The following is a 191890-nucleotide window of genomic DNA, read 5'->3' on the forward strand; positions in this document are numbered from 1 at the left end:
ATGCTGCTAACTATGTTATCAATACTTATAACCAGCCTTGGACTGATCAAGTTACTGCCAGAGAAGCGGTACGGTTTGAAACAAGGTTGGAGTTTGCTATGGAAGGTCATAGGTTCTTCGACCTGCAAAGATGGGGCATTGCTGCGGAAGTATTGAATGAATACTTACGTGTTGAAAGTAATAAACGAACGTATTTGAATGGCGTTTCCTTCACGAAAGGGCGGAATGAATTCTTTCCGGTACCTCTCGAAGCCATTGAAAGATCATATAAAGATGGAGCTCCAACTTTAGTACAGGATCCGGCTTTTTAATTTGAGAGTGCATATAGACAAAAAAAGTGAGGAGATCCTCACTTTTTTTGTTTGGTATGCCCGGTGTGTCATCCGGCCGATTCTCTTAATCATGGAGTTAGAGATATTCCTTTTTTGAGTAATATAAGTGAAACAAATCCATAAATACCGTTTACCGATGGGCTTGTTACGCCAAATAGGTGCTTTGGATTCCATTTCCATAAAGTTTTCGGTCCGATTATTGTCCCGAAAGAGAAACTAAATATTGTGATATCAATATTTTTCTCAATAAATTCTAAATTACAACTAACTTTACCCTTTTATAATAAGAGATAACTCCATGCCTAAATTAATCAGGATAACCACCGTCCCTTTGTCATTGAAATTGCTTTTGAAAGACCAGATGAAATTCATGAGCAAGGCTGGGTTTGAGGTGATCATGGTAAGTGCTGACGGCAAGGAATGGCGGGATGTATTGAAAAATGAAGACTGCCGGCACGAGATCATCCCATTTACCCGAAAAATCACACCTCTAAAAGACCTTTATTGTATATGGCTACTGGTGCAGCTTTTTAAGAAAGAAAAGCCCGACGTGGTCCATACCCATACCCCCAAGGCAGGCTTATTGGGAATGATTGCGGCCAGATTGGCCAGGGTACCGGTTCGGATCCACACAGTGGCAGGTTTACCCCATACGCTTAGTTCAGACAGTAAGCGCAGACTTTTAATCCGTACGGAAAAACTGACCTACCAATTCGCCACAGAGATTTGGCCGAATGCACAGTCGCTAAGGGACTTGATTTTATCTGAAGGGCTGGCAGAACCCGAAAAAGTGAAAGTGATCGGGGAAGGGTCCTCAAATGGGGTTGATCTGGAAGTATTCGACCGGGCCAATTTGCAGGAAAACCATCTCGTAGCCGCGACGATGAGGGTTTCTCCCGGTGAGAATGAATTTGTGATGTTGGCCGCTGGCAGGTTGGTAAAAGACAAAGGTATAGAAGATTTGGTGGAAGCTTATCTGGCTTCAAAGATTGTTAACCGGTCCAAGCTGGTACTGCTGGGGGACTTTGAACAGGAACTTGATCCTCTGGAAAGGAAAACAATCAATAAGATCAATGATCATCCAAGGATCGTCCATGTTCCCTGGACCGACCATGTGCCCTATTACCTGGCCATTTCGGATGTGTTTATTCATGCCTCATACCGGGAGGGGTTTCCTAACGTCATGTTGGAGGCCGGTGCTATGTGCTGTCCGGTTATCTGTTCGGATATCCCGGGAAATACAGAACTGGCAAAACCGATGAAAACCGCTTTGGTTTATCCTGTAGGTCAGGTAGATGCACTTAAAGAGGCCATGGAGTTTGGCTTCGTAAAAAGAGAGGTGATGCAGGGGTTTGCAGAGAACCTTTATCAGCTCGTGCGGTCCAAGTATGACCGTAAATTGGTACATCAGGAGATTTTGAATCAATATTATCGTTTGTTGGATAATGGAAAATGATGAATAAATTTAAAAATCCCATTTATTTTCATTCCGTACTTATTTAATTAATTTTGGCATTGATCTTTAAGGACTTTTAAGGTACATGATGAGGATAGTCCCCGTGTTGATGTTGTCGTTTTTGGTTGCTTCCTGTATCAGCAATAGGAGGATCAATTATTTGCAGAACCTGTCAGGCAATGATCCTATCGGCTTGGATGAATTCATTCCTTACGCCGATGTGGATTATGAATATGTCCTTCAGCCTTTTGATATTATTGATATCGACTTTGCTTCAGCCAACGAAGAGCTGCTTAAAGCCTTTGAGTATCAAGGAGCTAACAGTGCAAGAACGGGCAGAGGTGGAATGGGCGCTATGGGTGGAGCGATGGATATTTTTTATTTTTCAGGATATCCTATAGATAAGGACGGCTTTATAAGGGTGCCTATCCTGGGCCTGATCCAAGTGGCTGGCTTGACCGAAGAGGAGGCCAGGCAAAAAGTGCAGGGGGAGATTAATGCCTATTTCAAAGAGAATGTGGATGTGAGGCTTAGAATAGGAGGCATAAGGTTTACAGCTTTGGGCGAATTCCGAAGCGTGGGGACAAAAATGATCCTTAAAAACAGGGCAACCATTTTTGATGCATTGGCCATGTCCGGAGAATCCGAAATCCTTGCAAAGAAAAACGAACTATTTCTGATCAGGCAATACGATGGGGGTACGAAAATACACCAGGTTGACCTTAATGACAGGAGACTTTTGGCTTCACCGTTCTATTTCATTCAGCCGAACGACATCCTCTACCTTCAGCCTATGAAAGTCAGACAGGTAGGATCCGGTGAAAATCTCTCCGCCTCACTGCAGTTGGGGGTTTCTGTCCTCACGGCTTTGTTATTTCTTTACGGGATTACTTCAGGTATTTTTTGATTATGGAGCATTTGGATCTTTCAAAGTTTGAGGAGCAGGAAAAGCCGACAGACGTCAAGTACTACCTCATTAAATATGCCCGCTATTGGCCTTTGTATATTTTTTGTATGGGTCTGGGCTTGATTGGTGTCTTTTTATTTCACAGGTATACTGTGGAGCGGTTTGAAGTCAGAGGAAGTGTGATGGTAAAACGAAATACCTCTCCGGAGGTAAGGATACTCGACAGGTCGAATATCTTTTCGGGTGGGGAAAACCTTACCAACGATATTTTGCTCTTCACGTCAAAAAACCTGGCCGAAGAGGCCCTGAAAAAGCTGCATTTTGATGTGAGCTATTATGCAGCCACCAATATCAAAGAGATTGAATTTTATAAGAATGCCCCTATCCGTATCGATGTGGACTGGGGTCATCCCCAAGTGGAAGACAAAAAGATGCTTTTGCAGATCATTTCGGAGGATGAATTCAGAATAGGCAGTGAAGAAAATAAACTTTTGGACCGCTTCTTTTGGGACAACCAATACGTGGAGGACGAACTGGATGTTTTTGGAAAAACATACCGGTTTGGGGAGGAGGTCAGGGGAGGCAGGACCAAATTCACGGTGCACCTGTTGAACCCTTCCCGCGTGGGGGATATGGTGGAGTTCATGCTTCACCATCCCAATACCTTGGTGGACAAGTACTCCAAATCCGTTCAGGTAAGGCCATTGATCAATTATGGATCGGTGCTTGAAGTCAGCATGGTTACAAAAATTGTGGAAAAAGGCAGTGATTATGTCAATGCCTTGATGGATTCCTTTTTGGAATATGATCTTAAAGAAAAGAACCTGATTTCAGAGAATGCCTTAAAATTTATCGAAGAGCAGCTATACATTGTGGAGGATTCCCTGCGCTCCGTCGAAAGTAGAATGCAACGATTTAAAGTGGACAACAAACTTTTGGACGTGGATGCGGAGTTTGGCGGTGTTCTGGCTAACATCCAGCGACTGGAAGAAAGTGTACAGGCCGTAGATTTGGAGCTGTCTTATTACCGGACATTGAGGGCCTACCTGGAGAGCAAAACAGCCAATTATGAAGAGGTAGTAGCTCCCTCTGTTATCGGGGTTTCGGATGGACTGCTAAGTGAGCTCATACAGAGCCTGGTGGTACTTTCGCTGGAAAGGAGAAAATTGTTGTCCGTCGCGAAAGAGACGCATCCGGATGTCAGAGTCCTGGATCAGCAAATTGACAGGCTAAAAGAAAATCTGTTTGAAAACATCCATAACCTGATCCAAAACACCGAGGTAAGGAAGCAGGAGTTTGCGGATCAGCTTCGTTCTTATGACAGGCAATTTTCCAATTTGCCACAAGCTGAATCCAATTATACCAACATTTTCAGAGAATATAAACTCAGGGAAAATCTATATACTTACCTGCTGGAAAAGCGGGCCGAGGCGGGGATAGCCAAAGCCTCCAACGTGCCGGACAACAGTATAGTGGATTATGCAAAAAAAGGTACGCTGATATTCCCCAAAAAGCTGCAAAATTATGCCTATGCCATGGGACTGGGTTTTTTCATTCCTTTTGGCTTTTTGTTTTTATACCACTTTTTGAACACCCGTATCATGGACCAGGTGCAGCTCAAAAGCATTTTGAGGATGCCTGTCTTGGGTACCATCGGATATAGCGACAAAAAGACCAATCTACTTGTAGCCGAACACCCCCGATCTGTTACATCTGAATCCTTTAGATCCTTAAGGTCGGCCCTTTTTTACATGGCAAGTGAAAAAAAATGCAAGAAAATTCTGGTAACCTCAAGCATATCCGGGGAAGGAAAGACCTTTATCAGCCTTAATATAGCCTCAGCCATGGCTTTGAGTGGAAAAAAAACATGCATTTTGGGCATGGACCTTAGAAAACCTAAGCTTTCCAGCTATTTGAAGGTATCGAATAAAAAAGGCCTTTCTACTTTTTTGGTCAACAAAAACTCAGCGGAGGAAATCATCATCAAAACCCCATACGAAAATCTATATATGGTTCCTTCTGGCCCGGTTCCGCCAAACCCCTCCGAACTGCTGTTGAAGGACAAGCTTAAGGTTTTTTTTGATGATTTGGAAAAAGAGTTTGACATCATTGTGATGGACTGTCCTCCGGTAGGGTTGGTTTCAGAAACCATGGATTTATTGCGGTTCTCAGACGTAAATTTGTATATTGTACGTTATGATTATACCCATAGAAATCACCTGCTGATGATCAATGACTTATATACAAGTGATCAGGTAAGTAATTTTTATGCGATTTTCAATGGTTTAAGAAGCGGAGGGGATACTTATGATTTTGCCGGTTATAATTATGGGTACGGTTATAGTTACTCATACATGAAAAAAAATAAATACAACGGTAACTATTATGAAGAAGACCAACTTTCACGAACCCATTGGTTCAAGAAATTAATATCGAAATTCAGGGTTTAACAAAGCACTATGCAAAAATCTATTTTAATAACAGGGGGAGCAGGTTTTATTGGATCCCATGTGGTAAGACTTTTCGTCAATAAATACCCGGATTACAGGATTGTAAATCTTGACAGCCTTACCTATGCGGGAAATTTGGAAAACCTCAAAGATATTGACCAAGCTGCCAACTACCATTTCTCGAAGGTTGATATTGCCCATGAGGAGTTGCTTAAAGAAGTATTTAATGATTATCAGGTTACCGAGGTCATTCACCTGGCTGCAGAATCCCATGTGGACAGGTCCATCTCCGATCCGCTGGCATTCGTCAAAACCAATGTCATAGGCACGGTAAACCTGCTCAATGTGGCAAGGGAATTTTGGAAGGATAAACAAAATCATTTGTTTTATCACGTGTCCACGGATGAAGTGTATGGCTCCCTGGATGAGGGAGGGTATTTTACCGAAAAAACGCCCTATGACCCACAATCGCCTTATTCCGCCTCGAAAGCTTCTTCTGATCATTTTGTGAGGGCTTATGCCAATACTTATGGTCTGAAAACGGTGATTTCTAATTGTTCGAATAATTACGGTCCGAATCAGTTTCCGGAAAAATTGATTCCTCTGTGCATCCATAACATCAAAAACAACAAACCTCTTCCGGTATACGGAAAGGGAGAAAATGTCAGGGATTGGCTGTATGTGGAAGACCATGCCAGGGCCATTGATTTGATATTCCATCAGGGCAAGCCGGGAGCTACCTATAATGTCGGAGGGTTCAATGAATGGAAGAACATCGATATCGTGAGGTTGCTGTGCAAAATCATGGACAAAAAACTCGGCAGGAAACCGGGTGAATCAGCAGACTTGATTACTTTTGTAAAAGACAGGGCAGGACATGACTTGAGATATGCCATCGACGCCGACAATATTAAAAATGAATTGGGTTGGGAACCCAGCCTGACCTTCGAAACCGGGATAGAAAAGACCGTTGACTGGTACCTCAATAACCAGGATTGGTTGGAAAGGGTCACTTCCGGTGACTATCAGAAATATTACGAACAACATTACGGATAAAACCACTGTTTATTCCATGAGACAATACCATCAGTTACTTCAGCATATTTTGGACACGGGGGTTCAGAAAGGGGACCGGACGGGAACGGGGACGATCAGCGTCTTTGGTTACCAAATGCGTTTTAACCTGCAGGAAGGCTTCCCCTTGGTCACCACCAAGAAATGTCATGTTCGTTCCATTATTCACGAGTTGCTGTGGTTTCTGAACGGTGACACCAATATCCAATACCTGAGGGACAACAAAGTATCCATTTGGGACGAATGGGCTGATGAAAACGGGGATTTAGGTCCGGTGTATGGTTATCAGTGGAGGCATTGGCCGGATGGCGAGGGCGGAGAGATAGACCAGATAAAGAACCTTGTTCACCAGATCAAAACCAATCCCAATTCCAGGAGACTCATTGTGAGTGCCTGGAACGTGGCTGATGTGGATCAGATGGCTTTGCCTCCATGCCACTTACTGTTTCAGTTTTATGTGGCGGAAGGCAGGCTTTCCTGCCAGTTGTACCAACGCAGCGCCGATGTGTTCCTGGGCGTTCCCTTCAACATCGCTTCCTATGCACTGCTGCTTTCCATGATAGCCCAGGTGTGTGATCTTCAGCCGGGGGAATTTGTGCATACCTTTGGAGACGCACACCTCTATAATAATCACATAGACCAAGCCAGGCTACAACTTTCACGGAATCCCAGGCCATTGCCTCAGCTGAAACTGAATCCTGAAATAAGGGACATATTCGGTTTCAGGTATGAGGATTTTGAGATCCTGAATTATGATCCGCACCCTCATATCAAAGCAGCCGTTGCCATATAACCCTACCATGTAAACAACGCTTCCAAGAAAGGAATGGGATCGGTAGAGAGCATTTTCTCATCGATCCGCTGTATATAGGAGAGTCCACTGACGTTGGAGGTAAAAACCTGCTCTGCTCCGAGCAGGTCGTCAAAGGTGTAACTGCCTTCCTGGATTAGTTTCCCTTTTTTTTGGAGTATTTCGCAGATCATCGCCCGGCTTACTCCGGCTATCGCGTTGTGTTTAAGGGAAGGGGTATAATACTTGCCGTTTTTTACCCAAAAGATGTTAGCGCTACCGGCTTCACTGATAAAACCTTTGTCATCCGTAAGGATTACCTCATCCATCCCCTTTTCCTGCCTTTCCATATTGGCCATGACATAAGTAAGACCGTTTAAGGTTTTGCAATGGCTCCATGGAGAAGGGCATACATGAACGGATTCTGAGACATAAGCTTTGTTTTTGATGGCCGGAGCCGGAGAAAAAGGTTGGACGAACAGGGTTTCCTGTGGGGACGAGGTGGTAGGCGTGTATTTCCCTATCCCTTCCCGATAGATATTCCATCTGATCCTTAAAGGAACATCTGCGGGAAAATTTTTGCGTACATATTCCTCAATCTGCTGGACTGAGGAAACCGAATTTTGCCTCAATTTCAATACATCCATTCCTTCCTTCGCCCGCTTTTGGTGAGCATCTGCAAAGCGTATTCTCTTTTGGGCAAATACCATGGTTTCAAAAATACCGTCTCCAAAGAATGCCGCACGATTCGCAAAAGCCACATCGGCAGCTAAAAAGGTAGCACCCGCTTTTTGAAGAAATACTGTCTCAAAACCGGTCATTTCACTGTTCGTTTTCGTACATAATTTCATCCTGTATAGAAGAATAGATTGTTAAAATTAATTAAATATATAGTATAAATGGTGTGAATTGATGTTTTGGTTATTAAATTGTCATGCAGAAAATTTTTTAGCATAGATATTGAAAAAAATGTTGGATCGGTTAATCTCATTGTATATGAAGGGGTGCACGCCACGACAATTTATGCCCTTGTCTACTTGTCAGAATATAATTAATTTCTTTACATTATGAGGAAGATTTACTTTTTTGCCATTGGCATGTTGATTCTGATGGAAAATGAAGTTTTGGCTCAGGATTTTGATATTGAAGCCCTGAGTTTGGAGGAATGCGTCATCATTGCCATAGAAAATAATCTCAACCTGAAAAGGAGTGAACTGAACCTTTTGAATTCGGAAGCGGCATTAATGGAAGCAAGGGGGCAACAGCTGCCTTCTTTCTCTGCCGGGGCATCTTCCGGGTTTCGCTGGGGAAGGTCCATTAATCCCGTAACCAACCTTTTTGAGACCAGGCGGATAGGAAATGTGAATATTTCAGCCAGTTCCAATTTGCCCATTTATGCAGGTGGACAGATCAGGAACAGTATCAAACAGGCCCAGCTGGAGGTGGAAACCAGCAGGTTAAATGTAGCGGCCACTGAAAACGATATTACGCTCAATGCCATCAACCTTTTCATCAATGTGGCATTTGCCAGGGAGCAATTAAATATAGCGCGGTCCCAACTAAAAACCACTCAGGATCAACTGGAAAGGACCAGACGGTTGGTGATGGCAGGAGCGCTGCCCAGGGGAGACCAACTTGATTTGGGAGCGCAGACCGCTACCAATGAACTGGAAGTGATCAACGCCGAAAACAACCTCCGCATTGCCAGATTAAACCTGTCACAGGCCCTTCAGTTACCTTTTACAGATGAATTTGATATAGTGGTGCCGGAAGTTGAAGTGGATAATTTGGAGATAGAGACAAAGGGCGTGGCCAATATTTACTCTGTGGCCACAGAACATTTACCTCAGATAAAAGCGGCAGAGTTGGGAGTAGAAAGTGCGGAGTATGGGGTGAGGATGGCCAAAGGTGCATTTGCGCCGACACTGGGCATCAACGCCAATGTGTTTTCCAACTATGTGGACCAGGTATCTTTTGGCACGGCTGACCCCTTAATGAGACAGTTTGAAAACAACCTTTCCCAGGCAGCCAATCTTTCTTTGAACATCCCGATTTTTTCCAATTTCAGGAACAGAGCAGGTGTGCAGAGGGCCAGGGTTCAGAAAAGATTAAGCGAAATTCAGGAAATAGAGACCAAAAACCAGCTACGGCAGGAAATTGAAACAGCATACACTTCTGCTTATGCGGCCAGACAGGCTTATAGAAGTTCACTGTTGAGAGTAGAGGCAATGGAGGAGGCGTTCCGCATGGCCACCCAGCGTTTCGATGTGGGAGCGATCAACGCAGTGGACTTTCAGGTTGCCCAGAATAATCTTTTCAATGCTCAGGCTGATTTAGTAACTTCGAAATATGAATATGTTTTCAGGGTAAAAGTGCTTGATTTTTATTTGGGAAACCCTTTATCATTGTAAATGAAAGACAAAAATGGCAAGAAAAAAATCCAACAGACTGATTTATATACTTTTAGGGGCAGTGGTCGTTCTGGCAGTCTTTATTTTTGCGGGAAAAAAGGCGGGCTGGATAGGGGGCGAAAAGGAGCTTGAAATTGAGACCGCGCTTGCGTCCAAAAGAAACATTACAGAAAAAGTAAGCGCTTCGGGCATTGTCCAACCTGAAATGGAGGTAAAACTGAGCCCCGATGTGGCAGGGGAGATCATTGAATTGAATGTCATAGAGGGGGATTCGGTGAAATTGAATGATCTTTTGGTCAAAATCCGGCCAGACAATTTTATTTCTGCCTTGGACCGCGCCCAAGCGACCCTAAACCAACAGATGGCCAACCTGGCCCAGTCCAGAGCTTCCCTGAAAAGGGCCGAAGCCCAGTTTACGAGGGCCAATCTGGCGTTTGAAAGAAATCAAAAACTGTATGAAGACAAGGTGATATCCGATTCGGATTTTGAACAGGCCAAAGCTGAATTCCTCACCGCCCAAAATGACCTAGAAGCCGCTGAGCAGACCGTTTTGGCTTCCGAATATATTGTGAAGAGTGCTAAGGCTACCGTCGATGAGGCCGCGGAAAACCTGAGGTTGACCAACGTGTATTCTCCCACCAATGGGGTGGTTTCCAAGTTGTTGGTGGAAAAAGGAGAAAGGGTGGTGGGCACCGCACAAATGGCAGGTACCGAGATGGTACGTATCGCGGATCTTTCCAGAATGGAGGTAAGGGTAAACGTAAACGAAAACGATATTGTACGGATCAGCATGAACGATACCACGATCATCGATGTGGATTCTTATGCCTTTAGTGGTAAAAAATTCACAGGGGTAGTCACTTCCATTGCCAATTCGGCCAACGAGAAGGCCAGTACCGATGCGGTAACGGAATTCGAGGTGAAAATCAAAATCCTCAACGACTCCTATGCTGAATTAGTGAACGAGAAAAACCCTTATCCCTTCCGACCGGGGATGACCGCAAGTGTGGAGATCATCACCAATAAAAAAGAAAATGTCTTGTCTGTCCCCCTGGCGGCAGTAACTACAAGGGAATCTGAAAGAACCGAGTCTCCGGATGGCAATTCAAAAATGAAGGAGTTGGTGTTTGTAACAGAAGGCAATCTGGCAAAAATGGTAGAAGTGAAAACCGGTATTTCAGACTTCGAAAACATAGAGATCGTGGAGGGTATAACCGAAGGGCAGGAGGTGATTACAGGCCCCTATTTTGTGGTCAGCAAACAACTCGAAGATAATAAGCCCGTCAAAAAACCGGAAAAAAAGAACGGTAAGCAGTAGTTGATTGGTGTGGATGCGGCAAAAAGCTGAAGCTTTTGACATCCGGCAGATTAAAATCCATTGTTCTTTCATTTTTTGCGTTGCTTTGTTCCGGTATGTCATTGTACGCCATAGGGGGTGATGAATGAGCGGTTGGTATTTACGGTATGCTTTTGCGCTGAATAATTTTATTTTTCCATTGTGGGTCACTAATTGGCTGCGTTCATTTATTTTTATTATTTTTAACCAAATGAATTGTGGTCTTTCAAAAATGTTCGCACATAAAAATTTTATTTCGTTTCTTTCGGAGAAATATTATTTCCTGTGGCTGGTGATCGCCTTATCGGCTTGTGGAACGGATAAGCCGCCTGAGGTTGTGGAAGCATCTTCAAGGATTCCTTCAGAAATAGATTATAACCTTCATGTCAGACCCATTCTGTCGGACAGGTGTTTTTCCTGCCACGGCCCGGATCCCAATACCAGAGAGGCCGGACTTCGTCTGGATACAGAAGAAGGTGCCTATGCTGCCCTTAGGGACAGCCATTTCTCCTATGCCATCAAGCCTGGCAAACTTCATAAAAGCGATGCGTACCGGCGGATCATCTCCGAAGACCCGGAAGTGAGGATGCCTCCGCCGGCATCCAACCTGGAACTCACCACAGAGGAAAAAGCCATTTTAATCCGATGGATAGAGCAGGGGGCGGTATATAAACCTCACTGGGCTTATATTAAACCCGAAAAACCGGAGATTCCAAAAGTGGAAAATAAAGGGTGGCCAAAGAATGAAATTGATTATTTTGTGATGGAAAGGCTCGAAAGGGAGGGCCTGAAACCTTCCCCTGAAGCGGACAGGGAAACTTTGATTCGCAGGGTCAGCTTTGATCTAACGGGTTTGCCACCCGAACTTGAACTTGTAGATGCTTTTTTGGAGGATGATTCGCCTGACGCCTATGAAAAAGTGGTGGACAAGCTCCTGGATTCCGATGCTTATGCCGAACGCATGGCTTTGGATTGGTTGGATGTGGCCCGATATGCCGATTCGCATGGCCTGCATGCAGACGGCATCCGGATGATGTGGCCCTGGAGAGATTGGGTCATCAAAGCTTTCCGGCAAAACATGCCTTATGATCAGTTTATCCAATGGCAGATTGCGGGGGACATGCTTCCCGGTGCCAACAGAGAGCAGATTCTGGCCACGGCCTTTAACCGTAACCACCAGATGACTGCCGAAGGCGGCATCATCGACGAAGAATACCGCCTCGAATATGTCTTTGACAGGTCTGAAACCACTGCCAAAGCACTGCTCGGGCTTACCCTGGAATGCGCAAGATGCCATGATCACAAGTTCGATCCACTTTCTCAAAAGGATTATTTCAGTTTGGCGGCTTTCTACAACAATGTGGACGAAGTAGGAATGACCGGAGACGATATGAACGCAGGCCCGATGATGCTTTTGCCCGACGAAAAACAGGAAGAAGAGCTTAGGGTGCTGAAGGAAAAAATCCTTGATATGGAGAAAAGGCTTGAACTTGTAGAAAAGTCCTATGCTGAAAAAACGGATGCGCGGCAACAACCAGGCAATTTTTCTCCCGATAAAACATTGAACCACGGACTGATTGCCCATTTTCCATTGGACCAATACCATGACGGAAAAACGGTGGCCACAGCCGGTAAATTTTCAGCCCGGGCAATGGGCAACCCTGAAGTGGTGGACAGCCCTTCCGGCAAAGGAATGAGGTTCAAAGATGATTATGACATCGTTGAGATTGATAAGGCAGGTATGTTCGAAGTGACGGAATCCTTCTCCTATTCCATCTGGATAAAACCGGAAACCATAGAGCCTTATCGGTTTATTCTGGGAAACATAGGAAACAAAAATACTTATTGGAGAGGTCATGAAGTGTTTTTGGACAGCACCAACCGCCTTGTGGCCCAACTGATCCATGCCCTGCCCCATAACCGGCTGACCGTGGCGACGGAACATCCAGTGCCAAAAAATGAATGGACCCATGTGACGGTAACTTATGACGGTTCGGCCAAAGCAGAGGGAGTCCGTATTTACATTAATGGCAAGGAGACCGCATGTGAAATGCCCTATGACAACCTGTACAAAAGCATGTTGCCCATTGATACCAGCTACAAAAAAATAGATAAATCCCTGAGACTGGCCCGGAGTTATAGGGTATTTAGTGGAGATGACGGTATCTACCCGGGGAGTTTGGCTGATTTACGCATACACAACCGCCCCTTATCCGGGTGGGAGGTGGCGACGTTATACGCACATTATCGCGGCGAACCCTTGCCTGACGTTTCCGGATCGCTGAAATCAGCCCATCTTAGTCTGTTTATGAATCCGGAAGCCAAAAATATTAAAGCCGCTTTGAAGTCACTCCGGGAAGAGAAACTGGCCCTGATGGAAGGTGTAGAGGAGATCATGGTGATGCAGGAAAGCGACAAACCCAGGAAAACCTTTATTCTTGATCGGGGCGTCTATGATGCTCCCACGCAGGAAGTGGAAGCAGATGTTCCGGAGGTTTTATCCTCATTTTCTGACGAGTGGCCACGTAACAGGCTTGGTTTGGCCTATTGGCTGACTGATTCGGATAATCCCCTTGTTTCAAGGGTAAGCGTAAACCGCTACTGGTACCGTATTTTTGGCAATGGAATCGTTAAAACAGTAGATGATTTTGGTAGTCAAGGCCAGCTGCCCAGCCATCCTTTGCTGTTGGATTGGTTGGCGGTGGACTTTGTAGCGTCAGGTTGGGATACCAAGCGGCTGATTAAGCAGATGGTCATGTCTGCAACCTATCGTCAGCAGTCCACGGCCAATGAGGAGCTGAAAGGAGCGGATCCTGAAAATATCCTTTTGGCGAGGGGGCCCAGACACAGGTTGCTGGGAGAATTCATCAGGGATAATTATTTGCATGCCAGCGGTTTGTTGGTAACCCGGCCGGGTGGCCCGAGCGTCAAGACTTATCAGCCAGAAGGCCTGTGGGAAGAAAAGGGGGAATTTTCCCATTTTCTCTTAAATTACAAACAGGATAGCGGGGAAGATCTCTACAGGAGAAGCATGTATACCTTTATCAGACGGACAGCACCTCCTCCTGCCATGACGACTTTTGATGTGCCCAACAGGGAAGAATGTATGGTAAGCAGGCAGGAAACGAATACCCCGCTGCAGCCGCTGATCCTTATGAATGACCCGCAGGCAGTGGAAGCCGCGCGGGTGATGGCCGAAAAAATGCAAAGGGAGGGAGGAAAACAACTGGAGGACCAACTGGTTTTCGGTTTTAGAAGAGCCCTGGGCAGAAAACCCAAAAACAAAGAACTCGATATATTCAAAAGCATGTATGAAAGAGAATATAAGCGGTTCCGTGCGGACAGAAACGCCGCCAAAGCCCTCATCAGGGTGGGAGAATTCCCGGTGGATTCCACTTTGCCGGAGGAAAACACGGCTGCCCTTACCATGGTGGCCAGTTTGATGTTTAACCATTACGAATTTTATACCAAACAATAGCAAAGATGTCGGATCTGTGCCATCATGTAAATCGTTACAGCAGAAGAGAATTTCTGGCCAAAACCGGCTTGGGAATGGGAGGATTGGCCTTGGCTTCATTGATAAACCCTTTTTCTGCGATAGCCCAAAATGACCCTTCAAAAGGAGTGTTAGGCGCACCCCACTTTCATCCAAAAGTGAAGCGCGTAATCTATCTGTTCCAGAGTGGCGGGCCATCCCAGCTTGAGCTGTTTGACTATAAGCCGGAGTTGATCAAAAGAAATGGAGAGCAGTTGCCGGACAGTGTAAGACAGGGGCAGCGGCTTACCGGCATGACGGCGGGCCAAAAATCCATACCCATGGTGGGGTCCATATATGATTTTAAGCAGTACGGCCAATCAGGGGCCTGGGTAAGCGAATTACTTCCGCACATTTCGGGGATTTCTGATGAAATCTGTCTGATCAAATCCATGTATACAGAGGCCATTAATCATGATCCGGCCATCACTTTTTTTCAGACTGGCTCTCAGTTACCCGGCAGGCCCTCTATTGGTTCCTGGATCAGTTATGGTTTAGGTTCTGACAATGAAAACCTTCCTGCTTTTTGCGTGTTGCTTTCCCAAGGGAAGAGAGGTGCCCAACCGGTTTATGCGAGATTATGGGGGAACGGCTTTTTGCCCTCAGTCCATCAAGGGGTACAGTTCAGATCCGGAAAGGATGCAGTGCTTTATCTCAATGATCCTCCGGGCGTGAGCGGACAGGACAGAAAGGCATATCTGGATCATTTGAAGCAGCTCTATGATATCCAGTATGAATCTGATAAAGATGCGGAGATCAACTCCAAGATCGCTCAATATGAAATGGCGTACCGCATGCAGACCTCGGTGCCGGAGACCATGGACATTTCCGGCGAACCCGATTATATACTCGATATGTATGGGCCGGATGTAAGGATACCAGGCACCTATGCTGCCAACTGTCTCCTTGCCAGAAGACTGGCGGAAAAGAATGTGAAATTTATACAGCTTTATCATAAAGGTTGGGATCAGCACGGTAACCTGCCTAACGACATACAGCTGATGTCCAAGAGTATGGACCAACCTACAGCGGCCCTGGTCAGGGACCTCAAACAGAGGGGTATGTTAGAAGATACGTTGGTGATTTGGGGCGGGGAGTTTGGAAGAACCAGCTATTCCCAGGGGAGGCTGACCAAAGAGAATTATGGCAGGGACCACCACCCCAATTGTTTTACAATGTGGATGGCAGGTGCAGGGATAAAAAAGGGGATGACCTATGGAGAAACCGATGAACTGGGATACAATGTAGCCAAAGACCCTGTGCATGTCCATGATTTTCAGGCTACATTATTGCACCTTCTGGGAGTAGACCATGAAAGGCTGACCTTCAAGCACCAGGGTAGAAGGTATAGACTGACCGATGTACATGGACAGATAGTTAAGCCGATTCTTATATAAATAGTATTTAATTATTATTTTGAAATCATGTGTATTTTTTCTAAGAACTAACGGGTTCACACATGGGCTCCATTACGGTTACATTTACTTTGTACATATGAACCGCTTTATATAATAAAATTATTTTGTCCAAAATATAATTTCTTAGCAGGGGGGAAGCTGAATTAATGATTTTGTATAAAGTGTATTAATGTATCTTTTAAAAAAAACACCAAAAATATTTTTTATTGATTGGTTATTTTATTTATAATTACCCCCTTAAAATTGATGGGAAAGGAAAATGGTTTGGATAAGTGGTAAAAAACAAAATTTCATGTATTTATTGTGCAATCGGTTTCATTATGTGTGCAATCGTTTCCACTTGGTGGAAAACCGTGGAGAGTGACGGGGGCTACACTTAAAAAATCCTTGATAACGAAAATAAAATTTTCTAACGATTATAATATGTGCCTATGTAACACTTATAAGTGATGGGAAGCACTTTTAAAAAATTTCCCTCAGTTAATAATTAATTAAAACCCAAAAATTATTATGAAAAAAACAATACCCAAAAAGCATCCGGTAGGGTTGAAATCTCTGACAATGGCATTGGCTTTACAATGTATGCTGTTTTCGCCGTTAATGGCCTTTGATATCAATGACAAGGACCCCAAAAAGGAAAATTTAAAAACAGCCGACGAGTTTCAACAGATTACAGGTACTGTAAAAGATCAGACTGGAGAGCCCATTCCTGGAGCCACTGTATTGGTAGATGGAAAAGGTAGTGGTACAGCCACAGACATAGACGGCAATTTTACAATTGAAGCCAACCAGGGCGACATTTTGATCATTTCTTTTATCGGTTACCAGTCTCAGCGAGTGACCGTAGGTAACCAAACCACGCTTAATATTACCCTTCAGGAAGATATGTCTTCTCTGGAAGAGGTCATTGTGGTAGGATATGGTACTCAAGAGAAGCGGAACATAACCGGGGCGATTGCCTCTCTTGATGAAAAATCCATCCGTGAGATGCCCGTCGCTTCTGCCGTGGAGGCCATACAAGGTCAATTGGCAGGTGTTGACGTCGTTTCAAGCGGAGGAAGGCCAGGTCAGGTACCACAAATTCTTATCCGGGGGAGAAGGTCTATTTCCGCCTCCAACGATCCATTGTATGTGATCGACGGTATTCCTCAGACAAGTGCCACGTCGGCCATCTTTGACATCAACCCCCAGGATATTACTTCCATGGAGGTGTTGAAGGATGCCGCTGCCACCGCCATTTACGGTTCAAGGGGGGCCAATGGCGTAGTAATCATCACGACCAAACGGGGCGCGACTACCGGAACCACCACCGTTTCCTATGACGGATACTACGGCATTTCCAACACTACCAGCCGGGTGGAAATGATGAATGGTGAGCAGTTTGCCGCTCTGAAAAGAGAGTCCAGAAGGTGGGATCCTGATACCAGGGTAGCCCGTTGGGACGGGGTTATCCCACCTGACTCGGAGGTGTTCTTCGATCCCGTTGAAATTGAGTCTTTGAATATGGGCAGATCTACTGATTGGTTGGATTTGGTGTTGAAAAACGGTTATCAAACCAACCACCAATTCAGCGTAAATGGAGGTAATGAAAAGACCCAGTTTAATATATCCTTAGGCTATTTCGACGAGGAAGGACTGATTGAAAACATGGATTATCAAAGGGTGACAGCCAGAATCAACTTGGATCATAAAATCAGCGACATATTTAAAGTGGGTACATCGTTCTTGACTTCAAACGTGGTACAAAACTGGGGTTCGGGTTCTACTCTCGGTGAAGCCGTTTCCAATAGTCCGCTTGGGGTCCCGTATAATGAGGACGGGAGTGTGAAGTTTTTGCCTACAAACGATGGTATACGTACCAATCCTTTGAGCGAGGTGGTTCCGGGAGCTTATGTGGATGAGAGAAGGTTTACAAGAATCTTTGCACCTGTCTATTTCGATGTGAACATTGCAGATGGTTTGAAATTTACCACCAATGCAGGACCTGATATCCGATTCAGGAGGCATGGATTGTTTAGGGGAAGTTTGACAAATGCCAATAGGGGTGGACCAGCAAATGCTGCAAGAGTTAACGAATTGGACATGGGCTATACTGTGGAGAATATTCTTAATTACAATAAAACCTTTGGAGAGAAACATACCGTCCAAGGGACACTTTTGCAGAGTATTCAAGGGCTAAGGTCGGAACAGGACTCAACAGGTGTCTCCAACCTGCCTTATGAAAGCCAACTGTTTTATGACATGGGATCAGCAGAAGTGAGAAACGTATCTGCAAGCCGCTTGAGAGAATGGAGTTTGGCGTCGTATATGGGTAGGGTAAACTATGAATTGGCGGGTAAGTATCTTTTCCAAGCCACCATGCGTGCAGACGGTTCTTCCCGATTGGCGAAAGGCAGGAAGTGGGCCTATTTTCCTGGAGCTTCAATAGGATGGAGAATGATTGAAGAGAATTTCATGAGAGGGCAGGATTTTGTTACCGAATTAAAATTGAGAGCATCATATGGTCGCGTGGGTAACACCTCGGTCAATCCTTATCAAACTTTAGGAAGACTGAGAAGGACCGTTTATGCCTTTGGTGATACCCAGGCTCTGGGATACGGGTTAGGCGAAATCCCAAACCCTGACTTAGGCTGGGAGATTTCCTCTACCATCAACGCGGGTGTGGATTTTGGCTTCTTTAACAACCAATTATCGGGCTCATTTGAATATTTTGTGACCAATACCACTGATATCCTATTGGCCAGGAATCTGCCATTTACTTCAGGGTATCAAAATATTCTACAAAACATTGGGGCCACCCGATCCAGTGGTGTGGAACTCACTTTGAATGCCACTCCGATACATAAACCGAATTTCAGGTGGGACATCCAGTTCAATGCTTCTTCCTGGAATGAAAGAATTGTGGACTTGGTTTTGAAGGATGAGCAGGGCAACTCCATAGATGACGTGGGTAACAATTGGTTTATCGGCCAACCTATCCGGGTTTTCTTCGATTATGAGAAAATAGGTATATGGCAGGCGGATGAAGCAGACTTGGCCTTTGAAATGGAACAGAAGGTTCCTGGGGAAATCAAGTTGAAGGACCAGGATGGAGACGGCATTATTACTCCTGCTGACAGGGTGGTACTGGGTACCGATGTCCCTGATGTAGTAGGTGGTATTACCAATAGGTTCCAGCTTGGGAATTTTGATTTGAGTGTTTTCTTCTTTTACCGACTCGGTCATATGGTGAGAAGCCGTTTCCACGACAGCAATAACGGACTGTTTGGACGGTACAATAACCTGAATGTGGACTACTGGACAATAGACAATCCAAGCAATGAGAATCCGAGACCTAATGTGAATCAGGAATTCCCAAGACATGGATCCACCAGAAGTTACTTTGACGGTAGTTTCGTGAAACTGAGGAATGTGACCCTCGGGTACAACCTTCCCGCACCCATCGCGAACAAACTCTTCATGAGCAGGGCAAGGATCTATGCGCAGGCACAAAACCCCATATTCTGGGCAAATTTTGAAACTTGGGATCCTGAAATCGCAGGGGAAATCAATGCGGGGACCGTTCCCTCGCCACGTCAATTTATCTTGGGGGTAAATGTTGCATTCTAAAAAATTGGAAATCATGAAAAAATACATAGCAACTCTAGCAATAGCTGCAACCGCCTTTATGTCCCAGTCCTGTGAGGACTATCTTGAAGAAAACCTGGTTACAGGGGTTTCCGCTGGCACGTTTTATACTACACCTGCGGGCTTGGAAGCTGCGGTTAATGCTACTTATGCAGAAAATAAGTTTTTTTACGGGCCTGAAAGAGGTTTTACCATGACTGTCTTTGGTACGGACGTGCATACTAATGGAGCAGACGGAAGCCATAAAATGATCAACCTTTATGATGGGGCCTTGGATCCCACCCAAGGGTTTGTTCGGGATACCTGGAGGGATTTCTACCGTGGGATCAATCAAGCCAATGCCGTTATCAACCGGTCGGCTGAAATTACTGGTATGTCAGAGGAGTTGATAAATACCAGAATAGCTGAGGTGAGGTTTCTGAGGGCACTCTTCTACTTTAACCTGGTGAGGTTCTATGGAGACGTGCATTTGTCCCTGGACGAGACCGAGGGTGTAGAAATTACAGCCAATAGGACCCCGGCTGGACAGATCTATTCCGAGGCGATTATACCCGATTTGCAGTTTGCCATCCAGACCTTGGATGCGTCACCTGCTGATTATATGCGGGCATCCAGGCCTGCGGCTGAATTTCTTTTGGCCAAGGTTCTCATGACCCGTGCCTATCAGCCTTATGGAAATGGTAACAGTGATGCCCAGGAAGCAGAGCGTTTGATGACCAATGTGATCGAAAATTATGGTTTTCAGTTGTTGGAAGATCTGGCGGATTTATGGGACTTGGACAATCAACGGAATGCCGAAATTGTTTGGTCTGTCCAAAACAATAAAAACCAAGTGGATGAGGGGATAGATGGCCAGGGGCATAGAGGTCACCTTTATTTCCTCATGGAATACGATGTACTGCCTGGAATGGCAAGGGATACCGAAAATGGCCGACCTTGGAAGCGGTTCAGACCTACGGATTTTCACCTTTCTTTGTGGAACAGGGAAATTGATTCCAGGTATGACAAAACCTACAAACATGTGTGGTATTCCAATAATGAAGGGGGTATACCTCGATGGACCCAAGCTGATGCTGATGCGGGCTATGTTTCCGCAAACCAAGTAGGAGAAAGGAAATTTGCGTTGGGTGATACAGCGGTATATATCCCTGGACCTGGTAAAGACCATGAATGGACGGCTGAGAGAAGAGGCCGGGCACCCTATCTTGTGTTCACCCGAGCCCAATATGATGAACGCTTTTATCCAACGCTTAATAAATGGATTGATCCTACCCGCCCGAACAGGCAGCATGAGCAGGGGCAAAGGGACCATCCGCTGATGAGGCTCGCCGATGCTTACTTGATCAGGGCGGAGGCCAGAATCATGCAGGGAAACACCGCCGGTGCGGCTGAGGATATCAATGTGATTCGCAGAAGAGCCGCGTGGCCGGGAATGGAAGCCCAAATGGAGATTACGCCTGCCGAGGCCACTTTGGATTTTCTACTGGATGAAAGAGCCAGGGAATTGGACGGGGAAGGACATCGTTGGTTCGACCTGACAAGAACTGGAACATTAGTAGAAAGGGTCAGGGCCCACAATGTGGAAGCTGCTCCTAATATCCAGGATTACCACATTTTCCGGCCAATTCCATTGGATCAAATCGATCGTACAGAAGGCGGTTATCGCCAAAACTGCGGATATCCAGGTGCCGATTGTTGATAGATACAAAGTTTATTATAAAAAAAACTCCAGGCCAAATAGCCTGGAGTTTTTTTTATGGGCGATGTATTTCCCATCTTTACCAGTTTGTTAAAAAGGGTTAGGTCGTTTTTATTCAATGCCGGTGATTATTGCCCGGGGGTAGGATACCAAAGACGGTGAGCCGTTGTCATGTACTTCCAAAATGACATGGATGGTCCCCGTCCCTATATCTGAGGGAACCGTTATGCTTACCATGTCCGGATTATCCGCGCTTTTCAGATCAAGATCTCCCTTATAAGTGCCTGGTTCCCGGTAAATGTACCAGTAGAACGACAGATCAATATGAATTGCATATAAAAAAATGAATAAAATTGAAAAAAGACCATTTGAACGTTAAGTAGCCAATGTGTCAGGAAAAACAGGGTGCATTCAGGTTTGGATATCAAGTTTTAGCTGTCATTTTCATGGGCTTTTTTTGTTTCTACAACATTTTGGCTAGATTTAAATAAATTTGTTTTTCAAGCTTGTTGCCATCAATTTAGACTGATATTCACAAAATAATTACATCTTTATGAATGATTCTTTTTTTTATTCGAAATCCTTCGTCATACGTGCGCTGTTATACATAGGCCTTGGTTTACCGGCACTCGCTTTTGCCCAGCAAAAACCCAACATCATTGTCATTTTTGCTGACGACCTGGGCTATGGTGACCTTTCCGTATATGGGCATCCCAGCATAAAAACACCCCATTTGGACCGGATGGCTTTTGAGGGTCAAAAATGGACCAACTTTTATTCGGCCGCCAATGTTTGCACACCCTCCCGTGCCGCGCTGCTTACAGGGAGATACCCTGTGAGGAATGGGATGTGCAGTGATAAGAGAAGGGTGCTTTTTCCGGATTCCGACGGGGGATTGCCTGCTTCTGAAAATACCATCGCGCGGCTCCTCAAACCGGAAGGGTACGCCACAGCTGCTATTGGTAAATGGCATTTGGGCCATTTGGAGGAATATCTGCCTACCAGTCATGGGTTCGATTATTATTTTGGAATTCCCTACAGCAATGACATGGACAGGGTCAATGATGTCGCGCACCAGGAAGCTTTTCAAAATCCCAAACCTTCTTATTTTAATGTGCCGCTGATGCGGAATACAGAAATCATCGAAAGACCGGCGGACCAGCATACCATTACCAAACGTTACACCGAAGAAACCATTAACTTCATCAAAAGCAACAAAGGCCAGCCTTTTTTTGTCTACCTTGCGCATAACCTTCCCCACGTGCCGCTTTTTGTTTCCGAAGACTTTCAGGGAATAAGTGACAGGGGGCTGTATGGTGACGTGATTGAGGAGATTGACTGGAGTGTCGGTCAGATTCTTAATTATTTAAAAGAAGCGGGGCTTGACAAAAATACCCTGGTGGTATTTACATCGGACAACGGCCCTTGGGCCACTTACAAGGAACAGGGAGGGAGTTCAGGTCTGTTTTATGGTGCTAAGGGTACCAGCTATGAAGGTGGCGTGAGAGAGCCCGCCATCTTTTGGTGGCCAGGAGCAATTGAACCGGGAATTATTACCGGTATGGCGAGTACGCTTGACCTTCTGCCCACCCTCGCAGGACTTGCAGGAGCCGACATTCCCCAGGACCGTATATATGACGGGTATGATTTGAGTGGCAGTTTGTTTCGGAGCGAGGCCTCTCCCAGAAAAGAAATGATTTATTATCATGGCACCCGGATATTCGCGGTAAGAGAGGGGGATTACAAACTGCATTATTATCAAAATAATCCTTTGGGCTACCCTGAAAAAATGGAAAAATTAGAGAAGAAGAAACTTTATCAAGTGCAACATGACCCGGCAGAGCAATACGATCTTGCTGACCAGCATCCGGAGATCATTTCCGCCATTGACGAACTGCTTGACAAACACCGAAGTACATTGGAAACGGTGCCCAGCAACTTGGAAAAACGGATTGGAGAATGAACATCGATGATTTGTTTTTTTCTGCTGTACTTTAATTATAGGTGGGGTCGTTTTTACTTTTGATAGAGAGGGGTGGTTGAGGGGAATTTTATTTTTTTGGATTATTGGTATATATTGTAATGTTATAATACCATACGATCAAAATGAATGACGCGGAATTCACCTAAAATACCATAGAAATAATCATGGTTGCAGTATTCTTTCTTTCATAACAAACATTTATCAGGCAAATTATCTTATCGTATAGATTTTCTAACATGTCTCGGTTGCAGACTAAAAGTGATAGTGAACTTCTTATTTGCCTACGGCAAGGAGATATTAAAGCTTTTGATGAGTTATATTATCGGTATGCCAAAAAGGTGATGTCTTTCGCGCTTACTTTTTTTTCGGATCGGGAAGTTGCAAAGGAGGCCACCCAGGAGATTTTTATACGGATATGGGAAAAACGGAAAACGCTGGACGCAACCAAAAGTTTTAAATCCTATCTTTTTCAAGCGGTTAAATTTTATATGTATAATTATATCAGGGACAAAAAGCAATCATGTCCCTTGGAGGAAATACCGGAAGAAGAATATATGAGAGAAGGCAGCACATCCGCGAACATGGAATTTGAAGAACTTGAGGCCAAAACCTATTCTTTAATAAGAAAGTTGCCGAAAGTGCAGCAACAGGTGTTTCTTCTGAACAAAATTGAAGGCTTGACTCCTGTGGAAATTGCAGCGATGATGAACCTGTCTAAGCGTACCATTGAACATCATATTTATCTTTCCACCAAGACGGTGCGTGGAATGCTTTTGCAACATTTCTCCTTGGATCTCCTTTTGTTCGTTGCCCTTTGGTGGTGACTGGACATGCTCCTTTTTTGGGTGGCTTGTAGTTGGCGTGAACGAACTTGATTTTAATTCTGAAAATCGGTGATAATTGAATATTTTTTTAGGGAAGGTCTATTAATTCTATATTTTTTTACTTGGATATTCTGAGATTTTTTGTATAATTATCCGATTTTTGTTGGATATGATTTCATAGGCCAATATATACTGTTCGTTATTTTAAAATATAATTCATGTATTTTAGATACAGTAATATATTTTTTAGAAATTCAATTTCATTTGTTATATAATTTGTTTTTAACGTTTATGAGAAAACCAAATCTTCTATTGCTCCGAAACATGTGGGTTGTTTTGTTGAGCGCGGTGCTGCTTTTTGGATGCAGCCAAATTGACACTTTTGATGCTCCTGACAGGAGCGGCGGTCAGGAAAGAATTCCTGTAATGTTTAAAGCTTCGAATTTAAATGAGAGGCAGTTGTTTGATGTCTGTGGAAATGCATTCAACACGCCGTTGTTGGCGGGCAAAGACATTCCGGTGGGGGAGGTAAGTGCCTACAACGACAGTGATAACCTGTACATCACCGTAAGTATTGAAGGGGATTACCTGCAGGATTGGTTTATCCGGAAATTGCACATGTATATCGGCCAAGTGAGCGTGGACTTTTCGCAAAAGGTGGGCAAGAAGAATGAAATAGTAAATCCGGCTCCAGGAAAGTTTCCTTTCTCTACCGAGGTTCCGGCTGATAACCCTACCGGAATCCAGGAGTTCACCTGGACTTTACCTCTAGGTGAAGACATGATTGACTTTGGCGAATTTGATATTGCTGTTCACGCGGATGTAGTTAAAGTGGATAATGTGGAATATGATGAGCATGACGATGCGGTTTCAGCTGAAGTAGTACAGTCAGAGGGCGCTTGGGCAGCTGGAGAAGCATTTTCACAAAAAGGTAACTGGGCGATGTACTTTTCATTTGCCGTCACTGAATGCGGTGAAGACTGTAATCCTGAATGGAGAAGAGAGGTTACAGTGAGCCAGAACGGCAGATTCTCACCCGAAGAGGAGGATGATCTGGAAGTAACCTACCAGATTAACGGAGCCAACGGAGGTAGAGTGGGTGAAGCTTTGGTAAGGAGAACGGGTTCGGCGGGTAATCCTAATTTTACAGTAGAATTTACACCGGACTCAGAATATGATTTTGAGGCACTGGAAGTTTGTGTGTACGATTTGGATGGGAATGGAGAGGTGTGCAGCACTGAAGCAACTTTTAGTGAAGGTGTCTACGTAATCGGCATCAACAATGCCCCTAGAACCGCGACAGCAATCAATGCAGGAGGAAATGTAACTGCCTCATCAAGTATAGTGAAACTCTATGTCAAATCAGATGCTTGTAATTGAATCAGCGGTTTATGTATTGGATTAAAGAAAAGAGGCTGTTTCAAAACGGCCTCTTTTCCATTTTCATGATGTTAAAATAGGCTTAGTTGGATCTTACCGGTTATTCGTCCTGTCCGACTTCTGTTATAGAGATTTCAACCCCTTTTCCTGAGGCTTATTTATGAGCCAGACCCCTTATAGATTTATTATATAGATTTTTCTGCACCTCCTGGTTAGCGTTCCGTATTGTTTTGAGTGGAATATTATCCGTGAAATGCGGAGAAATTTTATTGGGTGATTTTTCGAGTCATTACCATATCGATTTTTTTCTACCTATAGTATAGGGTAAACGCGCTGTGGGTTGTCCTTACCATATAGGAGGAACTTGGGGTTTTTCCAGTCAATCTAAATAGCAATTTATGATACTCATGATTTTGCATCTGATGATGGGAATATTCCAGCTCTTTGCCGGGGATATCGGAGCAGGAGGGAAGCCAGAGGATTTTTTGGTCATCAGAAAGGATAATGGGATGGAGTTGGCCGAGCGTTGGGTCAAAAGTGAGGGAAAAACAGATAGAAGAGAAGTCAGAATAGTCATGACTGTGTCTACAGACCCTGCAAATTTTCTCCGTACGTTGATGGATGAAAATATGGGCAGGGCCTGGAACGTGAATTCAACGGATTACCGGATCATGATCACCGGGAAAGACAAATGGATCAGTTATATCCAATATGATTTACCATTTCCCCTGTCTGATCGTGCGTGTTATTTCACGAACCATTCTATAAGCTATGGTGATAAAATGATGGTGTATTTCAAATCTTCCCATTCAGATATTTTCCCGCATGATGCGAATTATGAGAAAATTACGGGATTGGAAGGTAAATGGATATTGCAACGGGAGGGGAGACATTATATCCTGAGTTATCATATTATCTCTGTTCCTGATAAGTCCCTGCCCAGATGGATAGTAGACCCGGTGATCCGTAAGAACCTTTGGAAATCGATGGAAAACCTGCGCGCGATTTTGGAAAAAAATACCACATAGTTATGACTACAGATAAAAAAACAGCATTGATCACAGGGGCGAGTAAAGGATTGGGAAAAGAACTGGCCCTCGCATGTGCCAAGAAGCAATATAACCTGATATTGGTGGCCTTACCACAGTCCAACATACAGGGATTGGCAGATCAGATTATCGAAGATTATGGCGTGGAAGTGGAAACTTATGAATATGACCTGACAGACGAATACAAAATATATGAACTGGCTGAGCACGTCTGTAAAAAGGGACCGCTGGATATATTGATAAACAATGCAGGTTGTGGAGGTACGGGAGAGTTTGAACGCTCTCCGGTCGAATACATAGATTTGGTCCTGAAACTGAATATCAGGGCCACATCAATGTTGACCAGACTTTTGATGCCGGCATTGAAAGCATCTGGGAGAAGGTCCTATGTGATGAACATTTCCAGTATGGCGGCATTTTGTCCTATAGGATACAAACATGTTTATCCAGCATCCAAAGTGTTTTTATATTTCCTTACCCAAGGATTGAGGGAAGAATACAGGTATGCCGGAATCTCGTTTTCCTCTGTTCATCCCGGTCCTATGTTGACCAACTTAGCTACTTCAAGGAGAATAATCCGGCAAGGACTGCTGGCGAGATGCTGTCTGTTAAGTACGTGCAAGATAGCAGCCATCTCATTACGGCGGACTTTGGAAGGCAAATCCATCATCATACCCGGCGCTGGAAATAAAATTTCTTATTGGTTGATGAAATTATTACCCAGCGGTATGGTTAAAAGACTCGCCACAAAGGGCGTCAGAAGGGAATTGCAGCCTGGGGTATTCGGGGTAAACTATCCTGCAATCTAGGAGACCATAAAATAGCAGCGTTTTCGTAACATGAGCCACAGTTCTTTTTGGGCAACAACGGAAGTATTGGCAGCGCACATCGGTATGTTATCTGATAAAACACTAAACTATTATCTAGAATGAATCACTGATCTTGTATACTTAGGAAATAGGATGCCATCCGCTATGGGTTATCTAGAAGAAGGGGCCTTAAAAGAAGAGTGGCTTTTTGGTTACCTGTCCAAAGATAACTGCTCGACACACACTGCCCGGGGAATATGAATGGATTTTCCAGTAGGCGTAAGCATGCCGGTCTGGGGATCATGGGAAAACACCACCACATTATCTGAATTCATATTGGCGACAAATACAAATTCACCCTTATCATCTATTTTGAAATTTCTGGGATGTTCGCCTCCGGAATCAATATGTCCCTTCAACGTCAAGGTGCCGTTCTTGCTGTTGATCTCATAGCAGGCCAGGTTATTTTGACCACGGTTACTGGCGTACAGCCACTTGCCATTTTTTGAAATATGAATATCGGCTGCGGCATTGAAATCGGTGCGGATTTGATCAGACAACATATTGACACGATCGATGGGAGATAAGGCACCGCTTTGGGGATCAACTTTAAAAATGGCCACTGTATTGGAAAGTTCTTCCACCGAGTAGGCATAAGGCAAATGCGGGTGAATCACAAAATGCCTTGGTCCCGCGCCAGCCGCGCTTCCGGCATAAGAAGGAGTAGCTAAAGAAAGCGTGCTCTCCGAGGGAGTCAATCGGTATATCATGATCTTATCCAATCCTAAATCGGAAGCGTAGACAAATTGGCCATCTCTGGAAGGAATCATCGAATGCATGTGCGGACCTGCCTGTCTTTCGGGATGTTTGCTACTGCCCTCATGCTGGATAAAAGAAGCGGCCTCGCTGATACCGCCGTTATCCAGAATTTTAAAAGAAGCCAGGTTTCCCCCTTGGTAATGAGACACAAAAACCGTGGAACCTGCAGGGTCAACACTTATATGACATGGACCGGCCCCGCGAGAGGAGACCTCATTTATCTTTTCCAATTCCCCATTGTCCGATTTGATCACATACGCTATGACGGTTCCATTTGGATCCTGGTCACCGGTTCCTTCTCTGTATGCCGCATAGAGGTACTTTTTGTTGGGATGAATGGTGATAAAGCTTGGGCTTTTTCGGTCATGGATGGTCTGGATTTCTTTAAAATTTAAAGTGTTTCTGTCAAATTCCATCACATAGATACCTTTGCTGTCATTTTCGGAAAAGGTACCCACATAGAGAATTTCCTTTGCTTTATTTTGAGCCATGGCGGGGAGTGCGAGTAGGATCATCAGATATAACAGGTGCTTGATCATGGCAGTTTTTTCTGAAAGTTACTGATAATATTTTTTATTTGCTCAGGTAGGTTTTAATTATGCCGTCATAAGGGGGACTGTCATGGGATATGAATTTTTGATCATCCAACTGGCCGGCTTTTTCCTGTTTTTTATCATCTATTTTTGAAATAGAAAAGCTACCGAAAAGATGGATTTGTTCTTAACTTTCCAAACCGGGTAGGTTCTTTGACTGAAAATTACCCAACCATGATGGAACTCCCCTTTATTCCCATGAAGTATAAAAAAATATTTATCATATCAATAACTTTAATATTTGTCCTGGAGATCGTTTATTCATTTGTGTCATGCAGTTCAAGAGAACCCATCCTTGATGCAGAGCCAAGAAAACTGACCGATGAAGATTACGTGGGGTCCCAAACCTGTCAATCCTGCCACCCACAAGCGTTCAGAGATTGGCAGTATTCTCATCATGACCAAGCCATGATGGAGGCTCATGATCATTCAGTCAAAGGAGAATTCAATACTACTTTTACCAGTCAGGGAGTTACAAGTAGGTTTTACAAAAGCGGCGGGAAATATTATGTGAATACCGAGGGGGCAGATGGCAATTATCATGATTATGAGATCGTATATACTTATGGTATTTCCCCGCTCCAACAATACATCGTGAAATTTCCGGACGGCAAATTGCAATGTCTCAGAACAGCCTGGGATGTGGAAAAGAAGGAGTGGTTTGACTTGTATTCAAAGGATAGGATAGAAGCCGGCGAATGGATGCACTGGACAGGAGGAGGACTTAATTGGAACACCATGTGCGCTGATTGCCATTCTACCAATGTCCATAAGAACTTTGATGAAGCATCTGAAATCTTCAATACTACTTTTTCCATTATCAATGTGGCTTGTGAAGCCTGTCATGGCCCCGGGAAAAAGCATGTTGATTGGGTGTCATCACCTGACTATGATGGCAGCGGATATGGTGAAAAAGTGCAGCTTTACCTTACCTCTTCCCTGACCTCCAAACAGCAGGTCGATCAATGTGCCCGTTGTCATTCCCGGAGAGTGCAGCACACGGAAGCATTCAATCATGAGGGAGAATACATGGATCATTATTCCCCTGAAATTTTGAGAGACAACATTTATTTTCCGGACGGACAGATACGGGATGAGGTATATGTATACGGGTCTTTTGTCCAGAGCAAAATGTATCAAAACGGGGTAAAATGTACTGACTGCCATAACCCCCATAGCCTGGAACTAAAAGCCATAGGGAATGCCTTGTGCAGCCAATGCCACGTTAAGGAGAAATATGATACGCCTGACCATCATTTTCATGCCATCAACACAGCGGGTTCAGCATGTGTCAGCTGTCATATGCCGGGCCGTACCTATATGGGCAACGATTTCAGAAGGGACCACAGTTTCCGGGTTCCACGTCCTGATCTCAGCGTAAAATACAATACACCAAATGCCTGCAATCAATGTCACGAAGAGCAAAGCGCTGCTTGGGCAGCGGAATCTATAATCAAATTATTTGGTCCAGAAAGAAAACCCCACTATTCCGAAGTACTTACTGAGGCCAGTACAGGATCGGAAAGTGCCATTCCGAAGTTGATTGATCTCTCTGAAGACGGCACACAACCTGCCATTGTCAGGGCCACGGCGATATGGTATCTGGACCAAACCATTTCACAGGAATCCAAAGCCGCAATAATCAGAAGCCTTAAAAGCAATGAAAACATCGTCAGGCATACTGCAGCAACTGTGTTAGGGGACTTGGAACCAGAGGAGAAACTCCGGCATCTGGGGCCCTTGCTCAATGATAAAGTAAGAACGGTACGGATAGCAGCGGCCAGCGCTATGGCGGATGTCCCAAAAGAACAGATGAAGCCGGAAGTCCGGACCGGGTTCGACAAAGCCATCAAGGAATACCAAGCTTCTTTGGCAGTAAGGGCAGATTTTCCGGGAGGACAGTTTGAAAAAGGGCAGTATTTTGAACGGACGGGAGAATTTCATTTGGCCGAGGCGGCCTATTTAAGAGCGATAAAATTTGACGATCATTTTAATGTCGCAAGATTGAATTTGGCCCATTTATACAACAGGTTACAAAAAAATGAAAAAGCCATTGATCTATTTAAGACGGTGATCGAACAAGAACCAGGATATGGAGGGGCTTATTATTCCCTGGGTCTGTTGTACGCGGAAGAAAACAGGATGGAAGATGCTGCGGAATATTTGTCCAAAGCTACCGAATTGGAGGATAACCCCCGGATTTTTTATAACCTGGGAATTGTATACCAACAGCTGGACCAACCCGACCAGGCTGAAAAAACTTACCTGAAAGGTTTACACCTGGATCCCAATAACCTGGATCTGTCCTATGCATTGGGCGTTTTGCATGTTCAGCAGGAACAATTGGAAATGGCCAAGCCCTATATAGAAAAACTTCTACGGGCTTACCCGGAAAACCAGCAACTGAAACAATTATGGATGATGATTGTGTCCGGAAAGCCATGACGCTGGTCGGCAGGCTGTCATGTATGTAAATCGATTTGAAACAAATTCCCAATGCGGATGGGAGCCTGACCCTTTTCACCACCAAAACCCCGTTTTGATTGGGGGATTTTTTTGGAAATGAGTCGTGCCAGCAGGACAGAACGGTCCATGTTGTCGGCACATGCGTTTTTATGGGGCAGAGGTCAAATTGGGGGAGATAAAAGTTTAATGCGCTGCAAGGAGGCGCGGGAAATATATTGTATATTCGCCCCGATAAGTTCTTTCTTATATTCTTCATCAACCGGGCAAGGTTACACTTAGCGGTGTATTAAAAGGGAATCGTGTGCAAATCACGAACTGTCGCGCAACTGTAAGTAACATTCCAAAGGTTTTCATCCATGCATGTCCACTGTTCCTACTGTGAGGGGAATGGGAAGGACGGTGAAAACTGTTACAAGTCAGGAGACCTGCCTGTTCCGAATTGACAATGCTTTCGCGGTCTGAAGCTTAGGTCAGGTATGGTGTATTTACGTATTCCCGGGGATTCCTCAGGATGCAGTATGTCTTTTCCATACATTTCTTTCTTATGTTTCGGTCCAAAAAGCATTGAGAAGTTTGGCAAAAAGGACTTTTAAATATTATTCAATCATTTAAAAGTTAAAAGAAAATGCTGACGCACAATCTCGGCTACCCGCGCATTGGTAGCAACAGAGAACTCAAAAAAGCCTGTGAGTCCTACTGGGCAGGCAGTTTGACAGCCAAAGCGCTGCTCAATTCGGGGGAAAACATTCGCCAACAAAATTGGCTGATCCAAAAAAATGCCGGAATCGATCTGATTCCGGTAAATGATTTTTCCTTTTATGATCAGGTGCTGGACATGTCCCTCACCGTGGGGGCTATTCCGGACCGATATCACGACATCATTCTAAACAAACCCCATTCGGAGCTGGACCTGTATTTTGCCATGGCGAGAGGCCATCAGAAAAACGGGCTGGATGTCACCGCAATGGAAATGACCAAGTGGTTTGATACCAACTACCATTATATCGTTCCCGAATTCCGAAAGGACCAGGCTTTCAAGCTTTTTTCGTCAAAGGTCATTGCTGAAGTAAAAGAAGCGAGACAATTAGGTATAAAAACAAAGCCTGTGCTAATAGGGCCGGTTTCTTATTTGCTTTTAGGAAAAGAGAAGGAACCGGGTTTTAACCGCATAGATTTGATCGAGAACCTGTTGCCGGTATATCTGGATATTCTCGGACAATTGGAAGAAAACGGCGTCGAATGGGTGCAGCTGGATGAGCCTTATTTGGTACTGGATCTCAATGAAAGGGAAAAAGCCGCTTTTCAATATGTGTACAACACCATAAAGAAATCCTTTCCATCTCTGAAGACCATGTTGGCCACCTATTTTGAGGGGATGGGGGATAACCTTCCATTGGTAACTTCATTGCCGATATGCGCTTTGCACATTGATCTGGTACGATGCCCTGATCAGTTGGAGAGTGTACTTCAGAGCTTGCCGGAAAAGACCAGCATTTCTTTAGGTCTGGTGGATGGCAGGAATGTATGGAAAAATGATTTCCAACGATCGATGGAGGTGATCCGGAAGGCCGTGAATAAGCTGGGTGAGGGAAGGGTAATGATCGCCCCTTCCTGCTCATTACTTCACTCACCCTGTGACCTGGATTTGGAGACTGATGAAAAAATATTGGCACCCGAAATAAAAAGCTGGCTGGCATTCGCCAAGCAGAAACTGGATGAAGTGGTCACACTCAAACAACTGATCTGTTCCGGAACAGATGCAGCTGCTCTGAAAAAGCTGGCTCTTAACCAATCCGCTGTCGAAAGCAGGAAGGTGTCTCCCCTGATTCACAGTGATCAGGTAAAACAGCGGGCAGCCAGCCTTGCTGCGAAAGATGCCCACCGCATGAGTTCCTTTGCTGTCCGGAAAGAAAAGCAGCATCGGTTTCTGGAATTGCCTTCGTTCCCGACCACCACGATAGGTTCATTTCCGCAAACAAAAGAGGTCCGTTCCTGGCGGGCTCAATTTAAAAAGGGACAGCTTACTGAGGCGGAATATACCTCGTTGTTGAAACAGGAAACTGAAAGGGTAATCCGCTGGCAGGAACAGGTTGGTCTGGATGTATTGGTACACGGAGAGTTTGAGCGGAATGACATGGTGGAGTATTTTGGAGAACAGCTTGAGGGTTTTGCTTTTTCCAGTAACGGATGGGTGCAGAGCTATGGAAGCCGCTGTGTAAAGCCTCCCATCATATATGGCGATGTCAGCAGACCGAAACCCATGACGGTGGTCTGGTCTCAATATGCACAGTCTCTTACTGCCAAAATTGTAAAGGGAATGCTGACAGGGCCGGTGACGCTTTTGCAGTGGAGTTTTGTACGGAATGACCAACCCCGTTCGAAGACCTGTATGCAGATTGCTTTAGCCATCAGAGATGAGGTGATGGACCTGGAAAAAGCCGGGATAAAGATCATTCAAATTGATGAGCCAGCGATCAGGGAAGGCTTGCCTTTGCGGAAGGCTGATTGGAAAGCATATTTGGATTGGGCGGTAAAGGCATTCCGGATTGCGGCCGGTGGTGTTAGGGACGAAACCCAGATCCATACCCATATGTGTTATTCCGAATTCAACGATATTATAGAAGAAATTGCGGCAATGGATGCCGATGTGATCACCATCGAATGCTCAAGATCCCAGATGGAACTGCTGGATGCATTTGCCGCATTCCAATACCCCAATGAAATCGGGCCGGGGGTGTATGATATCCATTCACCGAGAGTGCCCACACAAGCGGAGATGGTGGGTCTTTTGAATAAGGCTAAAGAAGTGATCCCGGAAAAGCAGCTGTGGGTTAACCCGGACTGCGGTCTAAAAACCAGGGGTTGGGAAGAGACCCGGAAAGCTTTGGCAGAAATGGTGGAGGCTGCCAAAACACTACGGGAAAAATAAGAAGTAAATCCTTCATCCAACCAAATCCTCCAGGTCATTGAGACCTGGAGGTCAATCTTCTTAACGTTTGGTCACATTGAGGCGCGGAGATGATCATCCATTTTTTTTCTGCCCGTCCAGATCCATTGTGCGCGTGATTTTGCTCCGTCATCATCGTTATGTGACAAAAGTCCTTTAGGTAGTTGTTGTTCCGCTTTACTTTTGTGTTGAATTCAGATTGACCATAAGCCCTGAAAAAGTCAGGCGCAAAAGTAAATATAAAGATGAAAATAGAACAAATATATACCGGATGTCTGGCACAAGGTGCTTACTACATCGAATCTGCGGGAGAAGCTGCTATCATTGATCCTTTGAGAGAAGTGCAGCCTTATATAGAGAAAGCAGCAAGAAATGGAGCAGTCATCAAATACATTTTTGAGACCCATTTCCATGCGGATTTTGTCTCCGGACATAAAGATCTGGCCGCTAAAACAGGTGCTACCATTGTATACGGACCAACGACCATGAAACTGGGTTTCGATGCGGTCATAGCCGAAGATGGACAGGAGTTTAGGGTAGGACAGGTGAAAATAAAAGTGATCCATACTCCTGGACATACTATGGAAAGTTCAGTCTTTTTGCTGACCAATGAAGAAGGTAAGGAGGAGGCGTTATTTACAGGAGATACCTTGTTTATTGGAGATGTGGGAAGACCCGATCTGGCGCAAAAGGTAATAGAAGGCCTGACACAGGAGAAACTGGCAAGCCACTTATACGATTCCTTGAGAAATAAAATCATGCCATTGTCAGATGATCTGATCGTATATCCCGCGCACGGGGCAGGAAGTGCCTGTGGAAAAAACATGAGCAAGGAGACCTCAGATACGCTGGGAAATCAGAAAAAAACCAATTACGCTTTGCAGGATATGAGCAGAGAGGCGTTTATCAAAGAGGTAATCACCGGATTAACGCCCCCGCCCGCTTATTTCCCTCAAAATGTAATGATGAACATACAAGGGTATGATAGCATCGACGCGGTGTTGGACAGAGGGTGCCGGGCACTTAGCCCTGCGGCGTTTGAGTCTGTGGCCAATGAAACCGGAGCCGTGATTTTGGACACCAGGGCCCCCGAGATTTTTGCCAAAGGGTTTATTCCCAACTCCATCAATATCGGAATTGACGGAAGCTTCGCAGTATGGGTAGGGACGCTCTTGCCCGATGTGAAGCAGGAAATCCTTGTGGTAGCGGATAAAGGCAGGGAAGAAGAGGTAGTGACCAGATTGGCCAGGGTAGGTTATGACCACGCCTTGGGTTATCTGGAAGGCGGCTTGGATTCATGGAGATCAGAGGGTAAAGAAGTGGACGAAATCAAAACAGTGACCGCTGAAGAGCTGGATGCCATTAAAGCCAAACAAGGTGATGTCAGTCTGTTGGATATAAGAAAGTTAAGTGAATACAAGAACGAACACGTGGTGGGAGCCGAGAACATTCCATTGGATTATATCAATGAAAACATGGCTCAAATTGATAAAAACAAAACCTATTACGTGCATTGTGCAGGAGGATACAGGTCGATGATCTTTAACTCCATCATGAAAGCAAGGGGATATAATAATCTGATTGATGTAAAAGGTGGATTGAGCGCGATCAAAGCATCTGCTAAATTTGATTTGTCGGATTATGTCTGCCCGACCACTTTGCTTTAACAATTGGTTTTAACCATCTGAATTATATAAACGGCAAGGAGATTTCCTTGCCGTTTATGTTGAATGGAATGGCTAAGTGATAGAAGTCACTGAAGATGAAAAAGGAAAGATGTTGTTTGCGGATTGCCAGGGAAACAGGTTTACTGTGGTTGGTGTTATTTTTTCCTGTCATGCTTCAGGCACAGGAAAAACATTATACCGCCGACAGCGTGACGGGACATGGAAAATTGGCTTCATTAATCAAATCAGGGGAATTTGAATTTCATATGCGGAGCTTTTACATGCAGACCATCAACAAAGGGGATCTGATGGATTATGCTTCATGGGCGCAAGGAGCGGGTTTGGGCTATTACAGCCCGTCTTTTAAAGGTTTCCATGTTGGCTTCAGCGGTTTCTTTGTATTCCAAGTGTTTGAAAACAACCTGAGGGTTACTGACCCAAGGACCGGCAGTATCAACCGGTACGAAATATTGCTGTATGATATGAATGACTATAAAAACCGTAAGAGTTTAGACCGGCTGGAACATTTGTACCTGTCTTATCTTCGAAAAAATTTCCATGCGGTTTTCGGAAGGCAAAAAGTGAATACGCCGTTACTGAATGAGCAGGATAATAGGATGAGGCCCAATGTCTTTAGCGGCTTGACACTCCATTTTCACCCGGGAAAATGGTCATATACCACTGCATGGTACAGTCACCTGACCATGAGAGGAACGGTGGATTGGTACACCATCGGCAATTCATTTGGAGTTTATCCTTTTGGAAGGAACACTTTCGGAACAACATCAGATTACAAAGGAAATATAAAAAGTAAAGGGATAGGTGTGCTGGGAATTTCCTGGGTCGGGGACCGGTCTGAAAAGGCCCAAGTTTGGAACTATACCGCTGAAAATGTATTCAACCTGTCTTTTGGCCAGTTGGAAAAAAAAATGGATTTTGGTAAGACAGGTCTGGAATTGGGAGCGCAGGGGTTTTATCAAATGGCGTTAAATGAGGGAGGAAACCCGGATTCCGGTAAGACTTACATCATGCCAGGGGAAAAAAGCCATGGTTATGGGTTTAAAGTAGGTTTTAGCAATAAAAGCCATGGGTTTTCACTCAATATGCTCCGGATAGGAAGTAACGGCAGGTTTCTGTTTCCCAGAGAATGGGGCAGGGAAAATTTCTTTGCGAGCCTACCCAGAGAAAGGTTTGAAGGAAACGGCGACGTCTCGGCATGGACCATCAAATACAGTTGGAGCTCCGCCATGGATAGGTTAAAGGGTAATGTAGGAATGAGCTCGGTCAGAGGCCCTGATTTGAATAGTTTTTATCTTAACAAATACGGTATCCCTTCTTACTACCATTTTTCGGGCTCGCTGGATTATGCCTTCAGTGGATACCTCGAAGGAATGGATTTAAAATTGCTGGTGGTCAATAAAACCGCGCGGCATCCTGGAGAGGTTCCGGACCGGTTTAGGATAAACCGGGTTGATCTTTGGAATTTGAACTTAATTATGGATTTTAGATTTTAATATATTAGAAACAAATTAAATAATGCGGAAATAAAATGGAACAATTAATTGAATGGATCAGACAACCGTGGGCATGGTATGTAGCAGGACCTTTGGCTGGTCTTACGGTGCCGGCACTCTTGCTGCTGGGCAACAAATCGTTTGGAATATCATCTTCCTTTCGTCACCTGTGTGCGGCATGCTTTCCCAAAAACATTCCGTTTTTTCAATATGACTGGAAAAAGGAAATTTGGAATTTGCTGTTTGTGCTGGGAATCCTCATAGGCGGTGTGATTGCATCGGTGTTTCTTTCAAACCCTGATACCATCGTCATCGCGGAAAGCACCCAGGAAGACCTGGCTAAACTGGGTATCCACGATTTTGGGAGCCTGCTTCCTGCCGATATCTTTACCTGGGATAATCTTTTCACATTGAAAGGCCTGGTTTTCTTTGTGATCGGCGGTTTTATGATAGGTTTTGGTACCAGGTATGCCGGAGGATGTACTTCCGGTCATGCGATCATGGGCATCAGCAACCTTCAATGGCCCTCTTTGGTAGCGACCCTATTCTTTATGCTGGGTGGTTTCGTCATGACCCACTTGTTGCTGCCGTTTATCATGGCATGGGTGGGATAGGCAACGTGAATGTAAAAAGGATGAATAAAATTGAACAAGTTGAGAAAATGGAAGTAAGGGAAAAAATAGAGACACAAGAAAGTTCCACAGCCTGTGACGCCCCCAATATGGGAAAAATCGATGAAAAGGGGGGACGGCTCTTAAAATATCTGGTTCTGGGCATCCTATTTGGGATCGTGTTTGTAAAAGCGGAGATCATATCCTGGTTCAGGATACAGGAAATGTTCCGTTTGCAATCGTTTTTTATGTATGGAGTGATAGGTTCGGCAATATTGGTGGGTGCCGTGTCCATCCAGTTGATCAAAAGGTTTAAAATCAAAACCTTAGATGGTGAATCGGTAAAAATCGCAGATAAGAAATTTAAGAAGGGGCAGATTATAGGAGGTTTTATCTTTGGTCTGGGTTGGGCGCTAACAGGTGCTTGTCCTGGTCCTCTCTTTGCTCAAGTAGGATCCGGCTTCACCGTGGTGGCGGTGACACTCCTCAGTGCTGTTGCTGGAACATGGGTATATGGCAGGTTTGCCGATAGACTCCCCGATTAAGTAGCCTGGCTTTGACAGCATAACAACAAGCGGAAATGCCGGTGATCAATCGCCGGCATTTCCGTTTAAGTTTGCTCAGAATCTTCTACAAGTTCCCTTAAATCCACAGGAACCACTCTGGAAACACCCGCTTCTATCATGGTAATGCCGTAGATGATATCAGTACTGACCATGGTCCTTTTATTGTGGGTAACAATGATAAATTGGGACTCATTGGAGAATGTTTGGATGATTTGATTGAACTTATCGATATTGGCGTCATCCAGAGGCGCGTCCACTTCATCAAAAATACAAAAAGGGGCGGGTTTCAACAGGTAAATGGAGAACAGGAGAGAGGTGGCGGTAAGGGTTTTTTCCCCGCCGGAAAGCTGATTGATGGATAAAGGACGCTTTCCTTTTGGCTTTGCGATGATTTCTATGCTGCTTTCCAAGGGATTGTCAGGTTCTGTCAGTTTAAGGTCACAATCATCCTCGGCGGTAAACAAAGACCTGAATACCTTTACAAAGTTGGTTTTGATTTTTTCAAAGGCATCCAGGAAAGTATCTTTGGCCACCTGGTCTATTTCCTTGATGGTCTCGATGAGGGAGTCTTTTGCTTTGATCAGGTCATCCTTTTGTTCGGTAATGAAACTGTGCCTTTCTTTGATTTCGTCATAGGCCTCCATAGCCATGGGATTGATCGGTCCTATTTTTTCCAACCTGTCTTTGGCTTTTTGCACCTCTTCCCTGATGGTAGCCTCATCCTTTTGCTCATATTCAGGACCTGTCTCGCGAGATTCCTCCATGATTTTATCGAGATCCAATTCAAACTCCACACTGATTCTTTCTTTAATGCCGCTCAGTTTAAGGTTGATTTCATTCCCGGATTGGCGGAGTTCCATGATGAGGGTATCTATGTTCTCCTTTGATTTTTGGGTTTCCCTGATTTCTTTTTCCAGCTCATCTATTTTTCCCCTGGAGCCATAATATTCTTTTTCGGCTTCAGCTACAGCTTTTTCTATACCTTCTTTTTCGGTATATAATTCTATCAGCTCGTCGTCTTTTATTTCATTGTTGTCAATAAGGGTCTTGATTTCCTGATCTATGAGGCCAAGCTCATGCTGTCCTTTTTCAATCCTCGTCTTGCTGTTCTCAAAAGTACTTTGCTTGAAACCTATCTCCTGATCGATATTGTTCAACTTGTTCAGTTGTTGATGGTACAGGATGTTCTCCTGATTGTACTGGTTGGAGCGGACAGACAGTTCTTCAGAGGACTGTTCAAGATGATCGTTTATTTCCTCAAGTGCCTCCTCTATTTCAGCAAAAGCCGTTTTTTCGAGATCAAGTTGGGGCGTGTTTTCTTCGAGTTCTTCGGATATCCGGTTGATTTTATCCAGAATATCCTCCTTTTTATCGGCATTGGAAGAAAGAAGCTCTGACAGCTGTTCTTTTTTTGTCTTTATGGAGACATATTCCTGGTTGATGGTGATGATTTCCTGCTGGAGTTCATCTATTGCCTGTTTGTAATTTACGGCTTTCAGCTTCATCAGTTCGCCTGTTTTTTTGTCCAGATTATTTCTGACGAGGCTGATTTTTTTGTTCAATTCCTTGATTTCTTTTTCAAGCTTTTCCAGGTTTTTGGCCCTGCCTATCCGTTTGCCTTCAAAAAGACCTACAGATCCTCCTGAGATACTGAATTTTCTGTCGATGAACTTGCCGTTTTCAGTAATGAAAATGGCTTCCTGTACCGTTGGAATTTCTTTTATGTCGCCGTTGAAGATATAAACATCGTCAAGCATATAGGCGATCAAACGGGCATATTTGGAATCGTATTCAATGATTTCCGTGGCGGCGACGGCGTTGGCATAAATTTTATTTTGTGAAGGTTGGAATTTTTCGAACCGGTTAAGTACAAAAAAATGTGCTTTGCCTTTGCCTGCGTCACTTAACAGATTAACAGCTTTGATGGCTTCTTCCTCCGTATCCACCACATAATAATTCATGAAGTTTTCCAGGTAGTTTTCAATGGTCACCCGGTATTTTTCTTCCGTGGTGAGGATATCCGAAAGCAACGGAATGTCCTTGCCCCATTTGTTTTTCTTCAAAAACTTTATGGCTTCAGGGAACCCTTCCAGGTTTTCCACCAGGGATTTGGTGAGCTGGAATTCATTGTTTTTCGCATCGAGTTTTCTACTGACCTGGGTCATCTCCTCCCGAATGAGCTCCAGGGTTCGGCTGGCGTCATCTATTTTTGCGTTGTGAAGGTTTTCTTCGGATTTTATTCTGTTTAAAGCATCGTTTTTTTCATCCAGTTCGTTTTTGATCACCAGTATTTTATCCTCAAAGGCAGCAAGGTTCTCAACTTGGCTGCTGTCGTCAGTGGCTGTTTTTTCCAACTCCTGTTTGAGGGCATTCAGTTGAATCTGCTGGATTTCTATGGATTTGGATAGCTGGTACAGCCGGTCTTTTTTTTGGGAATAATTGCTTTGAAGAACCCGGTGTTGTTCTTGGGAAACGGTGTAGGCGGATTTTTTTTCTTCATAGATTTCCTTTAGGTTTTGCACCATTTGTTCACTTTCGAGAAGAAGTTTTTCAGCCGCCGCCTTCTCCTGCTCCAAGGATCGGACGCTGAATCCGGCTCTTTCATGGCTTTTTTTATCCTGGTCAATCTGAGCCCGGAGGTCCTGGGCACGCCCTTCCAAAAAGCGAAGCCTTTCGTTTTTTATTTTTTTGTCACTTTCAAATTGCCTGATCTTATGCACATGGTCATTGAGTGCTTTTTGTCTGGAAGCAAGGAGTTTTTCTCTTTGGACCAAATTGGATTTCAGATGCTCCAGTTGTGCTTCCAGGGAGGCGATATCGGCGTTCAGTTTAAGCTTTTTGTCGTTTTCCTCTTCCAGCCTGCGATTGAGCTGTATCAGGGAGTCTCGGTAATGCCCGGTACTTGTTTTGGCCAAGGCAATACTGGCATTCTTATATTCCTTTTTTATCTCAAAATACCTTGCGGTCTGTCTGGCTTGTTTTTCGAGTGACTTCAGGTTTTTTTCTATTTCATACAGCAGGTCCTCCACCCGGGCAAGGTCCGCATCGGTGTCTTCAAGTTTTCTTAGGGTTTCTTTTTTTCTGGTTTTGAATTTGGAGATACCTGCGGCTTCTTCAAAGAGGTCCCTCCGCGAATTGTTTTTATCATTCAGCAGCTCATCGATCATTTTCAGTTCAATAATGGCATAGCTGTTGGAATTGATGCCGGTATCCATGAAAAGATTGGTGATATCTTTCAGCCGGCAGGTAATGCCGTTGAGGAGGTACTCGCTTTCGCCGGACCTGTAATACCTTCTGGTGATGGTGACCTGGGTGTATTCTGTGGGGAGGAGGTTTTTGGTGTTTTCGAAAGTGAGGGAAACTTCCGCCATATTCAGCGGCTTCCTGTTTTTAGTCCCGTTGAAGATGACATTTTCCATTTTATCGGACCTGAGCATTCTGGTTTTTTGCTCTCCCAAAACCCAACGGATGGCATCGACTACGTTGGACTTCCCACAACCGTTGGGGCCTACAATGCCCGTTATGCCTTTATCGAAATGGATGACTACTTTGTCACCAAAGCTTTTAAAACCTTTTACCTCTAATTTGGAAAGCTGCATGGATATGTTTTTTGCTTAAAACAAAATTACTCAGTTCGGGTAAATTAGCAAGGAGGTAAGCGCCGGAACAAAAATGGGCGTTAATGAAGCCAGTATGGTGAATACTGGCTTGTTGAGTTAAAATGAAGGTCAAAGTTTTACATTCCAACGGTATAAGGCTTGATTAACCTGATTTTGGGATGATGATATTGCTGTCGAACAAATCAAAAATCTCCACAAAAACATGGGGATAAACCGGTTTTTCAAGGTATCCGATTACTTGAGGGAAATTACTGGATTTGTCTTTGTCGGCCGGGTCAGTAGAAGAGGTGACCATTACCACCTGCACCTTATTTTTGTAGCTCTTGTCCTGAAGGGCCTCCAAAAAGGACCAGCCGTCCATTACCGGCATGTTAATATCCAAGAAAACCAGGATCGCGTCACAGTCAGTGGTACGGTCTTCTAAAACCTGAAATGCGGATTTGCCATTTTCAGCAGTGTTGATGGGTCCGTTTATAGGTGAAGATTTGACGATGTTTTTGATGTAGTGAAGTGTAAGAATGTCATCATCGACTATTAAAGTTTCAAGTTTGGTTTTCATAATTTCATTCACTCATTAATATATTGAAGGTCAGTGTGTTCCATGTTTTGAACAGATATAATTTTGCCTAATTTATAACTTACTCAAGGATTTAAAAAATTTAAGCAATAAAATAAATCCTTTTGTAAAGGAAGTTCGATAATAAAATTAAAATATAAATAATCAAACAAAAAATAATATATAACATAATTTAGCAATCCAATGTTTTCGCCTGTTGAAGTTTCGAAGGTGTTTTTCTCCATTTCATCATTTACCCACGCCATTTCATGAACCAATCCCATTTCTTTAACAAAAGCATACCTGAAGCGGATTTGTTGTTTTAAATACAGATAAAGTTTAAATATATATTGTAAAAAGCATGTTGTTTTTTCATTTTTTATTTAATGCAACATATGATTCAAATAATTCAATTTTGGTGTAGTCCCGAGATAGAATAAAATTTTGTGGAAATAAAATATCCTTTATTTCATTTAAAGTACGGGAAGGATCAAAAAAAAATATACGGAAAATTTGAATTGGAAATGCCAAAAATGCTTTGTGAAAATTTATTTTGAATATAAGGAAATTAAACGTTTTATTTCGGATAAATACATGCCTTAAGTGCTGTTTTCATGATCATAAATTTTCAGAATTAATCGTATTTATCCTTACTAAGTTTATAATTACAAGCGGATATGTGGAACAAAGAAAAAAAATCAAATCAGGAACTGGGAGGCCCTAGTTCTACCTCTTTTTTTGCACCGGGGTTCAGGATGATCGGTGACATCGATTCAAACAATGACCTGAGGGTGGAAGGAATTATTCAGGGAAATATCACCACCTCCAAAAAGATCATAGTTGGAAGCACCGGCCAGATTATCGGTAATGTGAAAGCCAGTCATTTGTGTATCATGGGGGAAATTGTCGGGGATATACTGGTCACCGATACCACAAGGATCTGTGAGACGGGAATTGTCAACGGAACAATAACCTCAGGGCAGCTTCAGGTTGATCCGGGAGCGGAATTGGAGGCAACGGTAAAAAAACTAAAGTCCACATCCAAAAATGATGCAGTAAAGCTTTATGAGGGGAAAAACGAGGAGAAGAAAGAAAGCGGTTCTGAACAAAAATTAAGGGTGGTTCAAGCCTGAACCACCCCTTCCTTGAATTGATATTGCTCTTTTCTCACCTGTCTTAACGGATCAAACAACACCTTAGTTTGCCGAAATACAGTTATGGGGAATCACCCTGTTTTGCCTTTGCTGAAGATCCGGAATCGGAAATGATTGCGGGTTTTTGCGGAGATACTCGGAAAGCCCGGATATTCCGCCCTTTCTGACCGCCGTTCTCTATTTTTTGGTTTGACCCTGTCTAACCACCCGGTTACCCCACCCAGATTATTGCTTCAGCATTGTCTAATTTTCCACCTTTTCCGGTGCGTGGGGACTGAACTGTTGGTCGGAGAGGACAAGTCTTCCTGCAATGTCCAATACTTTTGTCAGTCTTCTGTTGTTTTTATTTTTGCCGTTCAGCATAATTTTGGTCATCCCATTATTTTCGACGAAATAAACGGGGTCGACAATCTCTTCTCCATCCGTAGGAAAGTAGTTCTTAAGATTTTCATCAAACTGTCCTGGTTGGAAAAATATAGGAAAAACCAGGTCTTCTTTTAAATAGGAATTTACCCAGTTGAGGGAAGTGAGGTGATCCTTAAAGGTTCTTCTGCTGAATCCTATGAGCAAACAGTTCAATTTTTTCAACGCTTCCAGACTCTCCATCAACTGCATTTTTTCCTCTTCTGTGCCAGGAATAAGATCAATTGGATTTGTGTAGACAATTGCCCTTTGATTTTTTACTAAGCTTTTCAGCCGCACGTTTCCGTGATAAGTCTTTACCATAAGGTCAGGAAAGGCTATGTTAAGCCTGATGATTGTGGTGTTGTGGTCGTTGGATATCATGTTTATATCGGAATTTTTGATATTGTGAAGTTTATTTATGCCCTATTTAAGTAAATATACTTAAAAATTATCTAAATGTTAATAAGAATATTATAAATTTTGTCGAATTATGACCAAAATCATATAATATACAATCTACATTTATCCTTAATAATCCCTTATTGATATGCAAAAATATGGATAATATTTTCAATTAAAAACATTTTTCATTTATTTTTTGTTATTTAAATATTAAATATAAATATATAGTTGCATTCTTATTTAATATGGATTAGATGTTGATGTTGACGAAAAGGATCATTATAGAAGAAAATCCAATTATTATTGTTAATTTTAACCTTTAACAGGTGAAAAAGCTGAAAAAATGGACTCAGGAACAGTATTTTATATCATTGCTATCATCATTTATTTTATTTACACCGCTTTTATCCAAAAAAAAGAGGGTAAAAAACCGGAGCAGGATGTTTCACAGGAACCAAAAGGACCCCAAAGGAAGGGTGGTTTTGAGGAATTATTGAGGGAAATAAGGAGGGAACAGGCGGAAAGGGAACGGGATATCGTATTTACCGGGGAAAGAGCGGAAAAAGAGCCGGAGGCGAAAAAAAACGCCCCTGCAAAGTTCCCGAAGCATGAAGAACCGGTGTTTCCGAAGCCGGTTCGTCGCGAATATCAGGAAATAAAGCAGCCATTGGTGAAACTTGATGATCAAATTGATATCAATGATGACAGGAAAATTCTCGGTGAAGTGGAGGACGTGGCTGAGGAAGCGTCCGGCGTCAGTAAATATGCATCCATTTTGAAAAACAGAAAATCCGCCAGGGAGGCGATTATTTTGTCAGAAATTATTAACAGGAAGCACTTTTGAAATTTTGATCATCATTGGGTATGTGGGAAATCAATAAACCGGACGTATGAAGAACTGTAGCATAATGAGTGGTTATGGATTATATCTAGCTGTTTCTGCTTTGATTTTATGGTGTGCTCCTGCCCATGCCCAATACGGCGATTTGATCCTTAAAGATCCGCAAGTGGTGCAAAAAGTGGTGGCCAAATACCAGTCAGGAAATATCAACAGCGCTGCAACAATAAAGAACCTGGTCGGGAATGCGGACGCCCGCCTTCAGGAAGGCCCTTTTTCCGTCACCTTAAAAACACAATTGCCGCCAAGTGGAGATATCCACGATTATATGAGCATGGGGCCCTACTGGTGGCCTGACCCTGAGAAAGAAGATGGATTGCCTTATATCCGGAAGGATGGTGAAATCAACCCTGAGTACTTTGACTACAAAGATAAGGAACAGTTGGGGAAATTGATGAACGCCCTTACCGACCTCAGTCATGGTTTTGTGCTGACAGGTGAAGAGAAATATGCTGCCCACGCGATAGGGTTACTCCAGGCCTGGTTTTTGGATCCTGAGACCAAGATGAACCCTAATCTGAATTTTGCACAGTGCATTCCGGGAGTGACTGAAGGCAGGGGGATTGGGATCATTGATACAAGAAGATTTGCTGATTTACCTGATATTATTCATTTTTTAGAAAGATCGGCTCATTGGTCACCGGAAATAGGCGATAACATGAAAGGGTGGATAGGTGAGTACCTGGATTGGCTTGTCAACAGCCAACATGGGAAAGATGAGGCCATCCACGGCAATAACCATACAACATGGTATTTTGCCCAAACGGTACCGCTGGCTTTGTATTTAGGAAGGGATGCGCAGGCAGACAGCCTTGCACAGGCAGGTTTGCCGCTGATCCTGGATGTCATGATAGAGGGAGATGGTTCACAACCCAAGGAACTCGCCAGAACCAAATCCTGGGACTACAGCAGCATGAACCTGTTTGGTATGTATCAATTTGCCCTGGCTTGTGAGCATCTTGGCATGGATCTTTGGAATTATACCAATGGTAATGGAGGAGGGTTGAAAGCGGCGCTGGATTACCTTGTTTCCTACGCTGACGGGGAAAACAAATGGGGATTTGAACAGATCACCCCAATGGATCCTGCTAAAATCATACCTTGTCTGCACATAGCGGCGGTCAAATTCGGGGAGCAGGATTATGAAGCTATTGCAGAAAAACTGTCCGGGTCGGAAAAGGATTTTAGCTTTATGGACTGGGCGGTGAACAAATGAAGGGGGCTTTTATGTTTTTTCAATATATGTTTTTAAGAAACTTTTCACGGGCAAGCAAGCATGCTCCCATTATTCCCGCTTTTATTCCTAGGGAGGAAAGTTTTATTTTGGTGTCCTGACTGATCAGATTAAGTGAATATTTATTAATGGCCATTTTCACCGGCAGATATAGATAATCTCCGGTGTCGGCCAAGCTTCCTCCCAGGATGATAAGGTCGGGATTATAGAGGTGTATCAGAGAGGTGAGTGCCTTACCTAGTTTTAATCCCAATTCGTCGATCAACTCTATGGCAAGTGTATCATCGTTGACCGCTGCCTGAATGATGTTTTCAAGTTCGATTTTTTCCGGGTCGCTGAATTTTCCCTGAACCCGGCTGGCTGACCCTTCTCGGAGCTTTTCCTGAAACGTCCTTATCAGCGCTCTTCCTGAAACTTCTGTTTCCAGACAGCCTTTTTTGCCACAGTGGCATATGATTTCGTTTTCGAAAAAGGGAATATGGCCAAATTCTCCTGAAAATCCGGATTTGCCATAATAAAGCTCCCCATTTATCATGATTCCCATGCCGATACCATAGTCAATGTTGATAAACAAAACATCTTTTTCATCCTGTACCCCTCCGCAGGTAAATTCCCCAAAGGCCATGGCGCGGGAGTCATTTTCAAGAAAAGTCGATATTCCTGTTCGTGCCTTTATGACCTTGCTCAGGGGCTCTTCGTTAAAGTAAAAATAACTGTAACTGTAACCCGTTCTGAAATTGATTCTGCCGGTCAGGTTTACGCCCATCCCCAGGTATTTTTTTCGGTCGATTCCCTGTTTGTCCAAATAATTATTGATGAGTTGGCATAACTGATCCAGGGATTTTTCAGTATTGCTTAGTTGATAAGGAAGCCCGGGTGTGAATTTAATGAGTTTGTTGTTCAGGTCAGTTATACCAATATTGATATAACTTTTTTTTACTTCCACGCCTACAAAGAACACGCTGTCATTTGTCAGACCGAAGTTGTTTGGCCGCCTTCCCACACCAGCTTCAATTTTGCCATAATCCTGCACCAATCCGTCACTCATGAGTTCGCCAATCATTTTACTGATTTTCGGGGAGCTGATATTTAGTTCTTTGCTAAGTTCATTGATGGTAGTGTTGCCGCTATGGGCAAAATGGGTCAGGATTTTTTTCTTTAAAAGTAGGTTTTTATAAGCTACCCCGGTAAGATTGTCATCTCTAAGGTCTTCGATGAATTTATTTATTTGGGATTTTGGTATCATGAAAAAGAATATAAATGATATAAGGTGTAAAAATAGGAAAATATATGCTTTTCCTGTAAAAAAATTGATTTCCTGATATGAGGATATCAGGCAGTAGTCAAAATGGGAACAAATAATTCATTGGACTTGAAATAGGCTGCCCCATGTCTGAAATCAGAAGCCCGAAAAGGGGTATCAGGAATTTAGAATACTAAAAACAACCATTATATCAATAGATTTTACTGGTTTTCATTTGCGTTTTTATCATAAAACACTGCTGACTAATTCCGTCTGTTCAAAAACTTGTATATTGCATTCTTCTTATGTCTTAAACTAATTGGTATAGTAAATGTGCTTCGGTCATATACACCTCAGAATTTTAGTATTGACTTTTAGTGTGCTTCTTTTTTATTCCTGCGATAAATCCGGTCAGATGATTCATGTAGTGGGTAACGGAAGCAATGAGGTGGTGGTCTGGCTGGAACAGGAAGGGTTTTCCATACAAACATATCCGGATCCGTTACAAGCAATCATGGAAATTCCGGACGGGTCGGTACTCATGGTTCTTGCTGAGGGTTACCCGATGAAAAAAACAAACCTGGAAGGCACTTTTTTTACCCTGGCTGAGCAGAAAGGTATCCGGTACTATATAGAATATCCTTCTGAAGTTCCGGGAATGGTGCTGCCAAATGAGTCTTTGCGAACCAGACTTGAAAGGGGGGTAGTGGTCCAGGATGTATTTGGCGCCGGCCTTAGACCGATGAGTATACTTGGTATTAATGATTGCCATGTGATTCAGGTCAACCATGATGACCCTTTATTGGTGTTGGCTAAGGTGGCCGGGTTGGATAAGGCTGAATATGGGATAGATGATGTGGAGACCTATCCGCTACTCATTAAGCATCAGAGTGGCTTGGTGGCATTTACCAAACTTTCCAATTTTGCCGCCGGAAGGTACGGACCGGAAGACCACTGGCAAACGGTTTGGGGATATATAATCCGTGAACTGATTCCCGGAGCGCGGCTGGATTTTCAGTCTTGGCCAACTTATTTACAACCTGCTTTTGATCAGGACGAAACCATAACCACAGCAGACAAGGAAAACAGTGTGGAGAAAGGGGTGGAATGGTTTGCCAAGGGCCGCTTCTATGTTCATCCTGATTGGAAGGAAATGTGGCTTGAATATCAAGGCGATGGCGCCAATCCGGTAGGACCACCGGTAGCCAGGGACCTTCCCAACGGAGACGGGACCCTTGGGTTATTGGAAGGCCATTCCTCTAATATTTACCATGATGGCACCCAGCAGTACCGCTACTGGATCCGCGCAGATGTGCAGGGAGAAGGGGCTTATGCCCTTGCGGCCGCCGGCAATCTTTTAAATAAGGAGGATTGTTTTTCGATAGCCGGCAATCTGGTGGATTATATTTTTCGGGAAAACCTCCGTAATGGCCCCCGAAGCCATCCGGATTCTGCTTCTTACGGGCTGATCGGCTGGTCCCATACTCATCCTGGAGTATATTATGGTGATGATAACGCACGCGCCATTTTGGGTATTTTGGGCGCATCGGCGCATATGGGTACCGACAGATGGGATAAGGAAACATTGGAAGCCATACTTGCCAATTTTAGGACCACAGGTACCTTGGGATTCAGGGATCGGCGGCTGGAACAGAGAGACTTGCAAAGGCAGGGATGGAGATATTACCGGAACAGGGAAGTGGTGAATCCGGCCCCCCATTTTGAATCATGGATGTGGGCGCTTTACCTTTGGTTATATGACAAAACAGGTTATGAGCCCTTACTGGAAAAAGCCAAATCGGCCATCCGCATTACCATGGAGATGTATCCCGATGAATGGCTGTGGACCAATGGCATCCAGCAGGAGAGGGCAAGGATGATATTGCCTTTGGCATGGTTGGTAAGGATAGAGGACACAGCCGAACACAGGGAATGGCTGGACCGCATTGTCAGCAAGCTTCTGGAAAACCAGGTGGAAAGCGGTGCGATCAGGGAAGAGCTGGGGGGAGTCGACAAGGGCCGTTATGGGCGAACCAAGTCCAATCAGGAATACGGACTGCATGAAGCTCCCCTGATTTTTGAAAACGGGGATCCGATAGCCGATATGCTTTATACGAGCAATTTTGCCTTTTTCAGCCTTAACGAAGCCGCACATGCGACAGGTGAGGAAAGATATCAGGAGGCTCTTGAAAAGCTTTCGGACTTTCTAACAAGGATACAGGTGAAGAGCGATAAATTCGAAGATCTGGATGGTGCCTGGTTCAGGGCTTTTGATTTTGACCGGTGGGAATTTTGGGCTTCCAATGCAGATGTAGGCTGGGGAGCTTGGGGTACCCTTACCGGCTGGACTCAAAGCTGGATCGTGGGGACCCAGGTATTGGTCTTGCAAAACCAAAGCTACTGGGAATTGACCAACCGGTCTGCCATCAACGCACATATGGATGAGACCCTGGACTTGATGATGGAGGAACTGCGTTAATAGTGAAAGGTTTAGGGAGAGGGTTTTCCTGATAAAGCGGAAGGACTTAATTTGTAATCCCGCTTTTCGGGGGCCGATTGATATTTTAGTTAATATTTTATACATTTAAGCCCGGCAATAGTATGCTTTAAGATAACTTGTCAATATATACCTGATATCCTGTAATTTTTTTATGGATCCGAAAATTAACAAGAAAGATGATTGGGAGTTTACACGAATTAAATAATGAGACTAGTTATGACTTGGGGTTGTTTTTTGAATTATCTCCGGACCTTTTGTGTATCGCGGGATATGATGGTTTTTTCAAAAAAGTAAATCCTGCCTTATCAAAACTGCTTGGGTACACTCCACAGGAGCTATATTCCAGACCGATCAATGATTTTGTATTTGAAGAAGATAGTGAAATTACTGCCAAAAACCGGCGGAATATCATCAACGGGACAGTACTTTTGAATTTTGAAAACAGGTATGTTACAAAGTCCGGGGATATTATATGGCTGTCCTGGACTTCCATCCCCGTAGAAAGATCCAAGCTTGTTTATGCCATCGCCAAAAATATTACCCATAAAAAAAGGTTGGATGATGATCGTAACCGTCTCATAACCACCCTTACCAAAATAAATAAGGAACTAAAGCAGCTAAATTACACCACTTCGCATGACTTAAGGGCTCCTGTTAACAATTTACTGGTTATTTTCGAACTTCTGGATCAAATAAAAATCCAGGATCAGGATACACTTGAGTTCATACACATGCTGAGATTATCTACAGGGAAATTAAAAGATACCTTGGACAAATACGTGGATGCACTTTCCCAAAAAGAATACTTGCAGGTAGAAGTGGAGGAATTGGATATGGAGGTCCATTTCGACAAGGTATTGGATTCTATAAAATTGTTGCTAGTGAGTTCCAAAGCTAAAGTGAATCGTGACTTTTCCGAGTTAAAACGGGTGAAATTTAACAAATCCTATTTGGAAAGTATTTTTCTAAACCTGCTGACAAACTCCATTAAATATGCTCAACCGGGCTGCCTTCCGGAAATAACGGTATCTTCAAGGAAACTTGATGGTGTGGAGCAATTGATTTTTACGGACAATGGCATGGGATTCGATTTGGAGAAGGTAAAGGACCGGATTTTCGGTTTCCAACAAAAATTCCACGGTCACACAGACAGCAAAGGGATTGGCCTCTATTTGGTTTATAACCACATCACCAGTTTGGGAGGTCAGATTTCCATTCAAAGTAAGGTGAATGAAGGAAGCCGTTTTGTGATTTCATTTAAAGTATAAAAAAGGGGGACCGCGGATGCCACGGATGCTGCGGGTTAGCACGGATTTATTTTTGGGAAATTGACCAGAACCTCATCCCCAAACCATCTGTGTGAATCTGGGTCATCTGTGGTTTAAAAAGGAGGCGGGACCGCGGATGCCGCGGATGCTGCGGGTTGGCACGGATTTATTTATAGAGAACTGATCGGAAGCTCTCGGGGAATTAATCTGTGTGAATCTGGGTCATCTGTGGTTTAAAAAGGAGGGGGGACCGCGGATGCGACGGATGCTGCGGGTTAGCACGGATTTATTTTTGGGAAATTGACCAGAACCTCATCCCCAAACCATCTGTGTGAATCTGGGTCATCTGTGGTTTAAAAAGGAGGCGGGACCGCGGATGCGACGGATGCTGCGGGTTAGCACGGATTTATTTTTGGGAAATTGACCAGAACCTCATCCCCAAACCATCTGTGTGAATCTGGGTAATCTGCGGTTTAAAAAAAGGGGAGGCCTGTATTCCCCCTGCCCCCGCCTTTTGGTGGATATGTTCATTTCAAAATCCTACAGTTTCCTCACCTTGATATTTCTGAAGTAGACTTTGTCATGGTGGTCCGTTAACAGGATATGGCCGTTTTCCAATTCACCATAACGGGTATCATCTTTAAACTTGGTTTCGGATTTCCTTTTGAGAAAATCCTTGCTGCCTCTTTTATAACTGACCACCTTGGTGTTGTTCAACCAATGCTCTACCTTGTTTCCCTTGGCTATGATCTTTCCCGTGTTCCATTCGCCATGAGGATTCAGTTTTTTACCCTTTGGGGCATACAGCAAGTAGGTAGACCCGGTTGAGCTCAGACCATTGGGATCAGTTTTGATTTCAGGGTGGTTGTAATCGTCAATGATTTGATATTCAGGGCCATTGACCATGATATTGCCGGTTTTTTCGTTTACAATGGTGTCCACGAAATATTTAATACCGCTGTTCGCCCCTTCTGTAAAGTTGAATTCAAACACCAGTTCAAAATCAGCATATTTCTCTTTGGTGATGATATCCCCTCCTTTTCCGTCCAGAAACAGGAGGCCATCTTCCACTTTCCATCCCTGTGCCGGGAAAGCGGGGTTTTGCTTAGCCCTCCACTTGTCCGTGTTCTGGCCATCAAAAAGGATTTCCCATTCGCCATTGTTCACATCAAACGGCGTATAGGCCATGATCAAGCAGGCTGTCAAAGTCAATAGAACGGGTAATTTAAAATAGTTGCTTTTTTTCATCACGATTGAATTTTCTGAGTTTAATTATAAATTCTTTTATTCATATACTTTGGATATGGAAAGTTCAGCAGCCATTTCATCAAAAGTCTCGAGAATCTGTTTTTCCAAACCGGGTTTCCATTTGGCAGGCAAGCCATATACCATTTGGGATGAGTATCCCTCATAGCCCCCTTCTTTCAGGATAATTTCTGAGGGGATGTAGCCCATCACATCGTTGCTATAAGCCATGACAAAGATGTCGTGACCATAGTCAGCCTTTAGGCGATTGGCATAAGCTACCGTCACCTCACCGCCCATATTGAAGAGCAATTGGGAGCCGATTTGCCAGATCTGTAAGGGATAGGGATAGGATGTGAGTGAAGTTCCTCCGGATTGTGTGAAGGCCAATATCCGTTTGGCCCAACGCTGCATATATCCGGATTCCTGCTGAGCCATTTCCGAAAGTTCCTCCTCAGAGGGAGCACTTTCCAAGGCCAGGTCTATTTCCCGGTAAACCAAGCGGAAAGTGGCAGGCAGAGGCGCCATTTCCTCCTCCAGGACCCTGTCTACCGCTGCCGCCAAGGTCCGGCCATACTGTTTGGCCAGGGGTACGGATCTTCTGGGGATGGGATTTTGATCTCCGGCTGCTCCCTGAAAAAACATGGCTGTCACCCCGGGATGGTATTTTTCCAATTCCAGCTGGGCATATCCCGGATAATCCCCAGACCAATAATAATGATCCAGCACCGTAGGATGACAGGCGTACCCAAACAGGATGGTTTCCAGCCCTCCTTCTTCGTTTTCTACCTTGATGACCGGAACAGCATGGTCAATAGGGCCTTCCAGGGCTGTCTTTTGATGGACTTCGCGTTCTGCATTGTTCCTTCTGTTCACCTGAAAACGGCTCACACCGTTAGCGGCGTATAAACGGACAGGTTTCATGTTTTGCATGGCCTGACCTACCAGTTCAATTATCTTCTGTTCCAGGAAATTGCTGTATTCGGACACCAGGTTGAGTTGTTCCGGATCAAGTGGGTAGATGTCATAGAGGGCTTCCTCCAAGACCGGTCCTGAATGGGTATGGGTGCTGTTGAGTATGACCTGCGCCTTGGTTACGCCGTGGTTTTGATACAGTTTTGTTCTGATGCGTTCGGACATTTTCTGAGGAAAGCCCAGAATGTCTGAGGTTACCAGAACGCCTTTATTGCCCCTTTGGTCTTCCATAACCAAAACCTTGGCCCAGAGATCGTGGTAAGTTCCTTGGGAAGGTTTGTCCCGATGCCCGTATCCGGCGAGCCACATGGGTTTTTCAGGTGTGATGATAGCTTTGGCCGTGCCTGCCTGCCACCTGTTGTTTTCGCCGCTTTGGCTGTAGGAAACCGTTGTCCCCATCAGTACCAGGAAGAAAAGAGCAGATGAGAAGGACAGCAACAAGCGGTTACCTACCCGGATCCATTTGTGAAAGATTGTGTTCCCCATCATGTCGGTAGTTTTTTGATTTTAATTTTTATAAATAACGCAGCTATTGGAGTGTCCAAGAGATGCCGTTTAGCAATAATTGCAGAAAATTAGGATGACTGAAGTCCGTGGGGTAGCCCAGGGATGTATAGAATATTTTACTTTTGCCGGCTTTTCTGGTCCATGCAATCGGTTCTTGGTGTTGGGCCGAGGTCCCATTCAACAGGACATTTGCGTTTTTATCGTGAAGAGGGGACACCAAATAAATATTGCCGTTACTGATCCAAGGTTCGTCAGGTATATTTTGAAGTAGCTTTTGGTTTTTTTCCTTCCTAACCTCTGTCTTCTCATTTTCAGGACCATAACCCTGATTTTCGTGACCCAGAATTTCCGGAACAAATTCCCACCAGTCTTCGTGGGTCTCCGGGATCGGCTCATTCATGATGGAAAAAGCATGATTGGCCGTTCTAATGCCCACAACAGGCTTCCCCGCCAGGAGGTGCCCTTTGATCATAGCCATTTGTTCTTTCCTCAAGGCTACCCTTCTTAAAAACAGAACCAGTAAATCGGCATCGTTTATTTTTTCCTCCAAACCCGGAAAATGATAGGCGGTTCTTTCTCCCTCCCCCAAAATCACCTGGGTTTGATGACCGGTTTCCTTTTCAAGCCTTCCCGCAAACGCAGGAATGGTCCATGGGGCCTCATAGTTATTGGGGTCCTCACTGATCAAAAAGAGAATGTTTTTCTCTTTTTTTGCCCGGGTGAAAATGCCTTCTGGCAGAACCTTGCCATATACCTTAAGCTGATAATCTTTATAAGAAGTATACCGGCCTTTTAACCAGATGACTATTTCTCTTTTGTTGTCAGCCAAAACGATGGGCCGGATGTTGTCTTCATCAGATTGATAGGTCACCGGAGTCCATTCCCATTGACTCCCGCCATCAAAGCTTTCTCCCCGAAATATTTCATACCTTCTCTTTCCGTCTACCATCAAAGGCTTACCGTTTTTCGGATCCACATCAGCGGACATATAGACCACGTCCTTTCGGTTGGGATGCAGGCTTATCAGGCCGGTGTATTCGTTTTCTCCAGGATATAACCGGCTTCCTGCATAGGCAATTTCTCTTTCATCCCAATTTTTCCCGTTCCATGAGGCGTAATGATAACGGTGGTCAAATCCTCCCAGTTTTGTATGGGTGGTTTCGCTTCTTGTGATGGGGTCCTTGGTGACAGAAAAGGTAATGTAGGGATTTCCCTCTTGATCCAACTGTATGTCGCTGGTCCAGGCCACGTCAGTCCGCGTGTTGAGGTCACCATCATATACCAAGGTAAAGTCGGAAGGTTTGTAAGGGCTTTTTTCGTTTTGGCTGAGCGGACCCACCAAGGTGCCATCCGAGCGGTAAAGTTGATCATTTTCTATATAGCCGTGGTAGATGTTATTGTTGAAGTGTCTTGGATGACCGTCTGTGGTGATGAAATGAATCCTTGCTTTTCCATCAGAAGCATACCTTAAATAAGACCTTCCTTCGAATTCAAAAAGTCTGCCTCCGGATTTCCAGGAATCCCCGTCATCTTGGGACACGAGGTAGTGGGGATTGTTTTCATTCCCTCTATAAAAATTATAGGTAATTCCTGTTGTTTCTAACCTGAAAATATTGGAATAGGTCACTCTTCCGTTTGTTTTGAACTGACGCTCTTCCTGCCAGCTGGTTATATCCAGAGGGGTTTGTGAGATCCGGAACCGAATCAGGCTGTCAATCCCATGTCCGGCATAAACCGTCAATATTTTACCGTCGGGCCTTATCATCAAGGCACCCACATTGTGATCATCCGGGGGCAGGATGTCATGACTTATAACTGAAGTGCCGGTACTATAATCTTCCAGATCCCATTCACCCAAGGTGTTTTTGCCATCAGCGGTGACACCTGAGAAATAGAGTTTGTCTTCGTGAAGGATTGCCCGTTTGTCCTGGAACCAACACCAACTCCCATCATCTGACAGCAATACAGGCCCATATGGGTCAATGGGTAAATCGGGATTTTGAAAAGCTGCAAGCTCCAGTGAGAATAAGCCGGCCGAAAAACACAATACAAAATATTTTGGGATCATGGATGTATTTATCTGAAATAAATATTATAACCTTTTTAAAATTAAAGGATAGATAAATATCATCCACTATAAAAGCTGAAAAAATAGCATCATAAATCCAAAATCAGCTTGCCGGGCCCATAATTTAGACAAACGGCTCAATGTACCTCATATCGAAACTCAGGTTCGGAGACGTCCATTGTCCCTTTTTCATTTATTTCCATCAGCGTCACTTCTTTGATTTCATTGATGAGAATAGGGTCGTATTTGGCAGACACCCGGATATAATTCTCCGTAAACCCGTGCATTTTCCCATCCTCTACATCGTCTTCAAACAACACTTTGAATGTTTTCCCCAGGTTTTCTTCATAAAATTCTCGGCGTTTTTTTTCGGAAAGTATCCGAAGCATTTTTGATCTTTGACTCCTGACTTTCATGGGAACCACCCCATCCATCTCTGCAGCACGGGTATTGGCCCTTTCTGAATAAGTGAAAACATGCAGGTAGGATACCGGAAGTTCATTCAAAAACCGGTAGGTTTCCAGAAAATTTTCCTCAGTTTCACCGGGAAAGCCTACGATAACATCCACACCTATACAGCAGTGAGGCATAAGGGCCTTGATTTTATTCACACGGTCCTCATAAAGTTCCCTTAAGTACCTTCTGCCCATTTTACGAAGGATGGTATTGCTGCCCGACTGCAACGGAATGTGGAAATGCGGCACGAACCTTTGGGACTGGGATACATAATCAATCACCTCATTATTCAATAAGTTGGGTTCTATAGAGGATATCCTGAACCTTTCTATCCCTTCAACCCGGTCAAGTTCTTTTACCAGATCAATGAATTTTTCCTGCCTTTTACCCTCCTGAATGCCAAAATCACCGATATTCACGCCAGTAAGGACCACTTCCTTAACGTCGGTGCCGGCGATTTCCCTTGCCGAGGCGAGGATATTGGCAATGGCGTCACTTCTGCTTTTTCCCCTGGCCAGGGGAATGGTACAAAAAGCGCATCCGTAATTGCAGCCGTCCTGTACCTTCAAAAAAGTTCTGGTCCGGTCATGCATACTGAAGGCATTGTTAAAAGCCGTTGCTTCTTTGATCTCGGAAGCCAGGATTTTCGTTTCCTGCGCTGCGGCGAACCCATCCAACAGTTCTATTAACCTGAATTTCTCTGCAGCGCCCAATACGGCATCCACCCCTTTTATCTCAGCTATTTCCTGTGGTTTTAACTGGGCATAGCATCCTATGATGGCAATAAACGAATCAGGTGATATTTTTTTAGCCTCTTTGACTATCTTTTTACATTTTTTGTCCGCGTTGTCCGTCACAGAACAGGTGTTGATGATGAAAATATCAGGCCTATCCTCAAACCCAACTTTGAGATAACCTTTATTTTCAAACATACGGCTAATGGTTGAAGTCTCTGCGTAATTCAGTTTACAACCTAGTGTATAGAAAGCTACTTTTTTCAAAGCGGAAACATTTTTCATTCAGCCCACAAAGTTAAGGATTATCTCCGGGTTTTCAATTTTACAAAAAAACGAGTCCAAAGGCTAAAAAATCTCTCAATCCATGCATTTTTTGGGTATTATTTTTGAAAATCATGTAAATTTTAGCCAACATACCTCATATTTTCACCAATTGGCTTGTAATTCCGTATTATTTTCTACTTTTGCATATAGTTTTTAAACCACAATATCAAAAAATGGCAACACTAAGACAACAAGCATTGATGAAGGTGCAATCCAGGCCAAAGGTAATCGCCGTTGCACCTTCACTGAAAATTTCTGATTATTTTGGAACTCAGGTTTTCGGGTTGAAGGAAATGCAGGCATCTCTTGCTCCTTCTGTCTTTCAGAAAGTGAGTTCTGCAATAGACAAAGGGACCAAAATTGACATGTCGACTGCGGATGAGATTGCAACTGCCGTGAAGAGTTGGGCAATGTCTAAAGGTGCCACCCACTATACGCATTGGTTTCAGCCTTTGACAGGTTCCACAGCCGAAAAACATGATACTTTTTTTGATGCAATGTCCGGTATGGAAAAATTCAAAGGCAGTGCATTGGTACAACAGGAGCCGGATGCCTCCTCTTTCCCCAGTGGCGGATTAAGAACTACCTTTGAAGCCAGGGGATATACTGCCTGGGATCCCAGTTCCCCGATCTTTATATTTGATCAGACGCTTTGTATTCCCACCATCTTTGTGTCTTACACAGGGGAGGCGCTTGATTTCAAAACCCCGTTGATCAGGTCTACTGAAGCCATCAACAATGCGGCCGTGGATATCTGTCAGTTTTTTGACAGAAACGTGAGGAAAGTAAACCCTTCACTTGGGGTTGAGCAGGAATATTTTGTGGTGGACAGGGCGTTGTATGCTACACGGCCTGATTTGGTAATGGCTGGAAGAACAGTGTTTGGCCATAACCCTGCCAGGGGACAGCAATTGGATGACCATTACTTCGGTTCTATCCCTTCCCGGGTGAAAGAATACATGAAGGATTTTGAAATAGAGGCGCTTAAATTAGGCATACCTGTTTCCACCCGTCACAATGAGGTGGCTCCGGGTCAGTTTGAAGTGGCGCCGCTTTTTGAGGATATCAACAAAGCGACAGACCATAACCTGCTGCTGATGGATGTGATGGAAAAGGTAGCTGAAAAGCATGGTTTGAAAGTGCTTTTTCATGAGAAGCCCTTCGCAGGACTGAACGGCAGCGGTAAGCACAACAACTGGTCTTTGATTACGGATACAGGCGTTAATCTTTTCCAACCCAGCAATTCGGCAAGGGAAAACTTACAGTTCCTTTGCTTTTTGGTTTCCACAATTAAAGCGGTTCATAAGTATGCCGACTTGCTTCGTGCAAGCATCGCCTCTGCCGCCAACGACTTCAGATTAGGTGCCAACGAGGCTCCTCCGGCAATCATTTCCGTTTTCCTGGGTTCTACGCTTTCCGGAATTCTGGATGAATTGGAGAAGAATGGAAACATCAAAATCGAAAAAGGGGACAACATGTACATGAAATTGGGTATTTCGAAGATACCTGAAATCATCCTGGATAACACGGACCGAAACAGGACATCTCCCTTTGCTTTTACCGGTAATAAATTTGAATTCAGAGCAGTGGGTTCAAGCGCAAATCCTGCGGGACCGATGACAGCATTAAATGTAATCGTTGCTGATGTGCTTAAACAGCTCAAAAGAGATATTGATAGGGAAATCGACGGAGGAAAAGAGAAAAAGATAGCCATAGTAGATGTGCTTAGAAAATACATCAAAGAAAGCAAAGACATCAGATTTGAAGGGGATGGTTATTCTGAGGAATGGGAGAAGGAAGCCGCAAAAAGGGGGCTTTCAAACCTTAAGAGCACGCCGTATGCCCTGGATGTGCTGATTTCCAAGCAAGTGGCGGAACTATATTGTAGGCATAATGTCCTGAATGAGAAGGAACTCCATGCCCGCCATGAAATCAGGTTGGAGAATTATGTGATGAAGGTTCAGATCGAATCCAGGGTAATGGGGGATTTGGCGCTTAACCACATCATTCCCACGGCCATACAGTATCAGAATAAACTGATCCAAAATGCAAACGGTCTGAAGGGCTTGGGGCTTGACCACAGAGCGGCAATAGAGACCATTGAAGAAATCAGCAAGCACATCGAATCCCTGAAAGCCAATGTCGGCAATATGATTGAAGCCAGGAAAAGGATCAATAAGATTGAAGACATCACTGAAAAATCGAAGCTTTACAGCACCGATGTGAAGGACGCATTTTTCCATAAGATCAGGTATGCCGTTGACAAACTGGAACTCCTGGTCGATGATGAGTGGTGGCCATTAACCAAATATAGAGAGATGCTGTTTTTGAAATAGCAGATTAACTGAATGATGTTTTGTAAAAAGAGGCTGTCTCAAATCCGGGACAGCCTCTTTTTTTGTTTTTACGTGTATATAATTGAATTTACTGTACCCGGCAGGAAATCCCCGGACTCTTTGACGGATCTCTACAGGATTTTGCCGAGGGAAACCCTGGTCTGTGCTTTAGAAACAGGGTTTGAAATGTGAAGCGTTTCGCTGGCCATGTAAAAAAACAAATCAAAATATGTGAATATTTTTTTTTCAAAAAGAATATGGTTATAATTGCCCAAGTTAATCGATTAACATAAATAGCAATAAGAATCATGCGTTTTACAACTGCTTTTTTATTGTGGCTTGTATTAATCGATTAACTAATTAATTAACATTAACTAACCCAATAACGGTATGAAACATTTCTACATTCAGCTGAAGTTACCCAACCCCGATCAAAGATCATCTCGCTAAGAAAAAGGTCTGTCAAGAGGATAATCATGCGTATTGTTTTCGGCGATTAACCAGGCGTATTCCATCTTTAATACATGCCATTTTAAAAATTTAACATCGCAGGATGAGAGCTTTTGAGTTAATCGATTAACGGATTAAAAGTCGGCAGTTCCCCAGGTATAGGGTTTTCAATCCTGTTTTAACTTAAAAATCTTACAAATAATATGGTAAACCAATACACTCAAAATAGTCATGAAGTATTTATTGAAAAATTGGAGGAGAACAAATACTCATTGTAGTTTTTTTATATTATGCACCACCTTGTTTTTAATGAATGTAAAAGTCTCAAATGCATTTCAACGGGAAGGTGATAAAATTACCGTTCAGGGAAAAGTATCAGACGAAAGCGGCATGGAAATGCCCGGGGTATTGATCAGGATCACGGGAACGGGTGAGGGGACTTCCACCGATGCATCCGGGAATTATTCCATTCAGGTTTCACCGGATGCTGTTTTGATTTTTTCTTTTATGGGTTACGAATCCCAGGAAATACCCGTTGGCAGCAGAAGTGAAATCAATACCGTAATGGCTGAGGACATCGGCCAACTTGAGGAAATTGTTGTTGTCGGCTACGGGGTGGTGGATAAAAAAGATATCACAGGATCTGTGAACTCATTGCGATCCAGGGATTTCAATCCCGGTGTCCAAATGTCTGTAGATCAAATGATACAAGGCAGGGCACCAGGTGTTCAGGTCACACAGGCCAGTTCGGAACCAGGAGGGGGGATTTCCATAAGAATCCGTGGCGCTTCATCCATTACGGCCGGGAATGAACCCTTGTACGTCATTGATGGATTGCCGATCACCAATTTCCCGGCTCCCGGGTCCGCTGTGGATGCCAATCCCAATCCCAGAAACCCGTTAAACGCCCTGAACCCGGAAGACGTGGAATCCATTGAAGTGTTGAAGGATGCTTCGGCCACCGCAATTTATGGCTCGAGAGGGGCAAATGGTGTGATACTCATTACCACTAAAAGGGGAAACAGGGGGAAAATGAAAGTAGAATATAATACTTATGTAGGTATGCAGGAAGTGGCTAGAAAACTGGACGTACTTTCAGCACCCGAATACATGAATTTCCTGAATGACTTAAGGGCCGAATCAGGAGGAAATCCGGTTTTTACACAGGAGGAAATTGCAGCGATAGGGAACGGCACCAACTGGCAGGATGAAATTTTCAGGACAGCACCGGTCCAGAATCACCAGCTTTCTTTCAGTGGGGGATCAAGTGATACACAATATTACCTTTCTTTGAATTACATGGACCAGGAAGGTGTGGTGATCAATTCCGGTGCTAAACGCTACACCGCAAGGATCAACCTGAACCATACTTTGGACAGGTTTAATTTTGGGCTCAACCTAAATACCAGCGTGCTTCAGGATAATTACGTGCCTTTTGGGCTGGGGATAAACGCCGGAGCAGGCGTGATTGCCACTGCCCTTCAGATGGACCCTACCATGCCTGTAAGAAATCCCGACGGGAGTTATTCGGAAAGCAACATCGTTGACCTGGATAATCCTGTGGCTATTGCCAATACCATATTTGATGAAGCTGAAACCAACCGGGTTTTTGGGAGTTTTTTTGCTGAATATTCCCTTACGGACAATTTGAAAGCAAAGGTGAATTTTGGGAGTGACCGACAATCCATCCGGAGGGATGGGTTTGTTTCCAAGGAAACCAAAAGAGGACAGCTCTCCAACGGCCAGGCCGATATCGCCCAACAGGACAGATCCAACTATTTGGCGGAATTGACATTGAGTTATGATAAGGAATTTGAGGGTAGCCATAGGCTGAATGCAGTGGCTGGATATACCTATCAGGAATTTAACGGCAGGGGTTTCAATGCAGGAGCCAGGAATTTTCCTACAGACGCATTTTTCACCAACAATTTAAGTGCCGGCGAACAGGAGCAGTATGTTATTGGCTCGGGAAGATTTAAAAACCAATTGCTGTCCTATTTGGGGAGGGCAAATTATTCTTTTATGAATAAATACTTGATAACGGCTGCTTTTAGAATAGACGGTTCATCGAGATTTGGAGAAGAAAACAAGTTCGGGTATTTCCCTTCTTTGGCTTTGGGATGGAGGCTTGTGGATGAGGGTGTTGTTTCCAATATGGACTTGTTTTCAGAACTTAAGCTAAGGGCAAGTTACGGCGTTACCGGTAACCAGGAAATAGGCAATTATCAATCCCAGGTGTTGATGGGCGTGACAGGGGATGCGATTTTTAACAAATCCCGCAACGTCGGAATAGCTCCGGTCCGGTTGGGAAATCCGGATCTGAAATGGGAAACTACACGGCAGGTCAATGTGGGACTTGATTATGGGTTTTTGGAAGACCGGATTACCGGTTCCGTGGACTACTTTGTCAAAAACACGAATGACTTGTTGCTGTTTTTGCCAATTCCCCGTACCAGCGGGTTTTCCACGTCGCTTCAAAATGTAGGCGATGTGCGGAACAGCGGCCTGGAATTCCTGGTAAACTCTCACAATATCGTGGGTGAATTTAACTGGTCTACCACATTTAACCTGGCTACGGTGAGGAATGAGGTCACCAATTTGGGACCGTTGAACAGAATTTTGCAGGGAGGTATCCGGTTCATTGACCAATTCAGTATCCTGGAGGAAGGGGCACCCATCAATGCCTACTTCGGTTACCAAGTGGAGGGGGTTTTCCAATCCGCTGAGGAAATAGCCAATTCAGCCCAGCCCAATGCCCAGCCGGGCCAACTGAAATACAGGGATATCAACAATGATGGACAGATCAATGCGGATGACCGTACCATCATAGGCAGTCCGTTTCCGGATTTTACTGTCGGGATTAACAACAACTTTTCCTACAGAGGTTTTGATTTCAGTTTTTTCTTTGATGGCTCCTACGGCAATGAAATGCTGAATTTTACCAGAATAGATACAGAAAACCCGATAGAATTCAGAAGAAACAGACAGGATTACGTTCTGGAAAGATGGACGGCTGAAAACCCTTCCTCCGAACAACCTTCATTTCGATCAAATCCCCTTCAGGTAAACAGCAGGGCTGTTGAGGATGCGTCGTTTTTAAGACTCAGGAATTTAAGGCTTGGCTACAGCTTTCCCAGACTGCAATCAAGACTGATCTCTTCTTTGTCAATGTACTTAACAGGCCAAAACCTGTTTACAATTACCAATTATAGCGGTTTCAATCCTGATGTGAGTGTCTTGGGGACTTCCAACCTCAGGGTTGATTACAATGCCTATCCACTGGCTAAGATCTATACTATAGGAATTAACATCGGCATTTAAATTATCAGAGAGATGAAAAATCTTTATACAATCACCATCATATTATTGGTTTCCTCACTATATGCCTGTAGTGATTTATTGGAAGAAGAAGTTTTTGGGGAATTGGCGCCCAGCAACTTTTTCAATAACCAAGAGGATGCGGAATCCATTCTGAACGCGGCATATGCCAATTCACAAGGTTACCGTGATCTGGCCCGCGATTACCTCACATTTGGAGAATTCAACACTGATTTAGCACTTCAGCGTGAGGGGGCGATCAGTACCTTCATCCATCCGGTTGAGAATTTTACCTGGGACTCAACGCATCCATGGCTACAGGGTTTGTGGGCCCGTTATTATTCAGCCATATACAGAACCAATACCATTCTGGATTATGTGCCGGATATTGAAATGGATGAGGAAAGGAAACGCCAGATCCTGGCAGAAGCAAGGTTTTTGCGTGCATTTAATTACTTTTACCTCTATGATCTTTTTGGTCCGACACCTTTGATTGTCAGCAGTTTGACATCAGTAGATGATAGACCTGAACGGGCTTTAGCAGAAGAATTCCAAAAGTTTATAGAAGATGAATTAAGAGACGTTAGTGCCATCCTTCCTGCAACCCAGGCGCAATATCCCCGGGCCACAAAAGGAGCCGCATTGGGTTTTTTATGCAAATTTTACCTGAACAACCGGAAATGGCAGGAAGCCGCAGCGACGGCCCAGGAAATTATTGAGAGCAATGACTATGAAATATTCATGGGGAATCACAGGGCGGATCTTTTTGCTTTGGGGAATGAGGGCAACAAGGAGTTTCTATTCGCTGTACCTTTTATTGCACATAGCGCTATCGGAAACACCTATCTCAGTCACGCGGCTCCTCCAGGTTACAGGTTTCAGTTTCCGCCTAAGGTAAATTTCGCCGCTCAGTTCAAAATCTACTCTGATTTTATTGATACTTTCGAACCTGATGACCAACGGTTGGCTGCTTTTTTGTTTGAATACACAAATCAAGCAGGCAATACGGTGGTATTGGGAACCGATGATGCAAGGAGCTTTAAATACCCAGAAGATCCCAATGGGGTCGGGGATGTAAGCAGCAATGACTTTCCTTTGTTAAGGTATGCAGACATCCTGTTGTCCCGGGCGGAAGCACTGAATGAATTATCGGGGCCTAATGAGGAATCCATTTCCCTGATTAATGAGGTCAGGCAAGCGGCCAGGGTATCCCCTGTTTCCCTGGCGGATTTTACCGACCAGTCCGATTTGCGCGATTTTATATTGGCGGAGAGGGGAAGGGAATTCCATACTGAAGCGTTACGGAGGCAGGATTTGATCCGTCATGGAAGGTTTATAGCGTCAGCTCTTTCCCGGGGAATGCCGGCCAGTCCACATCATGTGCTTTATCCCATTCCGCAAGTCGAAATGGATGCCAATCCCAACCTGATTCAAAATGACGGATATTAGTCTTATTAAATAAAGCCGCTATTTTAATAACTTCAAACGCATTATCATAAGTAATAAAAACCAGAAAGATGAGAAATTTTAAGAAACATAACCTGCATGGATTGTTGTGTCTGGCTTATTTAATCGTGTTGTGTTCTTTCAACCGTCCTGTTTTCGACAAAAATGACGGTGATAAACCCAATGTCATTATTATACAGGTAGATGACCTGGGCTATGGTGATGTGGGTACATATGGAGCTACCAAAGTGAGGACACCAAACCTTGACCGATTGGCCGACGAAGGTTGCAAATTTATGGACGCACATTCGGCTTCTGCTGTATGTTCACCTTCCAGGTACGCTTTGCTGACGGGGCAATATCCTGCCAGAAAGGACTTTTGGTATCCGGTTTTTTTAAAAGATACTTTGGTAATCGATACAGCGCAGATGACCATAGGAAAACTGATGAAGGGTGCAGGGTATGAAACGGCTATTGTGGGTAAATGGCATTTGGGGTTTGGGAATGAATACCCCGTCAATTGGAACAATGAGCTTAAGCCGGGGCCATTGGAGTTGGGTTTTGATTACTATTTTGGGGTTCCTGTTTTGAACAGCCATCCACCCTTTGTTTATGTGGAAAACCATAAAGTACTTGGGCTGAGCGGGGATGATCCCTTTGAGTATGGCAAAAGGGCGAAAACAAGGGAATTTGACGAAAAATTTGACCTGAATGCCATTGGGGGCGCAGAAGAGGCTCACCGGCTGTATAAAGACAGGGAGGCAGGCACCACGCTGAAGGACAAGGCAATAGCATGGGTGCAGAAAAAGAAAGATGCTCCGTTTTTCCTTTATTTCGCACCCACTCAGATACATCATCCTTTTACTTCTGCACCCCAGTTTATCGGCACCAGTGAGGCAGGCGCCTATGGGGACTTTATTCATGAATTGGATTGGATGGTAGGTGAGCTTTTGGATTTTTTGGATGAATCCGGACTCGCCGACAACACATTGGTCATATTCACCAGTGATAATGGCGGGATGCTGAACAGAGGGGGGCAAACCGCATGGGAAGCAGGCCATAAAATCAACGGGGATCTCCTGGGGTTTAAGTTTGGGGCATGGGAAGGAGGACACCGGGTTCCTTTCATCGTAAGATGGCCTGGCAAGACCCCTGCCGGGACCCAATCAGACCAGCTGATTTCGAATATAGATATGTTGGCAACGCTTGCGGCACTCACAGGTAAGGAACTGAAGCCGGAGGAGGGGCCGGATAGTTACAATATGTTGCCGGCCTTGACTTTATCTTCGGAGGAGCCAATAAGGGATCATTTGGTGATCAGCCCATCCAGAAAGTCCCATCTGGCCATCAGGAAGGGTAAATGGATGTACATTTCAGACCAGGGAGAAGGAGGGTTCCCGGGCCAGGAAGTAGGTTCCCATTCCTTTGGCGGAGCAGCGGCACATGTATTTACCGGACAGGTTAATAGTGATGTCGTGAATGGGGAAATCAAGAAGGATGCAGCTCCCGCCCAGCTATATGATCTGGATGCAGATCCCACCCAAAAACGCAATCTGTATAATGAACACCCGGAAATAGCCGGTGAACTAAAGCGTCTGCTCCTGGAAACATTGAATCAACCCATCAGCAATAAACAAAAGTGATGCTGGGGGTTAGAACCCTCACTTTGCAGTGGCTTTTAACAATAACAGAAGTACTTCGAACGATACTTAAATAAAAAAATAATGTTTTATATCCGGGAGAACAAATAATATTTAAAAAACGAGACTATTTTGAATAAATAAAATAGTCAATTGACGGATATTTTTGTAGATTTAATTAAAAAGTCTACTATTTTAAAATCTCTCATGAAAAAGAAAGTTTCACTAAAAGATATTGCCGAAATCGTTGGAGTATCTACGGCCACCATCTCTTATGTTTTGAGCAAAGGGGAGGAGAACCGGGTCAGCCCGAAGATGGCTGCCAAAATCAAAAAGGTGGCTAAGGAACTGAACTACCAACCTAATCAGATCGCAAAGAGTCTAAAGAGTGGCAGAACATTTACCATAGGACTGATTGTCGCGGATATCTCCAATCCATTTTTTGCTAATATTGCCAGAATAATTGAGGATGAAGCCAAAAAGCGGGATTACACGGTGATTTTTGGGAGTTCGGATGAAAGTGAAGACAAATCCAGGGATTTGATAAGATTTTTGAGCAACAGACAGGTGGACGGTTTTATTATTGCACCGACTGAAAAATCCATCGATCAAATAGAACAGCTAAAGGCACAGAATATACCTTTTGTTCTGATAGACAGGTATTTTCCCGAACTGGAGACGAGCTACGTGGTGATCAATAATTATCAAGCAGCCTATGATGCAGTCAGCAGGCTGATTGACACGGGCCATTCCAGCATTGGGGTGATATCCTACAGCCAGGGGCTTTTTCATATGCGGGAGAGGGTAAGGGGCTATAAACGGGCTGTTTTGGATCATGGTCTTAATTTTAAGAAAACCTGGATGAAGGAAGTAAGTTATGCCAATGCCAAAAAGGAAGTGGAAGCCGCTATCGACCAGTTGGTAAGCAAGAGAAAAGAGGTAAGCGCCTTGTTCTTCGCCACCAATACCTTAGCCGTCCATGGTTTGAAGCATATTGACCGGCTGAAGCTGAAAGTTCCGGATGATGTGGGGGTCGTTTGTTTTGATCAGGGGGAGGCGTTTGATTTTTACTATTGCCCTTTGACCTATGTCAAGCAACCGTTGGTTGAATTAGGTACTGCTGCGGTAAATATATTAATAGACCAAATAAGCCGAAAAAATAAAGGTTACAGCCGGACTTCCCTGGAAGCCGAGCTGATCGTCCGGGATTCTTGTACCCGTTTAGAAAAACATATGGACGTCTGAAAAAATGGGAACACGATAGTTGGAATCATGCTTTGTTTGTTAATCGATTAAGTATACTTTTGATTCTGATAGGGTGCCTGTTGAGAGATTAGTGTTTGTGCCATAGATTGGAGGGCACGGGCTTTCGCTCATTCCCGGGTTTTTCTAAAAGGGAAAACTGTACGCGGGATTGTCCCGATAATAAATGTAAGTTAATCGATTAATTTGTGATGTCCTGAAATTTATCTTAAAGTAAAAAATAATAATAAACTAAAAACAATTATGAAAAAGTTGATAGGTGTCTTTACGATACTTTTAACGGTAGTGATGGTCCCGCTGCATGCACAGGAAAAATTCAACGGATTGGATGTTGGAATGGGGAATTTATACCGACTATCCGATGCTAAGACCAGATCAATCAGTCCTGAAAATTTTACGGGAGAACCCGGAAAAGGAGCCATGGCTTCTTTGGAAGAAGGAAATGCAGGTAATGTGGCCAGGGAATTGGGCCAGGGATGGAAGGTCAATCCTTTTGTGAGGATAGAGCCGGGGGAAACATTTACTTTGGCTGAGATCGATGGCTCTGGGGCCATACAACATATTTGGATGACACCTACCGGCCACTGGAGGTTTTCGATTTTGCGTTTTTATTGGGATGATGAAGAGACACCTTCTGTGGAGGTACCCGTTGGCGATTTTTTTGGAATGGGCTGGCAGGAATATGCGCATTTGAACTCCCTTCCTGTTTCGGTAAATCCGGGCAGTGCATTCAATTCCTACTGGGTCATGCCATTTAGAAAAAAATGCAGGATCACTATGGAAAATATCGGAGCGAATCAAATGACGCTGTATTATCAAATTGACTACACCCTCACAGAAGTTCCCGACGATGCAGCCTACTTTCATGCACAGTTCCGACGCAGTAACCCTACCAAGGGTTCTCTGCATACTTTGGTTGACGGTATAAAAGGAAAGGGCCATTATGTAGGAACATTTATGGCTTGGCAAGTAAACAACAAAGGTTGGTGGGGCGAAGGGGAGATCAAATTTTATATGGATGGGGACAAGGAATTCCCAACCATAGCCGGAACAGGTACGGAAGACTATTTTTTGGGTTCTTATAATTTTGAAAACAGGAAAACCCATCAATATGAGGAGTTTTCAACGGCATATGCCGGACTTCATCAGGTTATCCGTCCGGACGGACTTTATAATTCCCAGCAGCGGTTTGGTTTATACAGATGGCATATCCAGGATCCAATACGCTTTGAAAAAGAGCTTAAAGTCACCATCCAGGACTTAGGGTGGAGAAGTAACCACAGGTATTTGCCTCAACAGTCCGATATCAGCTCTGTCGTGTACTGGTACCAGCGGGAGCCTCATGCTCCATTTCCGAAGTTGCCTTCCGCAAATGAGCTGGAAGTCAATTAGGCGACTGCTTGCAGCCATGTCAAAATGTATACGACAATGACCTGGTTTTAACAATTTTAAATATATTGGAACTACAATGTTATATAAACCTGTGGCACCGATCTTAAATATGATGACAAGAATTAGTTGGTTAATCATGCCGATGGTGGTTTTTCTCATGTCTGCCTGCCATAAGGACAAAGGAGGAAGCACAGACTTGGACGGTTATAACCATGGTACTTTTGGATATGATTTGAAGTTTCTTCTGGAAAAGGATGATAGCCTGATATTGCTCGAAAGTACGGTAGGGAATGCCAAGGTGGCCGTTTCTCCTAAATACCAAGGCAAGGTGTTTACCTCTTCCGCTGATGGCCTTGATGGGAAAAGTTTTGGCTGGATTAACTATGAAGCCTTTGACCAGCCCCTCGACCCTCATATGAATGCGTATGGGGGCGAGAACAGGTTGTGGCTCGGGCCGGAAGGGGGCCAGTATTCTGTCTTTTTTGGTCCCGGGGATAAGATGGAATTTGAGAATTGGGTCACGCCTCCTGCCGTAGATTATGAAAGTTGGGAAGCCGTTTCCCAAACCCCCCAACACGTATCCATGCAAAAGGAAGGTGTTTTTCCCAATTATTTGGGTACGGAATTTAACATAAGAATCAACCGGGATGTCCGTATTCTTGAAATTCATGAAATACAGGAAATGCTGGACATTGAGTTGGAAGATGATCCCATCCAGGTCGTGGCTTATGAAACGGACAACACCATCACCAATATCGGTGGCAACGCGTGGACAAAAGCGTCAGGTGCTCCGTGCATTTGGATTTTGGACATGTTCACACCGTCACCGCACACAACCATTGTCATTCCGTATCATGAAACAGGGGAAACGAAGGTGGCTACAACAGATTACTTTGGTGAAATCCCCCAGGACCGGATCGCATACCATAACGGGGTATTGTTTTTCAAAGCGGATGGCAAACATAGGGGAAAACTTGGGATGGGTCCGGAGCGGGCTAAACCGGTTGCGGGGAGTTTTGACGCAGCGGATAACGTACTCACGCTGACTGTATTTGACGTGGATCCTGACGCTGTTTATCTTAATCAGGAGTGGACAACAGCCAATGATCCCCTTCAGGGTGATGCGGTCAACGCATACAATGACGGGCCTTTGGAGGACGGAAGCCAAATGGGACCTTTTTACGAGTTGGAGAGTGTATCACCTGCTGCCTTTCTCAAACCTGGAGAAAAGTTGAGACACAGGCACAGTGTGTTTCATTTTGTAGGTGATAAAGAAGTGCTTAACAGAATTTCTTTAAGAAATTTAGGTGTTTCTTTGGAAGAAATAAGAACGGTGTTTTAGTCCTGGCATTGGGTAAGTGCAGGAGAAAATTGCAGATTAAATATGCCTGTCAGGCAGGTCTGAATATGTCAGATATGAAAAAGTATTTCCGGGGCGCAGACCTCCCATTGAGGCATTTGCTTTGAAATCCTTTTATGATATGGATGATATAAAATATACAGAACTTTAAAAAAGCCAACCGCTTCAGCTGATTAAATCCTGATTTATGCCATCCATGGCTCATTGCTATCCCGTAAATAATCTAATCCATGAATAATGAAATTTTAGAGAAAGAACCCTTAATCCGACCTGGTATAGTTTTCCCCTTTATCGTGATCACCAGTCTTTTCTTTCTATGGGGTTTGGCAAATAACATGACGGATACTTTGCTCGCCGCGTTTAAGCGGATCATGAGCATGTCGGATTTTCAGACCTCGTGGATACAACTGGCATTTTATGGGGCCTACTTCCTTTTGGCGCTTCCCGCGGCTATCGTTATTAAGAAGTACAGTTACAAAACCGGTGTTTTGCTGGGATTGGGGATGTTCATCATTGGCGCGCTCTCATTTTATCCTGCCAGTATCACCATGGTATATGGACATTTTCTAACAGCTTTATTTGTTCTTGCCGGAGGCTTGTCCATACTTGAAACCGTGGCAAATCCCTATATCATCGCCATGGGACCAAAAAGTACCGGCACCAGAAGATTGAATCTGGCCCAGTCTTTCAACCCCATTGGCTCTATTTCCGGAGTATTGTTGAGCAAGATATTTATTCTTTCTAAGCTTAACCTAATAGGCGAGCAAGAGCGGGCGGGTATGGATGCAGAACAGCTCAAGACCATACAGTCTGAAGAACTCACTGCCGTGATGGGTCCCTATGTAGGTGTGGCTTTTTTTCTGATGATGCTATGGATTTTGATCATCTTCATCAAAATGCCGATGGGTAGGGACAAATCCCATCATCTGGATCTTAAAGGTTCAGTAGGGAGATTAATAAGAAAACCCCATTATGTAGGAGCTGTCGTTGCCCAGTTTTTCTATGTAGGGGCGCAGATAGGCGTATGGTCTTTTACCATCCGTTATGTCATGCAGGAATTGCAAGTGAACGAAGACGAGGCATCTTCCTACTATCTCCTTGCCCTGCTCCTTTTTGCGGGCAGCCGGTTTGTATTTACTGCCCTGATGAAATATTTCAGCCCCAGATTGCTTTTGCTTTTTTCTGCCTTTGCCGCGACCATCTGTACTTTATTCGTGATCTACGGTCAGGGGATGGTGGCTGTTGGCGCATTGATTATGATATCAGGATTCATGTCTCTGATGTTTCCTACCATCTACGGTCTCGGACTCCAGGAGTTAGGTGAAGACACCAAAATAGGAGGCTCAGGTCTGATTATGGCCATACTGGGAGGAGCTGTAATGACTTCTGTGCAAGGACAGGTTTCTGATCTCACAGGAAGCATATATATAGCCTATTATGTACCCCTGTTTTGTTTTGTCATGATCATTATTTATGCCCTAATGGAAGAGAAGTGGATAAAAAAAGCCAGATATGAAGAAAGGTTGACTGAAACTTCTATTTAATGATAAACTTAACTGTACACATTTAATAAATAAACTCAAAAATAACCTGCTTATGAGAACCTGCATTGTAATTTGGATTTTACTGGGCTGGGCTTGGTCCGGTACCGGGAGCTTATATGCCCAACAGCATCAATACGAACGTGATATCTGGCTTTTGAGGGACTACTCCTCACAGAGGATTTCCAGTTATGACACAACCGGGGCCAATGATGACGGAAACTGGAAAGATAAGATCAAACCGGAAGAAACCAGGGTGATCGGTGAGGTAACCGGACCGGGAATTATAAAGCACATATGGGTCACCATTGCCAGCAATGAGCCGGGTCATTTAAAAAAGATAGTATTGAGAATGTATTGGGATGGAGAGGACCAGCCCAGTGTGGAGGCACCCATAGGGGATTTTTTTGGCCTGGGCCTGGGTAAATATTACTTGTTTGAATCAAAATACTTGTCCGTTGGTTCACAGAGGGCGCTGAATTCGGCCTTTCCGATGCCTTTTAAGCAATCGGCCAAAATTACGGTTACCAATGAAGGTGAGCAGGAAATCAACGCGTTTTATTACAACATCGATTGGGAAAAACATGAAGTCTTGCCCGAAAACACGGCCTATTTTCATGCCCAGTTTCGGCAGGCAGTACCGACCAACGGTTGGACAAATGACTGGAACCGGAACAGTGACCCCCATATCAACGGCAAACAGAACAAAACAGGAGAGGACAATTATGTGATTTTGGAGGCAGAGGGACAGGGCCACTATATAGGAGTGATGCACAGCCTTATCCAGAACCAGGGAGATTGGTGGGGTGAAGGAGACGAAATGATTTTTATCGACGGGGCGGAAAAGCCTCAAATCCATGGCACGGGAGCAGAGGATTATTATCTGGGAGCCTGGTGCTATGGAGGTTGTGGTATCAACCCTTTTGGGCATTCAAAACCAGAGTTTGATTATAGTGAATACGGCAATCCCAGAAACGGGGGAGATGACAGGGGAGCCCAGTGGACAGTTTATCGTTTTCACAGCGAATCCCCCGTGGTGTTTGAAAAAGACATTAAGGTAACCATAGAATCTGGCCATGCCAACCATAGGTCTGATAATTATTATACCGTGGCTTATTGGTACCAGACAGAACCTCATAAACCTTTTCCCCAACTGCCCCCGGTCGGCGAGAGAATCCCCCAGCTAGTAAATACAGAAGGACCTACTATGGGGAAATAGGCCTTTATTAAATTTCAATCAGCAGGTATTACCTAATTTTAACATGTTTGGTAGAAATAAAAAAATTGATTTGACTGCGGAGAAAAAGGGGCTCATTAATTGGGTTAATGGGGTTATTATTCTCATTATCCTATCCATCTATCCCGATCTCTCCTCAGGCCAGTCAACAGAAAAAAAACATCCTATTCCGATCGGATGGGATGCCTATTTGATGTGGGATAAATTGCCCCAGCAGCGGACAGGTGTGCGTGCCTATATGCGGAGTACCTATGACAGGGAAGGTGGAAATCAATCTGCAGATGCCAGCCATTTTCTCTTTGCCAACGAAGAGGACCATAATGTTACGTTGGATGTAAAAGGAAAAGGGATACTTTATTTCTTTAGGGCCAATCACTGGCATGGAAGTCCCTGGCATTTTATCGTGGACGGTAAAGATAACCTGGTCCGGGAAACGGGGACTTCAGACCCGATACATGCCAAAAACAAGCTTCAGAATACAGCGTTTATCCCCAAGGATCCATTCCCTGAGCCTTTGGCCTGGACCTGGAGTACTACCAAAGGAGCTGACCTCATCTGGACACCCATGTCATTTACGGATTCCTTCCGAATTGCCTATTCCCGCACCCGTTATGGTACGGGATATTATATTTATCATCTGTACGCCAATGAAGAAGGTTTGACCCAAAAAATAGAATCATGGGATATCAATGAGCCGGCGAAGCAGGAAGTGGTGGAATTGCTTGGCAGGGCCGGAACAGATATAGCTCCGGATGATATCTACAAAGTCCATGGGAAGGTACAATTGGACAAGCCTAGCAAAGAAATAGCGGTAATAAAATCACCATCTTCCACCATACGGGCTTTAAAATTCAGTTTGCCTTTGGATAAATCGCTTGATTTGGAGCGCATGAGATTAAAAGTGACTTGGGATGAGGCCGATTTCCCATCGATTGATGCTCCTTTATGTTTGTTTTTTGGCGCCGGGACCTTCTATAACCGCGATGAAAAGGAATATCTGGTAAAGGGGTTTCCCATCAATATCCGCTTTGATTATAAAAACCAGCAGGTGGAACTTGCGTGTTATTACCCCATGCCTTTTTTCCGCTCAGCTAAAATTGAAATCACCGACATCGTACCTGATGATACGGAGATTGCCTATGAAATACGTTATGAAAAAAGTGCTGTTCCCGATAGTATCAGTAGTTATTTACATGCCACCTATATGGATATGCCGGACCCCGAACTGGGAGAGGACCTTGTGTTTTTGGACACCAAAGGGGTAGAGGGGCACGATGAATGGTCTGGAAGTTTTGTAGGGACCTCTTTTATATTTTCCCATGATAATTTTTTGGGTACGCTGGAAGGCGATCCCAGGTTTTTTTTCGACGACAGCCAAACCCCTCAAGCCTATGGAACCGGTACGGAAGAATGGGGTGGGGGAGGTGACTATTGGGGAGGGAGAAATATGACTTTACCCCTGGCAGGACACCCCTGTGGAGCTCCTGACCGACAGGAAGCAAAAAACGAAAGGGATATGATCCAATCTGCTTACAGGTTCCTCATCGCAGATTTGATGCCTTTTGGCCGGCGGGCGGTGATCCGGTTTGAACATGGTGGAGAGAATTTATCCTCAGAACATTATGAAACAGTAACGTATTGGTATGGGTTACCCATGGCAACACTCATAAAAACGGATGAAATTGATATTGGGAATACCGATAGCGAGCATGCACATCAATACTATGCTCCGGATGCCTCTGAAGTGGACACCATCCGTTCCAGGTACGAGTGGGGCATAGATTTTTTTCCTGAAAGAACATGGGGAATGAATCCTGACAAAATCCAGGGATACGATAAAAAAAGAGGGAAGGATATTTATCCTGAACAGATAAAATACGGCCGCTACACCCGGAAGGGCTCCGAGTTCAACATCCAACTCGCACCCAATAATAAAGGAGCCTTATTAAGAAGAACATTGGATTATGGTTTTCCGAATCAGACTGCGGAAATTTACATTGGCCCAGCGGGAAAGAAACCCGAAGATATAGGGGAGGAGGAGTGGGAAAAAGTAGGGATATGGTATTTGGCCGGTTCCAATACCTGCTTGTATTCTGATCCCGGAGGAGAGCTGGAGAAGCGTTTACACAGAACCAAAACTTCCAACAGGCGTTTTCGGGATGACGAGTTTCTGATCCCGGCAAGATATACAAAGGACAAATCTGAGTTGAGGCTGAGGGTCAGGTACATTCCGGACGGACAGGAATTGTTTCCCGGTTTTCCATTTCCCAGAGAAAATGCCTGGAGTGAATTGAGTTACGAGGTATATTCTTATATCTCACCAGATTGATATCAACGTCACCAATCGCGCCTTGGAGCAAAACCCTGGGTATGACTGATGGGAAATGCGGTCAAAGATTTAACAATGAGCGAAGAAGCATGCGGATCATAAAATTCGGCCGTTAAATTATTACAAAACAGATATGATTCCTTCTCCTCTGCCACTGGTTCGAAGTAGGGGAAGGAACGTTATTTAAATTTAACCCCAATGCACATGAAACCAAGCATGATCCGTCAGCTGGCAGAACACACAGAGGAATGCCCCGATAGCCCTGATAGCCCCGATAGCTACCTTACGTTTGTTAGATGGAAAAATTATAATCATATGAAAACGACCTATAAATCTTATGGAAGGGAATTGCTTTTCATGATGTCATTTGTAATGATAATGGCATCATCCAGCGCCCAGGAATGGTATAAGAAACCAGAAGGAGTAAATACCCGTTGGACGAGCTTCGAAAACCCGGAAGGAGAGAAAGGGGCCGGCGGTAAGGAAAACAAAGGTGCCAAAGGCCATGCCTATGACCAGGTAAATGCTGGAGAAACAGTCACTTTATTGGATGTTGAAGGCGCCGGAATCATCCATAGAATCTGGCTGACGATCAATGCCCGTAACCCTGAAATGCTGCGTTCGCTGAGGATGGATATGTACTGGGATGGCGAAGAAAAGCCTGCGGTTTCCGTTCCCCTCGGGGACTTCTTTGGCGTAGGCTTAGGAAGAAGGGTGAAGTTTGAAAATGATTTGTTTTCTGATCCCGAAGGACGATCATTCAACTGTTTTATTCCCATGCCCTTCAAATCTGGCGCGCGGATCGCCATCACCAACGAATCGGAAAAGGACTTATTACTGTTGTTCTATGACATTAATTTTGTGAAACTGGATGAAGCAGGTGAAGACCTTTTGTATTTTCATGCGTATTGGAACCGGGAACCGCAGGGAGCTCTGGGCAAAGATTATGAAATCCTTCCCAAAGTGCTTGGAACCGGGAGGTTTTTGGGAACCAACATAGGAGTGATAACAGATCCGGTATACGAAGATACCTGGTGGGGTGAGGGAGAAGTGAAAATGTACCTGGATGGTGACAGGGATTTGCCTACACTGATAGGGACCGGAACCGAAGATTATATAGGTTCTGCCTGGGAACAGGGGACTTTTGCCAATCGTTTTCAGGGCTCACTAATTGTGGATAAGGAGAAAGGTCTGTACACCTTTTACAGGTACCACATCCCGGATCCCGTCTATTTTTATGAAGACATTCAGGTGACCATCCAAAGAATGGGTGGCGCACAAAAAGAAAAAGTAATCCAACTCCTTGAGAAAGGGGCCGAGTTAATTCCGGTGACCGCTGGAGACGCACCCAACCAGATCAGCTTATTGGACCAGGATCCTCCTTTGGATATTCACGATGAGGATTTTCCGCCTGGCTGGACCAATTTTTACCGGAAGGACGATTGGTCATCCACAGCATATTTCTATCTGGATAAACCTGTCAGCCATCTTCCTGAACTTCAGGTTGTAGAAAAACGGACTGAAAAACTACAAGATACCAAGTAAAAATGGTTTTTCGCCTTTAACAAACTACCTCAGTAAACAATTAACTATGAGATTAGCTAATAAAAAATTACTGCCTACCTGGTTGGGTTTTTTTCCCCTTATTGCATGGACAATTTTGATGACTGCCTGCTCAAAGGAGGAGAAATCCGTTCCTAAAAGACCCAACATTATATTCATTATGGCAGATGATCATGCCAGCCGGACGATCAGCGCCTATGAAGGGGCAATTAACCATACTCCAAATATAGACCGGCTGGCGGAAGAGGGCGCGGTTTTTCTGAACAGCTTCTGTGGAAATTCAATTTGTGGGCCAAGCAGGGCAACTATCCTTACAGGAAAACACAGCCATATGAACGGCGTCACCGGCAATGGCGCCCCTTGGGACAGTACCCAGGTGGTCTTTCCGCGGCTACTGAAAGACGCAGGCTATCAATCTGTCCTTTTCGGAAAGTGGCACCTTAACAGCAAACCGGCGGACGAGTTTGATGAATATAAAATCCTAACAGGGGCAGGGAAACAGGGTTTTTATTATAACCCTGAGTTTTTCACGAAAGGCAAAGGAACTGAAACGGTAGAAGGATATTCCACGGATCTGGTAACGGATGACGCGTTGCAATGGTTAAAGGAGTCGAGAAATGAAGAAGAGCCATTTCTGATGTTGGTCCAATATAAATCTACCCATGTTCCCAGAATGCCGCCATTAAGGCTACTGAATAAATATATGGATGATACCATACCTGAACCGGAGACCTTTTTTGATGATTTTGCCACACGTTCCCATTACGCTACTGATGTCAATTTCCATATCAGGGAACACAGGCCACTGCCTCAATACGGGACATATGATCCCAAGAAGGAAAACATCTATTTGGCCAGGATGTCAGATGAGCAACTCAAAGCTTACCACGAGGTGATTGATCCCCAAAATCGGGAATTCCAGAAAATGAAAGAAGAGGGGTTACTGAGAGGGGACAGCATGAAAAAATACGCCTATCAACGTTTCATCAAGGACTATCTAAGATGTGTGGATGCCATTGATGAGAACGTGGGAAGGATTCTTGATTGGCTGGATGCAGACGAGGAACTCAAAAACAACACGATCGTGATCTACTGTTCTGATCAGGATTATTTTACCGGTGAGCATGGTTATGCAGAAAAAAGGCTGATGTATGAAGGTGCCATAAATATGCCTTTGCTGATTCGATGGCCTGATAAGATCAAACCAGGCACGAGGGTTCAGGATATGGTTCAGAACATCGACTATGCCCCAACATTTTTGGATATGGCAGGAATAGAAATCCCGACGGACATGCAGGGAAAATCTTTTAAACCTGTGGTGGAAGATAAAAGCGTTCCGGACTGGAGAGAGGCGGTATATTATCATTATTATGACCATGGGCAGCATGTGGTAGGCCGACATGACGGCATAAGGGATAAAAGGTACAAGCTCATTCATTTTTATACAGATGACACTTGGGAATTTTATGATTTGGAAAATGATCCCAATGAATTGTACAACGCTTATGGGGACAAATCCTACGAGGCAGAAATTAAAAGAATGGAAGAGGGGTTGGTGAATTTACGTAAACAATATAAAGTACCCGAGTGGGTATTTTCCCCACCGTATGTTTCTTTAAAAGGAATAGAACAGACCCAGGGAGCGAATAAAGATTAAATAAACAGTTAATGCAGAGATCAGTAAAACAGCTTATTGTCGCAACTCTATGGTCCATCAGCATGGGGCTGGTGGCCTGTAGCAGTGGTGACATACAACAGGACGCGAAAAGGCCCAATATCATTTTCATCATGTCGGTTTGACAGAATGACAGCCGAGCAAAAGGAGCAATGGAACAATGCCTACCGGCCAAAGAATGGTGATTTTCATGATCAAAACCTCTCCGGTAAAGCGGAAGCACTGTGGAAATTGCAGCGTTATTTAAGTGATTATATGGGAACCATCGCGGCCGTGGATGAAGGTATGGGGGAAGTATTGGATTACCTGAAAGCCGCCGGTTTGGAAGAAAATACCATAGTGGTTTATACTTCTGACCAGGGATTTTACCTGGGAGAGCATGGTTGGTTTGATAAGCGGTTTATGTATGAAGAATCAAAACGCCCTTGCTCATTCGCTACCCGGAAAAAATCAAACCAGGATCAGTCTCCACTGAACCGGTACAAAACCTGGATTTTGCCCCCACCTTCCTTCATTACGCGGAGGTGCCCATTCCTGAAGACATGCAGGGGGAGTCCCTCCATCCCCTATTGGAAAATGGATCTGTAGATGATTGGAGAACAGCCTTGTATTATCATTACTACGAATATCCGGCTTTTCATATGTTTATAATTGTTCCTTAATTGTCATATGGAATCTCACATGTGTGATAATCATGCCTCCGTGTGACGATTCCGTCATGCTCGATTTCATATGGTGAAAAGGCACTATGGAATCAGGACCCCGCAGCACAAACTGATTCACTTTTACAATGATATCGATGCCTGGTAGTTTTACGATCTGGAGAAGGACCCGCATGAAATCCATAACCTGATTGACGATCCAAATTATGCGGGCTTGGTGGATTCGTTAAAATCGGAATTGCATAACCTTGAAGACTACTATAAAGTACCCCCGGCTTCCGAATGGAAAGATATGCCATTAAGAGGGGCGAGATGATGAAGGCTTAAAGTCCCTTGATTGTCCGAAGGGCCTGTCATAAAGGACACCCACAGGTTTTTACAGGACATGGAATGGAATACTTTCTTTTCCCTGTCCTGTCATCTTATTTTGAAAGGATCAATTTTTTGGGACCGGGTTTGCCCGACGCTGATCACAACTCATATAATGGGATGTACCAGGCAATATATTTACCCTCTTCTTTGGGGACACAGTCTTCATTTTCCATGACCTGGATCTTTCTTTTGATAACGTTGGCAATCTGATTATAATCCAGCTGGAATTTTTCCGGATCGTTTTCGCTGATAAAATATACCTCCTGAATATAGCCCTGGATATCGAAATAAACCCTTGCCTGGATTTTTATTTCCCGGAAAATACTGGTCTTTTCCTCATCAAAATGCTTTTTGATTTTCTGAAAACTTAATTCGTTGCTCAAAGCCGGGGTAGAACAATTAAGCCCTATCCTTTCCAGATTCAGATGAGCCACATTACTTTTCTCCGGTTTAATGACATAAGCTTGGTCTGTGCTGACAATATTATACCTCTCCTGGACTTGCCCCATTGAAGGTATCCAGTGTGTTAATGAAAGCATCAAAAATGCAACCGAAACCAAACGGACCATAACAATAGCGTTTTTGTTTATGCGGTTCAGGTATATAATTTCACCTCTTGTCACCTTAATTAAGCGATTTATTTTAAATATCACAAAGTTAATTTCCCAAAAAAAGCGAAGTGATTACGGGAAAGGATGCTTTCAAGGATTAAAGGACAATCATGGCTTTGATCGACTGATTTGCCGGATCGGTCCATGATTGGAAATTTTCCGTCATTTCCCCAAAAGGTACCTGATGCGTGATATAAGCTGAAACGGGAAATTTTTTCTCAGAAAGAATATCTGTTACCTTTTGGAAATCTTCCCTTGTGGCATTCCTGCTGCATAGAAGGGATGTTTCTTTGGCATGCAGAGCCGGATGACTGAATTCCAGGTTGCTTTTGTACAATCCCACCAGTATATATTTACCGCCATGTCCCATGTAGGAAGGACCCTTTTCCATCGCGGTTTTGTTTCCTGTAGCATCAATCACGGTATGGTAAAGATCTCCTCCGGTCAGTTCCTGTAATTTTTCCAGCCCATCACCACTGGCATCGACAATATGGCTTGCTCCAAAAGCTGATTTTGCCAGCCCCAATCTCCACTCATTGATATCCAAAGCAGTTACTTCCGCTCCTGCCAGCTTGGCAAAAACCATGATAGCCAGTCCGATAGGTCCACATCCCATAACGAGTACTTTTTCTCCTTTTTTGATATCAGCCCTCCTTACCGCATGGGCTGCCACAGCTAAGGGTTCGATGATGGCCATATCTTCCCATTCAAGTTGTGGCGTAGGGATAATTGTCTCCTGAGGGAGGGCAATGCTTTCCTGCATTCCCCCATCGGTATGAACCCCAAGGACCTTCAGGCTCGCACAACAATTCGTTTTTCCGGACCGGCAAGCAAGACATCTTCCACAGTGGAGGTAGGGGATGATGGCCACTTTTTCCCCGGCTGCAAATGCGCCCAATCCGTTAGGGTCTTCAATTTCCGCTGCAAGTTCGTGTCCCAATATCCGGGGATAGGTAAAATAAGCCTGGTTTCCGGCAAATGCATGGAGATCGGTGCCGCATACCCCGATCCGCTTTATTTTAAGCACCACTTCATTGTGACGGGGTGAGGGTGGGGATGTGGTTTTTAAGCTTAATTTTCCTGGGTGTTCGCAGACGATATAGTTCATAAGATATGGCAATCAATATTCAAACGGACTGAAAATTTCAGTAAAGATATAACAAAGGTTTTTGAGATAGTAATCGGTCTAAAATTAAAAAGGAAGGCCCGGGAGACCTTCCTTTACTTTCATGATGTCATTCAAAGTAGGATCACTTGCTCTCCGAAGCGGTTGCAAGCGGGGATAATTTTTGAATGATTACAGGTTCCCTAAGTTTGCTGGTGACAATTTCCATAAAATTTTTGAGACTGGGGTATATTTCCGCGGGAACAATAGATTCTTTCACCAATATATTTGCATTTACATGGACGATGTCTTCCATGGTGAAAACTTTATATGAAAAAGCCATCTGACCTCCTGGCAGCGAGAACGCGATATCTTCGGGAAAGTCATCCAGTTCATAGCCTTTTGGCAGGTGCAGCTTAGCTGAAAAGCGGTCATTAAAAGTGTAGTCGAAATCAACCGGGAAGGATCTGGAGTCTGCTGAAAAGGGATTTTCGTTCCACCTTAAATATTGGAAAGGGTGGAGGAAAACGGTCTGTTTGTTTTCAAAAGCTTTGCTGCTCATGATTTTCACATCCAGTATCTCCCTACCCTCATTTCTGTTTTCAATTTCGAAAACCAGCTTTGACTCCGTCTCTTCTTTGACGATTTTGGTTTCCAATTGTTCCTGTATTTCCTCATTCAGGGGCCTTTTGATACCTATCGCGTCATAGTCCAAGAACCTGATGGTGGTTTCTGTAGATTGAATCCCTTCCTTATCAAAATGGATATTTACAGATTGATTGATTCCCGACCGGTGATGATGGGTTACGTCCATCAACCCGCTGTCTTTGCCCATCATCACAAATCCTTCCTTTACATGGAATCCCAAGGGAAGATAGCCCATGGGAAAAACTTCATTCCCCCCATCCACAAAATGCAGGCTCTCTCCGGTATTGACGACCAGGATCATTTGGTTGAACTGGTCGGCAAAAGGGAACATGACCAGTTGGGACCGGCCGTTGCCCTTGCTACTGATCAGCAGCGGGTAGGCTTCTATATCGTGGGCTTTAAGATGGGCCAACAAGGAAAGGTTGATTTCGGCTCTGTTTCCACGACGGGTTTCCAGAATGGTTTTAAGGTTTTGCAGGGGAATCATTCCCCCGTTCCCTTCATACTTAAATTTTTCAACAACATGCGTATATATTTTTTGGGCCAATTCAAGTTTGGAAAGGTTTTCGGTGTCTTCCAGTTTGATTTGGGAAACAAGGGACTTATTGGGGTTAAGATAGCTTTCAAAGGCGGGTCTTTTCATCATCAAATCGGCCAAATCCTGCCAGGTTTTAAACACGTTTGTGTAGCCATCCTGCTCATAACCCGATCCCCCTGCACTTCTGAATGCATAGCCGGCTAATTGAAATTCCACCTTTTCCAGATAATCCACAAAATGGTTCATAAAGGGCTCCGACCGGATAGATGGCAAGTCAGCTAAGACCCATTTGTATACACCTCTTTCCGAAGTCCTGTATTTGGCCTGAAAAGTCTTAATCCCTTGGCTGACCACTTTGTAATCCAGGTATGAAGGGATATCGATATAATACGCAGACTTTAAGGTAGGAACCTTGTTTTGAAAAACCCACCCGTCTAGGAAAATGATGGAGTTGTCGTTTTTAACATACTGGTATTCCAAAATTGACCCCGTTCTTACTTCGGGAAAGGTAAACCTGATTTCTCTCCATCCGTTATCCATTTCGACTTCATAGAAATCATTTTTGGAAAGTTTGACGATTTTTTCTTCTCCATTTTCAAAGTTTACGATTTGGGCCTTTAGTTTTTGGATACTTTCCACACCATCTTTGCCCCTGTAGTAAGAAAGCACCACATTTCCGTGGTCCTTTCCGCTTTCTTTCAGGATCTTGATCCTTCTGTGAATTTGGCTGTTCAGCGACGCCCTGATAAAAATGTTGCTGCAATATTCTTCCAATACCACAGCGTCCGCGTCCGGTTCAAAGGGAACGGATTCAAGTCTGATTTCCTCATCGCTGTATTTGCCAAATTTCATGTCCTGCGAAAGGACCGGACCAGCCATAAAAACAGCAATGGCATAAAAAGGTAAAATTTTAAAGCACATGATTAATTGGATTTTTTAAAAGTCAGTTGTTTATTCAAAAGGTCATTTATTTTCGAAATGGTATTGGCTTTCTCTTCGGAAGAGATGTCTTCGGGAAAATTAACCTGGAGGGTCTTATGGATGAGAATAGCATCGTCCACGGTCGACGCAACTATCCTCAGTGAAAAATAATCCTCTTCCACCGACCGGTCGAACGGTTCTTCTTCCCAAGTTAAACTTTCAGCGTGTTGGATCCTCAGACGGTCTTCAAACCACGCTGAAGCCGAAAGCTCGGAATTAATCTCCCATTTTGCCCACGAAAGGGGGATCAGTATCCTTTTTGCCGTGGACTGGTAAAATCTCAGGACATTTCCCGAGTAAGTAATTTTGGCCGAGGGGATTTCCCTTTGCTGCGCCAATTCTATGTGATGATCCTTTACCAACAGCCCCTTCCCGCCAAGATGACCGTTGAGATAATCCACCTTTTCCTTGTCAGACATGGCATACATCATATAGCTGTAAATTCCCGCCGGAAAACCCTGGAAATAATTTTCGCCCTCAATGTGCGCGTTGCCGCTGTCCATCATATTCAGGTTATAGGTAGCGGAATGGATACGATATTTGGACTCGGAATAGGAAGGGGTTTTGTCGATTATACCGCCGTCTTCGGTCAGAACAAGGACCTCCCGGTTTGCGGTAAATTTACCGAGAAATCCAGCCGGGTGTAAATTGGAGGTGCATTCTATCCAAATTATATCGTTTTCCAACGGCACCCTGAGGATGGCATGGTTAAATTGGTTGTAAGGAAAGTCAGTATCAATGGGTGCAGCGTCTTCACCGGCTTTGACCAAAGTGTAGTCAGAAGAAATCCCCGCCTCTTTTAGCATGGCCTTCATGAGCATGGTCAAGGCTTTACAATCCCCATATTTGTTGGCCATTACATCGGCGGATAGCGTCGGCATCCATCCGCCGATTCCAAGCTGGATGCTGACATATCTGAAATGCTTTTGCACGTATTTATAGATGACATCGATTTTCTCATAATCATCCGTAATGCCTTCTACAAGCCCATGAACAAAGGTTTTGGTTTCCTGTGGCAGGTCATCTTTTCCCTGGTTAAGCAGATTGAACCACCTTCCCAAAGATTCCCAGGAGGCCATATTTCCTTCATAGCCCTCCATGGCAAACCTTACCGGAGCCAATGCTACTTTTGAAAAATCCTTTCCGTCCACTTTATCCGACAGCGGAGGTTGTTCTGCCAGTTCCCATTTGAGGTGCATCCATCCTGCTTCCGTTTCCGCGGTCAGAGGGTCGGGTAAATTTTGAGTTTTGTACCTCAAGCCCAATTTTTCCGGATAATGTATTTCAAGCACAGCCCTGTCCACCTTTTGGAAAGGGAAAAAATGTGGCTGCCATTCCGGAAAATGGAAATTGCCGGCAGTCTTTTTTGTATAAGACACTTCTACCTGTAAGGGTAATAGGCTGGTCTCCACATTGAAATACTTTAACCGGGTGTCCTGGTACAGGGATTCATCGCTGATAAAGGCACGGTCGGTCAGATCTTTCAGCCTTAATTTTTTGATGATTTTCCCGTTCAGCGGGTTAATCAACTTGGCTTCAAAATCCCCGACAGTGGTGAACCGGTCCATAACGATGCCAAAGCGGCCATGATTCAGCCCTTTGGGATCGGTGATGAGCGTTTTTTGATAAACTTCCGTCACATAACTGTAATCGGGATTCAATGTGATCTTCTGGTGCTTTTCCAAAATAGAATACGACGGCACCGGTTCTGATCCGGATGTCATTAACGCATAGCTAAAAGAATATGCGCCAAAAAGGATGAGTAAAAATTTAATCATAAGAAAAAGTTTTAAAAAACGGTTTAATATATAAAAAATATTTGATCTCAAAAAATTATTGTTCAGTCCTTCGGTGAATTAATATCTGATCCTGCTAAACTTTGGCTCATTTATCCTTGTAAATAATGCTTTTAATTTCTGTCAGAATCCCATAGATTGGAAAGTAAATATCCCTGTCTCTGTTTTTAAACCTCCAATCGATGAGAATACCTTATCAAGAGATGATCAATACCTTTGCCATAATCCTGGCAAAACATGATTTTTCACCTGAACGGGCCCAAAAATGCGCCGTGCTGTTTGCCAAATCAAGCCTGGACGGTGTGGCTTCTCATGGGTTGAACCGTTTTCCTCAATTTTTGGAAATGGTCAGGGATGGATGGATAAATCCAGATGCCGAACCGGATAGGGAATTCGGTATTCCGGTATTCGAAAGATGGAACGGTCACCTTGGACCGGGAATGCTTCATGCTGAGTTCTGCATGGACCGCGCGATCAAAATGGCCAAAGAAAACGGTGTGGGCTGTGTGGCATTAAACAACACCAACCACTGGATGCGGGGAGGAAATTATGGATGGCAGGCCGCCTCAACAGGCTGTATAGGCATATGTTTTACCAACACGATTCCCAATATGCCCGCTTGGGGTGGAAGTGAGCCCAAATTGGGCAATAATCCCCTGGTGATTGCGATGCCTTATAAAGATGAGGCGGTGGTCCTTGACATGGCCATGACCCAATATTCTTATGGCAAAATGAGCGCTTATCTCAACAAAAAATCTTCTATGCCCTATGAGGCAGGTTTCAATGAAAAGGGGGCGCTCACCAAGAACCCGGCAGAAGTATTGGCGCTACAATTGGCATTACCGGCCGGTCTGTGGAAAGGGGCAGGTTTATCATTGATGCTGGATATGATTGCCTCGGTGTTTTCAAAAGGGAAAGCCACGCATCAGATTGGTGAAAATGGTATTGAATTCGGTGTTTCCCAGTTTTTTTGTTGTTTGGATATGGAGCGATGTGGATTGAATAAGGAAAAAGTAGATCAACATGTACAAGATGTTCTGGAGGATATCAAGTCTTCCAAAGTCTTTGCAGTCGCTGAAATAAGTTATCCGGGCGAACGGTCCCTCCGGGAAAGGAGGGAAAATTTAGAAAAAGGCATCCCTGTGGACCCGGTTATTTGGGACAGGTTGATAGCAACAGAATTGCTTCCTGACAAAAAAGAAAAAAAGAAATGATCATAATGGTAATGGGCTTGCCCGGATCGGGAAAAAGCTATTTCGGGGAAAGATTGGCACAGAAACTGGGCGTTGAATACCTTAACAGTGATCAGGTCCGCAGCAAAATGGACCTGATGGGCCAGTATGCTGATGAAACCCGTAAACAGGTATATGAAGAAATGGCAAAAAAGGTGGATAAACTGCTAGGAGAAAGCCAATCGGTGGCTGTGGATGCCACTTTCCAAAAAGAAACGTATCGGAAAATTTTTTTTGAGCTGGCAGACAAGCACAAAAAGAAGGTGTCAATCGTCTGGGTTTGGGCTGAAGAAAATCTTATCATTGAAAGACTTAGAAAGAAAAGGAAAGACAGTGAGGCTGATTTTGAAGTGTACCGGAAGCTCAAGACCGCATACGAGAATATTTCCAGGCCCCATTTGAAGCTTCAGTCCACCAATGACAACATTGACCGGATGCTTGATCAGGCGGCGGGATATATCCAGGAAAGGGAATGAAGAAGGAAGACGCGGAAATATTGGCTGAAAAAGGTTTCTTTGAGGATAAAAAGCTGGATGGAAAGCTGGTGGAAACCCATATTTCCTGGGTGATTCTGTCCGGTGAGTTTGCCTTTAAAATCAAAAAGCCGCTGAAGCTGTCTTTCCTGGATTTTTCGACATTGGCACTCAGAAAAAAATTCTGTTACCGTGAACTGGAACTCAACAGCCGGTTTTCGGATATCTATTGCGGTGTTTTTCCTATTGAAAAAAAAGGGGATAAATGGCGGATAGGTGAAAATGGGGGGGAAACGGTCGACTTTGCGGTCCAGATGAAACTGATGGACAATGAGCTGAGGATGGATGAGCTGCTTTCCCGGAATAAAGTCCGGGGAGATCAAATAGTTTCGTTGGCCAAACAGGTGGCCAGGTTTCATCAGGAGGCTCCTGTTATTTCAGATAGGTTTGAATTAAAGGAAGCCAAGGCTTTATTCAATGATATAGGTAATGCTTGTGCGGCAGTAAAAAAGCTAATGGGCACCCATCGTGTGAATGCCGTCAAAGAAGCGATCGCATGGAGTGATTCCTTTTTGTCCGCACATCAAACGGAATTCCAGCGCCGGGTAGAACAGGGGTTTGTGCGGGATGTCCATGGCGACCTGCACAGTGGGAATGTTTTTCTAACCGATCCACCTGTGGTATTTGACTGCATAGAGTTCAATGACAAAATCAGACAGATTGACGTGTTGTATGAGGTGGCTTTTATGTGTATGGACCTGGAAGCTTTTGGGAAGAAGGACCTGTCTGACCTGTTCCTCACTACCTACCAATCCGCAACCCCGGATTATTATACCCCGAAGGATGCCATGATATTCCTTTACTTCAAATGCCTCAGGGCCAACGTGCGGGCAAAGGTGACGATGCTGGCTCTGGAGCAGGCCGAAGATTCCAAGGACAAAGAAGAGCTGATGTCCAGGATAGACAAATATTTAGAGCTGATGGTAAATTATAGGAAAAATGACTGATTCTACTATCCATCATGTTTCGAGGAATGCGCCCTGGGCGGCACCGTTTTATGGTTTTGCCGCTTGACGTATTCCTTTCGACATTGTTTTATGACCGGGTCTGGTTTTTTCTGACCTCCTGCATCAGCAGTTTCATCTGTTGACGGTTAAATTTGACCTGGGTGGCAGCGATTTTACCCTCCTTGATTTTGATCCACTCTACAAAGGGGACTTTTAGGTCTGGAAACCGGCTTTCCGAGTCGTAGATGACACATGATTCGTCCCCATCAACAAAAATGGCCTGTATGTTATTTTTTACCAGTATACTGGCTACGGGCGAATTCGCATGCTCTTCGATCAGTTGGATGTATTCTTGTGCTGAATTGCAGGTAATAGGCCCTTTATAGGTAAAAGAAGGGTGAAGGTGTTTTTCCAATTGTTGATGATCCAGCTTTCCCACCGCGGAAATATAGGCAGTCACAAGGTCTTTGCTGGCTGCTGTCGTGTCCCAGGGACCAGGATGGCTTTCAGCAGATCCGGGTTCCATTTCCCAAATCTGATACAGGGAATCGGCCTTGGTGAAGGCGTCTTGTAATTTAGCCAAATCAACATTTTCATCCATGTCTATGATAGCAAGGTGGGTGGACAGGTCCAAAGTTGCTTTTTTCACGCCTTTAACCCCTAAAATGGTATGGTGAACAATCCGGGTACAAGCCTGACAGGTCATGCCGGAGATTTTATAGGTTTTTTCCATGGCGATTGTTGTTTTTAGTTTTTTAAAACTACAATTCTAAGTCCGGCGATTTGTTATATAATTTTTGAAAAAATTCACATCTATACCTGATTGGCCCGGCTCAAATCTGCCCTTTTTAATGCTTTTGGCTAAAACCCGGCGAGTGGAATTTTTTTTTAAAAGGAGTAGGTGTTTTAAAAGCCCCGGATTTAAAAATTCAAGGCACAAAAAAACCGCTCAGTTTATTAAGCGGTTAGTTGGCCGACTAGGGCTCGAACCTAGACTCTTCTGAACCAAAATCAGACGTGTTGCCAGTTACACCATCGGCCAATTTATACCTCGTGAACCCCTCTTTTTGAAAAGGTGTCACAAAGGTAGGGTGTCTTTTTTTTTAATGCAAATCATCAAAGCCACATTTTTCATGGATTAGAATAATCAGCTTGTTCTCAGCAGAAAATAATTTTTCAATTTTAATTTCAATGGGGGTAAAAGTGGGATTATATGGCTTAAAATAATAAAAAAACACTTGATTTTTTTGGGTTTTTTATGTAGGTGATTTTGGGAAAATTGGTCATAATGAATTTTTGCCTTATAACACTTTCATTTCTGCATTGACATAATATTATTAGGTCAATCAGGCTGTAATAAAGTAATTGCTGATGCATTATCTGAAAAACGCTCAACCATTCCGATAAATATTTGCTTTATGTATTTGAAATTACCCTTTCTTATTTTTTCAGTTTTCATATTCTCAGCGGCTGTTGGTCAAGAACAGTATAAAGGCCAGATCATTGACAAGCAGACCAGGGAACCGCTTTTCGGTGCGTATGTATTTATAAAAGATGACCAAGGGGAGACGCTGAGTTCTGGTTACACGGACTTTGATGGTAACTTTCAGGTAAAAAAGCCTCCCCTAAAGGAATTTGTTGTCGAATTATCCTTTATTGGATATAGAACCTTCCAGGAAAAGAGAAGCGCTTCTTCGGGAAATAACCTTGGTGTTTTTGAGTTGGTGAGCGATGGACAGGAATTGGAGACCTTTGAGATTTCCGCTGAAGCCATGACAGGGGAAGTACGTGGCGATACGGTGGCTTTCAATGCCAATGCTTATAAAACAAGACCGGAGGCCGATGCGGATGAGCTGGTACGTAAAATGCCGGGGGTGGTCATCCAGAACGGGGTAATCCAGGTCCAGGGAGAGGATGTGCAGGAGATCCTGGTAGATGGAAGACCGTTTTTTGGTGACAATCCGGCAGCCGCATTGAAAAATCTTCCTGCTGAAGTCATAGAAAAAGTCGAATTTTTGGACAGGAGAAGCGATGAAGGCCAGCTTACGGGGTTTGATGATGGAGAAACCATCAAGACGATCAATATCATCACCAAACCCGATAAACGTGCCGGTAGATTCGGTAAATTTTATGGAGGATATGGTACAGGAGACAATTACCTGGCCGGCGGGAACATGAATTTTTTCAACGAAGCAAGAAGGCTCTCCATTTTAGGTCTGAGTAACAACATCAACCAACAGAATTTTGGGGCAGACGAACTCGGCAACCTGAATAATGAAGACAGCCGCAGGGGAGGGGGAGATGATTTGACGGTGGGTAATATGCCGGGGATTACCAACACCAATGCCTTGGGAGCGAATTTTTCTGACGAATACCTTGATGCCAAAATGAAGATCACAGGCAGTTATCTCTTCAATGACCGGGACAATGTGCTTCACCGGAGATCTTCGAGAGAGTATATTCTGCCCAATGACAGCCTCCAGCTTTATAATGAAGAGAGAAATAACCAAAGCAGGACCCAAAGCCATCGGCTAAGCATGCGCATCGATTATGATATCAATGAAAGGCATGCGATTATTGTAAGGCCTAGAATGGGGTATGACAGACGAACAGCGCTTAATGTCAGGGATGCGATGAACCTTTTTGATGCCAACACCCCCATCAACCGGAATGAAAACACCACCGCTTCCCATAGGGAGTCTTGGAACGTAAGCAATTCGTTTACCTATAGGTACAAATTCGCCAAGCAAGGAAGAGCGCTATCTACAAGTGTCTATACCAGTACCTATGACAGCAAGAGCAACTCCGACCTGGTGGCGGTAAACCAAAACTTCCATACATCCCAGGCGGATAGCCTGATACAAGACAGGGAAAACCTTTACAACAGTTTATATTACAGTATTAACCTGAACTATTTTGAGCCGCTGAGCGAAAAATCCAGGTTGCGGTTCAACTACCGTGTATCCAACAATATGTCGGATACTTTTCAGGAAGTGTTGGTACAGGAGCAGGAGACCGGAATCATCAACTTGGACAGTGCCCTTTCCAATCAGTTTGAGAACAGTTATAAAACCCAAAGAGCTGGCATGGGGTATAGTTTCAGAAATGAAAAATTCTCTTTGTTTTCCAATTTTGAAATGCAATCCGCTTTGATAGACAGTGATAGGATATTTCCGGGATTTGAGAATACGAAAAGAAACTTCGTGAATTTTTTGCCGAGAATAGTGATGAACTATCAGGTGGGCGAATACAGCAATATCCGCCTGGATTATAATACCCAAACGACTGCACCCACCATCCGTCAACTGCAGGATGTGATCAGCAATGCCAATCCGCTTCAAATTTCCAACGGTAATCCTGAACTGGATCAGGAGTTCAGTCACAGGCTTTTCACCCGTTTTCGGAGGATAAACCCTGAGACCAACCGGTCCTTTATGTTTTTTTTATATGGAAATGTGAGAGAAGGCTTCATCGGAAACGAAACCTTTATTGCCTCAAAAGACACCCTGATCCAGGAAGTATTGTTGCCCCAAGGGGGACAATATAACCGTCCGGTTAACTTGGACAACTATTGGTTTTTCAGAGCTTACAGCAGCTATGGTTTTCCATTGCGTTTTATGAAGAGCAACCTTAATATAAACGGCGGCCTCCGGGTAAACAACCGTCCGGGCATCATCAACAGCCGAAATAATTTCAATACCAATACCACCTTTTCCCAAGGTTTTGTGCTAAGCAGTAATATCAATGAACGGGTGGATTTCAACTTATCCACCAGGGGCAATTACAACATGGTAAGAAGCAGTCTGCAACAGGAATTGGAGAACAATTTCTATACCCAAACTACCCGGCTCGATGTATTCTGGAATTTTATAGGAGGGATGTTTTTAGGAAGCAGTGTCAATCACCAGCTTTATTCCGGATTAGGCGAAGATTTTGATCAGGGGATCCTTCTGTGCAACATGGATGTGGGTTTCCGGATTCCCCCCAGTAAAAAGACCGAAATCAAACTGACCGTGTTTGATTTACTTAATCAAAACGTAAGCATTGACAGGAATGTCACTGATGTGTTTGTGGAAGACGTAAGAACCCAGGTTTTGAGGCAGTTTATTATGCTGACGGTTACCTATAACCTGAGACGCTTTGGAGGCTATAATATGGCCATGTAAATGGAATTTCATAAATGGATTAAAATGCGGAAAGGCCTGGCCGATTGGGCCAGGCTTTTTTCTGAACGGTGAACGGCTATAGGGAACTCTGTGCATATTGTCTGATGACTGATTATTAGCAGCAGGTTGCTGTTTGATCAATTCACCTTGAATGTCTCCACAGGATTGGTCATGGCCGCCTTAATGGACTGAGAACTTACTGTCAAAGCTGCTACCAAGGCGGCGGATATACCGGCGATTAAAAAGGGCATCCAGGGTACGGGAATGCTGTAAGCAAAGTTTTCCAACCATTGGTTCATCCCATACCACGCGATGGGTGTCGCTACTACAAAGCCGATGAGGACCAGTTTTAAAAAATCCTGGGCCAAAAGTGACACCACATTCCAGATACTTGCCCCCATTACCTTACGGATACCGATTTCTTTGATACGCTGTTCTGTGGAATAGGTGGCGAGACCAAACAATCCCAACGCCGATATCAAGATGGCCAGACCGGCAAAATTGCCGAAAACCGCAGCGATTTTTTGTTCCGCTTCATACTGCTGGTCGAAACGGTCAGCCACGGTATAATAATTAAATGGAAAATCAGCTTTCATTGCCAGCCATTCCTCTTTCAAAAAGGCGATGGCTTCATCCTTAAAACCCGGATCAATTTTGATGGCCACTTCATTGAACCTGTCATCAGGTATCATAAAGACCATGGGGCTGATGGGTTGGTGGAGGGATTCGAAATGAAAATCCTTCGCTACGCCGACCACGTACCCCCGTCTGCCACCATAAAGGAATTGTTTGTCAATGGCTTCTTGGGGATCTTTCCAGCCTATGGCCCTGACTGCGGATTCGTTGAGGATAAAGGCTTGTGTGGAATCACTCGCCAGTTGATAATCAAAATCCCTTCCCGCTGCTGTCTGTATGCCAAAGGTTGCCATGAAGGAATGACTCACGTGGATATCTGCTACCCGGATATCAATCGTTGTAAGCGTGCCATTTACTTCTGCCTGGGTGCCCTGGGAATCAAGCAGTCTTCCCGAAGGGATTCTGCTTCCCAAAGCAAGTTCCTTGATTCCTCTTTGCTTCAGGAGGCGTTCCCTAAGCATTTCATAATTGTCCGTAAATTCCTTGTACGCCGGGAGTACCACAATCTCATCCTTTTCAAATCCCAGATCCTTGGTTTTCATAAAATCCAGCTGCCTCAAAACCACCAGCACTGCCACGATCAGGACAATGCTGATGGCGAACTGACTTACCACCAATATGGACCTGAATTTTTCATGGACCGTGCCGATTTTGTAGGTACCTTTCAGCACGCTCACAGGCTGGAACCCCGATAAAAACAGGGAAGGATAACTGCCGGCGATTAAGCCTACCGTCAGCACCAATATTAGAAAACCCACCATGTATTCGGGATGGCTGAAAAAGTTTATGGACAGCTCTTTTCCTGTAAAATTGCTAAAATAAGGCAAGACTATCCACACCATGACCAAGGCGAGCACCATGGCCAAAATAGACATATAAACCGTCTCTCCCATAAACTGTCTTATCAATAATTGCCGGTCTGCGCCCAGCACTTTCCTCATCCCCACTTCCATGGCCCGCTTGGCGGACCGGGCCGTGGCCAGGTTCATGAAATTGATACAGGCAATGAGTAAAATAAATAGGGCAATGGCGCTGTAAATGTAAACATACTCTATACTGCTGTTGGGTTCGGCCTCTGAATCAAGGTTGGAATGCAGGTGGATACTCTTTAGGGGCCACAAAAAGAGGGAAGTCCCCAAAGAAGCTTTGGAACTTCGGGAATCCGAAGGTAAGTGCCTATCCAAAAAGTCGGGAAACTGTGCTTCTAAATCCTTATAATCCACGCCCTCAGCCAATTTCAGGTAAGTGCCGAAAGAATTGTTCCCAAAATTTTTCATCATCTCCTCATAGCCTCCGTAAAAATTGATGACAGGCTCCATTGAGGCGAGGAAATCCGCTTTGAAGTGGGAATTGTCCGGCACATCTTCCATAATACCTCTTACAATCATTTCAAACGAGAAGCTGCCTATCATCAAGGTAAGCGTCTGTCCCATAGGGTCTCCCTCGCCGAAGTACTTAGAGGCCATGGTTTCCGAAAGCACCAAGCCGTCCGGAAAGGTCAGCGCCGAGCTTTCATTGCCCTTTTTCAGATTCCAGGAGAAGATTTTGAAAATTTCCGGGTCAGCAAAGAAAAACCTGCGTTCCTCAAATATGTTCTCCTCATCCTTTATTACCACTTTGGAATTCAGCAACCTTGCGGCTTCTTCCACCTGTCCATCAAAATCAGACTTCAATAAAGGACCAAAAGGAGGTGCAGCATGTCCCAGATGAAGGCTGGTTTCTCCGTCCTGATTGTACCAGGCTCTGGACACCCTGTAAATCCTGTCGCTGTGCTCATGATAAGCATCATAGCTAAGCTCATGTTGCACAAATAAAAATATAAGAATGCTGGAGGCCATTCCAACTGATAAACCAAAGACATTGATGAGAATAAAAGAAGGATTCTTTCTCAAATTCCTGACAAATATTTTCAGATAGTTCAGAAACATGCTAAAAGGGTTTTAAATGGTTCATTTTTTTGTCGTTTCCATTCGGGCTTTAAAAGTCCGTTATTATTCATCTTTTAAAGTCTGGGCAGGGTTCTGCATATTTACTTTTACCGTTCTGTAGCCTATGGTGAGAAAGGAAATTACGGCTACTATCACAATGGAAAGGGCATAAACCCAGACAGATACCGGTGTCTTATAAGCAAACCCCTCCGCCCACTCTTTGGAAAACCAAAACCCGAATGCAATGGCAAAAACGGCGGATATTGCCAGCAACATAAAGAAATCGGAAGAAAGCAATTTGAGCACATCCCTTGCGGTTGCTCCCAGCACTTTCCGGATACTGATTTCCCGGGTCCTTCTCTGTGCTACATAAGACACCAATCCAAATAAACCCATACAGGCGATTATAATCGCAATACCTGCGAACAGACTGAAAATCAAACTTACCCGTTCTTCTGACCTGTACATCTGTCCATACTCCTGATCCACGAATTTGTAATTGAATGGTCTGTCAGGAACAAGCGTTTTCCAGGTATTTTCGAGACTTGCCAAATGCAGTCCCGGATTTCCTTTCGCGAGTTTTACCAAAAGTAAGTTGGTTTGCGACTCGTCAATGAAAACCACCAATGGATTCACTTGATGATGTAAGGAGTTAAAATAAAAGTCTGCAACTATACCCTTGATCCGGGCAGCGTTGCCGCCCATATCAATTTTTTTTCCAACAGCTTCTTCAACTTTCCAACCCAGTTCTCTAACAGCAGCCTCATTGAGGATAATTGGCAATTCAAGTTGCTCTTGGTAAGCGGTTGACCTGTTTATATCCTGGTCAGAAAAATCATTCCCGGCTATGATTGAGGCACCTATAGTTTTGAAAATGTCTGCATCCACCGCATATCCGGTGATGTTGAATTCTTTGTCATTATCAAACCCAGCTCTTATGGAATATCCGGCTTTGATGTAAATAGGCATATCTGCTGCAAGCGCAGAGGAAGTAGCTGCTCCCGTCCTTACCATTTCTGTTTTCAGGCCGGGTATGATTTCATTCATTCTGGCATGTGTATTCAAGGATATGAGGTGTTCACGTTCATATCCAAGATGGATGTTCTGCATATATTCCAGTTGATCCTTGACGATCATGGTTGCCATTAACAAGCCAATGGAAACGAAAAACTGAAATACAACCAGGGACTTCCTCAACCAGACCCCACCTCCCGGTTTGATTTCCTTACCCAACGCTTTCAGGGGCTGGACACCGGAAAGTATCAGCGCCGGGTACATACCTGAAAGGACGCTTACCAATAGCAACAAGCCAAACAATCCAAGCAAACCGGATGGGGAAAGCAGCTGTTGAAGCTGTAAGGGAACTCCTGAAATCTGTTCAAAATTTGATTTTATCAGAAAAAGAACCAACAAACTGAAGAACAATGCGCTTCCCGTAAGAATAATAGACTCAGAAATAAATTGCCCAAAAAGCTGCACCCTTTCTGCTCCCAATACTTTCCTCAACCCGACTTCTTTGTTTCTTTCTGTAGCTTCAGCAGTAGCAAGATTGACGTAATTGATTATACCAATAAATATCAGTAGAAGCGCCACTGTTCCAAAAATATACAGGTATTTGATATCAGATCCGGGCTTGACTCCTCTAAGGTCATTTCCGCTTAAGTGAATTTCACAAACGGGCTGTACAAAAACCGCGGACTGAAACCCATAACTTTTCTGGGCTTCACCGAGATACTTTTCTATCAATTGCTCAAATCCAGCGTTTAATACAGCCAATTCCGCCCCCTCTTTCAACTTGATATATGAAAAATAATTACTGGGGTTCCATTCAGGGTTTTTACCGTGAGGGTGGGTTTTAAAAGAAGCCAGAAAATCGAACAAAAGATGACTGTTGGATGGAAAATCCTCCATCACCGCTGTGACAACATAGTCTGAAGACTCTACCCGCAGCGTTTTTCCATGAGCCTCAGTGGCACTTCCGAAATAACGCTTTGCGGTGCTTTCCGTCAAGACGATCTGATTGGGCTCCACCAGTGCAGTTGCGGGATCCCCTGTTATCAATTTGAAATCAAAAACATTGAAAAAATTATGGTCTGCATATGCGAATCTGGATTCTTCAAAACCCATATCTTCATTGGCTATGAGCACAGTACTGAAAATACTCAGGTCAAACACCACAGTGGCGGTGGCTATTTCCGGAATTTCATCCAAAGCAGCCGGAACCAACGCCGAAGGAGTAGTGCTGATCAGCTCTTCGTCACCATTGACGATGAATTTCTGGTTGACTTTATATATCCTTTCATATCCAACATACATTTTGTCATAACTCCATTCATGATAAATATAGAGGGAAATGGCCAAAAAACTAACGATGGCTATGGTCAGCCCAATGATATTGATACCGGCATAGAGCTTCCGCTTCATCAGGTTTCTGCAGGATACTTTAAAATAGTTTTTCCACATGATTAGGGACTTGGGGGTGGGTATTTGATATCAAAACTGCATGTCTTCTTCAATTTGGTTCTACTTCCGTGCCATTTGAAAAATAGCTGTTTATTATCCGTGAGAAGGTTTTTTGTCGGTGATATCTGAAGTTTCCCGGACAGTTTTGCCCGCATGCGGTCAAAAAACATTAGTTGTACTGGGTTTGGACTTGAAAAACGGACATAGGAAGAATCGCGGATTTTCGCCGGTTCCACTCACGGAAATTCGCGACTGGCGATTCTTCGCTACCCCATAATCAGCTCATATGCGCTGCAAACAGCGTTTTTTGGAGATGGCATGTTCCTCGCAAAGGGCGAAACATGTTTAACCAAAAAAAATTCTGATAAAATGAAAAAATTACTGAAATCCGGTTTCGTACAAAAGGCTTTTACCGCCATCTTATTGCTCACCGCAGCTGCTCATCTGAGCATGGGGCCCGCAAAGACCCGTCCCGATGAGGAACGGGGCCACAGGAAGACGGAGGTGGAAAAAGGTTCCAGGAAAAAAGCGAAAAGCAAGCCCGGCCATGTCAATGGTTTTAGCCTGGATGAAATTGTCGGCACGGTCAACGCCATTCAGGCCAATCCTGCGATTGCCCAATTTGAATTCAGGGTAAGCAACAAATGGATCAAAGGAGGTCATAACCGGAGCTGGATCCAGGGTTTTTACGGAGGAGGACAGGAAGATAACTCCCGGAAGAAACCTTTTGTCTATGACAACAGCGAGCCGCCCATACTGCTTGGAGCCAATGAAGGTGCAAATCCCGTGGAGTATATCCTGCATGGCCTTGCGGGATGTATGACAACCACCATGGTCTTGCATGCGGCCGCCAACGGTATAAACATCGACAGTGTTGAGTCAAAACTGGAAGGAGACCTGGATGTGCAGGGCTTTTTGGGGCTGAATGATCAGGTCAGAAATGGCTATCAGCAGATCAGGGTTACTTTCACTGTAGAGGGAGATTTGACCCAGGAGGAAAAAATGAAGCTGGAATCTTTTGTACAAAAGTCGCCTGTTTTTGATATCGTCACCAATAAGGTGCCGGTTCAGGTAGCGCTTCAATTTTGATGGGATTAAAGCTCCCATAAACCGGCAACACGCTGAGGGATTAAAGTTATCTTAAATCCCGAAGGCAGCCTTCAACGGGTTTGGTGGGAGCTTTATACATTCTAAAAAAAGAGAGCGGGTAACCGGCCTCGAACCGGCGGCCTTCAGCTTGGGAAGCTGACGCTCTACCAACTGAGCTACACCCGCTTTCATCCTTTTCAAATATAGTAAACAGTTAAGGTTATTTCCTAGGTTTTTTTTGGTGATTTTTTGTGGACATATCGTGATTCCGGGAATATGTATGTCAAGGCGAAGAAAGGAGGGAAATGACTTTTGCTCCCCCTTCAACCAAACCGACAAGTGACATATGATGACCTTCTGAAAGAGATGTCGATTCATTAGGTTTAAAAAATCTCAAAGCCTGTCAGGGAAGGTGTGCGGTTGATTAGATGGACGGATGCTTATAAATAGGGGTGTGTATAAAAGGAAATATCAACATTAATTATAATTTTTTGTATATTTATAAATAAACATTGATATATTATGACTTTATAAAATCACCAAAGCCTATTATTATGAAATTTTCGGAGGCTAAAAAAACCAAATCCTTATATATACCTTCTTTAGAACATGATTCCTGCGGCATTGGGTTTGTGGCGGATATCAAGGGTAGGAAGTCCCATCAAATCATTGAAGATGCCCTGACCATGCTTGTCAATATGGAGCACAGAGGCGGTTGTGGCTGTGAGCCTGATACCGGTGACGGTGCAGGCGTACTTATCCAGGTTCCCCATGATCTTTATGCAGAAGAATGTAAAAAATTAGGTTTTCAGTTGCCCCCTTTCGGTGAGTATGCCGTGGGGATGATTTTTTTTCCTTCCGACCATGGCAGGAGGGAAGAATGCCGGGATTTGTTCAATGATTGTATTAAGGATTTCGGTTTTGAGCTACTGGGATATCGAAAGGTGCCTACTGACAACAAAGGTATTGGACTGACGGCCCTGTCAGTAGAACCCAAAGTAGAACAGGTGTTTATCAAGCAAAAAGAATTTAAGGATTCGGAACATCTGGAGAGACGGCTTTTCGTTTTAAGAAATTTTGCCACCCACCATATCAGAAAGTGTGTTCCCGGAACCGATGAAAGCTTCTATATGCCCACCCTGTCTCATAAGATCGTGGTGTACAAAGGGCAGATGAGAACCACTCAGGTACGGCCTTATTATGCGGATTTGCAGGACGAGCGAACGGTTTCTGCGGTGGCTTTGATACACTCCCGATTCTCTACCAATACATTTCCAAGTTGGAAGTTAGCCCAGCCCTTCCGGTTTATTGCCCATAATGGCGAAATCAATACCATACGGGGCAATGTAAACTGGATGAAATCCAAAGAAGTTTTGTTGGAATCCAGCCTGTTTACCGCAGAAGAACTGGAACTTTTACTGCCTATCTGTGATGCTACCCATTCAGATTCGGCAAATCTGGACAACATCGTGGAACTGCTTACCCTGGGCGGGCGGTCACTTCCCCATGTGATGATGATGCTTATTCCTGAAACATGGCAGGACAATGAAACGATGGAAGAACATAAAAAAGCGTTTTATGAATACCATGCTTCTCTGATGGAGCCATGGGATGGGCCTGCGTCCATCTGCTTTACGGACGGGAAGGTTGTAGGTGCCACCCTTGACAGAAATGGTCTGAGGCCTTCCCGCTATTGTCTCACCGACGATGATAAACTGATTATGGCTTCTGAGGCAGGCGCGTTACCGGTAGATCCATCAAAGGTGGTATTGAAAGGGCGTCTGAAGCCGGGAAGAATGTTTGTAGTTGATCTGGAAAAAGGAAGAATCATCAGTGATGAAGAACTTAAGCAAGAGATTTGCAGCCGACAGCCATATAGGGAGTGGCTGAACAGGCACAAGCACAGTATAAGTGCGTTTCCAGCTAAGAATGCGCGGGTTTACCCGGAAGAAGAAAAGTCCTTGTTGAAAAAGCAACTGTCCTTTGGTTATACGACCGAGGATCTAAGGGTCGTCTTGGGTCCTATGTCGGACATAGCCAAAGAACCTATTGGCTCTATGGGAGCGGATACACCCCTGGCAGTTCTTTCCCATCAAAGCCAGCACCTCTCTTGTTATTTCAAACAGATGTTTGCCCAGGTCAGCAATCCGCCCATCGATCCCATTAGGGAAAGGTTGGTGATGTCTTTGTTTACCAACATCGGGCGTTTTTATAATATTTTAGATGAGAAACCGGAATTCTGCAGCCATATCCACCTCCCCCATCCGGTGTTGACCAATGAAGACCTGGAAAAGCTCAGAAATATTAAGCACTCAAATTTTAAATCCAGAAATATACATGCCACTTTTAATCCTGACGGGCAAGCCGGAAGACTTGAAGAAGCCATTGACAAGATCTGCCTCAAAGCAGAAAAAGCGGTCAGGGAGGGATTTAATATTTTGATCATTTCCCACCGAAAAGTTCACGAACATAGAGCAGCCATACCCTCTTTGCTGGCCACCGGCGCGATACACCATCATCTGATTCAAAAAAATTTAAGGGCACAGACCGGGATAGTCGTCGAAGCTGGAGATGTGATTGAAACCCATCATTTTGCCACTTTGATCGGTTACGGCGCGAGTGCCATCAACCCCTACCTTGCCTTTGAAACCATCTCATCCATCAGCCAACAGAAAAACATATACAACAGCACAGAGGAAAATGAGGCGATGGCCAATTACATCCATGCCATTGGCTATGGGCTGCTAAAGGTATTTTCGAAAATGGGGATATCCACCCTACAGTCTTACCATGGGTCACAGATTTTTGAGGCTTTGGGAATCGGAGAGAAGGTGATTGACAAATGTTTTGAAGGCACGGTTTCAAGAATCGGCGGGTTGTCATTTGACGGGCTTGCCAGAGAGGCCTTGGTCAAGCATAGGCTTGCTTACCCTGAGAAGCCACGGCCCAAAACCAGACTTCAGGAAGGGGGGTTCTATCAATGGAAACGAAGGGGCGAGTACCATCTGTTCAACCCTGATACCGTGCATTTACTTCAGCAGTCCACCAAAACCAATAATTATAATCTATATAAGGACTATGCTAAGCTGATCAATGAGCAGTCCAAAAGAGCCTGTACATTGCGGGGGATGTTTGAATTCCGTAAGACGCGAAAGCCTATCCCTTTGGAGGAAGTTGAGCCGAGAGAGCATATTTTTAAGCGGTTTGCCACCGGCGCCATGTCATTTGGATCCATTTCTTATGAGGCGCACGCCACGCTGGCTGTAGCCATGAACCGCATTGGGGGAAAAAGCAACAGCGGCGAAGGCGGTGAGGATGAAGCGAGGTTTGAAAGAAAGCCCAATGGAGACTGGGAAAACTCTGCTATCAAGCAGGTGGCTTCGGGCAGGTTCGGCGTGACCAGTCACTATCTAACCAACGCGGTGGAATTACAGATAAAAATGGCCCAGGGTGCGAAACCCGGTGAAGGAGGGCAGCTTCCCGGTCACAAAGTGGATGAATGGATCGGCCGGGTCCGTCACTCCACCCCGGGGGTTGGGCTGATTTCCCCGCCCCCGCACCACGACATCTATTCTATAGAGGATTTGGCCCAATTGATTTTTGACCTGAAAAATGCGAACCGGGAGGCAAGGATCAATGTGAAATTGGTATCATCTGCCGGAGTAGGGACCATCGCCGCGGGCGTGGCCAAGGCCAAGGCGGACGTGATCCTGATAGCCGGGCACGATGGAGGCACAGGCGCTTCACCTATAAGTTCCATCCGGCATGCCGGCATCCCCTGGGAACTCGGTCTGGCGGAAACCCAGCAGACTTTGGTAAAAAATGACCTTAGAAGCAGGATCGTTTTGCAGGCGGACGGGCAGATGAAAACAGGCCGGGACTTGGCCATCGCCGCGCTGCTGGGTGCGGAAGAATGGGGAGTGTCTACAGCGGCGCTGATCGTGGAGGGTTGTATCATGCTGCGCAAATGCCACCTGAACACCTGCTCGGTAGGCGTGGCCACACAGGATCCTGAGCTCAGGCGGATGTTTACAGGAAACCCCGATCATGTGGTGAACCTTTTTACTTTTCTTGCCGAGGACCTGCGGGAAATCATGGCCGAACTCGGTTTCCGAACCGTGGATGAAATGGTAGGCCAGGCAGATATGCTGAAAACCAAAGACACCCTGGAGCATTGGAAAATGAAGGAACTTGACCTCTACAGCATACTCTACAAAGAACCGGCCGGCAAAGAAGTGGGCATTTATCATCAGATGGAACAGGATCATGAGTTACATGACATTATTGATCTGAAGTTGATCGATGCAGCACAACCTGCTTTGGAATACGGGGAATCAGTTAGGGCCGAATTCGGTATACTCAATATAAACAGGTCGGTAGGTACCATGCTTTCCAACGAAATATCCAAAAGGTATAAAGGAACCGGGCTTCCGGAAGGCACGATTGATTTTAAATTCAAGGGGTCTGCCGGCCAAAGTTTTGGTGCGTTTGGTGCGCCTGGGATAAGGTTTGAACTTGAGGGCGAGGCCAACGACTATTTTGGCAAAGGGCTGTCCGGAGGGGAACTGATTATATATCCTGACAAATCTTCCAAGTACAAAGCGGGGGAAAACATGATTGTGGGGAATGTGGCATTTTACGGGGCCATATCCGGTGAAGCTTACATTAGAGGCATGGCGGGAGAGAGGTTTTGCGTGCGGAATTCGGGGGTACGGGCAGTAGTAGAAGGTGTCGGTGACCACGGCTGCGAATACATGACCGGAGGCGTTGCCGTGATTCTGGGAGAAACAGGAAGAAATTTTGCTGCGGGAATGAGTGGGGGCGTGGCTTATGTGTACGATCCCGGCGATAGGTTTGCTGGATACTGCAACATGGAATTGGTCGACTTTGATCCCCTTGATGAAGAGGATGTAGAAAGACTTAAAGAAATGATAGAGAACCATTTCAACTACACGGGCAGTGGTATCGCGGAGAAGATACTGGACAGATGGGATGATGCGCTTCAATCCTTTGTGAAAGTAATGCCCACTGAGTATAAGAAAGCCCTGCAAAAATTAGCAGAGGCAAATGAAAGAATTGATTTGGAAGATACAATGTAACGTGACATGACAAAGGCCAATGGATTTATGAAATATAACAGGGAGTTGCCAAAAGCTAAACCTGCCAAAGAGAGAATCAAGCATTTTAAGGAATTCTATGAGGAATTCAGCGATAAAAAGACCAAGGAACAGGCTGCAAGATGCATGGATTGCGGTATTCCTTTTTGTCACCAAGGGTGTCCTTTAGGCAACAATATTCCCGAATGGAATGATGCGGTTTACCACAGTGACTGGGAATATGCTGTGGAAATTGCTGAATCTACTAACAATTTTCCTGAATTTACCGGCAGGGTATGCCCCGCGCCCTGTGAAGGGGCTTGTGTTTTGGGTATCAACAAACCTCCGGTCACCATTGAATTCATAGAAAAATTCATTGCGGAAAAAGGTTTTGAAAAAGGGCTTTATAAGCCTTTTGTCCCTGAAATAAGGACCGGCAAAAACGTGGCGGTGATCGGATCGGGCCCGGCAGGCCTGGCAGCAGCGGAGCAACTGAACAAAGCCGGACATTGGGTGACAGTATTTGAGCGGGACGATAGAGTAGGGGGGCTGCTTCGTTATGGTATTCCTGACTTCAAGATGGAAAAATGGGTGGTTGATAGAAGAATCGACCTGATGAAAAAAAGCGGTATTCAGTTCAAGACCAATGCCAATGTGGGGGTAAACATAGATGTTCAGGATGTGAAAAAAGAATTTGATGCCATACTTCTCTGCGGTGGGTCCACCGTCCCCAGAGATCTTGATATCCATGGAAGGGAACTGACGGGGGTTTACTTTGCCATGGACTTTCTTAAGCAGAACAACAAGCGGGTTGCAGGTGATAATATTCCCGAAAATGAGCAGATTATGGCTACCGGCAAAGATGTTGTGGTGATCGGCGGTGGTGATACGGGATCTGATTGTGTGGGAACGTCCAACAGGCAGGGCGCCAAATCCATCACCCAGATTGAATTATTGGAACAACCACCCCTGGAGCGGTCGCCGGATAACCCATGGCCTCATTGGCCAATGATTCTAAGGACATCCACCTCTCATGAAGAGGGTGTAAGGAGGAATTGGGCGTTGCATACCAAAGAATTTATCGGTGATGATGAGGGGAAACTGAAGGGAATTAAAGTGGTAGAGATTGAATGGAAAAGAGATGATGGAAAGCCCCCGGCCTTTATTGAGAAAAAGGAAACGGAAAGGATCATGACCTGCGATCTGGCTCTTCTTGCGGTGGGCTTTATCTATCCGGAGCCGGAGGGATTGCTGAAGGAACTGAATGTCGAATTGGATGGCAGAGGAAATGTCAAGTGTAACAACTACCAGTCAAGTGTTGACAATGTATTTGCTGCAGGCGATATGCGTCGAGGGCAATCGCTGGTGGTATGGGCCATCTCTGAAGGAAGGGAAGCAGCCAGGGCTATGGACATCTACCTGACAGGCACCTCAAACCTGGAGTCCAAGAATGATTCTTTTATGAGCATCCATGACCCGGAGTTATAACGGTTTTTCCATATAACTGAAAAACATGAAGGCATCTGTGTCTATTTTTAAGGCTTTTTTATCCCCGCTGACCACCCAGGCTGGTAAGTAAAAATTTTCGCTGGAAATTTATCAACAGGAAAAATGGCTACTTTTTCTGAATGGGAAAGTGTGGTCATTAGTCTGGTATTATTCTCCATTTCCGTTGCCTGCGATATATTTCCGCTTTTGACAGTTGCTGACCGGACAACTAAATAATTGTTGTCTATAATAATATTTTTTGGTAATAGACATCAATGGAATTTATATCAAGGTATACTACGGAATTCGTTATTTTTATTTTAAAAAACTTCAATTTAATAATTTAAAAAATAATTTAATATTAAACCTATAATTAAAAAAATTAAAAAACTTTTTTTTATCGTTTAAAATTTATAATACTTTTAACCTCTTCTTAACAGGAAGGAAACATTTATCAATGGTCTTGATTTGCCGTCGGTAAAATCTTTTTAGCAGGTATTTTGGCCGAACAGGAAGGTCTTGTCCTTGGTGGAAAGTTTTACCTGATGACGATCAATTTTGGATGCTGACTAACAGTCAGAATTAATCAACCTTAACTAACATAATATGAAAAAAGTGTTTCTAACGATGATGGCGATGGTGTGGCTTTGTTCCCTGCAGATGGGACTCCAAGCCCAAACCAGGACGCTGACAGGGACAGTCACCGGTGCCGGTGATGGTATGCCCATTCCCGGCGTAAATGTCTATGACAAGGGGACCAATGCTGGGGTTACCACGGATCTGGATGGTAATTATTCCATCAGTGTAACCAGCAGCTCCGTTCTGGTCTTCTCTTTTATCGGGTACCATTCACAGGAATATGAGGCGGGTAACCGCTCCCAATTGGATGTGGTTTTGCAGGAAGACGTGTCGGATTTGGCTGAGGTGGTGGTGACCGCTCTTGGCATTGAGAAAGAACGGAGATCACTGGCATATTCCATCAGTGAAGTCAAGGGAGACGACCTGATAGAAGCCCGGGAAATCAACCTGGGCGACCAGCTTCAGGGCAGGATCGCCGGTGTCAATGTGAGCAATATCGGCTCCGGTGTAGCGGGATCAAGCCGGGTGGTGATCAGGGGCAATACCTCCCTGACAGGAAACAACCAGCCGCTTTATGTGATTGACGGGGTGCCCATGGACAACTCCCAGCTTGGCTCCGCCGGTATGTGGGGAGGCGTCGACTGGGGCGATGGTTTGAGCAGTTTGAACCCTGATGATATTGAAAGCCTCAGTGTATTGAAAGGCAACACGGCTGCGGCGCTTTATGGCTCGAGGGCTTCAAACGGGGTAGTTTTGATCACTACCAAAAAGGGAACCAAAAGGCAGGGGATAGGCGTGGAAGTCAACTCCCAATACACTGCCGAAAGAATCTTCAACCTCTTTGATTTTCAACAGGAATACGGGCACGGCAGTGCAGGCATGAAGCCCACCAACGCCGGTCAGGGAAGAGAGTTTGGCGGTATTTCCTGGGGAGCCCGGTTGGATGGTTCCCCGGTCTATCAATTTGACGGCGTAGAAAGGCCGTATAGTTATGCAGGGGACAATTTCAACCGTTTTTACAGAACGGGTTCCACTTTGACCAATACGGTAGCTCTCACGGGCGGAAACGACAAACAGACTTTCAGGTTCTCCATGTCTGACCTCAGAAACGAAGCCATTACCCCCAATTCAGGGATGGACCGTCAGACAGCCACTTTGTCAACGAATGCCAACTACGTGGAGAAGCTTACTTTAAGCGCCAAATTACAGTATACCAGGGAAAATGTAAGGAACAGGGCGAGATTATCCGATTCCCCCGGTAATTCCAATGCTACGCTGGCCATACTGCCTCCCAATATCAATGTGGACGATCTTCGGGGCGATCCTGACAAGCTGGGAGCCAGACCGGATAATGGAAGAGAGCTTCAGTACAATGATAATACCTTCTCCCAGAACCCTTGGTGGGCGGCCTATCAGTTTGAAAACTCAAATGTGCGGGACAGGATCATCGGTTCGGCTCTGGCCAGGTATGATTTCACGGATTGGCTGTATGCTCAAGCACGAGTTGGTATGGACTGGTATACCAGCCGGAGAAGAAGTCTGGAACCCTATGGCACCGCATACAGGCAACTGGGGGCACTGAATGAAGAACAGATCCGTGTGAGGGAAATCAATACCGAATACATCATCGGCGCCCAAAAAGAATTTGGGGATTTTAACGTCAATGCCTTTTTCGGCGGCAACATGATGGAAAGAAGTTATGAAAACCTGGGAGCAAGGGCAGAGAATTTTAATGTTCCGTTCCTGCACAGTATCATAAACGGTTCCAATCAATCCATCATATTTGACTTTAACCAAGAGGGTATCAACTCCATTTTTGGTTCCACTGAGTTTTCCTATAAAAACTTGCTATTCCTGAATGTAACGGCCAGGAATGATTGGTTCTCAACCCTTCCCGTGGATTCCAACAGCATCTTGTATCCAAGCGTCGGTGGTAGCTTCGTGTTTTCCGATGCCTTCATGCTCCCATCATGGATCTCCTTTGGTAAAGTGAGAGGTTCTTGGGCAGAAGTCGGAGGCGGGGCCAATCCTTATCAACTGGCCCTGAATTACAGCTTGGTAGGACAGGGGCACATGGGTGCTGCGCTGGGTAGGATTGACCAGACTTCCGTTCCCAACAGCATGCTGCAGCCTTTGACCGCAGGAGAATTTGAAGTAGGATTTGATATCCGTTTTTTGGATGACAGATTTGGTATTGACTACGCTTATTATGACAGAACTACCAGGAATGACATCATTCAGACCACGATACCGAATGCCTCGGGTTTTGGACAGGCCACTGTGAATGTGGGTGAAGTGTCCAACAGGGGGCATGAAGTGTTATTTACAGCCAATGTCATCGAATCCCAGGATTTCTCCTGGAGTTCAAACCTTAACCTTTCCTACAATATCAACAATGTGGAATCGCTTTTTGAGGATTCCCGGGTCTTGTCGGTAGATGAAGCCAGGACAGGAGGCGCCTTCATTCAGCACAGAATACCGTATACCGACCAGAATGGCGTCTTTATGCCCGGAGGATACAGTGTGATTATGGGAAGAAAGCATCAGCGGATCAACGGCCAGAAAGTTTACGATGAAAACGGGTTGCCTTTGTTTACCGATGACCTCCATTACTTGGGTTCAGGCATTTCCCCATGGGCAGGAGGCTGGAACAACAGCTTCAGGATCAAGAATGTGAGCGTGGGTATGTTGTTCGACTTTAAGTTTGGCGGATCCATCTATTCAGGGACCAATGCCAGGGCATATGCCACTGGCAATCACAAAGAAACACTGGAAGGAAGAGAAGATGGATTGGTGGTTTCCGGAGTGGATGGAAACGGTGAAGAAAGGACCTGGAACATCGCTGCCAGGGACCAGTCTCTTCAGGGCATTACCACAGTTCAGGATTATTACGGCAGAATGGCTGAAATCACGGAGAATTTTGTATACGATTCCGATTTTGTCAAGCTCCGGCAGGTAAGCATCGGCTATAACATCCCGACCCGTTTGTTGGATAGAACCCCAATTACCGGTATGAATGTATCGCTTATCGCCAGGAACCTGCTATTGCTGTACAGTAAAGTGGATAATATTGATCCTGAATCTACCTTTAATTCGCTGAATGGACAGGGTATAGAGTACTACGGTGTGCCTCAGACCCGAAGCTATGGTTTTAATATCAGCATGAAATTTTAAAGGCAGCAGTCAAAATGAGAAATACCATGAAGAATTTGAAGATAAAACTAATGACATGGGCTACCGCCTGTATGGTGGTATTGGGCGCCTGTGATACGGATAAATTGGCCGATCTCAACATCGATCCCAATGTGGCCAATGAAATGGATCCCGGATTTGTGATTGCTTACTCACAGTTGCAGATTTCCGGTGAACAATTTGAAAACTGGAGGACCGTACTGATTTACCAGTCAACCATGATCCAACACCTCGCTGCTTTGGCCACTTACTGGTCAGGGGACAAGTACCTTTACAACCAGGAGTATTCCGCGGCATTATGGGACCGGGCTTATACCGGTTACATCAAGGATCTGGTCAATTTGATAGACATCACTGACCCCACCGTGGAGGGCCAAGAAGAGCTTGTGAATTACCACGCCATAGCCAGGGTATTAAAAGTGTATTCATTTTCCAGACTGACTGATGTGTATGGGGACGTTCCTTATTCGGAAGCAGGGAAAGGTTTTGCAGACAGGAACTTCTTCCCTTCTTATGATCCGCAGGAGTTTATTTATAAGGACATGTTGGCGGAGCTGGAAGCGGCCCATGCGCTGTTCGATGAGGGAGCAGCCAACCCCGGAAACCAGGATCTGTTTTATGGCGGTAACATCAACCAATGGAGGAAATTCACCAACAGCCTGATGCTGAGGTTGGGAATGAGGCTTTCCGAAGTGGAGCCTGCCACAGCTGAATCATGGGTGAGAAAGGCACTGGAAGGGGGCGTATTCGAAAGCAACGCGGATATCACTTACATCCAACATACCGATGGTCCTGAAGGAATCAACAGGAACGGCATTGGCGAGGTGTTTAACTGGGACGGCTCCAATTTTACCACAGATGATCAGGGACTTCTGAGCAGGACGTTCGTCAATTGGATGTTGGAACGCAATGATCCGAGGCTGGAAAAACTGAGTTGGGTAAGAAACGGGGGTGAACCAAGGGGATTGCCCAATGGATACAATACCAATACCATCCAGGACGTGGACCCCGAGTTTACCAGCATTGCCAGAAGGGATGACTACAGCAGGGTCAATCCGCTATTTGTGCTCAGGGATGCGCCCATGATTTTCCATACCTATGCGGAAACCGAATTCCTCAAGGCGGAAGCCATTGAGAGAGGATGGTATGCAGGCAATGCGGCCACCCATTATGCACAGGGCGTGCATGCTGCCATGAAAATGTATGGCCTGTACCATTCAAGCCTGGCGGTAAGTGATGCGGCCATCGACACTTACCTTGCGGAAAACCCTTATAACGCGGCCGAATGGCAGCGTGTTTTGGCGGAGCAGATATGGGCAGCTACCTTGTTCAATGAATATGAAGCCTATGCCAATTGGAGGCGAACAGGATACCCTGTATTGACTCCGGTAAATTATCCGGGAAATCAGTCCAACGGTACCATTCCAAGGAGGTTAAGGTATCCCATCGGTGAGGCTGCCAACAATTCCGAGGCTTATAATGAAGTATTGAGCCGGCAAGGTCCCGACCAGTTTATGACCAGGATGTGGTGGGATGTAGAATAGATTAGAAAAAAAGAAAATTGCAAGAAAAAGGAGACCTGTATGAAAGGTCTCCTTTTTTATGAGCCGTGCATGGCAACCAGCAATTCTTTATGCTTTAAAATAGCCTCACTAAATAATTTATCCCCCACCAAAACCCCTGCGAGGTGAATTTGTGTTTACACCATTATCCCTACCAATCCGCATTGGCTTTTAGGGTTTTCCCCAAGTGTAGCCTTCATTAAATTGGGGTATTTAGCTTCAGATTGCTTCCTACCGCCCGAAGTACCTTTAAGATGGTATCAAACTGCGGTTTGGCATTTTCAGACAAAGCTTTATATAAGCTGGGCCTGCTTAAACCTGTTTGTTCCGAAATCTTGGACATTCCGATGGATTTGGCCACAAAGATCGCATGCTTAGCCTAGGATACAGATAGACTGGGGATGGGATTAAACAAAAGTAGACATCAGATTTAATAGAGATAGGGTATAGAGTATCCTTGCTTCTAACTTGCTTTTAACTTGGCTTTAACTTGCTTTTAATCCTAAACAATAAATCAAATATTACTGAGTAGAGGCAATGCTGGACAGTAGGCTTATAGTTTGCGCTGCCAATAGAGATCGCTTCGTCGCGGAGGACGTCTCTGGCAATTAAACCGATAGGTTGCCGCTCCTCGCGAAGACGGGCAAGTTCTTCATCGGTACGCTCAGGGGTGGATTTGAGGGAATGAAGCCGCGGCACTCTCATATTAAGGGATTGCACACCCTTTTCCTACGCGCCCCCTTCTTAAAAAGGGTTGGCAATGACGTATCAAAAAGTTAATTATGGTCGAACTCAGGTTGGCACCTAAAAGCTCATTCCTAAACTTAGTCTCACAAAGATCGGGAGGGAATTTATCCTCCCAAAGTTCTGGGGAGAAGATACTCTCCTTCCCGTATCTCCTGAGAAATGAAATGCCGGAACATAACCTATCCTAAAGAAAAAGCCCCCCTCAGGTTTTTGGTACCTGTATCCCACCCGTATGGGCAATTCTGCACTCAAAATTAATTTGTCACTTATCCTTCTGGAGGTTTCTGGGTCCAATCTTGGGACGGGTTCCAAATATGGCATTATACCGGTACCTATTTCCAAATGATGCTTTGACTTGCCCCACAGGGCAGAAACCTCAAGTGGTACGACAGGAAGCCAATGAGTTGATCTTAATGAAGGACTGGTTCTATCATAATACCACATGGAAAAACCGGCACTGCCCGAAAGTTTGAACCTCCCTTTTTGATGAAGTATACGGCCATAACCCGCGGCATCCCTTTCTGCATTCCACCTTGCTTCGACAAAAACCGTGTTTTTCGCCGTAAATACCTCAGCTTCGGTTTGGGCGTAGGCATCAAAGCCTAAAGCAAACGCAAGCAAAAAAAAAAAAGCCCAGGTATCGCTGAATTAAATTTGGATAACATTTTTAGTGGGTTTAATTGTTGAAATTCAATTATTATTCCTTAAAATCCTGTACTTCCCCTTATAAGTTGAATCAGGGAAAAACCTTCCAATCCCGATATCGGGACTGGAAGGTTTGCGGATTTTAGTTATTTTATTACCACTTGTTTTCTGACCACCTCTTTTCCGGATTGGATGAGCAGAAAATAAGTCCCCGGTTGCAGATTATTTGTATCCAGATTGACTTTTCCCGATTTTGATTCCGCTGTACGCACCAATTTTTCCTGTTTGTCGTATAATTCGATGGTCAAAACGGGTCCTTTTTATCCGAACCTATAAGATTTTCTGGTTTTGGCCTCCGGGCTACTGATAAGATTGTATCACAATTTGATGGGAGGCCACTTTGATAAAAATTTGTATCATAGCATGGTCGTTTAAAGAATTAATTCAGTATAATTTAAAACTAAATAATAAGGAAAATAATACTGTCTCCTGATTTTTTCTAAAAAATCAGGAGTGTAGTCGATTCATTTTGGGTGAATTAATTACAATTTTTCTGTCCGATTAAAGTGTGGTTATATTTTTTGGTAGAATAATCATCCGTTGGCAGCATGTTTTTCGGGACAAAGCTTATATTTAAGCAATCAAGCATTTTCCCTTTTTGAATTTTCCCAATTATGCGCTTTAGAATATTTGCTTTAGGTTGTTTCGTTTTCATATTCCATTGTATAGGCGCTTGGGCCCAAGTGACTGCTCAAGACCGTGTCAACGTAATATTGATCCATGTGGATGATTTGGGGTGGACGGATCTCAGCAGTTTTGGAAGCGACTATTTTCAGACACCCCATATCGACCGTTTGGCTGCGGAGGGTGTTAAATTCACCCAATCTTATGCAGCGGCAGCCATCTGTTCGCCTTCCCGGGTAGCATTACTGACCGGACAATACCCAGCCAGGACCGGCATCACCGACTGGATCCGGGCTAAATTCCAGGGGGGAGACCTTCCCGCGGATGGCAGCAACCCCCAGGGATATGATGCCCATGAAGGCAAACCCTTGAAAACCCCACAGAATTACCTTTATATGCCATTGGAGGAGGTTACTTTGGCCGAACTGCTCCAGGAATCAGGTTATAGGACAGCCCATATCGGCAAATGGCATTTGGGGCCGGAGGGCTATTTTCCCGAAAACCAGGGGTTTGATGAAAATTACGGAGGTTGTGATCTGGGGCAGCCCCCGAGCTATTTTGATCCTTACCTTCCTCCTAATGAAATCAAGGATTATGTGATCCCCAACCTTCCTCCCAGAAAAGAAGGGGAATACCTTACCGACCGGGAAGGGGATGAGGCGGTCGGTTTTATCCAACGGAACCGGGATCAGCCATTTTTTCTCCATTGGGCACCTTATGCGGTACATACGCCCATCCAGGCACGGGAGGAATTGATACAAAAGTATGAGGAGTTTGAAGGGACCCATCACAGCAACCCAATTTATGCTGCCATGATCGAGGATCTGGATAATAATGTGGGCAAGGTGCTGGATATATTGGAACAGTTAAATCTCAGGCGAAATACCCTGGTAATTTTTACTTCTGATAATGGAGGCTTTTTGGGTATGGGGCAGCATCCCCATATCACCAGCAATCAGCCTTTAAGATCAGGAAAAGGTTATCCTTATGAAGGAGGCATCAGGGTACCCACCATTATGAGCTGGCCGGGGGTGATTCCCCAGGGGGAAACCAGGGACATGCCCATCATTACCATGGACATGATGCCGACGGTGTTGGAATATACCGGAAATTCCGGGAAATTGCCGGCCACAGTTGACGGAACGAGTTTGGTCAATATTCTCAATGATCCCGGGCAAAAATTGGAAAGGGACCTTTTCTGGCATTTTCCCCATTATCGACAAGATGATGTGGTGCCCTATTCGATCATCAGGTCGGAAAATCATAAGCTTATCTATTATCATGATGGTTCCCAGGCCGAACTTTATCATCTTTCTGATGACCTGAAGGAAACCCATAATCTTGCCTTTCAAAATCCCGAAATGGTGCAGCGCTTGCAAAAAAGAATGGAAAACTGGTTGGCCGAGGTCAACGCCCGGTTGCCCCAATAGATGTTGGGGGCCGGAGGTGACGGCAGCACTTTGGTTTCAGACAATAATTGTATTGGATAAGCTGTGCTTTTGGTGGATGTCTTCAACAGCCATCATGGCTTTTTCCCTGCCATGGGCATATCTTCTATTGTACAGGGCCTTTGTGGAAACCAAACTGTCTCCCAAAATACCCAGGTCCGGTTGGATGACCACGGTTTTGAAGGTTTTCAGGATTTCATCTGTCCTTTGCCGCTTTCTGAAGTCATAGTTATAAATGGGAAAACCGGGCCTTATTTCTCCTATTTGTTCCAATATATCATTGATCCTTAAAAACTCTTCCAGGTCATTGTTGAAAATTTCCGAAAGGGCTATATCCGTCAACGAACGAAGGGCGATTTGAGCGATATTCCTTTCATCATAGGCCACTTCTTCTATGTCGTGGGTGTTGCAATTGATGATGAAAATAGTGTATTCATCATCTGAGCTGTCCCGGTTGATTTCGTCAATCACATCCCCCAGGGGAGATACGTTTTTTATGCCACCATCCACAAGGTTTTTAACAGAGCTGAAAGTGGTTTTGAGTTCGGGTACCGGTTCCCAGATGATCGGCATGGAGGTGGAGGCCATGATTCCCTTCTGAAAATCCTCATCGGATGCAAAATCACGGTTTCCCAAGGAATAATATATGCCGTTGTCAAGTGAAACAAAACCGCATCGGTAGACCACATCCTGAATGTCTTTTATACGGATCAGGTCTTTTAATTTATTCTGTAAGGGCGTGTTATCCGCCAGGGCCTTGAATTGTTGAAAGTTTTCGGTAAAATCCCTTTCGGTACTGAGCAGGATCTCAGCCAAAAACCGGTCCCTTCTGCTTTGGGAGAAGAGAAGCTGCAGGCCTTTCCAGAAGGAAATACGGATATTCAAGCCCGGGGCAAACCTTTTGATCAGGCTTTCGGCGGTGATGTTAAGTTGGAGCGTTTCCGATTGGGATTGGGTGTCGATAAAATCAGAAGTGTAGATTTCCTCGACGCCGTTTTCCCCCACGTCTTTCCACAGTTTTTCCAATTCTTCAAATTTTCCTGAAGCCAGCAATGCGCCATTTAAGGAACCTACGGATATTCCCGCGATGATGTCAAACTTCATCTCCGGTTGCCCGGGATTGATTTTGGCCCAATTGTCCTTCAGGTATCTAAGGGCGCCTATTTGAAAAGCGCCTTTAAAGCCTCCTCCACTCAGCACCAATGCGAATTTTTTCATTCTAAAAATTAGGGAAATCTTCCTCAAAATGCAAATGGTCCTTCAGAATAACCGGGTCTACCGAATCATATAGCCTGGGTTCCGGTTGACGTTATTGCATTTGTTTTGCGATTCCCGGTCGGGAAGGTGATGAGTCGAATTCGTAGTTACCGCTCATACGTCGTGCCGATTAAATGAGTGGTCCGGCTTTTATAATTTCCTTACTGGTCTTGTTTTCAAACTGTTTGAAATTTTCCATAAATAAACGCACCACTTTGGCTTTTGTCTCTTTGAATTTCCCCTTGTCTTCCCATGTGTTTTCAGGGATGAGCATTTCAGAGGGGACATTTGGGCAGTTTAAGGGAATCTCTAAGCCGAAATGTTTTTCCCTATGGGTCGGCACATTTTCAAAGTCCCCATGATGGATGGCATCCAAAATGGCACGGGTGTATTTGAGCTTGATGCGTGACCCTACGCCATAACCCCCGCCTGTCCAGCCGGTATTCACCAGCCAGGCGGATACCTGGTGTGTTTTCATCATTTTTGCAAGCAAATCGCCGTACACATGGGGATGCCACATGATAAAAGCCGCACCAAAGCAAGCGCTGAAGGTGGCTTGAGGTTCTTTTACACCCATTTCAGTGCCGGCTACTTTGGCAGTATATCCGGAAATGAAATGATAACTTGCCTGCTCAGGGCTTAATTTGCTCACAGGAGGCAAAACCCCAAAAGCATCGCAGGTAAGGAAAATGATGTTTTTGGGATGGCCCGCAAGACAGGGCATTTGCACATTTTCAATAAACCGGATAGGGTAGGAGGCCCTGGTGTTCTCAGTGATGGAAGTATCGCTATAATCCACATTTCTGGTGATGGGATCAAGTACTACATTCTCCAGAACGGTGCCATAGCGGATTGCTTGGTAGATGTCGGGTTCATTTTCCTCACTTAAATCTATGGCTTTTGCATAGCAGCCGCCTTCAATATTAAATACCCCGTCCGCATGCCAGCAGTGTTCGTCATCACCGATAAGTTTCCTTTTCGGATCTGCACTTAAGGTGGTTTTGCCGGTTCCGGATAGTCCAAAAAGCAGGGTAACATCACCATCCTCGCCCACATTGGCGGAGCAATGCATGGGCAGGACATTCTGAAGAGGCATCAGGTAGTTCATGATGGAGAACACCCCTTTTTTCATTTCACCAGCGTATTCCGTTCCCAAAATCACCACCTCTTTTCTTTCCAAGCTGATGCCAATGCTGGTTTTTGAGGACGAAGAAGTGGTATAGCGGTTGGCGGGAAAACTTCCCGCATTAAAAATGACATAATCCGGTTCTCCAAAGTCCTTTAGCTCATCCAGGGTGGGCATAATGAGCATATTTTGCATGAACAAGGCGTGGTAGGCCCGGGTACAGATGATTCTGATTTTTAAGCGGTATCTTGGATCCCAGCCGGCAAATGCATCCACCACGTAGAGATGCTCTCTGGTATTGAAGTAATCTATGGCTCTTTCCCTGTTGGCCATAAAGGTATGCTCGTTCATTTCCAGGTTCACAGGTCCCCAATCGATGTTTTTCCCGGAATTTTTGTGCCGGACGATCCTTTTGTCTTTTGGGCTGCGACCGGTTTTTTTTCCGGAATAGACGACCAAAGCCCCTTTATCGGAAAGCGCCGATCCCTTTTCCAGCTGCAATGCCGATTCGTATAAGACCGCTGTTTCTCCGTTTCTGATGATTTTGTTAACTTCTATTCCGTAGGGTTGTAGCAGGGTATCCATGATTTTCTGTTTGGCTGAGATAATGGCTTAAAGTTATGGGTTTTAAAATAACACCGATATGTTAAAAAAGGTCTAAAAACCTGATCTTTGTCAATCATTTTTGGGATTAATGTTTGTTATAACCGGTGCTTGGTTATAACATCCCTTGCTGAAATGAACTCAAAAACTGTTTGGGATATTCGCCGGAACATACGCCTCCAGTTTGTATGCAGTTCCATTGTAGTTCATGGTCACATTTCTATCGGCTTCGGCAGCCGTTATCCGGCCGTTATCCAGTTGCAGCACAAATTGACAAAGATCATCAAAGATTACATTTAGGGTGCCATCGCCATTTAAATCGATTTCCTTTCCTTCTCCTCCTGCAGCTGTTTTCCCGATGAACATATTGTTCTCCACGGTTCCCAAGAGGGTGCTGAAGCCGTTTTTTTTCCATTGGAAAGAAGCATGAAGATCCTTTGCGGCAGGGTCTGAAGGGGATTTCGGATAAACCAATATATCCACCGAGGATTCCTCTGTTTCGAAGCGGAAAGGTTTTAACCACCCATAGGTACTTCGGATAGAAGGGGCATCTTCGTGGATGCTGAACTCTTTGTTGAGGCTTATAAAATACTGATTATCAATATTTTCCTGATAACGGGTAAATACCATGTTGTGCTCCTTTTCCGTGAGGAGGGTTCGTCCGTCGTTTTCAAGGAGAGGTATGGTCATTCCATAGGGGAGATTTTGCGGCGTACTGAGGCGTGCGATTACAAAATCAGGGGTAATCGTAAAATCATGCCGGAAATAAGGCCCGCCCCTTCCTGTGACATAAGAATAGTGTAAGGTGAATTTGACCAATAGCGGGTGGACAAAATGGACTTCGGCTACCGCTTGAAAGTTGGCAGCCAAATCTGAAATCCTCACCCAGTGATCCTTTTCCATCCATTCTGGTCCGAAGGTGATACCGCTTAATGCCCGGTAGGTATCCAGGGTATCTCCCGAGGTGGTTTTCAATGTAAACGGGGTGCCGGCTTTAAGATCATGCTCGCCATCGGATGGTCCGAGTCTGGCATCCCAATTGGTCTTGCTGAATCGGATTACCCCAAGCGGTGTCCAACTGAGGTTATATTTGGGCACACTTGCACCGCGCAGGTTAGCGACTACTTGGAGCCCTCCTGCATTGGCGAAAAATGAAGAGAACTTATCATCGGTCTTAAAAGCATATCCTCCGATTTCTGTGGGAGCCGGATATTCGGTGATTTCTGACTGCCGGCTAAGCCAGGCCTCAGCAAGGTGCTGTACAATGGCGCCTGTGTAGTTACCCCATTGGCTGGCCGGTTGGTATCCCACCCGTTCTCCCGGGTCAAAAAAATTCTTGGTGATGGAAAAGGATCCTTCCCAGGGTGCGTCATCCCGCTGCCACCTCCGGATGCTCTGAAAGGCGAGATTAGCGGCTCTCCGGTATCTCCCTGCCAACAGTTTATCACCGTGTTCCAACGCATCCTCCGCCAATACCTCAAATGCCAACTGATAGAGCACATCATTGAATACATGGTTGTCGGTACGGCCATTGGCAGGGGCTTGGCCGTCTGGCGCCTGAAGCAGCAGGGAGGTAAGGGTGCCTTTCCGGATGGCCGATTTGATTTCTTTATGAGAAGGGCCATCATATCCTTCCATTGCCAAGCCGATAAGATTTCCCCTTCCTACAGCCTCTACTGCAAGGGATTGTGGGTCGCTGCTCCAATCCTGATAGAGGTGCCATTTATCCTGCATGATCCTCACCCTTTGGGTATGCTGGTGCCAGGCGTCTTCTATAAAACGAGTGGCGTCTTCCCGGTCTGTCAGGCCCAGTTGAACCCGGCTCCATTCGCCTTTCATGGCATACGTGCGCCAGTTGTTGATCCTGCCGTCAAAATTTTGCATGATTTTTTCGAGTGGAGTTTTCATCCTTTCCCGCCACTCCAAATATTTTTCTTCAGAGACATGGGGCCGGTAAAATTCTAGGGCATGGCTCAATGGGCTGATGAAGAACTCGCCATGCTCATCCGGGATGGATTTGCTGCCTTTTGCCACACAGGATGTGGCATGCTCCATGGCCTTTATGCCCGCCTCCTTCAATGCATCGCCTTTGCCGCCATGTAGTAGGACCCCTACCGCAAAAGCGAAATAGGGTGTGGAATATTGGTGTTCCCGGTGAAGATAGGGATCTATAATGGCCCCGGATGCATCTTGATGTTTGGCCATCACCAAACAAACCTTTTCTATGGTTTGCAATATATGGTCCTTTTCCACGGATGAGGATTTCCACGGGTTAGCGGTGAGGTGAAAGGGTAGGTTCGGTAAACTTTCCGGTAAATCCTGGGCATACATTTGATTTACAAGGAAAAAGCAAAGCCCAGAAATAAAAACCAAATTTCTAAACAGATGGCACATTGCAATTCGTTTAATGAAAAGGATTATGGTAAAAATAAGAATTGTCAACTAATATCAAATTGGATTGCGGGATGTATCTTTAGAATAACTGATACATATAATCTCTTTTTCAGAAATCTATTACTCACCGTTTGATGCCAGGAAGACGGTGCAGTTAGTTCCACACCGCAGTTGTTTTTTTAAACATGCAAGAGATCAACAACGCTGCTTGCGGAAGCTGGTCAGGATGTTATGATGTGACTGGCGGAAACGTTTCTATCCTGTCGATAGTTTCTTCCACACTCAGGTGGGTAGTTTCTAACTTGTGTAGGTACTCAGGCCAAATGTATTCATCAAGTTCCTTCCTAACTACATCCACCCTGTCCCGCATTTGGTCCTCGGGCGGTCTTAACTCATCCCGGCGGTGATTTTCAACAGGTTCACAATCCAGACGGACTACTTTTATGGCGTTTATCGATTTCGATTTGGATAGCGCGTTTACCAGGATTTCTATACCAAAAGGGCTCCAGACATTTTCCATGGCCACAGGCATTTGATGTGACAAGTATTCATGGGCCACCTTTACAGTTAAGTTGGCGACGAATCTTTCTTCCTCTTCATTCCACCGGGGAAAACTGCTGTCAAATATCCATTCCGTGAAATAATCGCATTCTATAATCGCACCGTTTTTCCTTTTGGCCCAAGCCTTGCCAGGGTGGTTTTGCCAATCCCGCATGGTCCTGTAATGATCATTGCTTCCATATTTCAGGGAATCTGTATTTTATTGAATCTTTACTGAAAGGCTTTTTGGAGCTACGAGGCAGTAAGAGGCCTTTATGGCGTCCATTAACATGTCTCTTTTAACATTTTGCAATTCGATTACGGTCCAGCCTTTTTTGCCCCAAGCTCCTTTAACCGGATAGAAGACGGTTCCGTCAAAGGCACAAAAAACAGATTGATCTATTTCTGAAAGCTTGACCACCACCTGTCGCTTTTTCTCATCCAGGGTAGCAAATATCTTTTTTCTTACCCTGAAAGATCCTTTTTCGAAATGGACTTCCTCAGATGACTCCGGAAATGAGCCAGCCAGGTTCTTGAACTCTTCGATGGTTACCATAATTGTTAGGGCAATGTTTTTTTTAGTTTAAACGGTCACCTCAACGGAGAGGATATGAAAAATACGCCCCGGGGTCGGTTCTCTATTTCCTGACCTACTTCTGCTTTTTTCTTTTTTCCAAATTTACCTTTACGCGGAACTGTACGATTTTAACAATCAAATCCAGAGGCATGGGTTTGGCGAGCGGAAACTGGACAGAGCCTTTTCCTGTTTTGTAGGAAGACAATTCTTGCTTGAAAAAGTCATTTTCCACGGGTACCGGATAAAAGCCGATATGCTTTTTGTAAGCAGCAAAATATACCAGATAGTGCCCGTGGAGATTAAATGTAGGCATGCCGTAACTGATGCTTTCTTCTGCTTCAGGTACAACATTTTTAATGGTTGCCCGGATTTCTTCAAGTACCCTTTGGGTTTCCTGGGGAAAGCCCGCAATGTATTCACTTATACTTTCAGCTTTTTTGTCTGTGGCGGACATGGGGATCATCTGTTTTTATGTAAAGGTAAAACTTGAAAACCTGATTAAAAATGGCATAAAACGTCATATCATGGGGGTGATTGCGAAATTCTTGTCTTTTAACCGGTAATGACGCTTGAACCCTAAAGATTGATGGATTTGACCAAATATTATAGGCGGGTCTGTAAATAGCTTGGGATGTATTATCTTTGATAAGAGACGATGGGTATCTATTACCACCAGCATTTTCATTTTACGGAATTGCGTGCCCATAGGACAATAAATTAAAATGCTTTATGATAAACCTACGAATACTTCTTTTGGGACTGATATTGATTGTATCATCCTGCCAGCCGGATTCCAAAGAGAAGAAAGACGGCCGGGTAAGTGATGGGAACAAAAAGATTGCTAAAGTGGATATTGCAGAAATTGAAGCGGGAATCAAAACTTATATTGAAAATAGGGAAAAGGAGGGGGAAGGTTATTTTCATTTGAGCGATAGCGACCATGATTTGCAACTGAAACTGGTCAGGGTGCATACGGAATATCTTTCCAACCTTGGTCCGGGCCGTTTTTTTGCCTGTGTGGATTTAGCCGATGTGAGCGGCGATGTTTACGATGTGGATTTTTTCATGGAGGGTGAACCGGGGAATATGACCGTCACGGAAACCACTGTTCACAAACTTAACGGTAAACCCAATTATACCTGGAAACAGCAAAAGGACAAAACCTGGTACAGGGTTCCAGTGGAAGGGGCTTCAACAGATCTCTTGGGGGTGATCGAAGGACAGGATGAGTTTGAGTTCAGTTACCGGGCCAAACTGCCCAAAATCACCGAGGGAGCCAAAATGTGGATTCCCATGGCAAAGAGTGATAGTTTCCAAACGGTAAACCTGGTTTCTTTAAGGGCTCCCGGAACCCGGGAAATTCTGGAGGAAAAGGAAAACGGCAATACCATCTTATATCTGGAACTGGAACCGGGACACAGTGATGAAACGGTGGAAATCATCTATCACGTAAAGCGTCTGGAAAAAGGCCCTTACGAGGAAAAAGAAGCATTTTTAGACAAATATTTGGGTTCCAACAGGCTGATGCCGGTGGACAGGCGCTTCCGGGAGATTGCCCTGGAGGCCATAGGAGACAAACGCAAAGACAGTAAACTGATGCAGGCCAGGGCCATCTATGATTATATTATAGACAATATGCGTTACATGAAATATGGGGATTACGGCAAAGGGGATGCGGTGTATGCCTGTGATGCAAAGACGGGCAATTGTACGGAGTTTCATTCACTTTTCATTTCATTGGCGAGGTCCGTGGATATTCCTGCACGTTTCTCGATAGGTGCATCTATCCCTTCAGAAAGGAATGAGGGTGGAATCGATGGGTATCATTGTTGGGCAGAATTTTATGCCGAGGGGAAATGGTGGCCTGTGGATATCAGTGAAGGCAATAAATACACGGCTTTAGCCACCTATTATTTTGGACGTCATCCTGCCAACAGGATAGAATTGAGTCATGGAAGGGACATAGAAATTGTTCCCGGTCCCGAAGCAGGGCCTATTAATTTTCTGGTTTTTCCCATATTGGAAGTGGGGGGCAAGCCGGCCATAGTGGAAACTACCTTTTCTTTTACCCGAAACTCATAAGAAAAAAGAACAAAAAATATCCGGAAATGAAAAAGCCTTTTCCGGATATTTGCGCACAATAGATCTTGTTTTTTTAAAACATTTTCACTTGTCTTAACTATTTGGACGCGCCTATTGTTCTGTAGGATGCTCCTCCTCAGTGGGATGCTCGTCTCCTTCCGAATGTTCGGTGTGGCTGGCTTCTTTTTTATTTCCGCATGAGACCAATGTGGCAGAAAATAAAAACCCAAATAGTGAGGCAAGTAACAAGAAAGATCGGAGTCCTTTAAGCCAATTTATCATATCGTGTGGTTTTTATGGTTAACGATGATTTTTTAGGTGATATTTTTAAGTTAATCCAAATATACTATTATTCATGGATAGTTGGTAATATTCTTTCTTCTATTAATGCCTCATTCTCCACCGCTCTAAAAAGCGACAAAATGATTTTTGTCATTGGACAGGAACCAACAATCTCTGAAATTTATAATATGGATATCAAAAAAGAAGATGATGCAAAAGTTGTTGTATGCTACTGACTTTTCCGAAAACGCCACCAAGGCCTTTGAATTTGCATTGAAAATCACTTATCAGTACGATGCTGAATTGACAATGATGCATGTTTTTGCCCTGCCTCATGCCTCGATGGACTACCCCAGTAGCTTTAATATACAAGAAATGCGGGGACAGGCCATTAATGATTTTCAGAAAAGCTTGAAGGACTTGTTTGAGGAATTTAACCGGGAAACCGGCAAAAAAACCAAGGTGGATTTCAGAGCAGTTGAGAATTCCTCTACAACAGAAGGCATAATAGAAGTAGCCAACGGGATTGACCCTGATTTGATCATAACCGGCACAAAAGGGGGCAGCAAAATAAAAACTTTAATTTTTGGGAGTACTGCTGAATCCCTGATTGCCCGGTCACCTTTCCCCGTATTGGCCGTTCCTGAAAAAGCGGTTTATCAGGATTTCGCCAGGATTTTATTTGCGACTGATTTTTGTGAAGAGGATTTAACTGCGCTGTCCCATTGGGTTGGCGCTTTTCAGCCGTGGTCCCCTGAATTCACGCTGATCCATATCGACACACGAATCGATAAACCGGGCGATGATAAAATGGAAGAATTTAAAAGTTTGGTGGAGAAGAATATCGGTTATCAGAAAATAAAATTTCATCTGCTGTTTGCGGACACCCTTCAGGATTATGACAGTTTGAGTCTTTTTCTCCAAAGAAATGAGTTTGATCTGTTGCTCATGTATGTGAAACCCAGAGAAGGGTTTATGGACAACCTATTTCATCATGACATGGTGAAGAAAATGGAATCCCGTACGCCTGTTCCTCTTTTGAGTTATAATAAGTTTTGTGTGGACAAGTGGGATGAAGTTGAAAACCACAGGGAAAAGACCTGAAATTAGGACCCAACAAGTGTCCGGTGGTTTCATGAACTGGCGATTAAATAATACAGCCATGAGTTTTGCCGGAATTGTAAACCCTTTGATCCACGTGGATGAGATTTTTTTAAACATGATGAAATTCCCGGAAAAGAGATTTTCCTGGATTTTTGGTGAGTGAAGGGCCTTACATTGAATACGATAAGGAAAGTTATGAATCACTGACTAAAAAATTGAAGGATAAGCAGATCGGAATTTATCGATCGTGACTAAATGGTAAAGTCTTTAAAAATACCTTCATCTGTGGGATTATTGCTGCGGCCAACTCATCCACTGTATGAATATGCTGCCAATCGATTCCGGTACCTAATGTCGCGTTAGGTATGAATTTCAAATATTGTTGGCCGGTGTCTGTGTTGTGTCTGGGATCATTACCGGGGATGATGAGGGTAGGGGAAATGATACCTGACAATTGTTTCCAGCTTGCTAACCTTTGGCTGTGAACAATGGCCATGGCGGCTGAAAAACTACGGGGATCGGTTCTGGGGAAGGCTGCCCTGACCATGGATTGTATGACAGGAGCCAGGTTACCCATAAAGGGATTCCAGGCTGCTTCAAGCCCACCTTGTATGGCCATTTCACCGCACTTGTTCATCAGTTCAATTTCTTTTTTGGAGGAACCTTCGCCGTCATTATCAAAAGTTTCCGGACTGATCAGGATAGTGGCTTGTACCCTTTCGGGATTGGAATATGCCACCCTTTCGGCTATGGATGAACCCAGGCCCATCCCACAAATCACAGTCTTTTTCAGGTCTAAATGGTCCATCAATGAAATGACATCCCTCGCATACTGTTGCCAGTTATGTTTGTCCCTGTCCAGACAAATTGATTCACCGTATCCGCGGATATCCGGAAAAACAACCTGGTAATCATTCTTAAGCAGCTTTGCGAAGGGGATGATACTCTGCCGGTCAGGTCCTCCACCATGCAATATGATTATGGATGGGCCTTCTCCAAGAGTGCTGGAGTATAAAGGCATGTTGTCATCGCCGAGGTATTGAATATGTTTCATGAATTTTCCATTTTTTATAATACACAACATTGCAGTGTTTACTTGTAGGCCAAAATGGCACTTATGTAAATCCATACAATAAACAGAAGCTGAAGCGGTAATCTGAACCAAAGGTAGTCGGCTCCCATTCCAGTCAGGTTAGCTTTCTGAAAATCAATGTGATGTATGGCTGCATGGATGTTGGCAGGCAACACCAGAACAAAAAATGCAATTAAAAGCCATGCCGTTGGGAATATGAGTTGGGGTATCAAAAGCCCTACAGCAGCACCTATTTCAATCGCTCCTGTAAAGTAAACCAATTCTGTTTTATAAGGAATAAAAGCAGGAATCATCATGGACATCCCTTCAGTAAAGACAAAATGACCGATTGCAGTAAATAAAAGCATGGCGGACATGGCTATTCTTCCGGATAAGCGAAGGTCGTAAAACCCTCTCAATATTTTAATAGCAATTACAGCTATTACAAAGGATACAAGCAAGACAATTAATGGTTTCATTTCTTTTTTTCTACAAAACTCGTTATCCGGTTCCCATGAAACAATGAACCCAGGTTAAGAAATCCGCCTTCTTATCCTGCTCAGGGCTTGTGGTGTGACACCAATATAGGAAGCTATATATTTGAGAGGTATCTTTCGGATAAGTTCAGGCCTTTGCGCAAACAGATCCAGGTACCTTTCTTCAGCTGTTTTGTCCAATAGTGAAAGTTCCCGCTTGGATTTAACCAGAAACTGGTTTTCCGCGTTTTTCCGTCCAATCTCATTGCCTATTTTAGTATGGGCATATACCTCCTGCAAGTCCTTGTAGTCGATCTGCCACAGGACGGTATCGGTCAACGCCTGAATTTCATATGGGCAATGGGTCTGGGTCAAAAAGGAATCGTAAGCACTCACAAAACTTCCGGAAAACGAAAAACCGAATGTTAAATCCTCGCCTGCTTTGGGCATATACAATCTCACGATCCCAGTCTCAACATAGGAAAGATGGCGCTCTGTTTTTCCCTGCTGTAGGATCGTCGCCTTTTTTGGGAAAAACACTTTTTTTAACCGTAACTTGAAAAAATTCCAATCCTCATCACATAGAATGGCAAAACTTTCTAAATATGAGCGTATACCTTCCACCATAGGAAAATCTATAATTACCTTTCTTTTTGATAATTTCCTTTTTACGCTTTAAAGTTAAGGATATTATTGATGGAGGAAGGGGTTTCCAGGGATTTCTCTCTGGCGAGAAGAAGAGGACCTCTGGCATCCCGGCTTTCATGGATAGGAAGCGGTATCGATTACCCGTTTCGAGTATCCATCACCAGGTTTAATCGGCTTTTTCCACAGTTGCTGAGATAGCCTCCTGATATGATGTTCTCGAATGGTCTTCCTAACGCTTTGTCTAGCGTACCCTATATTTTTACTGTATTCCGGATTTGCTTCTGGATTTTTTTTGTATTATTTAAAGATAAAAAGATTCTAATCATCTCTGCATAAACTCCAATAATGAAAAAAAAACAAAAAAAAGTTTTCTTTTGTTTGTGTAGATAATTATTTGGTAAATGATAAAACTACATTTATATTATTTTTTATTAATTTTTTTTTCTTTAGTTTTAGACGCTTAATCATTTTTCCCCAATTTTACTATGAACTTAAATTTCCTTTTTCAGGAATCTTTTGATCGTTTTCCTGATGGTATTGTTATATGCAATACCAAGGCGCAAATCCTTCTTGCCAATAAAAAAGCAGAAGAACTGTTTGGGTATTCCCCGGGGGAGTTGGTTTCAAAGAACATAGAAATTTTAATACCTGATTCCTTTAAAAGCCACCATGCTGTATACTTTGAAAAATATGCTTTAAATCCGGTTTCAAGAAACATGTCTTCCAGAAACTTTTTAAAGGGATTAAGAAAAGATGGGGATGAATTTTACGTGTCTGTAGCCATTAACTCAATTAAAGATGACGAACTGTACCTGATAGCGACAATCAGGGATATTTCTGATTTCATAGATTTAAATATTCAATTAGAAAAAGTACATGCCCAGCTTAAGGAGGCCCTGAAAATAAGCAATTTGGGCAATTGGGAAAACAATCTGGTAGGTGGGACGCTTTTTTGGTCTGAGGAGGTTTTTGAAATTTTTGACATAGACCCCAAAGAATGGAAGCCCTCTTATCAGTCATTTATAGAATTGGTGCACCCGGATGATCGTCAGTTGCTAGTGGAATCATATACAAATTCCCTAAAAAATAATATCCCGTACAATATTGTCCATAGATATATCACTCCTGGCGGAGAGCTTAAATATTTGCGGGAAAGGGGACAAAATCATTATGATGATAAAGGAAAGCCAATTAAGTCTGTTGGTACTGTTCAGGATGTGACATTGTTTCAAAATCAAAAAATTCTTCTTAAGGAATACATTAAGAAGGTAGAGCTCAAAAATCAGGAATTAGAAGAATACACTTATGTAGCTGCCCATGACCTTCAGGACCCGGTGAGCAACATCCGGGGCCTTATAGAAGTTGCCATTGATGTGATTCAAAACAATGATTCGAAAAGTACCGATGTCATTAAATATTTAGAACTGGTCAAAAAATCAGGTGAAAGGCTCACCAAACTCATTAGCGGGTTAATGGAAACTGCCCGACTTGGTAAGGGCAATTCATTTACGGAAGTGGATACCAAAAAAACAGTGTCAGAGGTGCTTCAAGATCTCAGATTGAAAATCACCTCAAACAATGCCAACATAGATTTTTCCAATCTACCTGTTGTACAGGGTAATGAATTCGAATTGCGGCTGCTTTTTCAAAATTTGATTTCGAACGCTATAAAATACCGCAAAAAAGACACAACCCCCATAATTAAAATAGATTGTCATGACTCCGGGCATGAGTGGCTTTTTTCAGTAGAAGACAATGGCTTGGGGATAGAGGCGAAGCACAAAGACACTTTATTTAAAATGTTCAGGAGACTACATGGATCGGATGAGATTGAAGGAACAGGTATTGGTTTGGCCCAATGCAAGAAAATCGTCAGCCTGCATAAAGGTGAAATCTGGTTTGAATCAAATTTTGGGGAAGGGACAATATTTTATTTTACTTTAAACAAACAGCAATCATGGTGAATAAAGTAGAGTTAAGACAAATCATGTTGGTAGACGATAATGATATTGTTAATTTCCTCAGTTTTGAAAATCTCAATAGGATAGGTTTTTCCAAACCGATAGACTGCTTTAAAAATGGGAGAGAAGCCATGGATTTTATACAGTCCATGACTGGACCCCACGATTTGTATGCCTGCGATTGCCCCATACTGATATTCCTGGATATCAATATGCCAATAATGAATGGCTGGGAATTTCTTGATGCTTTTAAAGACCTCGATAGGGAAGTCAAATCATTGTTTAGGATCATTGTCCTGACAAGTTCTTTTAATCCGGATGATAAGGAAAAAGCCTTAAAATATGAGGAGGTACTGTTTTTCTTGAATAAACCACTCAGTTCAGAAAACTTATCTTTTCTATCCGGTAATACTTTCGTGGACAACTCTGACCACTGATTAGATCAACCTTCCCGAAAAGCGTTTAGGTTTATCTTAAACATCGATTGAATTGGGTAACATTTGTGCATATTCAAGATAAAGCACCACATCTTTGACAGTAAATTTTGCAGTGGTGTATTTTTTTCCAGGTTTATTCCGACCAGTTGGTCATATAAATCTTTGGGATCAGCCAAGGCCACCTTTTGGTACAGTTTGACGACATTTTTGATTCTATAATCCATGTTTTTTTCTTGTGACGGATTTAACCTGGCATGCTACATCTAAAAATTCGGGGCAATGTAACATGACAGGATATACAACCCTTCCACCTAATCTCCCGGGAGATGAAGGAGGGTCTAGATACTGGGAATCTTAAAATGGGGAAGGCGGAGAACACTCCGCCTTCTGGATAACATAAGACATTAACTTTGCAGGGTAATTCTATGTTATCAGCTAAACCAAACCCTATTTTTAATTACTGAAAGGTTGTCCACCGGAAAAACTTTCATCTCAATCAAGGGAATTGCTGTCAGTGGTTTGTTGTCATCACCAGGATTTGTTGTAATAAAGGTATCACTTATTGGTTACGTTCTAGGTGATGCAAATCATCGGATTTCTACAATTTTGTCATGGCACAGCTTCAACCGGGAATAAGAAATCCAAGTTTTTTTGAGTACATGGGAAACAAAATGTCATCGCATAGAACAATAGTTAATTGTTATAGTATAAGATTTAAAAATGATAATTTTGAAACATGATTTGAATTGCTAAACCCATGTTTGTCTTAAAAAACTACCCCCACATGAAAAAGCTATTGAGAAGTTTAGTAGGATTGATAATAATCTCCGGTATACTTTCAGGATGTGTTTCGTCAGGAATGCATATGTCTTCTTCTTTGACCAATGTCCAATTGTCAGAAGCAAATTACCGGATAGTAGCCAGATCTGTCTCGGGAGAGGCCAAGGCCGGATATCTTTTTGGGGCCTCTTTTGGTGTGGGTATGTATGCCCAGGTGTTTGGGATTGCCCGCATAAGTGGAGATAAAGCTTTATACAAATCGGCCATGGACAATCTGTGGAGCAATTATGAAGCAAAGTATGGCGAGGTGGAAGGGAAAAACCTGGCTTTGATCAATGTGCGTTATGATATAGAGGCGCTTAACCTGTTCGTCTATACCCAGCCTGTTTTAACCATACAGGCCGACGTTATTGAATTTACTAACTAAGGATAAAGGTCACCATTTTATTCAGCGGAACCTTTATCCCTTAGCTTTCTCTTTTACACACTTTCAGACTGGATGCCAAGCTGCTGCAAAATGGCAGCCACGTTATAATAGCGGCGGTTTTCCACTACCAGACCGTTTTCATCCAGCTTGACAAAACTGGCCACCTCAAACTTCACCTTTTTGCCGGTAGCCGGAAGCGCGCCCGCTGGAGAGTCCAATTGACCATCATTGGTACCGGTCATTTCAAATTCGGCAGCGATCCAACTACCGCTTGCCAACACGTTGATGACCTCGCCTCTCAGGTCGGGAAAAGCTGTAAAAAATATTTCCATATCTTTTTCAATTTCCTTTCTGCCCTTCAAGGGGTCCGGATAAAAAGGATCGTGGGCAGTGGCTCCTTCCGCAAATAAACTGGCGAAAGTCCCGGCATCATGTTCATTGATGGCCTTCGTTACTTTTTCAATGAAATCGTTCTTTTCCATGATGGTGTATGTTTTGGGTTATCAATTGATTATCAGGGCGAAAAAACCTGCCGGCCGGGCTACAAGGTCATTTCAAAGGTAAGAAATCAAAAAACGCAGCACATCCGTACCCACACGTAATTTTTACACGTAGAAAAGGGAAAGATGAAGGTCAGGAAGAAAATCCGACCTGCGTGCAGAAAACCCGCTTGTCAAAATCAGTTGTGTTTCAAAAAATCACTCGCCCAGAAGATGGTTTCGGTGGGCAAAAGCTGTGGTAAAGGCTCTGGCCGCTTTTCCGGAGGCCCCGATTTTTCCATAAATGTTGGATATGTGCCGTTCTGCGGTTCTTATGCTAATGAACAATTTACGGGCAATCTCCGCATTGTCCCTTCCGGCAGCCATTTCACGCAAAATCTCCAACTCTCTGTGGGTAAGGGTCTCCGGTAAATTTTTTTCCAATTGACGGGGCTGTGCGGATTTGATTTTATTGAGGACAACACGGGCGCGTTGTTTTTCAATCACAGCCCCGAGCGATTCGAATATCCCCAAGGCCAAATGAACCTCTGCGAGCGCGTTGCTTTTCTGTCCCTGCAAATACATGGCTTGTGCAAGACCGGTTCTGGCGCGGGCGGCTTCAAAAGGATTCTTGTTCTGTTCAAAAAGCTCTAAGGCCAACTCGAAACTTTTATAAGCAAAAGCGTAATCACCCTGAGCAATGGCCACTGTTCCTTCCACATAAGCGGCTGTTGCCAACAAAGGCTCCGTCCCCACCGTGTCCGCAATTTTGCGCAACGCTGCCGCCGATTCGGTGGCCTTGAGGATTTTACCCAAGGCGATCATGATCAATACATGCAGTTCGAGTGCCGGTGGCAAAGCCAGGCGGCATGATTCAGGAGTATTTCTAAGATAACGTTCCGACAGCATGCCGGCCGTCTCAAAATCACCAAGGTCATAAGCAAGGGCGGATTTGGCTAACAAAAGCCTGTTGGCACCCAATATCCTAAAAGGTCTGGCACCGGCCTGCTTGATCAATTCGGTGGCTTCCGCCATTTTACCTCTCTTCCTGTACAGATCGGCTCTGAGCAAGATTCCCTCAGCAGCATGCGCGGGACGGCTTGATATTAGTTTTTCAGAATAAGTTTCCAAAAGAGCTTCTGCTTCGTCCCAATCCCCTTGCCATATCAATATGCCTGAGTAGTGTATTTGACACTGGGAAAACATCAAGGGGTATTTACCGCTTCCGGCGGCTTTATTCACGTGAAAACACCATTGTACCGCCCGGCCATAATCCCTTACCCGCTCGCAGGCGCTGATCAGATAGCAGCAAACCGTAATAGCAATATCAAGATCACCGATCTCTCCGGCAAGAGCAGCGGTGGCTGTCTCATCCAGTCTTTGCATGCCTTCCTTCACATGTCCCTGACAGACCAAAGCCAGCCCCTCTGTTGCCAAACCCATCATCAGAAAATCGAATTCGTTAAGCTGTCTGGCCAACTCCACGATCTCAGTACCCAAACGGAAGCTTTTTTCGGGATCATGATGGACCTCGACAGCCACATAACCGTCAAATATTTTGACCATCGCATGTTCCACACCGGGGGCCAGGTCTTCCAAAAGCCGATGCGCCCTTCTGCTCCATCCATTGGCGATGACGAATTCTCCCTGGAAAGAAAAATAATCAAAAGCCAAGGCTATGGCCACACGGGCTGCACTTTTGTTATCGCCCAGTTCCCGGTATAACCGGTAAGCTTTTTCCCGGCATGAAAAAGTAGTGGCTGCATCATCCAGCCACCAGGAAGCGAGCCCGAGATATTCCAGGCATTCCGGCGTCTCCTCAATCCGGACGGCGGCACTGAAATATTCCTTCGCTTTTTCCCAGTCATTTGTCGCAAGCGCTTCCTGACCGGATTGCATGCTTTGTTGTGCGGGATAAATGGGTCTGGACATAGGGATAATGGTTTGGTTCCCGGGGCCCGGTAGAAATATATTTCCTAAGTTAAAAAATCGGCTGCAATTATTCATATAAGCAGTACACGGATTATATGTTTTACCGTCTTTATGAACGTCTTCAGAAACAACAATTTTAAAAAAACCGGTCTATCCCAGCTTACCCTCTAGTCAATGGGTAAAAATCTGCCCGTGTTGATTAATGGATAAAAAATCGGAAATTGGAAGATTTATTTGATAGGCCCCTCTTTATCCTTGGGTTTCCGCAGAAAGACAAAAACCCTCCTTAATCAAGCCAAGGAGGGTTTCTGAAATCAACCATTCAAACATGAAGCAAAGCTTTCCGTTTTTTATCGTGGATTACCAGTTAAAAGGACGAAGTTTATACCTCCCAGCCTTTCCGGTATTCCCTCCCCACAAATTGGTTGGCTTCTTCGAGGTTGGTAATGCGCATGTTTTCGCCATCCCATAGCAGCTTTTTCCTCCCATAGTATTCCGCTTGTCCTTTGGCATTTTCCCTTCTCAGCATATAACTTCTTATGGCGAGGTTGCCCATGAGGACGGTTTCGGTCATCGGTCCGGCATAGTCAAAAGAAGAGGTCAGGGCTTTGTGCTCGGGACTGTTGAATCCTGCTTTGCAGGCGTCGACCCATTTGCGCTGGTGGCCGTACTCGGGTTCGTCGTTCTCTTCTTTTTCAGGGCCAAATTCCGTGGTGCCGTCATTGAGATAAAGTTTGGGCATCAGCGGGGAGCTGTCGTTGATATTGGTGGAGATGATGCCCTTTTCACCTATGATCAGTACCCCATTGGCGCTGTTTGCCCCTCCGATATCATGATCGGCCGGAATAATATCCGGATGGGAAGGCCTGATGCCTCCGTCACTCCAGGTCATTTCGATGGGTGATTTGCTTTTTTCGGTCGCTTCAAAATGCAGCGTGATGAAAGAAGAGGCAGGACAACCTTTGGGATGGTATTCCGGTGTCCACATTTTGGTGTAAATGGCCGCTACGCTGCATTCCGCATCGGTTGGATAATGAAGTCCCAAAGTACGGAAAGGAATATCCACCAAGTGGCAACCCACATCCCCCAGTGCGCCGGTGCCATAATCCCACCAGCCTCTCCAGTTGAAGGGATGCAGGTTGGGTGTATAAGGAATGTTCTCCGCAGGCCCTAACCAAAGATCCCATTTCAAATCATCCGGTTTTTCGCCTTCGTTGGGTTGGGGGAATTCAATTCCCTGGGGCCATACGGGACGGTTGGTCCATATTTGTACTTTGGAGATTTTTCCGAGTTTATCGGAGTCTACCCATTTTTGGACCATATCCAGAAGGGGATTTGATCCGCCTTGATTACCCATTTGGCTGACGATTTTGTTGGACCTGGCCATTTCGGTCAGCATTCGTGCTTCCCGGATGTTATGGGTCATCGGCTTCTGGACGTACACGTGGACGCCTCTTTCCATGGCGTATTTTGCCGCAGGCCCATGGACGTGGTCCGGGGTGGAAATGGTAACGGCATCGATATCCTTCTCCTTATCCAGCATCTCCCGGTAGTCATGGTATAACTTGGCCTTGGGAAAATTTTCCACTGACCGGGAGGCGGAGCCTGAAAAATCCACGTCACAAAGAGCAACCACCCTTTCACGGCCGTTGACAGACGCATTTCTGATATCACTCGCCCCTTTGCCTCCGGCTCCGATCGCCGCGAGGTTTAACTGATCACTTGGTGCGGTGTAACCAGGCCCCCCCAGTACATGCCGGGGAACGATAAAAATGGAGGATGCGATGGCAGCGTTCTTTAGAAAATTTCTGCGTGAGTTTTCTAAAGATTTTTTATTTGGTTTTTTCATGGGTATTATTTAATTGAATTTTTTTCCACTTTAAATTACATCATTAATTCTTTTATTTCCCAAGCAAAGGATTGAAAAGATAAACATATCCATGATGGATGGTCCATTACCGCGTTGAGTCCGCCCCTTGGTAGATGGAGCGTAAATGAACGGTGATGTCATCATCTTTTTTACGATCCATAGCGGGATCTATATTCATACGGTAAAACGGTTGAAAGTACTACTCCACAAATGTGGCAGTGGCTTTTCATTTATAGTGGAAAGTAAGCGCCAAGTGCATACATCAGCTGACGGGTGGTTGCTGGAAATTCGCAGGCAGTGCAGGCCCTCTGGACAGTGGAACGCCCATACCCAGTTGGCAGGTAAACCATTTTTGGCTTCTGTAAACGAAGTTTGGTCCCAAAGCATTCTGGGAAAACCTTTCTCCGATTCCCTGGTGCCAGTACTGAAAGGAGAGGAATTTTAACGTCACTTAACTGTAATTTTTTAAAACCCTGTTTTTGTCCAGGTCAATTTTCATTTTTGTTGCTATGCGTTCTACTTGTTTTATGTGTCTGATATTGTGATTGATGATGAATCTAAAGGTATCACCCAGTTTTAATTTCAGCCATTTCGCGATGGAAATCCCTATTTTAACCTTATTCAAACTGACTTTCCGGGAGCGGTCAAGCAGGTTGATCAGCTGCAGCTGCTGGTCTATAAACGTGTCAATTACAGACCGGTCCAAACGGCTGTTCAGGGGGTTTTTGTCTTTAAAAGTTTTCATCTTATTCAATTTCTCTTTTGGGAGCATGCTGTTGGCAAAATAATTCCCGAGGACACCGCTTTTGAAGTGGCTTTCCCCTTTGGTTTTCGTACGCGATAGGGCGTCGGTGATTTCGGGGAGATAATAGTTTCCGTACAGGTTGAGGTGTTCAATACATTCCAGGATACTCCAACTTTCCGGGTTTTCTCTCCAGTTCAGCTCTTTATCGGATTTACTTTTGAGGGATGTCGCAAAATTCAAATGTTGCCGGGTCTGCTCGATCAAACTTAAAATGAGGTTTTCAGATTCAGTTTTCATGGGGATAGCGTTTTGTTTATTTTTTTATATAAAAGTCCATCATCGGGACCACAAAAACCTTGATCGAAGTCAAGACTTTTTTAAGCGGGAGAGGGTTTCCGGGCTCATTCTCAAATAATTGGCAATGTGTCTGTTGGGGATCTCCTGAAACAACTGGGGGCTTCTGCGGAGTACCCGCAGATACCTTTCCTTTGGCGAGGAGGTCAATATATCCTTCTCCCTTTCCATCTGTTGCAATACCAGGTCCTCTAAAATTTCACGCCACAGCCGTTTGTTGTTTTCATCCTGGTCAAGGAATTCCATGAACCGTTTCTTTGTGATGACTTTTAATACGGTCTTTTTGATGGCCTGAATGTAAAAGTCCGAGGGCTGCTCGGTCAAAAACGAATCCAGGGAAACGATAAGGTTATCCCTGTATCCAAAACGGATGATATGTTCTTCAAAGTCATCCAGCACATACACCCTTAAACTTCCACTGACCACGTAGTAAATGTTGGTGTCCACGCTGCCTTTGACCTTCAAAAAATCATTTCTGCCGACGGTCAATGTTTTTTCGTACAAATCGGTTACCGGTATCATGTATGTCCATTGGGTTTTTGATTTGAAGTTTACCTTTTTTGCGGAAAAAACAGGTGTTTTGCTGATTTTTTTTGCTTTTCACGGTATTCCGGGCCTGGGTTTGTTTTCACCGGTGCGGTAGCAGGCAAGGTTATTAAGTTAAGCCAGCGTTTATCCGTAAGTCCTTCCAGGGGCTGGTACAAGCTCAAAGGGGAAGCCCACCAGATTTTCATGTACTGATGTGACCATTGGTGACTCCGGCACGGTAGGTACTTAAAAAAAAACGCCAAATCCCTCGTTTCGTCTTGGCTATTTTTATAACTTATGCTTTCGGTTTGCGGGATACTTTTCCGCCCCGGGTTTGATAGGTGGAACTTTGGTGTATTCTGCTTGTGCCGACTGTCCAATAGAAGAAATGGGAGTGGAAAAGTTTTCCAGTCGAAAATGTCTGTTGGATATCACGGATTTTGTTCGATAGGAATGGGCACAGTGGGAAATTCGATTGACTTGCATTCAATGAAACAATAGTAAGAAAAGAAAAGGTATGCACAAGATGCAATCAACAATTTTGGCTAGTGTTATGTCAAGTATGAAATCTCGGATTTCGGATCACTCCCATTAGTTTCGTAAGATGTCCATGCCTGCCTGATGGCAGTCAGGGATTGCACAGCCTGCCCCGGACCCGGTCAACGGGATTCGGGGATTAGCACGAAAAGGAGAATATCTAATTGAAAAGCTGTTTCAATTACATTGTTCTTTCCATAAAATTAGTGCCAATTAGTGTAATTAGTGGACAAAAAATCGTCGAGATTTCCGTCAATTTAAACTTGACATGACACTTCTATGGACCATATGAATAGCGGGATGGGAAGAAGCTTATAATTTCAAACAAACACGACAGTCAATGAAAACAACACCTGAACACGATGAACGAATAGCAAAAATGACTTTTGCCTCGGTATATCCACACTATGTCACAAAAGTGGAGGGGAAAGGCAGGACAAAAGAAGAACTGCATCAGGTCATAAAGTGGCTGACCGGCTTCGATGACAGGAAACTACAGGAACTTATTGATGAGAAGGCGACGTTTGAAACATTCTTTAAAAAAGCAAAACTGAACGCCAGGGCGCATTTGATAACAGGAGTGATCTGTGGCTACCGGATAGAGGAAATCGAAAATCCCCTGACCAGACAGGCGAGGTATTTGGACAAATTGGTGGACGAGTTGGCCAAGGGACGTAAGATGGAAAAGATTCTTCGGTAGGGGTAAAGAATGAAAGAAGCTTTTGCTGTCCCTAAAAGATGAAGGTAAAATGGCATTGTCCAACTATGTTTTCAACGCAGTATAGGTTTAATTACTTCAAATTCGGACCATTGGGATGGTTCAATAAAGAATTTCAATGCTAAAACCACAACTGAATTTTCCAACATCAAAAGTAATGATAATCCCGGCCAATCATTTTCTTTACTTTTTACGTTTAATTAATTTTTAATGAAAATGTAATTTAACACATATTTTTTTTGGTTTAAATACAAGTAAATGACTTTTAATATTATCGCGGTGTTAAAAGGTTGCTTTTTAAGATGTTATTTACTATAATTACAGGTATTGTTTTATTCTATTTTTTACGGTGTAAATGGGAAACCGATGAAAGCAGTTTTGATTTTGGCTTTTTATTCTTTGGTAGGCACCGGAAAGGTCGGAGAGAAAGGAAAAGGGGAGCTTGCGTTACTTTCTGGACAATTTAGTCAAAGGGAGGCAACAAACAGCCTTACCTTTTATAAAAGAAGCCGAAAAGGCATATGACCATGCATTTAAGGAGGTAGGCCGTTTTCCTGTTTTATTGGATGATCATTTTGCACCGAAGGCATTGTTTTATCGCAGCCGGGGAATAAAGGTCACGTTGGTGTCCACCATGATACTTCCTTTGAGGCATTTGCGAACACCCCCGATCCAGTCGTCATATATCCCGGACGGACGCTGTTATTCTTCCCTGATCATATCTTTTTTATGGACCAAGACGAGGGTAAAAAGAGCATGGAGCTTGTTAATTGGACGTATGCTTAGTTTGGGCGGGACGGATGTAAAAATTTTTGCAAAAACCTATGACCTGCGGGAACTTGTGTTTGACAAGAGCAGAGCCTTTGGTTGGGGTTTTAGCAATATTCCCCTTATAGCCACATATCCCAGGGCTCTGGATTTTGTAGATATGGGAACAGTAAATAAAGTTTTCTATTTCGGATCACTGCCTGCCATAACGCGGGAAAATATCGAAGACAACAGACTTGCCGGTATATTGAAATTGGTGGAACATTCTGAAAAGACGTGGGTGTATTGCTCGCTGGGCACGGTAACTTCGGATTACCTGGGGGTCTGCAGGAAGTTCTTTAACCGGATATTGAAGGGGGCCACCGCCCGTACTCAATTCATGATTATCCTGAACGTAGGGGAGTTTTTTGACATCAACGAGTTGGGACCTGTTCCGGATAATGTATTTGTCTTTAACAGAACACCGCAGGCCCAATTGTTAAAGAGGATCGATGTGATGATCAACCATGGAGGATTGAACACCATTAAGGAATGCCTTGCTGCGGGAGTTCCCATGCTGGTCTATCCGCTTTCTCTAAAATGGGACCAACCTGGTTGTGCAGCTAGGGTGGTCAAAAAAGGAATCGGGCAGCGGGGCAACATCCGGCGGGACAGCGCGAAAACGATTTACACAAAGCTAGTCCATATGGTAGGCAATCTATCCCATTACAAGGAAAATCTCCAGGCTTTTCGCCACCAGGTGCAAAGTGAGGAAAAAGAGGATGGCGAAAGGTTGTTGGATTTTTTGGAAGACAATAAATGTGCAATATAAACGAGATTTTTTATGAACCGAACCATTGACGAATTAAAGAAAATCCACGTCATGCAACTGGGCGAGTTTGCCTGCGGACTGGCTTGTCTGAGTGCCCTGACAAAATACTACGGAGGAGACATTCAGCAGGAACAACTCCGCCAGACAAGCGGCACCACACTAAACGGCACCACGCTGCTGGGATTATACCAGGCGGCTCAAAAGATAGGCTTTTATGCAAGGGGCTACGAAGCTGACAAGGTCCACCTCAAAACCATGGACCAACCGGTGATCCTCCACGTCGTGATGGACAACAAGCGTGAACACTTTACAATATGCTACGGGTACAAGGATAACAGGTTTGTGATAGTTGATCCGGGATGGGGCATCACGTTTTATTCGGAGGACGAACTGGAGGCTGTCTGGCAATCTCACACCCTGCTCAGTCTGTTACCCAATGATAAATTCCGGAAAAAGGACGATTTCAGAAAAGACCAGCGGACATGGTTTATTTCCCTGATCCGTGAAGACATCCCCATCCTTCTTGTTGCCATGGTATTGGGCATCCTGATGGCATTGACGGGGCTTTCCACGGCAATTTTTTCCCAAAAGCTCATTGATGAGTTCCTGCCGAACATGGAAAAGGAAAAAATAGCGATAGGGCTGGTAGCGCTTGGCCTATTGCTTTGTATGCGGGCTTTTCTCGGTTATATTCAGGGGATTTTCATGGCCCGTCAGGGCAGGGATCTGAATGTCAGGGTTGTCCGGTCCTTTGTAGACAAGATCATATATCTGCCGGTTCATCTGATAAAGGGCTATAGTACCGGTGACCTGGTGGCGAGAATGAACGATTCGATGCGCATCAGGAATAGCGTCTCTTTGGTGAAAGGGAATTTGGCTATCAATCTTCTGGTGGTATTGGTGTCCACCGGGTATATATTTTTTCTGTCATGGCACCTTGGGTTGTTATGCTTGTCCGGCATGTTGTTGTTTTTGATCGTGGGCATCAGATTTCATAGGCCAATTCTGAATTTGCAGCGGGAAGTGATGGTAGCGCATGCCCACAACGAGTCCCAATACCTGGAAGCGCTTACCGGAATACGCACTGTCAGGTCATATGGAAAGGAAAGGGTGTTTAAGGACCGTATCGGCGCCGTATATGGATTGTACCAAGGAAAAAGCTACGACCTGGCCATTTTGGGCAACAGGTTTGGCTTTTTCACCCAGTTGGTAGTGGGGCTGTATATCAGCTTGATGTTTGCCTATGGCGTGTGGATGGTGATGGAAGCGCGTTTGCTTTTGGGGGAACTGATGGCCATGCTTACGGTGGGTGGCGCCATTATTCCCGGAACGGCTGCCCTGGTCATTTCCAACATCCAGTTGCAGGAGGCCAAGGTGGCTTTCAATCGGTTGCACGAGATTGCCTCTCTGGAAAAAGAAAACCCGGAAGGGGAGGAGAGTGGCCTGGCACAACCCGATAAAAGCGGAGGGAATTTGCAACTTGAAAGTGTTGCTTTCAGGTTTGCAGGTCGGGGAGCACTGTTGAAGGACATCGGGTTTACTTTGGAACAAGGGGAGGCCGTAGCGCTTTTCGGTCATATCGGGACGGGAAAAAGCACCCTGGCGGAGATCATACAGGGGGTTTGTCCGCCCGAATGCGGATTTATAGGAATGGATGGCAAAAGCATGGCGCAATGGACCCTTCCCGAATGGAGAAAACAGGTGGCTCTGGTATCCCAGACTGAAAAGATTTTCAATACCTCCGTCCTCGATAACATTTGCCTGAGCAATGATCCACAGGAATTAATGCACTGTCAAGCCTTCGTAAGGGAAGCGGGATTTGACCGTTTTTTCTCCCGTCTGCAGCAAGGCTTGCTTACTTTATGCGGGGAGGATGGAGGGAACCTGTCAGGAGGACAGCGCCAGTTGGTGGCCATTGCCAGGGCTTTATACAGAAAACCCCGCTTTTTGGTGCTGGACGAGGCCACTTCGGCCATGGACTTCGATACGGAGAAAAAGGTGATCAGCTTGTTGAAACAGCGAAAAGAAATGGGAATGATGATGATCACCCATAGGCTGGGCCTAGCCAGGCAAAGCGAGAGGATCCTGGTGCTGAAAGATGGGCATATCGCCCATTCCGGGCCTCATAGCATATTGGCCAACGGTCAGAATGAATACGCGGAAGCTTACGCGCAGATTGTATCAGAAACCATTAATTGAAAACAGTTATGGCAGGATTGAAATATTATGAAAGGACAGTATGGTTGGTTGAGATGATAGAAAAAAAGCGAACCGGAAATCCCGATAGATTGGCCAGTAAACTTGGAATCTGTAAAAGGCAAGTGTACAATGTCATTGACGAACTGAAAACAGTGACAGGAAAAAACATTGTTTTCAGCAGGGAAGAGGAAAGTTATGTTTTTTTCGAAGAAAAATAATCCGGTGAAATTTTATTTCACCCTAGGCAATTAGATTTGGATATATTTTTATAAATGTTTAACTTAAATTTTAATGTTATGAAAGAGTTGGATTATAACCAGATGTGTTCCGTCAATGGTGGTGCAGATTGCAGTACATCAGTAGGGTTTGGAGCTGGATTAGCGGCAGCAACATTAGTCGCTGGGCTCGCAACCGGCGGAGTTGGATTGCTTGTAATTGGCGGTCTATCAGCCTACGCCACTGGATTTGGAGCTATTTATTGCGCAATGAGTTAACAATCTCTAAACATGACAAAATGAAAGAATTAACGCTTGAAGAATTATCTGTTGTTGAAGGCGGTGGCTTCGTATCGGGAGCATGTGCTGGTGTAGCTATCGGTTCGGCTGTTTATGCTGTAGGAGCTTATACAAATTTTTGGAACCCTGTTGGTTGGGTATCAGCGGCTTTCCTTGTTGTAGATGTAGCTTGTGCGATATATACAATATCATAATTTTTACAAAGCGCTTGAAAACGGTTTCAGGCGCTTTTACACTTACAAACCTAATGAATACCAAGATGAAGATACTGGTAATTTTATTATTAACTATAGGATCCATCCTATTGGTCGTTAATACGTTTCTTTTAGACAATAAGTATGTGGCCTTTTTTTCCTATTTATTGATAATTTCAGGTAGCCTACCCGTACTATTTCTAAAAAGGAAAAAGAATGGAATCCCTGCCCGGACCAAAAACGGTGACGGATGAACCTTCGTTTTTAGCAGGGTAGACGACGGCTATGTTTTTTTCGAAGAAAAATAATCCGGTGAAATTTTATTTCACCCTAGGCAATTAGATTTGGACATGTTTTAATATATTAACCTGAGTCAATTCTAATTATTGAAATGATAAATTTGTTGAATATGAAGGCCTTATTTCCCAACGAGTTTGTCAACATATTGAAATTGTCGATCACTCTTTTTGCCACTGGCTATCTGATCTACCAGGGAACTGAAGTGAAGAATACTGACGCTGAGGGGGAAACACCCTATATTGTTAATCTTCTGTTCGCTTTCATTTTTATTGTTTACTTTTTCCAGACGTTGAGAAAGATACTAAACCAACTAAACCAGCAAAAGCGGTAATAATCATTGTTTGCCTGGGGTTAAAATCGACTCGGCTTTATGGTGATTTTTCAGCGGGAAGATGGAAGTCGCTATGTATAAGCCTGATGGTACAAAAAGCCAATGTGGAAGAACATATAAAGCGGTATCTATTGGGAACACGGTTTTGAGAAATGGGCTGCTTCTGCTTTTTGATTGTCGCTGAGATTGGGAGGGATATTATTGACGGGTTCAAAGGGTGATGGGAAAAAATATGTTTTCAGCAGGGAAGAGGAAAGTTATGTTTTTTCCGAAGAAAAATAACCCGGTGAGATTTTATTTCACCATAGGCAATTAGATTTGAATATGTTTTAATAGATGTTCAACTTAATTTTTTATAAAAGTCAGTCGAAAAATAAAGGTTCCCATATGAGTTCTGAGGTATTTGAAAGAAAATTTAAGATAGCTAAATATATAAAGTTTACAGGCATAGGATTGGTGATAATCCAGTTGATGATCTGGTTGGATGTTTTTGATTTTGCCTACTCTTCCTATCTTTCAGTAATGATAATTTTTGTTTTCTCTGTTTACATCTTCCTTGTCATCTTAAATCCGCAAAACGGATATAGAAGAAAAAGGAGCGGTTAGAATAAATTCATTTAATTAGGCATATAGCCAATAACCTAATCTCTGTCTGTCGGGAGATGGCATTTTAATCTGAAAAGCCCTCAAAGGGCTCAGATTGTCCTCTGATTATTATAAAGGAAGACGCATAATATAATGATTTATAGTGTATTAGAGTATTTATTGGATGCCTAATTCAATAAAGTCGTTTCAAATTTATTGTGAATCTAAATATGTCAGCATGAAGCGGATTGTATCCAATGCGATGGTGGTTGTTTCAGGTTTATTGTTCCTAGAGCTCCTGGATAGATTTGTGTTCAAGGTACTTTCCTTGGACACAGTTTATCTGCTGGTTTTGATTATCTGGATATACCGGAGTAAATTGACCCCCTTAATAAGGCCCGGATGCGGAAGGTTAAAGTGTCTTTAAAGGCTGTAATCGACTGCCATTCCGGCAGATGTTGACCCCTCTTCTACACTTCTTGAGGGAAAAATCCGGAGCATGTTGACCCCCTCTTTCGGTCTGTTCCGGAGCATGTTGACCCCCTAATGATGATTTTGGTTTCTTGCGGTAAAATTTATTTACCGATTTGGATAAGCTATGGCAGGAAAACCAAAACCGATGAGTCAGATAAAACAATTATTGATTTTACACCGGCAGGGCAAGGGCATCAAGACAATCGCCCGCAGCCTTGGTATCAGCAAAAACACCGTAAAAGCCTATCTTGCAAAGCATGATGCCATTGTCTCGCAGGGTACAAAGAACAGTACCGAAAGTCTTCTAAAGCTGGAATCCCCCGAACTTGAGGCCAGGTTCCACCCGGGAAACCCTGCTTATAAAGAAGAAAGATACGAGCACCTTAAAACCCGCATTGACTATTATCTGAAAGAGCTTGGGCGTACAGGGGTCAATAAAAGGTTATTGTGGGAAGAGTACGGGGAATCCAATCCGGATGGCTATGGATACTCCCAGTTCTGTTTCCATCTCCAGCAGCAAAAGGAAGCCTCCAAACCTTCGGCCGTATTGCAGCATGTTCCAGGGGATAAGCTTTACATTGATTTTGCAGGTAAAAAGCTCACCTATTATGACAGGGAAACCGGGGAAGCAATAGAATGTCCGGTTTTTGTAGCCTGTATGCCCTTCTCCGATTATGCCTTCGTCCTGGCTGTTCCAAGCCAGTCCGTATCCGACTTTCTTTATGCCCTATCCTGTTGCCTTGCCTTTCTTGGGGCTGTCCCAAAGGTTTTGATAACCGATAACCTGAAATCCGCAGTCATCAAAGCCAGCAAATATGAGCCCCACATCAACAGGGCCATGGAAGATTTTGCCGCCCACTACGGGGCAGCTGTACTTCCCACAAGAGTGAAAAGACCAAAAGATAAAGCCATGGTTGAGAACCAGGTGAAACTGGTTTATTCCAGGGTATATGCCAAACTGAGGAACCAGCAGTTTTTTGACCTTCATTCGCTCAATGAAGCGGTTAAATGTAAGGTAAAGGCCCATAACCAGACCAGGATGCAGCAGAAACCCTATTGCAGGGAGGAACAGTATCTGGCAGAGGAAAAAAAGCATATGTCCGCACTTCCCGATGATCCGTTCGTGCTCAAGAGTTACTGTGAACTCAAGGCCGCCAAAAACAACCATATCTATCTGACCGAGGACAAACATTATTACAGTGTCCCTTACAGGCTTATAGGTTTAAAAATGAAGGTGCTCTATACCCGTTCCATGGTATACATCTACCATGAGGGCGAGCAGGTTGCCGTACATATCCGGAGCTCCAAAGAGGGGAAATACACGACAACCGCCGACCACTTATGTTCCCAGCACAGGCACTACAGGGACAGAAGCCCTGAATATTATAAGAAACTCGCCTCCGGGCATTCGGATATATTAAGCAGGCTTGTCGGATATATTTTCAGTCAGGACCGTTATCCGGAACAACTTTACAATACCTGTGATGGCCTTCTGGCACTGTCAAGGAAATCGGATGCGGAAAAATTCAGGCTTGCCTGTCAAATGGCCATAGACAACGCGGTCTACTCCTATTCCTTTGTCAAAAACATACTGGAAAACAATATGGCCGGACAATACCGGGAACCGGTTCCAAAGAAGCTTCCCGCACACAAAAACGTAAGGGGAAAAGAACATTATCAAACTCAGCTTAAATTTAATAAACAACAGAACAATGAATCAGATCGAAACAAAAATGGGTAACCTGAGGCTCCACGGGATGTCCCGTACCTGGGAAGCCCTAAAAGAAACACGGAGACTGCACGAACTGAACCTGCAGGAAGGGATGGAGATACTGCTCCAGGCCGAAGAAGAGGAAAGGACCAACAGAAGGTTCAAAAGACTGTCGGCAAACGCAGGGTTCAGGTACAGGGCTTCAATCGAAGAACTCAGGCTGGATCCTTCCCGGGGAGTGGATAAAAACCTGATCACCGCCCTGGCAACCGGTGAATATATCGCGCAAGGGACGGCAGTACTGATCTCCGGGTCCACCGGATGCGGAAAAAGTTTCCTCTCTTCAGCACTTGGTCACCAGGCATGCCTTCAGGGGTATAAAGTAGCATATTTTAATACGCAGAAACTCATGTTAAAGGCCAAATTAGTCCGTCTGGAAGGCTCCAGTATCAGATTTTTTGATAAGCTGGCGAAAGCGGATCTATTGATACTGGATGATTTTGGGCTGACACACCTGGATAAGCAACAGGAAATGGATTTTATGGAAATGATAGAAGACCGGCATGGCAAGCGCTCAACAATTATAGTAAGCCAGTTACCGGTTGGGAGCTGGTATGATGTGTTTACAGAGGAGACGGTTGCAGATGCGGTTTTGGACCGACTGGTACACGGATCTTATAGAATAGAAATAAAAGGGGAAAGTCTCAGAAAAAAACAGTAAAATTGTCAGTATATAGCGTTCTTCAAAAAACCAGTCATTTTTAGGGGGGTCAGTATGCCCGGAAGGGGGTCAACATCAGGTTCTTCGTCACTTTTGGTGAATAAAACCTTTATTAAATACACATTAATCCCCTACGATAATCCCTTTTCCCTTTTGGAACCGCAGGTTCATCTTCTCAATTAATTTATAGGCCTGGGTTGGTCTATAATCAATATCATATTCCTTTTTAATAAGTTTTAATAATATAGGCCCCGACCATTTTTCTTTGTTTATACCAAAATCAACAGGTTTCTTTTTTAGTATCGCATTCTTTAACCTTTTAAGATCCTTTTCCGTCAAAAAGGATTTTCTTCCCCTTCCTTCCCGGTTTTGCAAGCCTTCCACCCCTTCTTCTTCAAATCTATGGACCCAGTTTACCACCTGTTTGAAGCTTACGCCGTGCCATTTGGCAACCTCCCTGCTTGAATGCCCCTTTGCTACCTGGTATACCATGCCCAGTCTGGTGGCCAACAAAAAATCCGGATTGCTGTTAAGGATTTCCTTTATTTCTTCGGCACTTTTTCTTTCAACTTTCAGGACACGTTTTCCCATTGCTGTAGGTTTTTAGAATTTAAATATATAATTTATATGTGTATTTAAAAAACGTGTTTTATGGTAATATCTTCATTTATTGTACCTGCCAACATTAAACTTAGCCAAACCTCGCTTGTTTGCCAAAATCCCGGCCTGGTAATCAGGGGTGTTTCCTCAAAGAAAAAAAGTATCTGTCCATGCTGCCATAAACCCAGTAAATCCATACACAGCCGGTATGAAAGGACATTTTCCGACCTTCCCGTTTCCGGTAAAGGAGTCAAAGTGGTCGTTGAATCGAGGAAGTTCTTTTGCAGGAACCGGAAATGCAGGAGGAAGATCTTTACTGAAAGGTTTGATTGTGAGATCACACCTTACGGGAGAAGTTTCAATAGGTCAGTCCACCTAATCAGAAAACTGGGACTGGAACTGGGAGGCAACAAAGGGTCAGCAATATGTAAGGCCATTGGGTTTCCGGTAAGTCCCTCATCTGTACTGAGAAACGTAAAGCAGATCCAGCTTCCGGAAACTATAAAGACTTCAGGCACAATCGGAGTAGATGACTGGGCCTATAAAAAGGGCAGAAATTATGGGACCATTATAGTTGATCTGGAAAACAGGAAAGTAATTGACCTGCTTCCTGACAGAGAAGCCGGCACACTGGCCCATTGGCTTGAATCCCATCCTGAAATCCGTACCGTTTCAAGGGACCGGGCCAGTGCCTATGCTTTGGGGATCCGAACAGGTGCGCCCCGGGCAGTTCAGGTCGCCGACCGCTTCCACTTATTGGTAAACCTAAGAGATGCTTTTCAGAACTCGTTGCGTAAGCACTTTAAAGTGATCAAGGACAGCTTTCAGGAATTCAGTGCCGAAAATGAAGTAACCCAAGACGGAAAGGAAAACCCCAACAATAACCAAGTTTCCGATTATAAAAGCAGTGGAACTGAAAAAACAGAAATCCGGGGGCAAGATACAAACAGTGTATTTTCCGGCAATGTCGGTTTGGAAAGACAATACAAGTTCCAAAAGTCAAAGGAACTACATAAAAAGGCTACAGCATCAAAGCCATCGCCAACCAACTGGGTGCGGGCAGAAAGACAATCAGAAAGTATATTGCAACTGAAAAGCTAAAAAGCAGGGAAATACTTTTTTCAAGGAGTTTTACAAATTTCAGCAGCTTTGAGCCCGAACTGATCAGGCTGTTTTCTTCAAAAACTACCATGTTGAGTCTGTTTGACCATATTGTCGGGCTTGGCTTCAACGGGAAATATACCCAGTTCTGTGAAAGGATGAACATGCTCATCAATGACGGCCATAACGCCAAGACCAGGGAGAAGAATCTTTTACCGGCACTCAAGCCTGCAAAATCGTGGTCCACATCCAAACTGGCCTTCATGGCATTGGCAAAAGGGGGAGAATTAAAAGAGGAGGATCAGAACTATTTGGATTTTTTATTGAAAAAATCTCCCGAGATCAAAGAATTGACCATACTCGCAAATGAATTCAAAGAACTTTTTTCAACCAAAAAAGAAGGCAGTCTCAAAGAATGGATTGAAAAAGCAATGCTTTCGGAATCAGGATTAAAAGGATTTGCGAAAGGAATCAACTCAGATTTTGACGCAGTAGACCAAGCGGTTACATCAACCATCAGCAACGGCCAGGTGGAAGGCCAGGTAAACAGGCTCAAAACCATTAAAAGAAATATGTATGGACGGGCAGGATATCATCTGTTAAGAAAAATGGTGCTCGCAAATTCAGGTTAAAAGATCACCAAATTTGACGAAGAACCCAACATCACCGGAATATCCAATTATCGTCAACCTCGGACTTTTTCTAACCTACGCCATAATGAACAGAAAAAAGGCCAGAGTCTGAAGCTGCGTCTGACTGCCTCCTATGGGGATTTGGTCAATTGGACGCTTGTTGGCTGGGTTTCGGCAGCTTTCCTTGTCGCAGATGTAGCCTGTATAGCATATGGGATGAGTTAATTGAATGCAAAACGCCTGATATGGATTTCAGGTGCTTTTTTACAGTTTCAAACCTATACTGATATGAAACATTGGCTGTTTGGTCATTCGCTATATCGATGGTCTTATTGATTGTCAATCTGTTTCTTTCTTTGGAAAACAAATATCTCCTTGCCGGTTCAAGTTTGTTTTCGGCCATAGGCCTACTTCTTATATTTCCCAAAAGAAAGAAAAAATCACACCTATCCCCACCTGAAAACAAAACGGGAAGACAGTTTTGAGAAAAGGGAGGTGTCTGCTTTTTAATGTTACCTGAAATTCGCAGGATTCTGGGATGTTATTGACGGGTTCAAAATGGTGGCGGGAAATAACATTGTTTTCAGCCGGGAAAAAGAAAGTTATGTTTTTTTGGAAGGAAAATAAACCGGTGAAATTTTATTTCACCATAGGCGATTAGATTTGAATAAGTTTTAACAAATGGTTAACTTAATTTTTAATGTTATGAAAGAGTTGAGTTTTGAACAGATGGAAAGAGTGGAAGGAGGGGCGAATAGTTGTTCCAACGCAGGCAATGCAGTGGCGATGGGTGGTTTGATATTGTCAGGGCTAGCTTTAGCTACTGGACCAGTAGGATGGATTGCAGCACTCAGTTTTGGTGTCTCATACGCCTCAGTTTGGCTATGCCAATCTGGATACGCTTAACTTTACAGTTGGATTAGTGATAATAACCCAACCGGTTTTCTATTCACTTCAATGGGCGAGATATTCTTTAAATTGTGAAATACAAATAGTATGGGAAAAAAGGGGCTTTATATACTTCTATCGGCTTGCATATTGGTTATATTGTTTACACTATATGGGTTGATACAAGGAAGTATATCGTACTTATTATCAGGGATGGTCACCATAGCGATGATTTTATCCATCATATCGATTTCTAATAGAATTAGGAAAAGTTTTTAAGTCAAAAAAGGGGATGGGAAAATTATGGCTTTCCGATAGTAGGTTGAAATCGACTTTTATTTTTCTTAGTTTTAGTAGAAATGGCTGTTTGTTTGTTCGCGGTACGCAGGACTTTTAATAAGCGGAGTAAATTGTGTGAATTACATTGCCGGAAGGTAAAGGTATGAAAGAAAGATTAGTCACTTTTATTTTAATTGTCTGTTTCGGTGGATCCGTAGGTCTGATGATCCTCCGGGTTTTTGAATTGGGTGAACGGGGATTTATGAGTGTCTTCCTCGATAAATCCTTTATAGGCACCTTATTCTTGGTGATTGGTTTGGGGATACCAAGTGTGATAAGAATTAAACAAGGTATCAGGAAGGAAAATGGCAGCTAAGAAAAGCATGAACAGCACAAGGGCGATAATACGGGCAACCGTCCTCATCGGAATGGGATCCGGATTATGATCAAAGCGCGGCTTGTCGCTCTTGGGAGCTTTTCGTTCATAGATCTTTTGCGCTTAGATTTCCATGATAAGCAGGGCGATGTTCGTGGTCGGACATATGGTCTATAAAAAGAGTAAGATAATACAATACCCGCGGACACCTACCAAACCAATAATATTATAATGGAATTTACAACAGTTATAAGAAATATTCTGCTGGGCGTAGCCCTGGTATGGATAGGTTTATCATGGTACTTGTACGTGGATGAAAAGGTGCACTTGACGACCGCAATCCTGATTTCAATCGGCATGGTATTTACAGCGGTAGCTATGGGTTGGAGCTTGACAAAAAGAAGCAAATCCGGTGGTTAGTTCTTTCATCCTTATGATTAATACTCCCCTATTTTACAAATCGCTTGTAAAACAGAACTTTATCGTAAGCAATTAGATTTGGATATATTTTAATATATGGTTAACTTAGACCTTAAGAGATGGGTTTTTCAGTAGCTTCCGGCACTTTTACTAAATAGAATAATAAAATGAAACACATTTTTTACTTGATACAATGTGATTGGAAAATGCTTCAAAATGTCAATAATGATGTTGATTTGACAGTAATCGCGATAAAAAGACGTTACCTGTTTTTCGCATTGATGTTGTGCCTGATCGTATTGTCCATTACAAAGGAAACTATGGTGGAAAAGTTTTCCGGTCTGTTTTCCTGTTTGATTTTGTTGGAAATGTTCAGGATAAATAACAATTGTTTTCTGGACCCTCAAGATTTTATCCATTCCGGAAAATCTTTTTTCAAACATCATTACACTTTGTATTGGATTGGGTTCTTTAGTATAGGTTCTCTTATTCTATCGATATTTATATTCGATCTATTGGTGATTTATCAATTTAAAATGGCGGTAATACTTTTTGGATTATACTTACTATTTGTAGGCGCCATGGTTTTATTTAGGAGTATTGGAAACAGGATACTGAAAATTTCCTTTCTTTATAATTGGATGTTGTTTTTATTATTGGGTGCCAGTCTGTCTTTACTGAATGTTTTTAACAATGATCACAACACGAATATTTATAAGGCTATGGATTTGTACATTCATAGATATAGTATGGAATTGATTCTTGGGGGATTATTTTTGTTGCCAATGGTCTACTTGTTAAGTTATCGGATCGGGAAATCAATATGGAACAAGCAGCCGTTTGTTGACTTGGATTCATTCCCAAGATAATTGTTTCGGGAAGATGTTTGGGGAAACTATGCTGACTGAAACCAGACCACTTGCTTTTATAAACCTTCTAAAATAAAAACGGTTTTCTCCTTATTTATCTCGGGGGCTTGTTTGCCAACAAAAAATGTATTTTCAATCTGCGGAATTATGAATATGTTGATCTATGAACTGTATTTGCTGAGAAGAAACAAATTGACCTGGTTTTACCTGCTGGGATCCGTATTGGGTTCGCTTGTTTGCGGGCTGATCCTTTTTTCGATGAAGGAGGCGGGGATGCCGGTATCCCTTTATGGGGATATGATGGCATTTTTTGCATTGGGAGCCCCAATTTATATTTACAGCATCTACGCTTTCAGTTGGGAAAGTTCATTTTTGAGAACGGCACTGAAGGACAGCGGCTATCTGATTTCCCTTGTAACCACCAAGTTGCACTTTAATTTTATTGTCTCCGGGATACTGTTTCTGTTATGGGGGACTGTTTTTTATTGCTTTTTGGAGCTTTCTTCATGGATACCGTTATTCATCGCATTTGTTTATACCATCACTGTGGGAAAGGCATTGACATTATTTCTGACCTCTTTCCGGGTAAAACGGGTCGATTTGTTCGAAGACCGGTTTGGGATCATCAGGCAGCCGCCATCCCATATCTTTATCGTTCTGGTCAATATCCTCGCCTATCTGCTGATAACCTATCTATACAGGTTTTACGGGCACAGCCTGTTGTCCATGTCGGCATTGGTATCCTTCGGGCTGGCTTTTTGGCTTTTCCTGAAACCCTTTATGGTCAAGAAAATTATTCTGAATTTAAAAAACGCCAGTTATGCTTACCATAGCCAACCTTGAGATTGAGTTGAAGGATTTTAAGCTGGAATCTCCCGGAGAGATTGAAATCAAAGCAGGGGAGAAAGCCCTGGTAACCGGAAGGAACGGTGCCGGCAAATCCGTTTTTCTGTACGCGGTGGCGGACCTGGTGAGAAACAGAAAGGGAGAAGTCAACCTCAACGGAAAGACCAATAGGAGTGAGGGGTGGCAGCGAAATGTTGGGGCTTATCTGGACCGCTATTTTCTGATCCCCTATCTTACTCCGGGAGAACACCTCAAGTACATGGGGATGGTGAAGCAGGTTTCAGGGGAGGAGATGAACGATTTTGTTTTGGAAGCCATAGACAGATTGGACTTTGATATTTCCGGGAAAAAGGAGATCAGGGAGTTATCCGAGGGAAACCAAAAAAAGCTGGGCCTCATTTCCTCTCTGGTAGGCTCCCCGGCCCTGTTGGTTTGGGACGAGCCTTTCGCCAACCTGGATGAGGGTTCCAGAGAAGGCCTGGTGGCGCTGCAGAAAAGCCTTGAGGAACAGACCATCCTTTATTCGGAGCATCTGCCGCCATCCGGATGTGTCTGCGACAGGCGGTTACATATAGAGGCAGGCAGGCTCGGGGAGATCGGTCCCCCCTTTTGAACCCAAAAGAACATGAACAAAACAAGAGCAATAATACTGGCGGCCGTCCTAATGGTAATATGCGCCGGATATATGATCAAAGCTTATTTTGGAGCTCCCGAAGATTTTTCCTTTAAAGACCACATTGCACTTATGGGTGTGCTGATAAGCATGGTGATGTTCATAACAGGACATCTGATAGATAGAAATACAGGTGATGAAAATAAGGCGGGCAGGGAATAATCTTTGGCGGCACCGGAATTTTGATGTCCCGTGATGATCATCAGCCAGAAAATATTAAAAAACGATGACATTTGGAAAAGCAGTTTCTGTGGCATATATGGTCCTTTGCGTAAGTGCCATCCTATATGCCAATTTTATTTCCAATGAAACTGTGGAGATTTCTACCAATGCTTCATTTATAGGATTCTTCCTATTGTCATTATTTCTGGTCTACAGGAATTTTTATAGGAGGTGATCTGATACATAAGTCGTCAATTTGGACAGCCATTACTTTTATAATCGGGTTATCATGATCCGCTTTCCCATGTTTCACCTTCGCAGGTTTGATTCGGAAATAGTTGCTAATGCTTCAAGTTAGATAATTTGATGCACAAAGGGATTAGCCCTAATGAAACGGCAATGAAAATTGAAACCCGGATGTAATTGAGTGTCTGCCACATCGAAGTGCGGCTTATTAAATCTTTGGTAAAAGTTGATTGCTCAGCGATTTTTTGAAAATCAATAATGTTGGGGGCAAAATAGGAAAGCGTCCAAACCCTGACCGCCACGTGGATGGCGAATAATATCAGCAACCAATTTCTTACGGGGTCAATTTTCCAACAGAAGATAATCGCAAGGATAAAGGTAATCTCGTGCAAACTATGAAAAATTATCCAAAATAGTTTGAGACTTGCCCCTTTTCCGTCTATCAACAGGTTAAAGTTGGCCGGTGGGGAAGCCACCCATTTAGGCACAAGCACCAGCGTTTCAAAAATCTGAGCACCATTCATCATAAAGTATACGAGGGTGGTAATAAACAGCCAGAGTTCGGCTTTGGTCAGGTAGTCAGTGGTCAAGTTTTCCATTTTTGTCATTCTGGTTTTTGTTCAGGTTATCAGTTGTTTCAATCATAATTCTGGTAGCCTCAACAAAATATCGCTCAATGACCTGAATTTCTTTCACTGAAAAAGATGCGATAAGATCCAGCGTTTTTTGTTGAAGTTCTAAAAAAATGGGCTGCAACAGCTTCATGATATTTTCTTCATTCGGAACAATGATTACTTTTCGTCTGTCGTCTTTCGTAAATTGTCTTTTTACCAGCTGCTTTTTTTCCAATCGGTCGATCAGACCAGTAACGGCTCCGGTTGTTAGCCCTGTAAGTTTTGCAAGCTCTCCTGCAGTTAATTTTTTGTGCTGGTGCAAAATTCCCAGGTACTTGTGATCAGAACCCGTTAATCCCGCTTTTCTGGCAATTGCCTCGTGCATAAAGATTGAAGCATCGGAATATTGCCGGCTTGCGGTCCTGAACTGTTGGATGGCGTGTTCGTCAGGTTTTTTGCTCATATACTAAATATCTTAGTGACAAAGATAAATAAATTATTGGCTCATATTCAAATTTTCGAAGTAAAAATCCTGAAGGACTAATGCCAAAAAACACCAAGGCTGGATCTAAAATCCGAATAGGGATGGGTGTGTGGGGTTAAAAAGTTACAATTTGACGGCAGCCGGAACCACTATGGATGATTGCCAAGGTAAGCCCCCATCAGTTTTTCTTTAAATAAACCACCTATGTAAGCCATACCTACTCATTTTAAAAATAAGCATGTTGGAATGATAATTGAAATTTTTAAAAAAACAGGTTACCTATGAAAAGATTATTGTACGCGTTAGGCTTCGTAACAGTCATCTCCGCCTTGGTAATAGGATGTGCGGATGATGATTTTTGGGACACCTTTGTCCCGGAAACGGATGAAACCCCGACTCAATCCCAAAACAACACATTTGTTTTTATTCCAGCTTTGGTAGAAGCTACTGAAGAAAGGGTTCAGCAGTTGGAAGTTCCCCAGGGCTTTCAAGTCAAAAAATTTGCGGAGGGCATAGAAGAGCCCAGGATGATTTTGGCCAACCCAACCGGTCAGATCTATGTGGCCAATAGGGAAGCCGGTCAAGTATTGCTCTTGGAGGATACCAATGGGGACGGTACCGCAGATAGAAATGAAGTAGTTGCCGAAATTCCTGATATACACGATTTTACGATTAATGGCAATTCCTTGTATATGGTAACCATTAAAGAAATATACCAGGCTGAAATGAACAGCGATGGTACATTGCGAGACCCGACCTTGCTCGTGGATAATTTGCCTGATGGGGGACAACACCCAAATCGAACCATCGCTATTGGGCCAGATGGTATGCTGTATATTTCTGTCGGAAGTACCTGTAATGCCTGCCCGGAACCTAACGAGTTGCACGCGACGATGCTCAGGGCCAATGCCGACGGAAGCGATATTCAAATTTATGCTACCGGGCTGAGAAACACCATTGGCTTCGATTGGCATCCTGAAACAGGCGAATTTTGGGGGATGGACCATAACATTGACATGCTGGGAGACAATGAACCCCTCGAAGAACTGAATAAAATCGTAGAAAATGGCTTTTATGGCTGGCCCTTTATTTATGATGATGGCAAATACAATCCGTTCCCGCGACCGGAAGACAAAACATATGCGGAATACCGGGATATGACGGAGTTTCCGGCATTGATGTACACTGCCCATTCAGCACCAATGGCCATGGTGTTCTATGAGGGAACCCAATTCCCCGCAGATTATAATGGCGATGCCTTTGTGGCTTTTCGGGGTTCGTGGAACAGAAGTGCTCCAGTGGGTTATAAGGTGAGTAGGATCAGGTTTGAAAATGGACAGCCAACAGCGTTTGAAGATTTTCTCACCGGGTTTTTGGTGAACGGGGGCAGGGATCACTTTGCGCGGCCGGTGGGGCTAACCGTCACCCAAGATGGCACTTTGTTGATGTCGGACGATACGAATGGCGTCATTTATAGCGTAACGCACCCATAACATCTATTATCAACTTAAATGAAAACGAAATGAACCAAGATGAAAATCCCACTCCATCTGACAAAAAGCCGAAAAAGGGAGCTGCAAGCGACAAGAAAAAAACGGAAAAGGAAATCGACGAAGAGATAGAACAATCATTTCCTGCGAGTGATCCTCCTTCCTACTCGATGCCAGGTAATGATAAGGGGGAGAAAAAGCAGAAAAAGAGTTAAAACAAAAACTATATATTCGGTTTACACTCGTTGATGAAAAAAAGCATGAGGCAAGCGACGCGCTTTGGAATGATTCCTTAGATCAGCGCCAGCATGGATAGGAGTAGCCTTTGTTAAAGATAGACATTCCATTCATCTGAAATCAAGTAACCCTTCGATTGCGGAGCAAAAAAAAACGAAGACCTTTGTTTTTTCGGTGGAAGGTGAAGGTTTATATCAGGAGGATTACCGGACCCGGAGGGATCTATCCTTACATTTTTTGAAGGAAAATGAGCTTGATGTAGTCTATGGATCCCAACGACACACCGCTCAGCATGTCCGGCATCCCCCGTTCGTCATAGCGAAGAACGGTCCCGCTGCGGCATCATGCCGCCGCTAAACTGTTCTACAAATGTTTCATTTAAAGAATGCTTCCAAACGTCATTATCAGGAAATGATTTGATACATACTTCGTCAATTCGAACGGCCATTAATTTTATACTTGGGTTATCATGGTCAGCTTTCCCAGTTTCACTTTTGTAGATTTTAAAACTTCACCTGCTCACCTGATCTAATGGAATCAAATTGGAAACCGGATCAATGAACGTTTCTTTAAACAGGACATATCCTTTGGGACAGGTTGGGTAAATAACCCAACCTGTTTTTTGTGACCGCAAGTATGTTTATCTATGAACGTACTCTTCGATGATTTCCACTATTTTTTCAAATACTTCGGTGTTTTCGTAAACACCTCTAAAAGCATCGGCATGAGGCCCATAGGCGAATATGGGGACCATGATTGCCGTATGGTCCTCGGTGGAAAACTCCAATTCCACCTGGCCTTTTTCCAAACCTCCCTGCGGTAGGGTGGCGCCCCCTGTTTCATGGTCAGCGGTGATAATGACCAAGGTCTGCCCGTCTTTGTCAGCAAATTTCAATGCTTCTTCAATGGCTTCGTCAAAGTCCATTCCCTCTTCTATTACTGTTGATACCTGGTTTTGGTGCCCGCCTGAATCGATATATGCTCCTTCCACCATCAGGAAGAAAGGGCTGTTTTTATCTGAAAAATATCCCAGGGCGGCTTTGGTGGCTTCTTTGAGAAATCCGTTTCTTCCTTTTTCCACTTTGGGCAAAGAATGGTTGGAGGCGAAATACCCTACCCTGCCTGATGTTGCGCTTTTGAGGGCTTCCAATGAGGGCGCCAGGGTAAAGCCTGCTTCTTTCAATGCAAGGATCTCATCATTTCCGTAACGGATAAAATCATTTTTTCCTCCTCCGACGAACAAATTCAAAGAGCTTTTCGGCAAATCCGCAGCAATTTCTTTGATCATGTCCCGCTCCGTTTGGTGGGCGTAAAAGGCGCCGGGTGTTGCGCCGGTCACATTGTCCGTGGTGACGATGCCTGTGAGGTAATGGTATTGCTGCAGGTATTCCGGAAGGTTTTGGGCTGGGCTGCCATCCGGCAAAGCCCCCACGCTTCTGTTTTTTACTTTTCTTCCAGTGGCCAGGGCTGTTCCGGCCGCTGCCGAATCTGTGGTGAAGTCATCCAAAGCCTGCGTTTTGATCAAGCCCATATTTTTAAGCTGGGTGAGACTGAGTTGGTTGTGGTTGGCATACATGGCGGCTGCTATCTGGGCCAGTCCATTGCCGTCACCTATCATCAGGATGACATTCTTGACGGGGGCCTGGATACCATCTTTTTCAAAAAGAGGCCGATACACTTCACGGGTATTTGGGCTGATGTATAACCTGTTTTCCAAGGTAGACAGGTATTGGGTGGCACCATATGGGTCATCGGTGTTGATATAGTCCACCCCCAATTCTTTCAGGGCTTTCCACGCGGTCTTGCTGTCCGGCGTGGCCCAAAAGCGGATAGGTTTGTCCAGGCAGTGGGCCACGCGAATGACTCCCAGCAGGTTTTCCCTGTCCTCGTCCACCAGCCTTCCCTTGCCGTTCCATTGGGAAAAATGCCTGAAATTAAGACTGACCATGGCGATTTTATCCAAGGGTAAATCCAGGGTGTCGGTGACACTTTGGTAATCAAAAAAAATATGGTCCGGATAGTTTCGATAATCTTTTTTATCCGGCCGGTTGCCGGAGATGACGAGTTGGAGTAATGGACTCGTGCCTTCTTCTTCGGGTTGCCAAAGGTCCTGATAGGGTTCCAGGACTTCCATTAATTTTTGGAGGGTGGAATAGGCCTCTGTTTTGAGGTCAATCAGCAGTATCAATGGCTGCAGCCGGCCTATTTTTTGGGCTTTGGCGGTTCGTATAGGGGCCAAATACAAGTTTTCGAAAGTTCTTTCAGGCCGGATGGAGGCCTTTTCGTGGGCTACATACAAGTCGCCGTCTTCGAGGATCAGGTCAGCTTCTATGGACGCGGCGCCATTGGCATAGGCTTCCCAGAAGGGGACATTTCTGAGGTAGTCGTTGTGGCTGTGGATTTTGAAGTTTTGTGCATGGATATTTGCCGTGCAGACAAAAAGCAATAGACAAATAATAACATAGGCGCCAGCCCGGCAAGTAATTTGAGATCGCAACATGTTTATACTCCTTGCTTCTAAGTTTCTTTATGAAGGAAAAACCAGCGTTTGGTTAATTTTGCCAAACGCTGGTTTTCATAGTTCAAATATGAGATTTTGTAATCCAAAACCAAGCCGATTGTTACCAGCCCTGATTTTGGTTGATACCGGAGGTGGCCAACACATTGGGTGGAATGGGCCAAACATGGTGGATTTCCGGATTAAAAGACCTCCCAGGCCAAACCTCATAGACCTCATAGGGTGAATTAGGATCAGTCTTATTGGAATGATTCCTCCCGGTCGACGGCTTTGAATAGGCTTCTTGTGCGTCTCCCCAACGGATCAGATCCAGGTGCCGGTCCGCATATTCAGCAGCAAGCTCCACCCTTCGTTCGTGCTTCAGATCATCAAGGGTAGCGTTGGTTTTGGAACCTAATCCGGCCCTTTCCCTTACTTGATTCAAGGGGGCATCTCCGTTCTGTCCCTGCATGATCAGGGCCTCCGATTTCATCAATAGAATCTCAGCAAAGCGAATCAAGGGGATATTCAGGTTGGTGGTGGGATAATTGCCGTTGGGATTTAGGTGTACCTCTTCTGGAAACCGGAAAGGGTGCATGTATTTTTTTACCTGAATACCTGTCCAGGAGTTTCCCGAGTAGTACCTTCTTGTGTTTCCAAGGAATTCAAACTCGTCGCCAAATTCCAACAAAGTAGCTTTTTTGCGGTGGTCACCGGGCTCAAAGGCATTGTATAGCTCCAGCGTAGGAGAGAAGGTCCCCCAGCCGTTATATAGACCCCAGCCCGTATTTTCCAGCATGACACCTGGCAAAATTTGGCCACGCTCGTTGCTGGATACCGAGGAAAACACATATTCAGAGCTGAAATTGTTGTCTACATAAAACACACTGGCGAAGTCTTCTTCGGGATTTCCTGTATTGATCAAAGCCCTGCCGGTAGGAGAATTGATCACCAAATCACAATGGGTAACCACATCTGCCCACTTGCTTTCATCCCATCTTGCCCAATACAGGTAGGTTTTGGCAAGGAAAGCGTTGGCGGCGTCCTTGTGCGCCCGGCCGAGGTCAGCGGCGGAATAAGAAGTAAAATAAGGGAGCAATTCAGCTGCCGTTTTAAGGTCGGATTCAATCATCCTGTAATTTTCCACAACACTGGCAGGTCGCTCAAAGAAAGTTTCTCCCATGTTTTCTTCCGTGACGATGGGAATTCCTGCTCTATGGTCGCCAAACCTTGGCGCTAACCAAAAATAAGAATGCGCCCGCATAAAATAGGCTTCACCCAGCACACGGTTTTTTATGTCTTGCGGAATGTCCATGTCCGGCACGGCTGCGATAATGTTGTTCGCACGTTGAATCACGGTGTACAACCTTGGATAGATTTGGTTCATCCTGCCTTCCTGTCCATTGGCGGTGAAGTTACGAATGGCCGCTGCTGCGGCATCCGTTCTTCCCTGCATGATATCATCGGACGCTGCAATCAGGTACATGAAACCCCGTCCAAATAAATTATCATCATCCCAATGCTGGTAAAGCCCATTGGCGGCGGTTATAGCATCTTCGCTGGTGGACCAGAAGTTGCCGGTTGTGACATTGCCCAGGGGCGTAAGTTCGGTAAATGTGTCGCTACAGGCTGACAGGAAAGTCAGTAACAGCAAGTGATATATTGATATTCTTTTCATGATTTTCATCGTTGATTAGAAATTAAGATTAAGACCAACTGTGAAAGTTCTTGGAATAGGGAAGGTGCCATTGTCTATCACCGCTCCTGATCCTACTTCAGGGTCTATGCCTGAATATTGGGTAAATGTGGCCAGGTTTTCAGCGGAGAGATAGACCCTTAAGCCCATACCGTTTCTGATTCTGTCAGCCATATAGTCGGGTAGGGTGTAGCCTACCGAGAGGTTTCTGATGCGGAAGTAGTCGCCTTTTTCAAGGTACCAGTCAGACGGCTGGCCAAAGTTGCCATTAGGATCCTGGGTGGAAAGTACAGGTATGGTGGCGCCGGGATTTTCAGGCGTCCAGGCTTCCAGGACCCTTCTGTCCAGGTTGTAGCCTTGAAGGCCGGCGTTATAAGTGGTGTGCTTGTATCCATTGAACAGCATGACACCGCCAACACCCTGGCCAAATACCGTTAAGTCGAAGTTCTTGTATTCCAGGCTGATGTTAATTCCGTAGGTAAAGTCTGGCATGGCATTGCCCATGTATACCCGGTCTTCGTCCGAGATCCTGCCATCTCCGTTTACGTCCCGGAAGATCAAGTCACCCGGACGGGCGTTAGGTTGTATTTTTTCACCCTGGGTATTGACATAGGCATCGATTTGTCCCTGGTTTTGGAATATACCTTCTGTGGGGATCAAATGATAAGAATATAGGGGTTGGCCCGGTGTGCTTCTGAAAGGCAGGATAGTACCTCTGAGGTGCGTGGTATGTTGAATAAAATCTCCGGTAAACTCATCCAAATCCAGTAATTCGTTGTTCAGGGTTGCCAGGTTACCATTGATACTATAAGACAATCCTTTTACTTGACCTTGATACCCCAGGGTCAATTCCAGCCCTTTGTTCAATACGGTGCCCACATTGGAAAGAGGACCGGTAGGCACACCGGTATGGGGGTTGGGAAAATTCCTTTGTATCAGACCCCTGGTATATTTTTCAAAGTACTCCGCAGTAAGCGTAAGCCTATTGGATAGCATGGATACATCCAGTCCCACATTATAAGTTTCCGATCGCTCCCATCTTAGGTTAGGGTTAGAGAGCTCGTTGAGGGAAACATGCCTGTTTCTGGTACCAGGTTCACCCAGGATGACATCGTTTCCCGCGGCGAGGGGCACATTGAAGGCGTAGTAACCCACTGAACTGATATTGCCTATCTGTCCCCAGGAACCCCTCAATTTCAGCAATTGGATGGCATCGGAGTTGAAGAAGCTTTCGGAAGATATTTTCCAGGCTCCGGATACGGCCGGGAAATAGTCAGTCTTGGTTTCCGGCCCTAACCTGGAAGTTTGGTCCCTTCTGATGCTTCCCATAAAGAAATACCGGTCGTCATAGTCATATGTCATTCTTCCGATAGCGGAAGTAAGTGCATCTTCGAATGCATAGCTACCCGGTACATTGAGAATGGCGCCGGCGTTTCCGGGATATTGAAACCAATCATCTTCTCTGTCAAAATCCTGAACTCTGTAGTCAGAGCCTTCCTCTTTTCTGAATTGGGCGGTGTAAACCGCGGTTAACCCTAAATTGTGTTTACCGATAAGCTTGTTGTAATTCAGCTGCTGGTCCCATATCCACCTGCTGCTGGATGCAAAGGACTCATCCAGAAAATTCATGTTGCTGGGCCTGCCGATTTCGGGTGCTTTGGGCGTGAAGGTTTTGTCCGACCAGGTCCACATATCCATGGAGAAACTGGACCTGAAAGTAAGGTTTTCCAAAATGTCATATTCCGCATAGGAAATAGCATTTACATTGGAACGTGGATGTCTTCTTGTCGGCCTGAGCAATAACGCCACAGGGTTATAGGTATCACCGTAAGCTCCGGCAAATTGGGAAAGCTCAAAAGGCACGGTCCCGTGAAAATTCCCGTCTCCGTCATATACGGGAGCGGCCGGGTTCATGTAAATGGCATTGATGATAGCCCCACTGTAGCTGCTGCCTGTATCGATACCCCTTGAAGTGGAATGGTTAAGGTAAATGTTTTGGCCGACCCTGAATTTGTCGGTGATGTCGTATTCCCCTTTAAATCTCCCCGAAAACAATTCATAATGGGTGTTGAGCAATAAGCCTTCTTTGTTGTGGTAACCAAACGAAGTGCTGTATCTTCCCTTGTCGCTGCCTCCCGAGATTTGGAAATTCAAATTAGTGATGGCGCCCGTTTGGAAGATTTCATCCATCCAGTTGGTGCGAGTGACCTGTCCCCAGGGGTTTTGACTGGGATCATGGGCGGGATTAGGGGTTCCCCCGGCGTGCTGGGCGGCCTGGGTGTACGCCGCGGCATATTCTTCGGCGTTCAGCGCTTCGGGTGTTTTGTAAGCGGATTGCCAGCCTCTATATATATCCATAGAAACCTTTGGAGCTCCCGATTTGCCACTTTTCGTGGTGATCACGATTACGCCCGAAGCTGCCTGGGCGCCATAGATGGCAGCCGCCGCAGCGTCTTTCAGTACGACCATGCTTTCTATGTCGTTAGGATTGATACGGCCTCCATAGTACGGCATCCCGTCCACTACGTATAAAGGGGATTCATCCGCGAACGTACCCACACCCCTTATCATTACTCTGGGAGTGGCTCCCGGATCGCCGCTGTTGGAGACTACTGTAACTCCCGCTACCTGTCCCTGGAGCATTTCCTGGGCACTGGAAATCGGCCTGTCCACTGTCCTTGGGACATTTTCAAGTTGGCCTATCGCAGTGGTCAGGTCCCCTTTTTTGGCGGTGCCATAACCTATCACAACTACTTCACCCAGTTGACCGAATTCCGGCTTGAGTGAGATGTTGATGACAGAGTGATTCCCAACGGCGATCTCTTTGGATTCCAATCCAACAAAAGAGAATACCAAGACGACGTCACCGGCATCCACATTTAACCTATAGTGGCCATCGATGTCCGTAGCGGTTCCGGTTCCGGTTCCCTTTATCAAAACAGAAACTCCAGGAATAGGATCATTATCTTCTTCCGAAGTGACTGTGCCTGTGATGGTCCTTGTCTGGGCATAGACCAATTGGGTCGTAAGCCAGAAAAGCCCAACGATTAAGTAATGGTGTTTTTTCATATGATTTGTATTGAAAGGTTGACTGTTTAAATTTAGGTGGAACCACAACCGAAAAGGTGGATGGATATTTCATATAACCCTACAAAAGTTTCAAGTAATACCCTCCACGTACCTATTTGGGGTATTTTTATTTCAGTAATATTAAGGTAATTTTTTCTTGGGTTTAGCTTAACACAAAACGCCCGTTTCAGGCAAAGCTTTTTGGGGAAATGCCATAGTGCTTTTTGAAAAGTTTACTGAAATATTTAGGGTCGTTAAAACCGCATTCAAAACCCACTTCTGAGATGTTCATTTTCTTTTTGACCAATAATTTTTCCGCTTTTTCCAACCGGAGTTTGATGATGATGTCGGAAGGAGAGTTTCCCATAACTTCCTTAAATGCCCGGTAGCATTTGATTTTGGATATGCCAAGCGATTTGCTCAAGGATTCCACCCGGAAGTTTGAATTGGTGTACTCCTCTTTGATGATGAGCATGGCCTGTTTGACCAGTTTTTCATTTGGACTGAAATGGATGTTTTCCTTGTGGTCCTCATCCATAAAAGTTTGCAGCTTTTTTTCTTCCAGGTAAATGCGGCGGATTTGTAACCGGGAATTGATTTTCTTGAGGATAAATGAACTGCTGGCGGGAAGCTGAATGAAAGTTTCGACTCCCAGGTCCATTAGTTTTTCCTGAAACACATCGTCTATGAGTTCATAAACATAGATGATGGGAACCCCGATTTTATGTTCATTTTGGCTCTTAATGGTTTCGATGAGGTCAATGACAGGTTGGGTGATATGTTGGTTATACAGAATCAGCACATCTATTTCCGTATGTTTGATGGCGGAAGCCACCATCTTCACTTCTTCCTCAACGATAAGATTGTAAGATTCATCGTTGAGCATTCTCAGTAGACCATCCGATTCAAATGCCCTTGCCAGAATCAGCAGGTTGAATTTGTTGGGGTGTAGCCTGTCATTCAAATCCAGGTGTTTCCAATGGATGGTATTGGGTAGCCTTTTGGGTTCGCTTACTTCGGAGAACGGGATGGTGATGTTGAGGTGGATTTTGGGCTCAGTTGCCAGGGACATACTTCCCCCCAATTCAAACAGTATTTTCCTGGCACTTCTGATATATGGGCTGTACTCCATGATGTGTGAAAAGTTGGCGCTGAGGATATCGCTGTTGGTGTTCATTTCCATATGGACCTGCTTGTCCTCTGCCCAAGCTTGTATGATCAACTCGGAGCCGTTTTCCGCGAACTTGATGATTTCCCTAAAGAGACAATGGAAAAAAAGTTTTAACCTCCATACATCCATTTCCACCCAGTTTTCGGGCAGTTGGTAGTCGTAAAATAAGGAGATATCTTTCTTTTTTAATTGTAGTCCGAGCTCTTTGGTGAGATTTTCAATCAACTGAGGCAGGACAGTCAATGATTTTTGGGAGTCTTTAAGGTGGTCAAGTATGGAAATCTTTTCCCAATCCTTGAGATCCTTGATCATGGCATCAAGTGTGGACAGCGTTTTTTGTTTTTCCCGGTTACTTCTGTAACCGCCTGTTTCCAAAAAGTATTTGATATCCAAAAGCGGAGAGCGGAACTGCTTGAGTATATAGTCTTTGAATTTCTCCATTTCAAGGTCCGGGCTTTTCTGTTGGTTGTGGAGGGCAAGCAGTTTGGACTTTTGAATGTTGATTTCTTTATTTTTTCTGTCCAGGTCACTGTTGATGGCAAGCAGGGCTTTTTTCTGTTCCTCGATTACCTGGGTTCTTTCTTTGATAAGGGCTTCCAGTTTTTCTCTTTTTGTTTTATTGCTGACGTGTCGCCAGTACAGTATTGCTATAAAAAAAGCTGAGAATACCAAAACAAGAAACAAAGGGGATTTCCAATAGGGCAGGGGAACTTCAAAAGTCAGTCCTGCGGCGGCATCCGGCGAATGGTCTTCGCTGTTTTTTACCATCAGGTGATAACTGCCGGGTTTCAGGTTTTCGAATTGGATAAATTGGCTTTCAGGGAGGGTTTTCCAGTCTTTTTCCAGCGGCTCCAGCTTGTAGACGATCTTATTGTTAGGGTTTCTGGTAAAGGAAATCGCCCTGACCTTCACCGAGATGCCGGATGCTTTTTCATCCGATAGTTTTTCGATTTGCAGCTTCGGGATATCATATGTCAGGTTGATTTTATTGGGATGAAAGTAGTTGAGCCCTTTCACGCCGGCAAAAAACATGGTCCCCCTGCTGTTTTGAAAATAAGCGCCCTCTGAAAACTCCGCCGATTGCCACCCTTCTTCAGCAGGAAGCAGGTTTATTTTGTAATCAAGCCTGTCAACTGCGGCGATGCCCTTGGTGGTACTGGCCCATATAAAGTTGTCTCCCGGCAGCAGGCCGTATACCAATTGGCTTTGCAGCCCGTCTTTCTCGTTGAGGTTTTTGATGATATAGCCTTTTTTGTCGAAGATGCTGATGCCACCCAGGGTTCCTGCCCAGATATTTTCCGTGGTCCCGTCGTAAAACAAACTGTACACACTGTTGTCGGGCAGTCCCTTTTCATAATTAAGGAAACGTAACGAGTCGTTTTCCAAGATAAGTATACCATTGTTTTCCGTGGCGGCATATAAGACGCCGTTTACCAATTCGAGCTTTCGGATATGGTAAGGGCTGAGCTGCTCTTGGCCTTCAAAAGGGACAAAGGTCTTTTTGATCAGATCAAATTTTGATATCCCTCCCCAGCAGGCTATCCAAAGGCAGTTTTGGGAGGGGTCCTCTATTAAATCATAGTGTCTGTTGTTTTGCAGGTAGGGTTCGGAAGGGTGGCTGAAGAAAGCGATATCCTTTAGATCTTTGGACCTGATCAGTCCTCCGTAGGTGCCGATCCACACGCTCCCTTCGGAATCTTTGTATATGCTGCGTATCCTTCTCCAATCGTTGCTCTCATTGGGGACATCCGGATCAAAGGGTACAAATCTACCGGTGGCCAGGTCCGAGTAATAAACCCCCGAGTTATAAAAACCAAGCCATATCCTGCCTTCGTTATCCTGGTTAATCGCCCGGATGGTTTCATTTGGGAGTTCGGGAAACCTGGCAGGGTGGGAGGCTATGGTTGCGATTTCGGTGGAATTTTTAAAAGCCATGCTAATACCGCCATCTTTCAGGCCCAGCCAGATATTTCCGAACACATCTTCATTGATACAATAAACTTCGCTGCTTTTAAGGGCGTAAGGGTCTGAAATGTCTGCCTGATAATTGTGAAAAACCGAAGCCTGCATATTTTCCTCACTGTACGGCAGGATATATAGGCCGTTGGTCAGCGTGGCGTACCAGATGTTGCCTTTAGGGTCTCTAAAACTGTCTTTGATGGAGAGCTTTGGGTATTGGGTCAACAGCAGTTTTTCCAGACTTGCATTACTTCCTGCTCTCATTGTGCAAGAAATACATTCCCGGAAGCTTTCTCCCTGGGCCAGGAATATTTGGTTGGACGATGCTACGACAACCTGCCTTTCATTAGTTGACCCCATTTCCTGGATATTTTCATCGAAGTGAAAGTTTCGAAACTCCTTTTGACCAAGGTAAAGGCTTATGGTCCTGATACCGGACCATATCCAAAGTCTGCCGTTTTCATCATGGACCATGTCGTAAATGAAGTTGCCTGCCAAACTGCTGCTATCCTGCGGATCATGCTTGTATACATCGAAAACCTGTCCGTCAAAAAAGTTAAGGCCATCCCAGGTAGCTATCCATATGCCTCCGGAGGGGTCGTTGATGATTTTGTTGATAGAATTATTGGACAAGCCATCTTCAACGGTATAGGTCTTGAACTTTATATTTTGGGCGCTCGAAGATTCTATAAAAGCTGGCAATAAAAATGCTAATGCGAAGCAGAGGTGTTTCTTCATTTTTTGACAACGTTTTAGTGTTTTGTCAGTGTTGTTGCGGACAAAAATACTACCTGCGTCCAGGGAATCTGTAAACCCAATATTAAGATTAAAATCAATTTGATCTTTACTTAAATATAGCTATAAATTATTGTTGTCCGGTAAACCGGGTTTTAATTTATTTCAGTTCATGATGCTGTCTAAAAAGTAATGTCGTAATCGAGCAGACAGAATTTTATCAAAGTATCTTTACTGTGATCTTTATTGAAATCGTAAACAGATTTACCAAAATTACCTATGCGGCCAAAGAATAAACTAATAGGTGTTTTATTGGTTCTATTTAATTTTTGGTACATGGGACTACCGGTCGTTATTCTGAATGTTGGACTATTGGTGGCGTTGATCATTTGGTTCAGCTTCAAGAAAGACTATTCCCATGTAAACCCATGGTTGTACTTATCAGGTGTGTTCATTCAGCTAACCCATTTTTTGGAAGAGTACTACACCCGCTTTTATGAAAGGCTGCCTTTGCTTTTTGACGCCAGACCCTGGACAGCCTGTCAGTTCCTAACGTTCAATATCATTTGGATCATTATTTTTTGCATCTCTGTTATAGGGGTGTTTAAAAAGATACATCTTTCTTTCCTTATCATGTGGTTCTTTGTCTCCGATGAAACAATTATTTTTCCCGATTTCACGCGCCAATAGTACCAGTCCTGACTTCTCCAGCCCGCTTGTAGTTAGCGAAGATCACGCCGTTTGGTGCAACCAAACTGTCTGTTAGCATAAACGCAGAAGGAATGGTACCCACCAAACAAACGTTTGCCCGTGCCGAGCGTAACCGGGAACGTTTTGAGCCACAGCTCATCGACCAGATCATGTCGCCAATGAAGATCGGACTGCCGCAGTGTAAATGCGACAGTCATAGTGGATGAATACGAAAATATTGACAGTCATGCCTCTAGGTGGGCTACCCCTTCCTTCGCTGCTCACTCGCTTCAATCATCGCCGTTAGGTCGGCGGCCGGTCGGATTTCCCAACTACCCCTGTCCCGCAAAAGCCGCAGTGAAGGATGGTTTGACAGCAGCCGGATGGCATGATTCAGATCGGTGGCTTCCAGTATCATGATGCCACCTATTTGTTCTTTCGTCTCTGCAAAGGGGCCGTCGGTGATAGAGACTCCGCCGTTGCGCCATCTCAATGTAGTGGCGCTTTGGGAACCCTGCAGGGCTTCACCACCTGCAAAATGACCATTTTTTCTCAGTTCGTCATCATAGATGAAGCACTCATCCATCATGGCCTGCTGCTCTTCTTCGGTAGCAGATTCCCATTCCTTTTCGTTGATATATCCAAGGCAAATGTATTTCATAGCGATTATCCAATGATTTAGGTGAGGTCCGGGTAAATGGACCTCACATTGTTTTTATCAATTATTAACTTACTTTTTTGCTTTGCCACGTTCGATGGCTTCTTTTACGGTGGTGTTATCCGCCGCCTTCCGGACGTCTTCGGGGAAGTCTTCTACTTCAAATACCTGGCGAACCTCAATCACGTCACCTTCAGCTGCGGGACATTTCCTGGCCCATTCGATGGCCTCTTCCTTTGAGTTCACGTCGATCATCCAGTAGCCGCCGATGACCTCTTTGGTTTCTGCAAATGGTCCGTCGGTAACCAATGGTGTTTTTCCTTTGAATGATACCCGTGCACCATTTGCCGGGGGGTGTAAACCGTCGAGTGCAATAAGGGCACCGGCTTTGGCCAGTTCCTCGTTGAACTTCATCATAGCCTTGACCGCTTCGGCAGGGGGAGCAAATCCTTCTCCTGCCTGCTCATCGGCGGAGGTACCGGGTTGATAGACTGTCGGGATCATAAACATCATAAATTTCATAATGGTATCGGTTTTAATGGAATTGATATTACTGTGTTTTTGCTAAGTAGTCGAATGGCACCGGTCGAGATCGACAGTAAATCTGAAAAAGTTTGATTTTTTTTATTGGTACATCTTTCGCCTCCATGGCAGTATATATTAGTTTCATCATGCGTTTCAACTCCTTGTCCTGTTAATATTCCGTTTCCTCAAACATTCCCTTTGGTGTCTCACCTCTTAAAAATGGTTCAATAAAGGAATGCAACATATCGGGTTGAGTGATGACAGCAGTATGCGACGTAGCAGGCATGATCGCTAGACGGGAAGCGGGCAGCGACTCGCCCATGTCGCCCATAATACCGCCGCCGAGCAGCCGGAACAACGAAACAGTGTGTTCGAGCGTGGCCACATCCGCGTCTCCGGCAATGACCAGTATGGGTATTTTGATTTTTTTGACATCTTCCCCCCAAGCCATCGGCTCCTTCTCAAGGGCGATCAGCTTCTCAACCAAGGCGCGAAAGCCCTCAGGATTTGCAGCAAGCTTGCGATATTCCTCTTCAAATCCCATGGAAAGTATCATGTCCACCGTCATTTGTGGAACGAACTCTTTAAATGCGGGCTGCCAGCCCTCAAAATCGTATGCGACAGACGCGGCAACCAACCGGTTGACCTTCCCCTGGTGACGGATGGCAAGCTGCAACCCAGCGGCAGAACCCATTGAATAGCCGAACACATCCGCTTTCTCTACGCCCACGGCATTCATAAAGGCCGCCACATCATCCGCGAGGTTTTGATAAGTGATAGGACGGTCAATGTCGGTGGTTCGTCCGTGGCCCTGAAATTCAACCGCATAGACCTTGTGTGTCTCCGCAAGTTTGGGGATAATCGAACCCATGGATGGGATGTTCATATAAGCGCCATGCAGTACGATCAATGGCTCGCCTTCTCCGGATACTTCGTAATACATTTTCATGCCGTTAATCGTAACATAATCACCCACCGGCGTGAACTCGTTTTGACCGAAACCAATATGACAGTTGAGAAATAATGCTGCTGTTATGATGATGCGAACAGTGCCCATGCATAACTTGATCGAATGTGATGTTATGGATTTGCCTGTATTATTCATAATAGTTTATTTTAATTGTTATTGATATTAAAGCCCGGAATTTCTACCTGTACGCAGTTTTTGAAAGGAAACCATAGCCAAGCCTGTGTTGAAATCCTCAGACGCCTTTGCTCTGTTTGTGTTGAAGGACAACGTGGGTTGCCTTCTCCGATGCCACAAACTGAACGCATTCGTATCCCAGGGCACGAAGATCCACGCCCTCGAACAGCCGTTCACCTCCGCCAAGCAGGACCGGCGCGATGGCGATGTGCAACTCGTCGATCAGGCCTTCGCGAAGATACTGCCGTACCGTATCCACTCCGCCTCCAATTCGGATGTCCTTTCCATTGGCTGCTTTTCGGGCTTTGTCAAGCGCATCATGGATGCCCTCAGTAACAAAGTGGAAAGTTGTTCCACCCTCCATCTCCAATGGTGGCCTTGCGTGATGGGTAAGCACGTAAACCGGAACATGATAAGGGGGATTCTTCCCCCACCAGCCTTTCCAATTCATGTCCGGCCAGGGGCCCCGGACCGGTCCGAACATGTTCCTTCCCAAAATCCAGGCGCCGATGTTTTCGAAACCTCGCCGCGCGAAGTCGTCGTCAAGCCCGGTGGTACCAACCACCTGCCCTTGTCCGGCACGAGGATCGAAGGAGCGATGCATATTTCGGAATGTTTGCGTCGGAAGGAACCAGTTGTGTAGCTCCTCACCTCCAATGCCCAGTGGTGTGTCGATGCTTTGGTTCGGCCCCGCTCCATAGCCGTCAAGGGAAATGGAAAAGCTTTCAACCCGTACCTTTGTCTTTTTCACGTCCCCCTTATCTTTCCCGATGTACTCTTTGTTTTCAGTCATGTTCTATTATGATTTAATTGGGAATAATTTGTGGTGTTCACCAGATAGTCGAATGGCAGCTGACGGAATCGACAAACCATTTGAAAATTTTTATATTTTGGCGGATTACGCTCCCAGCTCCCTAAGTTTTCGTTCAATAAACCGCCGTTCAGGGTCTTGTTGTGCGAGGGCAAGGGCACGCTCCCAGGATGCCCGTGCTTCGTTTGTCCGGCCTGTTTTCCGGCACAGTTCCGCCCGTGCCGAGTGGGCCAGATGATAGTTGTTTAACTCCCCACGCTCCAGAATCGCATCGATCTGCCGCAATCCCGCCTCAGGCCCCTTGTGCATGGCCATAGCGACAGCACGGTTTAATTCAATAACCGGGGAGGGGTTTATGCGCAGCAACAGGCTATACAGTCCGGCAATCTGCGCCCAGTCTGTAGCCTCGGGACTCTTTGCTTCGGCATGCAAGGCTGTGATACCGGCCTGCAGGGTATATATTCCTCCCCGTTTAGATGAAAATGCCTGTTCTACCAGCGACAATCCCTCCCTGATCATATCGTGGTCCCAAAGTGAGCGGTCCTGGTCTTCCAAAAGAATAAGGTCCCCCGACTGGGTGGTGCGGGCCGGCCGGCGGGATTCGTGGAGCAGCATGAGACCAAGCAATCCTGTAACTTCGGGGTCGGGCAGCAAGTCATGCAGCAGGCGGCCGAGTCGGATAGCTTCGCTTGAAAGGTCAACGCGGGTGACCGATTCGCCGGATGAGGCGTAGTAACCTTCGTTGAATACCAAGTAGATCACCTGGAGTACGGCCACAAGCCGGTCCGGCAATTCATCTTCAGGGGGAACCTCGAAAGGTATCTTAGCGTTGCGGATTTTGGCCTTGGCGCGGACGATCCGCTGGGCCATGGTAGTTGGTGTAACAAGAAACGCTCGGGCAATCTCTTCGGTGGTCAGATCACAAACCTCCCGCATGGTCATGGCGGTGCGGGCATCGAGTGACAGCGCGGGGTGGCAGCAGGTGAAGATCAGCCGGAGCACATCGTCTTCAATTTCTTTGTCAACCTGCCCGGAGGCATCGGTCGTATCAGCTTCCATTTGCCGGACCTGCTGCACCTGCAACGGGTCGAATTTTGATTGACGCCGGATACGGTCGATGGCTTTGAACCGGCCGGTGGAAACAAGCCACGCCTGCGGATTGGAGGGAATGCCTTTTTCCGACCATTGCTCAAGCGCGGCTTTGAAGGCATCATGCATGGCATCTTCTGCAAGGTCAAAGTCTCCGAGCAAACGAATCAGCGTGGCAAACACAGGGCGGGACGCTTTGCGGTAAAGGTCGCCCACAAGTTGGGAAATATCTTTCGGAGAATTTTGCATGGTTGTCTGTTCGGGTCTCATAGTCTTGGATTCAAGTGCTGAAATGCTGCATCAGATATTTCTGCTGCATATAGCACTAATGTAGCAAATTCCTTTGAATCACGGGGGACTGGTGCATGGTTGCGGGTAAGGGAGCTCCGCACCATACCGACAAGGTATGTGTGAAGCGCAGCATTTCACGAAACATGCGTCGGCACCAGGACCTTTCAAAACCCGAAAGTGTCGGAAAATGCCATTTTCCATTCCACTTCCACCGATGAATTCTTCAGATTTGGTTGGCATTCCCGCTAACGGTTCCGGTAAGCATGGGGTTTCGGGGCTATTCACGGTCCTCCCACTGCAAAGTTTATCTGGTGAATATTCTGAAGGAAGCTAATACCACCACGAGTTAATCCCGATATTTTTCCGAAGCGGTGTGAGACGCGCACCCGTCAGTTTACACCCGCGGCCCATCTACCCAATGAGCAGGTCGTTGTTCTTCATTATACATTTATTTTGTTGTAGTGCTAAGCAAAAACATTCTTTTGATAATCAGTAATAACATTGTCAATTGTAAAAACGGCAATATCTGCGAGTATGTGATGTTTGGGTAAATAATAAGGCAAAGCGACCGCTGCCCAGGATAATGCCCAACCCATTCCTCTTATCCAAGTGCCTTTATCTATCTGTAGCATTTCTCTGAATTTTTGTCTCGCTAGCGGGGAAAACAATACCCAAGCAGACATGATATCATTGGCAGGATCTCCTACTCCCAAACAACCAAAGTCGATCACGCCAACAATTTTATCGCCTTTTGTAAGTATGTTACCCCAATGCAAATCTCCGTGAATCCATACCGGTCTTTTGTTCCAAGCCGGAGCAGTCAAAGCAAAATTCCAAATTTCTGTCATCAAAGTTTTGCTGTAAAAGTCGGGTAGGGCATTGATCGCTTCCCGGGTTTTTAAATCCCGGATCATTAATGGTACACCCCGGAAGTTATTTTCTTTGCTTGGTTTTGGTCCACCTTTGATATCGATTCTTTGCAAGTAGGAGATGAATTGAACCAATGACTCAACAGCTTTTTCAGAGTTACTGAACTTGTCGACAGAATACGTTTCTCCTTCTATCCATCTATAAATGGACCAGTAAAAAGGATAATATTCGTTAGGCCGCCCTATTGACACTGGCTCAGGTATAGCAATGGGTGAGTACTTGTGTATCTTTTCTAACCAGAAGCATTCTTTTTTTAATTGGTGTGCTGCTGCCTGATGGCGAGGTATTCTTATTATCAAATCTTTGCCAAGTCGATATAAAAAGTTGTCTGACCCAGATGAGTTAATAGGTTTAAGAGGAATCTCTGCCCAGTTTAGAAACTGGTCCTTTAATAAGTTTTGCGCAACATCTAATGAGCCATTTATTTCATCCATCTTCAATTTATTATAGTAGTGTAGTGACGTCCTTTTTTTGATTTCGTGTAGCGTTAAGGCTAACCCCCAGATCGGGCATTTGTTGGTGTTTTTTTCAAGTTATAATATTCTATTGCTAGAGTGATAAGTTATCGTGTTTTTCCTGGCTTTTTCGATGTTTCTTTCGGGCATAATTATTGGTCATGGGTGAATGATCGGACCATACCAGGACTCACTCCAATGGTTTCATTGACACCCAAGCTGCCGTACTTATCCGTTCCCGGATACCCTTATTTTTATAAACATCCGGCTCAGTCTAAAATTTTACCATTTCAGGCTATTTGTATGTGTGTAACAGCCGATAAACAGGTAATTTAGATAGCGGAAATTTTTAACCTTGGGGAAATCATTCACAGATAAATTTTAAAATTCCATATCCGGGGAATCTATTGAAATTCTATTCCCGAAAATCTTAAAAAAATCCTTATTATTGGAATGTCTTTTCTGAAAAAGCTGAAAGGATTATTATTATTAATCAATCAACAACCGAAATCCTTATAAAATGGACGCATCCAATATCAACCGCCGCAATTTTTTAAAAGGTTCTACCGCATTACTGGCACTCACTTCTTTCGGAGCCAGCGGCTTTCCCCTGTTTCAGCCTGCCAAATCCTACCGGGTAGGGTTGATCGGTGCAGGCTGGTATGGAAAAAGTGACTTATTCAGGCTCATCCAGGTAGCACCTGTGGAGGTTATCGCCCTCTGCGATCCGGACCAGCACATGTTGAAGGAGGCCGCAGAACTGGTAAGCCAACGCCAGCAATCGGGAAAAACACCTAAGCTGTACAATGACTACCGGGAGCTTTTAGCAGAAAATGAACTGGATATCGTGCTTATCGGAAGCCCTGACCACTGGCACGCCCTTCAGGCGATTGACGCGGTAAAAGCCGGGGCGCATGTGTATGTCCAAAAGCCCATCAGTGTTGATGTACTTGAAGGGGAAGCCATGGTGGCTGCTGCCCGGAAATACAACAAGGTGGTGCAGGTGGGCACCCAGCGGAAAAGTACTCCCCACCTGATTGAAGCCAAAAAGAAATTTGTGGATTCGGGGATGTTGGGGAAGATATCCCATGTGGACATGTGCTGCTATTTCCACATGAGGGCCAATGGCAATCCTGACGTGGAGCCCGTTCCCGCGTTTTTTGATTACGATATGTGGACGGGGCCCGCCCCTTTGTTGCCCTATACCGGACTGCCCCATAAAAGGTGGTGGCGTACCATGATGGAATATGGGAATGGCATAACCGGAGATATGTGTGTGCATATGTTGGACACGGTTCGCTGGATGCTGGACCTGGGCTGGCCCAAGCGGATCCATGCTACCGGAGGGATATTTGTCCAAAAAGAAGGAAGGTCAACGATTGCAGATACCCAGACGGCCACTTTTGAATATGATGAGCTTACTTGTGTATGGCAGCACAGAACCTGGGGAACGCCTGCGGATCCGGAATATCCCTGGGCTTTCGTCCTTTACGGGGAAAAGGGGACTTTAAGAGGCAGCACCATGCAATATGATTTTACGCCTCATGGGGATGGGGAAAAAATCCATGGTGATGTGGTTTATGAAAAGGAAAAATACCCCGAAGATCTTACGGAAAAGGACATTGAGTTGAACGCCGCACCGGCCACCCGGTTACATATGCTTGACTTCCTCAAAGCCATTGAAGAAGGGGGCAGGCCCGTGGCTGATATTGAAGAAGGACACATTTCAACGGCAAGTTGTATTTTAGCCAACATATCCATGGAGCTCCAACGTCCCCTCGTGTATGATCCTCAGAAGATGATCGTAGTCGATGACCCAGAAGCTACCAAGCTGCTGCAGCGGGAATACCGGGGTCCCTGGACACATCCGGACCCGAAAAAGGTTTAGGGAACCGAGACGGATGCTTTGTGGCTCATTAAGGGTGATAAAGAAAGCCGGTACAATGATCATCTCCTGCCTCTCTTTTGGCAGGAGACGGTGGGGCAGGAATGACAAAATGTCCCTGTATTTGCTGTCGTTAAATAATACCAGAAGAGTTAAAGATTAGCCGTATCAGTTTTTAATAGGTGCACCTGCCGGCACATCCAAGTCAGGTTCTTTAGCTACCTTATCTGACTCGTTCTTTTGTAGGGAACGGAAATATTCTGCACGTACTTTAGCTGATGTTTTATGGTCCCCGGTATGGCTCCAGCCCGGTGGCATGAAGATATATAGGATTTTATTTTTAAGGCCAGGAGCGTTTTTGATATCCCGGACCAAAGCTACCAGTTCACCAAAATAGGCATCAAGAAAGCTGTTTTTCTTCATCTTTCGGGTAATGCCATATTCAATGGGAATCTGCCGGTCTTCATTCTGATAAGTGCCGAAAGCCTTATCCCAAATGGGTAAAAGATTACAAAAATTGGTGTCCATATACAAGGGGTTCCTGGCATGGTGCACCCTGTGGTGTGAAGGGGTAAGGATGATGCGGTTAAGAAACCCAAACCGTGCATCTTTGACCAGGTTTTCGCCTATGTGGATAAAGGCCCCATAGGTGCCATCGATAAACATGATGACAAACAGCATGGTTGGCGGTACCCCCAGCAGAATGCAGATGGTGGTGCGGATCAGGTCGGCATAAGGTGCCTCAAGAAAAAAATGGGCATAGGTTACAGAAAGGTTCATGCTTTCGGGAGCATGATGAGTGGAATGCAGACACCATAAAATCCGGACCTTGTGTGCCAAAAAATGGTACCAGAAATGGGCAAACTCCCAGATGATATATCCATATATAAACCAGTACCAGGTAAAATCCACGGTAAATAAAGCGTGCTTTTCAAACAGTCCTATGATCAAACCCACCATGGCAATGGAAATCACCCTTCCTATAAAAGCATTAAGCACATAGGTAAAAAAGGAAATTTTATAATCTATTACTTTAAACCGCTTATAAAAAGCTGCCCGGATGATTTCAAGTATTAACAAAACGGGGATCAAAGGCCTTAACAGGGCAGTAAATCCTTCGTAGGTCAACAACTGCCGATAATCACCAGAGGCGATAATTTCCATTAAATTTCCAAAGCCAAAGAAATTTTTTAACTCCTGTAAGATTGTTTCCAAAAACTCCATCACTCCTCACTATTGGTACATTGACAAATCTGTTCCCTTCAAAATTAAAGAATAATCCGGGCCGACGCAAATGGGCGATCCGCTTTTGAATTCCCTAACCGGCTGGTCATCAATGACGGGGGAAAAGGAAGGGCTGCAAAAGTACCACGCTAAAATGGCTCATCTTCTCTTTGTATTTTTATTACTTTTCCTGGACGGTTTGGCTTTGTCATTAAAGTCCAGACATAGGTTCACCCAAAACTCAAAATCCTTTTTGTTTTGAAACCCAATGGGGTCAACATAGCAATATCCCTTATACTCCTTGCCTTTCATGATCATCGGCAAAAAGCCTGTTTTTTCAGATAATTCAAGCGTTAAGTCGGGGTCAAAACGACACATCAACCGGTCATCAGATACATTGATGCACATTTTACCATTGACCATAAACGCCAATCCTCCGAACATCGTTTTTTCCTCTACCTCTGTGCCTGAAATATCGTTTAGATATTCCCTGACACGGTTTGCAAGATTATTGTCATAACCTTTAATTTAAAAACCCGCCATTCGCAGATTAGGTTTAACTTGAATGAAGTACCCTCACCGAAAGATAAAAGAAAATGCAGCTAGGTTGTGAAAAAGTATTATAAATGTCAAATATACATGTAATTATCTTTGCAAAATCGATTGATGCTGATATATTTGGTATTCATCCATGGTGCAGGAGTTCCTTATAAGCAGGCACAATTGCTAAAGCAAATTAGGATTAAAGATCAGGAAGGGTGGGGGATATCATGGTTAATCAACAAACCCAATAAACCTAAAATTAATGTCGAGTAACCCAAAAAGCGTATATTCCGAGGTATTGCCGATTGCTTTTGCCCTACTATTCGGAACAGCTTTTATCAGTTGTCAAAGTGACTCTTCTACCTCCGTACCCGCCACATGGACCCACTATGGGGGATCTCCGGAACAGTCCAAATATTTTGATGCCGGGGAAATCACCAAACAGAATGTTTCTCAACTGGAAGTAGCTTGGGTCTACCCTACGGAAGATGAACTCCCCTACTTCTTCAGCCCAATCATTGTGGACACCGTTATGTATCTGATGGGTAAAAACGCTTCTTTGATTGCGGTAAATGCAGTAACCGGTAAAGAAATCTGGATTCATTCCAATCTCAACGGCATTACCAGGAGGGGGATCAATTATTGGGAAAGTAAAGACAAAAAGAAAAAACGGTTGATCTTTACCATCAACAACACCCTTCAGGCTATTGATGCGGTGACGGGCAAATCCGTTTTGGAATTCGGTGATAACGGCTATGTGGACCTCAGGGAAGGTTTGGACCGGGACCCTACTTCCATCCGCAGGATGCAGTCCATGATGCCCGGGGTCATTTATGACGACCTGATCATCATGGGATCGGCTCCCGGCGAAGCCTACTTTTCACCTCCAGGCCATGTGCGCGCTTACAATCTGGAAACCGGAAAACTAGAATGGACCTTCCATACCATTCCCCATCCGGGGGAATATGGCTATGATACCTGGCCCAAAGATGCCTATAAATATGTAGGGGGTGTGAATGTGTGGAGCGAAATTTCTGTAGATACGCAGCGGGGAATCGCTTTTTTGCCTCTTGGTTCACCGACCTATGATTATTATGGAGCGGATAGGATTGGAAGCAACCTGTTTGGAAATTCACTTGTGGCATTGGATGCAAGAACGGGCGAAAGGCTTTGGCATTATCAGACAGTGCACCATGATCTTTGGGACTATGACCTTTCTCCTGCACCTCAGTTATTACAAGTGAATAGAAATGGAAAGCAGATCGATGCGGTTGCCATAGCGACCAAGCATGGGTTCGTGTTTGTCTTTGACAGGGTTACCGGAGAGCCATTATTTCCTATTGAGGAAAAACCATTTCCACCAAGTGAGATGCCGGGTGAAGAGGCCTGGCCGACGCAACCGATATCCACCCTGCCAAGCTTTACCAGGCATGAGGTTACCGAAGAAACCTTAAATCCCTATTTTCCTGATAGCGTCAGACAGGTGTGGCTCGGAAGGCTGGACTCAGCGAGGTCCGGATTATACGTACCTCCTTCGGATCAATATGAGACGATCATGATGCCGGGTGCTTTGGGTGGCTCCAACTATGGGAATACAGGAGCTGATCCGGAAAAGGGAATCCTGTATGTGATGACGCAGGAACATGCATCCATTTACAAACTGAATAAGGTGGAACCTCCAAAAATAGACCTGTCTGTGAATGAAATAAAAAGGGTACAGGCATTATATGCCACCACTTGCCAAACCTGTCATGGTGTGGATATGGAGGGCGGTGTAGGACCATCACTTCTGAATGTCGGCCAGCATATGTTTTACGATGAATTCAGAAGCACAGTAGTGAATGGTCGTGGGCAAATGCCGGGATTTGTCCATGTGGATGAGGAAACACTGAGGGCACTGTACAGGTATTTTGGAGGAAATCCAATGAGCTTCAACTTTAGAAGAAATATCGACACCAAAACACCGGAAGGGCCAGTGGTAGCCTCGGGAGGTGCCTCAATCAAGTCTGATGAAAAAAGAGGTTCGCCCATGTCCGATTATCCCGAAGGTGTTGACCATCCATCAGCCAGATTTACCACGGATTATGGGCTCGAATGGCCAGGACTGGCTGCTCCCCCATGGTCTTCCATACTGGCCTATGACTTAAACAATGGCACCATCAAGTGGCGGAGGCCCATTGGCCAGGATTCATTGTATGTACAGGGAGACCAATCCAAAGGTGCTCCCGGGGGAGTGTTGCGAAAAGGAATGATCATTACATCGACCGGAGTAGTGTTCGTTACAGCGAAGGGAGGTAAACTATACGCCTTGGACGAGGAAAACGGGGACCTTTTGTGGGAGGAAACACTGAGCCATGAAGTAAATGCACAGCCAAGCATGTATGTGCTGAACGGAAAACAATATTTGGTCATCAATGCTACCTCCAATTTTGCACGTGACAGCTATGACCACTCAAAAAAGGAGGGCGCATTGCCAAAGGGATATGTCGTCTACGCACTTCCCGATTAGCGGGAATTGTCTTGGTACTTAAGTTCAGTATTAAATGTTTTTCAGAGATACTAAAAATGCTAAATAACAGAAAAAACAAATATTCACCACAAGGGATATTAGGTTTTTACCGATTAACATAACCCCTAAAACCATGAAAAACTTGTATTTATTGTTTGCGATTTTGCTCACGGCCCAAGTTTCAGCCCAGTCAATCAAGGAAAGGGTCATTCCTAACGACCCTGCCACCTACAGGGAATTATCAGCCGTCCATGATGGGGCTGGCAAAATTGGATTTACCCAACTGATTGGCCGCAATGATATGACTTCCAATTTTTTATATTTACATGCCGGAAAAATCGAAGGAAAATCAGGTATAGGTCACCATTTCCATCATTCTATTGAAGAAATGTACCTCATCCTGGATGGCGAGGCTGAATTTACCATCAATGGAAGGACAGCTCTGATTAAAGCACCTGCCATAGTGCCTTGCAAAATGGGTGAATCCCATGCCATATATAATCCGGCTGATGAAAGCCTGAATTGGCTCAATTTTGCTGTAAGCCGTCAAAAAGCAAAGACAGACGCTTTTGACCTGGGAGATTCCCGGGAGGGAGCCGTATTGGATCCCGTGCCTACTTTTGTATACGGGAGATTGGAACGGGAGAAACTGAAAACTGATAATCCTGCGTACGAAGGCGAAGGCGTACAATATCGAAGAGTGCTTGGGCCAGAGGTTTTCAGTACGGACTGGCATCACGTGGACCATGTGACAATCGCCCCGGGGCAATCAACGATCAGCCGTAAACTGAAAGGCTTCGAAGAAGTGTATTATGTTATCGGGGGAGAAGGGACTGTGTCCATAGGCGATGACGAAGCTGCATTCAAGGCAGATGATGCGTTTTATGGGGCATTAGGTGAAACCGTCAGGCTTACCAATGTTAGCAATGAAGAAGTAGAATTACTGGTAATAGGCATTGCCCCTTACAAACAACAGCAACGCGCTGATGAAAGCCAACAGGGCCATCCTAAAGCCATGGCCTTACAAATGGATTTTGTGGTGGAAGCTGCCAATGCAAAGGCCTTTGAAGAAATGTATACCTCTATTTATGTTCCTGCCATGCTTGTTCAAGAAGGTTATATAAGCTCCAAGCTGTTGCGTCTTTACCCCGAAAATATAGCCAATGAGATCGAGGCGGAAGGTACAGATTATAATTATCAGATCATGATTTCATTTGATACCGAAGAAAACCGCAGAAAATGGGTGGCAAGCAAACAACATGATATCGCCTGGCCGGCGGCTTCCAGCCTTGCCAAAAAATTTAAATGGAAGGGCTATGATGTCATGGGGGAAAATGACAAGAGGTGACCCGTCTCAAGACCGGCAAGACATTAAATGAAGCATACTTGCAGGTTTATAATTTCGTTATGTAATCCAATAAATTTTCTGTTTTCATCATCAAGTTAATATCCGGACAAATGAATGTTAAAGTTATCATCCTATTTATTTTTTTAGCCAACATGGCATTAGAAAAGCCCCTTATAGGACAAACTATTTCCAGGGAAGAGCTGATCTTCCTCACCTCTGAATGGGAGGGAGAAAGATTCCCTGACGGGAGGCCTAGAATTCCCGATGAACTCCTGGAAAGAGCAAAGCATATCATGATAGATGACGCCTGGACGGTTTTAAAAAATGAAGGTTACCTGAATCAATACGAAGGAGGGTGGAAAACCGTAAATGATACCCTTATGACGGGCCGTGCGGTGACTGCCATGTATATGCCCAGCCGGCCTGATGTAGAAAAGAACATCAAATCAAGAGGTGCCAGTCAAGGCAGGAAAGGAAATACCAACGCCTGGCCTATCGACATCCTTACACAAGGGGATCTTTATGTAGCGGATGCTTTTGGGAAGATCAGTGGGGGAGGGATCATGGGTGCTACACTGGCGACTTCTATCTTGAGCAAATCCGGCAATGGCGTGGTTTTCGACGGCGCTGCAAGAGATCTGCAGGAAATAAGGAACATCCCCGGGTTCAATGCATTTGTAAGGGATTTCCACCCTTCTTTTACGGAGGAGATGGTGCTTATGGGGTTGAACACCCCCATCCGTATCGGGAATGCCATGGTCCTGCCTGGTGACCTTGTCATCGCCACGATAGAAGGTGTACTGTTTGTGCCTGCACATTTAGCAGAGGAGGTGGTAAGCGTTTCTGAATTTGTGATCCGTAAAGATCAATTCGGTTTTGAAATGGTGCGCACCAACAGGTACAGCACAGGGGAAATCGACAGCCAGTGGACGGATGAAATAAAAACAGCCTTTCTGGAATGGCTAAAAGAGCACCCTGAACTGGGCACCATGACCCGTCAGGAGCTGGATCAAATCATGAGCAAGAGGACCTGGTAATTTCAATAGACGTCAGGTAGAAGTGTTGTGTCACGTCTACTTTGGCACATGCCCAGCGCACCCCTATCCTCCCGGATCCGCCAGCCGGCGGACCGGGACAGGCTCTAAAGGGGTAATCCTGCGCGCTGTCTTCCCCTTTAGGGGAGGATAGGGGTGAGCGAAGGGAGGTGCCATTAATATGTGATACTACACTAATTTCATCCTAATGGAAGTGTTTCCACAGATTACAGGTATTGCACAAAGCCTTCTTTGTTGGTCCGGATTTTAAAAACCTTGCTGTAACTGACAATATAGAGGGTTTTCATATCATCATCGCCGAAGCATAGGCTAACCGGAAAAGAAGGCATGTTGATCATCCCTACAAAACTGCCTTCTTTATCAAAAATCTGCACGCCATAATAAGAGGCGACATAAATATTGCCCTCCTTGTCTATGGCCATGCCATCAGCGCCTGACGACCTGCCTTTTCTGTCCAGCACATCAGCTGTCAACAGCACTTTGGCAAATTGCCGGCCGTTGCTGATGGTCCCGTCTTCCTGAACATCATAAGCCCAGATGTAGTTGTCTTTGTCACTTTGAACCGGATACCAGGATTCCTTGTCATAGCAGTTATTGATATAAAGGGTTTTTCCATCAGGAGACAATAAAATACCATTTGGCATGGCAAATTCATTGGGTTCAGTAATCCTTTTTACCTCTCCTTTTGGAGAGACGTAGTAGACCGCCCTTCCGGGTTGATACTTTTCCGCTTCCATGGTAAACTGTGGATCGGTAAAATAAAATCCCCCTTTCGCGTCTGTTACCACATCGTTGGGGCCATCAATGGGTTTTCCGTCATATTTATCCGCCAGAACCCTCACCACGTGTCCTGAGGTAGTCATTTCCACCACCCGATGGCCCATCATGTCACAAACAATCAGGTTTCCGTTATTATAGGGATAAAGTCCATTGGTCTGCATTTTTCCTTCCGTGATCGTCCTGTATTTTCCATCAGGGCTCATTTCTATGGTGGAACTCTTCTTCGGATCACCATTGAAATCCTGATCGAAATACATATTTGAAAAATATAATTTGCCGTTCATCCATTTTGGCCCTTCGGTAAAATTCAGCTCAGGTTCGGATTTTTTTCCATCTATTACCAGCTCCAGTTGGGAATCTTCAGGAATAAATGCATGATATGCCTGCAATTTTTCACGCTGCTTTTCCATATAATCGGGTCTGGAGGGCCAGAAAATATCCAGGACATCCACGCCAAATTCCCCGATTTCAGCGCCATGGACCATATTTCTCGGAATCCTTACCATATCACCCTTTTCCATCTGCCTTTTTTCGTCCATAAGGATTTCCTGGTTGGAGCCCCGAAGCACCATGCTGATCTGTTCTTCAGGATGGATATGATGGCCAAATCTGGCATCTGGCTCCATGGAGATAAAGCCCAGGAGCATGTCTTTGCCGGAAATCAGCCGGGAATAAGCTCCGGGCGCAAGTTCAGTAAGCTGTATGTCATATAAATCATATACGGTATTGGGAACCAGGCTGGGCGACTGCACTGTCTCCACCCTTGATTCGGAAGGAGGATCGCTTACTCCTGCCTTTTGTAAGTAATCGGATCTTAAGGAACTGTTTACTTCCATAATTTTGGCGCCGTTAGTTCCTGCGGACAGAGCATAGCTGGCGCCTTTTTCAATAAGCATCAAGTCATTGCGGGGCGTTCCGCTATGAATGCCATCCGGAGCCTCTCTATCCAATGCAACCATCTGCATGGAAGCTCCATTGATAGTAACGGTGATTTCTCCTTCCATGACCAACACAATTTTTTCAGCGGTTGCAGGTTCTTCAGGAATTTTTGAATTTGGATCGAGATGCATGAAGGTACCCATCGTTGATTCTCCCCAAAAAATAACCCCATGGATTCCAGGATATAATTCTATGTTTCTAATGCTCTCAAGATTAGTGACCTTGCCAGGTTCCAGGTTGGAAGGAACGGCTGACTTGGGAACACCTTTTAATTCACGTTTTGTCAGCTGATATTGTTCGATGAGTGCCTGATTCTTTTGTCCCCATTCAGGAGCAGAAGATGTACACTGGATGAGTATAATAGGAACAGCCGCGAGCAATCCATGGAAAAATACTTTTGGAATAAAATTTAACGACATAGGATAATAGGGATTTGTTAAGAGGCTAAAAAATAGCTATTTATATTCAAAAAAAGTAATGGTGCACGTACTTCTTTAATATTGTTTGTCAATGAGAGTTTTTTCAGTTTACCTTGCAGACTTTCTCTAAAAACGGTACTCTCTCCAATCGCCAATCTTCATAATCTTTTTGGGTTAAGTATCCCAGTCCCAAAAGGACGTCAACAGAACAAATATAGCCTTTTTCGCAGATCAATGAATTGATTATCGAGGTGTTTTTCTTTTCTAATTCTTTGTTATTCATCCGTAAATTCCCGGTTATGCTGTTCGATCTGGTTTTTCACAAATTCTATTAGTCTATGGTCTTTAAAATCGAACCATATTTGTCTGTATTCACCTGAATTATCAATCTCCCATTTGAAATTCCGGAGGGGTTTGGATTTATTCAGTGCTTTAAACAGTCTGTCCTGCAATTTTTGATTATCAACTGTCTCGGCGAAATCAGCCATAATCGCGAAACTCTCCCGCGAGGTTATTTTTTCAAATTCGAAGTAGTCACCCCAATTTTCATCTAATTTGTCAAGTGTCTCTTGCCATGGTTCCGTCTCATGGCCAAACCAGTCAGCCTCGTTGAAATTTGGGGTTGTTTCAATTTCACCGGTTTTGAGGTGGTAAAAACAACGCATTCCAAGGTCAAGATTTTCGGCTATTTCCCGTATTTGTTCTTCCGTTAATTTCATATAGCGTCATTTTCTATGCTTGTGCAACAGGATTCAGCTTGGAGACGGCGGGCATTGGGACAAGCTTACTCCAGGCTTCTTAAAAATACAGATTTTCATAATTAAGAAATAAAAGCAACGATGATTTTCACTGTCATCTGACCACCTCACTGACGAAGATGACGGGGCTTATATTGGTGTAATTGGGAAAATCCGACCTTATGGCGTCTCTATTTGGCCCAATGGCTGCCTGGTAATCGCTCAGGCTTTTTACATAGAAAGTGCCAATGGCCATAAACGGCAATGGCGTATTGGGAATACCGCTGGCAAGGCCTTTTTCAATGGTGTATTTTACCAAATTTGACCCTAAAAATCCGACCACCATAGGCATGTGCTTGGTTTCATAATACGCCATATCAAAGGTTTTGCCCTCCTCAAAGGGGTACATGACAGACACTTTGATTAATCCTTTTTCCACAACAGCGGAGCTGTGCTTTTTAACTTTACGGGACTGCTCTTCTTGACCAAATGTGGCAAAACACGTGACCAGAAGTAAAAACGATACAAAGAATGTAAATTTCATGATAGACTTTTTAGTAATTGGATTCAAATGATGGACTTTTCAGTTTGCTCCTCATATCCTAAATGTCAAAAATAAACCGATATTTACAAAACCCTATTTTTCGATGAAAATAATCGAAAAAACCGATTTAAAGGTATGGAATGAAGGCAGCTCAAATGCTTCCTGAAAGCAAGGGAGCTACTAAATTTTACCGAAGTTAAAAAATTTTCACGTACTACTTAACTTTTCAAGGTTGTCATTCCTACAAAAGTAAGATCCTTTCCAATCCATAATTATTCTTGAGTTTTGTGTTATTTGTCCCCTACTATATTTTTTGTGGTTACAGTCTATATGTCATTACATGTCTCCTGGTTCCCGCCTTTTTTATAAAGCTGAAACCCGCTTTTTCAAAAGTCATTATAAATCCCATAAACCGGTAGCTTGGCGAATCCGGCTCTACCGGATAGGCTCCCACATATTCAGCACCATTTTCTTTAGCATATTTCATGGCTTGTTCGATAAGCCAGTCTATCAGGCCTTGATCTCTGAAGTCCCTGCTCGATTTCATCTTCTTTTTTTGTTCTTCTGATTTGTAGAGAAGACAAAGTGGCGTTGGAAACCGTGACAGTTAGAAGATGTTTTTTAGTTTTTTGGGGTCAACTATAGAGAATATCTGTTGGATCTTGCCTATGGGATCAAGTTGAAAAATGTGGCAGTTATAAACCCTGCCGTCTTGCCAAAAGCATATTGCAGGTCGGTGATTGAAGGTGTGGAAGCTGTGCTTTTTGCCCGTAAGAAATCGCTGCCAAACATAGGTTAGCAAAGTTGCTGTAGCGTTTTTACCGGTTTCTACTGCTTTTACTACTTGTATCTTTTGGCCTTTATCGGCAGTCAGCCTGATGTCTTCAACCAATAGATTTTCCAGGGCTTGAATGTTGATTTCACTTAAAGCAGTTTGGTATTTTTGAATGGTTTCGGTGTGGTTGTTCAAAGCAAAGCCGTCAAGGTCCCTGTTCAGCTTTTTCAGTTCCTTACTAGACCTTCTTAAGATTTGCCGGGAATTTTCTGTGGTGATGTCAAGCAATTCGGCTATTTCTTTATGTGAATATGAAAATCCCTCTTTCAAAATGAAAACCGCCCGCTCTTTGGGCCCAAGGTTTTCGAGTAAAACCAACAGGGTATAGTTGAGGGTCTGTTCTTTTACAAGCTGGGTTTCGGCGTTGTCAAACGAAACAGGTTCGGGAAGCCATTCCCCGAAATTTTCCTTTTTACGGTGTTTGTTTTTAAAATTGATAGCTTGGTTTACAACGCTTTTTATAAGGAAATTAGCCTCGTTCCTGATATTCTTTTTATCGATTGTCAGGTATTTCAAGGTCACATCTTGCACTACGTCTTTTGCATCCTCGTAAGAACCCACGATATTGTACGCATACGTCAACAGCTTAGAATGGATTTCTTGCATTTTGTTTTCTTGATAAGACAATTCATCTGTTGATTTCGTGACAGATTTACAAGGAGGGTTCAATTTAAGCATACCTTTCTTTCATCTTCTGTTGGAACTTGGCGGAAATTCCGCCAAGTTAACTCCTTTGCCAACCCTCCCTCTTTCCAAATGTTTCGGATATGTTCCCCTATAGTCCTTCTAGCTTTACCGAATGGTTCAACTACCTGTTGCTCAGTAACCCATACAGTATCATGTTCGCCACCCAAAATGGTTTCGAAGTCATTGCTCCCTGGTTTGAAATCCACTATTTCAGAAATGAATTCACCTGTTTCCATATTGGAAGATAAAGTTTTTCAAAATTATTCCGGGCCAGGTAAAGAAAAAATCCAAACCCCAATATTCCGGTTATCCAAGGTGCTTTTCAGAATGCCATGCCTTCATATGGTGCAAATGTGATTCTAAGTAGGCTCCGGATTTGAAGAACTTATCATAAAATTCAATATCAAGGTGGTGGGCCTGGACAAATCCGGGCATCATAATAGTGCTGCGCAATCCTGGAAATTTCCCGAATTTGTTGTAGATATATTGGGCCACCTCAGACATGCAATCCACAAAATCCTGGCTGTACGGCTCCACCGTTTTCTTCACCTCTTGGCCGTCGCGCCAGGGACCGGATGGATTGGGTTTATAGGCTCCGTTTTCACCGAATTTTCTTTGTACAAAAACTTTTACGGCAGCGTGCATGTCCGGATAAAAAGGTGGGCAAAGCGACTCATACACTCCTTTGAGGCCAACCGGATTTGGGGTAACCCAGCGCTCGTCTTCCACAAACTCAAACCCAAGGCCCGCAATACCGTCCTTGATGCGGGCACCCATAATGCTCATATCGTCAAGACCACTAAAATAAAGGCCTCCCAAGCCCATCGCCTGAAGCATCAATACCATATTGTGCCCTTTGAAACCCGCTGCCAGGCAGGCACCTTCACTTACGATGGCCAACAACTCAGAAATTGGAAATCTCTTGTGTGAATCGAGCAGGCCGGATCGGACAAAGGGTTCGAGGTTTCCGGCAGGATTTCCGGTTTGCTCGTCCACCACCATAGCCCCGTGCCTTATCATCAAAGCCACGATTCCCAGGCATTCCTCAGCCGTATCGGCCACAGGCATAAACAGTGTGGAGCCCGGTTTGTTGGCCCACCAAAGGTTGGGCGGCAAAATATGGGGTGGTTCGGAGGGCAGATCCAGGCGGCCCGGTTTTATTCGCGCGGTTTGTTCCCGGCATACGGCCACGATGTGTTTCAAGGCATCTTCGCCGTTGTTCAATTCCTGCATGTCGGTGGGTTTGACATCGCGGGTGCGGGTGCAATAGCAACCATCGTCATCCGTAAAAAACAAAGCAGGAGTCCCCAATCCCGCAGCCGTCGGGGCTGTGCGACCGGTAAAGCGCAGGGTAAACTCCGCGTGGGAGGTGGGTACGGCCGGGGAAAATGGCACCCCGAAATTCCATCCCGAAACGCCTGTAGCTGCGGCCACCAAGAGCATTTGCTCTATTTCGGAAAGCGGTACCGGCTCCTTTTCGGAACGGTACGCCAGCGGCCCGGACGGGATTTCCATGCCCAGGCCAAATCTGCGGGCACGCCTGCCGAACAGGGCATTCAGAAATGGAAATTGCAATAAATCAGAAAGGGCATGTGATGCATTCATTTTATTTGGTGTTTTAGCTTCATCCCGATTGTTTAAAAACTCCGATTCATCCTTTCTTGTATCGTCCAAAAAAGGCGTTATTCCCCAAAAAGGCAGAGCGGCCAAGGCAGCAGACGATTTCACGAATTGCCTCCGCTCTATTTCTATATTTTTGCGACCTTTTGAATTTTTCTTTTCCATTTTTTACGAAAATGGGTGATAGAAATTACCGCATGACCATAATGGATAAAGAGCCCACTCACCTGTAATTATCTTGCCCCACTTTCAGGAAGCCCCATCGCATGCTCAGTCATGACAGGAAAGTAATGCTGTGTACTTGCATCACTCAGTTTTCCATCAAGGTATTCACTAAGTTGACCAATAGAAGGAGCCTCATACAGGCATACCGCTTCTTTCATGTCAGTTGCCGGATAAAACTGATGGACGTGTAGATGTTCCGGAAGCGGAAACACTTCCTTTGCACATTGCTGGAATTTATCAGCATCATGGATCTCATGTTGAATTGCAATAAACATAGTAATTTTCTTTTGGTTAATGTATTTGCAAATTTAAAAGCAATGGGAAGGCCCTGCCTTGCTCTGCAGTTTAAAAAATGTTCTATTAAGTTATTTTTGTCAAGAGGTCTTTTTTCTGTATGCTAAAGGTGTGCATCCAAGCTCAGTTTTAAACTCCCGGCTGAAATGAGAAGTATTTTGGAAGCCACTGTCAAAGACGATTTCGGTAACGGGCTTATCGGTATGTTTAAGGAGGTATTGACTATAGCTGAGTCGCTTTTTTTTGAGCCACCTACCGGGTGTTGTGCCAAATGTTTCTTTAAAATCGCTTTTGAATGCGGACAGGCTGCGTCCGGCAAGTCTTGCATATTCTTCGAGGGTCATTGGGTAATAAAAATTATCCTCCATCAATTCCAAAAGTGAGGGGCTCCCTGTTTTACACAATCTACAAAAATATCCTGTAAGGTTTTTATTGTAATTCTGGGAAGCGGTAACCATTACAAGCTCTTTAAATTTTAGTTCCAGAAGTTTGTCCCCCGGTTTGTCTTTTTCGGATAAGTAGGATAGAAAAGACTGAAAATAAGCAGCCAGTAATTTGTCCGGCTCTATGGGAAAAAGTGAATCCCGATCAATGGAATCTTCAGTATCCGTTAGTTCAATCCGGTTTTCAAGCAATACTGATCTTATAAATTCATCTGCTACAAACAAAACCACAGCACAGAAATCTTTGTCAAAATATTGAATAACAGAATGTGCACCCTTTCGGATAAACAGACAGTCTCCTTTTTGTACAAGGATTTCCCGGTTGCGGGTAAACCATTTTTTCTGCCCGCTGATCACATATATATAGTAGTTTTGATGGGACCAAATATCGTATCGGGTTTCACTTAGCGGACATTGATACTCAGCCAGCAGCAATTCATTGACCTGGAGCCGTATGGAAGATGGGTTGTTTTGAATAAAATCATAAAAGCTGTCCATACTTACCGTTTTGTAATTTCACAGAAAATGTTTTGACGTTCTCCGTTTTGACTTAATAGCGTTGAGCATAACGTGATTCAGCTTGGAGACGGCGGGCATTCGGAGCAGGTCTCTTCAAACTTTCCCCTTTCTTTTTAAAGAATCTGATTTTCATATTTACGCTCGTACTGCCCGCTTGCTCTTAGCCACTGTGTGTGCCTTGAATGGTGAATATAGGTCAAAAAGTTGACCGTTCCAACAGTGGAAATGCTTGTGCCAACGAATGAAGGCATCCCTTAGGCGCGGGGGTCATCCCGATTCTCGGGACAGGCTGCCCCGCGCCTAGCAAGTCGCAAGTTCCGGACGACCGGGATGGTGTGAGCGCCAACCTGAGCCATCTGGCTCAGGTCGGGCTACAATTGTGAGTTAGTGCTTTTTCATTCATTGTCAAATTCGTCTGTAATTTCACCTACAATTTCTTCAACAATATCTTCTAATGTAACCATTCCTTTAAATTCTCCATTTTCATCTACTACAATAGCTAAATGATACCTTTTTGTATTTAAATTCTTTAGAACTTGAATAATACTCTGATTATTCTTTACAAATAAAATTGGTCTGATAAATTTTTGTAAACTATCAGTAGTTAAATTGTCACGTTGCAAAGCAATTTCTTTAAAATTCAGATAACCAAATATTTCTTGGGTTGAATCCGTTTTGCTAATTGGGTATCTTGTATGCAAATGTTTTTCAGCAAAGTCGAAAAAATCACTAATTCCAATAGTCTCAGGGAAATAAATCACCTCGGAAATAGGAAGCATGATTTCCTCTATTTTTCTACCTTTCAAAGTGGAAGTTTTGACTATAATTTCTTCTTGGTCTTTGTCAATTATGTTTTCTACCTGAGCAACTTTGGCAATTGTTTGGATGTCTTCTAAAGAATATTTTGCCGTTTTGTCTTTTTTCTTCAAAATCAACCTATTGAAAAGGTCTGTCAGATAAATAAGTGGATAAAGTGCCTTAATAGTAATTTTTAGAGGACCGGCGATGTACTTTGATAATATATCAGAATTAGAAACACCGATGACTTTAGGAAGGATTTCCGTTCCGAAAAGTATAACAATTGTAAAAACAACCGAAAATACCCAAATCCATTCGTCTCCATAAATTTCGTCAAATGCACTTCCTGCAATTGTTGCTCCGCCTGTATGTGCAACGGTATTCAAAATCAAAATGGCGGCTATTGGTCTGTTTATATTGCTCTTTAGTTTGTCGAGAACTATAGCATATTGAAGACCTTTTTGTTTGTCCGTTTCGATTTTTACACTATTCATACTCAATAGTGCTGCTTCAGTCAATGAGCAGAGAAAAGAAACTATGATAGCCACTAATGAGCTAATTAGAAATATTGTCATATGTATGTAGTTATTTTAGCATTACTCACAACGGCAGACTGTCTAAAAACCCTGTTGTAGTCGGTAACTGAATATGCACCAAAAACGGTAATTAGGAATGCACCAAAAATGGCAACAGGAATGCACCACTTTGTAAATATAGGTTGTTATTCCTGATGTCCAAAAAAAGTTTTTCTGTTTTT

The 191890-nt window shown here is 44.4% G+C and carries 143 protein-coding genes, 2 tRNA genes, 2 pseudogenes and 1 riboswitch (1 of these 148 only partly in view); of the genes and pseudogenes, 83 read left to right on the forward strand and 64 right to left on the reverse strand.

What is annotated here, in order from left to right; genetic code table 11:
- The 6 genes from ACFPFU_RS12375 to ACFPFU_RS12400 form a co-directional block, all read left to right on the forward strand.
- On the forward strand, positions 1-311 hold the final stretch of the coding sequence (locus ACFPFU_RS12375) for a RagB/SusD family nutrient uptake outer membrane protein (RefSeq protein ID WP_377064921.1). The gene continues 1474 nt to the left of window position 1, outside the view; 311 of the gene's 1785 nt are visible here — the last part of the coding sequence; its start codon lies off the left edge, out of view; the stop codon is at positions 309-311.
- A 319-nt stretch (positions 312-630) separates the two neighbouring features.
- Positions 631-1788: a glycosyltransferase family 4 protein gene (locus tag ACFPFU_RS12380; RefSeq protein ID WP_377064923.1), complete on the forward strand. Its 1158-nt coding sequence runs from the start codon at positions 631-633 to the stop codon at positions 1786-1788.
- Between the two features lie 85 nt (positions 1789-1873).
- Entirely contained in the window at positions 1874-2695 is an 822-nt protein-coding gene (locus ACFPFU_RS12385) for a polysaccharide biosynthesis/export family protein (RefSeq protein WP_377064925.1), read from the forward strand.
- 2 nt (positions 2696-2697) lie between these two features.
- A complete protein-coding gene (locus ACFPFU_RS12390) occupies positions 2698-5145 on the forward strand; it encodes a GumC family protein (RefSeq protein WP_377064927.1) in 2448 nt (815 codons plus the stop codon).
- A 9-nt stretch (positions 5146-5154) separates the two neighbouring features.
- The gene (rfbB, locus tag ACFPFU_RS12395; protein ID WP_377064929.1) at positions 5155-6201 is read left to right on the forward strand and encodes a dTDP-glucose 4,6-dehydratase; all 1047 of its coding nucleotides are present in this window, start codon (positions 5155-5157) and stop codon (positions 6199-6201) included.
- A gap of 16 nt (positions 6202-6217) precedes the next feature.
- Complete coding sequence (locus ACFPFU_RS12400) at positions 6218-7012, forward strand: thymidylate synthase (RefSeq protein WP_377064930.1); 795 nt, start codon at positions 6218-6220, stop codon at positions 7010-7012.
- Positions 7013-7014: 2 nt separating this feature from the next.
- On the opposite strand, the gene ACFPFU_RS12405 is transcribed toward ACFPFU_RS12400, so the two are convergent.
- The gene (locus ACFPFU_RS12405) at positions 7015-7830 is read right to left on the reverse strand and encodes an aminotransferase class IV (protein WP_377064932.1); all 816 of its coding nucleotides are present in this window, start codon (positions 7828-7830) and stop codon (positions 7015-7017) included.
- A 246-nt stretch (positions 7831-8076) separates the two neighbouring features.
- On the opposite strand from ACFPFU_RS12405, the gene ACFPFU_RS12410 reads away from it, so the two are divergent.
- The 6 genes from ACFPFU_RS12410 (at position 8077) to ACFPFU_RS12435 (ending at position 21035) form a co-directional block, all read left to right on the forward strand.
- Entirely contained in the window at positions 8077-9420 is a 1344-nt protein-coding gene (locus tag ACFPFU_RS12410; protein WP_377064933.1) for a TolC family protein, read from the forward strand.
- A 13-nt stretch (positions 9421-9433) separates the two neighbouring features.
- Entirely contained in the window at positions 9434-10738 is a 1305-nt protein-coding gene (locus tag ACFPFU_RS12415; protein ID WP_377064935.1) for an efflux RND transporter periplasmic adaptor subunit, read from the forward strand.
- Positions 10739-10988: 250 nt separating this feature from the next.
- On the forward strand, positions 10989-14234 hold the full coding sequence (locus tag ACFPFU_RS12420) for a DUF1553 domain-containing protein (protein WP_377064937.1): 3246 nt from the start codon (positions 10989-10991) through the stop codon (positions 14232-14234).
- Between the two features lie 5 nt (positions 14235-14239).
- The gene (locus ACFPFU_RS12425; protein WP_377064939.1) at positions 14240-15688 is read left to right on the forward strand and encodes a DUF1501 domain-containing protein; all 1449 of its coding nucleotides are present in this window, start codon (positions 14240-14242) and stop codon (positions 15686-15688) included.
- A gap of 531 nt (positions 15689-16219) precedes the next feature.
- On the forward strand, positions 16220-19318 hold the full coding sequence (locus tag ACFPFU_RS12430) for a SusC/RagA family TonB-linked outer membrane protein (RefSeq protein ID WP_377064941.1): 3099 nt from the start codon (positions 16220-16222) through the stop codon (positions 19316-19318).
- Positions 19319-19331: 13 nt separating this feature from the next.
- Positions 19332-21035 (forward strand): RagB/SusD family nutrient uptake outer membrane protein, encoded by a 1704-nt coding sequence (locus ACFPFU_RS12435; RefSeq protein WP_377064943.1) that lies wholly within the window; start codon positions 19332-19334, stop codon positions 21033-21035.
- 111 nt (positions 21036-21146) lie between these two features.
- Here the strand turns inward: ACFPFU_RS12435 and ACFPFU_RS12440 are convergent, their stop codons facing one another.
- Complete coding sequence (locus tag ACFPFU_RS12440) at positions 21147-21389, reverse strand: hypothetical protein (RefSeq protein WP_377065205.1); 243 nt, start codon at positions 21387-21389, stop codon at positions 21147-21149.
- Between the two features lie 199 nt (positions 21390-21588).
- On the opposite strand from ACFPFU_RS12440, the gene ACFPFU_RS12445 reads away from it, so the two are divergent.
- From ACFPFU_RS12445 to ACFPFU_RS12465, 5 genes are all read left to right on the forward strand, one after another.
- A complete protein-coding gene (locus tag ACFPFU_RS12445; RefSeq protein ID WP_377064945.1) occupies positions 21589-22998 on the forward strand; it encodes a sulfatase family protein in 1410 nt (469 codons plus the stop codon).
- A gap of 257 nt (positions 22999-23255) precedes the next feature.
- Entirely contained in the window at positions 23256-23843 is a 588-nt protein-coding gene (locus ACFPFU_RS12450) for an RNA polymerase sigma-70 factor (RefSeq protein ID WP_377064947.1), read from the forward strand.
- A 291-nt stretch (positions 23844-24134) separates the two neighbouring features.
- The gene (locus tag ACFPFU_RS12455) at positions 24135-25223 is read left to right on the forward strand and encodes a hypothetical protein (RefSeq protein ID WP_377064949.1); all 1089 of its coding nucleotides are present in this window, start codon (positions 24135-24137) and stop codon (positions 25221-25223) included.
- Positions 25224-25621: 398 nt separating this feature from the next.
- Positions 25622-26251 carry an SRPBCC family protein gene (locus ACFPFU_RS12460; RefSeq protein WP_377064951.1) on the forward strand — a complete coding sequence of 210 codons (630 nt, stop codon included), beginning with the start codon at positions 25622-25624 and terminating at the stop codon, positions 26249-26251.
- 2 nt (positions 26252-26253) lie between these two features.
- On the forward strand, positions 26254-27081 hold the full coding sequence (locus ACFPFU_RS12465) for an SDR family NAD(P)-dependent oxidoreductase (protein ID WP_377064953.1): 828 nt from the start codon (positions 26254-26256) through the stop codon (positions 27079-27081).
- A gap of 212 nt (positions 27082-27293) precedes the next feature.
- On the opposite strand, the gene ACFPFU_RS12470 is transcribed toward ACFPFU_RS12465, so the two are convergent.
- Positions 27294-28439, reverse strand: coding sequence for a lactonase family protein (locus ACFPFU_RS12470; RefSeq protein WP_377064955.1), 1146 nt, complete (start codon positions 28437-28439; stop codon positions 27294-27296).
- 228 nt (positions 28440-28667) lie between these two features.
- Here ACFPFU_RS12470 and ACFPFU_RS12475 point away from each other — a divergent pair, with 228 nt between their 5' ends.
- From ACFPFU_RS12475 to ACFPFU_RS12500, 6 genes are all read left to right on the forward strand, one after another.
- Positions 28668-30938, forward strand: a complete 2271-nt coding sequence (locus ACFPFU_RS12475; RefSeq protein ID WP_377064957.1) for a tetratricopeptide repeat protein — start codon at positions 28668-28670, stop codon at positions 30936-30938.
- A gap of 270 nt (positions 30939-31208) precedes the next feature.
- A riboswitch (cobalamin riboswitch) is annotated at positions 31209-31406 on the forward strand.
- Between the two features lie 178 nt (positions 31407-31584).
- Positions 31585-33888 (forward strand): 5-methyltetrahydropteroyltriglutamate--homocysteine S-methyltransferase, encoded by a 2304-nt coding sequence (gene metE, locus ACFPFU_RS12480; protein ID WP_377064959.1) that lies wholly within the window; start codon positions 31585-31587, stop codon positions 33886-33888.
- A gap of 263 nt (positions 33889-34151) precedes the next feature.
- On the forward strand, positions 34152-35573 hold the full coding sequence (locus tag ACFPFU_RS12485; RefSeq protein WP_377064961.1) for an MBL fold metallo-hydrolase: 1422 nt from the start codon (positions 34152-34154) through the stop codon (positions 35571-35573).
- A gap of 95 nt (positions 35574-35668) precedes the next feature.
- Positions 35669-37087, forward strand: a complete 1419-nt coding sequence (locus ACFPFU_RS12490; protein WP_377064963.1) for a hypothetical protein — start codon at positions 35669-35671, stop codon at positions 37085-37087.
- A 35-nt stretch (positions 37088-37122) separates the two neighbouring features.
- A complete protein-coding gene (locus ACFPFU_RS12495; protein ID WP_377064965.1) occupies positions 37123-37701 on the forward strand; it encodes a YeeE/YedE family protein in 579 nt (192 codons plus the stop codon).
- A gap of 47 nt (positions 37702-37748) precedes the next feature.
- Positions 37749-38243, forward strand: coding sequence for a DUF6691 family protein (locus ACFPFU_RS12500; RefSeq protein ID WP_377065207.1), 495 nt, complete (start codon positions 37749-37751; stop codon positions 38241-38243).
- Positions 38244-38308: 65 nt separating this feature from the next.
- Here ACFPFU_RS12500 and smc read toward each other — a convergent pair whose 3' ends face one another.
- Both smc and ACFPFU_RS12510 read right to left on the reverse strand, forming a co-directional pair.
- A complete protein-coding gene (gene smc, locus ACFPFU_RS12505) occupies positions 38309-41863 on the reverse strand; it encodes a chromosome segregation protein SMC (protein WP_377064968.1) in 3555 nt (1184 codons plus the stop codon).
- Positions 41864-42026: 163 nt separating this feature from the next.
- Positions 42027-42443 carry a response regulator gene (locus tag ACFPFU_RS12510; protein ID WP_377064971.1) on the reverse strand — a complete coding sequence of 139 codons (417 nt, stop codon included), beginning with the start codon at positions 42441-42443 and terminating at the stop codon, positions 42027-42029.
- A gap of 674 nt (positions 42444-43117) precedes the next feature.
- Between ACFPFU_RS12510 and ACFPFU_RS12515 the strand changes: the two genes are divergently transcribed.
- Positions 43118-43573, forward strand: coding sequence for a bactofilin family protein (locus ACFPFU_RS12515; RefSeq protein ID WP_377064973.1), 456 nt, complete (start codon positions 43118-43120; stop codon positions 43571-43573).
- 264 nt (positions 43574-43837) lie between these two features.
- On the opposite strand, the gene ACFPFU_RS12520 is transcribed toward ACFPFU_RS12515, so the two are convergent.
- Positions 43838-44380: a hypothetical protein gene (locus ACFPFU_RS12520; RefSeq protein ID WP_377064975.1), complete on the reverse strand. Its 543-nt coding sequence runs from the start codon at positions 44378-44380 to the stop codon at positions 43838-43840.
- Between the two features lie 364 nt (positions 44381-44744).
- Here ACFPFU_RS12520 and ACFPFU_RS12525 point away from each other — a divergent pair, with 364 nt between their 5' ends.
- The gene (locus ACFPFU_RS12525; protein ID WP_377064977.1) at positions 44745-45245 is read left to right on the forward strand and encodes a hypothetical protein; all 501 of its coding nucleotides are present in this window, start codon (positions 44745-44747) and stop codon (positions 45243-45245) included.
- Positions 45246-45291: 46 nt separating this feature from the next.
- Positions 45292-46515, forward strand: coding sequence for an alginate lyase family protein (locus ACFPFU_RS12530; protein ID WP_377064979.1), 1224 nt, complete (start codon positions 45292-45294; stop codon positions 46513-46515).
- A 19-nt stretch (positions 46516-46534) separates the two neighbouring features.
- Here ACFPFU_RS12530 and ACFPFU_RS12535 read toward each other — a convergent pair whose 3' ends face one another.
- Positions 46535-47779, reverse strand: a complete 1245-nt coding sequence (locus ACFPFU_RS12535; RefSeq protein WP_377064981.1) for an ROK family transcriptional regulator — start codon at positions 47777-47779, stop codon at positions 46535-46537.
- 412 nt (positions 47780-48191) lie between these two features.
- Here ACFPFU_RS12535 and ACFPFU_RS12540 point away from each other — a divergent pair, with 412 nt between their 5' ends.
- Both ACFPFU_RS12540 and ACFPFU_RS12545 read left to right on the forward strand, forming a co-directional pair.
- Positions 48192-50255, forward strand: coding sequence for a hypothetical protein (locus tag ACFPFU_RS12540; RefSeq protein ID WP_377064983.1), 2064 nt, complete (start codon positions 48192-48194; stop codon positions 50253-50255).
- Between the two features lie 197 nt (positions 50256-50452).
- Positions 50453-51544, forward strand: coding sequence for a PAS domain-containing sensor histidine kinase (locus ACFPFU_RS12545; RefSeq protein WP_377064985.1), 1092 nt, complete (start codon positions 50453-50455; stop codon positions 51542-51544).
- Between the two features lie 540 nt (positions 51545-52084).
- Here ACFPFU_RS12545 and ACFPFU_RS12550 read toward each other — a convergent pair.
- The 4 genes from ACFPFU_RS12550 to mtaB form a co-directional block, all read right to left on the reverse strand.
- Positions 52085-52792 carry a 3-keto-disaccharide hydrolase gene (locus ACFPFU_RS12550; protein ID WP_377064987.1) on the reverse strand — a complete coding sequence of 236 codons (708 nt, stop codon included), beginning with the start codon at positions 52790-52792 and terminating at the stop codon, positions 52085-52087.
- Positions 52793-52828: 36 nt separating this feature from the next.
- A complete protein-coding gene (locus ACFPFU_RS12555; protein ID WP_377064989.1) occupies positions 52829-54253 on the reverse strand; it encodes a neutral/alkaline non-lysosomal ceramidase N-terminal domain-containing protein in 1425 nt (474 codons plus the stop codon).
- 40 nt (positions 54254-54293) lie between these two features.
- Positions 54294-56339, reverse strand: a complete 2046-nt coding sequence (locus ACFPFU_RS12560) for a BNR-4 repeat-containing protein (RefSeq protein WP_377064991.1) — start codon at positions 56337-56339, stop codon at positions 54294-54296.
- Positions 56340-56476: 137 nt separating this feature from the next.
- Positions 56477-57796: a tRNA (N(6)-L-threonylcarbamoyladenosine(37)-C(2))-methylthiotransferase MtaB gene (gene mtaB / locus ACFPFU_RS12565; protein ID WP_377065209.1), complete on the reverse strand. Its 1320-nt coding sequence runs from the start codon at positions 57794-57796 to the stop codon at positions 56477-56479.
- 233 nt (positions 57797-58029) lie between these two features.
- On the opposite strand from mtaB, the gene ACFPFU_RS12570 reads away from it, so the two are divergent.
- The 16 genes and pseudogenes from ACFPFU_RS12570 to ACFPFU_RS25700 form a co-directional block, all read left to right on the forward strand.
- Positions 58030-60192 (forward strand): glutamine synthetase III family protein, encoded by a 2163-nt coding sequence (locus ACFPFU_RS12570; protein WP_377064993.1) that lies wholly within the window; start codon positions 58030-58032, stop codon positions 60190-60192.
- Between the two features lie 759 nt (positions 60193-60951).
- Positions 60952-63963, forward strand: a complete 3012-nt coding sequence (locus ACFPFU_RS12575) for a SusC/RagA family TonB-linked outer membrane protein (RefSeq protein WP_377064995.1) — start codon at positions 60952-60954, stop codon at positions 63961-63963.
- A gap of 12 nt (positions 63964-63975) precedes the next feature.
- Entirely contained in the window at positions 63976-65409 is a 1434-nt protein-coding gene (locus tag ACFPFU_RS12580; RefSeq protein ID WP_377064997.1) for a RagB/SusD family nutrient uptake outer membrane protein, read from the forward strand.
- Positions 65410-65477: 68 nt separating this feature from the next.
- Entirely contained in the window at positions 65478-67049 is a 1572-nt protein-coding gene (locus ACFPFU_RS12585) for a sulfatase family protein (protein ID WP_377064999.1), read from the forward strand.
- Positions 67050-67253: 204 nt separating this feature from the next.
- Entirely contained in the window at positions 67254-68291 is a 1038-nt protein-coding gene (locus tag ACFPFU_RS12590) for a LacI family DNA-binding transcriptional regulator (protein WP_377065001.1), read from the forward strand.
- A 261-nt stretch (positions 68292-68552) separates the two neighbouring features.
- A complete protein-coding gene (locus ACFPFU_RS12595; protein WP_377065003.1) occupies positions 68553-69701 on the forward strand; it encodes a glycoside hydrolase family 172 protein in 1149 nt (382 codons plus the stop codon).
- Between the two features lie 109 nt (positions 69702-69810).
- Complete coding sequence (locus ACFPFU_RS12600) at positions 69811-71043, forward strand: DUF6786 family protein (protein ID WP_377065005.1); 1233 nt, start codon at positions 69811-69813, stop codon at positions 71041-71043.
- Positions 71044-71291: 248 nt separating this feature from the next.
- Complete coding sequence (gene fucP, locus ACFPFU_RS12605; RefSeq protein WP_377065007.1) at positions 71292-72605, forward strand: L-fucose:H+ symporter permease; 1314 nt, start codon at positions 71292-71294, stop codon at positions 72603-72605.
- A 52-nt stretch (positions 72606-72657) separates the two neighbouring features.
- Positions 72658-73821: a glycoside hydrolase family 172 protein gene (locus tag ACFPFU_RS12610; protein WP_377065009.1), complete on the forward strand. Its 1164-nt coding sequence runs from the start codon at positions 72658-72660 to the stop codon at positions 73819-73821.
- Between the two features lie 43 nt (positions 73822-73864).
- Entirely contained in the window at positions 73865-76168 is a 2304-nt protein-coding gene (locus ACFPFU_RS12615) for a DUF2961 domain-containing protein (protein ID WP_377065011.1), read from the forward strand.
- Positions 76169-76483: 315 nt separating this feature from the next.
- Positions 76484-77713 (forward strand): glycoside hydrolase family 172 protein, encoded by a 1230-nt coding sequence (locus tag ACFPFU_RS12620; RefSeq protein WP_377065013.1) that lies wholly within the window; start codon positions 76484-76486, stop codon positions 77711-77713.
- 46 nt (positions 77714-77759) lie between these two features.
- Positions 77760-79388: a sulfatase family protein gene (locus ACFPFU_RS12625; RefSeq protein WP_377065015.1), complete on the forward strand. Its 1629-nt coding sequence runs from the start codon at positions 77760-77762 to the stop codon at positions 79386-79388.
- 11 nt (positions 79389-79399) lie between these two features.
- Positions 79400-79531: a hypothetical protein gene (locus ACFPFU_RS12630; protein ID WP_377065017.1), complete on the forward strand. Its 132-nt coding sequence runs from the start codon at positions 79400-79402 to the stop codon at positions 79529-79531.
- A 4-nt stretch (positions 79532-79535) separates the two neighbouring features.
- A pseudogene (locus tag ACFPFU_RS12635) lies at positions 79536-79769 on the forward strand (sulfatase-like hydrolase/transferase); the annotation flags it as partial.
- Positions 79770-79831: 62 nt separating this feature from the next.
- A complete protein-coding gene (locus tag ACFPFU_RS12640; protein ID WP_377065019.1) occupies positions 79832-80068 on the forward strand; it encodes a sulfatase/phosphatase domain-containing protein in 237 nt (78 codons plus the stop codon).
- Positions 80069-80129: 61 nt separating this feature from the next.
- Positions 80130-80216 (forward strand): annotated as a pseudogene (locus ACFPFU_RS25700) (sulfatase/phosphatase domain-containing protein); the annotation flags it as partial.
- Positions 80217-80538: 322 nt separating this feature from the next.
- Here the strand turns inward: ACFPFU_RS25700 and ACFPFU_RS12650 are convergent.
- From ACFPFU_RS12650 to ACFPFU_RS12665, 4 genes are all read right to left on the reverse strand, one after another.
- Positions 80539-81009, reverse strand: coding sequence for a hypothetical protein (locus tag ACFPFU_RS12650; RefSeq protein WP_377065021.1), 471 nt, complete (start codon positions 81007-81009; stop codon positions 80539-80541).
- Between the two features lie 139 nt (positions 81010-81148).
- Positions 81149-82159 (reverse strand): zinc-binding alcohol dehydrogenase family protein, encoded by a 1011-nt coding sequence (locus ACFPFU_RS12655; RefSeq protein WP_377065023.1) that lies wholly within the window; start codon positions 82157-82159, stop codon positions 81149-81151.
- A gap of 142 nt (positions 82160-82301) precedes the next feature.
- A complete protein-coding gene (locus ACFPFU_RS12660; RefSeq protein WP_377065025.1) occupies positions 82302-84263 on the reverse strand; it encodes a DUF3857 domain-containing protein in 1962 nt (653 codons plus the stop codon).
- A gap of 2 nt (positions 84264-84265) precedes the next feature.
- A complete protein-coding gene (locus tag ACFPFU_RS12665) occupies positions 84266-86101 on the reverse strand; it encodes a DUF3857 domain-containing transglutaminase family protein (protein ID WP_377065026.1) in 1836 nt (611 codons plus the stop codon).
- Between the two features lie 200 nt (positions 86102-86301).
- Between ACFPFU_RS12665 and yiaK the strand changes: the two genes are divergently transcribed.
- The 3 genes from yiaK to ACFPFU_RS12680 are packed head-to-tail and all read left to right on the forward strand — an operon-like array spanning position 86302 to position 88831.
- Entirely contained in the window at positions 86302-87333 is a 1032-nt protein-coding gene (gene yiaK / locus ACFPFU_RS12670) for a 3-dehydro-L-gulonate 2-dehydrogenase (RefSeq protein ID WP_377065028.1), read from the forward strand.
- Positions 87330-87827, forward strand: a complete 498-nt coding sequence (locus tag ACFPFU_RS12675; RefSeq protein WP_377065030.1) for a P-loop nucleotide/nucleoside kinase family protein — start codon at positions 87330-87332, stop codon at positions 87825-87827. Before yiaK ends, ACFPFU_RS12675 begins: the two co-directional genes overlap by 4 nt.
- A complete protein-coding gene (locus ACFPFU_RS12680; protein ID WP_377065031.1) occupies positions 87824-88831 on the forward strand; it encodes a phosphotransferase in 1008 nt (335 codons plus the stop codon). The genes ACFPFU_RS12675 and ACFPFU_RS12680 overlap by 4 nt, the downstream gene beginning before the upstream one ends.
- 88 nt (positions 88832-88919) lie before the next feature.
- On the opposite strand, the gene ACFPFU_RS12685 is transcribed toward ACFPFU_RS12680, so the two are convergent.
- Positions 88920-89564 (reverse strand): cation transporter, encoded by a 645-nt coding sequence (locus tag ACFPFU_RS12685; RefSeq protein WP_377065032.1) that lies wholly within the window; start codon positions 89562-89564, stop codon positions 88920-88922.
- A gap of 236 nt (positions 89565-89800) precedes the next feature.
- Positions 89801-89873: transfer RNA gene (locus tag ACFPFU_RS12690), tRNA-Gln, on the reverse strand.
- 376 nt (positions 89874-90249) lie between these two features.
- Between ACFPFU_RS12690 and ACFPFU_RS12695 the strand changes: the two genes are divergently transcribed.
- Complete coding sequence (locus ACFPFU_RS12695; RefSeq protein ID WP_377065034.1) at positions 90250-92997, forward strand: outer membrane beta-barrel protein; 2748 nt, start codon at positions 90250-90252, stop codon at positions 92995-92997.
- 137 nt (positions 92998-93134) lie between these two features.
- Here the strand turns inward: ACFPFU_RS12695 and ACFPFU_RS12700 are convergent, their stop codons facing one another.
- Positions 93135-95561 (reverse strand): ABC transporter permease, encoded by a 2427-nt coding sequence (locus tag ACFPFU_RS12700; RefSeq protein WP_377065036.1) that lies wholly within the window; start codon positions 95559-95561, stop codon positions 93135-93137.
- A gap of 63 nt (positions 95562-95624) precedes the next feature.
- Positions 95625-98024, reverse strand: coding sequence for an ABC transporter permease (locus ACFPFU_RS12705; RefSeq protein WP_377065038.1), 2400 nt, complete (start codon positions 98022-98024; stop codon positions 95625-95627).
- A 369-nt stretch (positions 98025-98393) separates the two neighbouring features.
- On the opposite strand from ACFPFU_RS12705, the gene ACFPFU_RS12710 reads away from it, so the two are divergent.
- Positions 98394-99113: an OsmC family protein gene (locus ACFPFU_RS12710; RefSeq protein ID WP_377065040.1), complete on the forward strand. Its 720-nt coding sequence runs from the start codon at positions 98394-98396 to the stop codon at positions 99111-99113.
- Between the two features lie 113 nt (positions 99114-99226).
- Here ACFPFU_RS12710 and ACFPFU_RS12715 read toward each other — a convergent pair.
- Positions 99227-99299 (reverse strand) — tRNA-Gly (locus ACFPFU_RS12715).
- Positions 99300-99667: 368 nt separating this feature from the next.
- Between ACFPFU_RS12715 and gltB the strand changes: the two genes are divergently transcribed.
- From gltB to ACFPFU_RS12735, 4 genes are all read left to right on the forward strand, one after another.
- Positions 99668-104212, forward strand: coding sequence for a glutamate synthase large subunit (gltB, locus tag ACFPFU_RS12720; protein WP_377065042.1), 4545 nt, complete (start codon positions 99668-99670; stop codon positions 104210-104212).
- A gap of 6 nt (positions 104213-104218) precedes the next feature.
- A complete protein-coding gene (locus tag ACFPFU_RS12725; protein ID WP_377065044.1) occupies positions 104219-105697 on the forward strand; it encodes a glutamate synthase subunit beta in 1479 nt (492 codons plus the stop codon).
- 606 nt (positions 105698-106303) lie between these two features.
- On the forward strand, positions 106304-109450 hold the full coding sequence (locus ACFPFU_RS12730) for a SusC/RagA family TonB-linked outer membrane protein (RefSeq protein WP_377065046.1): 3147 nt from the start codon (positions 106304-106306) through the stop codon (positions 109448-109450).
- A gap of 26 nt (positions 109451-109476) precedes the next feature.
- Positions 109477-111012 carry a SusD/RagB family nutrient-binding outer membrane lipoprotein gene (locus ACFPFU_RS12735; protein WP_377065048.1) on the forward strand — a complete coding sequence of 512 codons (1536 nt, stop codon included), beginning with the start codon at positions 109477-109479 and terminating at the stop codon, positions 111010-111012.
- A gap of 217 nt (positions 111013-111229) precedes the next feature.
- On the opposite strand, the gene ACFPFU_RS12740 is transcribed toward ACFPFU_RS12735, so the two are convergent.
- The 3 genes from ACFPFU_RS12740 to ACFPFU_RS12750 form a co-directional block, all read right to left on the reverse strand.
- Positions 111230-111391 (reverse strand): addiction module antidote protein, encoded by a 162-nt coding sequence (locus ACFPFU_RS12740; RefSeq protein ID WP_377065050.1) that lies wholly within the window; start codon positions 111389-111391, stop codon positions 111230-111232.
- 443 nt (positions 111392-111834) lie between these two features.
- Complete coding sequence (locus ACFPFU_RS12745) at positions 111835-112398, reverse strand: hypothetical protein (RefSeq protein WP_377065052.1); 564 nt, start codon at positions 112396-112398, stop codon at positions 111835-111837.
- Positions 112399-112568: 170 nt separating this feature from the next.
- Positions 112569-112730: a T9SS type A sorting domain-containing protein gene (locus tag ACFPFU_RS12750; RefSeq protein WP_377065054.1), complete on the reverse strand. Its 162-nt coding sequence runs from the start codon at positions 112728-112730 to the stop codon at positions 112569-112571.
- Between the two features lie 366 nt (positions 112731-113096).
- Here ACFPFU_RS12750 and ACFPFU_RS12755 point away from each other — a divergent pair, with 366 nt between their 5' ends.
- Complete coding sequence (locus tag ACFPFU_RS12755) at positions 113097-114536, forward strand: sulfatase (RefSeq protein ID WP_377065056.1); 1440 nt, start codon at positions 113097-113099, stop codon at positions 114534-114536.
- Between the two features lie 36 nt (positions 114537-114572).
- On the opposite strand, the gene ACFPFU_RS12760 is transcribed toward ACFPFU_RS12755, so the two are convergent.
- The 6 genes from ACFPFU_RS12760 to ACFPFU_RS12785 all read right to left on the reverse strand — a co-directional run bounded on the left by ACFPFU_RS12760 (position 114573) and on the right by ACFPFU_RS12785 (position 121505).
- Positions 114573-115772, reverse strand: coding sequence for a patatin-like phospholipase family protein (locus ACFPFU_RS12760; RefSeq protein ID WP_377065058.1), 1200 nt, complete (start codon positions 115770-115772; stop codon positions 114573-114575).
- Positions 115773-115941: 169 nt separating this feature from the next.
- Positions 115942-117522 carry a phosphoenolpyruvate carboxykinase (ATP) gene (gene pckA, locus ACFPFU_RS12765; RefSeq protein ID WP_377065060.1) on the reverse strand — a complete coding sequence of 527 codons (1581 nt, stop codon included), beginning with the start codon at positions 117520-117522 and terminating at the stop codon, positions 115942-115944.
- 159 nt (positions 117523-117681) lie between these two features.
- A complete protein-coding gene (locus ACFPFU_RS12770; RefSeq protein ID WP_377065062.1) occupies positions 117682-119793 on the reverse strand; it encodes a hypothetical protein in 2112 nt (703 codons plus the stop codon).
- Between the two features lie 370 nt (positions 119794-120163).
- Positions 120164-120649 carry a hypothetical protein gene (locus ACFPFU_RS12775; RefSeq protein WP_377065064.1) on the reverse strand — a complete coding sequence of 162 codons (486 nt, stop codon included), beginning with the start codon at positions 120647-120649 and terminating at the stop codon, positions 120164-120166.
- Positions 120650-120694: 45 nt separating this feature from the next.
- Positions 120695-121030 (reverse strand): MmcQ/YjbR family DNA-binding protein, encoded by a 336-nt coding sequence (locus ACFPFU_RS12780; protein ID WP_377065066.1) that lies wholly within the window; start codon positions 121028-121030, stop codon positions 120695-120697.
- A 94-nt stretch (positions 121031-121124) separates the two neighbouring features.
- Positions 121125-121505 (reverse strand): iron chaperone, encoded by a 381-nt coding sequence (locus tag ACFPFU_RS12785; RefSeq protein ID WP_377065068.1) that lies wholly within the window; start codon positions 121503-121505, stop codon positions 121125-121127.
- A 275-nt stretch (positions 121506-121780) separates the two neighbouring features.
- Here ACFPFU_RS12785 and ACFPFU_RS12790 point away from each other — a divergent pair, with 275 nt between their 5' ends.
- Positions 121781-123133 (forward strand): transglutaminase domain-containing protein, encoded by a 1353-nt coding sequence (locus ACFPFU_RS12790; RefSeq protein ID WP_377065070.1) that lies wholly within the window; start codon positions 121781-121783, stop codon positions 123131-123133.
- 111 nt (positions 123134-123244) lie between these two features.
- Here the strand turns inward: ACFPFU_RS12790 and ACFPFU_RS12795 are convergent, their stop codons facing one another.
- Positions 123245-123415, reverse strand: a complete 171-nt coding sequence (locus ACFPFU_RS12795; protein WP_377065072.1) for a hypothetical protein — start codon at positions 123413-123415, stop codon at positions 123245-123247.
- Positions 123416-123622: 207 nt separating this feature from the next.
- Here ACFPFU_RS12795 and ACFPFU_RS12800 point away from each other — a divergent pair, with 207 nt between their 5' ends.
- Positions 123623-124519, forward strand: a complete 897-nt coding sequence (locus tag ACFPFU_RS12800) for a universal stress protein (RefSeq protein ID WP_377065073.1) — start codon at positions 123623-123625, stop codon at positions 124517-124519.
- Between the two features lie 238 nt (positions 124520-124757).
- On the opposite strand, the gene ACFPFU_RS12805 is transcribed toward ACFPFU_RS12800, so the two are convergent.
- From ACFPFU_RS12805 to ACFPFU_RS12815, 3 genes are read right to left on the reverse strand one after another with little or no spacing between them, the layout of a single operon-like run.
- A complete protein-coding gene (locus tag ACFPFU_RS12805; protein ID WP_377065075.1) occupies positions 124758-125573 on the reverse strand; it encodes an alpha/beta fold hydrolase in 816 nt (271 codons plus the stop codon).
- Between the two features lie 38 nt (positions 125574-125611).
- The gene (locus tag ACFPFU_RS12810; protein ID WP_377065077.1) at positions 125612-126070 is read right to left on the reverse strand and encodes a DoxX family protein; all 459 of its coding nucleotides are present in this window, start codon (positions 126068-126070) and stop codon (positions 125612-125614) included.
- A gap of 54 nt (positions 126071-126124) precedes the next feature.
- Positions 126125-126607 carry a Crp/Fnr family transcriptional regulator gene (locus tag ACFPFU_RS12815; protein WP_377065079.1) on the reverse strand — a complete coding sequence of 161 codons (483 nt, stop codon included), beginning with the start codon at positions 126605-126607 and terminating at the stop codon, positions 126125-126127.
- Between the two features lie 593 nt (positions 126608-127200).
- Here ACFPFU_RS12815 and ACFPFU_RS12820 point away from each other — a divergent pair.
- The 3 genes from ACFPFU_RS12820 to ACFPFU_RS12830 all read left to right on the forward strand — a co-directional run bounded on the left by ACFPFU_RS12820 (position 127201) and on the right by ACFPFU_RS12830 (position 130320).
- Positions 127201-128679: a PAS domain-containing sensor histidine kinase gene (locus tag ACFPFU_RS12820; protein WP_377065081.1), complete on the forward strand. Its 1479-nt coding sequence runs from the start codon at positions 127201-127203 to the stop codon at positions 128677-128679.
- A complete protein-coding gene (locus ACFPFU_RS12825) occupies positions 128673-129113 on the forward strand; it encodes a response regulator (RefSeq protein WP_377065083.1) in 441 nt (146 codons plus the stop codon). The genes ACFPFU_RS12820 and ACFPFU_RS12825 overlap by 7 nt, the downstream gene beginning before the upstream one ends.
- A 784-nt stretch (positions 129114-129897) precedes the next feature.
- Positions 129898-130320, forward strand: coding sequence for a DUF6567 family protein (locus ACFPFU_RS12830; RefSeq protein WP_377065085.1), 423 nt, complete (start codon positions 129898-129900; stop codon positions 130318-130320).
- A 53-nt stretch (positions 130321-130373) separates the two neighbouring features.
- Here ACFPFU_RS12830 and ACFPFU_RS12835 read toward each other — a convergent pair whose 3' ends face one another.
- The 3 genes from ACFPFU_RS12835 to ACFPFU_RS12845 form a co-directional block, all read right to left on the reverse strand.
- The gene (locus ACFPFU_RS12835; protein WP_377065087.1) at positions 130374-130802 is read right to left on the reverse strand and encodes an ester cyclase; all 429 of its coding nucleotides are present in this window, start codon (positions 130800-130802) and stop codon (positions 130374-130376) included.
- 216 nt (positions 130803-131018) lie between these two features.
- Entirely contained in the window at positions 131019-132731 is a 1713-nt protein-coding gene (locus tag ACFPFU_RS12840; protein ID WP_377065089.1) for a LuxR C-terminal-related transcriptional regulator, read from the reverse strand.
- Between the two features lie 382 nt (positions 132732-133113).
- On the reverse strand, positions 133114-134580 hold the full coding sequence (locus ACFPFU_RS12845) for a Gfo/Idh/MocA family protein (RefSeq protein ID WP_377065091.1): 1467 nt from the start codon (positions 134578-134580) through the stop codon (positions 133114-133116).
- 211 nt (positions 134581-134791) lie between these two features.
- Here ACFPFU_RS12845 and ACFPFU_RS12850 point away from each other — a divergent pair, with 211 nt between their 5' ends.
- Positions 134792-135046, forward strand: a complete 255-nt coding sequence (locus tag ACFPFU_RS12850; RefSeq protein ID WP_377065093.1) for a hypothetical protein — start codon at positions 134792-134794, stop codon at positions 135044-135046.
- Between the two features lie 6 nt (positions 135047-135052).
- Here the strand turns inward: ACFPFU_RS12850 and ACFPFU_RS12855 are convergent, their stop codons facing one another.
- Positions 135053-135643, reverse strand: coding sequence for a DinB family protein (locus ACFPFU_RS12855; protein ID WP_377065095.1), 591 nt, complete (start codon positions 135641-135643; stop codon positions 135053-135055).
- A 69-nt stretch (positions 135644-135712) separates the two neighbouring features.
- Positions 135713-136222: a Crp/Fnr family transcriptional regulator gene (locus tag ACFPFU_RS12860; RefSeq protein WP_377065097.1), complete on the reverse strand. Its 510-nt coding sequence runs from the start codon at positions 136220-136222 to the stop codon at positions 135713-135715.
- An 883-nt stretch (positions 136223-137105) separates the two neighbouring features.
- On the opposite strand from ACFPFU_RS12860, the gene ACFPFU_RS12865 reads away from it, so the two are divergent.
- From ACFPFU_RS12865 to istB, 9 genes are all read left to right on the forward strand, one after another.
- On the forward strand, positions 137106-137465 hold the full coding sequence (locus ACFPFU_RS12865) for a DUF2200 domain-containing protein (RefSeq protein WP_377065099.1): 360 nt from the start codon (positions 137106-137108) through the stop codon (positions 137463-137465).
- Between the two features lie 460 nt (positions 137466-137925).
- Complete coding sequence (locus ACFPFU_RS12870) at positions 137926-139062, forward strand: glycosyltransferase (RefSeq protein ID WP_377065101.1); 1137 nt, start codon at positions 137926-137928, stop codon at positions 139060-139062.
- A 12-nt stretch (positions 139063-139074) separates the two neighbouring features.
- Positions 139075-141261, forward strand: coding sequence for a peptidase domain-containing ABC transporter (locus tag ACFPFU_RS12875; protein WP_377065103.1), 2187 nt, complete (start codon positions 139075-139077; stop codon positions 141259-141261).
- Positions 141262-141269: 8 nt separating this feature from the next.
- A complete protein-coding gene (locus ACFPFU_RS12880) occupies positions 141270-141479 on the forward strand; it encodes a hypothetical protein (RefSeq protein ID WP_377065105.1) in 210 nt (69 codons plus the stop codon).
- Between the two features lie 78 nt (positions 141480-141557).
- The gene (locus ACFPFU_RS12885; RefSeq protein WP_377065107.1) at positions 141558-141755 is read left to right on the forward strand and encodes a hypothetical protein; all 198 of its coding nucleotides are present in this window, start codon (positions 141558-141560) and stop codon (positions 141753-141755) included.
- Positions 141756-141775: 20 nt separating this feature from the next.
- A complete protein-coding gene (locus tag ACFPFU_RS12890; RefSeq protein WP_377065109.1) occupies positions 141776-141970 on the forward strand; it encodes a hypothetical protein in 195 nt (64 codons plus the stop codon).
- A gap of 409 nt (positions 141971-142379) precedes the next feature.
- Positions 142380-142601, forward strand: coding sequence for a hypothetical protein (locus ACFPFU_RS12895; RefSeq protein WP_377065111.1), 222 nt, complete (start codon positions 142380-142382; stop codon positions 142599-142601).
- Between the two features lie 1204 nt (positions 142602-143805).
- Positions 143806-145401 carry an IS21 family transposase gene (istA, locus tag ACFPFU_RS12900; protein WP_377065113.1) on the forward strand — a complete coding sequence of 532 codons (1596 nt, stop codon included), beginning with the start codon at positions 143806-143808 and terminating at the stop codon, positions 145399-145401.
- Positions 145373-146092, forward strand: a complete 720-nt coding sequence (gene istB, locus ACFPFU_RS12905; RefSeq protein WP_377065115.1) for an IS21-like element helper ATPase IstB — start codon at positions 145373-145375, stop codon at positions 146090-146092. The genes istA and istB overlap by 29 nt, the downstream gene beginning before the upstream one ends.
- A gap of 123 nt (positions 146093-146215) precedes the next feature.
- Here istB and ACFPFU_RS12910 read toward each other — a convergent pair whose 3' ends face one another.
- Complete coding sequence (locus tag ACFPFU_RS12910) at positions 146216-146683, reverse strand: helix-turn-helix domain-containing protein (RefSeq protein ID WP_377065117.1); 468 nt, start codon at positions 146681-146683, stop codon at positions 146216-146218.
- Between the two features lie 60 nt (positions 146684-146743).
- On the opposite strand from ACFPFU_RS12910, the gene ACFPFU_RS12915 reads away from it, so the two are divergent.
- The 7 genes from ACFPFU_RS12915 (at position 146744) to ACFPFU_RS12945 (ending at position 152938) form a co-directional block, all read left to right on the forward strand.
- The gene (locus ACFPFU_RS12915; RefSeq protein ID WP_377065119.1) at positions 146744-147793 is read left to right on the forward strand and encodes an ISL3 family transposase; all 1050 of its coding nucleotides are present in this window, start codon (positions 146744-146746) and stop codon (positions 147791-147793) included.
- Positions 147794-147957: 164 nt separating this feature from the next.
- Positions 147958-148425, forward strand: a complete 468-nt coding sequence (locus ACFPFU_RS12920; protein ID WP_465263033.1) for a transposase — start codon at positions 147958-147960, stop codon at positions 148423-148425.
- A 1330-nt stretch (positions 148426-149755) separates the two neighbouring features.
- The gene (locus ACFPFU_RS12925; RefSeq protein WP_377065123.1) at positions 149756-149968 is read left to right on the forward strand and encodes a hypothetical protein; all 213 of its coding nucleotides are present in this window, start codon (positions 149756-149758) and stop codon (positions 149966-149968) included.
- A 231-nt stretch (positions 149969-150199) separates the two neighbouring features.
- Positions 150200-150388: a hypothetical protein gene (locus ACFPFU_RS12930; RefSeq protein ID WP_377065125.1), complete on the forward strand. Its 189-nt coding sequence runs from the start codon at positions 150200-150202 to the stop codon at positions 150386-150388.
- 1016 nt (positions 150389-151404) lie between these two features.
- On the forward strand, positions 151405-152100 hold the full coding sequence (locus ACFPFU_RS12935) for a DUF5687 family protein (RefSeq protein WP_377065127.1): 696 nt from the start codon (positions 151405-151407) through the stop codon (positions 152098-152100).
- Positions 152078-152716 carry an ATP-binding cassette domain-containing protein gene (locus tag ACFPFU_RS12940; RefSeq protein ID WP_377065129.1) on the forward strand — a complete coding sequence of 213 codons (639 nt, stop codon included), beginning with the start codon at positions 152078-152080 and terminating at the stop codon, positions 152714-152716. Before ACFPFU_RS12935 ends, ACFPFU_RS12940 begins: the two co-directional genes overlap by 23 nt.
- 12 nt (positions 152717-152728) lie before the next feature.
- Positions 152729-152938 carry a hypothetical protein gene (locus tag ACFPFU_RS12945; RefSeq protein ID WP_377065131.1) on the forward strand — a complete coding sequence of 70 codons (210 nt, stop codon included), beginning with the start codon at positions 152729-152731 and terminating at the stop codon, positions 152936-152938.
- A 341-nt stretch (positions 152939-153279) separates the two neighbouring features.
- Here the strand turns inward: ACFPFU_RS12945 and ACFPFU_RS12950 are convergent, their stop codons facing one another.
- Both ACFPFU_RS12950 and ACFPFU_RS12955 read right to left on the reverse strand, forming a co-directional pair.
- Positions 153280-153783, reverse strand: coding sequence for a transposase (locus ACFPFU_RS12950; protein ID WP_377065133.1), 504 nt, complete (start codon positions 153781-153783; stop codon positions 153280-153282).
- A complete protein-coding gene (locus ACFPFU_RS12955; protein WP_377065135.1) occupies positions 153764-154261 on the reverse strand; it encodes a MarR family winged helix-turn-helix transcriptional regulator in 498 nt (165 codons plus the stop codon). Before ACFPFU_RS12955 ends, ACFPFU_RS12950 begins: the two co-directional genes overlap by 20 nt.
- Before the next feature lie 302 nt (positions 154262-154563).
- Here ACFPFU_RS12955 and ACFPFU_RS12960 point away from each other — a divergent pair, with 302 nt between their 5' ends.
- Positions 154564-155775, forward strand: a complete 1212-nt coding sequence (locus ACFPFU_RS12960) for a PQQ-dependent sugar dehydrogenase (RefSeq protein WP_377065137.1) — start codon at positions 154564-154566, stop codon at positions 155773-155775.
- A gap of 29 nt (positions 155776-155804) precedes the next feature.
- Positions 155805-155987, forward strand: a complete 183-nt coding sequence (locus ACFPFU_RS12965; protein ID WP_377065139.1) for a hypothetical protein — start codon at positions 155805-155807, stop codon at positions 155985-155987.
- 662 nt (positions 155988-156649) lie between these two features.
- Here ACFPFU_RS12965 and ACFPFU_RS12970 read toward each other — a convergent pair.
- From ACFPFU_RS12970 to ACFPFU_RS12985, 4 genes are all read right to left on the reverse strand, one after another.
- Positions 156650-158509, reverse strand: a complete 1860-nt coding sequence (locus tag ACFPFU_RS12970) for an alkaline phosphatase (RefSeq protein ID WP_377065141.1) — start codon at positions 158507-158509, stop codon at positions 156650-156652.
- 121 nt (positions 158510-158630) lie between these two features.
- Complete coding sequence (locus tag ACFPFU_RS12975) at positions 158631-160184, reverse strand: RagB/SusD family nutrient uptake outer membrane protein (RefSeq protein WP_377065143.1); 1554 nt, start codon at positions 160182-160184, stop codon at positions 158631-158633.
- Positions 160185-160199: 15 nt separating this feature from the next.
- A complete protein-coding gene (locus ACFPFU_RS12980) occupies positions 160200-163271 on the reverse strand; it encodes a SusC/RagA family TonB-linked outer membrane protein (RefSeq protein ID WP_377065145.1) in 3072 nt (1023 codons plus the stop codon).
- A gap of 187 nt (positions 163272-163458) precedes the next feature.
- The gene (locus ACFPFU_RS12985) at positions 163459-167139 is read right to left on the reverse strand and encodes an AraC family transcriptional regulator (protein WP_377065147.1); all 3681 of its coding nucleotides are present in this window, start codon (positions 167137-167139) and stop codon (positions 163459-163461) included.
- Between the two features lie 333 nt (positions 167140-167472).
- On the opposite strand from ACFPFU_RS12985, the gene ACFPFU_RS12990 reads away from it, so the two are divergent.
- On the forward strand, positions 167473-167826 hold the full coding sequence (locus tag ACFPFU_RS12990; protein WP_377065149.1) for a hypothetical protein: 354 nt from the start codon (positions 167473-167475) through the stop codon (positions 167824-167826).
- Between the two features lie 262 nt (positions 167827-168088).
- Here ACFPFU_RS12990 and ACFPFU_RS12995 read toward each other — a convergent pair whose 3' ends face one another.
- The 6 genes from ACFPFU_RS12995 to ACFPFU_RS13020 form a co-directional block, all read right to left on the reverse strand.
- Positions 168089-168487: a YciI family protein gene (locus ACFPFU_RS12995; protein ID WP_377065151.1), complete on the reverse strand. Its 399-nt coding sequence runs from the start codon at positions 168485-168487 to the stop codon at positions 168089-168091.
- Positions 168488-168556: 69 nt separating this feature from the next.
- Entirely contained in the window at positions 168557-168988 is a 432-nt protein-coding gene (locus ACFPFU_RS13000; RefSeq protein ID WP_377065153.1) for a YciI family protein, read from the reverse strand.
- 190 nt (positions 168989-169178) lie between these two features.
- Positions 169179-170114 carry an alpha/beta fold hydrolase gene (locus ACFPFU_RS13005; RefSeq protein WP_377065155.1) on the reverse strand — a complete coding sequence of 312 codons (936 nt, stop codon included), beginning with the start codon at positions 170112-170114 and terminating at the stop codon, positions 169179-169181.
- Positions 170115-170211: 97 nt separating this feature from the next.
- Positions 170212-170946 carry a dihydrofolate reductase family protein gene (locus tag ACFPFU_RS13010; RefSeq protein WP_377065157.1) on the reverse strand — a complete coding sequence of 245 codons (735 nt, stop codon included), beginning with the start codon at positions 170944-170946 and terminating at the stop codon, positions 170212-170214.
- A 105-nt stretch (positions 170947-171051) separates the two neighbouring features.
- Positions 171052-172302, reverse strand: a complete 1251-nt coding sequence (locus tag ACFPFU_RS13015; protein WP_377065159.1) for an RNA polymerase sigma factor — start codon at positions 172300-172302, stop codon at positions 171052-171054.
- Positions 172303-172808: 506 nt separating this feature from the next.
- Positions 172809-173708, reverse strand: coding sequence for an aminoglycoside phosphotransferase family protein (locus ACFPFU_RS13020; protein WP_377065161.1), 900 nt, complete (start codon positions 173706-173708; stop codon positions 172809-172811).
- Positions 173709-174249: 541 nt separating this feature from the next.
- On the opposite strand from ACFPFU_RS13020, the gene ACFPFU_RS13025 reads away from it, so the two are divergent.
- A complete protein-coding gene (locus tag ACFPFU_RS13025; RefSeq protein ID WP_377065163.1) occupies positions 174250-175617 on the forward strand; it encodes a Gfo/Idh/MocA family oxidoreductase in 1368 nt (455 codons plus the stop codon).
- Between the two features lie 165 nt (positions 175618-175782).
- Here ACFPFU_RS13025 and ACFPFU_RS13030 read toward each other — a convergent pair whose 3' ends face one another.
- Complete coding sequence (locus ACFPFU_RS13030) at positions 175783-176838, reverse strand: sterol desaturase family protein (protein ID WP_377065165.1); 1056 nt, start codon at positions 176836-176838, stop codon at positions 175783-175785.
- A gap of 159 nt (positions 176839-176997) precedes the next feature.
- The gene (locus tag ACFPFU_RS13035) at positions 176998-177366 is read right to left on the reverse strand and encodes a TfoX/Sxy family protein (RefSeq protein WP_377065211.1); all 369 of its coding nucleotides are present in this window, start codon (positions 177364-177366) and stop codon (positions 176998-177000) included.
- Between the two features lie 277 nt (positions 177367-177643).
- Between ACFPFU_RS13035 and ACFPFU_RS13040 the strand changes: the two genes are divergently transcribed.
- From ACFPFU_RS13040 to ACFPFU_RS13050, 3 genes are all read left to right on the forward strand, one after another.
- Entirely contained in the window at positions 177644-179890 is a 2247-nt protein-coding gene (locus tag ACFPFU_RS13040; protein WP_377065167.1) for an outer membrane protein assembly factor BamB family protein, read from the forward strand.
- 133 nt (positions 179891-180023) lie between these two features.
- Positions 180024-181238 carry a cupin domain-containing protein gene (locus tag ACFPFU_RS13045; protein WP_377065169.1) on the forward strand — a complete coding sequence of 405 codons (1215 nt, stop codon included), beginning with the start codon at positions 180024-180026 and terminating at the stop codon, positions 181236-181238.
- Positions 181239-181348: 110 nt separating this feature from the next.
- A complete protein-coding gene (locus ACFPFU_RS13050; RefSeq protein WP_377065171.1) occupies positions 181349-182275 on the forward strand; it encodes an RraA family protein in 927 nt (308 codons plus the stop codon).
- A 224-nt stretch (positions 182276-182499) separates the two neighbouring features.
- Here ACFPFU_RS13050 and ACFPFU_RS13055 read toward each other — a convergent pair whose 3' ends face one another.
- The 11 genes from ACFPFU_RS13055 to ACFPFU_RS13105 form a co-directional block, all read right to left on the reverse strand.
- The gene (locus ACFPFU_RS13055; RefSeq protein ID WP_377065173.1) at positions 182500-184431 is read right to left on the reverse strand and encodes an SMP-30/gluconolactonase/LRE family protein; all 1932 of its coding nucleotides are present in this window, start codon (positions 184429-184431) and stop codon (positions 182500-182502) included.
- 103 nt (positions 184432-184534) lie between these two features.
- The gene (locus ACFPFU_RS13060) at positions 184535-184714 is read right to left on the reverse strand and encodes a hypothetical protein (protein WP_377065175.1); all 180 of its coding nucleotides are present in this window, start codon (positions 184712-184714) and stop codon (positions 184535-184537) included.
- The gene (locus ACFPFU_RS13065; RefSeq protein ID WP_377065177.1) at positions 184707-185150 is read right to left on the reverse strand and encodes a UPF0158 family protein; all 444 of its coding nucleotides are present in this window, start codon (positions 185148-185150) and stop codon (positions 184707-184709) included. Before ACFPFU_RS13065 ends, ACFPFU_RS13060 begins: the two co-directional genes overlap by 8 nt.
- A 133-nt stretch (positions 185151-185283) precedes the next feature.
- Positions 185284-185712 carry an EthD family reductase gene (locus ACFPFU_RS13070; protein ID WP_377065179.1) on the reverse strand — a complete coding sequence of 143 codons (429 nt, stop codon included), beginning with the start codon at positions 185710-185712 and terminating at the stop codon, positions 185284-185286.
- 319 nt (positions 185713-186031) lie between these two features.
- Complete coding sequence (locus ACFPFU_RS13075; protein WP_377065181.1) at positions 186032-186259, reverse strand: GNAT family protein; 228 nt, start codon at positions 186257-186259, stop codon at positions 186032-186034.
- A 60-nt stretch (positions 186260-186319) separates the two neighbouring features.
- Complete coding sequence (locus ACFPFU_RS13080) at positions 186320-187153, reverse strand: sigma-70 family RNA polymerase sigma factor (protein WP_377065183.1); 834 nt, start codon at positions 187151-187153, stop codon at positions 186320-186322.
- Positions 187154-187212: 59 nt separating this feature from the next.
- Positions 187213-187470 carry a hypothetical protein gene (locus tag ACFPFU_RS13085; protein WP_377065185.1) on the reverse strand — a complete coding sequence of 86 codons (258 nt, stop codon included), beginning with the start codon at positions 187468-187470 and terminating at the stop codon, positions 187213-187215.
- A gap of 70 nt (positions 187471-187540) precedes the next feature.
- On the reverse strand, positions 187541-189019 hold the full coding sequence (locus ACFPFU_RS13090; protein WP_377065187.1) for a hypothetical protein: 1479 nt from the start codon (positions 189017-189019) through the stop codon (positions 187541-187543).
- Positions 189020-189087: 68 nt separating this feature from the next.
- Positions 189088-189354: a hypothetical protein gene (locus tag ACFPFU_RS13095; protein ID WP_377065189.1), complete on the reverse strand. Its 267-nt coding sequence runs from the start codon at positions 189352-189354 to the stop codon at positions 189088-189090.
- Positions 189355-189453: 99 nt separating this feature from the next.
- Positions 189454-190314 (reverse strand): helix-turn-helix domain-containing protein, encoded by an 861-nt coding sequence (locus ACFPFU_RS13100; protein WP_377065191.1) that lies wholly within the window; start codon positions 190312-190314, stop codon positions 189454-189456.
- A 416-nt stretch (positions 190315-190730) separates the two neighbouring features.
- On the reverse strand, positions 190731-191708 hold the full coding sequence (locus ACFPFU_RS13105) for a CNNM domain-containing protein (RefSeq protein ID WP_377065193.1): 978 nt from the start codon (positions 191706-191708) through the stop codon (positions 190731-190733).
- Positions 191709-191890 lie beyond the last annotated feature (182 nt).

The organism is Negadavirga shengliensis, assembly GCF_042652345.1.
Taxonomy (GTDB): Bacteria; Bacteroidota; Bacteroidia; order Cytophagales; family Cyclobacteriaceae; genus Negadavirga; species Negadavirga shengliensis.

Excerpts from the sequence above, each read along its gene's own strand:
- ACFPFU_RS12785 (WP_377065068.1), bottom strand. The coding sequence starts at position 121,505 with ATGTCCGCCACAGACAAAAAAGCTGAAAGTATAAGTGAATACATTGCG.
- ACFPFU_RS12675 (WP_377065030.1), top strand. The coding sequence starts at position 87,330 with ATGATCATAATGGTAATGGGCTTGCCCGGATCGGGAAAAAGCTATTTC.
- ACFPFU_RS12845 (WP_377065091.1), bottom strand. The coding sequence starts at position 134,580 with ATGAAAAAACCAAATAAAAAATCTTTAGAAAACTCACGCAGAAATTTT.
- ACFPFU_RS12405 (WP_377064932.1), bottom strand. The coding sequence starts at position 7,830 with ATGACCGGTTTTGAGACAGTATTTCTTCAAAAAGCGGGTGCTACCTTT.
- ACFPFU_RS12895 (WP_377065111.1), top strand. The coding sequence starts at position 142,380 with ATGAAGGCCTTATTTCCCAACGAGTTTGTCAACATATTGAAATTGTCG.
- ACFPFU_RS12570 (WP_377064993.1), top strand. The coding sequence starts at position 58,030 with ATGGCAACACTAAGACAACAAGCATTGATGAAGGTGCAATCCAGGCCA.
- ACFPFU_RS12945 (WP_377065131.1), top strand. The coding sequence starts at position 152,729 with ATGAACAAAACAAGAGCAATAATACTGGCGGCCGTCCTAATGGTAATA.
- ACFPFU_RS13015 (WP_377065159.1), bottom strand. The coding sequence starts at position 172,302 with ATGCAAAATTCTCCGAAAGATATTTCCCAACTTGTGGGCGACCTTTAC.
- ACFPFU_RS12490 (WP_377064963.1), top strand. The coding sequence starts at position 35,669 with ATGAAAAAGGAAAGATGTTGTTTGCGGATTGCCAGGGAAACAGGTTTA.
- ACFPFU_RS12730 (WP_377065046.1), top strand. The coding sequence starts at position 106,304 with ATGAAAAAAGTGTTTCTAACGATGATGGCGATGGTGTGGCTTTGTTCC.
- ACFPFU_RS13010 (WP_377065157.1), bottom strand. The coding sequence starts at position 170,946 with ATGACTGAAAACAAAGAGTACATCGGGAAAGATAAGGGGGACGTGAAA.
- ACFPFU_RS12700 (WP_377065036.1), bottom strand. The coding sequence starts at position 95,561 with ATGTTTCTGAACTATCTGAAAATATTTGTCAGGAATTTGAGAAAGAAT.
- ACFPFU_RS12660 (WP_377065025.1), bottom strand. The coding sequence starts at position 84,263 with ATGTGCTTTAAAATTTTACCTTTTTATGCCATTGCTGTTTTTATGGCT.
- ACFPFU_RS12430 (WP_377064941.1), top strand. The coding sequence starts at position 16,220 with ATGAAAAAAACAATACCCAAAAAGCATCCGGTAGGGTTGAAATCTCTG.
- ACFPFU_RS12525 (WP_377064977.1), top strand. The coding sequence starts at position 44,745 with ATGGACTCAGGAACAGTATTTTATATCATTGCTATCATCATTTATTTT.
- rfbB (WP_377064929.1), top strand. The coding sequence starts at position 5,155 with ATGCAAAAATCTATTTTAATAACAGGGGGAGCAGGTTTTATTGGATCC.
- ACFPFU_RS13025 (WP_377065163.1), top strand. The coding sequence starts at position 174,250 with ATGGACGCATCCAATATCAACCGCCGCAATTTTTTAAAAGGTTCTACC.
- pckA (WP_377065060.1), bottom strand. The coding sequence starts at position 117,522 with ATGGATACCCTGCTACAACCCTACGGAATAGAAGTTAACAAAATCATC.
- ACFPFU_RS12385 (WP_377064925.1), top strand. The coding sequence starts at position 1,874 with ATGATGAGGATAGTCCCCGTGTTGATGTTGTCGTTTTTGGTTGCTTCC.
- ACFPFU_RS12920 (WP_465263033.1), top strand. The coding sequence starts at position 147,958 with ATGCTCATCAATGACGGCCATAACGCCAAGACCAGGGAGAAGAATCTT.
- fucP (WP_377065007.1), top strand. The coding sequence starts at position 71,292 with ATGAATAATGAAATTTTAGAGAAAGAACCCTTAATCCGACCTGGTATA.
- ACFPFU_RS13095 (WP_377065189.1), bottom strand. The coding sequence starts at position 189,354 with ATGTTTATTGCAATTCAACATGAGATCCATGATGCTGATAAATTCCAG.
- ACFPFU_RS12550 (WP_377064987.1), bottom strand. The coding sequence starts at position 52,792 with ATGAAAAAAAGCAACTATTTTAAATTACCCGTTCTATTGACTTTGACA.
- ACFPFU_RS12465 (WP_377064953.1), top strand. The coding sequence starts at position 26,254 with ATGACTACAGATAAAAAAACAGCATTGATCACAGGGGCGAGTAAAGGA.
- ACFPFU_RS12760 (WP_377065058.1), bottom strand. The coding sequence starts at position 115,772 with ATGAAAAAATTCGCATTGGTGCTGAGTGGAGGAGGCTTTAAAGGCGCT.
- ACFPFU_RS13065 (WP_377065177.1), bottom strand. The coding sequence starts at position 185,150 with ATGAAATTAACGGAAGAACAAATACGGGAAATAGCCGAAAATCTTGAC.
- ACFPFU_RS12485 (WP_377064961.1), top strand. The coding sequence starts at position 34,152 with ATGAAAATAGAACAAATATATACCGGATGTCTGGCACAAGGTGCTTAC.
- ACFPFU_RS12685 (WP_377065032.1), bottom strand. The coding sequence starts at position 89,564 with ATGGAAAAAACCTATAAAATCTCCGGCATGACCTGTCAGGCTTGTACC.
- ACFPFU_RS12665 (WP_377065026.1), bottom strand. The coding sequence starts at position 86,101 with ATGATTAAATTTTTACTCATCCTTTTTGGCGCATATTCTTTTAGCTAT.
- ACFPFU_RS12925 (WP_377065123.1), top strand. The coding sequence starts at position 149,756 with ATGAAAGAAAGATTAGTCACTTTTATTTTAATTGTCTGTTTCGGTGGA.
- ACFPFU_RS12680 (WP_377065031.1), top strand. The coding sequence starts at position 87,824 with ATGAAGAAGGAAGACGCGGAAATATTGGCTGAAAAAGGTTTCTTTGAG.
- ACFPFU_RS12520 (WP_377064975.1), bottom strand. The coding sequence starts at position 44,380 with ATGATATCCAACGACCACAACACCACAATCATCAGGCTTAACATAGCC.
- ACFPFU_RS12965 (WP_377065139.1), top strand. The coding sequence starts at position 155,805 with ATGAACCAAGATGAAAATCCCACTCCATCTGACAAAAAGCCGAAAAAG.
- gltB (WP_377065042.1), top strand. The coding sequence starts at position 99,668 with ATGAAATTTTCGGAGGCTAAAAAAACCAAATCCTTATATATACCTTCT.
- ACFPFU_RS12410 (WP_377064933.1), top strand. The coding sequence starts at position 8,077 with ATGAGGAAGATTTACTTTTTTGCCATTGGCATGTTGATTCTGATGGAA.
- ACFPFU_RS12980 (WP_377065145.1), bottom strand. The coding sequence starts at position 163,271 with ATGAAAAAACACCATTACTTAATCGTTGGGCTTTTCTGGCTTACGACC.
- ACFPFU_RS12960 (WP_377065137.1), top strand. The coding sequence starts at position 154,564 with ATGAAAAGATTATTGTACGCGTTAGGCTTCGTAACAGTCATCTCCGCC.
- ACFPFU_RS12710 (WP_377065040.1), top strand. The coding sequence starts at position 98,394 with ATGAAAAAATTACTGAAATCCGGTTTCGTACAAAAGGCTTTTACCGCC.
- ACFPFU_RS12510 (WP_377064971.1), bottom strand. The coding sequence starts at position 42,443 with ATGAAAACCAAACTTGAAACTTTAATAGTCGATGATGACATTCTTACA.
- ACFPFU_RS12990 (WP_377065149.1), top strand. The coding sequence starts at position 167,473 with ATGGGACTACCGGTCGTTATTCTGAATGTTGGACTATTGGTGGCGTTG.
- ACFPFU_RS12415 (WP_377064935.1), top strand. The coding sequence starts at position 9,434 with ATGGCAAGAAAAAAATCCAACAGACTGATTTATATACTTTTAGGGGCA.
- ACFPFU_RS12420 (WP_377064937.1), top strand. The coding sequence starts at position 10,989 with ATGTTCGCACATAAAAATTTTATTTCGTTTCTTTCGGAGAAATATTAT.
- ACFPFU_RS12805 (WP_377065075.1), bottom strand. The coding sequence starts at position 125,573 with ATGAAACATATTCAATACCTCGGCGATGACAACATGCCTTTATACTCC.
- ACFPFU_RS12585 (WP_377064999.1), top strand. The coding sequence starts at position 65,478 with ATGAGAAATTTTAAGAAACATAACCTGCATGGATTGTTGTGTCTGGCT.
- ACFPFU_RS12535 (WP_377064981.1), bottom strand. The coding sequence starts at position 47,779 with ATGATACCAAAATCCCAAATAAATAAATTCATCGAAGACCTTAGAGAT.
- istA (WP_377065113.1), top strand. The coding sequence starts at position 143,806 with ATGAGTCAGATAAAACAATTATTGATTTTACACCGGCAGGGCAAGGGC.
- ACFPFU_RS12780 (WP_377065066.1), bottom strand. The coding sequence starts at position 121,030 with ATGGTAACCATCGAAGAGTTCAAGAACCTGGCTGGCTCATTTCCGGAG.
- ACFPFU_RS12725 (WP_377065044.1), top strand. The coding sequence starts at position 104,219 with ATGACAAAGGCCAATGGATTTATGAAATATAACAGGGAGTTGCCAAAA.
- istB (WP_377065115.1), top strand. The coding sequence starts at position 145,373 with ATGAATCAGATCGAAACAAAAATGGGTAACCTGAGGCTCCACGGGATG.
- ACFPFU_RS12470 (WP_377064955.1), bottom strand. The coding sequence starts at position 28,439 with ATGATCAAGCACCTGTTATATCTGATGATCCTACTCGCACTCCCCGCC.
- ACFPFU_RS12795 (WP_377065072.1), bottom strand. The coding sequence starts at position 123,415 with ATGATAAATTGGCTTAAAGGACTCCGATCTTTCTTGTTACTTGCCTCA.
- ACFPFU_RS12825 (WP_377065083.1), top strand. The coding sequence starts at position 128,673 with ATGGTGAATAAAGTAGAGTTAAGACAAATCATGTTGGTAGACGATAAT.
- ACFPFU_RS12590 (WP_377065001.1), top strand. The coding sequence starts at position 67,254 with ATGAAAAAGAAAGTTTCACTAAAAGATATTGCCGAAATCGTTGGAGTA.
- ACFPFU_RS13070 (WP_377065179.1), bottom strand. The coding sequence starts at position 185,712 with ATGAAATTTACATTCTTTGTATCGTTTTTACTTCTGGTCACGTGTTTT.
- ACFPFU_RS13005 (WP_377065155.1), bottom strand. The coding sequence starts at position 170,114 with ATGAATAATACAGGCAAATCCATAACATCACATTCGATCAAGTTATGC.
- ACFPFU_RS12545 (WP_377064985.1), top strand. The coding sequence starts at position 50,453 with ATGATTGGGAGTTTACACGAATTAAATAATGAGACTAGTTATGACTTG.
- ACFPFU_RS12860 (WP_377065097.1), bottom strand. The coding sequence starts at position 136,222 with ATGATACCGGTAACCGATTTGTACGAAAAAACATTGACCGTCGGCAGA.
- ACFPFU_RS12425 (WP_377064939.1), top strand. The coding sequence starts at position 14,240 with ATGTCGGATCTGTGCCATCATGTAAATCGTTACAGCAGAAGAGAATTT.
- ACFPFU_RS12575 (WP_377064995.1), top strand. The coding sequence starts at position 60,952 with ATGAATGTAAAAGTCTCAAATGCATTTCAACGGGAAGGTGATAAAATT.
- ACFPFU_RS12800 (WP_377065073.1), top strand. The coding sequence starts at position 123,623 with ATGATGCAAAAGTTGTTGTATGCTACTGACTTTTCCGAAAACGCCACC.
- ACFPFU_RS12600 (WP_377065005.1), top strand. The coding sequence starts at position 69,811 with ATGATGACAAGAATTAGTTGGTTAATCATGCCGATGGTGGTTTTTCTC.
- ACFPFU_RS12560 (WP_377064991.1), bottom strand. The coding sequence starts at position 56,339 with ATGATCCCAAAATATTTTGTATTGTGTTTTTCGGCCGGCTTATTCTCA.
- ACFPFU_RS12930 (WP_377065125.1), top strand. The coding sequence starts at position 150,200 with ATGGAATTTACAACAGTTATAAGAAATATTCTGCTGGGCGTAGCCCTG.
- ACFPFU_RS12630 (WP_377065017.1), top strand. The coding sequence starts at position 79,400 with ATGCAGAGATCAGTAAAACAGCTTATTGTCGCAACTCTATGGTCCATC.
- ACFPFU_RS12865 (WP_377065099.1), top strand. The coding sequence starts at position 137,106 with ATGAAAACAACACCTGAACACGATGAACGAATAGCAAAAATGACTTTT.
- ACFPFU_RS12650 (WP_377065021.1), bottom strand. The coding sequence starts at position 81,009 with ATGGTCCGTTTGGTTTCGGTTGCATTTTTGATGCTTTCATTAACACAC.
- ACFPFU_RS13060 (WP_377065175.1), bottom strand. The coding sequence starts at position 184,714 with ATGAATAACAAAGAATTAGAAAAGAAAAACACCTCGATAATCAATTCA.
- ACFPFU_RS12835 (WP_377065087.1), bottom strand. The coding sequence starts at position 130,802 with ATGGAAAAGAACGATTTCATTGAAAAAGTAACGAAGGCCATCAATGAA.
- ACFPFU_RS13105 (WP_377065193.1), bottom strand. The coding sequence starts at position 191,708 with ATGACAATATTTCTAATTAGCTCATTAGTGGCTATCATAGTTTCTTTT.
- ACFPFU_RS13100 (WP_377065191.1), bottom strand. The coding sequence starts at position 190,314 with ATGGACAGCTTTTATGATTTTATTCAAAACAACCCATCTTCCATACGG.
- ACFPFU_RS12380 (WP_377064923.1), top strand. The coding sequence starts at position 631 with ATGCCTAAATTAATCAGGATAACCACCGTCCCTTTGTCATTGAAATTG.
- ACFPFU_RS12775 (WP_377065064.1), bottom strand. The coding sequence starts at position 120,649 with ATGCGGGATTGGCAAAACCACCCTGGCAAGGCTTGGGCCAAAAGGAAA.
- ACFPFU_RS12530 (WP_377064979.1), top strand. The coding sequence starts at position 45,292 with ATGAAGAACTGTAGCATAATGAGTGGTTATGGATTATATCTAGCTGTT.
- ACFPFU_RS12810 (WP_377065077.1), bottom strand. The coding sequence starts at position 126,070 with ATGAAACCATTAATTGTCTTGCTTGTATCCTTTGTAATAGCTGTAATT.
- ACFPFU_RS12970 (WP_377065141.1), bottom strand. The coding sequence starts at position 158,509 with ATGTTGCGATCTCAAATTACTTGCCGGGCTGGCGCCTATGTTATTATT.
- ACFPFU_RS13050 (WP_377065171.1), top strand. The coding sequence starts at position 181,349 with ATGAATGTTAAAGTTATCATCCTATTTATTTTTTTAGCCAACATGGCA.
- ACFPFU_RS12495 (WP_377064965.1), top strand. The coding sequence starts at position 37,123 with ATGGAACAATTAATTGAATGGATCAGACAACCGTGGGCATGGTATGTA.
- ACFPFU_RS12625 (WP_377065015.1), top strand. The coding sequence starts at position 77,760 with ATGAGATTAGCTAATAAAAAATTACTGCCTACCTGGTTGGGTTTTTTT.
- ACFPFU_RS12915 (WP_377065119.1), top strand. The coding sequence starts at position 146,744 with ATGGTAATATCTTCATTTATTGTACCTGCCAACATTAAACTTAGCCAA.
- yiaK (WP_377065028.1), top strand. The coding sequence starts at position 86,302 with ATGAGAATACCTTATCAAGAGATGATCAATACCTTTGCCATAATCCTG.
- ACFPFU_RS12875 (WP_377065103.1), top strand. The coding sequence starts at position 139,075 with ATGAACCGAACCATTGACGAATTAAAGAAAATCCACGTCATGCAACTG.
- ACFPFU_RS12455 (WP_377064949.1), top strand. The coding sequence starts at position 24,135 with ATGAGAAAACCAAATCTTCTATTGCTCCGAAACATGTGGGTTGTTTTG.
- ACFPFU_RS12400 (WP_377064930.1), top strand. The coding sequence starts at position 6,218 with ATGAGACAATACCATCAGTTACTTCAGCATATTTTGGACACGGGGGTT.
- ACFPFU_RS12695 (WP_377065034.1), top strand. The coding sequence starts at position 90,250 with ATGTATTTGAAATTACCCTTTCTTATTTTTTCAGTTTTCATATTCTCA.
- ACFPFU_RS12940 (WP_377065129.1), top strand. The coding sequence starts at position 152,078 with ATGCTTACCATAGCCAACCTTGAGATTGAGTTGAAGGATTTTAAGCTG.
- ACFPFU_RS13020 (WP_377065161.1), bottom strand. The coding sequence starts at position 173,708 with ATGGATGAAATAAATGGCTCATTAGATGTTGCGCAAAACTTATTAAAG.
- ACFPFU_RS13075 (WP_377065181.1), bottom strand. The coding sequence starts at position 186,259 with ATGAAATCGAGCAGGGACTTCAGAGATCAAGGCCTGATAGACTGGCTT.
- ACFPFU_RS12460 (WP_377064951.1), top strand. The coding sequence starts at position 25,622 with ATGATACTCATGATTTTGCATCTGATGATGGGAATATTCCAGCTCTTT.
- ACFPFU_RS12820 (WP_377065081.1), top strand. The coding sequence starts at position 127,201 with ATGAACTTAAATTTCCTTTTTCAGGAATCTTTTGATCGTTTTCCTGAT.
- ACFPFU_RS12950 (WP_377065133.1), bottom strand. The coding sequence starts at position 153,783 with ATGGAAAACTTGACCACTGACTACCTGACCAAAGCCGAACTCTGGCTG.
- ACFPFU_RS12790 (WP_377065070.1), top strand. The coding sequence starts at position 121,781 with ATGATAAACCTACGAATACTTCTTTTGGGACTGATATTGATTGTATCA.
- ACFPFU_RS12840 (WP_377065089.1), bottom strand. The coding sequence starts at position 132,731 with ATGTCCAGACCCATTTATCCCGCACAACAAAGCATGCAATCCGGTCAG.
- ACFPFU_RS12390 (WP_377064927.1), top strand. The coding sequence starts at position 2,698 with ATGGAGCATTTGGATCTTTCAAAGTTTGAGGAGCAGGAAAAGCCGACA.
- ACFPFU_RS12735 (WP_377065048.1), top strand. The coding sequence starts at position 109,477 with ATGAAGAATTTGAAGATAAAACTAATGACATGGGCTACCGCCTGTATG.
- ACFPFU_RS12500 (WP_377065207.1), top strand. The coding sequence starts at position 37,749 with ATGGAAGTAAGGGAAAAAATAGAGACACAAGAAAGTTCCACAGCCTGT.
- ACFPFU_RS13040 (WP_377065167.1), top strand. The coding sequence starts at position 177,644 with ATGTCGAGTAACCCAAAAAGCGTATATTCCGAGGTATTGCCGATTGCT.
- metE (WP_377064959.1), top strand. The coding sequence starts at position 31,585 with ATGCTGACGCACAATCTCGGCTACCCGCGCATTGGTAGCAACAGAGAA.
- ACFPFU_RS12995 (WP_377065151.1), bottom strand. The coding sequence starts at position 168,487 with ATGAAATACATTTGCCTTGGATATATCAACGAAAAGGAATGGGAATCT.
- ACFPFU_RS13045 (WP_377065169.1), top strand. The coding sequence starts at position 180,024 with ATGAAAAACTTGTATTTATTGTTTGCGATTTTGCTCACGGCCCAAGTT.
- ACFPFU_RS12880 (WP_377065105.1), top strand. The coding sequence starts at position 141,270 with ATGGCAGGATTGAAATATTATGAAAGGACAGTATGGTTGGTTGAGATG.
- ACFPFU_RS12475 (WP_377064957.1), top strand. The coding sequence starts at position 28,668 with ATGATGGAACTCCCCTTTATTCCCATGAAGTATAAAAAAATATTTATC.
- ACFPFU_RS12985 (WP_377065147.1), bottom strand. The coding sequence starts at position 167,139 with ATGAAGAAACACCTCTGCTTCGCATTAGCATTTTTATTGCCAGCTTTT.
- ACFPFU_RS12955 (WP_377065135.1), bottom strand. The coding sequence starts at position 154,261 with ATGAGCAAAAAACCTGACGAACACGCCATCCAACAGTTCAGGACCGCA.
- ACFPFU_RS13055 (WP_377065173.1), bottom strand. The coding sequence starts at position 184,431 with ATGTCGTTAAATTTTATTCCAAAAGTATTTTTCCATGGATTGCTCGCG.
- ACFPFU_RS12450 (WP_377064947.1), top strand. The coding sequence starts at position 23,256 with ATGTCTCGGTTGCAGACTAAAAGTGATAGTGAACTTCTTATTTGCCTA.
- ACFPFU_RS12620 (WP_377065013.1), top strand. The coding sequence starts at position 76,484 with ATGAAAACGACCTATAAATCTTATGGAAGGGAATTGCTTTTCATGATG.
- smc (WP_377064968.1), bottom strand. The coding sequence starts at position 41,863 with ATGCAGCTTTCCAAATTAGAGGTAAAAGGTTTTAAAAGCTTTGGTGAC.
- ACFPFU_RS12540 (WP_377064983.1), top strand. The coding sequence starts at position 48,192 with ATGATTCATGTAGTGGGTAACGGAAGCAATGAGGTGGTGGTCTGGCTG.
- ACFPFU_RS12755 (WP_377065056.1), top strand. The coding sequence starts at position 113,097 with ATGCGCTTTAGAATATTTGCTTTAGGTTGTTTCGTTTTCATATTCCAT.
- ACFPFU_RS13085 (WP_377065185.1), bottom strand. The coding sequence starts at position 187,470 with ATGGAAACAGGTGAATTCATTTCTGAAATAGTGGATTTCAAACCAGGG.
- ACFPFU_RS13090 (WP_377065187.1), bottom strand. The coding sequence starts at position 189,019 with ATGGAAAAGAAAAATTCAAAAGGTCGCAAAAATATAGAAATAGAGCGG.
- ACFPFU_RS13000 (WP_377065153.1), bottom strand. The coding sequence starts at position 168,988 with ATGATCCCGACAGTCTATCAACCCGGTACCTCCGCCGATGAGCAGGCA.
- ACFPFU_RS12890 (WP_377065109.1), top strand. The coding sequence starts at position 141,776 with ATGAAAGAATTAACGCTTGAAGAATTATCTGTTGTTGAAGGCGGTGGC.
- ACFPFU_RS12935 (WP_377065127.1), top strand. The coding sequence starts at position 151,405 with ATGAATATGTTGATCTATGAACTGTATTTGCTGAGAAGAAACAAATTG.
- ACFPFU_RS13080 (WP_377065183.1), bottom strand. The coding sequence starts at position 187,153 with ATGCAAGAAATCCATTCTAAGCTGTTGACGTATGCGTACAATATCGTG.
- ACFPFU_RS12580 (WP_377064997.1), top strand. The coding sequence starts at position 63,976 with ATGAAAAATCTTTATACAATCACCATCATATTATTGGTTTCCTCACTA.
- ACFPFU_RS12830 (WP_377065085.1), top strand. The coding sequence starts at position 129,898 with ATGAAAAAGCTATTGAGAAGTTTAGTAGGATTGATAATAATCTCCGGT.
- ACFPFU_RS12555 (WP_377064989.1), bottom strand. The coding sequence starts at position 54,253 with ATGATGGGGAACACAATCTTTCACAAATGGATCCGGGTAGGTAACCGC.
- ACFPFU_RS12855 (WP_377065095.1), bottom strand. The coding sequence starts at position 135,643 with ATGAAAACTGAATCTGAAAACCTCATTTTAAGTTTGATCGAGCAGACC.
- ACFPFU_RS12595 (WP_377065003.1), top strand. The coding sequence starts at position 68,553 with ATGAAAAAGTTGATAGGTGTCTTTACGATACTTTTAACGGTAGTGATG.
- ACFPFU_RS12885 (WP_377065107.1), top strand. The coding sequence starts at position 141,558 with ATGAAAGAGTTGGATTATAACCAGATGTGTTCCGTCAATGGTGGTGCA.
- ACFPFU_RS12910 (WP_377065117.1), bottom strand. The coding sequence starts at position 146,683 with ATGGGAAAACGTGTCCTGAAAGTTGAAAGAAAAAGTGCCGAAGAAATA.
- ACFPFU_RS12435 (WP_377064943.1), top strand. The coding sequence starts at position 19,332 with ATGAAAAAATACATAGCAACTCTAGCAATAGCTGCAACCGCCTTTATG.
- ACFPFU_RS13030 (WP_377065165.1), bottom strand. The coding sequence starts at position 176,838 with ATGGAGTTTTTGGAAACAATCTTACAGGAGTTAAAAAATTTCTTTGGC.
- ACFPFU_RS12610 (WP_377065009.1), top strand. The coding sequence starts at position 72,658 with ATGAGAACCTGCATTGTAATTTGGATTTTACTGGGCTGGGCTTGGTCC.
- ACFPFU_RS12615 (WP_377065011.1), top strand. The coding sequence starts at position 73,865 with ATGTTTGGTAGAAATAAAAAAATTGATTTGACTGCGGAGAAAAAGGGG.
- ACFPFU_RS12445 (WP_377064945.1), top strand. The coding sequence starts at position 21,589 with ATGAATGATTCTTTTTTTTATTCGAAATCCTTCGTCATACGTGCGCTG.
- ACFPFU_RS12975 (WP_377065143.1), bottom strand. The coding sequence starts at position 160,184 with ATGAAAAGAATATCAATATATCACTTGCTGTTACTGACTTTCCTGTCA.
- ACFPFU_RS12515 (WP_377064973.1), top strand. The coding sequence starts at position 43,118 with ATGTGGAACAAAGAAAAAAAATCAAATCAGGAACTGGGAGGCCCTAGT.
- ACFPFU_RS12655 (WP_377065023.1), bottom strand. The coding sequence starts at position 82,159 with ATGAACTATATCGTCTGCGAACACCCAGGAAAATTAAGCTTAAAAACC.
- ACFPFU_RS12705 (WP_377065038.1), bottom strand. The coding sequence starts at position 98,024 with ATGTGGAAAAACTATTTTAAAGTATCCTGCAGAAACCTGATGAAGCGG.